The 230,686-nt window shown below is 45.9% G+C and carries 206 protein-coding genes, 1 tRNA gene, 1 pseudogene and 1 riboswitch; of the genes and pseudogenes, 133 read left to right on the top strand and 75 right to left on the bottom strand.

Annotation, left to right across the window (positions count from 1 at the left end; all coding sequences use genetic code 11):
* Positions 1 to 67: 67 nt before the first annotated feature.
* Positions 68 to 1,456, top strand: a complete 1,389-nt coding sequence (locus NWE73_RS16730) for a TldD/PmbA family protein (RefSeq protein ID WP_277579508.1) — start codon at positions 68 to 70, stop codon at positions 1,454 to 1,456.
* Positions 1,456 to 2,796, top strand: a complete 1,341-nt coding sequence (locus NWE73_RS16725; RefSeq protein ID WP_277579507.1) for a TldD/PmbA family protein — start codon at positions 1,456 to 1,458, stop codon at positions 2,794 to 2,796. Before NWE73_RS16730 ends, NWE73_RS16725 begins: the two co-directional genes overlap by 1 nt.
* Positions 2,797 to 2,855: 59 nt before the next feature.
* On the opposite strand, the gene NWE73_RS16720 is transcribed toward NWE73_RS16725, so the two are convergent.
* Complete coding sequence (locus tag NWE73_RS16720; RefSeq protein ID WP_277579506.1) at positions 2,856 to 3,464, bottom strand: DUF4337 domain-containing protein; 609 nt, start codon at positions 3,462 to 3,464, stop codon at positions 2,856 to 2,858.
* Between the two features lie 194 nt (positions 3,465 to 3,658).
* Between NWE73_RS16720 and NWE73_RS16715 the strand changes: the two genes are divergently transcribed.
* From NWE73_RS16715 to NWE73_RS16705, 3 genes are read left to right on the top strand one after another with little or no spacing between them, the layout of a single operon-like run.
* Complete coding sequence (locus NWE73_RS16715; RefSeq protein ID WP_277579505.1) at positions 3,659 to 4,603, top strand: hypothetical protein; 945 nt, start codon at positions 3,659 to 3,661, stop codon at positions 4,601 to 4,603.
* Positions 4,600 to 6,657, top strand: a complete 2,058-nt coding sequence (locus tag NWE73_RS16710; protein WP_277579504.1) for a PulJ/GspJ family protein — start codon at positions 4,600 to 4,602, stop codon at positions 6,655 to 6,657. Before NWE73_RS16715 ends, NWE73_RS16710 begins: the two co-directional genes overlap by 4 nt.
* Entirely contained in the window at positions 6,654 to 7,553 is a 900-nt protein-coding gene (locus NWE73_RS16705) for a type IV pilus modification PilV family protein (protein ID WP_277579503.1), read from the top strand. The genes NWE73_RS16710 and NWE73_RS16705 overlap by 4 nt, the downstream gene beginning before the upstream one ends.
* Before the next feature lie 78 nt (positions 7,554 to 7,631).
* On the opposite strand, the gene NWE73_RS16700 is transcribed toward NWE73_RS16705, so the two are convergent.
* From NWE73_RS16700 to NWE73_RS16690, 3 genes are all read right to left on the bottom strand, one after another.
* Positions 7,632 to 8,717 (bottom strand): outer membrane beta-barrel protein, encoded by a 1,086-nt coding sequence (locus tag NWE73_RS16700; protein ID WP_277579502.1) that lies wholly within the window; start codon positions 8,715 to 8,717, stop codon positions 7,632 to 7,634.
* 51 nt (positions 8,718 to 8,768) lie between these two features.
* Complete coding sequence (locus tag NWE73_RS16695; protein ID WP_277579501.1) at positions 8,769 to 10,766, bottom strand: methyl-accepting chemotaxis protein; 1,998 nt, start codon at positions 10,764 to 10,766, stop codon at positions 8,769 to 8,771.
* A gap of 270 nt (positions 10,767 to 11,036) precedes the next feature.
* Positions 11,037 to 11,507: a hypothetical protein gene (locus tag NWE73_RS16690; RefSeq protein ID WP_277579500.1), complete on the bottom strand. Its 471-nt coding sequence runs from the start codon at positions 11,505 to 11,507 to the stop codon at positions 11,037 to 11,039.
* 99 nt (positions 11,508 to 11,606) lie between these two features.
* On the opposite strand from NWE73_RS16690, the gene NWE73_RS16685 reads away from it, so the two are divergent.
* Positions 11,607 to 12,446 (top strand): LysR family transcriptional regulator, encoded by an 840-nt coding sequence (locus NWE73_RS16685; protein ID WP_277579499.1) that lies wholly within the window; start codon positions 11,607 to 11,609, stop codon positions 12,444 to 12,446.
* Positions 12,447 to 12,471: 25 nt separating this feature from the next.
* Here the strand turns inward: NWE73_RS16685 and NWE73_RS16680 are convergent, their stop codons facing one another.
* Entirely contained in the window at positions 12,472 to 12,999 is a 528-nt protein-coding gene (locus tag NWE73_RS16680; protein ID WP_277579498.1) for a peroxiredoxin, read from the bottom strand.
* Positions 13,000 to 13,011: 12 nt separating this feature from the next.
* Positions 13,012 to 13,788, bottom strand: coding sequence for an HAD family hydrolase (locus tag NWE73_RS16675; RefSeq protein WP_277579497.1), 777 nt, complete (start codon positions 13,786 to 13,788; stop codon positions 13,012 to 13,014).
* A 251-nt stretch (positions 13,789 to 14,039) separates the two neighbouring features.
* On the opposite strand from NWE73_RS16675, the gene topA reads away from it, so the two are divergent.
* The 3 genes from topA to NWE73_RS16660 all read left to right on the top strand — a co-directional run bounded on the left by topA (position 14,040) and on the right by NWE73_RS16660 (position 19,870).
* Positions 14,040 to 16,763, top strand: a complete 2,724-nt coding sequence (gene topA / locus NWE73_RS16670; protein WP_277579496.1) for a type I DNA topoisomerase — start codon at positions 14,040 to 14,042, stop codon at positions 16,761 to 16,763.
* Positions 16,764 to 16,833: 70 nt separating this feature from the next.
* Positions 16,834 to 17,733 (top strand): hypothetical protein, encoded by a 900-nt coding sequence (locus NWE73_RS16665; protein WP_277579495.1) that lies wholly within the window; start codon positions 16,834 to 16,836, stop codon positions 17,731 to 17,733.
* 118 nt (positions 17,734 to 17,851) lie between these two features.
* Positions 17,852 to 19,870 carry a S41 family peptidase gene (locus NWE73_RS16660; RefSeq protein WP_277579494.1) on the top strand — a complete coding sequence of 673 codons (2,019 nt, stop codon included), beginning with the start codon at positions 17,852 to 17,854 and terminating at the stop codon, positions 19,868 to 19,870.
* Positions 19,871 to 19,922: 52 nt separating this feature from the next.
* On the opposite strand, the gene NWE73_RS16655 is transcribed toward NWE73_RS16660, so the two are convergent.
* Positions 19,923 to 20,675, bottom strand: coding sequence for a type 2 periplasmic-binding domain-containing protein (locus tag NWE73_RS16655; protein WP_277579493.1), 753 nt, complete (start codon positions 20,673 to 20,675; stop codon positions 19,923 to 19,925).
* Between the two features lie 225 nt (positions 20,676 to 20,900).
* Between NWE73_RS16655 and NWE73_RS16650 the strand changes: the two genes are divergently transcribed.
* The 4 genes from NWE73_RS16650 (at position 20,901) to NWE73_RS16635 (ending at position 25,331) form a co-directional block, all read left to right on the top strand.
* Entirely contained in the window at positions 20,901 to 22,046 is a 1,146-nt protein-coding gene (locus tag NWE73_RS16650) for a thiamine pyrophosphate-dependent dehydrogenase E1 component subunit alpha (RefSeq protein WP_277579492.1), read from the top strand.
* Positions 22,046 to 23,101 (top strand): alpha-ketoacid dehydrogenase subunit beta, encoded by a 1,056-nt coding sequence (locus NWE73_RS16645; RefSeq protein WP_277579491.1) that lies wholly within the window; start codon positions 22,046 to 22,048, stop codon positions 23,099 to 23,101. The genes NWE73_RS16650 and NWE73_RS16645 overlap by 1 nt, the downstream gene beginning before the upstream one ends.
* Positions 23,101 to 23,943, top strand: coding sequence for a class I SAM-dependent methyltransferase (locus NWE73_RS16640; protein ID WP_277579490.1), 843 nt, complete (start codon positions 23,101 to 23,103; stop codon positions 23,941 to 23,943). The genes NWE73_RS16645 and NWE73_RS16640 overlap by 1 nt, the downstream gene beginning before the upstream one ends.
* 245 nt (positions 23,944 to 24,188) lie before the next feature.
* Positions 24,189 to 25,331, top strand: coding sequence for a hypothetical protein (locus tag NWE73_RS16635; RefSeq protein WP_277579489.1), 1,143 nt, complete (start codon positions 24,189 to 24,191; stop codon positions 25,329 to 25,331).
* Between the two features lie 36 nt (positions 25,332 to 25,367).
* Here NWE73_RS16635 and NWE73_RS16630 read toward each other — a convergent pair whose 3' ends face one another.
* From NWE73_RS16630 to NWE73_RS16615, 4 genes are all read right to left on the bottom strand, one after another.
* Positions 25,368 to 26,291: a hypothetical protein gene (locus tag NWE73_RS16630; RefSeq protein WP_277579488.1), complete on the bottom strand. Its 924-nt coding sequence runs from the start codon at positions 26,289 to 26,291 to the stop codon at positions 25,368 to 25,370.
* A gap of 14 nt (positions 26,292 to 26,305) precedes the next feature.
* The gene (gene pyrE / locus NWE73_RS16625) at positions 26,306 to 26,821 is read right to left on the bottom strand and encodes an orotate phosphoribosyltransferase (protein ID WP_277579487.1); all 516 of its coding nucleotides are present in this window, start codon (positions 26,819 to 26,821) and stop codon (positions 26,306 to 26,308) included.
* 66 nt (positions 26,822 to 26,887) lie between these two features.
* Complete coding sequence (gene cutA, locus NWE73_RS16620; RefSeq protein ID WP_277579486.1) at positions 26,888 to 27,214, bottom strand: divalent-cation tolerance protein CutA; 327 nt, start codon at positions 27,212 to 27,214, stop codon at positions 26,888 to 26,890.
* Positions 27,215 to 27,217: 3 nt separating this feature from the next.
* The gene (locus NWE73_RS16615) at positions 27,218 to 28,258 is read right to left on the bottom strand and encodes a hemolysin family protein (protein WP_277579485.1); all 1,041 of its coding nucleotides are present in this window, start codon (positions 28,256 to 28,258) and stop codon (positions 27,218 to 27,220) included.
* A 238-nt stretch (positions 28,259 to 28,496) separates the two neighbouring features.
* Here NWE73_RS16615 and NWE73_RS16610 point away from each other — a divergent pair, with 238 nt between their 5' ends.
* Both NWE73_RS16610 and NWE73_RS16605 read left to right on the top strand, forming a co-directional pair.
* Positions 28,497 to 29,297 (top strand): dienelactone hydrolase family protein, encoded by an 801-nt coding sequence (locus tag NWE73_RS16610; RefSeq protein ID WP_277579484.1) that lies wholly within the window; start codon positions 28,497 to 28,499, stop codon positions 29,295 to 29,297.
* Between the two features lie 150 nt (positions 29,298 to 29,447).
* A complete protein-coding gene (locus NWE73_RS16605) occupies positions 29,448 to 29,930 on the top strand; it encodes a hypothetical protein (RefSeq protein WP_277579483.1) in 483 nt (160 codons plus the stop codon).
* A gap of 150 nt (positions 29,931 to 30,080) precedes the next feature.
* Here NWE73_RS16605 and fusA read toward each other — a convergent pair whose 3' ends face one another.
* Positions 30,081 to 32,189 carry an elongation factor G gene (gene fusA, locus NWE73_RS16600; RefSeq protein ID WP_407652970.1) on the bottom strand — a complete coding sequence of 703 codons (2,109 nt, stop codon included), beginning with the start codon at positions 32,187 to 32,189 and terminating at the stop codon, positions 30,081 to 30,083.
* Between the two features lie 267 nt (positions 32,190 to 32,456).
* On the opposite strand from fusA, the gene NWE73_RS16595 reads away from it, so the two are divergent.
* Genes NWE73_RS16595 through aat form a run of 3 tightly spaced genes read left to right on the top strand, consistent with a single transcriptional unit; the run spans position 32,457 to position 35,713 of the window.
* On the top strand, positions 32,457 to 33,926 hold the full coding sequence (locus NWE73_RS16595) for a RecQ family ATP-dependent DNA helicase (protein ID WP_277579481.1): 1,470 nt from the start codon (positions 32,457 to 32,459) through the stop codon (positions 33,924 to 33,926).
* 32 nt (positions 33,927 to 33,958) lie between these two features.
* Positions 33,959 to 35,044: a PQQ-dependent sugar dehydrogenase gene (locus tag NWE73_RS16590; RefSeq protein ID WP_407652969.1), complete on the top strand. Its 1,086-nt coding sequence runs from the start codon at positions 33,959 to 33,961 to the stop codon at positions 35,042 to 35,044.
* 6 nt (positions 35,045 to 35,050) lie between these two features.
* Positions 35,051 to 35,713 (top strand): leucyl/phenylalanyl-tRNA--protein transferase, encoded by a 663-nt coding sequence (aat, locus tag NWE73_RS16585; protein ID WP_277579479.1) that lies wholly within the window; start codon positions 35,051 to 35,053, stop codon positions 35,711 to 35,713.
* A gap of 43 nt (positions 35,714 to 35,756) precedes the next feature.
* On the opposite strand, the gene NWE73_RS16580 is transcribed toward aat, so the two are convergent.
* Complete coding sequence (locus NWE73_RS16580) at positions 35,757 to 37,448, bottom strand: hypothetical protein (RefSeq protein ID WP_277579478.1); 1,692 nt, start codon at positions 37,446 to 37,448, stop codon at positions 35,757 to 35,759.
* Between the two features lie 248 nt (positions 37,449 to 37,696).
* Here NWE73_RS16580 and NWE73_RS16575 point away from each other — a divergent pair, with 248 nt between their 5' ends.
* The gene (locus tag NWE73_RS16575) at positions 37,697 to 39,064 is read left to right on the top strand and encodes a polysaccharide deacetylase family protein (protein WP_277579477.1); all 1,368 of its coding nucleotides are present in this window, start codon (positions 37,697 to 37,699) and stop codon (positions 39,062 to 39,064) included.
* Between the two features lie 48 nt (positions 39,065 to 39,112).
* Positions 39,113 to 40,912, top strand: coding sequence for an ABC-F family ATP-binding cassette domain-containing protein (locus tag NWE73_RS16570; protein WP_277579476.1), 1,800 nt, complete (start codon positions 39,113 to 39,115; stop codon positions 40,910 to 40,912).
* A 99-nt stretch (positions 40,913 to 41,011) separates the two neighbouring features.
* Here the strand turns inward: NWE73_RS16570 and NWE73_RS16565 are convergent, their stop codons facing one another.
* From NWE73_RS16565 to NWE73_RS16555, 3 genes are read right to left on the bottom strand one after another with little or no spacing between them, the layout of a single operon-like run.
* On the bottom strand, positions 41,012 to 41,968 hold the full coding sequence (locus tag NWE73_RS16565; protein ID WP_277579475.1) for a hypothetical protein: 957 nt from the start codon (positions 41,966 to 41,968) through the stop codon (positions 41,012 to 41,014).
* 24 nt (positions 41,969 to 41,992) lie between these two features.
* Positions 41,993 to 43,498 carry a TolC family protein gene (locus NWE73_RS16560; RefSeq protein WP_277579474.1) on the bottom strand — a complete coding sequence of 502 codons (1,506 nt, stop codon included), beginning with the start codon at positions 43,496 to 43,498 and terminating at the stop codon, positions 41,993 to 41,995.
* Positions 43,492 to 44,271: a hypothetical protein gene (locus tag NWE73_RS16555; RefSeq protein ID WP_277579473.1), complete on the bottom strand. Its 780-nt coding sequence runs from the start codon at positions 44,269 to 44,271 to the stop codon at positions 43,492 to 43,494. The genes NWE73_RS16560 and NWE73_RS16555 overlap by 7 nt, the downstream gene beginning before the upstream one ends.
* Before the next feature lie 353 nt (positions 44,272 to 44,624).
* On the opposite strand from NWE73_RS16555, the gene NWE73_RS16550 reads away from it, so the two are divergent.
* Positions 44,625 to 47,774, top strand: a complete 3,150-nt coding sequence (locus tag NWE73_RS16550) for an efflux RND transporter permease subunit (RefSeq protein ID WP_277579472.1) — start codon at positions 44,625 to 44,627, stop codon at positions 47,772 to 47,774.
* Positions 47,775 to 47,878: 104 nt separating this feature from the next.
* Here the strand turns inward: NWE73_RS16550 and NWE73_RS16545 are convergent, their stop codons facing one another.
* From NWE73_RS16545 to NWE73_RS16530, 4 genes are all read right to left on the bottom strand, one after another.
* Complete coding sequence (locus NWE73_RS16545) at positions 47,879 to 48,601, bottom strand: hypothetical protein (RefSeq protein WP_277579471.1); 723 nt, start codon at positions 48,599 to 48,601, stop codon at positions 47,879 to 47,881.
* Positions 48,591 to 49,223 (bottom strand): hypothetical protein, encoded by a 633-nt coding sequence (locus tag NWE73_RS16540; protein WP_277579470.1) that lies wholly within the window; start codon positions 49,221 to 49,223, stop codon positions 48,591 to 48,593. The genes NWE73_RS16545 and NWE73_RS16540 overlap by 11 nt, the downstream gene beginning before the upstream one ends.
* A 191-nt stretch (positions 49,224 to 49,414) precedes the next feature.
* A complete protein-coding gene (ygiD, locus tag NWE73_RS16535) occupies positions 49,415 to 50,185 on the bottom strand; it encodes a 4,5-DOPA-extradiol-dioxygenase (RefSeq protein ID WP_277579469.1) in 771 nt (256 codons plus the stop codon).
* Between the two features lie 4 nt (positions 50,186 to 50,189).
* Positions 50,190 to 50,795: a YceI family protein gene (locus tag NWE73_RS16530; RefSeq protein ID WP_277579468.1), complete on the bottom strand. Its 606-nt coding sequence runs from the start codon at positions 50,793 to 50,795 to the stop codon at positions 50,190 to 50,192.
* Between the two features lie 107 nt (positions 50,796 to 50,902).
* Between NWE73_RS16530 and NWE73_RS16525 the strand changes: the two genes are divergently transcribed.
* Complete coding sequence (locus NWE73_RS16525; RefSeq protein WP_277579467.1) at positions 50,903 to 51,805, top strand: LysR family transcriptional regulator; 903 nt, start codon at positions 50,903 to 50,905, stop codon at positions 51,803 to 51,805.
* Between the two features lie 13 nt (positions 51,806 to 51,818).
* Here NWE73_RS16525 and NWE73_RS16520 read toward each other — a convergent pair whose 3' ends face one another.
* The 3 genes from NWE73_RS16520 to thiL form a co-directional block, all read right to left on the bottom strand.
* Complete coding sequence (locus NWE73_RS16520; protein WP_277579466.1) at positions 51,819 to 52,358, bottom strand: PilZ domain-containing protein; 540 nt, start codon at positions 52,356 to 52,358, stop codon at positions 51,819 to 51,821.
* 79 nt (positions 52,359 to 52,437) lie between these two features.
* On the bottom strand, positions 52,438 to 53,487 hold the full coding sequence (locus NWE73_RS16515; protein ID WP_277579465.1) for a CpaF family protein: 1,050 nt from the start codon (positions 53,485 to 53,487) through the stop codon (positions 52,438 to 52,440).
* Between the two features lie 108 nt (positions 53,488 to 53,595).
* Positions 53,596 to 54,582 carry a thiamine-phosphate kinase gene (gene thiL, locus NWE73_RS16510; protein ID WP_277579464.1) on the bottom strand — a complete coding sequence of 329 codons (987 nt, stop codon included), beginning with the start codon at positions 54,580 to 54,582 and terminating at the stop codon, positions 53,596 to 53,598.
* A 77-nt stretch (positions 54,583 to 54,659) separates the two neighbouring features.
* Here thiL and ppk1 point away from each other — a divergent pair, with 77 nt between their 5' ends.
* Positions 54,660 to 56,828 (top strand): polyphosphate kinase 1, encoded by a 2,169-nt coding sequence (ppk1, locus tag NWE73_RS16505; RefSeq protein WP_277579463.1) that lies wholly within the window; start codon positions 54,660 to 54,662, stop codon positions 56,826 to 56,828.
* 28 nt (positions 56,829 to 56,856) lie between these two features.
* Positions 56,857 to 57,363 (top strand): phosphohistidine phosphatase SixA, encoded by a 507-nt coding sequence (gene sixA / locus NWE73_RS16500; RefSeq protein ID WP_277579462.1) that lies wholly within the window; start codon positions 56,857 to 56,859, stop codon positions 57,361 to 57,363.
* A 2-nt stretch (positions 57,364 to 57,365) separates the two neighbouring features.
* Here sixA and NWE73_RS16495 read toward each other — a convergent pair whose 3' ends face one another.
* Entirely contained in the window at positions 57,366 to 58,277 is a 912-nt protein-coding gene (locus NWE73_RS16495; RefSeq protein ID WP_277579461.1) for a Ppx/GppA phosphatase family protein, read from the bottom strand.
* A 50-nt stretch (positions 58,278 to 58,327) separates the two neighbouring features.
* On the opposite strand from NWE73_RS16495, the gene NWE73_RS16490 reads away from it, so the two are divergent.
* The 4 genes from NWE73_RS16490 (at position 58,328) to NWE73_RS16475 (ending at position 62,282) form a co-directional block, all read left to right on the top strand.
* Positions 58,328 to 59,398, top strand: a complete 1,071-nt coding sequence (locus tag NWE73_RS16490; protein WP_277579460.1) for a hypothetical protein — start codon at positions 58,328 to 58,330, stop codon at positions 59,396 to 59,398.
* A gap of 94 nt (positions 59,399 to 59,492) precedes the next feature.
* Positions 59,493 to 60,158: a phosphate signaling complex protein PhoU gene (phoU, locus tag NWE73_RS16485; protein WP_277579459.1), complete on the top strand. Its 666-nt coding sequence runs from the start codon at positions 59,493 to 59,495 to the stop codon at positions 60,156 to 60,158.
* Positions 60,151 to 60,855, top strand: a complete 705-nt coding sequence (locus NWE73_RS16480; protein WP_277579458.1) for a response regulator transcription factor — start codon at positions 60,151 to 60,153, stop codon at positions 60,853 to 60,855. Before phoU ends, NWE73_RS16480 begins: the two co-directional genes overlap by 8 nt.
* Positions 60,852 to 62,282 carry a sensor histidine kinase gene (locus tag NWE73_RS16475; protein ID WP_277579457.1) on the top strand — a complete coding sequence of 477 codons (1,431 nt, stop codon included), beginning with the start codon at positions 60,852 to 60,854 and terminating at the stop codon, positions 62,280 to 62,282. The genes NWE73_RS16480 and NWE73_RS16475 overlap by 4 nt, the downstream gene beginning before the upstream one ends.
* Before the next feature lie 382 nt (positions 62,283 to 62,664).
* On the opposite strand, the gene NWE73_RS16470 is transcribed toward NWE73_RS16475, so the two are convergent.
* Positions 62,665 to 63,693 (bottom strand): hypothetical protein, encoded by a 1,029-nt coding sequence (locus tag NWE73_RS16470; RefSeq protein WP_277579456.1) that lies wholly within the window; start codon positions 63,691 to 63,693, stop codon positions 62,665 to 62,667.
* Between the two features lie 85 nt (positions 63,694 to 63,778).
* Complete coding sequence (locus NWE73_RS16465) at positions 63,779 to 64,600, bottom strand: TIGR02147 family protein (protein WP_277579455.1); 822 nt, start codon at positions 64,598 to 64,600, stop codon at positions 63,779 to 63,781.
* A gap of 126 nt (positions 64,601 to 64,726) precedes the next feature.
* Between NWE73_RS16465 and NWE73_RS16460 the strand changes: the two genes are divergently transcribed.
* Positions 64,727 to 65,323 (top strand): hypothetical protein, encoded by a 597-nt coding sequence (locus NWE73_RS16460; protein WP_277579454.1) that lies wholly within the window; start codon positions 64,727 to 64,729, stop codon positions 65,321 to 65,323.
* 92 nt (positions 65,324 to 65,415) lie between these two features.
* On the opposite strand, the gene NWE73_RS16455 is transcribed toward NWE73_RS16460, so the two are convergent.
* From NWE73_RS16455 to NWE73_RS16445, 3 genes are all read right to left on the bottom strand, one after another.
* Complete coding sequence (locus NWE73_RS16455) at positions 65,416 to 66,675, bottom strand: hypothetical protein (protein WP_277579453.1); 1,260 nt, start codon at positions 66,673 to 66,675, stop codon at positions 65,416 to 65,418.
* Positions 66,653 to 67,057: a hypothetical protein gene (locus NWE73_RS16450; protein ID WP_277579452.1), complete on the bottom strand. Its 405-nt coding sequence runs from the start codon at positions 67,055 to 67,057 to the stop codon at positions 66,653 to 66,655. The genes NWE73_RS16455 and NWE73_RS16450 overlap by 23 nt, the downstream gene beginning before the upstream one ends.
* A 313-nt stretch (positions 67,058 to 67,370) precedes the next feature.
* A complete protein-coding gene (locus NWE73_RS16445) occupies positions 67,371 to 67,817 on the bottom strand; it encodes a DUF3011 domain-containing protein (protein ID WP_277579451.1) in 447 nt (148 codons plus the stop codon).
* Between the two features lie 123 nt (positions 67,818 to 67,940).
* Here NWE73_RS16445 and NWE73_RS16440 point away from each other — a divergent pair, with 123 nt between their 5' ends.
* Positions 67,941 to 68,825 carry an RsmB/NOP family class I SAM-dependent RNA methyltransferase gene (locus tag NWE73_RS16440; protein ID WP_277579450.1) on the top strand — a complete coding sequence of 295 codons (885 nt, stop codon included), beginning with the start codon at positions 67,941 to 67,943 and terminating at the stop codon, positions 68,823 to 68,825.
* Between the two features lie 200 nt (positions 68,826 to 69,025).
* Here the strand turns inward: NWE73_RS16440 and NWE73_RS16435 are convergent, their stop codons facing one another.
* Positions 69,026 to 69,295: a DNA-dependent DNA polymerase gene (locus NWE73_RS16435; RefSeq protein WP_277579449.1), complete on the bottom strand. Its 270-nt coding sequence runs from the start codon at positions 69,293 to 69,295 to the stop codon at positions 69,026 to 69,028.
* An 82-nt stretch (positions 69,296 to 69,377) separates the two neighbouring features.
* Between NWE73_RS16435 and NWE73_RS16430 the strand changes: the two genes are divergently transcribed.
* The 10 genes from NWE73_RS16430 to NWE73_RS16385 all read left to right on the top strand — a co-directional run bounded on the left by NWE73_RS16430 (position 69,378) and on the right by NWE73_RS16385 (position 80,491).
* The gene (locus NWE73_RS16430; protein ID WP_277579448.1) at positions 69,378 to 70,640 is read left to right on the top strand and encodes a DUF814 domain-containing protein; all 1,263 of its coding nucleotides are present in this window, start codon (positions 69,378 to 69,380) and stop codon (positions 70,638 to 70,640) included.
* 95 nt (positions 70,641 to 70,735) lie between these two features.
* Entirely contained in the window at positions 70,736 to 71,677 is a 942-nt protein-coding gene (locus NWE73_RS16425) for an ABC transporter ATP-binding protein (protein WP_277579447.1), read from the top strand.
* Positions 71,674 to 72,447 carry an ABC transporter permease gene (locus NWE73_RS16420; protein ID WP_277579446.1) on the top strand — a complete coding sequence of 258 codons (774 nt, stop codon included), beginning with the start codon at positions 71,674 to 71,676 and terminating at the stop codon, positions 72,445 to 72,447. The genes NWE73_RS16425 and NWE73_RS16420 overlap by 4 nt, the downstream gene beginning before the upstream one ends.
* Positions 72,448 to 72,449: 2 nt before the next feature.
* A complete protein-coding gene (locus tag NWE73_RS16415) occupies positions 72,450 to 73,976 on the top strand; it encodes a GldG family protein (protein ID WP_277579445.1) in 1,527 nt (508 codons plus the stop codon).
* Positions 73,976 to 74,968, top strand: a complete 993-nt coding sequence (locus NWE73_RS16410) for a DUF4340 domain-containing protein (protein ID WP_277579444.1) — start codon at positions 73,976 to 73,978, stop codon at positions 74,966 to 74,968. The genes NWE73_RS16415 and NWE73_RS16410 overlap by 1 nt, the downstream gene beginning before the upstream one ends.
* On the top strand, positions 74,968 to 75,963 hold the full coding sequence (locus NWE73_RS16405; RefSeq protein WP_277579443.1) for a GHMP family kinase ATP-binding protein: 996 nt from the start codon (positions 74,968 to 74,970) through the stop codon (positions 75,961 to 75,963). Before NWE73_RS16410 ends, NWE73_RS16405 begins: the two co-directional genes overlap by 1 nt.
* Positions 75,909 to 76,946, top strand: coding sequence for a DUF429 domain-containing protein (locus NWE73_RS16400; protein WP_277579442.1), 1,038 nt, complete (start codon positions 75,909 to 75,911; stop codon positions 76,944 to 76,946). The genes NWE73_RS16405 and NWE73_RS16400 overlap by 55 nt, the downstream gene beginning before the upstream one ends.
* A gap of 158 nt (positions 76,947 to 77,104) precedes the next feature.
* Positions 77,105 to 77,596: a DUF3015 family protein gene (locus tag NWE73_RS16395; protein WP_277579441.1), complete on the top strand. Its 492-nt coding sequence runs from the start codon at positions 77,105 to 77,107 to the stop codon at positions 77,594 to 77,596.
* 105 nt (positions 77,597 to 77,701) lie between these two features.
* Complete coding sequence (locus NWE73_RS16390; RefSeq protein ID WP_277579440.1) at positions 77,702 to 79,645, top strand: Lnb N-terminal periplasmic domain-containing protein; 1,944 nt, start codon at positions 77,702 to 77,704, stop codon at positions 79,643 to 79,645.
* A gap of 24 nt (positions 79,646 to 79,669) precedes the next feature.
* Complete coding sequence (locus NWE73_RS16385; RefSeq protein ID WP_277579439.1) at positions 79,670 to 80,491, top strand: class I SAM-dependent methyltransferase; 822 nt, start codon at positions 79,670 to 79,672, stop codon at positions 80,489 to 80,491.
* An 8-nt stretch (positions 80,492 to 80,499) separates the two neighbouring features.
* Here the strand turns inward: NWE73_RS16385 and NWE73_RS16380 are convergent, their stop codons facing one another.
* Positions 80,500 to 81,432: a CorA family divalent cation transporter gene (locus tag NWE73_RS16380; protein WP_277579438.1), complete on the bottom strand. Its 933-nt coding sequence runs from the start codon at positions 81,430 to 81,432 to the stop codon at positions 80,500 to 80,502.
* Positions 81,433 to 81,543: 111 nt separating this feature from the next.
* Between NWE73_RS16380 and NWE73_RS16375 the strand changes: the two genes are divergently transcribed.
* The 6 genes from NWE73_RS16375 to NWE73_RS16350 all read left to right on the top strand — a co-directional run bounded on the left by NWE73_RS16375 (position 81,544) and on the right by NWE73_RS16350 (position 90,630).
* Entirely contained in the window at positions 81,544 to 82,290 is a 747-nt protein-coding gene (locus NWE73_RS16375) for an alpha/beta hydrolase (RefSeq protein ID WP_277579437.1), read from the top strand.
* 167 nt (positions 82,291 to 82,457) lie between these two features.
* On the top strand, positions 82,458 to 84,632 hold the full coding sequence (locus tag NWE73_RS16370) for a hypothetical protein (protein ID WP_277579436.1): 2,175 nt from the start codon (positions 82,458 to 82,460) through the stop codon (positions 84,630 to 84,632).
* A 105-nt stretch (positions 84,633 to 84,737) separates the two neighbouring features.
* Positions 84,738 to 86,183, top strand: a complete 1,446-nt coding sequence (locus NWE73_RS16365) for a penicillin-insensitive murein endopeptidase (RefSeq protein ID WP_277579435.1) — start codon at positions 84,738 to 84,740, stop codon at positions 86,181 to 86,183.
* Between the two features lie 49 nt (positions 86,184 to 86,232).
* The gene (locus NWE73_RS16360) at positions 86,233 to 87,309 is read left to right on the top strand and encodes a phosphatase domain-containing protein (protein ID WP_277579434.1); all 1,077 of its coding nucleotides are present in this window, start codon (positions 86,233 to 86,235) and stop codon (positions 87,307 to 87,309) included.
* 253 nt (positions 87,310 to 87,562) lie between these two features.
* A complete protein-coding gene (locus NWE73_RS16355; RefSeq protein WP_277579433.1) occupies positions 87,563 to 89,596 on the top strand; it encodes a hypothetical protein in 2,034 nt (677 codons plus the stop codon).
* A 17-nt stretch (positions 89,597 to 89,613) separates the two neighbouring features.
* Positions 89,614 to 90,630, top strand: coding sequence for a hypothetical protein (locus NWE73_RS16350; RefSeq protein ID WP_277579432.1), 1,017 nt, complete (start codon positions 89,614 to 89,616; stop codon positions 90,628 to 90,630).
* Between the two features lie 68 nt (positions 90,631 to 90,698).
* On the opposite strand, the gene NWE73_RS16345 is transcribed toward NWE73_RS16350, so the two are convergent.
* Together NWE73_RS16345 and secG are read right to left on the bottom strand one after the other, a co-directional pair.
* Positions 90,699 to 91,508, bottom strand: a complete 810-nt coding sequence (locus NWE73_RS16345) for an AgmX/PglI C-terminal domain-containing protein (protein ID WP_277579431.1) — start codon at positions 91,506 to 91,508, stop codon at positions 90,699 to 90,701.
* Between the two features lie 35 nt (positions 91,509 to 91,543).
* A complete protein-coding gene (gene secG / locus NWE73_RS16340; protein WP_277579430.1) occupies positions 91,544 to 91,945 on the bottom strand; it encodes a preprotein translocase subunit SecG in 402 nt (133 codons plus the stop codon).
* Positions 91,946 to 92,094: 149 nt separating this feature from the next.
* Between secG and NWE73_RS16335 the strand changes: the two genes are divergently transcribed.
* From NWE73_RS16335 to NWE73_RS16320, 4 genes are all read left to right on the top strand, one after another.
* Positions 92,095 to 92,556, top strand: a complete 462-nt coding sequence (locus tag NWE73_RS16335) for a hypothetical protein (RefSeq protein WP_277579429.1) — start codon at positions 92,095 to 92,097, stop codon at positions 92,554 to 92,556.
* A 103-nt stretch (positions 92,557 to 92,659) separates the two neighbouring features.
* On the top strand, positions 92,660 to 93,295 hold the full coding sequence (gene tmk, locus NWE73_RS16330) for a dTMP kinase (protein ID WP_277579428.1): 636 nt from the start codon (positions 92,660 to 92,662) through the stop codon (positions 93,293 to 93,295).
* A gap of 12 nt (positions 93,296 to 93,307) precedes the next feature.
* Positions 93,308 to 94,258: a DNA polymerase III subunit gene (locus tag NWE73_RS16325; protein WP_277579427.1), complete on the top strand. Its 951-nt coding sequence runs from the start codon at positions 93,308 to 93,310 to the stop codon at positions 94,256 to 94,258.
* Positions 94,259 to 94,267: 9 nt separating this feature from the next.
* Positions 94,268 to 95,041: a TatD family hydrolase gene (locus NWE73_RS16320; protein WP_277579426.1), complete on the top strand. Its 774-nt coding sequence runs from the start codon at positions 94,268 to 94,270 to the stop codon at positions 95,039 to 95,041.
* Here the strand turns inward: NWE73_RS16320 and NWE73_RS16315 are convergent.
* Positions 95,025 to 95,930: a S1 family peptidase gene (locus NWE73_RS16315; protein WP_277579425.1), complete on the bottom strand. Its 906-nt coding sequence runs from the start codon at positions 95,928 to 95,930 to the stop codon at positions 95,025 to 95,027. The two genes, NWE73_RS16320 and NWE73_RS16315, sit on opposite strands and share 17 nt — an antisense overlap.
* Positions 95,931 to 96,138: 208 nt before the next feature.
* Between NWE73_RS16315 and NWE73_RS16310 the strand changes: the two genes are divergently transcribed.
* From NWE73_RS16310 to NWE73_RS16290, 5 genes are all read left to right on the top strand, one after another.
* Positions 96,139 to 96,639, top strand: a complete 501-nt coding sequence (locus NWE73_RS16310; RefSeq protein ID WP_277579424.1) for a hypothetical protein — start codon at positions 96,139 to 96,141, stop codon at positions 96,637 to 96,639.
* A gap of 138 nt (positions 96,640 to 96,777) precedes the next feature.
* Positions 96,778 to 98,247: a beta-sandwich domain-containing protein gene (locus NWE73_RS16305; protein ID WP_277579423.1), complete on the top strand. Its 1,470-nt coding sequence runs from the start codon at positions 96,778 to 96,780 to the stop codon at positions 98,245 to 98,247.
* A 116-nt stretch (positions 98,248 to 98,363) separates the two neighbouring features.
* Positions 98,364 to 99,335 (top strand): beta-sandwich domain-containing protein, encoded by a 972-nt coding sequence (locus NWE73_RS16300; RefSeq protein ID WP_277579422.1) that lies wholly within the window; start codon positions 98,364 to 98,366, stop codon positions 99,333 to 99,335.
* 116 nt (positions 99,336 to 99,451) lie between these two features.
* A complete protein-coding gene (gap, locus tag NWE73_RS16295; protein ID WP_277579421.1) occupies positions 99,452 to 100,459 on the top strand; it encodes a type I glyceraldehyde-3-phosphate dehydrogenase in 1,008 nt (335 codons plus the stop codon).
* Between the two features lie 2 nt (positions 100,460 to 100,461).
* A complete protein-coding gene (locus tag NWE73_RS16290) occupies positions 100,462 to 101,685 on the top strand; it encodes a phosphoglycerate kinase (RefSeq protein WP_277579420.1) in 1,224 nt (407 codons plus the stop codon).
* Positions 101,686 to 101,777: 92 nt separating this feature from the next.
* Here the strand turns inward: NWE73_RS16290 and tpiA are convergent, their stop codons facing one another.
* From tpiA to NWE73_RS16275, 3 genes are all read right to left on the bottom strand, one after another.
* Complete coding sequence (gene tpiA / locus NWE73_RS16285) at positions 101,778 to 102,500, bottom strand: triose-phosphate isomerase (RefSeq protein WP_277579419.1); 723 nt, start codon at positions 102,498 to 102,500, stop codon at positions 101,778 to 101,780.
* Between the two features lie 93 nt (positions 102,501 to 102,593).
* On the bottom strand, positions 102,594 to 103,004 hold the full coding sequence (locus NWE73_RS16280; RefSeq protein ID WP_277579418.1) for a hypothetical protein: 411 nt from the start codon (positions 103,002 to 103,004) through the stop codon (positions 102,594 to 102,596).
* Positions 103,001 to 104,194 carry a hypothetical protein gene (locus NWE73_RS16275; protein ID WP_277579417.1) on the bottom strand — a complete coding sequence of 398 codons (1,194 nt, stop codon included), beginning with the start codon at positions 104,192 to 104,194 and terminating at the stop codon, positions 103,001 to 103,003. The genes NWE73_RS16280 and NWE73_RS16275 overlap by 4 nt, the downstream gene beginning before the upstream one ends.
* A 506-nt stretch (positions 104,195 to 104,700) precedes the next feature.
* Here NWE73_RS16275 and ilvA point away from each other — a divergent pair.
* The gene (gene ilvA / locus NWE73_RS16270) at positions 104,701 to 105,906 is read left to right on the top strand and encodes a threonine ammonia-lyase (protein ID WP_277579416.1); all 1,206 of its coding nucleotides are present in this window, start codon (positions 104,701 to 104,703) and stop codon (positions 105,904 to 105,906) included.
* Positions 105,907 to 106,082: 176 nt separating this feature from the next.
* Here ilvA and NWE73_RS16265 read toward each other — a convergent pair whose 3' ends face one another.
* A complete protein-coding gene (locus tag NWE73_RS16265; protein WP_277579415.1) occupies positions 106,083 to 107,006 on the bottom strand; it encodes an HNH endonuclease signature motif containing protein in 924 nt (307 codons plus the stop codon).
* Positions 107,007 to 107,417: 411 nt separating this feature from the next.
* Between NWE73_RS16265 and NWE73_RS16260 the strand changes: the two genes are divergently transcribed.
* Positions 107,418 to 108,359 carry a hypothetical protein gene (locus NWE73_RS16260; RefSeq protein WP_277579414.1) on the top strand — a complete coding sequence of 314 codons (942 nt, stop codon included), beginning with the start codon at positions 107,418 to 107,420 and terminating at the stop codon, positions 108,357 to 108,359.
* 273 nt (positions 108,360 to 108,632) lie between these two features.
* Complete coding sequence (locus tag NWE73_RS16255; RefSeq protein ID WP_277579413.1) at positions 108,633 to 109,730, top strand: hypothetical protein; 1,098 nt, start codon at positions 108,633 to 108,635, stop codon at positions 109,728 to 109,730.
* A gap of 65 nt (positions 109,731 to 109,795) precedes the next feature.
* On the opposite strand, the gene msrA is transcribed toward NWE73_RS16255, so the two are convergent.
* From msrA to NWE73_RS16235, 4 genes are all read right to left on the bottom strand, one after another.
* Entirely contained in the window at positions 109,796 to 110,416 is a 621-nt protein-coding gene (gene msrA / locus NWE73_RS16250; protein WP_277579412.1) for a peptide-methionine (S)-S-oxide reductase MsrA, read from the bottom strand.
* 44 nt (positions 110,417 to 110,460) lie between these two features.
* On the bottom strand, positions 110,461 to 111,027 hold the full coding sequence (locus NWE73_RS16245; RefSeq protein ID WP_277579411.1) for a lipid-binding SYLF domain-containing protein: 567 nt from the start codon (positions 111,025 to 111,027) through the stop codon (positions 110,461 to 110,463).
* A 140-nt stretch (positions 111,028 to 111,167) separates the two neighbouring features.
* Complete coding sequence (locus NWE73_RS16240; protein WP_277579410.1) at positions 111,168 to 112,583, bottom strand: hydantoinase B/oxoprolinase family protein; 1,416 nt, start codon at positions 112,581 to 112,583, stop codon at positions 111,168 to 111,170.
* Positions 112,584 to 112,585: 2 nt separating this feature from the next.
* On the bottom strand, positions 112,586 to 113,947 hold the full coding sequence (locus NWE73_RS16235) for a hydantoinase/oxoprolinase N-terminal domain-containing protein (protein ID WP_277579409.1): 1,362 nt from the start codon (positions 113,945 to 113,947) through the stop codon (positions 112,586 to 112,588).
* Positions 113,948 to 114,079: 132 nt separating this feature from the next.
* Between NWE73_RS16235 and hisC the strand changes: the two genes are divergently transcribed.
* The 4 genes from hisC (at position 114,080) to NWE73_RS16215 (ending at position 117,796) form a co-directional block, all read left to right on the top strand.
* On the top strand, positions 114,080 to 115,207 hold the full coding sequence (gene hisC / locus NWE73_RS16230) for a histidinol-phosphate transaminase (RefSeq protein WP_277579408.1): 1,128 nt from the start codon (positions 114,080 to 114,082) through the stop codon (positions 115,205 to 115,207).
* 74 nt (positions 115,208 to 115,281) lie between these two features.
* Positions 115,282 to 115,938, top strand: a complete 657-nt coding sequence (cmk, locus tag NWE73_RS16225; RefSeq protein WP_277579407.1) for a (d)CMP kinase — start codon at positions 115,282 to 115,284, stop codon at positions 115,936 to 115,938.
* A 171-nt stretch (positions 115,939 to 116,109) separates the two neighbouring features.
* Positions 116,110 to 116,511 (top strand): hypothetical protein, encoded by a 402-nt coding sequence (locus tag NWE73_RS16220; RefSeq protein ID WP_277579406.1) that lies wholly within the window; start codon positions 116,110 to 116,112, stop codon positions 116,509 to 116,511.
* A gap of 193 nt (positions 116,512 to 116,704) precedes the next feature.
* Positions 116,705 to 117,796 (top strand): hypothetical protein, encoded by a 1,092-nt coding sequence (locus tag NWE73_RS16215; protein ID WP_277579405.1) that lies wholly within the window; start codon positions 116,705 to 116,707, stop codon positions 117,794 to 117,796.
* A 22-nt stretch (positions 117,797 to 117,818) separates the two neighbouring features.
* Here the strand turns inward: NWE73_RS16215 and NWE73_RS16210 are convergent, their stop codons facing one another.
* Positions 117,819 to 119,126, bottom strand: a complete 1,308-nt coding sequence (locus NWE73_RS16210) for a hypothetical protein (protein ID WP_277579404.1) — start codon at positions 119,124 to 119,126, stop codon at positions 117,819 to 117,821.
* 250 nt (positions 119,127 to 119,376) lie between these two features.
* Between NWE73_RS16210 and NWE73_RS16205 the strand changes: the two genes are divergently transcribed.
* From NWE73_RS16205 to NWE73_RS16180, 6 genes are all read left to right on the top strand, one after another.
* Entirely contained in the window at positions 119,377 to 121,176 is a 1,800-nt protein-coding gene (locus NWE73_RS16205) for a 30S ribosomal protein S1 (RefSeq protein ID WP_277579403.1), read from the top strand.
* A 168-nt stretch (positions 121,177 to 121,344) separates the two neighbouring features.
* Entirely contained in the window at positions 121,345 to 122,316 is a 972-nt protein-coding gene (gene sppA, locus NWE73_RS16200; RefSeq protein ID WP_277579402.1) for a signal peptide peptidase SppA, read from the top strand.
* A 2-nt stretch (positions 122,317 to 122,318) separates the two neighbouring features.
* Complete coding sequence (locus tag NWE73_RS16195) at positions 122,319 to 122,729, top strand: hypothetical protein (RefSeq protein ID WP_277579401.1); 411 nt, start codon at positions 122,319 to 122,321, stop codon at positions 122,727 to 122,729.
* 2 nt (positions 122,730 to 122,731) lie between these two features.
* The gene (locus NWE73_RS16190; protein WP_277579400.1) at positions 122,732 to 123,340 is read left to right on the top strand and encodes an HIT family protein; all 609 of its coding nucleotides are present in this window, start codon (positions 122,732 to 122,734) and stop codon (positions 123,338 to 123,340) included.
* Positions 123,337 to 124,086: a rhomboid family intramembrane serine protease gene (locus NWE73_RS16185; RefSeq protein WP_277579399.1), complete on the top strand. Its 750-nt coding sequence runs from the start codon at positions 123,337 to 123,339 to the stop codon at positions 124,084 to 124,086. Before NWE73_RS16190 ends, NWE73_RS16185 begins: the two co-directional genes overlap by 4 nt.
* Before the next feature lie 181 nt (positions 124,087 to 124,267).
* Positions 124,268 to 124,453 carry a hypothetical protein gene (locus NWE73_RS16180; RefSeq protein ID WP_277579398.1) on the top strand — a complete coding sequence of 62 codons (186 nt, stop codon included), beginning with the start codon at positions 124,268 to 124,270 and terminating at the stop codon, positions 124,451 to 124,453.
* 93 nt (positions 124,454 to 124,546) lie between these two features.
* Here NWE73_RS16180 and NWE73_RS16175 read toward each other — a convergent pair whose 3' ends face one another.
* Entirely contained in the window at positions 124,547 to 124,798 is a 252-nt protein-coding gene (locus tag NWE73_RS16175; protein ID WP_277579397.1) for a hypothetical protein, read from the bottom strand.
* A gap of 112 nt (positions 124,799 to 124,910) precedes the next feature.
* On the opposite strand from NWE73_RS16175, the gene NWE73_RS16170 reads away from it, so the two are divergent.
* Positions 124,911 to 125,471 (top strand): DNA-3-methyladenine glycosylase I, encoded by a 561-nt coding sequence (locus NWE73_RS16170; RefSeq protein WP_277579396.1) that lies wholly within the window; start codon positions 124,911 to 124,913, stop codon positions 125,469 to 125,471.
* A gap of 3 nt (positions 125,472 to 125,474) precedes the next feature.
* On the opposite strand, the gene NWE73_RS16165 is transcribed toward NWE73_RS16170, so the two are convergent.
* A complete protein-coding gene (locus NWE73_RS16165) occupies positions 125,475 to 126,482 on the bottom strand; it encodes a L,D-transpeptidase family protein (protein ID WP_277579395.1) in 1,008 nt (335 codons plus the stop codon).
* Positions 126,483 to 126,640: 158 nt separating this feature from the next.
* On the opposite strand from NWE73_RS16165, the gene NWE73_RS16160 reads away from it, so the two are divergent.
* The 3 genes from NWE73_RS16160 to NWE73_RS16150 all read left to right on the top strand — a co-directional run bounded on the left by NWE73_RS16160 (position 126,641) and on the right by NWE73_RS16150 (position 130,197).
* Positions 126,641 to 127,147, top strand: a complete 507-nt coding sequence (locus NWE73_RS16160; protein WP_277579394.1) for a flagellar basal body-associated FliL family protein — start codon at positions 126,641 to 126,643, stop codon at positions 127,145 to 127,147.
* 179 nt (positions 127,148 to 127,326) lie between these two features.
* Positions 127,327 to 128,766 carry a M16 family metallopeptidase gene (locus tag NWE73_RS16155; RefSeq protein WP_277579393.1) on the top strand — a complete coding sequence of 480 codons (1,440 nt, stop codon included), beginning with the start codon at positions 127,327 to 127,329 and terminating at the stop codon, positions 128,764 to 128,766.
* Between the two features lie 3 nt (positions 128,767 to 128,769).
* Positions 128,770 to 130,197 (top strand): M16 family metallopeptidase, encoded by a 1,428-nt coding sequence (locus tag NWE73_RS16150; RefSeq protein WP_277579392.1) that lies wholly within the window; start codon positions 128,770 to 128,772, stop codon positions 130,195 to 130,197.
* Between the two features lie 155 nt (positions 130,198 to 130,352).
* On the opposite strand, the gene NWE73_RS16145 is transcribed toward NWE73_RS16150, so the two are convergent.
* Positions 130,353 to 131,069, bottom strand: coding sequence for a hypothetical protein (locus NWE73_RS16145; protein WP_277579391.1), 717 nt, complete (start codon positions 131,067 to 131,069; stop codon positions 130,353 to 130,355).
* A 125-nt stretch (positions 131,070 to 131,194) separates the two neighbouring features.
* Here NWE73_RS16145 and NWE73_RS16140 point away from each other — a divergent pair, with 125 nt between their 5' ends.
* Both NWE73_RS16140 and NWE73_RS16135 read left to right on the top strand, forming a co-directional pair.
* Positions 131,195 to 132,097, top strand: coding sequence for a LysR family transcriptional regulator (locus tag NWE73_RS16140; protein WP_277579390.1), 903 nt, complete (start codon positions 131,195 to 131,197; stop codon positions 132,095 to 132,097).
* Between the two features lie 136 nt (positions 132,098 to 132,233).
* Entirely contained in the window at positions 132,234 to 134,084 is a 1,851-nt protein-coding gene (locus NWE73_RS16135) for a methyl-accepting chemotaxis protein (RefSeq protein WP_277579389.1), read from the top strand.
* An 81-nt stretch (positions 134,085 to 134,165) separates the two neighbouring features.
* Here the strand turns inward: NWE73_RS16135 and NWE73_RS16130 are convergent, their stop codons facing one another.
* From NWE73_RS16130 to nrdR, 5 genes are read right to left on the bottom strand one after another with little or no spacing between them, the layout of a single operon-like run.
* Positions 134,166 to 135,014: a pyruvate, water dikinase regulatory protein gene (locus NWE73_RS16130; protein WP_277579388.1), complete on the bottom strand. Its 849-nt coding sequence runs from the start codon at positions 135,012 to 135,014 to the stop codon at positions 134,166 to 134,168.
* A complete protein-coding gene (locus NWE73_RS16125; RefSeq protein WP_277579387.1) occupies positions 135,014 to 135,571 on the bottom strand; it encodes a GTP cyclohydrolase in 558 nt (185 codons plus the stop codon). Before NWE73_RS16125 ends, NWE73_RS16130 begins: the two co-directional genes overlap by 1 nt.
* A gap of 60 nt (positions 135,572 to 135,631) precedes the next feature.
* Entirely contained in the window at positions 135,632 to 136,084 is a 453-nt protein-coding gene (locus tag NWE73_RS16120) for a hypothetical protein (protein ID WP_277579386.1), read from the bottom strand.
* Positions 136,085 to 136,492 (bottom strand): transcription antitermination factor NusB, encoded by a 408-nt coding sequence (gene nusB / locus NWE73_RS16115; RefSeq protein WP_277579385.1) that lies wholly within the window; start codon positions 136,490 to 136,492, stop codon positions 136,085 to 136,087.
* Positions 136,431 to 137,015 (bottom strand): transcriptional regulator NrdR, encoded by a 585-nt coding sequence (gene nrdR / locus NWE73_RS16110; RefSeq protein WP_277579384.1) that lies wholly within the window; start codon positions 137,013 to 137,015, stop codon positions 136,431 to 136,433. The genes nusB and nrdR overlap by 62 nt, the downstream gene beginning before the upstream one ends.
* A 209-nt stretch (positions 137,016 to 137,224) precedes the next feature.
* Here nrdR and NWE73_RS16105 point away from each other — a divergent pair, with 209 nt between their 5' ends.
* The 4 genes from NWE73_RS16105 to NWE73_RS16090 all read left to right on the top strand — a co-directional run bounded on the left by NWE73_RS16105 (position 137,225) and on the right by NWE73_RS16090 (position 140,620).
* Positions 137,225 to 137,869 carry a hypothetical protein gene (locus NWE73_RS16105; RefSeq protein ID WP_277579383.1) on the top strand — a complete coding sequence of 215 codons (645 nt, stop codon included), beginning with the start codon at positions 137,225 to 137,227 and terminating at the stop codon, positions 137,867 to 137,869.
* The gene (locus NWE73_RS16100; RefSeq protein ID WP_277579382.1) at positions 137,866 to 139,062 is read left to right on the top strand and encodes an RsmB/NOP family class I SAM-dependent RNA methyltransferase; all 1,197 of its coding nucleotides are present in this window, start codon (positions 137,866 to 137,868) and stop codon (positions 139,060 to 139,062) included. The genes NWE73_RS16105 and NWE73_RS16100 overlap by 4 nt, the downstream gene beginning before the upstream one ends.
* Before the next feature lie 185 nt (positions 139,063 to 139,247).
* A complete protein-coding gene (locus NWE73_RS16095) occupies positions 139,248 to 139,805 on the top strand; it encodes a hypothetical protein (RefSeq protein WP_277579381.1) in 558 nt (185 codons plus the stop codon).
* A gap of 80 nt (positions 139,806 to 139,885) precedes the next feature.
* Positions 139,886 to 140,620, top strand: a complete 735-nt coding sequence (locus NWE73_RS16090; RefSeq protein ID WP_277579380.1) for a hypothetical protein — start codon at positions 139,886 to 139,888, stop codon at positions 140,618 to 140,620.
* A gap of 271 nt (positions 140,621 to 140,891) precedes the next feature.
* On the opposite strand, the gene NWE73_RS16085 is transcribed toward NWE73_RS16090, so the two are convergent.
* Positions 140,892 to 141,668, bottom strand: coding sequence for a hypothetical protein (locus tag NWE73_RS16085; RefSeq protein ID WP_277579379.1), 777 nt, complete (start codon positions 141,666 to 141,668; stop codon positions 140,892 to 140,894).
* Positions 141,669 to 141,750: 82 nt separating this feature from the next.
* On the opposite strand from NWE73_RS16085, the gene lgt reads away from it, so the two are divergent.
* Entirely contained in the window at positions 141,751 to 142,809 is a 1,059-nt protein-coding gene (lgt, locus tag NWE73_RS16080) for a prolipoprotein diacylglyceryl transferase (protein ID WP_277579378.1), read from the top strand.
* 126 nt (positions 142,810 to 142,935) lie between these two features.
* Here the strand turns inward: lgt and hisS are convergent, their stop codons facing one another.
* Positions 142,936 to 144,186, bottom strand: coding sequence for a histidine--tRNA ligase (gene hisS / locus NWE73_RS16075; RefSeq protein WP_277579377.1), 1,251 nt, complete (start codon positions 144,184 to 144,186; stop codon positions 142,936 to 142,938).
* A 99-nt stretch (positions 144,187 to 144,285) separates the two neighbouring features.
* Between hisS and NWE73_RS16070 the strand changes: the two genes are divergently transcribed.
* The 6 genes from NWE73_RS16070 to NWE73_RS16045 all read left to right on the top strand — a co-directional run bounded on the left by NWE73_RS16070 (position 144,286) and on the right by NWE73_RS16045 (position 149,090).
* Positions 144,286 to 144,735, top strand: a complete 450-nt coding sequence (locus tag NWE73_RS16070) for a DUF3299 domain-containing protein (RefSeq protein ID WP_277579376.1) — start codon at positions 144,286 to 144,288, stop codon at positions 144,733 to 144,735.
* A gap of 23 nt (positions 144,736 to 144,758) precedes the next feature.
* Positions 144,759 to 145,250, top strand: coding sequence for a ZrgA family zinc uptake protein (locus NWE73_RS16065; RefSeq protein WP_277579375.1), 492 nt, complete (start codon positions 144,759 to 144,761; stop codon positions 145,248 to 145,250).
* Positions 145,237 to 145,929 carry an ABC transporter ATP-binding protein gene (locus tag NWE73_RS16060; protein ID WP_277579374.1) on the top strand — a complete coding sequence of 231 codons (693 nt, stop codon included), beginning with the start codon at positions 145,237 to 145,239 and terminating at the stop codon, positions 145,927 to 145,929. Before NWE73_RS16065 ends, NWE73_RS16060 begins: the two co-directional genes overlap by 14 nt.
* A complete protein-coding gene (locus NWE73_RS16055; RefSeq protein ID WP_277579373.1) occupies positions 145,930 to 147,195 on the top strand; it encodes an ABC transporter permease in 1,266 nt (421 codons plus the stop codon).
* Positions 147,196 to 147,311: 116 nt separating this feature from the next.
* On the top strand, positions 147,312 to 148,301 hold the full coding sequence (locus NWE73_RS16050; RefSeq protein ID WP_277579372.1) for a PstS family phosphate ABC transporter substrate-binding protein: 990 nt from the start codon (positions 147,312 to 147,314) through the stop codon (positions 148,299 to 148,301).
* 117 nt (positions 148,302 to 148,418) lie between these two features.
* Entirely contained in the window at positions 148,419 to 149,090 is a 672-nt protein-coding gene (locus NWE73_RS16045) for a glutathione S-transferase family protein (RefSeq protein ID WP_277579371.1), read from the top strand.
* A gap of 164 nt (positions 149,091 to 149,254) precedes the next feature.
* On the opposite strand, the gene NWE73_RS16040 is transcribed toward NWE73_RS16045, so the two are convergent.
* The 3 genes from NWE73_RS16040 to NWE73_RS16030 are packed head-to-tail and all read right to left on the bottom strand — an operon-like array spanning position 149,255 to position 154,535.
* Complete coding sequence (locus NWE73_RS16040; protein WP_277579370.1) at positions 149,255 to 151,072, bottom strand: adenylate/guanylate cyclase domain-containing protein; 1,818 nt, start codon at positions 151,070 to 151,072, stop codon at positions 149,255 to 149,257.
* Positions 151,072 to 152,682 (bottom strand): fibronectin type III domain-containing protein, encoded by a 1,611-nt coding sequence (locus tag NWE73_RS16035; protein ID WP_277579369.1) that lies wholly within the window; start codon positions 152,680 to 152,682, stop codon positions 151,072 to 151,074. The genes NWE73_RS16040 and NWE73_RS16035 overlap by 1 nt, the downstream gene beginning before the upstream one ends.
* Positions 152,682 to 154,535, bottom strand: coding sequence for a hypothetical protein (locus NWE73_RS16030; protein WP_277579368.1), 1,854 nt, complete (start codon positions 154,533 to 154,535; stop codon positions 152,682 to 152,684). The genes NWE73_RS16035 and NWE73_RS16030 overlap by 1 nt, the downstream gene beginning before the upstream one ends.
* Positions 154,536 to 154,661: 126 nt before the next feature.
* Here NWE73_RS16030 and greB point away from each other — a divergent pair, with 126 nt between their 5' ends.
* The 3 genes from greB to NWE73_RS16015 all read left to right on the top strand — a co-directional run bounded on the left by greB (position 154,662) and on the right by NWE73_RS16015 (position 156,760).
* Positions 154,662 to 155,138, top strand: a complete 477-nt coding sequence (gene greB, locus NWE73_RS16025; protein WP_277579367.1) for a transcription elongation factor GreB — start codon at positions 154,662 to 154,664, stop codon at positions 155,136 to 155,138.
* Positions 155,139 to 155,276: 138 nt separating this feature from the next.
* Positions 155,277 to 155,747 (top strand): DUF3465 domain-containing protein, encoded by a 471-nt coding sequence (locus NWE73_RS16020; RefSeq protein WP_277579366.1) that lies wholly within the window; start codon positions 155,277 to 155,279, stop codon positions 155,745 to 155,747.
* Entirely contained in the window at positions 155,735 to 156,760 is a 1,026-nt protein-coding gene (locus NWE73_RS16015; RefSeq protein WP_277579365.1) for a YheT family hydrolase, read from the top strand. Before NWE73_RS16020 ends, NWE73_RS16015 begins: the two co-directional genes overlap by 13 nt.
* On the opposite strand, the gene NWE73_RS16010 is transcribed toward NWE73_RS16015, so the two are convergent.
* Positions 156,699 to 157,415: a glycosyltransferase family 2 protein gene (locus tag NWE73_RS16010; protein WP_277579364.1), complete on the bottom strand. Its 717-nt coding sequence runs from the start codon at positions 157,413 to 157,415 to the stop codon at positions 156,699 to 156,701. The genes NWE73_RS16015 and NWE73_RS16010 overlap by 62 nt on opposite strands.
* A 30-nt stretch (positions 157,416 to 157,445) precedes the next feature.
* On the opposite strand from NWE73_RS16010, the gene NWE73_RS16005 reads away from it, so the two are divergent.
* The 6 genes from NWE73_RS16005 to NWE73_RS15980 all read left to right on the top strand — a co-directional run bounded on the left by NWE73_RS16005 (position 157,446) and on the right by NWE73_RS15980 (position 166,134).
* Positions 157,446 to 158,972: a flippase activity-associated protein Agl23 gene (locus tag NWE73_RS16005; protein WP_277579363.1), complete on the top strand. Its 1,527-nt coding sequence runs from the start codon at positions 157,446 to 157,448 to the stop codon at positions 158,970 to 158,972.
* On the top strand, positions 158,969 to 161,191 hold the full coding sequence (locus tag NWE73_RS16000; RefSeq protein ID WP_277579362.1) for a lytic transglycosylase domain-containing protein: 2,223 nt from the start codon (positions 158,969 to 158,971) through the stop codon (positions 161,189 to 161,191). Before NWE73_RS16005 ends, NWE73_RS16000 begins: the two co-directional genes overlap by 4 nt.
* Before the next feature lie 67 nt (positions 161,192 to 161,258).
* Positions 161,259 to 162,839, top strand: coding sequence for a LysM peptidoglycan-binding domain-containing protein (locus tag NWE73_RS15995; protein ID WP_277579361.1), 1,581 nt, complete (start codon positions 161,259 to 161,261; stop codon positions 162,837 to 162,839).
* A 58-nt stretch (positions 162,840 to 162,897) separates the two neighbouring features.
* On the top strand, positions 162,898 to 163,662 hold the full coding sequence (locus NWE73_RS15990) for a TIGR02147 family protein (RefSeq protein ID WP_277579360.1): 765 nt from the start codon (positions 162,898 to 162,900) through the stop codon (positions 163,660 to 163,662).
* A gap of 76 nt (positions 163,663 to 163,738) precedes the next feature.
* Positions 163,739 to 164,449, top strand: a complete 711-nt coding sequence (locus NWE73_RS15985; RefSeq protein ID WP_277579359.1) for a trypsin-like serine peptidase — start codon at positions 163,739 to 163,741, stop codon at positions 164,447 to 164,449.
* Positions 164,450 to 164,526: 77 nt separating this feature from the next.
* A complete protein-coding gene (locus NWE73_RS15980; protein WP_277579358.1) occupies positions 164,527 to 166,134 on the top strand; it encodes a hypothetical protein in 1,608 nt (535 codons plus the stop codon).
* A 97-nt stretch (positions 166,135 to 166,231) separates the two neighbouring features.
* On the opposite strand, the gene NWE73_RS15975 is transcribed toward NWE73_RS15980, so the two are convergent.
* On the bottom strand, positions 166,232 to 168,487 hold the full coding sequence (locus tag NWE73_RS15975) for a hypothetical protein (protein WP_277579357.1): 2,256 nt from the start codon (positions 168,485 to 168,487) through the stop codon (positions 166,232 to 166,234).
* A gap of 307 nt (positions 168,488 to 168,794) precedes the next feature.
* Positions 168,795 to 168,879, bottom strand: a riboswitch (cyclic di-GMP riboswitch).
* 433 nt (positions 168,880 to 169,312) lie between these two features.
* On the opposite strand from NWE73_RS15975, the gene trhA reads away from it, so the two are divergent.
* Positions 169,313 to 169,978 carry a PAQR family membrane homeostasis protein TrhA gene (gene trhA, locus NWE73_RS15970; RefSeq protein WP_277579356.1) on the top strand — a complete coding sequence of 222 codons (666 nt, stop codon included), beginning with the start codon at positions 169,313 to 169,315 and terminating at the stop codon, positions 169,976 to 169,978.
* 15 nt (positions 169,979 to 169,993) lie between these two features.
* On the opposite strand, the gene NWE73_RS15965 is transcribed toward trhA, so the two are convergent.
* Both NWE73_RS15965 and NWE73_RS15960 read right to left on the bottom strand, forming a co-directional pair.
* Positions 169,994 to 170,539 (bottom strand): hypothetical protein, encoded by a 546-nt coding sequence (locus tag NWE73_RS15965; protein WP_277579355.1) that lies wholly within the window; start codon positions 170,537 to 170,539, stop codon positions 169,994 to 169,996.
* A gap of 212 nt (positions 170,540 to 170,751) precedes the next feature.
* Positions 170,752 to 171,546, bottom strand: a complete 795-nt coding sequence (locus tag NWE73_RS15960) for an Mrp/NBP35 family ATP-binding protein (protein WP_277579354.1) — start codon at positions 171,544 to 171,546, stop codon at positions 170,752 to 170,754.
* Positions 171,547 to 171,596: 50 nt separating this feature from the next.
* On the opposite strand from NWE73_RS15960, the gene NWE73_RS15955 reads away from it, so the two are divergent.
* Positions 171,597 to 172,037: a hypothetical protein gene (locus NWE73_RS15955; protein WP_277579353.1), complete on the top strand. Its 441-nt coding sequence runs from the start codon at positions 171,597 to 171,599 to the stop codon at positions 172,035 to 172,037.
* Here the strand turns inward: NWE73_RS15955 and NWE73_RS15950 are convergent.
* Positions 172,015 to 172,494 carry a hypothetical protein gene (locus tag NWE73_RS15950; RefSeq protein ID WP_277579352.1) on the bottom strand — a complete coding sequence of 160 codons (480 nt, stop codon included), beginning with the start codon at positions 172,492 to 172,494 and terminating at the stop codon, positions 172,015 to 172,017. The genes NWE73_RS15955 and NWE73_RS15950 overlap by 23 nt on opposite strands.
* 132 nt (positions 172,495 to 172,626) lie before the next feature.
* Positions 172,627 to 174,036: a PAS domain-containing protein gene (locus NWE73_RS15945; protein WP_277579351.1), complete on the bottom strand. Its 1,410-nt coding sequence runs from the start codon at positions 174,034 to 174,036 to the stop codon at positions 172,627 to 172,629.
* Positions 174,037 to 174,248: 212 nt separating this feature from the next.
* On the opposite strand from NWE73_RS15945, the gene NWE73_RS15940 reads away from it, so the two are divergent.
* Positions 174,249 to 174,740, top strand: a complete 492-nt coding sequence (locus tag NWE73_RS15940; RefSeq protein WP_277579350.1) for a YiiX/YebB-like N1pC/P60 family cysteine hydrolase — start codon at positions 174,249 to 174,251, stop codon at positions 174,738 to 174,740.
* Positions 174,741 to 174,867: 127 nt separating this feature from the next.
* The gene (locus NWE73_RS15935; RefSeq protein ID WP_277579349.1) at positions 174,868 to 175,869 is read left to right on the top strand and encodes an extracellular solute-binding protein; all 1,002 of its coding nucleotides are present in this window, start codon (positions 174,868 to 174,870) and stop codon (positions 175,867 to 175,869) included.
* An 82-nt stretch (positions 175,870 to 175,951) separates the two neighbouring features.
* Here the strand turns inward: NWE73_RS15935 and NWE73_RS15930 are convergent, their stop codons facing one another.
* A complete protein-coding gene (locus NWE73_RS15930; protein ID WP_277579348.1) occupies positions 175,952 to 176,305 on the bottom strand; it encodes a photosynthetic reaction center cytochrome c subunit family protein in 354 nt (117 codons plus the stop codon).
* Positions 176,306 to 176,431: 126 nt separating this feature from the next.
* Here NWE73_RS15930 and NWE73_RS15925 point away from each other — a divergent pair, with 126 nt between their 5' ends.
* Positions 176,432 to 177,766, top strand: a complete 1,335-nt coding sequence (locus NWE73_RS15925; RefSeq protein ID WP_277579347.1) for a glycine--tRNA ligase — start codon at positions 176,432 to 176,434, stop codon at positions 177,764 to 177,766.
* An 82-nt stretch (positions 177,767 to 177,848) separates the two neighbouring features.
* On the opposite strand, the gene NWE73_RS15920 is transcribed toward NWE73_RS15925, so the two are convergent.
* Positions 177,849 to 178,172 carry a hypothetical protein gene (locus tag NWE73_RS15920; RefSeq protein ID WP_277579346.1) on the bottom strand — a complete coding sequence of 108 codons (324 nt, stop codon included), beginning with the start codon at positions 178,170 to 178,172 and terminating at the stop codon, positions 177,849 to 177,851.
* A 249-nt stretch (positions 178,173 to 178,421) separates the two neighbouring features.
* Between NWE73_RS15920 and ppdK the strand changes: the two genes are divergently transcribed.
* Positions 178,422 to 181,139 (top strand): pyruvate, phosphate dikinase, encoded by a 2,718-nt coding sequence (ppdK, locus tag NWE73_RS15915; protein ID WP_277579345.1) that lies wholly within the window; start codon positions 178,422 to 178,424, stop codon positions 181,137 to 181,139.
* Between the two features lie 96 nt (positions 181,140 to 181,235).
* Here ppdK and NWE73_RS15910 read toward each other — a convergent pair whose 3' ends face one another.
* Positions 181,236 to 182,948 (bottom strand): hypothetical protein, encoded by a 1,713-nt coding sequence (locus tag NWE73_RS15910; protein WP_277579344.1) that lies wholly within the window; start codon positions 182,946 to 182,948, stop codon positions 181,236 to 181,238.
* Between the two features lie 388 nt (positions 182,949 to 183,336).
* Here NWE73_RS15910 and smc point away from each other — a divergent pair, with 388 nt between their 5' ends.
* Both smc and NWE73_RS15900 read left to right on the top strand, forming a co-directional pair.
* Positions 183,337 to 186,924 carry a chromosome segregation protein SMC gene (gene smc, locus NWE73_RS15905; protein WP_277579343.1) on the top strand — a complete coding sequence of 1,196 codons (3,588 nt, stop codon included), beginning with the start codon at positions 183,337 to 183,339 and terminating at the stop codon, positions 186,922 to 186,924.
* A 149-nt stretch (positions 186,925 to 187,073) separates the two neighbouring features.
* On the top strand, positions 187,074 to 187,475 hold the full coding sequence (locus tag NWE73_RS15900) for a response regulator (protein ID WP_277579342.1): 402 nt from the start codon (positions 187,074 to 187,076) through the stop codon (positions 187,473 to 187,475).
* A 16-nt stretch (positions 187,476 to 187,491) separates the two neighbouring features.
* Here the strand turns inward: NWE73_RS15900 and NWE73_RS15895 are convergent, their stop codons facing one another.
* The gene (locus tag NWE73_RS15895; protein ID WP_277579341.1) at positions 187,492 to 188,967 is read right to left on the bottom strand and encodes a sensor histidine kinase; all 1,476 of its coding nucleotides are present in this window, start codon (positions 188,965 to 188,967) and stop codon (positions 187,492 to 187,494) included.
* A gap of 62 nt (positions 188,968 to 189,029) precedes the next feature.
* On the opposite strand from NWE73_RS15895, the gene NWE73_RS15890 reads away from it, so the two are divergent.
* Entirely contained in the window at positions 189,030 to 189,812 is a 783-nt protein-coding gene (locus NWE73_RS15890) for a substrate-binding periplasmic protein (RefSeq protein WP_277579340.1), read from the top strand.
* 17 nt (positions 189,813 to 189,829) lie between these two features.
* Complete coding sequence (locus NWE73_RS15885; RefSeq protein ID WP_277579339.1) at positions 189,830 to 190,408, top strand: hypothetical protein; 579 nt, start codon at positions 189,830 to 189,832, stop codon at positions 190,406 to 190,408.
* Between the two features lie 11 nt (positions 190,409 to 190,419).
* Here the strand turns inward: NWE73_RS15885 and NWE73_RS15880 are convergent, their stop codons facing one another.
* Both NWE73_RS15880 and NWE73_RS15875 read right to left on the bottom strand, forming a co-directional pair.
* Complete coding sequence (locus NWE73_RS15880) at positions 190,420 to 190,785, bottom strand: response regulator (RefSeq protein ID WP_277579338.1); 366 nt, start codon at positions 190,783 to 190,785, stop codon at positions 190,420 to 190,422.
* 131 nt (positions 190,786 to 190,916) lie between these two features.
* Positions 190,917 to 191,558, bottom strand: a complete 642-nt coding sequence (locus NWE73_RS15875) for an NAD(P)H-dependent oxidoreductase (protein WP_277579337.1) — start codon at positions 191,556 to 191,558, stop codon at positions 190,917 to 190,919.
* 219 nt (positions 191,559 to 191,777) lie between these two features.
* Here NWE73_RS15875 and NWE73_RS15870 point away from each other — a divergent pair, with 219 nt between their 5' ends.
* The 6 genes from NWE73_RS15870 (at position 191,778) to ftsY (ending at position 198,530) form a co-directional block, all read left to right on the top strand.
* Positions 191,778 to 192,185, top strand: a complete 408-nt coding sequence (locus tag NWE73_RS15870) for an RrF2 family transcriptional regulator (RefSeq protein WP_277579336.1) — start codon at positions 191,778 to 191,780, stop codon at positions 192,183 to 192,185.
* Positions 192,186 to 192,194: 9 nt separating this feature from the next.
* On the top strand, positions 192,195 to 192,410 hold the full coding sequence (locus tag NWE73_RS18135) for a DUF5522 domain-containing protein (protein ID WP_407652968.1): 216 nt from the start codon (positions 192,195 to 192,197) through the stop codon (positions 192,408 to 192,410).
* Positions 192,411 to 192,723: 313 nt separating this feature from the next.
* On the top strand, positions 192,724 to 194,190 hold the full coding sequence (locus tag NWE73_RS15865) for a microtubule-binding protein (RefSeq protein WP_277579335.1): 1,467 nt from the start codon (positions 192,724 to 192,726) through the stop codon (positions 194,188 to 194,190).
* Positions 194,191 to 194,203: 13 nt separating this feature from the next.
* Positions 194,204 to 195,115: a hypothetical protein gene (locus tag NWE73_RS15860; RefSeq protein ID WP_277579334.1), complete on the top strand. Its 912-nt coding sequence runs from the start codon at positions 194,204 to 194,206 to the stop codon at positions 195,113 to 195,115.
* Between the two features lies 1 nt (position 195,116).
* Positions 195,117 to 197,216 (top strand): FHA domain-containing protein, encoded by a 2,100-nt coding sequence (locus tag NWE73_RS15855; protein WP_277579333.1) that lies wholly within the window; start codon positions 195,117 to 195,119, stop codon positions 197,214 to 197,216.
* Between the two features lie 102 nt (positions 197,217 to 197,318).
* Complete coding sequence (ftsY, locus tag NWE73_RS15850; RefSeq protein ID WP_277579332.1) at positions 197,319 to 198,530, top strand: signal recognition particle-docking protein FtsY; 1,212 nt, start codon at positions 197,319 to 197,321, stop codon at positions 198,528 to 198,530.
* Positions 198,531 to 198,617: 87 nt separating this feature from the next.
* On the opposite strand, the gene NWE73_RS15845 is transcribed toward ftsY, so the two are convergent.
* The gene (locus NWE73_RS15845) at positions 198,618 to 199,301 is read right to left on the bottom strand and encodes a Rossmann-fold NAD(P)-binding domain-containing protein (RefSeq protein WP_277579331.1); all 684 of its coding nucleotides are present in this window, start codon (positions 199,299 to 199,301) and stop codon (positions 198,618 to 198,620) included.
* 329 nt (positions 199,302 to 199,630) lie between these two features.
* Here NWE73_RS15845 and NWE73_RS15840 point away from each other — a divergent pair, with 329 nt between their 5' ends.
* From NWE73_RS15840 to NWE73_RS15785, 12 genes are all read left to right on the top strand, one after another.
* A complete protein-coding gene (locus tag NWE73_RS15840; protein WP_277579330.1) occupies positions 199,631 to 201,322 on the top strand; it encodes a hypothetical protein in 1,692 nt (563 codons plus the stop codon).
* 173 nt (positions 201,323 to 201,495) lie between these two features.
* Positions 201,496 to 203,943, top strand: coding sequence for a L,D-transpeptidase family protein (locus NWE73_RS15835; RefSeq protein WP_277579329.1), 2,448 nt, complete (start codon positions 201,496 to 201,498; stop codon positions 203,941 to 203,943).
* Positions 203,933 to 204,538 (top strand): hypothetical protein, encoded by a 606-nt coding sequence (locus NWE73_RS15830; RefSeq protein WP_277579328.1) that lies wholly within the window; start codon positions 203,933 to 203,935, stop codon positions 204,536 to 204,538. The genes NWE73_RS15835 and NWE73_RS15830 overlap by 11 nt, the downstream gene beginning before the upstream one ends.
* Positions 204,539 to 204,649: 111 nt before the next feature.
* Entirely contained in the window at positions 204,650 to 204,958 is a 309-nt protein-coding gene (locus tag NWE73_RS15825; protein WP_277579327.1) for a cell division protein ZapA, read from the top strand.
* 27 nt (positions 204,959 to 204,985) lie between these two features.
* Positions 204,986 to 205,552: a 5-formyltetrahydrofolate cyclo-ligase gene (locus NWE73_RS15820; protein WP_277579326.1), complete on the top strand. Its 567-nt coding sequence runs from the start codon at positions 204,986 to 204,988 to the stop codon at positions 205,550 to 205,552.
* 76 nt (positions 205,553 to 205,628) lie between these two features.
* Positions 205,629 to 207,194 (top strand): ribonuclease Y, encoded by a 1,566-nt coding sequence (gene rny, locus NWE73_RS15815; protein ID WP_277579325.1) that lies wholly within the window; start codon positions 205,629 to 205,631, stop codon positions 207,192 to 207,194.
* A 78-nt stretch (positions 207,195 to 207,272) separates the two neighbouring features.
* The gene (gene tyrS, locus NWE73_RS15810; RefSeq protein ID WP_277579324.1) at positions 207,273 to 208,508 is read left to right on the top strand and encodes a tyrosine--tRNA ligase; all 1,236 of its coding nucleotides are present in this window, start codon (positions 207,273 to 207,275) and stop codon (positions 208,506 to 208,508) included.
* Between the two features lie 74 nt (positions 208,509 to 208,582).
* Complete coding sequence (locus tag NWE73_RS15805; protein WP_277579323.1) at positions 208,583 to 209,284, top strand: 2Fe-2S iron-sulfur cluster-binding protein; 702 nt, start codon at positions 208,583 to 208,585, stop codon at positions 209,282 to 209,284.
* Positions 209,285 to 209,334: 50 nt separating this feature from the next.
* Positions 209,335 to 210,144 carry an alpha/beta fold hydrolase gene (locus NWE73_RS15800; protein ID WP_277579322.1) on the top strand — a complete coding sequence of 270 codons (810 nt, stop codon included), beginning with the start codon at positions 209,335 to 209,337 and terminating at the stop codon, positions 210,142 to 210,144.
* Between the two features lie 177 nt (positions 210,145 to 210,321).
* Positions 210,322 to 211,083 (top strand): substrate-binding periplasmic protein, encoded by a 762-nt coding sequence (locus NWE73_RS15795; RefSeq protein ID WP_277579321.1) that lies wholly within the window; start codon positions 210,322 to 210,324, stop codon positions 211,081 to 211,083.
* A gap of 52 nt (positions 211,084 to 211,135) precedes the next feature.
* Entirely contained in the window at positions 211,136 to 211,894 is a 759-nt protein-coding gene (locus tag NWE73_RS15790; protein WP_277579320.1) for a DUF4423 domain-containing protein, read from the top strand.
* Complete coding sequence (locus NWE73_RS15785) at positions 211,895 to 212,710, top strand: hypothetical protein (protein ID WP_277579319.1); 816 nt, start codon at positions 211,895 to 211,897, stop codon at positions 212,708 to 212,710.
* Between the two features lie 59 nt (positions 212,711 to 212,769).
* Here NWE73_RS15785 and NWE73_RS15780 read toward each other — a convergent pair whose 3' ends face one another.
* From NWE73_RS15780 to NWE73_RS15770, 3 genes are all read right to left on the bottom strand, one after another.
* Complete coding sequence (locus tag NWE73_RS15780) at positions 212,770 to 213,096, bottom strand: HesB/IscA family protein (RefSeq protein WP_277579318.1); 327 nt, start codon at positions 213,094 to 213,096, stop codon at positions 212,770 to 212,772.
* A gap of 132 nt (positions 213,097 to 213,228) precedes the next feature.
* The gene (locus NWE73_RS15775) at positions 213,229 to 214,434 is read right to left on the bottom strand and encodes a cysteine desulfurase family protein (protein ID WP_277579317.1); all 1,206 of its coding nucleotides are present in this window, start codon (positions 214,432 to 214,434) and stop codon (positions 213,229 to 213,231) included.
* Between the two features lie 46 nt (positions 214,435 to 214,480).
* Positions 214,481 to 215,980 carry a hypothetical protein gene (locus NWE73_RS15770; protein ID WP_277579316.1) on the bottom strand — a complete coding sequence of 500 codons (1,500 nt, stop codon included), beginning with the start codon at positions 215,978 to 215,980 and terminating at the stop codon, positions 214,481 to 214,483.
* Between the two features lie 186 nt (positions 215,981 to 216,166).
* Here NWE73_RS15770 and NWE73_RS15765 point away from each other — a divergent pair, with 186 nt between their 5' ends.
* From NWE73_RS15765 to NWE73_RS15755, 3 genes are all read left to right on the top strand, one after another.
* On the top strand, positions 216,167 to 218,485 hold the full coding sequence (locus NWE73_RS15765) for a vitamin B12-dependent ribonucleotide reductase (protein WP_277579315.1): 2,319 nt from the start codon (positions 216,167 to 216,169) through the stop codon (positions 218,483 to 218,485).
* Positions 218,486 to 218,695: 210 nt separating this feature from the next.
* Positions 218,696 to 219,901 carry a S1 RNA-binding domain-containing protein gene (locus tag NWE73_RS15760; protein ID WP_277579314.1) on the top strand — a complete coding sequence of 402 codons (1,206 nt, stop codon included), beginning with the start codon at positions 218,696 to 218,698 and terminating at the stop codon, positions 219,899 to 219,901.
* A 173-nt stretch (positions 219,902 to 220,074) separates the two neighbouring features.
* Positions 220,075 to 220,407 (top strand): DUF4242 domain-containing protein, encoded by a 333-nt coding sequence (locus NWE73_RS15755; protein WP_277579313.1) that lies wholly within the window; start codon positions 220,075 to 220,077, stop codon positions 220,405 to 220,407.
* Positions 220,408 to 220,456: 49 nt separating this feature from the next.
* On the opposite strand, the gene NWE73_RS15750 is transcribed toward NWE73_RS15755, so the two are convergent.
* Entirely contained in the window at positions 220,457 to 221,554 is a 1,098-nt protein-coding gene (locus tag NWE73_RS15750; RefSeq protein WP_277579312.1) for a competence/damage-inducible protein A, read from the bottom strand.
* Positions 221,555 to 221,757: 203 nt separating this feature from the next.
* Between NWE73_RS15750 and NWE73_RS15745 the strand changes: the two genes are divergently transcribed.
* The 4 genes from NWE73_RS15745 (at position 221,758) to NWE73_RS15730 (ending at position 225,154) form a co-directional block, all read left to right on the top strand.
* Entirely contained in the window at positions 221,758 to 222,966 is a 1,209-nt protein-coding gene (locus NWE73_RS15745) for an acyl-CoA dehydrogenase family protein (protein ID WP_277579311.1), read from the top strand.
* Positions 222,967 to 222,971: 5 nt separating this feature from the next.
* Positions 222,972 to 223,685, top strand: coding sequence for a TrmH family RNA methyltransferase (locus NWE73_RS15740; protein ID WP_277579310.1), 714 nt, complete (start codon positions 222,972 to 222,974; stop codon positions 223,683 to 223,685).
* Between the two features lie 132 nt (positions 223,686 to 223,817).
* Positions 223,818 to 224,702 (top strand): phosphatase domain-containing protein, encoded by an 885-nt coding sequence (locus NWE73_RS15735; RefSeq protein WP_277579309.1) that lies wholly within the window; start codon positions 223,818 to 223,820, stop codon positions 224,700 to 224,702.
* Positions 224,699 to 225,154 (top strand): hypothetical protein, encoded by a 456-nt coding sequence (locus NWE73_RS15730; RefSeq protein WP_277579308.1) that lies wholly within the window; start codon positions 224,699 to 224,701, stop codon positions 225,152 to 225,154. Before NWE73_RS15735 ends, NWE73_RS15730 begins: the two co-directional genes overlap by 4 nt.
* 3 nt (positions 225,155 to 225,157) lie before the next feature.
* Here NWE73_RS15730 and NWE73_RS15725 read toward each other — a convergent pair whose 3' ends face one another.
* Positions 225,158 to 226,726, bottom strand: coding sequence for a class I SAM-dependent methyltransferase (locus tag NWE73_RS15725; protein ID WP_277579307.1), 1,569 nt, complete (start codon positions 226,724 to 226,726; stop codon positions 225,158 to 225,160).
* A 72-nt stretch (positions 226,727 to 226,798) separates the two neighbouring features.
* Here NWE73_RS15725 and NWE73_RS15720 point away from each other — a divergent pair, with 72 nt between their 5' ends.
* The 4 genes from NWE73_RS15720 to NWE73_RS15705 all read left to right on the top strand — a co-directional run bounded on the left by NWE73_RS15720 (position 226,799) and on the right by NWE73_RS15705 (position 228,997).
* Positions 226,799 to 227,392 (top strand): LemA family protein, encoded by a 594-nt coding sequence (locus tag NWE73_RS15720; RefSeq protein ID WP_277579306.1) that lies wholly within the window; start codon positions 226,799 to 226,801, stop codon positions 227,390 to 227,392.
* On the top strand, positions 227,392 to 228,129 hold the full coding sequence (locus tag NWE73_RS15715) for a TPM domain-containing protein (protein WP_277579305.1): 738 nt from the start codon (positions 227,392 to 227,394) through the stop codon (positions 228,127 to 228,129). Before NWE73_RS15720 ends, NWE73_RS15715 begins: the two co-directional genes overlap by 1 nt.
* 41 nt (positions 228,130 to 228,170) lie before the next feature.
* A complete protein-coding gene (locus NWE73_RS15710) occupies positions 228,171 to 228,812 on the top strand; it encodes a TPM domain-containing protein (RefSeq protein WP_277579304.1) in 642 nt (213 codons plus the stop codon).
* A gap of 109 nt (positions 228,813 to 228,921) precedes the next feature.
* Positions 228,922 to 228,997 (top strand) — tRNA-Arg (locus NWE73_RS15705).
* Between the two features lie 608 nt (positions 228,998 to 229,605).
* On the opposite strand, the pseudogene NWE73_RS18130 reads toward NWE73_RS15705, so the two are convergent.
* Positions 229,606 to 230,187: pseudogene (locus NWE73_RS18130) on the bottom strand (recombinase family protein); the annotation flags it as partial.
* Positions 230,188 to 230,686: the final 499 nt, after the last annotated feature.

Below are 230,686 nucleotides of genomic sequence, written 5' to 3'. Positions count from 1 at the left end.
GGACTTGTGCCGATTTTTATTGGGCGGCTCAGAGGGCTGGGCTATCCTTTTCGGATAGGGAGGCCTCATGATTATTCAACCTCAAATTCTCACGAAAGCCCTGGACGCAGCTTTGTCTACGGGGGCAGATTTCGCCGATATCTTCGTGGAAGATACATACTCTTCAAATCTAACTGTTCTTAACTCTAAAGCAGATCAAGCCATTGTTGGGCAGCTTTATGGTGCGGGCATTCGCTTGTTCTTTGGTCATGAGATCGTCTATGTCACGACAAATGATTTATCCGAGACAGGTTTGGTGAAGGCTGCTTTGAATGCGGCACAAAGCCGGGGCTCGGGTGAAGCAAAAAAATCAATGCCGCTGATGCAAGTACCTTTCGACTCGATTCATACTTTCGGGGAAAAACCTTGGGAGATGAATCGCGACAAAAAGTTTCAATGGTTGAACTCCATTGATCAACATGCACGCAATCGAAATTCTGCGGTCACGCAAGTGGAAGCGGGATTGAATGAAAAGTTCCAGCGCGTTCAAATTGCCAACTCTCGCGGACTGATTGCCTATGATGAGCGTGCTTATTCGCGCATTCGTCTGGAAACCTTTGTTGAACACATGGGCGTGAAAGAAAGCTCTGCGGATAATGAAGGGCACATGGGAACTTCGGATCTTTTTGATCGCGTTGATTTGCAAAAGTTCACTCATGAAAACGTCGATCGCGCGATGAGACTCACGACTGCGCAATATGCTCCAGCGGGCGAGATGCCCGTTGTGATTGATAATTCATTTGGCGGAGTGATCTTCCATGAGGCTTGTGGTCATGGACTTGAAACGACCAGTGTTGCCAAGGGGGCCTCTGTATTTGCTGGTAAACTGGGTCAAAAGATCGCCAATGAATGCGTCAATGCCATTGATGATGGCACCATTGAAAATGGTTGGGGATCTTTGAATATGGATGATGAAGGCAATAAGACAAAACGCACGACCCTGATTGAAAATGGCGTTTTGAAATCTTATATCGTCGACGAGATGGGAGCGATACAAACCGGATATGAGAAAACCGGAAGTGGTCGTCGCCAATCATACAAATACGCTCCGGCTTCGCGCATGAGAAACACCTTCATTGGCGCCGGTAAGGATTCCTTTGAAGACATGATTCGCGATGTGGACTATGGCTTGTATGCGAAAAAGATGGGCGGTGGCTCGGTCAACCCAGGAACTGGCGACTATAATTTCCAAGTTCAAGAGGGTTATATCATTCGCAATGGTCGGGTTGAAGAAGTTGTGAAGGGTGCGTGTTTGATCGGTCGTGGTATTGATACTCTGGGCAAGATCACAAAAGTTTCTAAAGACCTAAAACTTGCAACGGGAATGTGTGGCTCCGTGAGTGGAAGTATTCCAGCAGCCGTCGGGCAGCCGCAAATCCTGGTATCAAGCTTGATGGTCGGTGGGAGAGCGAAATAATGGATGCAATCAAAGAAAATTTCCAAAAGATTGTCAGTGAAGCTCAGCGCGATGGCGCAAAAGTGGAAATGCTAATTTCTGGTGGGGAATCGCTCAAGTTGGGTTTCCAGCAAAAGAAGCTGGAGAAGTTTGAATCGACGCAATCCCAAATGGCAGGCTTGCGTGTGATTCTGGGGGCGAATCAAGGGTATGCTTATACAGAAAATCTTTCCTTAGAAGCTTTGTTGCGCACCTATAACGATGCCTTGAACAATGCAAAGACGGTTCAGTCTGAAGACGCTGTTGAAGTGCCATTGGTGAAGCCGCAAGTGATTCCATCTTTGAATCTTTTTAATCCGGAAGAGATTCCGATGGATAAAAAAATGGAAGTGGCGAGATCCCTGGAGGAATGCTGCTTAAATGCGGATGCTCGTATTCAGTCAGTTCCCTATTGCGGGTTTAATGAAAGTATCAGCTTTAGACGTGTTTTAAATTCTGAAGGACTGGATCAGGAATTTAAGCAAAATTATTATACAGGATATGCTTACCCTTTGGCTAAAGAGGGTGAGTCTTCGAAAATGGACGGTGAGGGATTCTTTGCTCGATCTTTTAAAGACATTGATGCTAAAGAAGTGGCTGAAGAAGGCGTTCGTAAATCGATCTCGCGTTTAGGTGCACAGAAGTTGAAGACGGGGAACTATGCCGTGGTGATTGATCGTGAGCAGTTCACAACGATTTTGACCATGATCTCTGGTTATTTGTCGGCAAAAGAAGTCCATGAGAACAAGTCTTTGCTTAAGGGCAAGCTGGGGCAAAAGATTGCCAGTGAAAAATTTCAACTGATCGATGATGCTCTTAATGTGCGCGGTACTTCTGTGCGACCTTTTGATTCAGAGGGGGCGCCTTCACAGACAACGGTGCTTTTTGAAAATGGGGTTCTGAAAAATTATCTAACCAATTTGGAGTACGCGAAAAAAATGAACTTGCCGCATACAGCGCATGCGGCTCGCAGTCCGGCTTCGGCAATGGATATCGGACCCACAAATATGATTGTTGCGAAAGGTGACAAGACATTGCCAGAGCTGCTTTCAAAGTACGACAAAGTCGTTCATTTAATGGAGTTCTCAGGTGCCCTGCATTCAGGCTTCAAAGAGTCCACAGGGGATTTCTCTATGCCGGCGGAAGGCTTTCTATATGAGAATGGCAAGTGCATGGGGCCCGTCGATCAATTTGTGATGTCAGGAAATGTTTTGGATTTGCTTCGCGATATTGATGAGCTTGGCAATGAGTACAACAAAGAAGGGAATTCTTTGATTGCCCCGGATGTTCTTGTGAAGTCTTTAAGCTTTGCTGGTGCTTAGAGTTTAAGATGAAATTGCTAGAGAGCCCTTGCCGGATTTATTCAGCAAGGGCTTTTTATTTAAGCAACGCCTAGATAGGCCCAAAGAGAAATGCCCGCTCCCAAGAGCCCGAGCACGCACATCCCCGAAAAGAATACGAGCTGCAGCTTTGAACTCTTAAGAATCAAGCTCATGGCTCCAAGGACGAGGCACAGTTGAAAGAACAAACTCGACATGTCGAAGCGGTCTCCGGCAATAGAAAGTGATGCCAGGTGAGCTTCAGTCTCTTGAGCGCCGATGATTTTTCCCAGCTGGCCATTGATGTCTTGCACCCAGTTTTCCGGACCGACTGTTTGCGAACCCTTGAGAATTTCGGTCTTTTCTTTTTTGTATCTTTGAATTTTCTTTTCCAAAGAAGCCAAGTGACTGTCGATGGCTTTCTCTGTGCCGGACTTTAGGGCTCCTGCATCTTTTAAGCTTTCTAGAAGGGACTTTTCACCCTCTACCAGTGTCTCTTTAATGCTTTTGGTTTGATACCACATATAGGCCGCGGCTTTTTCATTGGTACCGATGATTTCATCATCACCATATTTCCCAGCCAAGAGATCACTCACCGCCATGATTGCGGCAAAAACTGCAATCACCACTCCACAATATATTTCAAAATTTGCGTTCTTTTGTTCTGTCATGACAGAAATTTTATAAATATGGATCTTAAGGCCGTCAACTTTTGCCTCAGTGCAATTAATGAGTTGTTTGGAGTGTTGTTGCATCTCATTTAGTGACATGCATCGGAAAGATCTGATTCCGAGTTTTCATCTGATATAAAAATGCCGAAGAATTCTCTGGAGTATCTCGTTTAAAAATCGGAAGGGAGGGCTCTATGAAATTGCATAAAATTAGACAGAAGCCCCCAAGGTTCCGTCCTCTTCGGCTGGGGCAAAGAGGCTCTATCATGGGGTATATGCTGGCAATGGCCGTCTTCATTGGCGCCTTGGCTTTAAGTATGATGGGTACTTCCAAGGCTTATGTTGATGATATGCAGTCTATTAAGAAACGGGGCGGTCGAACTTTTTCGTTAAATGCGATTCACGAAATGCTTTCAACAACGAAATCGCTGTCAGAAAGCTCTCTCTTTCTTGCTAAAAATACAGCTTTGCATGTCTGCCTGGAGGGAGGGGCTCTTGGCGCATGCTCTGAAAATTGTTGTCAGGGGAATATCTCTCAAGGCTTCTTTTTCAAAGACCCCTTAGATACGAATCCGGATGTCGCGGCAAAACGAACCTTGAGCGGCGCACCCGGCAATTCAGTTTACTATGATTCTGCCGGAAATCTTTGTCTGTTACCCGATTCTTCAAGTTGTGTGTATGGATTAACATCTACTTTTACGGCTCACTGTCCTGGTGGTGCAGGCAGTTGTGATCATGCAGAGTACTTATCGGTGACAATTCAGATGGTGCCGACTCCTGCCTATTCTCAATTGAAGGCGAGGGATTTTGTGTCCTTTTATTTCCCCAAGGTGAACTATCGTCCTTCTCTGCCCGTGGTGCCGGATCAAACTCTTCAGGTGGCGCTGCCTTTAACAATTCCCGTTTCTGGAGATCCTGGTCATCCGTCGGAAGTTCAGAATTTCAAGTTCGAGCAATGTTCCAGCAGCAATGACTCTGTGGTGAAGATTCAGTGCCAAGCCTTTGTGGGGGGTGTTGGACAGTTGGTGTTGACTCCTGTGGCCGTTGGCACCGCGACGATCCAGCTGCAAATAAATGATGGCGGTCTTACAAACTTCTTGTCCAAGATTCAAACATTTAACGTGGTGGTGAATCCATGAACCGGGGTTTTACTATTATTGAAGTTTTAATGGGCATGGCCATTTTTGGGATTCTATCTTTTGGGAGTTTGAGGCTATTTGGTGTTGTCGAAAAAGGTCATGATCATCTCATGTCGGAAATTGGAAGGAATATTGAGAATGAGCAGATGATCGTGCATATGACTCGTCCCGTGTATTTCGGTCATCTCGCGAAATTCACTCAAAATAAATATCTCAAAGAGTGTATAGAGGCAGATCAGGTAGAATGCGATACCAATCGGGACTACCCATTAACAGCCATGGATTTGGAAACTGAAAAGCCTCTTCGCAGTATTAGCGGATCTTTGTCTGATGCCGTCAATAACACCCTGTCATTTCGCGTGCACTGCCCTCTGAATCAGACTAGCTGTGACCAAGCCGAGTATTTTGTAGTGAAAGTTAAGACGGAGGTTCTGAGCCCGGGCGGGACCAGCTATGTTCTGGAAAAAACCGCAATGGTTGTTCCAGAGATCAACAACGTATCAACCTTCATTCCTGATGCCAGTATTTCTCCCGGTCGAAATGTAAATGTCTTGTTGTTCTTGGATAACTCCAACAGCCTTCTTTATGCCAAGGATCGGGTTAAAACCGCATTGAGTGGATTGACCACGGCGTTGAGTGGTCTTAATGCCAGGGTGGGGATTTATACATTGGGACTTTCTACGAATACGTTTCTCAAGTCAAATCGCTATATAATGCCAGGTGGAGTGAGGAAGGATTTATCCTTCGCTGAATTCTTAACCCTTGCAGATGGTACGACTTTTTTTGATGAGCAGGTTCGGAGCTTTAATTTTATGCCACTCTGGACCTCGGGAAGTAGCTACTATGGGATGGTGGATTTTTCATCGTCGGATACTTCGGATTTGAAATCCACGAAGTTGACGGCTTTAAATGCTCGCGTTGATAAGTTGTTTTCATCGCCAGCAGCAACGACAACTGATAATGCTTTTTGCCAGATCCTTCATATTATTAAATCCAATGATCAAATAATTCCTGTGGATGCTCAAACGCCAACGGTCGTTATGCTGCTTACCAATGAAGATGATGAAACTCATTTTGTTGGTAATATTGCTGGGGCTGTAGCGCCTGGTGCCGTGGACATATTCAATGATTGCTTCTCTTCGGTGACATCTAAGAACGAAGTTCATGTCACTCCCTATACCTATTGGGGTGATCGTCAGTGGAACAGCTTTACGGTTATGGCGGATGCCACAGTGGATGGTGCGCCAGCGACCTTGCAAAGATCTGTGTCGATTCCTTTTTCTGTATATGATTCCTTTGCAAAAGTAGGCGATGATTGTATGAGCAAGGCACCACTATTTGCCGATAAAATTAAATCAGTTCTTATATCTTGGAACAGTACGAATTTAGTTTATTCAGGCACCTATACCGTCTCGAAGTGTGCGGTCACTCAGTCTCCATTTGTCCTGAAGCAGTCCTCAAATCCAGATGTTTGCCTTAATGAGGAAGCGTCCCTGCTTGTGGCATTTCCCCATTACGTTCCAGCTACATGCTATCGGCAGAGTGGTTCTGTAGGCAGTAGTTTTCTGAAGTGGGAAGGGGTTGTGCCAATGGTAAGCTGGACATCGCAGGCCTACATGGCTCAGGATGCGGCGCTGGCCATCATTGAGAGCGTTGCAGAAAAGAACTCTTCTAAAAATGTTTATTTTGTTCCGGTAATTCATCCCTCTGATCAAAGTAGCACGTGTCCTTTAACTACCGGGGCCGCTTACGGAACTAAATATGAAAAGCTGGTCAATCTATCTGGGGTGCAGGGCGAAGTGGTATCGATTTGTAGCAATGACTACAGTTCTAAAATCTCCTCATTGACTCAGGCGTTTTTAAATAATTTGGGAAAAGATGATATTACTCTGCCAGCCTCTGTCGCGGGATCTTTGAAGTCTGTTGAGGTTGTGCGAGGAGGCGCGACCTTGAATCCGGTGAAGGATTTGGACTATCGACTTTTTAATAACACGCTCATTTTTAATTCTGGCTATCTACAATCGACCGATGTCGTGAAGGTTTTCACTCAATGAGGCCTTCCAAAGTCCAAGGCTTTACTCTTGTTGAGGTCTTGGTGGCCTTGTTGATCGTCAGCGTACTGACGCTGGCTTGCGGAACTCTTTTAGCCAATCTCCAAGATTACATACATAAATTTCAAGATTCATCCAGTCGAGCGCTTAGTTGGTATCAACTCACTGATCGCATTAACGGCAATTCTGATTTCATCAGCAGCCTGGCCCTGACTCCAGAAAACGACAAGTTGAGAGTTTGCACCTATGGGGGATCGCTAGGGGCTTGTGCGGGAGATTGTTGTTCGACTTTGGAATCTAACGAATTCGTTATTTTAGACAGCACGGATACGAACCCAAATTTATCTCTACGTCGGCGTCTGGTGGGAACATCAAGCAAACCAGCTCTGTACACGGCGCAAGGGGAGTTGTGCGTGACTGCCGGTCAGAATTGTATTTACGAAATTACCGGTTCTTTTTCATCGGTATGTCCTGGCAGTTTGGAAAGTTGCGATAAAGCTGAGTTATTTATCTTGGATCTTCAGATCAAGTCGAATGGCGCGACGGTTCCTCTAAAAGATCGCAATTTACGGATTCACTATGCTCCAGTCAGTAACGCGAAACCCCTCGTCAATCCCACCGCTGCCCAAACTTTAAATGTGGGACAGAAGTTGAGGGTGCCTGTCTATGCAAATTCGGGGCATGCACAGGAAAATCAGGATTTGCTATTCAACTCTTGCCTGTCTTCTGATCCATCCGTTGTGAAGGTGACTTGTTATGGATTTATTAATGGCACTGCGATGGCAATTTTAGAAGCAATTAAAATAGGAACTGCCAAAATTGATCTTCAAGTCAATGATACTGGTGAGGCTAATAATCTTTCGGATATTTCTAGCTTTCAGGTGCAGGTCAATCCGTAAAGGCAATGAACCTTTTTAATAAGAAAAGCCGCAGTTTCAAGCTGCGGCTTTTCTTCTGGAAAAATTGCGATAAGAAATCTAGAAGTGAGCTAAAGCTCCGAGCGTGACCATGTAAAGGTCTTTCGTTGCATCACCAGCACTGTTTTTCAAAACCGGTTGATCAATATCGTCGTGACGATACTCCAAGAAAACTTTGAGATTTTCTGTTAGGTGATAGTTTTCACTCGCAGACCAAATTTGGACTTTGTCAGCCCCTGGATAGAAATTGGAAGACGCTGTGCCATTGAGAGTGTCCAGTTCGCCAGCACCCAATACCGATTCATAGCGTACAGCCAGAGTGTTTTTTCCTGAGGTGTATGCGAGCTGACCTGAAACTGACTGTGCATAAGTGTAAGAACCGTCTTGGGGCTTTTGCGATCTTGAATCGTAAGTTCCACTTAAAGCAATTGAATCTGAAAATTTATTTGTGAACCAGATGCTGGAAGTTTGGCGTTCAACTTTTCGGGTGGTAGGGGAGGAGTCTCCATCAGTGCCCATGACACTGCCGGCAAACCAAGTAAAGGTTCCCAGTATTCCAGTTGCCGAAAGCTCAGTTGATTTTGTTGGAGTGTTGTCATCACCAAAAGAACCGTAAGGGCTGCGGTTGTAGGTGGTCAGTGTTAAGGCCAGCCATTCACCAGGTGTGTATTTGGCTCTGAGCCCTTCACCGTATCCAGGCACAATGCCCTGGTAGGCCACCGTGTTTGAGTAAAAGATATTGTCCGTCTTCAAGCAGGATTCAAAGCCCAAGGTTGTGCTCAGACGTCCGAAGCCAATTGAAAAGTCTGGTCTGACTTTGTAATAGACTTCAAGTTGATCTAAAGATCCAAAACTTGCTTTCCCTGAGGCGGTGCTCGATTGCATATAGTCGACAGGAGTGTAGTTAAGTCGAGCTAGAAGCGACAGTTCGTCTGTCTCTTTGCTGATAAGAATCTGTGCTTGGTTAAAGCGATATGTATCTGGCGACGCACCACCCGCAGCGGGGTAGCGATTGTCGCCAGAGGAGAGGTAGTTGTAGTCAAAGGAGGCTTCGCCGGTTACTTTGACGCCTCCGAAATCTGCAGCATGAACTGAAACGCTCGACAGAAGAGTTGCTATGTTTAGGGTGATGGTTGTTAGTTTCAAGGGTTTCTCCTGCGGTTTTTAAGTATGGATCCTTTGGGATAACTTTCGGTTTTAAGCTGCCTCATCGTCATTTAATGGCAATAGATCTTCGAACTTATTGTCTTTAACGGAAGTAGATGCAGTTGCCGCCGGCTTGCGATCAAAAGTCTTTTGCGCCTGAGGCTTTCCGAACTTTTTTGAAGACGTTTGAGCAGGTGTTGGTGGGGCTTCAAGTTCAGCCCCTTTTCCTCCCTCAACCACAACTTTGAGATCGTCAGTGACTTTTCTCATGATGCGGGACTGAGAGCGAATTTCTTCCGCTGTGCTGGCAATTTCCTCAGACGAAGCCGCGTTCGATTGAACCGATTGGTCCAATTGATTCATAGCTTTTGAAATCTGCGCAATTCCGGTGGCCTGCTCTTCGCTGGCTGCTGAAATTTCGGTATTGAGGTCTGACACTTTTTTGACGGAAGTGACGATGGCTTTTAAAACTTCACCAGACTTGTCAGCTTTGTCTGTTCCACGCTCAATTTTCTCCACAGAGTCTTTGATCAAAGTGGTGATGTCTTTTGCCGCTACAGCAGCTCTTTGCGACAAAGTTCTGACGGCCTCAGCGACAACGGCGAAACCTTTTCCGTGTTCTCCGGCGCGGGCTGCCTCTACGGAGGCATTGAGGGCCAGTAAGTTGGTTTGGAAAGCGATATCATCAATGACGTTGATGATCTCTTCGATTTTCTTGGACGATTGAGAAATGTCTTTCATTGAATCGAGCAAAGCACTCATCTCGGCTTCGCCCTGTACCGCAGACTCAGAGCTGCGCGAAGAAAGAGCAGCTGCCTGTTTGGCGTTATCAGAGTTCATTTTTACCATCGAGGTCAGTTCTTCAAGAGCCGCGACAGTTTCCTCCAGGGAGGCCGCCGATTCACTGGAGGACTGAGAAAGACCCATTCCCGCAATTGAAAGCTGTTCAATGGAGTCGTTGACGTTTGAAGCAGACTTCTCAAGATCGCCGCTTAATGCTGAAACATTTTTGCTGATGCCGCGTGAAATGAAGAAGACGGTTCCTGCTAAAGCCATGATGCCGACAATGGCTACGAAAATTTGGAAATTGGTCAGGCTTGCGACGCCGGCCAGAACTTCGCTTTCAGGAGTTTTGATAATGAGCGCCCATGGTTCCCCGGTGTTGCCGACTTCGATTGGCGACACGAGATACATGAAAGACTGCCCGCTGGAATCTTTAGCGACGACATTATATTCCTGGCCCTTAGAGATCGCCTCAAAGATGGCTGCAGAGTCGAAATCAAATTCAGCTTTTTTCGTTAGCTTGTCTTCAGCAGTTCCCGCGACATTGTTCCCGCGGAAGGAGAGCAGAATCGCTTGGCTGCCTGGGTAGGGCTTCACTTCCTTTAAAAATTCTGCGGCCTTAGTTAGACCAATATCTGATCCTGCTACGCCGACGGCTTTTCCATCTATCATGACGGGAACCACGCTGGAGGTCATCATCGCTTTTTGGCCATCAACTGTGTCTATATATGGTTCCATCAAAGCTTCTTTTTTCGTATCCATCGGGATGCGGTAATAGGCGGCTTTGTCAAGAGGGCCTTCGCCCTCGATTGTCATCGGGCTGTATTTGACTCCGGAGGCAGCTCGAGCCCACCAAGGTATAAATCGACCTGTCTTTTCGTGAAGCTTTTGATTTGCATATTCGCTGTCCCGGCCATCGAAAGCATTCGGCTCAAAACCAATCCACGCTCCGAGCAAATTGGGGTTGGCTTCAGCGTATTCTTTTAACGACAAGATGAAGCCATCACGATTCTGATGTTTGCTTTTAATGTCTGACTGCGCCTGAAGGGCGATCATCCTTGAGATGACCATTGATTTTTCAATCTCACGGCGGATCATGGCCGCGTGATATTTGCCGGCTTTGTTCAGGCGATCTTTCGCATCTTCGATCACCATATCTCGCGCTTTCCAAGTGGAAAGAATTGTCATTGTCCCTAAAATAAAAATACTTAAGCCAATGATTGGCAGTAGTAATCTTTTAAGCAAAGACATTTTAGAACCAGCCACGTTGCCTCCGGCAGTTAAAGTCTTTGATCTATTCGGATTTTAATGAGGCGATCTTAGTAAAATAATGCAATGCGATTGATCTTCATCTCTAGATCTGCTCAGTGAATGATTTTGCGACACTTTACTGAGAAAATTTAAGTTTAACGTGACAGAGGGATTTGTGTCTCATTTGAGACCGTTTATGTGAGTTTACTCGGCTTATTGAAAAGGCTTTTCTCAAACTGGAGTAACAAAAAAAAGCCTGGTCGCGAGCCAGGCTTAATATTCATATTATTTGCAGTCGTCGATATGTCTTGCAGGCAGGTCAGCTCTTCGCAGGTGTGTGAACTTATGCCCACGCACTACGGCGTTGATGGTTTCTGCCAGAGTGACATTGCAGATCTTATCAGTGGTATTTGGCCAGAGTATTTTCTCTTCAGTGATCGTGAATTTGATATTTTCAACTGTGGGATTGTTTTGGGTGATGTCTTCCACCTTGTCGGTGTCGTAAGTTGCTAAACATGGTGCTGCTTCCCCTTCGTTGCGATGATTAAGGAGGGTCTCGGCGGCCAAACCAGGGACAAGAATCTTTACGAGATATGTTGTTCCATATCCAGCATTGGAGGATCGAACTCCAGCTGAGGAAAGATCAACAGGCAGGGTCACGGTCTTCTTGGACATTAAGACCGTTTGAGCTTGAGCTGCTGACATGGCTGAAGCAAAAGATAAGCAAATCAAAAATCCTTTAACTACTGTCTCCATAACAATCTCCTTTATTAGGTATGGTTGGTGAGATCTTTGTACGTGTTTTTGGTAATTAATAAAATTGATAATAAATAATATTTATGATTAATATTTTCTATGGATATAAATGTCTTAAAGTTCTTTAAAACGATCGCCAACCTAGGGAATATGAGCCGTGCCGCTCAGGAGTTGCATGTCAGTCAACCGACTTTGACGGTGGCTATGCGCAAGCTTGAAGACCAACTGGGTGTGCGTCTGTTTGAAAGATCAAAAAAGGGAGTCACTCTGACTGCGGCTGGTCTGCAAATCTATCAGTACTCTGATCAGATGGTAGAGTTGTGGGAGGAGATGCTGCGGGAGGCGGGGACCGTCAATGATGCCGTACGGGGTACAATCCGTCTGGGGCTTCATCCCTCCGTGGCCCGCTATGCTCTGCCAACTTTTTTGCCTTCATTAATGAAAGAACATCCCGACTTGTCGGTGCAGTTGAGTCATGATCTGTCTCGTAATGTTTTGCAACGGGTCCTGGATCATGCACTGGATGCAGGACTGGTCATGAATCCCGAAAAGCATCCAGATTTGATTTTAAAGGAAATTTGCCGGGACGAGGTTTCTGTTTGGAAAAAGAAGGGTTCGAGTCTTCAGGATGTATTGATCTATGATCCCAGTTTATTTCAAACTCAGTGGATTTTAGAGAAGCTGCAGAAGAAAGGACTTCGCTATAAACGAAAGCTGGAATCTTCAAATTTGGAAGTGATCGCGGGTCTGCTCCAGGCCGGTGCAGGACATGCCATTCTTCCTAAACGAGTGGCATTGCAGAATCCGTTTCCGTTGGAAGAAGCCCATGCTTCTTTGCCCTCATTTCAGGATCATCTGTACCTGGTGTATCGGCCTTCTTTGCGGCGTTCGGCAATAGGTAAGGCATTCATTGAAGCTGTGCAAAGCGCGCCTCTTTGAGAAGACGCGCGTGATACTGAATCGATTATTTTTTTGCTTTGTCTTGGGTTTGGAACTCGCTGATTTCCTTGGCGACTCGTTCAGAGTCCATCACAGGATCAACATCCTTGGCGATACTTCTGATTTTCAAAGAAGGATCAATCAGGAAAGTCCAGCGCTTTGACATTTTTAAGAAAGGCATTTTACTGCCATAAAGGTTAACGACTTTATCTTCCGGATCCGCTAGCAAAGTGAAAGTCAGACGGTGCTCTTTATGAAATGCGGCTTGGGCTTCGACCGAGTCGGCACTGATTCCGAAGACGTCAGCCCCTTGAGATCTGATTTTTTCAATATTGTCACGGAAGGCGCAAGCTTGCTTGGTGCAGCCAGGAGTTCCAGCTTTTGGATAGAAGTAAAGCACTGTCCATTGGCCCTTGCGGTCGGCCAAGTTAAAATCCTTTCCCTCTTGGGTCTTCGCACTGAAGACGGGAGCGGAATCACCGATCTTTAGATCAGCAGCCCGTACAAGAGGTGAGAAAAGCAGCGCCAGGCTGAGGATAAATTGAAACGTCATAACAGGACTCCTTTATTTTTCTTTGAGTATAACTTGGGCAATTTCTGTGAAGCCTAAGCCGCCGCGATGTGTGGTGACATAAGTGGGTTTGTTTTTGATTTGATCAATAAAGTTTATAATATTCGCGACAGCAAAGCTGTGGGGAAAGTACGCAAACATGGGTTCATCGTTGGGAGAGTCTCCGCTGAAACCGCAGACATCCTTCGCTTGGGCCGCGCTGACGTCGAATTCTCTTTCAAGGAAACGCAAAGACATAGTGAGCTTGTCGTAGCTGCCGAACCATCCATTGACGTGAATAGAGCTGACCTTTGCTTGCGCTCCATGGGAGTTGAAGATGTCGACTATTTTCTGCACTTCAGAGCGCGGCAATGCCGGGACATCTTCGCAGAAGTCGATGGCGAGATCCATAAGGCGGCAGAATTGATCGCTGGCCAAATCACATCCGGGAACTTTGGTGAGAATTTCACTTTCAAGGGCTTTCAGTTTCGAACGATTTTCCTGCTGAGTTGTTTCGTCGAAGAAAAAATGGCGATGCATTTTTTTATTGTGATAGCGGAAGTAGAATCCGCCGTTCTCGCCGACAACCCCACTGACTGGCCACATACGAGCGATCATCTCGCACCAGCCCGCGGGGCGACCGGTGATGGGAATGACGTGAACTCCAGCTTGATGAAGTTTCCACAGGGCCTCATAGGCTTCAGGCCCCAACTGACCTTCGTCTGTCAAAGTGTCATCGATATCTGTTAAAAGAAAACGAAGCGAGTTCGAAAATTCAGAGACGTTCTTCAAGGGTACCTGCTTCCCAGTTTGACTTGGATTCCGACTTCGTCGGAGTAGACAAAGTGCGTGCTTACATCAAAAGTTTTTACCTAAAATCGCACAAAGGGAAGCAGGTACCCTTAAGACTTTATACGAGTTGTCAAAATTGAGGCTTGCATCTTAAATCGAACGAAGACATGGTTTGTCTATATATATGGGCCTGCTACATCATCAGCAGTCGCTCAGATTTGTTCAGGTTGAACCTGGACTAAGGACCAAGCATGGCAAAAAAGACTGAAAGCTCGGATGGAATCAAGTTAGTCATCGTGGAGTCTCCTACGAAGGCTAAGACAATCCGTAAATTCTTGGGAAGAGATTATGTGGTAGAATCCTGCATGGGTCATATTCGTGACCTACCACAGTCCGCAAAAGATATCCCTGAGAAGGTAAAAAAAGAAAAGTGGGCTCAGTTGGGGGTGAATGTTGATCACAACTTCGAACCTCTTTACTGCATTCCCAAAGACAAACTCAAAGTCGTAAAAAATCTAAAAGACAAACTAGCCGATGCCTCAGAGCTCTATCTCGCAACCGATGAAGACCGCGAAGGGGAATCTATCAGCTGGCATTTGCTTGAAGTTTTGAAACCAAAAGTTCCAACGAAACGAATGGTGTTCCATGAGATCACCAAAGACGCGATTCAAAAAGCTCTGAAAGACACTCGCGAGATTGATTATAATCTGGTGCGTGCTCAAGAGGCGCGTCGAGTGTTGGACAGACTTGTGGGTTATACGATCTCGCCACTTCTTTGGAAGAAAGTGGCTTACGGTCTTTCTGCCGGTCGTGTCCAATCGGTGGCCGTTCGTTTGATCGTGGACAGAGAATTAGAGCGTCTGCGTTTCAAAAAGTCCGCTTACTGGGGAGTTCTTGCTGAACTTCAAAAAGACGGCGTGAACTTTGAATCTCGTTTGCAGCAATACAAAAATCAAAGAGTAGCAACCGGTAAAGACTTTGATGGTCTAACGGGTCAGCTGACTGCGGGTAAAGACGTTCTTGTTCTTGACGAAAAGAATGCAGCGAATCTTTCCAAGGATTTGAAAACAGGAACTTGGGTTGTTTCGGATGTGGAAGAAAAACCGACATTCAGAAAACCAGCAGCACCTTTCATCACTTCAAGTTTGCAACAGGAATCGAATCGTAAATTGGGCTTGAGTGCTCGTGAAACGATGCAAGTTGCACAAAAATTGTACGAGCAAGGTTTCATCACCTACATGCGTACGGACTCAACTTTCCTTTCAACAGAAGCCATCACGGCATCTCGCGAATGTATTGAATCGAAATATGGCAAAGAGTATCTGACTCCTCAGCCGCGCAATTATGCCGCGAAAAAAGTTAAAGGTGCTCAAGAGGCCCATGAAGCGATCCGTCCTGCGGGTAATAACTTTATGGATCCGGATGAGACGGGTCTTACCGGAACGCAGTTCCGCCTTTATGATTTGATCTGGAAGCGCACCATTGCTTCGCAAATGGTGGATGCTCGTCAGAAACAAGTCAGTGCAAAAATCTCAGTTGGCGATGCGATCTTCTCTGCTTCGGGCATGACGATCGAATTCCCGGGTTTCTTGCGCGCTTACGTCGAAGGCAGTGATGATCCGGAAGCAGACTTGGCAGAACGCGAAGTGCGTTTGCCAGCTCTTAAAGTTAAAGATGCTATCAAATGCGCGAAGCTGGATCCAACATCGCACGAAACGAAGCCGCCTGCTCGTTATACAGAGGCCAGCCTCGTGCAAACGATGGAAAAAGAAGGTATCGGTCGTCCGTCCACCTACGCGTCTGTTATCGGTACTATCATCGATCGCGGCTATGTTCGTAAAAATGGAACAGCACTTGTTCCAACGTTTACGGCGATGATCGTTTCTAAATTATTAAGCAGTTATCTGACAGAGTTCGTCGATCTGGGTTTCACTTCAGAGATGGAGCAAAGCCTGGATAATATCGCAGACGGGGAGTTGGACTGGGAGAGCTACTTGGCTTCAGTCTACAAAGGCCCTAAAGGTCTGCGTGCTCGCGTTGATTCTCAGGAAGAAAAAATCAATCCTGATGAAGCACGTACGATGACTCTGGAAGGCATGGATAAATACAAATTCCATGTCGGTCGCTATGGAGCATACCTCACGACAACTCGTGATGGTGAAGACTTCAGTGCTTCAGTTCCTGACAATGAATCTCCGGCGGATATCACTCCTGAGATCGCGGAAAAGTTGATCGATCAAAAGATCAACGGAGCGGATGCCTTGGGGAAAGATCCTGCAACGGATCAGCCTATTTATGTCTTGAGTGGTCGTTATGGCCCTTACGTCCAAATGGGCGATGTGTCTCCGGAAAATGACAAACCAAAACGTGCGTCACTTCCTCCCGGGATTCAACCAGAGCAAGTGGATTTGCCAATGGCCTTGGAGTTGTTGGCTTTGCCAAAAACTTTGGGGACTCATCCTGGTACCGGCAAAGAGATCAAAGCAGGTCTTGGCAGATTCGGTCCATTCATCGTTCATGATGGCGACTATCGTTCGATTCCAAAGGGCGAAAGCATTTTCACAATGACTTATGAGCGCGCCCTCGAAATGCTTGCGCAACCTAAAAAAGGTCGCGGCAAAGCGGCTGCTTTGAAAGATTTAGGAGCACATCCTGATTCTGGCGATATGATTCAAGTCTTTAACGGTCCTTACGGTCCGTACATTAAGAGCGGCAAGGTGAATGCGTCTTTGCCGGAAGGTACGACGCCAGATACTGTCACTCTTGAGCAGGCTGTGGCCTTGATCAATGAGAAGGGACCTGCCAAAGGAAAAGGCAAGGCTAAGGGAAAAGCCAAAGCGAAGGCGGCGCCAAAAGCTGCTAAAGCTGAAGCAAAGGCGGCTCCGAAGAAGACTTTGAAAAAGGCGGAGACGGCAAAAGAGAAAGCCGCAGCCTTGGGTGTCAAAAAAGTAGTCACTCGCAAGGCTAAGAAGTAATTTGTTCAGCCCTCTTTTCATAAGGGGGCTGTTCTGCTAAATTCTGTCCTCGTCAATCGAGGTAAATCACATGAGCGAAGAGTCTCGTAAGGGACAATTAGATTTAGGAATCAATCGGACGCCCGAGAAGGATCGTAATTTCCATCTCGGCGGTCGCAGTTTCTATTTCTTCGACTTCGACGATAATATTGCCTTTCTTACCACTCCGCTGATTCTCTTTCATAAAGAAAATCGTTCGGAAGTTTTACTTTCCAGTGGCGACTTCGCCCAACATCATCAGGCCATAGGTAAATCAGGAATCTTTGCTGACTACGAAATGGACTTTTGCGATGTCACCGGGACGTTTAGAAACTTCCGTGACTTGGATATATCTGAAGTTGAAAAACTAAATGGCAAAAAACAAATCTTCGTTCAGGATGTGGCCGAAGCTTTGGGATATCCAGATTTCCAGTGGAAGGGGCCTTCTTGGGAATGCTTCTATCATGCCACTTTCAACCAAAGACCTCTGTCAGTTATCACAGCTCGTGGTCATCACCCTGAAACACTTAAAGAGGGGATCAAGGTCTTCGTTAAGAACAAAGTCCTTCCTTTGGAACCAAACTATCTGAGCGTATATCCGGTCAGCCATAAGGCCACTCGGGTTGCGTTAGGGGATTTGGCTCTTGCTGAGGGAACGGCAGAGTTAAAACAGCGGGCGATTCGCGCCAGTGTGGAAAAAGCCATCGAACTTTATGGCTACAACCCGCATCATCGTTTTGGTATGTCAGATGACGATCCAAAGAATATTCAACTCATCGCAGAGGAAATGACCCGACTTAAGGCTAGGTTCCCGGAGATGTCCTTCTTTATGATCGAGACTCAGCATGGAAACTTCATCAAACACGAAGTAAAAAAGGGTGGATTGAGCGGCGAGAAATTCGAAAATCTATCCCAACTTTCTTTCTTTGAGGAAGATCGACGAAAGTCATAACTGTCCCCACACGTCCTAATTTATTATCACCTTCACAAATTGAATGCTACGACCGAAAATACCTACTAATCTATTGAAATTGGTAGGGCCCGGTCGCGGCCAATATGGAAGGACCATCATGAGTTCACTCACAAAGAGTATTAAGGGTTTGGTTGTTGCGGGATCACTCGCAATTTCTTCGGTTGCAGTTGCACAATTAAAAGACGGTTTAGAATGTCGTTATATGACTGTGATCGAGCAGGGCTTCCTTGCCAATCACGTTAAGTATTCTAATCGTGATGCAGAGCTTGCAACGCGCGTGACAGAGCAATATTTGAAACGCCTTGATCCATCTAAGATTTACCTCACACAAGTGGATGTGGATGCGATTAAAAAATCCATGACCAATGTTTTTGAAAAAACAAAGAACAGAGATTGCGCATTCCTGGATGACGCACAAAAGCTGGTTCTTGAAAGAGTGAAGGACCGTGATGCTTTTGCGAAAAAGTATCTAGGCAAAGATTTTAAATTTGATTCCACAACTGAGTTTTCATTCGATCCTGATAAAAAGGCATGGCCTAAGAACAGTGACGAAGCGAATGAATATTTGAAAAAATACATTCAGTTCCAAATCGGTAACTATCTTGCTACTGATATGAAATTGGATGAAGCGAAGAAAAATGTAATTAAGAATTACGACCGTGCGGTAAAACGTACCCAGGAAACTTCGCAAGACGATTTGTTTTCTGGCTATCTTGACTCTTTCGCAAGAGCTTTGGATCCACATTCAAGCTTCTTCTCTAGAGATGTCCTTGAAGACTTCGAAATTCAAATGCGTTTGTCTTTGGAAGGTATCGGGGCAACTCTTTCTTCTCAAGATGGTTTCACTGTGGTGGAGCAGCTTGTACCAGGTGGGGCCGCAGCAAAATCAGGTCTTATTGATCCACAAGATAAAATCATAGCTGTCGGCCAGGAAAAGGGTGCGATGGAAAATGTTATCGATATGGATTTGAAAGATGTTGTTAAGAAGATTCGCGGTAACAAAGGAACGAAAGTTCGTTTGACGATCCTGCGCAAATCTGGCGAAGGCAAAAAACGTTTTGACGTTACTTTGACTCGTGAAAAAGTAAATCTTGAAGATGAAGCCGCTTCAATCAGCTATGTTGACAAAGAAGTGAATGGCAAAAAAGTGAAGTTGGGAATCCTTAACTTCCCATCTTTCTACGCTGATTCTCGTCGTGGTGGCAGATCTTCCGCGGCTGACATGAAGAAGCTGATCAAAGAAGCCAATGAGAAAAAAGTTGACGGTCTGGTATTGGATTTGTCGAACAATGGTGGCGGTTCTTTGGAAGACGCAGTGAAAATTGCGGGTCTTTTCTTCGCAACCGGCAACGTAGTAAAACAATCTTCTAAAAATGAAGGTCGTGCGGAAGCCGCTCTTCGTGATACAGATTCCACAGTTGATTGGGCGGGACCGCTGGTTGTATTGACGAGCCGTATCTCTGCCTCAGCTTCAGAAATCGTGTCTGGAACTTTGCAGGATTACAAACGTGGCGTCATCGTGGGCGGTGATCATACTTATGGTAAAGGCAGCGTTCAATCGGTTCTTCCAATTCCTAATAATTTAGGCGCAATCAAAGTGACTGTGGGTATGTTCTTCGTACCATCTGGGAAGTCGACACAACACAGAGGCGTTGACGCAGACATCGTATTGCCTGGTCCATTCAGTACAGACGATATCGGAGAGAAGTACATGGACTACTCTCTTCCACCAAAAACGATTGAAGCCTTTGTTTCTCCCGAAGCTTTTGTTAAAGAAGGCCCTGGCGCTTGGAAAGAAATCAAACCGGAATGGTTGAAAGCTTTGAACGAAAGATCTTCAGAGCGCGTTGCCAAAAGCGACGAGTTTAAAAAGATCGTTGATGAGCTAAATAAAGCGAAAGCACGCGGTAAAGTGATCCGTGTGAGCGAAGTTTTGAAAGATAAAAACGAAAAAGAGAAAAAAGAGAAAGCTAAGAAAGTAGCTAGCAAAGCTAAGAAAAACGAAGAGTACTTGAAGCGTCCTGACATTCAGGAAGCTGAAAGCGTTCTTCTCGATCTGATTCAGCTGGAAGACGGGAAGACTCTTCCCACTCCTAAGCAGGCGAATGCTAAATAATTTCTTTGCCCGTTAGTTGTTGTTGGAGCCCAGGGGAGACCCTGGGCTTTTTTTATTCTGGAGAGAAGAGTTTTTGATATTGCGGATTTGCAGTGAGCTGAGTGAAAAGACTTTCTAAAGTTTCTTTTGGGATGTTGACCTGCGGATGTACGAGTATTTTTAGGTCATACTTTTGATCTATTTTATCCGAAATCAATATTTGTTTTCGATCTGCTTTGTGCTCTTTCAGATATGATTGAATATAAGAACGGGGCACGACTGCAATCTGCACTCGATCTTTAAGAACCAATCGAACAGATGCAAAGTTGTGACTGACTAAATGGATATCAAATTTGGAACGCAAATAATTTTCATCAGCGTTGAGATTGGCAAATCCATAGTGGTAACCCAGAATTCCCGCAATGCTTTTATTCTGAAGATCTTCAAAGAAGGTTTGGTTGCGCTGTGGAGTCTTGCGAGTGATATAAACTTCTGCATCATCGAGTCCTGTCGGGTACTGTTGATGTTTAATACTGCTCCAGCCCCAGCGTGGATCTTCAAAAAAGATCATGTCGATCCTTCTTTCGGCAAAGCTTTGATAGCGTCTTTTTGAGGGTATCTCTACCACCCTAAAATCATAGTCTGCCTGTATTTGATTTAAGATCTCTAGGACGTCATTAATTAACCCCCTGCCTTTGTCGATATCATAGTAGGGGGCGAAGCCATAGGCTCCGACGTAAATTTTGGTGCGAGCACGAGGCTTAGCCAGGCACGGGGAACTGAAACTTAATCCAAGTAGGAAGAAGATGGCGAAGATAGTTTTCATATCGTTCCAAGTAAAATTCGTAAAAGTATTTTGTTTAATATAGCCATGAAAAATTGGCCTTGGGTAGCAATTGGGAGGGCTGTGAAAGAATAGCCGGGTCTGACTGGCCAAGTCTGTCTTGACGCAGAGCCTAAAAGAAGGGAAATATAGCGACAATTTTAGCTGTTATCGCTTACATAGGGACGTTAATCTGACGTTCAAAATTACTATTTGGAGAACCCAAAAATGTCCAAAAAGACGACGGTAAAACCAGCGGCTAAGGCAGCCTCGAAAGCTGCGCAAAAAGCAGCGTCTAAAGCTAAGTCTGCTGTGAAAGCCAAAGCTGTTGTTAAGTCTGCCAAGAAAGTCACAACTAAGAAAGCAGGCAACAAATCTGATTTCGGTGGTCTTTCTGAAGATCTCTTGCTTCGCATGCATGACCTGATGGTCAAATCTCGCGTGCTTGAAGAGCGCGTAATTAAAATCTACAAAGCAGGTGAAGGTTTCTTCTGGATCGGCGGACCTGGAGAGGAAGCTTTTGGCGTTCCACTCGGTATGCTGGCTCGTAAAGGCCAAGGCCTTGAGTACGATTGGATGCATTTGCATTACCGTTGTACGCCAACGATGATTGCGCTGGGAATGCCAATGATCGAAGCGGTTCGTTTGATGATGAATCGTGCGACAGATCCTTCAACTGGCGGCAGAAACTTTGCTGGTCACTATTGCTTCCCTCAATGGAATGTGGCGCCTGTGACTTCTCCTATCGAAGTTCAGTACCCCCTTGCTTGTGGAACCGCTCATGCGCAAAAGCGTGCGGGACATAAATCAATCTCCATCGTAACAGGTGGCGATGCGGGGACGGCAGAGGGCGATTTTGCCACTTGCTTGGTCTGGGCTTCTCGTAAAGGCCAAGAACTTCCGGTTTTGATCACTGTGCAGAATAATGGCTACGGCATTTCGACTCCGTATGAAGGACAGCATGGTGAAACCCAGATCGCGGACCGTGCGAAAGCTTTCAACATTCGCTCCCGTGTTATTGATGGAACAAATCCTGTAGAGACTTACATCGCCCTACAGGAAGAGATGGATTACATCCGTAAAACCGGCAAGCCTTCATTCCTCGAAGTGAAGACAACGCGCCTTTACGGTCACTCATCTGCAGACGGCGCAAACCGTAAGACAGATTTGTTCGACCCCGTAATGGAATTTGAAAAGAAGCTTCTCGCTGCAGGTATCTTGAATGAAACTGAAGTGAAGAAGATCTGGGAAATTTATGAAGAAGAAGGCATCAAAGCGCAGGAACAAGCGCGCGGCGAACCTAGCCCGGCAGCTGAGTCTGTTTGGGATCATGTCTTTGTTAATAACGAAAATGCTGATTGGAGAAAGTTCTAATGGCAAGTGTAGCTCAAGCCATCAGAATGGCTCTTCATTACGGTGAAAAACACTTAGGTGTTAAAGATGTCTTCGGTCAAGACGTGGGCGCTCCACTTGGTGGCGTATTCACGGCGACGCAAGGTCTTAAAACGGCTTGGAATACTCCGCTGGACGAACGCGGTATCATCAGTATGGCGATGGGTATCGCAATGACCGGTGACCGTTGCGTGGCAGAGATTCAATTCGGCGATTATATTTTCAATACAATCGATTTGCTTAAAATCGCGGGCAACACTTTGTGGTGCACGAACGGTCAAGTTGAGTTGCCAATGGTTGTGATGACTCCAGTAGGAGCAGGGATCTTCGGATCTGTTTATCACTCTCATTCATTCGATGCTTGGGCTTCTCGTCTTCCGGGGTGGAAGATCGTGATGCCTTCAAATCCTTTGGACGCTTACGGTTTGATGTTGGCTGCGATCAAAGATCCAAATCCAGTTTTGTATCTTAAATCAAAAGCTTTGATGCGCCATAAAGGTGATGAGTTGATCCCTGGGGAGCCAGCGGATGAAAAAGAGCTGAAAGCTATGATCGACAAGCCGGTTCAGAACTCAGTGGGCTGGAAAGCTCGCTGGCCGGATCTTGAAGAGTACATCGTGCCAATCGGTAAAGGTAAGATCACTCACGCAGGGGAGCACATCACTGTCGTAACTTACAGCCGCATGGTGCACCTCTGTAACGAAGTTGCAGAGAAACTTTCTCATGAAGGTATTTCTGTGGAAGTGATCGATCTTCGTTCGATCTATCCGTATGACTGGCAGATGATTAAAGAATCTATCGCAAAAACGGGGCGCGTTTTGTTTGTGAATGAAGACACTGAAGTGACAAACTTCGGGGAGCATTTGGCTTACAGAACAACTCAAGAGTGCTTCTATCAATTGATGGCCCGTCCAAGAGTGTTGGCTGGTAAAAATCTTCCGGGAATTGGTTTGTCGCCAAATCTTGAGAAGAATTCAGTGCCTCAGCACCATGATATTGAAGTGGCAATTCGTGAAGTAGTGGCGGAAGTACCTTAATGGCTAAAACAGAAATCGCTCATAGAAAAAAAGTACGTCGTCGTGTTGGCAAAAAATCCAACAAAACACTTTTCGATAAATACGAACTTTATCGCAAGGCCGTTCAGTCAGCGGAAAACGACGTGCAGTTCATTCAAAATACTTTCAAAGAGTTGAAGGGAAAGAATGCGAAGTCTTTCCGTGAAGATTTCTGTGGAACTTTTGCTTTGTCGACAGAGTGGATTAAATTGAACCCGCGCCATGAGGCGATTGGTATCGATTTAGATCCGGAGCCAATGGCTTACGGCAAGCAGAACTATTTGACCAAGCTTAAGCCCGATCAACAACGCCGTATGCGTTTGATCGAGGGCAATGTTCTGGATCCAAATTTGCCAAAAGCCGATATCGTTGCGGCGATGAACTTTTCTTACTTCTGCTTCAAGCAAAGAGATTTGATCAAACGTTACTTTGCCAACGTCTACAAGACTTTGAACAAAGACGGGATCTTCCTGGTCGATATCTTTGGCGGTAGCCAGTGTTTTGACGCCATTGAAGACGAGATCAAGCACGAAGGGTTCACCTACTATTGGGATCAAACCAACTTCGATCCTGTGACCAATGAGGCGCTATTCCATATTCATTTCAAAGTCGGCGGCAAGAAGATCGAACAGGTCTTCACTTATGACTGGAGACTTTGGACAATTCCAGAGCTTCGCGAAATCATGACAGAAGTGGGCTTTAAAAAAGTGCATGTCTTCTGGGAAGGAACCGCAAAAGACGGATCGGGTGATGGGAACTTCACTCGTGTCGATCACGGGGAATCTTGCCAAAGCTGGATTGCTTATATCGTCGGCGAAAAGTAGTTCTTAGATTTTTTTCCGATCATTAGAAAAAACAAAACCCACTCTATTCGAGTGGGTTTTGTTTTTTGAAATGCGCATCTTCATACTTCCGGCGCCGGTGTCGCAATGCTTCTTCGTTTTGTGTGTCTCAAATTGAGAAGATACAGAGAATGGTGACCTTTATCGCGTTACCTAATCAGACAATTTGTCACGGTAAGGTGATAGTTTCTATATAGACAGGCACACCGGTTGCAATCAAAGTCCATATGGAATTCAAAAAAATAGCTCCCATTTCATTTTTTTGCATGATGGTCGTTGTTGGTTGTTCCTTTCAAAAGGATCCCAATAAGACTGTCCCAGAACCCGTTAAAGTGGGTATGACTAAGCAAGAGTTAGAAGATGAAATCGTTAAGACGACTGCAGTTTCCTTTGCTGACAAAGTCCGCTATGCGATCCAGAAAGATGATGAAGCAATGTTCAGCACCTTAATGAGTGAAGTTGATAAAGACTCAATCAATTCATATAGTCAGGATGGAGCTACGATTCTTGAATATTTTATCAAGTCACCTGAAATGGATCTTTTTACGGTGATGCTACTAAGTAAGGGTGCCTCGCCCTACAAGCGACATAGGGGAACATTAACCACTCCGCTGACATTATTTGAAAGTTTATCAGAGCAAAAGTTAAGTATTAAAAATGCTATTGCTGAATTTGATAAGAAAGAATTTCTCGAGGGCTCACTTCAAGGGTCTCCCGGTGGGCTTTGGAGATTCTATTTGGAAACTGGTTTTCCTCTAACCAGAGCTTTTGAGGGCAATAAAACAATATTAAAAGAATTTATGGAAAATGTTCATCAGTTCCCATCGGACATTAACGGAGTTCCCCAGTGTGATACGGAAATGGTTAATTTGATTAACTTGGTTTCTAAAATTGAGGGGGCTGATAAGATCAATTGGAGAGACATCGCGAAATTGGCAATAAGTACGGAAAGTCCAAGGCTATTGCTGAAAGCAATAGAAAGACTGCCTGACCTGCCTACGAGTGAAAAGTTTGAACTGCTCAAGCTCACCAATACGACTCGATTGGAGTGGATTTTTTATGCACTAGAAATATTGGAAATCGAAGATAAACCAACTCCAGAAGTTCGTGAATTATTTTTGCAAAACATCAATAAAAGAGGGCAAAAGGAACTTGTTGAAGATTTGTATCTGAAAAGTGTCCAGGACTATCTGAATAGAGAAGGTTTCATGGATATTTATACGAAGATTTTTGAAAAAGTCGGAAAGAATTTGAAACCACAGCATATTCCAGATTCAAATGCTTTGCCTGGAGGGAAATATGTACCTTATTCCGATGTTTGGGAAATGCTACTAAGAAACGAGAAGATGCCTAGTCTTTGTTCGTTCTAATCAAATTAAAAAAAAGGAGGGGCCCCCTCCTTTTTTTTACTTTACCCCACCAGATCTATTACTTGTGCCGGGTGGAGGACCCAGTTGTTTTGATGTTGAAGATGGGCGATATTCTTGATTATTTGATCTTGAACTATTTGTGGACCCACCGCAAAAGCTAGAATCCATTTTACAAGATTTTGCCATAGCCCCACAGAGCTCAACATTATCATTAGAAAAATCTCGTGAGTTCAGCCGCTGTCGAACTTCTTCTAGACATCTAGTGAGACCTTGATCTTTGTCGCCGCTGCCAATGATTTCCTTCTTGTCAATTTTTTCGCCTGAAATATTATAGCCATTTGATAGGGCGGCATTTAATTTGTTTTTAAAGTTGGTTCTTTTGCTGGTAACAGTGAAGTTATTCAGGTGAGAGTCATCTATGAAATCACGCATATTTGTGAGGGCATCAGTTCCAAAACCCAAGATGGTGGAGTCCTTAAAACCAAATCTTTTTGCGATGTCGTTAACTGCAGATTTCTCATGGTCAAATTTAATAAAAGGAGTGATGATTTTCCAGTCGGGATCAGACAGGTCACGATAATTTTTTCCACCAGTCAGTTGGAGTGTGTCTTTACTAATATATTTTGTGCAGAAACCATATGCTTGAATTTGTGCAATAATCACTTTCTTCATGGCATCAGTTTCTTGGCTTCCATATCCATTGGAAGTTGAAATTTTTGGTAGTTCGCGAAATTGTCGGGCACTTACGGCAAGCAATGTTAGCCATTTCGAAGAAGGTACAACATCGGATTGGCCCTTATCGGAGTAATACTGTTGAACTCCGCAAGAAATGCACTGAAGACCAACGCCTTTAAGCATTTCGCCTTCGCGGCATGTCCATTCGTCGTAACCTTCTTCACCAAAGGCTGTTGCAGAGAAAACAAATAAGAGGGCGCTGAGCGCGTATTTTAAACGTGTCATGCTCTCCGTATCGGCTAAAAATCAGATTTCTTAAATAGAGGCGATAAAGTGAGCCCGACCTCTGTCAGTTTGGGCTCGGGGAAAGCTGGACCCCGGTGGATCACGCAAAGGACATGGTCTACCTTGGCTCCAATAGAGCGTAAATCTGCTGTAGATAGAACCACTTGGCCGCCAGTAGTGACGACGTCTTCGATGATGCAAACTTTCTTGCCGGCAATCTCAAGGCCTTCAGCAAATTTGCAAGTGCCGTACTCTTTGGCTTCTTTACGAACGAAGACACAAGGCAGGCCTGTTTCCAACGACAAAGCTGTGGCGATTGGAATGCCGCCCATTTCAAGTCCGGCGAGGACTTCAGTTCCAGCAGGGATGAGAGGGGCCATTTGTTTGGCGATCTCGCGAAGCAAAGTGGGCTGTGCCTCAAAACGATACTTATCGAAATACTCATCCGAAATCTGACCTGAACGCAGTTTGAACTCTCCCGTAAGATGGGCGATGTCGTAAATTTTTTTAGCGAGTTCCTGGCGATTCATAGGGGCTCCTTCAAATGAGTGAGATGGCATACAAGTCTTCAGCATGCCTTCAGATCATCTTAGGAGTTACTTCTGGCTTTCTTCAAGCCACTTTTGATAGGCGCTATTAATTGCCGCGACCGGCAGTTGCATCAGGCAGGGAATGTCGTAAGGGTGAAGCTCAAGAACGCGTTTTTCTAAATTTTTTAGCGCGTCAGAACTTTCAGAAGTCTTCAGGATCAGGATAGACTCAGAGCTTGTCGCTATTTTTCCTTCCCACCAGTACATCGAAGTCATACCCGGAATAATGTTCGCGCAGCCAATAAGCTTTTCTTCCAGCAATGTGCGGGAAATCTTTTCGGCGGTGGCTTGATCTGGGCAGGGAATGTAAAACAGTGAGATATTTTGGGACACAGACTAGCTCTTGCGCATCTTTTGTTTGCGCACTTGCCATTGTTCAAGAGCGAACTTACGCATGTCTTCCACGCTATCAAGTTCGTCGACGATCTCTACACCCAAAAGCGTTTCCACTGCATCTTCAAGGCTGACCAGGCCGGCTACGATGCCGTATTCGTCCACTGCCAAAGCGATATGTTCCTTCTCTTTGATGAAGAAATCCAGAACTTGGGAAACCGTCATGCGCTCGGGGATGCTTGAGATGGGAGTCACGATATCGCCAATCAATTTTTCATGTTGATCGTTTGATAGCGCTTCATGAATCTTATAGCGATAGGTCATGCCTATGATATTGTCCAAGCTGCCTGAATAAACAGGTATGCGCGAGAAACGCAACGGACGATATTTGTTGAAGACCTCTTCCACTGTCAGCTCTTTATCCAAAGCAAAGAAGACTGAACGGGGAGTCATAATATCAGAGACATAGATCTTATCTAACATCAGAAGATTTTTGATGATGTTGGATTCTTTATTCTTCAGAGTGCCTTCTTCGGCGCCGATTTCTGCTGTCATCAAAATTTCTTCGCGGCTGACCTCAGGATCTTCTTCTGATTTTGAGAAGAAGCGACCGAGCCATTCAGCACTGACAACCAATGGATATAAAATAATGATCATGAACTGAATGGTGTACGCAGAGATGGGGATCAATGCTTTCCAATGAGCTGCGCCGATTGATTTAGGAATGATCTCAGCAATGAACAAAATCGCAAAAGTCAGAATGAAAGAGGCGACCGTCACCGCATGTTCACCAAACTGCACTTGCACCTGGTAGGCAATCGCTGCCGAACCCAAAGTGTGTGAAAGTGTGTTCAAAGTCAAAATCGCGGAAATAGGACGATCGAGATTTTCTTTGAGATGTTCAAGAAGTTTGGCGCTGCGATGGTTGTCGCGAACGAGGACCGCAATATAAGCAGACGTTGAGGTCAGCAAAACCGCTTCCAGCATGGAGCAAATAAAGGAAATCGTTAATGTCGAAATGAACAAGAATATAAGCATCGTCATAGATGTGGTTGGATCAATCTCAAAGTTGGGAAGTAGTTAATGAATGGCCAAGGCCTGTGGTAATCCATAGATGCCATAAGTCTATCACAGCTGTTAACTAGGCTGTCTATAGCGCACCTCATCACAGTCTAGGAGCATTCCTCAGCTCGTCTCCATTCGAGGTTGTTGATATTTATCAGGTGGCTTTGACCTTGAAATCCCAGGGCCATAGACTTTGGTCCATAACAAGGAGCAGTTTATGATCAGATCATTGGGGTTTCGGGTGTTTGCCATGACCTTTGCAACAGCTTTATTGAGTTTTAATGCCTTCGCAGCCGTGAAATCGGAGACTGTCGAATACAAAGACGGGAAGGCGGAGCTGGAAGGCTTCATGGCCTACGACGACAGTGCAAAAACGCCTCGGCCCGCGGTCCTTATTGTTCATCAATGGATGGGTATCACAGATCACGAGAAGGATCATGCCAGGATATTGGCCGCTCAGGGATATGTAGCCTTCGCATTGGATGTGTATGGCAAAGGTTTCCGTCCTACCAATGTTAATGAGGCAGGAACCCTTTCCGGCAAATATAAAGAAGATCGCAAGCTTCTGCGCAGTCGTGAGATGGCTGCTTACAATCTTGTGAAAAAAGACAAACGAGTGGATCCCAAGCATATTGTGGTTATCGGTTATTGCTTCGGTGGATTGGGTGCCTTGGAGCTCGGTCGTTTTGGCGCCGCACTGGCGGGGATTGCCAGCTTTCATGGAGCTTTGTCCAATCCCAACCCTCTAGACGCGAAGAACATCAAAAGCCCAGTGCTCGTGATGCATGGAGCTTTGGACCCTTACGTTAAAAAAGATGAAGTGGACGCTTTCGTGAAAGAGATGAATGACGCCAAGGTGGACTATGAGTTCATCTCTTACTCGAATGCGGTTCATGCCTTCACGCAAAAGATGGCAGGCAATAATCCAAGCGCCGGTGTCGCTTATAATGAACGAGCTGATCGCAGATCTTGGGCGACTTTCATGGAGTTCTTAAAAGAAGTGGCCCCGATTAAGTAGGAGTGAATAGTTCATCTCTGGGCTTCTTAACTTTGGTTAAGATTTGCGAGAATTTTAGACAGTGATGAAATGTTGGCAATGGCAGAGGGGGCCGGATGGAAACCTCGAAGCCGTTGTGATATCTAGGGTGTTTTCATAAGGAGTCTTAAAATGAAAACACTTTCTCTTACAGTCTTGATCGCACTCTCGTTCGCGATGAGCTCAACCCCTTCAGTTTCTTTTGCAAACACTTCTGAGGAAGTGCAGGCGAAGAGCAAGGGCAAATCTGAACCAGCTCCAAAAGATCAGGATGATAGAGACGGTGGTGGTGAAGGTCATGATCCACGTGAAGGGACCTATGAAGGCAATGACCGCAATGGTGGTGGCTCTTTCGATGGTGGCGGCTATAGCGGTGGAGACGGTGGCGGCGGAATGGCAGGAGAGCTTTTCTATGTGAAGAACTCCGGCAAAACTTTGGGTGCCAATGTGAAGGTTGAAGATCGTGGATCCGTGCTGGTTTATACTGAGACTTCACATGAGGATATCAGCGCTTCAGAAACCTGTACGACGATCACTCGTGTGACAGTGGATAAGGCGACCGGTAAAACATTGGCGACGGATAAGGTTGAGTACTGCAATCAGTGGCCTTTGTAGTTCCCTGATAAAAGCTTTACGTATTTAAAATAAAAAAGGCTGATCAAGTGTGATCAGCCTTTTTTATTTTATCAGTCCCACGCTGGAGGCGAGAAAAGGGCAAAAAAAAGCCCGATGTTTCCATCGGGCTTTTGAAGTCTGGACTTAGAATTACTTCTGCTCAGCTGCGCGCTTCGCTTGGTATTTCTTCGCAAGTTCTTCTTGAATGTTACGAGGTACTGGCAAGTACTTCGCGAATTCCATAGAGAACTCACCTTTACCTTTAGTAGCAGAACGTAGATCAGTTGAGTAACCGAACATTTCTGTCAACGGTACTTCAGCTTCGATCACGCAGTTGCCATCAAAAGCAGTTGTTCCAACGATTGTACCACGGCGTTGATTGATTTGACCAACCGCTGAACCTTGATATTCATCTGGAACGACAGTTTCAAGCTTCATGATAGGCTCAAGAACTGTAGGTTTTGCTGCAGCATAAACTTCACGAAGTGCCGCCATACCAGCGATTTTGAACGCCATGTATGATGAGTCGACGTCATGGTATGCGCCGTCTTCAAGAACAACTTCAACACCAACGATCGGGAAGCCAATGAGTGGACCTTTAACAGTCTGCTCTTTGAAGCCCTCTTCAACTGCTGGGATGAATTCTTTAGGAATACGACCACCAACAACTTCGTTAGAGAATTTGAATACTGAGCCATCTTCTTGTGGAGCAAGAGGTTGGATTTTACCAACGATCTTCGCGTATTGACCCGAACCACCCGTTTGTTTTTTATGAGTGTAATCGTAGTCAGCAGCTTGAGAAATCGTCTCGCGGTAAGCAACCTGAGGTTGACCAACGATAACTTCACAGTTGAATTCACGTTTCATACGTTCAACGTAGATTTCCAAGTGCAACTCACCCATACCAGAGATGATAGTCTCATTTGATTCCTCGTCACGGTGAACGCGGAAAGTAGGGTCTTCCTTACGGAATTTTTGCAACGCTTTAGAGAAGTTATTCGCTGCAGTTTTGTCTTTAGGAGCAACTGCAAGAGAGATAACCGCGTCTGGAACGTGCATAGATTGCATAGAAGCGTTGATGTCTTCAGAACAGAAAGTATCACCAGAAGCACAGTCGATACCGAACAATGCAACGATGTCACCAGCGTAAGCTGTGTCGATATCTTCCATTTTGTCAGAGTGCATACGCACTAGACGAGGAATCTTAACGGCTTTCTTGTTCGTTTGATTCGTGATGAAAGCACCTTTTGCTAGCTGACCTTGGTAAACACGCATGTAAGTCAACTGACCGAATGGAGTTTCAGCAAGTTTAAATGCCAAAGCAACTGTCGGTTTTTTTGGATCTGGGAACAACTCAAACTTCTCTTCGCCTTTGTTAAGATCAAGAGCGTGCTCTTTTTTCTCAGCAGGTGATGGAAGGTAGTAAGTTACCGCATCCATAAGACGTTGAACGCCTTTATTTTTGTAAGCAGAACCGCAAAGAACTGGAACAAGTTTCAAGCTGATAGTTCCTTTACGGATAGCAGCACGAATCTCATCGTTAGTTGGCTCTTCTTCCATCAAGAATTTCTCTTCGATGGTAGGGTCGATATCAGCCAATTTTCCGATCATAATTTGACGGTACTTTTGAGCTGTTTCAACTAGGTCTGGTGGAATATCTGTTACCTTAACAGTTTCTCCAGATTCACCTTCATTGATGTAAGCTTTCATGTCGACAAGGTCTACGTTTCCTCTGTGCTGATCTTCCAAGCCAACAGGGATTTGGATCATGACGGCATTAAGTCTCAATTTTTCAACCAAAGCATCAGCAACGCGATAAGGGTTGGCACCTTGACGGTCCAATTTATTCACGAATGCCAAACGAGGAACGCCGTAACGTTTCATCTGACGGTCAACTGTGATTGATTGAGATTGAACACCAGCAACACCGCAAAGAAGCAATACAGCTCCGTCAAGAACGCGAAGTGAGCGTTCAACTTCAACTGTGAAGTCCACGTGCCCCGGAGTATCGATTAGGTTGATTGTATAATCCTTCCAGTGAACCTGAGTTGCCGCAGACTGGATGGTGATACCTTTTTCTCTCTCTAGATCCATGGAGTCCATTGTCGCCCCAACGCCGTCTTTTCCACGTACTTCGTGGATGGCGTGGATTCTTCCTCCATAGAACAAAATACGTTCAGAAGTCGTCGTTTTTCCCGAGTCAATGTGAGCCGAGATACCAATGTTTCTGACCATATCAATATTCCACTTTTTGGACATATTCATACCCTTCGTTATCTGTTTGCCGTGATTTATCTGCACTTCGGGGCTGAAATATTTCTGGCCCAAAGTAGTTTAGCCACTGGTTTTTATTGGTTACTTTTATGAAAGTACTCGAAGTACCATCAATTACATATAGATGCAAAAAAAGAATCTAGCTCAGCCCGACGACGCATGGCAATGCAAATCTGTGAGCGTCCTGATTGAGCCTGTTTTTGAGACGAAACGGCGTGCCTCGGGCGGGCTGATTAACGTAAGCTTGGTGGCATGACGAAAGACCTCCATTCACAACTTAGTGAACTTCTAAAACAGAATTTTGAGTTTAGCGCCTTTCGAGGCGAGCAAGAAGCGATTTTGCGTAAAGTATGGGCAAATGAAGATCTCCTCGCATTAATGCCGACCGGTATGGGAAAAAGCCTGTGTTTTCAATTCCCTGCCAAGATTAGAGACGGACTTGTTATTGTCATTTCACCGCTCATTGCCTTGATGCAGGATCAGGTTTTGAAGGCTCGTGATCTCAACATACCGGCAACCTGCCTCAATTCGACCTTAACCAGGGACGAGCGGGAGCAGCGCCAAGAGCGCCTGGCCAAAGGCGATTATAAACTTCTTTATGTGACCCCTGAGCGTTTTCGGAAACCGGAGTTCCTGAAAGCCATCGAAGGTCGCAAGATTCAGTTGCTGGCGATTGATGAGGCTCACTGTATTTCGCAGTGGGGGCATGATTTCCGCCCAGACTATTCTCGGGTGGGGGAGTTTCGCGCCCTGTTGGGGAACCCTCCGACTTTGGCTTTGACGGCAACGGCCACTCCCGAAGTGCAAAAAGACATTTTGGCAAAGTTGAACATTCCGGAGGCGCCGACAATCTCTGCGGGGATTGAGCGCAGTAATCTGGCGTTGCGAGTTCACGATGTTTACGGTATCGATGAAAAAATCCGCGCAATGGTGGCTCTTCGTCATCAACATGACGGGACGGCGATAATTTATTGTTCATTAATCGGAACTTTAAAAAAGATTTCTTCGTCACTGAATCGATTGGGTGTTCCACATTTGGTTTACCATGGTGACCTGCCTCCCCAAGATCGCAAACGCAATCAGAAAATGTTTATCTCTGGTGAAAATCCTTTGATGCTGGCGACGCCCGCTTTTGGTTTGGGCATTGACAAAAATAACGTGCGCCTTCTGATTCATTCGGAAATTCCAAGCGCGTTAGAGTCCTATTTTCAAGAGGTCGGGCGAGCTGGGCGTGACGGCAAAGAGGCTTCTTGTCATTTGCTTTACGATCAAGATGACGTCAGCATTCAAATGGAATTTTTGAAATGGTCCCATCCAGAGCCGGAGTTCATTCGTAAAGTCTATCAGTTGATTGAAGGCAATCGCCTGCGTGTGAATCAGGAGAAGTTTGATTTCTTGCGCGAACAGATGAACTTTAAAAACCGTCGTGACTTCCGGGTTGAGGCTGCGGTCAGTATTTTGGAGCGCTGGGGTTGCTTGGAAAAGTCAGATGATCCATTTCCGTTTCAATGCGTTCATGAACCGACTGCGGAGCAATTTGCCGCTGAAAATGGTCCTCAGGTATTACGCGCGCAAAACTCTAAACTTCTTGAAATGGTTCGTTGGGCCACGCAGGATAAAGAGTGCAGAATGAATTATATTTATCATTACTTTGGACATAAGCATGAGACTCCTTGTGGGAAGTGTGACGTATGCCAAGGTACAGCAGGCAAGCTCGAGTAGATTTGTGTGATATTGGTGTTTTTCATGCGGGGATGCATTTGATGAAAACATTTATTCTCAGTTTGTTGGTAATTCCAAATATCGCCTTCGCGGCAGTAAAGCTGCCGTTGGAAAAGCTGAAGTTGCCTAAAGGTTTTTCCATTTCTATTTTTGCAGAAGTTCCTCATGCGCGCTCTATGGCTCAATCCGAAGATGGACGTATTTTTGTGGGAACGCGTGAAAGTGACAAAGTTTATGTGATTCAAGATGGCAAAGTTCAAGTTTTCGCAGAAGGACTTTCCGTTCCGAATGGTGTTGCCTTCAAAGATGGAAAACTTTATGTCGCAGAAATTCCTCGGATTTATGAATTCAATGTTCCCGCAAAGGTCACTCGGCCTTTGAAGCCTGCGCGAATTTTGGCGCAGACATTTCCTTCAGATGGCCATCATGGTTGGAAGTTTATCCGTTTTGGTCCCGATGGAAAATTGTATGTTCCAGTCGGTGCTAACTGTAATGTCTGCGAGACCGGAACTGAGTATGGACGAATTTATCGTATAGATGTGAATGGCACTTCCAAAGAGGTGATTGCAGAGGGCGTACGCAATACCGTTGGGTTTGACTGGGATCCTTTAACGAAAGACTTTTGGTTTACGGATAACGGTCGCGACATGTTGGGCGATGATATGCCTCCTGACGAACTCAATCATCTTACGAAGGTGGGCCAACACTTTGGCTTCCCATATTGTCACGGTAAAGACATCAAAGATCCTGAATTTGGAAAAAACAAAGATTGTGCGAAATACACCCCACCTGTAGTTGAGTTGCGTGCCCATGTCGCCTCATTAGGTATGCGCTTTTATACAGGAGCAATGTTTCCCAAAGAATATCAGAACAGCGTGATTCTTGCTGAACACGGTTCCTGGAATCGCAGCATACCTCAAGGATATCGTTTGACCTTCGTGCAACTTCAAAATGGTCAACCAATAAAGGTCGAAGGTTTTGTTGAAGGGTGGTTGCAGAATGATGAGGCCTGGGGGCGTCCCGTCGATGTTGAGGTTCTTAGAGATGGCTCGCTACTGGTTTCTGACGACAAGGCTGGAGTTATCTATCGCATTACTTACAATCCTCAAGGAAAGTGAAGCTTCGTGAAGTTGCATTCATCTGTTGATTTTCCAGATCCCCGCGACACCATGGCCGAAGGAGTTTTGGCCGTTGGCGGAAAGCTTGATGTGGGCACTTTGTATGCGGCTTATTCGAAGGGGATTTTTCCTTGGCCTCAAGCAGGGTTTCCCATGCTGTGGTTTTCCCCGGAAAAGCGTGGCATTTTAGATTTCAATGATTTTCACGTCCCGGAAAGTCTGCGCCGTTTTCGCAAGAAAAATCCACAAATTGAAATCACCTTTAACAGAGATTTTCATCATGTGATCGAAGAGTGTTCCAAGCAGCCTCGCCCAGGTCAGGATGGAACTTGGATTTTGCCCTTGATGAAAAGAGCTTATTTGGAGTTTTTCAAAGCCGGCTTTTGTCTATCCGTCGAAGTTCGTGAAAACAATATTCTGATCGGTGGGATCTACGGCGTACTGGTTGAGGGTGTCTTTAGCGGGGAGAGCATGTTTTACAAAAAGCCCAATGCTTCAAAACTCGCGTTGTGGGCTCTCGTGGAGTATTTATCGAATAAGGGCCATGATTGGATCGACGTGCAAATGGTCACACCCGTCGTCGGAGCGATGGGTGGGAAGTATATCGATCGTGAGGACTTCTTGGAGATGTTGGAAGAGCGCCATCGTCAATACGAACTGGAACGTTAGTTCGGGCGCGAACTAGCGAACCTCAAACATAAATGTCTGTGCCTCAGTTCAGAGCTTCGCGCCAAACCACATTAAATTCTGAAGTGTTTGTTCCGTTCAAAGGCTTGAGATCCTTTGTTTTAAATTGCACTTTGGCATTGAACTCACGAGAGAAGGCGGCCGCCTCTGCGGCGTTGGCAGGGATGCGAGCTCCCATGTTTGCCAATGCGACCACCGGGACTGCAATCTCTTTGCTGGAGATGCATTGGTCGGAACCGGCCCAAGGGTCGTTGCACAGCGCGCTTGTGGTGAAAGTTCTAAAAGAGATTTTGACCTGATCTGAATTGGCCGAGAACTTCCAAACTTGACCGATGTGAATTTCCTTTGGAGATAGTTTCTTGGATTCAAACTTCCAAGGCATCTGGTTTTGTGAATCGTAAGCGGTAAATTCCGGACTGTGGGCAAGGACAAAAGTTTTCATAACTATCGTCGAAGCCAACACTCCATAGGCCGCTGAAAAACTGCAGTGGCTTCCGTAAGGAAGATTCACAACGCCCACCGTGGAAGAGTTCTTGTAGTAAGGGTCGTTTTCAACAGATTGAGCATTGATCTTGTTGTCGACAACAATATCGTCCTTCGAGGCCCAGACGAGCATCGGTGTTGTGACCTTTTGTGGGAGACTCCAGAAGTTGTTATTTTTGAAATATTGATTTGCGGAGACCGCTGTCCCGCGGCGCTGAAGAGAGACCGCATTGATCAGGCCAAGATAATCAGTCATATCTTTTTTATTAGAAGGAATATTTTCTGTCGTCAAAAGATCTGGTACGTCCGTGACATCTTTGCGGGCTGCTAAGAATTGATCTTTCGTTAGTTTCGCAAACACGCTTCCCACCAAGGTGCTGCCATAGAGGCTTTGCAAAGTTGGTTTGAGTGCCACGACCGGGCATACGGCCATCACTGAGCTGTAGACCTTCGGGGCCTCCAGTTGTGCTTGCATATCATTATAGGCGGCTCCAAAAACGGCAGCGTTGCCACCAAGGCTTAAACCCATAAGATGAATGCTGGAAATGCGATCCTTAAAAGCCCATTGGTCTTTAAGCCATCGACCGACTTCGATCACTTCAGCTCCTTCAGTCCATCCACCGATGGAAACAATGTGATTAAGCGCGATGTGATCCAGGCCGGTTTGATTTGCCAAAAGCACAACGTTGAAGGGGCTTTGGTCAAAGAGGCTCATTAAGTTTTCTATCATCGAAGGGGACTCCGTCGCAGAACAGAAGACTCCACATTTAACGACCACTAAGGGACGAGGACGTGGATCTTGTTTCAAGGCTGCGATAGCTGGCACCTGAGTGCCATTCGGAAGCTTGATCGTGATGGATTTGATCTGAGAGTGTTGGAAGAACGGGTATTCATAAGAGGAGGCTTTAGCCAAACTGGCGAGGCCGCCCACCGCGGACTTCAACGACAGCTCCTTGCCACACTTATCGAAGTAGCTTTTGATCTGTGAATAGTACTCTGCTGAAGAGACCTTCTTTGCCAACAGGCTGTCTTCAAAGAGTTTGGGATCGCAGGCGGGGCTCATATCTTTGGTGCTGAGACCGTCAGGAATATCGCTAGCAGCATCCGCTTTAGGAAGTTCGCCGCCAGATTGACGGATGATTTCGCGAACAAACTGTTGCTCGGTTTGAGCCGGGGCCGTCACAGAGAAAAGTAAAACACTTAATACAAGGCTGTAAATCAAAGAAGTCATCATTTACCTCACGTGCTGAGCCCAATTTATCGGTTTAAAGCAGGCGAGGTTTAGACAAGGCCTGGTGATCTGGACATAAGATACATAGAGGGGATGCATTTAGCGGCCTTGGTCTTGGGGCAATTTCGGCGAGATACTGAGGCCTGGTAACTATTTACTCAACTGTCGAATTCGTAAACAGGGGGGCGCATATTGTGTTTCTTTTCGAGATTTTGTCCCGGCATATCGAATATAGAGGGGTTTGAGTAGGTATGGCTCTCGCAAAGAAGCTCACGCGAGGTGCTCTTATGATTACAAAAAAGGTCTTAGCGTCGTTGTACGTTGTTACTAGTGTCTGCGCATCCCTGGCTTGGGGTGAGAACGACGCCACTGCGAATTATGTGGCTGAGTATAAACGAGTTTCTGGAGCGTATAGCGATATCATGAAGAGTATCGAGAATGCAAAAAACGGAGACGAGTGGGATGAGAAGTTCCATAAGCTTCAAGGCTTTATGAGCAATCCGGGCCTGGATAGAAACTCAGGCGTTGCACTTTGTGCGCATTTGAAATCATTGGATCATCATCAATTGGAATACGTTGAAAATATCATTGATTCAGAGATTACGGCGATTTCTTTGAAGTCTTGCCGTGCTGAGCTTCTGACACGTATTAGTTATGCCTCTAGATTCAGAAAAGCTTCCTTCGATTTGGATTCTGACATTGCGCGAATTCGTCCTATCGCTTTTGAAGAGCGTGTGGTCGATGAAAAACTGAACGTTTTGAGCAATCAGGGTTTTAAAGACAAAGAAGTCATGTTGACCTTCGATGATGGCCCGACAAAAAACGTGACGACGAATATTTTGAACGCTCTTAAAAAGGCAGGAGTGAAAGGTGCCTTCTTCAGTACGGGACGCATGGCTCTTGCGAACAGTGAGATGGCGAAGCGTATTGTGGCAGAGGGCCATATTCTGGGTTCACACTCCTACTTCCATACTTTGATGATGGGTCGTCAGGTGAATCGCGGCAAAATGTCTTATGATTATTTCATGTCGGAATTCGTCGGTGGCCATATGGCGGTTTACTCTGCGGCGAAATTTATTGATCCTTTCTTCCGCTTTCCAAATGGTTGTTCAAATCAGAACATGGCAAGAAACGTTGCCGAGTTGGGTTTGAAAAACTTCCGTTGGAGCGTCGACAGCTTCGACTGGCAGTTCCAAGTCAGCAAAAATCCTGACTATGAAAAACGCCGCCAGGATATTTTGAAATCTTTCGTGACGCAGTTGAGAGCTTCTAACAACAAAGGGATCGTGTTGATGCATGATATCTTTAAGCAGTCTGGCGAAGCTTTGCCTTTGATCTTGAACTACTTGTCTGACAACGGTTTCAAGGTGGTTCTGTTGAAGCCCGCTCACCGCCAAGTGACGCCAAATCAAGAGTTCCCACTAGTTACGCAAGCTTACGACTACATCAATAGTCGTGGAATGAAGTTGAGCCAGGTTCGTCCTGCGACAAATGCTGACGGTGATCCGGTTTCACCTGAGGGCTACAAAAGTCCTGTAGACTTCTTCCATATGTTCCCTCAGCTCACATACCAGCAGCACGCAATTAATCCAGCTGCAGCGGATTGTGAATATAGATAGGACTCTGAGTTTGATTGATATTAAAAGCATGATGCTTTACACTGCATCATGCTTTTAATTAATACCCACAAGCTTGAAAAAGCGTTCGCCGGAAAAGTTCTATTCAAAAATGTCAGCCTCGGAATCGAAGAGGGTGATCGCGTGGGCCTGGTCGGGCCCAATGGCGCTGGTAAATCCACACTTTTAAAAATTCTTGCTGGTCGTATGAAGCCTGATAGCGGTGAGGTCACCGGTAAAAAAGGTTTGCGTATTGGCTTCCTCGATCAAACTCCGGTATTTGAGCCGGGTGTGAGCATTCTCGATGCGATCATGAGTGATGCGGATTACAACGAACATATTGGTCCTGCTTATGAATGGATGGCGCGCTTAGAGCTTTCTCAATTCGGTGACACCTTCTTAGTGGAAGATCTGTCTGGTGGTTGGAAAAAACGTGTGGCCTTGGCCCGTGAATTGGTGCGCGGACCGGAGCTTCTTCTTCTGGATGAGCCAACGAATCATCTCGATGTCAGCAGCATCTTGTGGTTGGAAGAATTCTTGGCTAAAGCGCAATTTGCCACCCTGATCATCACGCATGATCGCTTGTTCTTGCAGCGAGTGACCAACAAGATTTTCGATTTGGATCCAAAAAATCCAAATTACTTATTCTCGATTGAGGGTGAGTATTCTGATTATACTGAAGCCAAAGAATTGATGATGGCCGGTCAGGAAGCCAAAGAGCAAACGATGAAGAACACACTTCGTCGTGAAACGGAATGGCTTCGTCGTGGCGCTAAGGCACGTTTGACGAAACAAAAGGCCCGTATCGACAGAGCTTATACTTTGAAAGATGATGTTTCTGATCTGACCGCAAAGAATGCGTCACGTTTGGTGAAGATCGAATTTAAAGATGCAGATCGCAATCCTCAGAAATTGATGGAATTGAACAACGTCACCAAAGCCTACGATGGACGTGTGCTATTTAAAGACTTCTCATACTTGGTTTCACCAAAAACACGCATGGCCCTTTTGGGTGACAATGGTTCTGGTAAATCCACTTTGATTCGTATTTTGCTGGGCCAAGAGCAGCCAGACACGGGTGAAGTGAAGCAAGCCGAAAAATTGAAAGTCGCGTATTTTGAACAAAATCGTGAGACCTTGAATCCGAAACAATCTGTTCTGAAAAACATCTGCCCGGATGGAGACTATGTTCACTATCAAGGCTCCTACGTTTTTGCGCGCAGTTATTTGGAGAGATTCCAATTCAATCGTCAGCAAGTGGATTTGCCTGTAGAAAAGCTTTCTGGAGGCGAGCAGGCCCGTTTGAGAATTGCACAGTTGATGTTGAATGAAGCGCAAGTTCTTGTTCTGGATGAGCCTACGAACGACTTGGATGTGGCAACCTTGGGTGTGCTCGAAGAGTCACTGCGTGAGTTTAATGGCGCAGTCATTCTGGTAACCCATGACCGTTATTTCATGGACCAGGTTGCCAAGGAAATCATCGCCCTTCATAAGAACCCAGATGGCAATACCACGATGGAGCGATTCGCGGGTTACTTGCAATGGGAAGAATGGTTCGATGAGCAAAAAGAGTTAGAGAATCAGAAAAAAGAAGAAGTTAAGCAAGAGGCCAAAGTGGCAGCGGGTAAGACCAAAAAGCTTAGCTTTAAAGAGAAGTTTGAACTTGAGAATATGGAAGCAACTATTCAAGGCTTGGAAGCCAAGCTCGAAGCCGCACAGGCGGAATCAGTTCTTCCGGAAGTTGTAAGCAAAGCTTCAAAAGTTCAAGAACTGTATTCTGAGATCGCAAAGCTTCAAGCTGAAATTGAACGTTTGTATGCAAGATGGGCCGAACTCGAAGGCAAAGGTTAAGTTAGCTAATGCACTGAGCCTCAAATAGGTACGGCGTACCTCAAAAAAAAAGAGCTAGGTTTTCCTAGCTCTTTTTTTATTTCAAATGAGTCTTTTTAATTACTTTGTTACTGAGGCACATTGGGCTGGATAGGTCTTTCCTTTTTTGAGGAAGATGTATCCTTCGAGTCCTTTTTTGGTGGATGTGAAGTTGCCAGAGAATTGACCTTCAACATAGGTGCCTGTGAAAGTTGAAACATAACCATTGTTGGCAATATTTGGTTTTCCCACGATGTTTAAGGTTGCTGGAGCCAAGTCAGGTCGATAAGTGGCGCTGAGGGCCGCATCCAGTCCGCCTAATTTGTCGTAGTCACGATGGAAATTGCCAGCCAAGCGTGGATGAGTTGTGTTGGCATCGCTGCCATCTTCGTACAATGAAAGATTCATTTGCACCGTATAAGCCGCAGTGACACTGCCTCCTTCTGCCGGAGTTACGCAACCAATGTAAGAGCCCACAAGCTCGGCATATTGACGACGAAGGCGTTCATTGTACTCTTCTTGCGCGCCATTGCCGGGATTGGCGTTCTCATTGGCAGAAAGACGTAAATCCAGGGTGCCGATATCACGAGTTGAAGACTTGACGAGGCCCGTGATGCGACCATTTAGGATTTTTGCTTTGATGGTGTGAACATCGTCGATGTTTGAAGCGGCATCCAGATTTAGCAAAGTCAGATCGCCTGTTTCAGGGACATAAGTCACAGAGAAATTCACCAAGGGCTTTCCCACGGGGTTGACCTTCATGTAGGCCGCACTTTGTTTAAAGCGAATGCGATCTGTGCCGTCTGGATTGGTGCCATCTTTGTAGCCAAGGATATCCAGGTTGAGATCCACTTTTTCGTCACCGTTGGCTCTGTGCAAAGTTCCACTGTAGTAGCCAGCAACGGGTCTGAAATCGTCTTGAATCTGAGCGTTTTGTTCGTTCACTTTTTTGGTTTGTGGTGACGACCCAGATTTATCTTTGTCGTAGGCACAAGAAGCAAGTCCCAGAATTGTGATCGCAAGTATTAGTTTCTTCATTACTGTCCTCATTTATTCTTCCGACTATTGAGCTTCTGACTTTGGAGCGTCAGGAATCAGTTCGTCGCGAGTTGCTGCCCATTCATTCAAAGCGATGTGGTAGTTGCCCACGGCTTGGATAAATTGAACTTCGGCTGTTACGAAATTGTTCATTGCAGTGATCAAAATTGAAATATCAGTTCTTCCTTGAGAGTAGGACCGGTTGAGTTCTTGCGCTGCTTTCTCGCGGAAGGTTTTTTGCTTTTCTGCGCTCAATGCCAAGGCATAGGTTTCCTGAACACGGCGCTCAGCCTGATTTTGAAGGTCTTGAGCATTCAAAGTACTCAAGCTCAAGCGTGTTTCCTCAAGATCTTTGTTGATCTTTTTGTTGATGATATCTTCGTTTTGAACGTCGGATCCAAAATTATATTTGAACTTCAAACCGATATAGTATTTCGGGCGATTGCTAGAGACCACTTGAGAATAGGAATCCTGTGAGCCTTCGCCCCAGCCTTCAGAGACCGCCTGGCCAACTAAATTCAAGGTTGGATGACTTTTTGATTTTGAAGCATCCAAGTTTTCGTTTGCCGCCGCCACTTTCAATTTCTGAGAGCGGATCGTGCGAAGGTCCTCAATATTTTTTGCCGGAAGTTTTGGAACATTGGGAAGCAAAGTCGTGGCCTCAAACTTGATGTTGGCTGCCGGATCCAAGTTCAGCAAGGTAATTAAAGTTGTGAGGTTATTGAGGTATGAAGTCGAAGCCGTTTTTACAGCTTGTTCACGAGTCTCAAATTCAGCCTGAGCCTGAGGCAAGTCACCAGGATTAGAGTAGCCCAATGAGGTTTTACGTTTAACAGCGTCAACAAGTTTCTTGTAGCGGTCTCTGGAAACGATCGCCTCTTTAAAGTTCTCTTGGGCCGCGAACGTGGTCCAATATTGGCGGATGGCCTCAAGGACAACGTCTTCAAGATCATTGGCGCGAAGAATTTCCTGAGCAGTGTAAGTGTAGTTTGCGGAGTTCACAGTGGCACGATCGGCAGTTCCAAAAAAGTTCTGCCAAAGGGACTGCTCAAGAATAATACCGACACTGTCAGTGGTTTGATTTGTCGGTGGAGGATTTGTGATAACAGGATCAAGATCCGCCTGTTGCGACAAACGGTTTATCTGTACTCCCAACAAAGTTCCCGTTGTAAATGGCTTATTGAGGGCAATGGACGTTTTGTACTGTTGGTATTTATTGTCCAACTGAGAGGTTCCGCTGCTGAGCAAGCCCGCCGGTTTTTCGTACTGATAGCCAGTCTCTGCTGTCACAATCCAATCATAAGCGGACATAGTTTGCGCAACATTCAAACGGAAAGTTTGATACTGAAGATTTACTTCTTTTGTTCTGTAACCTTGGCTCAAAGCAAGCTCTGCCACCAGTTTTTGGGTCAAGGTAATATCTTTACCCGTGGCCGTCGCCAAGGGAGCTGGTTGTGGGCTCGGCTCTGTTGCGGCCCAGCTGAAATTCAAAACAGTTGTGCTAAGTAGGAAAAGAAAACTTTTTACCATGTGACTTTAGTTCCTAACCCGAAGTTGTCTCGTTGAAGCGCCAGCTCTTGGTAAGAGTCGCGCAAGCTGCGTTGTGAATACTCTGTGAATATGGACCATTGTTTTGAAAATTGAAAATCCAAGCCAAAGTTCAAGCTCATATAACCGGTTTGTTTCGAGAAATGGGCAAACTCATTGGCTGAGGTTTGCGTATAGTTAACCGTTCCATACTGTGGTGTGAATGTGAGGGCGAGCCATTGCAAGCGATCCCATTGAAGACTTACTGTCGGTCCGAAAGCGAACAAAGTGGAGTTCAAGCGAGCGTCACTGACGGTATAGCCAGTCGGAAACCTTACGGCAGCCTCTTGAGATGAGAACGCAGCATTGCCGCGCAAACCGACTCTCCATAGAAGGGCTTTAGTTTTCATTTCGGGGCTGAGGAATCCCGCCGCGAGTCCAGGCATGAAGGTTGAGCCATTCTCGCTCAGGTCAAAATTGCCAACAGAATCGGTGCTGACGATGCCACGCGGAGTGAAGCTTTGAGCTGTTAGTCCTGCGAAGTATTGCCAAGTCCGAGTGATGACTTCAGGACGTGGGTCTTTAAGACTGAGCATTCCACTTGCGGTCGTTGCGTCTAATTGAGCATCACTGGCATTTTTTTGTGTTTGGCCTTCAACGCGGGTTTCGGCGGCTGCTTGTTCGCGCAAACTTAATTTTGAGCTGGATGAAACGGACGTGGATTGTGCGAAGCTGGTGGATGAGATGAGTAAACTCGCAATGAAAAACAACTTCATAATGACTCCGTCGTATCAATTGGCGTATCCGCTTGGCTTTCAATCACGTTCAATCAAGTGAATCGACCTAGCCCAATTTCGTGATGATCTTCGAAGATTCGAAGTCTGATCTCTAATTTGGACTCGTGGGTTTTACCCGCCAAGGTATAATGGTGCGTTCACAAGGAACCCCAGTTGATTAAAAGCGGCGTCAGGAATAGTCCGAGCAGGCAGGAGAGTCAACAACCGATTAGGTTGCTAAGGGTCACTAAACATGTCTGTTTTCAATACTTTGAGAGCGGATGTGTTGAAAAAATGCTAATGACTAATTTACAAGGTGTGGTTTACATTGGCCGGGTTTAGGAGGACAGCGCATGAAGATCTCGGATTTATCGATTAAGAACCCCGTTTTTGCGTGGATGCTGATGTTCGGTTTGATGATTTTCGGCCTGATTTCATTCTCAAGAATGGGTGTGAGTCAGCTGCCAGACGTGGATTTCCCGACAGTTACGGTTAACGTCACTTTGGTGGGCGCCGCACCTGAAGTTATGGAGACTCAAGTCGTCGATCCTATTGAAAGCGCCTTGATGGGTGTTGAAGGGGTGCAGAGCATTACTTCCAACAGTAAGACAGGTTCTGCGAATATCACGGTTGAGTTCAGCCTGGATCGTAATATCGATATTGCTCTTCAAGATGTTCAGGCCAAAGTGGCCGGTGCTCAAAAGCAACTGCCTAAAGAAGTTGATCCTCCGACAATTTCAAAAACCAATCCTGATGATCAACCCATTCTTTGGTTGGCACTAACTTATGATAAAAATGACCCACAGTTCTTGATGAAATATGCCCGCGATTATTTGCGTGATCGTTTCACGACTGTAGACGGTGTGGGCGATATCTTCTTGGGCGGCTATACTGATCCGGTATTGCGTGTCTCAGTAGATACCAAGAAACTTCCAAGCTACAATATTTCAGTCAATGACGTTATTGATGCGATCAAAAATGAGCACTCGGAGCTTCCGGGTGGTTATATCGAAACTGAAAAAAATAACTATAATGTGCGCACGATGGGGGAAGCTAAGACCATCGAAGAGTTCAAGAACATTGTCATCAGCAAACGGGCGGGTCAGACAACTCAAGATCCAACCAACATGGTAAGAATCCGTAATGTCGCTGATGTGCAGATGACTTTGGACGATATCACCCGTGTTTCTCGTTTTAATGGCGAGCCGGCATTGGGTCTGGGTATTCGTAAGCAGCGCGGCACCAATGCCGTGGCGGTCGCCAAAGCGGTTAAAGAAAAAATCAAAGAGATTCAGCCTCAACTTCCAGAGGGGATGAAAATCCATGTCAACTTCGATAGCACTCAGTTCATTGAGAAATCAGTGGGCGAGTTGACTCATCACTTGATGCTGGCTGTGATTTTGACGTCTCTGGTTTGTTGGATGTTCTTGGGAAGTTGGTCAGCGACTTTCAACGTGTTGCTGTCGATTCCAACGTCATTGCTGGGCGCCTTCATCGGTTTGTACTTCCTTGGCTATACTTTGAATACCTTTACTTTGTTGGGATTGACCTTGGCCATCGGTATCGTCGTCGACGATGCCATCATGGTTCTGGAAAATATCTTCCGGTATAACGAGAAAGGCCATGGGCAGATTGAATCTGCGATTCTGGGCGCGCGCGAAATCGGTTTTGCGGCATTGGCGGCGACAGCTGCGGTTATCGCGATCTTCCTTCCGGTGGCCTTCATGCAAGGTATTATCGGGAAGTTCTTCATGCAGTTCGGTGTGACGATCTCACTCGCAGTGTTCTTGTCGTTGGTAGAATCTTTGACGATCACACCAATGCGTTGCGCGGGTTTCGTTCACCACGGTGAGAGAACAACTAAAATTGGCCGTGCTTTTGAGGCCTTCATGGCTTCGTTGGTGGTGGGTTACGAAAGACTTCTTCGTAAATCTTTAAGCCACCGTTGGACTGTGATTTTGGGTTCCATCGTGTTCGTTGTTATTTCATTCTTCTCTATTAAATTTTTGACCAAAGAGATGAGCCCCGCACAAGATCAAAGCATCTTCATGGCGCGTTTGATTTTACCGGTAGGCAGTTCTTTGGCTTACACCGATGGTCAAGTGAAGAAAGCTGAAGAGTGGCTGCGCTCTCGTCCAGAGGTGAAACAAGTCTATGCCAGCGTGGGTGGTTTCGGGGGAGGTATCTCTGATGCCAATACCGCGATGATGTTCGTGACGATGAAGGAATATGGAGAGCGCCCGAAAGACAAAGAAACGGGTAAACGCTTGAGCCAGCAGGACTTCATGCAAATTGCTCGTAAAGAGCTTTCGAAAATTCAAGATGTACGCCCGGTCTTAATGGATATGTCACAACGTGGATTCTCGAGTGGTCGTGGTTATCCTATTGAGTTCACAGTTTTGGGCTCTGATTGGGGCAAGCTCGCGGATATGTCACAAAAAATTATGAAAGAGATGCAGGCGACAGGCACTATGGTCGACGTGGATTCCAACTACCTGTTGGGTATGCCCGAGATCCAAGTTGTTCCAGATAGAATCGCAGCGGCTCAACATGGTGTGAGCATCAATGCGATTGGAACCACTGTGAATGCGATGATCGGTGGCGTGAAAGCTGGTCAATACGCTGATGGTGGTCATCGTTATGATATCAAGGTGAAGCTGAGCCAGGATGAAGAGGCGATGAAAGAGATCAAGACTTTGTTGATTGGAAATTACAGATCAAATCTGATTCCTATCAGTAAGGTGACGAAGCAAGAGATGAATAAGAGCTTGCAGTCGATCTCCCGTTCGAATCGTCAAAGGGCGATTACGATCACAGCCAACTTAAAGCCGGGAGCCTCTCAGCAGGATGCCATGAACAAAGTGGAAGCTATTGCCAAGCAAGTTCTTGAGCCAGGTTATATGATTGACCAGGGTGGTAGCTCGAAGACTTTCAAAGAATCTTTCCGCAGCTTGATCTTTGCCTTGGTCATGGGTCTGGTGATCGCCTACATGGTTCTAGCAAGTCAGTTTAATTCTTTCATCGATCCGGTGACCATCTTGATGGCCTTGCCGTTTAGTTTCAGTGGAGCCTTCTTTGCCCTTTTGATCACGGGTCAGTCTTTGAATATGTACTCGATGATCGGTTTGTTGTTGTTGATGGGTATCGTTAAGAAGAACTCGATTCTTTTGATCGAATTCACAAACACGACACGGGATCGCGGAACCACAGAGGCGGATGCGGCATTGATCGAAGCCTGCCCGGTGCGTTTGCGTCCGATTCTGATGACTTCGATTGCGACGATCGCCGCAGCAATTCCTTCGGCGACAGCGACAGGAGCAGGCTCAGAGACAATGCGCCCGATGGCTCTTTGCCTCATCGGCGGTGTTCTTGTTTCCACAGTCCTTACTTTGTTCGTAGTCCCATGCGTGTACTCACTCATGGACCGCTTCAGAAAACGTGACGAAGTCCGCGAAAAAACAAAGCGCGCCTTCGAAGCCGTCGGCGACGAAGCCCTCAGCTAAAAAGGTGCCTGCCATCTTTTTGGGTCTACATTGCGTTAAAAATCAAAACCCACACTTGATAAGAGTGTGGGTTTTTTTATGAAGTTGAATGTTGGCGTTGAATATTAACGACGACGTTTGGCTTCGATGGCTTCAGCCATCTGAGCAATCTCGGGAACAGAAGAGTGTTTGGCCTCGGCAATGAGGTCCTTCACCTTGTCGCTGAGCTCGCTGGAACCGTGTAGCTCGAGATAATGATCAAGAGAATGAAGAGTGACCAGTTGAGGGTAGGCGAGGCTGACGGCGAATCCACCTTGGTGCTCGTCTTCCTCTTTGCTGAGCCCACCAGTCTCTGTCTTGGAGCAATCAGCTAGGCTGAGGCAAGGGCGTTCATTCAGTACTTCGGAGAAGAAGCTTAAGTCAGCCGCATTGGAAATATTTCGTCCCAACAAAAAGACGATGGTGCCACGGTCGTTGCGTTTTTCTGCCTGAGTATTCTTATAGAGCTGACGGAAGAGAATCTTGGTGTTTTCACTTAAAACCAACAAAGCCGTATCCATACGCGGATCATTGTCGTTTTTGGCTTTAAGAATTTCTTGTAAAATACGTGTTTGCTCTTCGGCTTTCGCATCAACGGGAATGTCATGTCTGATCGGTGTCGAAGTGGAATCTGCAGACGGTGCCGTTGGATTTGTTTGTAAATCACTGGCCTGAATTGTCGGACTTGGAATATCCGAACTCTTTCCTAAAAAAGAGTTCGGCATCATATATTTCACTAATAAAAACAAAAGGCCCAAGCTTGCAAGTATAACAATGAACAAGCGGGTGGGCTGTTGTTTAGAGATCATTCTTCAATTGTTTTCTAGAGTTTAAGTTGCTGATACGGTAAATAGAGTCGTCGCCAAAAAGCTTCGCATCCATTTGCACTTTTTGATTACAGTTGCTGCAGTTTTTCTCGATGTTCTTAAGAAGAACGGCTTGCAGTCCATAAGCTCCAACAGCTTGGTTGTCACAAGCTGGCATGCCTTCCATTTTTGTTCCGGAAATAATGCCGACGATGTCTTTGCCATTGTCATCCAAATAAGGAACGGGGCAGGTCGCATGCATCCAGTTGCCATGAATGTCTTCTGTGTGACGAGATTCATGGAAAATGATGCTGATACGGAAGATTTGCGGAATGCTATTTTTCACATAGTTTGGCGTGATCCACATCGTGTGAGAATCCATCCACGGAATCACACATGCGGCAACGGCATTGCCACCTCCACAACTGTTCATAGAGAAAGTTGTGATGCGATCTGAGAAGAAATCCATCAAGTCGGAGCCCCTTAGCACGTCTTTTTGGAAGATATTTTTGTAAAGAGCCGAGCCGCCTTTACCTTCAAGAGTTTTGACGAAACCTAAATCTTCAGTGATTTGTGTTTTGGTCGCTTCAGAAATGCTACGATCGAAGTTCACTTCTGCTTTCACAGAAAGTGTTCCTAAAAAAAGAAATAAAAAAGAAAAGATGAATCCCCTCATTGTGTCCCCCCTGTTTTCAGTCGTAGTAAACATTTGTGAACTTGTCGATAGGATTAATAACAAAGCTACAACTGACACCGTGGGTTAGTCTTATGCTTTCCATAATAAAAACGGCGGGAAGAAACCCGCCGAGAATTGTCCTAGGACCAAAGAACATTGCGCATAGAGAGAGAGCCCATCTCGAAACCCTCATAAGGATAGCTGAGCTTGTCGTTCTCATCAGAAGCGCCGTATGTATAAAGCAGCGGGTAGAAGTGTTCAGGAGTAGGGACTGATTTCCTCGCGGCTTCGCCAAACTGGTCCTCATAGTGAGTCAAAGCATTGGGATCCCTTTTCTCGAGAGCCTGCTTGATGTCTTTGTCGAACTCGACAGCCCAGTCGTAGGCGGCATTTTGTTCGCGCCAGTTGATGAGTCTGAGATTGTGAACGATGTTGCCACTGCCAACAATCAAAACACCTTGATCACGGAGGGGTTTTAGCAGCTTTCCAACTTCAAGATGCTGCTGAGGAGTTTTGGAAACGTCGATGCTAAGTTGATACACCGGGATATCCGCGTGCGGATACATATGGACCAGAACAGACCACGTTCCATGATCCAAGCCCCACTTTTCATTGAGAGTTGAGCCCGGCACGAGCCGTTGTGTCTCATGGGCAAGGCTTAAGGGGCCGCGCGCGGGATATTGCACATCAAATAAAGGTTTCGGAAAACCGTAAAAGTCATGGATGGTCGGAGGTTCGGCGTTATACAGAACTTGTGTTCCTTGTGTCTCCCAGTGGGCGGAGACACAAAGAACAGCCTGCGGTTTCGGAAGTCTCTTTCCTAATTCAGTCAAAGAGTCTGTGAACGCGTTCTTAGCGAGCGCGTTCATAGGAGATCCATGGCCAACGAATAACACAGGCATGCGAGACATAAGGTTACCCCTTTTTATCAACAGGTTTGTTCGCTTCGATTTTGATCGACAAAGTGATCTCATCGCCTACGACAGGTCCTGCTTCAACCGCTTTACTCCAAGTCAAACCGAAGTCCTGGCGATTGATTTTGCCGGTCGCAGAGAATACAACTTTGTGATTACCAAACGGATCGTTCACATCACCCAAGTATTTAACGTCTAAAGTGACTTCTTTAGTTTTACCCTTCAAAGTCAGATCGCCAACAAGTTTCAAATTGTCCGCCGTGCCAACGATCTTTTTTGTGACAAAAGTCATCTTAGGATTTTTAGCGACGTCAAAGAAATCCGGGCTTTGCAAGTGACCGTCGCGGTCTTTATTGTCTGTGTCTACACTGGCAACGTCGATGTTCAAATTAGCTTTTGATTTTTCAAGTTTAGGATCAATCACGATTGAGCCGTCAAACTTTGTAAAGCGGCCTTCAACGGTGGCGATCACAAGATGGGGGACTTCAAAACCAATTTTGGAGTGAGCATTGTCGATGGCATAAGTGCCCGCTGGAATTGTTTTTCCGGCAAATGCAGAAACACTCATCAAGGTTACGAAAGCAGTGGTGGTTAGTAGCTTAGTCATTTTGATTTTCCTTTATTTTGTTTAATTTCATTTCATGGAACGGGATTAGTATCGGGCCGATTTGATTATTGCGGTAGGTGACACGGTTGAGATATACTGTTCCATATATGGAACAATTAGATTTAAACCAAATTCGTACCTTTGTGAGAATAGTCCAAGCAGGAAGCTTCACCAAAGCAGCGGAGATTCTGCATCAACCCAAGTCTCGCGTCAGCCGACGCCTGGCAGCTCTTGAGAAAGAGCTGGGAGTGCAGCTCATCTATCGCACGACGAGACAATTTCAGCTGACTGACAGTGGCCGGATCTATTTTGAGCGTTGTAAGGGTTTGATCGAGGGACTGGAAAATCTCACCGCCGAAATGAGTGAAGCGACTTCGGATGTCTCGGGAGTGATTAAGCTAACAGCTTCCGACGATATGGGGGCGGTAAAACTGCCGATTATTTTGGATGAGTTCATGCGCCTTTACCCGCGAGTGCGCTTTGAGGTTTTACTTTCTCAGGCCTATGTCGATCTGGTGAAAGAATCCATTGATGTGGCTCTAAGAATCGGTCGTCTTAAAGACAGTTCCTTGAAAGTAAAAAAGGTGACCGTGTTGCGAAACATCTTCGTGGCAACTCCAGGTTTCTTAGAGCGCTATCGCAATGCGGATGAGTTTTCTGAGTTGGCCAAACTGCCTTATCTTTCTTTGGGTTCCAACAATCAAGTGAGCCCCGTCAGAACCAATGATGGGAAGAAGATCACTTTAAAAATGAATTCTATCTTTTCGTGCAACAATCCGGCCTTGGTGGTCGGCATGGCTTTGAGCGGAAGAGGCTTGGCTTATGTGCCAGAGTTTTTAGTTCTTGAGCACATAAAAAACGGAAGGCTGGTGCATGTTCATAAAAATTTGCACAGTGAGGAAGTTCCCATTAGCTTTGTGATGCCGGAACAAAAAGAGGTGCCGTTGAAAGTAAAGAAGTTCGTGGAATTTGCTTCAAAGCGACTGAAGGAAATGTTCAACGAAGCTTAGCTGCGAAGGGCCTTTAGAAAGTTTTGAGCAACAATTTGTAAAGACCTTCATACTGCAAATGGAACAGTGAATAGATGGTCGCGCTCCAGATGAAAGCCAGAAGGCTCATCATCACAAGCTGTGGCAAGTTCGCCAGGCTGATTTTGGAAGAGGGGCGATTGAGCATGTCGTCGATCTGCCCGCGCTCTTGTGCTTCTTTGAAGCGTCTCGCCAAGCCTTGCGCGAGAACAATTCTTTGCGCCATTTCCATTTTATAAAAATGCACACCGACCAGGGTGCGCGCTTCGGTGATATTCTCCAGGCGAGTGACGATGCCATAGCACGCCATTTGCTTTGCGCCAGGAGGAGAGAATTGGATTTTAATGACTTCGCCCAGAAGGGGACACAGATCATCGGGAGCGGTGAAAGCAAGGCCCGTCAAAGAGACGTTTTTGATTTCAGTTCCTTCTTCCCATGGGATTTGCTTCGGTCCCGCAACACGCACGAGGCTTTCGTCCTCAGTGTCGAGAATGTATCTTGGAGAGCGGCCGTGATAACGAGCGAGACTTGTCATACAGGACTTTTCGGCAAAAGAGCCTCTCTTCTTGACCTGATTTTATTCGCTATGAATTTCTCATCGAATATGTCTCAAATTAAGATGCGCGACGGAAGGCTTTTGTAGGATCAAAGAAGCTTTCAGGGAAGGTGAAGCCGCGGGCCTGGAAGGTCTTAATGCTGCGTGGAACATACCCCACCGGAACCAGTTCCCCTTTGTTATCCAAAGAAAAAACAGGAGCGCGGGTGATCACATCCCCTTCCATGCCAGAGATTTCCATGATTTCAGTGACCACTCTTTGGCCAGAGGTCAGGCGTTTCACCTGGACAATGAAATTCACAGAGTTTGCGATTTGTGCGCGCAAAGCCTTAAGAGGCAGTTCGAATTTTGACATGTACAAAAGATTTTCCAAGCGAGTCAAACACTCCTGAGGAGAGTTGGCGTGGAGGGTCGTCATAGAGCCCTCATGTCCGGTGTTCATCGCTTGGAGCATATCGAAGGTCTCTTGTTGGCGACATTCACCGACCAGGATTCGATCGGGACGCATGCGCAATGAGCTGACAACGCATTCACGAGTGCTCACGGGGTGAGTGCCCTGTTGTACAGACAGCAGTTGCACCCAGTTTTTTTGCTGAATTTTCAGTTCAGCCACATCTTCGATCGTAACAATTCGTTCTTCACTTGGAATTTCAAAGGTCAACGCTTGCAAGAAGGATGTCTTGCCGGATCCTGTTCCACCGGAAACCAAGATGTTCATCTTGGCTTTCACCGCTTGCGAAAGGAAATGGGCGGCTTTATCGTTCAAAGATTTGTTTTGTACTAAATCTTGAAGAGTAAAACGTTTGCTTTGAAATTTGCGAATGGTGATGCAGGGAAACTTCGGAGTCATCGGTGGCACAACGATATTGTAACGGCTGCCATCCGGTAGCGTTCCATCAAAGGAACTGGCTTGAGATTTATCTTTGCCATCCACATGTAAAACAGCGAATACGAAATCCCACAGGGCGCGCTCATCAATAAAGCGAACTCCTGTTTCAACAAGGACGCCTTTATGTTCAACGAAAATCTGTTCAGGTGAATTCACCATGATCTCAGAAATTGTCGAATCAGAAAGGAGCGATGTCAGCGGGCCATAATCCAGTTTCATAGTCTTAAGTATCGGAGTAAAACACCCCTAACTTGACAAAAAAACATGCCAGATACGTCGTGCCTTTTTGAGGCTCAGAGTGTCAGATGAACTGGACTAAGGTTAGTGCTAGAAATGGCTCCATCCTTTGAAGGAGGTGATTTTGGCTTTCAAGTCACCTTGAAGAAGATAGAAATCTTTGCTGTCGGTGAACTGACCAACGACATGCCAGCCGGGGAATGAGGGAAGATCTTCAGGTGCAATGGCCATCAGGAGCTGATAATCTTCGCCGCCCCACAAAGCCAATTCGAGGGGGCTTTGATTAAGGGAAGTAGCCATTTCTACAGTTTCCGCATGGATTGGCAGGCGATCGCCAAAAACATTAAATCCAAGTTCTCCGCGAGTGAGAATCAAAGTGTCATTGATCAAACCATCGCTGCAATCCATCAGAGCATGGACTTTATCAGCATGAAGCTGGAGATGCTCGACTAAATCAAGTCGTGGCATCGGTCGCTTGTGCCTAAGAACACTTTCTGGAAACAATTCAGACATATTTTTTTGCAAAGCCAACAGCCCGGTGTGGGAAAGTCCCAATGGACCACTCGAGAGTAAAAGATCGCCTGATTTTGCGCCAGCCCGAGTGAGGGGCTTTTCGCAAGAACCATAGGCACTGAGATCGACCACAACACTTTTCGGAGACCCACAAAGATCGCCACCGACAATTTCCACAGAGAACTTGTCGGCCAGTGCTGTCATGGCTAGGTAGAATTCGTCAAGCCATGTTTCTGTTAACGTTCCATCGTTGTTTTTGGACGACGACTTGAGCTCTTTGGGCAGTGCTAAGGAAACCATCCCGAAATGGGCAGTCGCTCCCATCGCGGCAAGGTCGCTTAAGTTCACCGCCAGAATTTTGTGTCCAAGATCTGCCGCAGTCGTATATGAGAGCGAAAAGTGCACATCTTCGACCATCATATCTTGAGCGATAACAGAGAGTCCTGGAAAGTTTTTGAACACAAAGGCATCGTCTCCCAAAGGAACCACCGTCTGCGGATTATGACGCTGGACGAGAGATTTGATCCTATCAATGCGATTCCATTCTTTCGGGGTATTTTGCATATCATTGTTTCCAGAAGGACATTGCTAAAAAAGTACCTCTATTGTGAAATAGAGAGGTGAGGAGTCAAGGAGGATTCTTGGTCACACCGAAGGCGCCCACTGGGCCGAAAAGAACGTCAAAAAAGAAAACAAATCGCAAGCCCAAGATAGTGGAACACCCTCTGTCATCTGAAAGTCTTTTCACCAGTCGTGAAACGGGATGGCTTAACTTCAATCGTCGTGTCTTGGCGGAAGCTGAGGATGCGCGCAATCCTTTGCTTGAACGTTTAAAGTTCTTAAGTATTTCAGGATCTAACTTGGATGAATTTTTCATGAAGCGCGTGGGTGGCCTCAAACGTCACGTTGCTTATGGAATTTCACCGAAGTCTGCTGATGGCAAAACACCTCTGATGCAGCTGCAAGAGGTTCGTCAGTCCGTCATTCCCATGCTCTTGGATCAAGCTAACTGCTTTAATAAAACATTGAAGCCCGCTTTGGAGAAAGAAAGTATCTTCCTTCTTTCCTGGAAAGATTTGTCTGAAAAAGAAAAAGAACATGTTAAAAAATACTACAACAAGAATGTCTTTCCGGTTCTGACTCCGTTGTCAGTGGATCCTGGGCATCCATTTCCATTTATCTCGAACTTGTCAGTTTCTTTAGGGGTGACCCTAACTTACCCAAACAGCGATGAAAAACTTTTTGCGCGCATCAAAGTGCCGAAAGTTCTTCCCCAGTGGATTCGTACGGATCCGGAGGGTGCGGCCTTCCGCTTCGTGAGTTTGCAGGAAGTTATCAAAGAGAACTTGGCGGATCTTTTTCCGCAAATGCAAGTTGTCGGAGCCATGGTTTTCCGTCTGACCAGAAATGCCGACTCGGATCAGGATCAAGAGGATGCGGAAGATTTACTCGAAGCGATCGAAGAAGAACTTCGTCAACGTCGTTTTGCGGAAGTTGTTCGTCTTGAGCATGGGCCCAAGCCAGATCAATGGATGCTCAAGTTTTTGATGGAAGAGTTGGAACTGACCGAGGACGATATCTATGAACTTCCGGGGGAGTTGGATTATGCTGACCTTTCGGTCATTTCAGACATCAATCTTCCGAAGCTCAAGTTTGAACCTTACACGCCAGTAGTGACTCCGGCCTTTATGGAGGAGGGCGTTGGTATTTTCAACGCCTTGAAGATGGGCGATCAGCTTGTGCATCATCCTTTTGAGAGCTTTTCGGCTTCTGTCGAAAAATTCATTCGTATTGCCAGTGATGACCCGAAGGTACTTGCGATCAAGATGACTTTGTATCGTACCGGTGACAACAGCCCCTTCATTCGTTCGTTGATTCGCGCCGCAGAACAAGGCAAACAAGTCGTGTGCCTGGTGGAACTCAAGGCGCGCTTTGACGAGGAAAGAAATATCTATTGGGCCACAGAGCTTGAGAATGCCGGAGTTCACGTTGTTTATGGCGTTGTCGGTTTGAAAACTCACGCTAAGACGTCGTTAGTGGTTCGCCAGGAGCAAGATGGCTTGCGCTGTTATGCTCATATTGGAACGGGAAATTATAATGTCACGACTTCCAGATTCTATACTGACCTGGGAATCCTGACAGCCCGGGAAGAGGTCACGAATGATATCGTCGAATTCTTCCATTATCTCACGGGACGTTCTTTAAAGAACAACTATCAGCATCTTTTGATTGCGCCGGTGAATATGTTCAACCGTTTCAAGGCAATGATTGAACGGGAAGCCGAGCATGCGGTGGCGGGAAGACCTGCCCACATTATTGCGAAGTTTAACAACTTTGAAGAAAATGACCTGGGTGTCGCCCTGTATGCGGCCTCGCAAAAAGGAACTGAGATTGACATGATTGTCAGAGGCTTCTGCGCCATTCGCCCAGGAGTTCCTGGGTTGAGTGAGAAGTTGCGTGTGACATCCATTATTGGCCGCTTCTTAGAGCACTCGCGGATTTTCTATTTCCGCAATGGTGCTCAAGATCCTGTCGATGGGGAGTTCTTCTTGGGTTCTGCAGATTGGATGTACCGAAATCTGCATGCGCGCGTGGAGGCGATCGTTCCGGTTTTGGATCGTTCACTTAAAGAGAAATGTTGGGAAATCATTCAGCTTTATATGAAAGAACAACGCCAGGCTTGGGTGATGAATTCAGATGGGACTTATACGAAGAAAGCTTCGAATGATGTCGGCATCCATCAGGTACTTATGCAGTCGGCGAAAAGCCGCGTGACGGTCAACGAAGATTCTGAATCGCATTTGGAATAGAAAACAAAAGTCAGGGGAAAAACGATCCGTGGAACTCATCATCATTCGTCATGCTGTCGCAGAAGAACGCGAAGACTTTGCCAAAAAGGGCCAAGAGGACCAGCTTCGTCCTTTAACTTTGAAGGGGCGAAAGCGCATGCAGAAAGTCGCTGTGAAGCTTCGCGACTATGTGAAGAACTTTGATGTGATTGTGACGAGTCCCTTTACCAGAGCGCGCCAGACGGCTGAGATCATGTCACAAATCTATTTTGAAACCAAAGTGATTGAGGTGCCAGAGTTGGTGCCGCAAAGTCCTCCGCAGGCCCTGTTGAAATGGTTGCGCACACAAGGACGCAATTACAAACGAATTGCGATTGTTGGGCATGAGCCCCATCTGAGCACCTTTGCGAGCTATCTTTTGACGGGCAAGCCTGAAAGTTTCATTGATCTGAAAAAAGGCGGAATCATCGCTTTGGAGTTGGAATCGTTTGCTCAGGCCGAGATCGGCACCGCTCAATTGCTGTTTTCAATTCCACCAAAATTTTTAGCAGACTAAATTTAAAACATCGACCAGATTAGGCCATCGCGAAGACCTACAGCAGGAATGACGATTTTCTCGGTTTCTGCCTGGCGCATGATGGTTTGTACTAGGACGGCGGCCGGGACAATAACGTCGGCGCGGTCGGTGCGAAGGCCTAATTTTTCAATACGATCACGAATTGAAAGCGCGCGAAGACGATCAATAATTTCAGTCAGCTCTGCCAAAGTTATGAATGTGCTGGGTGTGCGCTTCAGAAGTTGCACCTTCAGTTGCCCGAGGCATTCCAAATTACCGCCGGTGCCAATGGCGAAGTCGACCGGGTCGTGATCGACGTTCTGGTAAATATGCTCGCCCAGTTCCGCCAGAAATTCGCCCATGATGATATTCAAATGGCTTTCGTTCATTTTTCGTTTCGCAAGATTTTCCAGAACACGCACGGTCCCCATAGGAAAGGACTTTGTAGCGATCATTTTTGGCCCTTGAGAAAAAGTCACTTCAACGCTGCCACCACCAATATCTATGAGCATCGTCTTTTTGCCATCAAGATCCACTTCTTTGCGAACGGCAAGATGAATTAAACGGCCTTCTTCAGTGCCATCGATAATCTCAATTTCAATGCCTGAAACTTCCTTGATCGCTTTGACAAAATCTTGGCGATTCTTCGCCTCACGGCAAGCACTGGTGGCAACGGCACGGCACTTTTGCACCTGCATTTTTTGATTGGTCTCGGCAAAGCGGCGGAAGGTGGCCTTGGCGACTTCCATCACATCGTGGCCAATGGATCCCGAAGTGAACACATCATGACCTAAGCGAACGGGGGCGCGAAACTTCTTATCAATATGCAGAAAAGGAGCTGTCTCTGAAAGATCAGCGACCATCATGCGGATGGCATTGGATCCAATGTCGATAGCTGATACTCGGCGTGACACGTGATAGTTCTCCTTTGGCAATAGTATATAAAAGTGAGAGCATCAGTGACATGAAAAAGTTGCTTTTGCCTGGTTTTTTTCTCTCTTTAACGACACTCTTTGTGTGCTCTCAGGCTTTTGCCCTGGCTGATATTGAGATCACGGGTGAAGCGGACCTTAACGCGAGCATTTATAGTCTCCCAACGGCTGATCGCGGGGAGTCTGTCTTTAGCATTCCATCTCTTCTTTTGGATTTTAATGTTCCCTTGAAGGAAGGAAATTTGCTCTTTGTCTCTTTTGAAGGCGCCGAAAAAAGAGATGATCAAAGCAAGCCCTTCACTGTGCAAACGCGCGAAGCTTATTTAGATCTGGTCAGTATTTTTGAGGGGATGCATGGACTTCGACTGGGGTTGATCCCCACATCTTGGCAAGAGGCTCAATATCAGGAGTGGGACTATCGTTTTCTGGGGCCCACGGGCTGGGTGATTACAGAGAAGTGGAAGTATTTGTATTATTCCGATCTGGGGGTTTCTTTTATGTCCGAGTTGCCGGTGGATATGGGGGAGTGGGCTCTTTCGGTCGTCAATGGACAAGGTCGTGACACAGCAGAACCACAGCCGCACAAAGAATCCGCTTTATTTTTGCGTTTCACCAAGTGGAATCCCTGGACCTTCACAGCGAACTATTCTCGTGGCACCTATGACAAGTACGATGCTTCGGTGAATTTACGGGAGCGTATTCAAGCTTCGGCTCTTTTTAAAACTGAAGATGACCATTGGCGAGTGGGCTTGGAATTTCTCGACACCCATGACCCAGCAGATGCCATTACAAACTTAAAAATGGCAGAAGGTGTGGACGTGACCAGTTTGACGGGGCAAGCGGTGCATGGGCAGGGCGGCAGTCTTTTTGGCATCGTGAGTACAGGGCCGAAGGCGGAAGTCATGCTTCGTTGGGACTATTTGAACGCAGTTGTGGGCGCTAGTGGGAAGGAGCTGAATACTTGGCTGACCTCTTTGGCCTATCAAGTGACTTCGGATGTGAAGGCCGCTTTTGCTGCCGACTATACGAAGTACGGCGAAAACTATGGAAAAGGCATCCGCGACAACTCTAAAATTGAAATTGCGGCTCAGGTTTTGTTCTAAAATGTTAAGATTCTGTTAGAATGACAAAGAGATACCGTGTTAAGCGGTGTCTTTAGCTAATAAAACATATAAATGAAAAATACGGGGGATCCAGATGGAACGTGCCATCGACACTCAACTTGAAGATCTAAAGAAGATGATTCTGCTTATGGGTGGTCACGTCGAAAAATCCTTGTCCCAGGTGACAACGGCTCTTTTGACAAAAGATCTCGCGATGTTTGATGAAGTTCATGCTATTGAAAAGCGTATTAATGAAGACCACATTCGCGTGGACAACGTGTGCATGAACATCTTGGCAAAACAAGGCCCGGTGGCAAAAGATCTTCGTTTGATCTTGTCAGTGATTAAGATCAATAACGATCTTGAGCGTATGGGCGATCAGACCGTGAATATTTCTTACTCTGGTAAAGACTATCTGGGGCGCAAGCCGATCCAAGCGCAATTGAGTGACATTCAGAAGATGTCAGAGATTGCCGGTCGTATGGTCAAGGGTTCTTTGGACTGCTTCGTTCGCGGTGATGTTGATGAGGCAAAACAAATCCTGTTAATGGATGACGAAATCGATGCTTTGAAAAGCAAAGTTTTTAAAGATGCGACCGCTCATATGAAGATTCATTCAGATGACGTTGAAGCAGCTCTTGATTTGATTTTAATTGCTAGAAATTTAGAACGTCTTGGTGATCACGCTACGAATATTGCGGAAGATGTGATCTTTGCCTATACCGGCAAAGACGTTCGTCACGGGGGTAAATTTGGCTGACCAGTCAGTTCATGTGTTAGTGGTGGAAGACGAACAAGAGATTCGTGAGTTAATGGCTCTGCATTTGTTGCGACAAGGGTTTCGAGTCACAGAATGTACTTCCGCTGAAGAAGCGCTGAACGAAATGGCTAAGAACAATTTCCAATTGTTCGTCCTTGATTGGATGCTCCCAGGTTTAAGCGGCGTTGATATCGTCGAAAAAATCAAAGCTATAAATCGAAAATCCCCGGTTCTGATGGTCACAGCAAAAACCGAACCTCAGGACATTGTTATGGGGCTGGAAAAAGGCGCTGATGATTTTCTTTCGAAGCCCTTTAATCCCGCAGTCTTTATCGCCCGAGTGAAGGCTTTGGTTCGCAGAGCCGAAGTCGGTCTCGCGACGGCCGGCAAGCCGGATGATGAAGTTTTGGTGGCAGGATTGCGCGTGAACTTTAAGTCTTACGATATTTCTTATAATAATGAAGCTCTTCACCTGACTCCTTCTGAATTTAAATTGCTGGGCGCATTGGTGCAAAATCTCGGTGTTGTTCTGACTCGTGAGCAATTGATTGAGAATATTCAAGGCGAGGGCATTAATGTTGTTGGCCGCACCATCGACACCCATGTTTTCGGATTACGCAAGAAGTTAGGCGAGTGGGGTGACCGTATTGAGACTATCCGCGGGGTGGGTTATAGGGTTAAGATGGACTCTGTATGAGTCGATTTGTTAGATTCCCTTGGCGTTTATATTGGAAATTCTTTGTCACTCAGGTTGTAGCTTTTAATTTAGTTCACCTGGCGATCATCTCAATTATTGATCTGCGCTATCAAGTCAGAGCCTTCGTTTACAACGAAGCTCTTTTGAATTTCTTCGTTATTAGCATTTTTGTTTCAGTTTTTACGGCTTACCGCTTTGCACGGCCTATTCATAAAGTGATTTTAAAAACTTTGCGCATTTCCAATAAGCGCGCCTATGGTGAGCTGTTTGATCTGCAGGATGATGACCTGTTAGACGATGAAGCCGACGACATTGTAGAGCTGGAAGTTGCCCTTAATAAGATTCATAAAAAGATGAAACGACGTAAGGCGCAGTTCCTGCAAGCTCAAGAAGAGTCACAAGCTTTCATGAGTGCCGTCGCCGAGGGGCTGGTCAGTGTCAGCCTTGATGAAAAGATTCTGTATTCGAATTCCCAGTTCGCAGCACAATTTCTGACTGGCTTGCAGTTGAAACAAGAACATTTGCGTTTAAAAGACGCGATCCGTGATCCCGATGTGATCGAAGGTTTTGAAAAAACCATCCGTGAAGGCAAAGGTCATCGCTTCACCGTGAAATTGTCAACCTTGTTGGATAATCAACCTCGTTACTTCGCCGTTTCAGTGAATCCGATCCGCAATGAAAAAACCAAGGTCATTTACGGGGTCGTCGGTATTTTCCATGACATCACGGAGATGAAAAAGGCTGAGCAAATCCGCATCGATTTCGTCGGCAACGCCTCTCATGAATTGCGTACACCTTTGACCTCCATCAAAGGTTATGTCGATACTCTCATTGAGGACGTGAAGACCGGGCAAATCCAACAAGCTGGAAAATTTCTGGATATCGTTTCAAGAAACATTGATCGTCTGATGGATCTTGTAAATGATTTGTTGAGCATCAGCACGATGGAGTCCACGAACTCCGAGCTGAAGTTGGAGCAGATCAATCCACTGCAAATTTCCGAGCATGTCGTGGCTGAGCTGGCAGTTCTTGCCGCAGAAAAAAATATTGCGATCCGCGTGATTGGCGAAGTGCCGCCATTTACTGCCGACGCCAGAAAAGTTGAACAAGTTCTAAGAAATTTGGTCTCCAACGCAGTCAAATACATCCCGAACGGAAAGACCGTCCAAATCCGCTGGGAAAAAGATCCAAAAAACAATATTCTCTTAAGAGTGATCGACGACGGCCAAGGCATTCCAGCCGAACATTTGGACCGTCTTTTTGAACGATTCTATAGAATCGACAAAGGCCGCACCCGCGACAGCGGAGGCACCGGTCTGGGCTTAGCCATCGTTAAGCACATCATGCAAAGCCATGGCGGCAGTGTCACAGTAAAAAGCATTGAAGGCCAAGGCAGCGAATTTATCTGCACATTCCCGATTAGATAGTTGGAAATTTGAGACTGGAAATTGGATGGAATAGGGCTTAGTGAATTTTTGAGTGAAAGCTCAGCGAAATTCATTGAGCCTTTTTTTTATCTTTCAATGGGAGTTTCATTTTTTGGATAGTAGAAGTCATTACTCTCGTGAGGTTTTTTCGGTCACAGATTGGCGAACTCTTTGAGAACTGAAGAAGCAACGCAACACCACCGCCGGTGTCGCATTGCTTCTTCAGCTGTTTAGGAAAATCTTCACCCAATTGTTGGTAGTGGAAAAAAGCCTGAGATCCTCGGTGGAAAAAATTACGAAGTCTTTAGTTGCCGGTAGTAACAAGGTCTTTTAGGCAGTGTTTTTAGGACAGATCTTTTCCGATATCGCTTCTTTAAAAAGGTTACATTTTCGAACATGCCACTTGGAGAAAATTGTCTCCCCAAGTTTCTAGATTTGATCCTCGCCCTGTGTCCACAGAGTCATAAGGACTGAAGTAAATTCTTTCCACAGAGATTTCAGAAAGATTGGAAAAGGTTTTCCAACTACTATTCTTATACCGTGTCACATCGGCCTCAGAAATTTGCGCTCTTAGGTAGCCACTGCCTGCAAGTACATAGCGCACAATAATGGCTCTGTTGCTTTTTCCGTCTACATGAGGCTCAAGGTCTTGAATAACTTCGAAGTTTGATGATACCCCAGGGTCACCAATAAATACCCCGGCGGAACCCATTAGCTTTCTACTTACGGAATTTCGATCATTTGTTTTTTTGTATAGACTAAATGTACAGACAAAACTTTGCGATTGAAGACGCTCCCAGAACTTCGCGCGCTGAGTGGCAAAGAGATTTGTGTATTGATAGTCCCCGGTTGTTTCTAACCCTGCCAAAACTGCCAACTCATGATGAATCAGAGAATCTTTGATTGTAGGATTATCAATGGCCACCCATCTTTGACGCTGAATCAGGATCACAGCTTGTCGGCCGTCAAAGACACTAAAGGCCGCTCCATATTGCGATAGTTTCCCCACGCCAGCAGGAAGCGCCTCTTCAGTAATAAGAATTTTGACTGACTGTGCTTTCGTTAAAAGTGCTTGCTTGACTTTGCTTGGGTACAATTCGGAATCGATCTGTATCGCCTGAACGACGAGGCTCAAAGCCCTTTGCACTTCCAGTCCAATATCATCGCCACCGCCACTAGTCGCGCCACCCATCAGAAGTCCTTTTTGAGATGACGGAATTTTTGAAATTTCTGATAGGTCTTTATTAAGAATTTTCTTTACTGTAACTGAATTATTTTTAAGATTTACAACTTGAGAGTCGGATATAAAAATCTGTTTGCCATTGTCGACATTAAGCTGCAATTTTTCTTCTGCCTGAGACATAGCCGAAAAGAGCAATAGACTGCCAATAATTGTCAGAAATGCCTTCATGAGAGTCTCCCAGCTAGCGATGAACTTCATAAGAAAAGTTACTGCAAGCCACAGGCCTGTATCATTTTGAGATTTAACACCCGATTTACTTCTGACCCGCTTCAAAAAGATCAATGACTAGGGCAAAGACACCCTCGTCCTTGGCCCCTTTTATAACTGGTTCCGAATCTTGGATGGATTTAAGCAGGATCTGTTTGATCTGCATTGCAGCTTCTTTGGAAATACTCATCACCGACGAATAATGAAGATCATCATCTGTCGAATGATCTAATGAATTGATCGCCTGAAGGCGCCAATTAGTATGATGTTTTTTAAGCGCCAAACCTTTTTCGCCAAGATGTATTCGCTTTTGTGTACTAACGAAGGAACCTCTTTCTTGCGTCACAAGACCGATCTTCATCAAGATCGTCAAAGCTGTTTTCACACGATCTTTGGGAATATTTAAGTAGGTCGACATGGCTGAAATGCTTCTCAGTTGGGGAACAAGGGTACACATATGTAGAGCGGTGAAGAACCAGCTTTCATAGTATTGAAGCTGTTCCTCGTTACTCAGCGCATGCGTGGTCGCTATGCGAGACTTGATTTCCATTTTCTCTTTTTGAATTGTCTTAATCTGTATTTCATAGTGCGTTCTTAGATTTACAGAGCCCGCTCGATCTTTATGAATTAGCAGAAGAAGAAAATCCCTTTCCTCAATATTAAGGTGAAAATAGTCTGCGATCTGCATCCCATGCTCAGGGCTGAAATCAGATTTCCCTGAAAGCACTAGGGAGATATATCCTGGTTGGCACCCCAAGATCTGGGCGAGTCGGCTTCGTCCCCCGCGGCCATCGCCTTTAGCAGGTAGGCAGGCCTTTAAATACTCGCGATAATGAATATATCTAAAAATATCAATATCTTGTGACATGAATGGGCTCCCCCAAACGATTTATCGGCTAAGTTCAATTGTTAGTAAATACTTAAAATTAACTTATATTGTTAAGAATAAATATAAACACGCGATAGATGCAGTGAGTTATATTCCTGAGCGCGAATGGTTCAAAATGAAACACTTAAGAAAGGAACTCAAATGAAAAACCTAATTGTTCTCTTGGTTTCGATTTTTTCAATTTCCGCAAATGCGACAGAGGTCACTGTTAGGCACCGGACCTGCCAGGCAATACTCAGCGTGGGTGCCGATGGCAGATATATCATGAACAGTACCTACAAGATTGATTTTGATGGTTATGCAAAACTGGTGACAAAAGCACTTGAATTGAAAGGCTATAAAGTCGTTAAAACTCTAAACTATGGTGATGTTAGCTTCTTCGGAAAAGAGGGGATGCAAAGATCTAAGGACAATAATTTGTTAGCAATTGAATTCAGAGTCACGGCACCTAGTTATGACGATGAGGGCACCGAAAAGCATCGATGCGCCGGCGGTTTTAAACTGACGGATCCGAAGAATGAACTTAAACATTCGATTAGTGATTCTAATGGAGCACACGTCGGTGAGTTCACAACATATCAGCCGCTGTATGAAAGAGAATTGGAGTCTGAAATTTCAAGATGGATTCCCCTTCGCTCCCAATGTCAGGGCGTATTTAACGCCTTAGTGAGCACGCTCCCTGCTTGCAACATCGAAAAGTAAACCTACGGTCTAAGCCTTTTGAAAGAGGGTTAGACTTAAATTTTCAGCTAACTAGAACGTAGGCGCCTTTTTACAGAAAGCATGATCTCAATTTATCTTGTGCCTTTAAGGCGTGTGTTTTTATCACCGGTTGCAGGTCCGGCGTATCCGGTCAGACCTGTCCGAATATCACATCTTGGGGTATTCGTAGGAAGGTTGCATCCCAATGATTTAGCAATAATGGAGCTGTTGGTGATAACATTTTTTAGACGTCGATATCCGGACGGATGATCTGATTTTGAATCGTCGTCATCTATGCCGCCCGCACAGGCATCATCGATCAAGAAAAAGAGATTTTCATAACCCGGCGGCATAGCGACAATTCCTGCGCGGGAAGCTATCTTTTGTGTCTTAGTCGGATTTTTCTTTAGATATTCTTCTAAGACGTAAAGGCCGAAATAGTCGCTGAAGGCCTCATTGGTGTGGTCGTCCTTACACCAGTCTGCATGGCTCTTGATTTTTGTCACAGATTTGAAATGTCCGACGTCATTACGAAGGCAAGAAATCAGCTTTCTGTAAGGATGTACTTCAGAAATAGGATCGACTAAAGCGTGACAAGGGTCAAAGGAATGACCTAGTTCGTGACCAGTAAGAAAATAAATTGATTTTTCATTCAGCTGGGTCGTGCCTTCAGTGAAATAGACTGAGTTTTTTAGCATGCCATTAGGCCCATAATAGAATGAGTTCAGCATCGGGCGGCACAAAAGATTTTCCGGGATACCAGTTCGGTGGAGTTGGACATTTTTTAAGCCATTAAAGGAATTTTTATCGCTACTCGAGTCTGCCGCAAGTTGTTGTCCGCCGAGATCCAAGAGAATCTTCTTTGCAAAGTCGAATCCGGGTTGCAGGTCAGTGTACTTGGTGGTGACGGCATTTTGAACCTGTCGTTCTTTAGCCAGAGGTTGATAATCAAGCCAGTCCTTTGATTTAAGCGAGTAACGATGCTTCTTAAGATAAGTCTCTAAACGCGCGGGGCTCCGAAGCAGTTCCGCAATTCGTTGGTCCGAGAGGGAGGAATCTTTTTGGAGTATATCAAAATATTTTCGGGTCAGAGAAGCGAGTTTTGTGCTCTTCGACTCACCATTGTGATCAGCTATCAGGGCTGAAACATTTTCGGTTCTAATAACACAAGCTGGAACACTACTGCCATCTGCGAATTGAAGTGTGTCGTGAGGATTTATTTGCGACAGAGACTGACAAACCTTTGCCATATTATCAAGGATACAACCTTCGGGAAAGGTCTGAGCAAACGCGCCGAAATTAGAGACGAGTAGCACCAGTAACGGGAAGCTACTTACCATATAAATATCCATTGAATTCAATTAAAATATTCTTTGCTTCCGTGGCATCTGGTGAGTTCTCTTTGAGACAGATTCTTTTGATCAGCGTACCCTGATTTTTTCTTTCAATTGAGAAAATCAACGGCGTTAAGCAGTGTTTGCTTTCTAAATTTCTTTGCGAGAGCGCGGTCAGTCTTTGGCGCCACTTTAACCAGATTTCCTCACGAGCCGGCAGATTCATCAATTCGTTATGGCCTCGAAAAAAACTGATGGAATAGTTTTTTTCTTTGCCAGAGCTACTATCGTTGAGTGAAAACTTCTCGGCACCATTAAAGGTGACACTCCACCGATCAGGAGTATTTGCCTTAGCGCATAGGCAGAAGAGGCTGGAGACGATAACAAGAAAGTACTTCATGAGTTGATTTTATATTAAACAATGACCGCTGGGCAGATCCAGTCTAGGTGAGAAGCGTATAGAAACCCAATGCTTCCAAGCCACATCATGATTCATAAGGCAGAGACATTTCGCTCATCACCACCGAGGCTCACTAGTAGAGACACGGTGTCGTTTGGGAAATTCAAATTACCACGGAGTGGAGTGCTTAAGCGAAGAAAGCCGAATTAATTGCTCCGAACACTCAAGATCCAGATAAAAAAAGGCGCCGTCAGTTTAGACAGCGCCTTCATGAATTTCATATTGTTTAACGACTCAAAAAAATCAGTACAACTTAGTAGCGGTAGATCGCGAAAGTTCCAGAGCAACCGCGAGTCACCCAGATGCGATCCTGGTAAACTCCATAAGTTTGATTGTAGATGCAAGAATCATAAGAGTTCTGCTCAATCAAAGTTACGCGAGAAACGCGATATGGGGAGAAATAACATTCTTGATAGTTCCAGTTGTAAGAATCGCAGCGAAGGTAATCAACACTGTCACCATATGGAGGTTGTGGAGGATAACCCGGTCCTGGATAAGGTTGCGGCGGACGTGGTTCTGGGCGTGGATGAGGATAGCCAGGACCTGGATATGGATCAGGACGAGGATTTGGACGAGGTTCTGGGTAAGGACGTGGACCGCCGGGTACAATGTAACCGTTATCTTCAATATCAACCACAGTTGCATGGGCAACTTGAGTCAATGCGAACATTGCCATCAGCATTACAAATATCTTCTTCATGGATTCTCCTTTTAGAAATGTAAAAAAATAGAGCCAAAATGATTCCGGTTTTTCCAAACCCATGAAGAGCTGCAGAAATCATACCCGTGACTTTGGTGTCAGAATGTCATAAATTTTCCTTCTATGAATACGACGCACCCTTTCTATCTTCACTTCGAAAAGATTTATGGCGACAGATGGCCCGCTCTCTTCGCGGCCTTGCAAAAAGGCGAGTGCCAAGTGGCTCGCAAAAATCTACTCAGCGCGTCGATTGATCAGGACAAAGCCTGGTCGGCCTTTGAGCAAAAACCCGAGTTGCCGAATTGCTATTGGATTCCCGAGGGCCAAAGTGCTCATCCGCAAAGAAATTCGGATGAGATGCTTGATGTCTATGTCATGGATCCGGCCAGTGTGATGGTGGCGCGTGCTTTGGAAGTCCAAGAGGGCGATCGTGTTTTAGATATGTGCGCGGCGCCTGGTGGGAAAAGTTTGGTGATGATCGAAGCTTTGAAAGAGGCCGGAGAAATTTTCTGCAACGATCTTTCTCCTGAACGTCGCGAGCGTCTTAAAAAAGTCATTCAACAATATGTTCCGCGCAGTATTCGTGATCGCGTTTGGGTTACGGGAAAAGATGGCGTGCAGTTTGGCCTGAAAGAGGCTGACACTTATGATCGTGTTTTGTTGGATGCTCCTTGCTCTGGCGAGCGACACATCTTGGAAAATCCGACGGCACAAGCGGAGTGGAGTCCACGTCGTACGGAGCATCTTGCTTCTAGACAGTATTCACTGTTGGCGGCAGCTTTATTGGCGGTTAAGCCGGGCGGGCGTATTGTCTACTCAACTTGTTCGATCAGTCCCGCTGAGAATGATGAAGTCATTCGCAAGTTGTTGAAAAAGAAGAAGGATGCCGTTCGTCTGCTCGAGGCTCCTTTGGGAGTGGGTGGTGAACGCACCGAATTTGGCGTGGCCTATATGCCTGATCACAGTGGCTTTGGACCTTTGTATTTCGCGGTGATTGAGAAGAATTAGGACCCTGCCTTCGGGCACATGTCATAACGGAAAGTAGGGGCTTCGCAAGAGCTGACTTAAGCTGTGATTGCGAACTCGGACATGATGTCTGAGTGCTAAATCAATCGGAGTGAGTATGAGATCAGCGATGGCCATTGCAATTTTTTTGTTAGCGACAACTCTAGTCATTGTCGCTCAGGCCTGAAAATGGGGTCTTTAAATTAGTTGTCGTCTTTTTGACGGAAACTATGGCGGCGGTACTCTTCCAAAGTCAAAAAGCCATAGGTTTTTTTACGGAAGATTTCAATGGCTTCCTCTTCGATGTCGGCCATGACTTCGTCCATAAATTCCAAAGGAATAGTTCCGAGGTTCATAAGTTGAAGAGTGTAGAGATTCACAATTTTGCGGATGAAGTCCGGAGTCTTCTCTCGCATGTTGGAGGTCTCTTTCAGCTGGGTCGTGATAATATTTAATAAGTTATCTTTGTGCATACCTCATTTTTATCGGCATGATGTATTTGAACCTAAGTATTAACGATAGGAATTTGGCCTAAAGGATGACAAAATAGGACCAATGAAAGCCCTTACCCAGCAAGAACTTCAGACCTTTGTCAGCACATTTAAGTCCGTCCTAGAAGGGGCCCAGCTTCAAGAGGTGCTGGTTAGCGACCGTGGTCTGGCCTTATCGTTTCGACAAGAGACATCTTACTGGTTGATTCTGGACCTCGTGCCGAACACTCCTTCGATGCTGCTGTTTGAAAATCAGAATCCATTTAAAAAAGGTCCCAAGACCAAGCCCGTCAGTTTATTTTTGAATTCCCACGCGCGTAATCTCTATGTCCATGATTTGTTCGTCGATGAACAATGGGGGCGAGTGGTCAAGTTGCTGCTTAAGAATCCCCATCGCGAATGTGAAGTGGAGATTCGGCTTATCCCCAAGCAATGCAATGTCATTGTGAAAGCGGATGGCAAGCAAATCGCCTGGGATAAACCTTTGGAACTGTGTCTTCCGCCGAAGGTTGAAAATCCACCGGCGCCGCGCTCGATGGATGAGTTTTATGAAGAGTGGTTTGCCGAGCAGGGGCAGGGCAAGAAGACTTCTCTGGATCCGGTCGCGCAATGGGAAAAGCAAAAACAAAAAGACTTGGAAAAAAAACGCAAGGCCCTGGCCGAGATTCATCGTCAACTGGACAGCGACAAGGAGTCTTTGTGGCAGCAGGCGGGAAACTTTTTGAAGTCGGAAGGACACACCGATGTTCCTGAATCTCTAAAAGCCTGCATTGATTCTCGTGAGTCCTTGAGTTGGAATATTGAAAATTGTTTTAGTAAAGCAAAGCAGTTGGTCGCCAAGAAGGAAGGCGCGCGGGAGCGCCTCGCTGAGCTTTTAGTTGAAATTGAAAAACTTGAAAAGTCAAAATTCAGCGAAAAGACCGCAAAAAATAAACTCGGTGATTTGATGGAGAAAACCGAGGCGCGAGGTCGCAAGTTTCATTTGGACTCGGGAGCCTTGGCCTATTGCGGAAAGTCCGCTGCCGACAACTTGGCTTTGCTACGTCAGGCAAAGGCCTGGGACTACTGGCTGCATTTGAAAGATTATCCAGGGGCTCATGCGATCATTCATCGTCAACGCGATCAGGAGATTCCTCTTGCAGAGATTCAAGAGGTGGCCGCGTGGGTGGCGAAGGAATCTCTATCTTCTAAATCTTTGATGGTGGGGCAAAAAGTCGCTGTCGTCATGGTGGAGTGCCGCTTTGTTCGTCCGATCAAAGGTGACAAGCTTGGCCGAGTCACTTATCACTCGGAAAAGACATTCCATTTTTCTTTGCGTCAAGTCTGAGTATAGACCCTTGACTGAGACTCTTTCAGGACTAAACTTTCTTCTGTAGCTTTCTACACTCCGGCTTTGCCGGAGTAGCGTAAGGAGAAGTTAGCATGATTGAAGTGAAGGATCTCACCAAGGACTACGGTCCTAGACGCGCCATTGATCATCTCAATTTTTCTGTTAACAAAGGTGATGTGGTTGGCTTTTTGGGTCCGAATGGAGCCGGTAAGTCGACGACGATGAAAATCATCACAGGTTTTATGGCGCCAACCAGCGGGCAAGCTTCCGTTGCGGGATTTGATGTCTTTGAAAATCCCTTGGAAGTGAAAAAGCGTATTGGTTATTTGCCGGAGACGCCTCCTGTTTATGGCGACATGTATGTGCGCGATTATCTGCGCTATGTGGCGGCCCTTAAAGAGGTTCCAAAAGATAAAATCGAAAGTTTGGTTAATAACGCCATCGAAAAAACCAATTTGGGCGATGTGCAAAAACGTCTTATCGAGCATTTGTCGAAGGGTTTCAGACAGCGCGTGGGGATTGCTCAGGCCATCGTTTCTGATCCTGAAGTGTTGATCTTGGATGAACCGACTGTCGGTTTGGATCCAAAGCAAGTCGCGGAAATTCGTGATTTGATCAAAGCCTTGAAAGGTCAGCACACGATCATTCTTTCCACGCATATTCTTCCCGAGGTTCAAGCAACTTGTGAAAAGATTGTCATTATCAACCAGGGCAAGATTGTTGCTCAAGACAGTATTCACAGATTGTCGACGATGGAAAAAGGACAAAGTCGTTTGCAGGTTCGCCTGCGCAAAGATGTTTCCGATATGAAGTCCGTGCTTTCGGGAATTCGCGAAGTGATTTCGATTCAAGAGGGTGCGACCCACAAAGAATGGCGCATCGATGTGCAGGGTGGTGATGACATCGTGGATGCCGTGTCTTCATGTTTGGTGACAAAAGGTTTGGGGCTGGTTGAGCTCACGCCAACCAAACTGGATTTGGAAGATGTCTTCATCAAACTTACTTATGGGCAGCAACAAGGTGGTCAAGTATGAGTGGCACATTCACAATCTTTAAGAAAGAACTCAAGGGTTTCGTCTTTGGACCAACTTTTTGGATCATTTGCTTTTTGGTCAGTTTGATCTTTAGTTGGATTTATCCCATTCAACTGAACATGTTCGCGCAACTTCTATTGAACTACGTCATGCAACAGAACGTTCCTGCGAATCAGTTGAACATTCACTATGGTGTCTTTCTTCGCGTGCTTTCATACTTGAACTTGGTTTTGATTTTCGTTGTTCCGGCATTGACCATGAAATTGTTTGCGGAAGAAAAAAAGATGCACACCTTTGATTTGCTTCTGACCTCCCCAGTGACTTCATTCCAAATTGTCATTGGTAAATATTTAGCAGCCTTAGGGGCGATACTGGGACTTGTTCTGGTTGCGCTTTGCTATCCACTGGCCACAGCGGCCTTGGCGAAATTGAACTGGGCACCCTTGTTCATTGCTTTCTTTGGTATCTTTTTGGTTGGGGCCGTTTACGCGGCGATGGATTTGTTCTGTTCTTCGCTGACGGACAACAGCCTGATTGCTTATGTCGCTTCGGTTATATTCAACGTTTCGATCTGGTTTGTGGGAATCGGAGCGGAGGCAGTGGACAGTGCCGTTGCCCGCAAGGTCTTTGAACATGTGTCGTTAAGTTCGCACCTTTCAAGTTTGGTGGAAGGAACTATCCGTACGAATGGATTGATCTTCTTTGCCAGTATCATCGTGTTGTTCTGCTTCTTGGCGGAACGTGTAGTTGAATCCTCTCGCTGGAGATAATGATGAGTAAGCTTGGTAAAATTTCACTTTTGTTTTCTGGTTTGTCGCTCACTTCGATGGTCATCATTCGTTCCATGTTGGGCGACTGGGTCCCTTTTTGTTGGGTGGCTTTAGGTCTTTCAATCTTCTTCCTGGGATTGACCCTTTATTGGGATCGTCGCTTCCTGAAAGAGTTTTTGACGATGAAGACGACCAAAGAGGGAATGAGCATGGGCGTCTTGATTGCCCTGATGCTGGCTCTTTTGATTGTCGTCAACTATTTGGGCGTTAAGCATTATGCAACTTGGGATTTCTCGACAGCGCACACCAATACTTTGGCGGATCAATCGATCAAGCTGGTAAAGTCCCTGGATTCTGATTTGAAAGTTTTGTTCTTTTACAAAAAAGGTGTCGAGGGCAACGAAGACAATCGTCGTATGTTCCGGGAACTGATTAAAAAGTACCAAGACCAAAATCCCCGCGTGCTGCTGGAGTTTGTCGAGGCGAATGAACGTCCGGATCTGGCGAAAGAGTATGGCGTCGACAAAGGCAGTGGTGTGGTGTTCTTGGACTACAAAGGTCGCCGCAACCGTATTGAAAAAATTGATGAACAAGAATTTACCAGTGCGATGGTGAAGGTCACACGCACGCAAAATAAAAATATCTACTTCACGGTCGGTCATGGTGAAAAAAGCCTCGAGGACGCGAAAGAAGGCCTAGGCCTGAATGCATTGAAGGTGATGCTTGAGAATAACCGTTATACGGTTAAGACCTTGCCTTTGATTCAAACGACGAAAGTTCCAGACGATGCCGATGTCGTTGTTGTTGCGGGACCGATTCAAGGATTTCAGGACTTCGAAATCACCGCTTTGGAAGACTATCTAAAGCGTGGAGGAAGTCTGTTTTTGGCGATCGAATCGCAAAATTCTGCGGGATTGGAAAAGCTGGTTAAAAAACTGGGAATTGAATTGCAGAACAACTATGTTGTGAATGTCGTTGAAACTGTTCTTGGTAAAGGTGTGAATCAAGGGCCCACTTCGGCGCCTATTTTTGCGCCAATGAATCAGATCACGAAGGGCTTTGGCCAAAACGAAGTGACGTTGTATCGCTATCCGCAGGCCTTGAAGCACACTCCGGTCGAAGGCATGACAGTGGATGAGCTTGTCAAAACGGCACCAAATTCAGTGGCATTTCCTACGTTGAGTTTAAAGGGTGACGGACCGCAGGGCAGTTATGCTTTGGTCGATGAAGTGACTGGCAAATGGCAGGCAGATGGCAAAGAGTTCCGTGTGATTGTTGCTGGTGACGTCGACTTTATGACCAATCAAATGCTGTATCAAAACCTCAATCGAGATCTGGTTCTGAATTCTGTGGCAGCCTTGGCTAAAGAAGAGAACCTGATCAGCATCACAGCTAAAGAGCCGCAATCGACACAATTGCTTCTGACAGAGACAAAATTCTCTGTTTTCTTGTTCGCTTTCATCATTCCTTTCCCAATTTTACTTTTGGGTGTCAGCATTGGACTGTGGGTTAAAAGGAGAAATGCCTAATGAAACTCAAGGGTCGCTCCATACTTGTCATTGCTCTGTTATTGTTTGGCGGTTACGCGGTCTATGATTATTTTCAGGACAAGAAAAAAGAGGCGAAGTTTTTAGAAGAGTCTCGGTTGATGACTGTGAACTTTGATCAAGTGGATACGGTGGAGATCGAAAAGGCGGGGCAGAAACTTATTTTAAAGCGCTCCGTGGATGGCTGGAATGTTCAAGAGCCTTTGAAGGATCTTGCCGACAATACGGCGGTGGAAGATCTTATTAAGAATTCGGCGACCGAAAAAATCATTGAAATTGTAAAAGATGAAAACAGCGTCAACTGGTCCATGTATGGGCTGGATAAGCCCTTGGGGAAAATCACTTTTAGTACGACAGCCGGGGCAAAGGATTCTTTTGAAATTTCTGAAAAAAGAAACTTCGAAGAAAATGCCTACGCACGCAGAAATAATGAAAGCCGCGTTCTTTTGGTAAACTCTGTATGGCAGAATCGAATTCGTAAAACGGTGATTGATTTCAGAGACCGTCGAGTCCTGCGCCATAATATGGCTTCCATTGACTCTCTTCATCTTAAAAATCAGGCAGGCCTGCTCGATCTTTCTTTGCAAGAGGGCAAATGGATTGTCCCAGCCAAGAAGGCTGTTGTTTTAGATCAGAACAAGGTGCGTGAACTGCTGCAGGGGATTGCGGATGCGAAGGCTGCCGAGTTTATTGAGGGTGCAGCGCCTGTTTTGAAACCCCTTTTTAGCTTGTCTTTGAAGTTGGCTGAAAAGGACTGGAAAGTCGATGTGGGGCAGTCGAAGGATTTGAAAATTTACGCCAAGGTTTCGGAACCGCAGTTTTTTTTAAAGCTTGAGCCGGGGGCGATGGATAAATTGATCAAACTTACGATTGAGGACTTGAAAGAAACCCCTCCTTCGAAAGAGAATAACAGAGTAAGAGATCCATTAGCAGATCAGCGGGCTCAGCTGGCTGAAAAGAAAGATAAGAAGTAATGCCACAGAAGATTGTAGTAAAATCACCCACGCGAGTGGATTTGGCAGGGGGCACATTGGATTTGTGGCCCCTTTATTTGTTTATCAATGGCGCATCCACCGTGAATGTAGCCATTGACGTTTTTACAACTGTCGAACTGACTCCCCATGATGATGAGACTATTGTTCTTGAGTCAGTGGATTTGAAGATGCGCAAGGGCTACACAAATTTGGTAGATGCTCTTCAGGATCCGGATCCAAAAATGGTTTTGCTGCAAACACAGCTTCGCTATTGGATGCCTAAAAAGGGTTTCACTTTAAAAACTTCGTCGGACAGTCCTGTCGGCGGTGGTCTGGGGGGAAGCTCCAGTTTGACGATTGGTTTGATGAAGGCTTTTTCCCAGTTCTGTGAACGACCTTTTAAAGATGTTCATCAAATGGTCCATGTGGCTCACAATATTGAAGCCGAGATTTTGAACACTCCGACGGGAACACAGGATTACTATCCTGCAGCGTCGGGGGGCTTGAATGTTCTTCGTTATGGATATGATGGAATTCACCAGGAAGTTTTGAATGTCACCAATACTCCATTGGCGGAAAAGTTCATGCTTATCTACACAGGCAAGGCCCATCACTCAGGACTTAATAATTTTGAAGTGATGAAGGATTCTGTCACAAAAGATCCAAGCACAATTCAAGCCTTGAAAGATTTGAAAGCAATTGCGATTGAGACGGAACATGCGGTTCGCTCTGGAAATTGGGGCGATCTTGCTGGGCTATTTAGACGTGAATTTGAGGCCCGTGTACGTTTGGCCCCGGAATTTTCAAGTCCTGAGATCTCTCGTTTGGCGGAACTCTCTTTGCAGAACGGGGCTGAGGCTGTTAAAATTTGTGGAGCTGGAGGCGGTGGCTGTGTGTTAGTTTGGTGTCCTCCCGATAAAAAACAAGGAGTGGCAAACGCATGCCAAGAAGCCGGCTTTCAGGTGATGGACGCAAAACCCGTCAATCCTCTGTAAAAAAGAAGACCACTAAGAAAGTCCCTCTTAAAAAAGGGACTTCAAAGGCTGTTGCGAAAAAGGCTGCCGTCAAAGCGAAGGCCAAGAAAGCGGCGCCCGCAAAGTCATCTTTAAAAGCGGCCTCTTCGAAACCTCGGGCCGTGGAGTCGTCCCATGCGGGAGAGGTTCACCGTTTTATTGGTGTCTCTCTTGGTGGGGGTAAAACCGACAAAGCCTGCGTTGCGATCATAGAGTATTACCCCAAGCATAAGAAAGTTTTCCTTTCGCGCTTGGTGGAAAAGATCAAGAGTGATGAGGTTCACTCTGCCGATTACAAAATTCATGAAATCATAGCTCAGTATCACAATGAAATAGATCTCTTGGCCTTTGACGTGCCTTTTCGTTTGCCCCATTGCTTGAATTGTGAAAAGGGCTGTCCTGGCATTGAGGCATGTAAAGAGCCCCATGTGAAGTGGATGTGGGAGTACACGCGCAAACTTCATAAAAGGAAGAAACCGCGCAAGTTGTTCACTCCCTATACTCAGCGCTGTGTTGAGATGTATCTTTCCTCGGAAATTGAAGAGCCGTTTATTTTACAACATGCCATGGGTGCGAACTGTGCCCCCTTGTTGGCTCGTGCGATGTTCATTCAAAAGCGTCTGACTTTCCCATGCATTGAAGTTTTTCCGAAGCTTTCGGTGTGGAGAATCGGCCGTTCGCTTAACGTGATGAAGAGTCATTTGCTTTTCCATAAACACGCCATTGGTGGTGATGAAAGCCGTCGCGCCATTTTAAATGCACTTAGCAGTCACAACGTTGCCTTCGTTTATGACCAAGACGTGAAATTGATGATTGAAAACAATCATGCTTTTGAGTCTTTCATCTGCGCCTTGACCGCATTCCTGCGATTTAAGGGACTGACGGAACCTCGTCCTGCAGGTTTTCCAGAGTCTGAAGACTGGATTGATTTCCCTCTATCTGCGATTAAGTGGAATAGCTTCTGACTGGTCTACACTCCGACTTCGTCGGAGTAGTCTCCTAGATCAAAGTCCTGAGTTCGTTGGTGGTCAGGACCTGGTGCGTAACTCCAGGGGTTTTTGTTTGCCTGCAATACAGTGACATTACACAATTTTAGAACTGAATTAACACCACGGAGGTTTACGTGAAATTTGCTAAGTATGTTGTTATCGCGATGTTGGTATCTGGTGCTGCTCACGCTGCAGGTAAAAAAGGTCTCTTGTCTGAACTTTCAGGCCAAGGTTACGGTTCTGCGGGTTGCGGATTCGGTTCTATCGTGATGGGCCAAGATGGAAATCAAGTATTGGCGGCGACAACGAACGGTACTTCTGGAAGCCAAACTTTCGGTATTTCAACTGGAACTTTGAACTGCCAACAAGATGCAGTTTTCAAATCTGGTAAAGAAGTTCCTGCATTTATCGAAGTGAACAAAGTGGCTTTGGCTAACGACGCTGCTCGTGGACAAGGTGAAACTTTGGCAGGTCTTGCAAATCTTATGAATTGCGATGCTAAAGTAATGGGTTCTTCTTTGAAAAAGAACTACAACAAAATCTTCGTTGAAACAAACATGCAACCAGCTGCTATTGAAGCAAACATCCACCAGGTTGTTGCTTCAAACGGCGCTTGTGGCGCTTAGTTTTTAGATTCAATTTGAATTTAAATGAAAACAAAAAAAACGCAGGGGCTAAAACCACTGCGTTTTTTTATTTCCTTCAATGGGGACACCGGATAGTCTTTCGCGATGAAGCTATTTGGTTTTTCTGTTTTTTTAAGTGCCGTCTTTGTTTTTCAAACATCCGCCCAGGCTTTGGCTGCAGAGGCTGATTTAAATCGGGTGCTAAAATTTGCTGAAGATCAGCAGCTACATAAAGATCGACAGTGGCGGAAGCTCCTTCATTTTGAGACTGATTTCTTCCGCACCACAGAAAGTCAGGTCGACAGTGCCAAGTTTTTCTTTGCTCCCAACGGGAAACAGAACCCTCAGGCTGAGTTGCAAGCTACCATTAAGGCTTTCTTTCACGACGATGAAATTCAAGATTCCTATGAAAAAGCACAGTGTCGCTTCCCAGCTCGTTATCGTTGGCTTAAAAAACATTTAGTTTCTCAGAATATCAAATGGCCGGAAGCACAATGCGAACGTTATCTGGCTTTCGCAAAAGGTCTTAAAGGTCAGTCTGTTTCCCTGGTATTCTCAAGTTACTATCTGAATAATCCTTCGTCGGCTTTTGGTCATACTTTCTTGCGCGTGAACAAGGCGCCTTCGGAAAGAGATGGAAAGCGCTATGAGCTGCTTGATTACGGTTTGAACTACGCCGCGGAAGCAGACACGAACAACGCCTTTCTTTATGGCTTCAAAGGTCTCTTTGGAATGTTTCAGGGGAAATTCAAGGCGATACCTTATTATTTCAAAGTTCGCGAATATAATAATGCTGAATCTCGCGATCTGTGGGAGTACCAGCTTCGCTTAAAACCTGAAGCGGTTGATATGCTGGTGGCTCATGTTTGGGAATTGGGGCCCGGGCAGATCGATTATTGGTATGTCACTGAAAACTGTTCTTACCACATGCTTTCAATTCTAGAGGCCGCAGATCCGTCCGTGGATATACTGTCTAAGTTGGATCAATATGTGATTCCCGCAGACACCGTTCGAGTGCTTTGGAATAAAACGGATTTGGTTGAAAGTTATGTCTATCGTCCATCAATTCGCCAGGTCTTTTTTCAGCGAGAAGCTTTGCTAAGCCCCGAGGAAAGTAAAGAGCTAAAAATTTTGGCGAAGCAAATCAAGATTCAGGATGGTTTCACTTACTCAGAGAATTTCAATAAAATGTCTGCAGCTTCGCAGGCGAAGATATTAGACGCCTTTATTGATTTTATTGACTACCGCTATTCGAAAGAAGTTCAAGAGGCCGGTCGCGAATTTCAGCTGAAAATGCAGGTGCTGGAAAAACGCAGTGGTATTTCAGAAGAGCCTGTCAAAATTTCGATAGACCCCGCGCCAGAAGAACGTCCTCATTTGGCGCATCCATCGGGTCGTTGGGGTGTGGGCTATCGTCATACGACAAGTGACAAAGATTTGGCACTGTTGTCACATCGATTTGCCCTTCATGATCGTCTGGATCCGGCGATTGGTTATCCACGCTATTCATTGATCAGTTTTTTTGACTTGGATTTTTCATATGGAAGCCCTTTTTCGGGAAATAATGAAAAAGAGCTTCAACTGGAAAACTTTGCGGCCTTTGAATTGATTTCTGCCAGTGCGTGGTCGACCTTAATTCCCGATCATTCGTGGAGATTCAAACTAGGGGTGGAGCGTACTTACAACGAGAATTTCTCTCCAACTCAAGAAGCTATTTTGCGAATGGGTGGCGGTTGGACTTTCTTGTTCGGAAAATTAGATGTCAGCGCACAAGTTCTTGGGGAGGCTCACTACGATGGAGCTCACTCCGAAAATAAGATGTGGGTCGGGGCCGGGCCTTTTTTGGAAGCGCATTACCAATGGACCCCTTATTTGTTGTCACAGGCGAGTGTGCAATATCGTCGTGATTCAGCATGGGATATAAAAGACTATTTTAAGTCCACAGTTGAGACTCAATACAGCTTTACGAAGACTTGGGGCCTGCGCGGTGTGTACCGCAATCAGAGATTCCTTGAGGAATATAGCATCCAGTTATTTAATTACTACTAGGGGCTTTCAAGTTCCGGAGGTTGTATGTCTCAGGGTGCTGACTTTCCATATTTGCATGGTTTTTCAAAAGATGAGCAGGAGCGTTTGCGCAAGCAGGCTCGCTTCGGTGAGTACACCGTCTATCAGAATGTGAATTTATCAGGCGTGCAGAAACTTTTGGAAGTCGGCTGCGGGGTGGGCGCGCAGAGTGAGATCATTCTTCGTCGCTTTCCCGAGATCCAGCTGACGGGAATTGATCGCAGTACCAAGCAATTGGCGGCGGCAAAACACCGTCTCAGTCATTTGCCGGGGGCGGAGGGCCGCTTTGAACTGAAGGAAATGGATGCGACCAGCATGGAGTTTTCGGCAAACTCTTTTGATGGTGCCTATCTTTGTTGGATTCTGGAGCATGTTCCAGAACCGATCCGCGTGCTTTCAGAAGTTCGTCGCGTGCTGCGCCCGGGATCGGTGGTCTATGCCACTGAAGTGATGAACGCTTCTTTCTTCCTGGATCCATATTCGCCGAATGTGTGGAAGTACTGGATGGCCTTCAATGAGTACCAACTTGAACAACGGGGCGATCCCTTCGTTGGTGCGAAGCTGGGAAATTTCTTTATGCAGTTGGGTTATCACGATATTCAAACAGAAGTAAAAACCTGGTTCCTGGACAATCGTTATCCTCAAGCACGCAAGGATTGCATCGAGTATTGGGCGGAGCTACTTTTGAGCGCCAGTGAACAGTTGATAAGTGCAAAACTGGTCAGCATAGATGTGGTGAATGGAATGAAGGAAGAAATGGCCAAGGTCGCCAATGACCCGAATGCCGTTTTCTTCTATTCCTTCGTACAAGCCAGCGCGCGCACCTAAAGATGATCTCAAAGGTCGTCTTTGGTGAGCCATCCTTTTTTGTAGATCCACGCAAAGATTGCAACCGCAATTAAGAACATCGCAAGCAAGGTCATGTGATAGCCTTGTTCTATTTTTAGTTCAGGCATGTGTTCGAAGTTCATTCCATAAACACCAGCGATAAAATTCAAAGGAAGGAAGAAAATCGAAACGACCGTTAAGATGCGCATGATTTCGTTGGTTTTATAAGAAGCCTCGTTGGTCTTTTGCGACATCAATGAAAGATGCAGGTTTAAAAGGCCGGTGATATCTTCATAGATGCTGTCTGCATAGAAGGAGTACTTCTCGAGGGGTTCGCGGGTCTCTTCCATATCCTGAAATGCGTGACCTGGAACTGTCTGCAGCTTATTCAGAACATCTGTTGTGAATTTAAATATTTTTTTGAAGACGGAGGTTCTACGCTTGATCAGATATCCTTCGCGTAAGATGTTTCGGCGACGCAAAGTGAAGACCCGACTTTCAATAACCTGTGTTTTCGACTCAACTTCATCGAGGGGTTTGTCATAGGTTGCGATCACTTTGATAAAGAGTGATTTGATCAAACCATCCAAGCTCAATTGCTCGAATGAACACTTCATTTTTTTCTCTTCAATACACTCCAGCGGCATACGATGAATGGTCAGCAAAAAGTCTTTACCAAAGAAAAGGATCAACTTCGTAGAAAGATCCTGCATAGTTCCAGCCTGGTGTTTTGCGGTTACATCATAAAGGCGCAAAATCATGAAGCTGACGGATTCACTGAGAGTCAGAAACTTTGGCAGATGCTCGGAATCCAAAGAGGTCGCCAGTGGCTGAAAAGGAATTTCAAACTCTTCAGCTAAGCGAACAAAATCCTCCTGTGTCGGGGATTCAATATCGGTCCATTTAAAATCTTGCCATTGATGTTCAAATCGCTTCATCATTCAAGTATGACGAAAATTTCGAAGGTACGCCGTACCTTTTTGAAACGCTGTATTTTTTTATGTAGTGCGTTACTTCTTCTGGCGGGATGTCAGAGCTTCTTCTATATGCCGATGAATCAAAAGATATTCGATCCGGCAAAAATCAATATGAAGTACGATGATGTTTTTCTGTCGACCCTGTCTGGAAATAAGATCCATGGTTGGTATTTTCCTTCAACGATGAAGGAGACCAAGGGCACTGTTTTGTTTTTTCACGGTAATGCCGAAAATCTGACTTCGCATTTTTTGATGCTGCGTTGGTTGCCTGATAACGGTTACAACTATTTCATTTTTGATTACCCGGGATATGGCCTGTCGACAGGGAAACCCAATCCACAAAGTACGGTGGAGTCGGGGATTGCTGCAGCGGAGTGGTTGCACGAAAAGAAGGAAAAGCGGCCTCTTATTATATATGGACATAGTCTAGGAGGCGCGATCGCAATGAAGGCGGTAGAGGAAATCAAAGCCTCTATTCCTGTGCGTTGTGTGATCATTGATGGCAGCTTCTCTTCTTATCAAAAGATGTCCCGCCGGGTCTTGAGTCGTCAGTGGTTTACCTGGTGGTTGCAGCCAGTCACCTATGTTTTTGTCAGTGACCAGTATTCTCCAGAACCGATAGATCAGATCTCGCCGATTCCGATGCTTTTCCTTCATGGAACAGATGATCCCGCGGTGGAGCCGGTAAGTTCCCAAGAGATGTTCGCTCAAGCGAAAGCTCCGAAGGAAATTTGGATGATCCCGGGTGGGCATCATGGCGATCTCTATGAATTGAATAACGGTGAGCTGCGTGCGCGGGTTCTCGACTATCTAAAGAATTAGGGCTTAAGAATTAGGGCTCAAGAACTAAATCCATAAAGTTAATTTTTCCAAACTGTCTAAAATGCATACACCCTTCCAGTGGATCATCGCCACTACAGGGGAGGTAGGTGCTTGGCATCTTCTCTGCACAGGATTTCGCGGATTAGAAACCTTTGCAAGGAGTACGTATGAAATGGGGTCGATTGGGCTTGGCCATGATCACTCTTATCCAGTTCCAAACTCTACAAGTTCACGCAGCGAAAGCGTCTGCGGTTCAAGTAAAGATTGGTGACATTGATTCCAGTCTTTTTCCAATTGAAACGTCTCCGTCAACCGGGACTTCGGTTGATGATCTTTTCCCAACGCAACCACGGATTCCAGTAGGCGGCAGTCAGGGTGGCAGCGCTTCTCCTGGTGGTGGCTCGGGTGGCAGCACAGGTGGCTCGCAAAAACCAGGGTCTGGCGCGAATCCTAAAGAGTCAGGCCTTAAAGGTGAATTCCGCTGTAATCTCTTCGAGAACACCGAGACGGCAGATATCCTGAGCGCAGTGAATTCGTTGAATCAAGCTGTGGGATCGCCTTCTTGTGGTGGCAATAGCGGTATCAATGTTCAAGGGGTTCAGGATAACAATAAGAAGATTTCTGATGCTGTGAAGGCCTTGCAAGGTTTCCTTGAAAATCCAGATTCTGTTCAGCCAGAAAATGCTGCGACCATCGTAAATAACGTCGACGTGGCAATTCGCGCCGCCAATTCTTTGGCGACAACATTCGCAAGTACCGATTTGATGAATAAAAACTGCCGCGATCAAATGAGCGGTGGTCAAGTTGCTTTGGCCTTGAACGACATCGTCAACGGTTTGACTCCTTACGCTTTGATGGCAGCAACGATGACGGGCGGAACAGCGGCGATCCCATTCATCGTGGGTGGTTCTGTGATCACCGGGGCTTTGAGCTCTATGAACAAAATCGTGACGGAGAATTCAACGAAGATCAATGATGCGCAAGTTCGTCGCGCAGTTGTTGAGAACACCTGCCAATTCATTCGTCTTGATCAAAAGTATAAATTCCTGATCAAAAACCGTGATGAGCAAGTCAGCAAAATCTCTAAAGAGATCAGTGCTTCACAAAGAACATTCAGTGCTCGCATCAACAGCTTGTCTAAGCCGTTGAATAACCTCGTGAGCAGAAAAAATGCTTTGAGCAATACTTCGTTGGAAATTGACAATGACCTGAGTAATGCAGTCGCACAGTTGTCCATGGACAAAGCCTTCGTGACGAGCACTTCAGATGATATCAAGATTTGCCAAATCGGTATCCAATTGGCATCAATGACTCAAGAGCCAGGTTCCTATGTAAATACGATGCTTGCAAGCGTTGATAAGGCGATGATCGCATACGGTTCAACAAGCATTGCTGAAGCTCGTGCTTTGAAATTCTCAGGCATGATCGCAGTGAATAGCTTGAACCAATTTGCGAATACACAGTTCACAATCAATTCAGATTTCTCTGGTTGCGCGAAAGCGACCAAATCGTTTGTTGAAACTGTTGAGCAATCTGCAGGTTTGGCAAAACGTATCGTGAAATTGGCTCAAGACAAGTTGGATAAAGAGTTGAAGGCAAGTCCTGATTACAACCAATTCCAATCTCACTTGGTAGCATTGAATCAGAAACAACTGCAAGCGGAGCGTGTAACTGGTTCATTGGACAACTTGAAGAAGTATGCAACCAGCTTCACCCAATCTGAAATCGATGCAGAGATGGATCGTCTTCGTGCGGGTCTCTTCGGTCAACGTGTGATGGGAATTAATTCTCCAGTGATGGCTTGGTTCAATTACACTCAAGGTTTGCACCGTTCGTCTGTGACGAAATTCAAAGAAGGTTTGATCAGCGTTCGTAACAAAGCTTATGCAACGACCAAATCGGGTCAGGATCCAATGAACACATCATTGGGAGTCATGTTGGTGAATAGAAAACAGATTGATAAAGATTGGGATGATGCTTACCAGTTAAGACTTTACAATCCGACGACATTGAAACGAGGAACAGTTGAGTACACGAACTCATGCCGTGAACTTCAAGACGTCTGGAATCGCTGGACGGCAGCCGTGGACCATCTTTCCGCATTGGAATCATTCTGTAGCATGATTGAGCCGTACATCTACGACAACCGCCAGGAAGACCGCGTTCTTGTGCAAATGTGCCGTGGTGGTCAAACAGTTCAAGCCGCTTTCGGTGGGACTTATGTAAACGAGTCGACTTTGCAACAGATGAAAAATACTTTGGTGAAAGAGCATACATCTGAGTGGGCGCTTCTTTTGAAGTCTAAAGTTGATGCTTTGGCTTGCCCTCAGCCGTCTCTTTAAGAGCACCAAACTGGGGCAGTGTCAGGAAGTTTGACACCCCCAGATGTCCTTAAAGCTTCTAAATTGTAATAGAAGCAGCATGGTTTCTGCAAATAAGGCCAACAGATGAAGATCGTCTGTTGGCCTTTTCTATTTTTTGCGTTGTTCCTCTCAGCCTGTGCTCCTGGTAGCAAGGATGAGCAGACGTCTGTCACGACCACTTATTCACCTCCAGCACCAACAGTTTCTCAGGAAGGCAATTACTCTGTCGTGCATGGTGCGACAGAAGTGAAGGATATGGTCACGCAATATGACAGCTCTAAAAAAGGCTTGTTCTTGCGTGGTAAAATCAATGTCAGACCAATTGACGGCACAAATCCTTTCGTTGTCGAAGTGGATCTGGAAGGGCAGTCCGATCGCGACGGATTTGTGGTGATGAAGGCCGGTGCGAATCAGCCGGCTTTGCCGCCCGATGTGAAAATGGGTGTTAAGGCGACTTGCTTGGGTAAAGACAATCAGTGCACAAGCTCATTCATTGATATCTACATTCAATATCGTGAGAAAGTTTATCACCATCAGGTAGAGTCGCACGAGACTCCGGCTTACCCAGTTCCTGGGAAAGAACAAGAAAAACCAACAACGCCAACCAAACCGGGTGCAACGGCTCCGACGAAGCCCAGTGTGCCTGCAGCGCCGTCAGAGCCGAAGAAACCAGATACAAAACCAGAAGACAAAAAGACGGATCCTAAAAAAACAGAAGTAAAAACGACGCCGGAAATTCCTGATGGCGAAGATGAAGTTGATGAGGGTGGCGGTGAGCTCGAGGCTAACGGCCGCTACGTGGGTGATATTCAAGGCGATATCGAGAAGATTTTAGAACCGCAAAATTCTGATAAAACAAAAACATCAACGCGATCTAAATTGGATCAGGTGATTGGTCCGGTGACGGCGGGGCGTTTGGAAAAAGCGACGAATCTTTTAGCTTATGAAATCGCAAATCGTCCCGCAGGATTCCATATCGTGAATCCGCAACGTGAAAGATATTTCGGATCCATTGAGTTGGTTTATTTGATCGCTAAAATGGGTGAGTTTACTAAAAAGCTGATTCCAAATTATGCGTTGCCGATCGGAGACCTCTCCAGAAAAACCGGTGGCAAGCTTGGTTCGCACGCTTCTCATCAGAATGGTCTGGATGTTGACATCGCATTCTATTTCCGAGACGCAAAAATTCAGGGCAACTTATTCTCGGCCCTCCAGGCTGGTAAGTCAGGAAAGCCAGTCGTCAGTTGGATGCCTGAAGAGCAGTGGAAGTTGTTTAAGAGTGCCATCAGCACGAAATATGTGGATCGTATTTTTATTCACCAAACTTTGAAGTCAGCGCTATGTCAGATTGCCATTAAGAATGGTGAAATCAAAGAAGGGCAAACAGAAGGCGATGCCTATGAGCTGCTCCGTCGTTTGCGTCCCGAAAAGAATCACTACAATCACTTCCATTTGCGAGTGAAATGCTCAAAAACTCAGGTTCGTTGTCGTCAAATGGCGGATCCAGCCCCGGGAACGGGCTGCTTCTAACCTTGCCAGAATAGTTGCTATCTTTCCAATTCATTGAGAGTATATGCCCATGGCTGACTGGCGTGAACGCAGTGAAATGAATGGTGATGTGGTTTTTTTCCGTTATGTCTCTGAGGGCATGGAGAAGAGTCATGAAGAGGTCTTCTTGTGGGATCTTGACAAAACTTATTTAGATACCACCATCGACTCTTTGTCAGGTCTGCTGACGACGGTTCTGGAAAAAGCTCTGAACAAGAAAAACGTTCCCGGGACTAATTCTCTTTTGCAATCTCTTTCGGAATATCGAAAAGCGCAAAAGGGCTATATGTATTTTCCGATTTACTTTATCACGGCATCGCCTCCGCAGTTGGAAGAGCGAATTTCTGAAAAATTCGCTCTCGATAATATCAGACCGTTTGGTTGTTTCTATAAAGACAACTTAGCCAACATTCGCCCAGGAAGATTTTGGCGTTTGACCAAGCAAGTTGGTTATAAGCTGCAAGCATTGTTGCAGCTGCGCACGCGCTTAGGGGAAAACGTTCGCCAGATCTGTTGGGGAGATGACAGCGAGACAGATGCGATCATCTACAATTTGTATTCGGATATTTGCTCCCGCCGTTTGGGGGCGCACGAGATTCGCACGACATTGGAAAAGCTCAATGTGACGGGTGATCAGGTGGACACAATTCTAGAGCTGCAAGCGAGCATTCCAGAGAACGATCCGGTCGAGAAAATCTATATCAATCTCGCGACGGACACAGACCCTGATTACTATTTGAAATTTGGGCGCAGAACTTTAGCGACTTACAATACTTTCCAAGTGGCATTGGACTTGTTCCAGGATCGCCGCATTGCTTTGGATGGTTTGTACTCTGTGATTCAAGACATGATTTACAACTACGGTTATACGCCTGAAGAGCTCATGAAGAGCTTCGACGAATTCATTCGTCGCGGAGTGCTTGGTCAGGCGGCCTATCTTGAAGTGAGAAATTTCTTTGTTGAAAAAGGATTGCTCTATCCATCCTATGAACCTTCAGTCGCTCCTCTGAAAGAGAAGCTTATTGTTGAAGGGCGCGTTTATGAAATGGAAGGGGCGCATGAACCCTGGATTCCAGAACGCATAGACTATCTTCACGACTATCGCTAGGCGGCTGGTGAGGAGCCGTCGTCAAAATGCAAAAGCCGAAATATTTTCGTCCGTTGTGTGATTCGATCACAGTCTTTAATGGGGTAGATTCGCCCTTTTCATCGGCCACACGTTCAGGTGGCTGAATTTTAACGTCCAAACATTTAGTCACTTGTGTAATCTACGTGCCTCGTTTAGAGATCAATATTATTTGACTTAAGTAATTTCTGTTTATGGCGATAAATTCTGGGCCATTTAATGGTGGAGATTGTTTATGAAAAGACTCTCTTGTAACCTGTTTTTCTTTTTGTTGCATCTGCTTGTTTCAAGTGTTCATGCTTCCGATGGCGACATTCCCATTGTGAACCCTTCATACATTGGGAACAGTATACTATATAACTTTAGCGATCCTACATTGTTTTCAAATCCAATTCAGAAGTCGGCCCAACTACAAGCTCTTTCAAAGTATCAGCCAAACTCATACTTGAATATCCAGACCGGGCTAAACATTTCTGGCATAATCGTTCGTTGTACTGCGGAACAATATTATGCAAGTGAAGACTTTGCTGGCTACCCAATATGTAAAAATACAGAGGGGGAGCAGGGGGCATATAGTCAGATAGTGCGGACCAATAGCGAATCTATTAAAGAGTTTAACTTTGGTCTGATAATTCCGACTGCGAATTCATTGGACGAAGCACAACTTAATGTTTATAACGCCTACCCACCTCGTTCAGTTGATATCAGAGTAGTAGGAAAGGGGCGTCGTCCAATTTGTTTTAGTAGTGTCGGAAATGTGGTCTCAAGGGTTTCGGATGGGCTGTTTGGGCTTACTATAAACTATATCGCTCCACTAAGAACAGATTCAACTTCTCTTAATGCATCAGTAAGCTGCGATACACCGTTAGATGTCATCTCAATTGGGCCGACAAGTACAAGCGGATATTCGGATGCATACACCAATCTTAATTTTTTGCTTATGAGCTATTTAAATATCCGGCGAATGCCCGCAGAGGCGAGTGGATATAAAATCGCCAATCAAACTCTCAACAGAAATGGTGTGGCTGTTGGTTCGCCTCAGATCATTTCAATTAAAGATGGTGGAAGTATTTCATTTGCGTTAGGGGCAGTCTCTTCTCTTACCTTGTTAAAAGCTGATGGTACTATCATCCCAGCGAAATTTGTTCTAAACGGCAATCTAAATTTTATAACAGCAATTGATACGGAAAAGTCTCTATATCCGAATCATCTTGGATTATTGTTTAATGCGGGATTAGTCACAGAAAATCAGCAATGGGTATCTTTGCATATGGGGTCAGAGAACCTTAAAATTGTTGCCGAAGATCAATCTGGAACAGAATTTAATTTGGCTCTTAATGTCGTGTCTCCTGCTCAGTTTGGCGGGAACTCAAACTATGACCAATCAATAATAAAATATGCTCACCAATTTGGGATACCTCCGCAAATGTTAAAAGCAACTATAGATCACGAGACTGGCGGAACGTTTGATCCTTTATCGTTTAGATATGAACCGCTTAAAGACTTAACTTTGCTGGGAGCATCTATTGGGGCAAAGAATAGAGTTCTGTTCGGCGATCTATTGATTAAAGATTTGAGTCCAACTGTTTTGAGAGCGCCATCATCAGTTTATCCGCGATCAATTTATGGAGTGTTTTATAAGTCAAAAAACCTAGTACAGAATCTAGGAAATGATTTTGAAATTGTTGAAAAGAGAAATGCGTTATGCTCGGATCTTCTTTTTTATAACAATGATGGCGGATTTGGGTTCTCTAGGCAGAATTGGATTCCGTCGGCTGTTGCTAATTCTGCTATTAAAGTTGTTTCACAAGGAGGAGTCCTTGGACAAGGAAATCAAACGAGTGGCAGTGGAAAGGCAAACCCTTATACGGATGATTATAACTTCACTGCTCAAACAATTGTAGCATCTAGCTATGGCCTAATGCATGTAGTTCATTACTATATGGTGGCTGACTTTAAGTTTGTAAATGCGTCCGGAGTTGCAATAGATCCAACAGATCGCGCTGCGGGGCTGTTCAATCCAGATGTTAACATAAAATTTGGGGCGCTGAAGTTTGGATCAGCGTTTACAAGCATCAATTCACCTTTGCAAATATCTTCTGTAGGTAATTTTAATGAGTTCTCGGTCTTGCTGAGGAAAGCTAGTCAAAAATATAATGGGATAAATAGCAAGTTAGCGGCTGCACGCATCTTACCCATGAGTTACAATAGTAATGTTTGGAGTAAGTGGGATAAGTATTTACCTGTAGCAACTCAGGCTCAACAATAGTTTTGATTGGAGTATGTATGAAACAAATGATTAAATGTATTTCGGCTGTTTTATTGAGTCAGATGTTGCATAGCTCATGTTTCGCTAAATCGGATTTTAAACTGCCAGACGCTGTTTTAAATTCTTTTATACCTGGGGAATTTAGAAAAGATTCAAATGGAGCTGCGAATACAGTTGGTGATGGGGTTCGTGTTTCTTATGTTGAAGTAAAATTCAATAGATCATTTGAGAAAAAATTTGTGGTGAAATATGCCATTTCTAATGGGAAATGCAGAATGATTGTTCTTTCTAAAGACAAAAAGGGATATGTGGCGGGGGGGGAGACTCTTTTAAATGATCCAGATCAATTGCAGGGGTGTTTTAAGTTAACAAAATATGATCTCGATCAGGACGGCATTGATGAGGTGGTTGTAGAGAGGATTGATAACGTGGCTATTATGTCACCAACAATCCTTAAATGGAATGGAAAGCAACTGCAAGACGTTACTCCGATGGATCCCACGAATCCCGCAACGAGTATATTTAGGAATATTACGATTTTTGAGAAACCGGTACAGCGCCGTCTGATTATATTGGATGATGACTTTGCCAACGATCAATTTTCAAAATCGCGAATATATAGGTTTGAGAATGGGAAAATTGAATTAGTTGGTGAATACGATTTGGTATCTTACCTTGGTAATCTCAATGGTTCTAAAGTTCAGAATATAAGCGGTGCATTTAAAGAAGAAGGAACTTATATCCTTACAGTTAAAAATGTATCTGATCACAATAGATCAGTACGAGCAGAGGTAGTTGTCAATGGTTCGGTTGTTTTAAAGCCGCAGGATTTCTGTAAAACTTTGCCCCCAAAGAAGTACGTCGGCAGGAAAGATGACGACGATAATGACGACGAAAACGAAGATCATTGTCGAAGATGTGTTCCTGTGTCTGAGGCCTACGCAATCGTAAATATGAAGACCGCTAATGAAATTAAAGTAAAGGTATTTGGGCGGAGAGATTCAAAAATTCAGTTGAGTGTAGTAAAGAAGTAAATCGATAGATATCCCTTCAAGGAAATTCGAACTGAGATTTTTCGAGCAGGCCCAATGGGCCTGCTTTTTTATTCGAATTTTAGGGGGAAGACTGTGGAGATGGCGTCGCCGGTGAATGATTTGAATTCTACGCGGCGGATGGTGTCGACCAGGCATTTTTTGAAGTTGGCGTCGCTGATGGAGGAGGAGGCGATTTCTGCGTTGTAGACTTTGCCGGATCTTTCGATTGTGAAACTAATGGAGGCTTGGCCTACCACGCCTGGGGTTTTTTGCAGAAGTTGGGTGTAGCATTTAAAAAAAGAACCTCTTTGCAGGCGCAAAGTTTCTTGGATGAATTCAGCGGTCAGGCCGCCTTCGATTTTTCCGGCTGCCATCTCGGGCGTGCCTTCGGTAGAAGGGGCGAGGTCTGGGAGATTTTGGGTGGGTGCTTGTTTCTTGTAGTTTTGTTCGTAGTCTGTGGCTGTCCAACGAATGCCATCGCGAGAAATGTAGACGGAACCTTCTTTGCCGAATGATTCTACTTGGACATCGCCGCGCTTGATGATGATCACTGTGCGATCAGCTTCTTCATCCAATGTGATCAAAGAGTTTTCTTCGACACGAATTCTGTAAGAGGAATCGAAATCCATCGTTGCGTCGCCATCGGGGCCGGTTTCCACGGAGTCCAATGCAAAAAGAGCGGCTCTTTTAGTGAGAGTTTCTTTTTGAGTCATGCTTTTACGAAGAACGAAGACTTTGCCCAGATTGAGTTCGATGCGAGCTAGAGGTGCTTCGCCGGGCTTTTGTTTTTCAGTACGAGTTGCGATTAAAAAAGAAAGAGCTAAGCTCAGCAAACCAATACCGATTAAAGAGGGGATCAACCAATTGTTCTTCGTCATAGTGAAACTATAACGAAGAACTTATTCGGAATGTACTATTTTGTAGCTGGTGCTGCAGAAGGAGCAGGAGTTGCCGCTGGAGCAGATGCTGCTGGAGCCGCAGTTGCAGCCGCTGCATTTGCATCAGCCGCTGGAGCCGCTGCCGGAGTTGCAGGCGCAGTTTGAACAGGAGCGGCTGCAGGCAAAGCATCAACAACAGATTTAGTTTTGGAAGAAGTCAAAACTGACAAAGTGAGGCAAGTTACTGCGAAGATGATCGCTGCCCAAACTGTCATTTTGCTCGCCAAAGATTGCGCGCCAGTTGCACCCAACAAAGAGTTAGAACCGCTGCTGCCACCCATGCCCAAGGCACCATTGCTTTTAGAATCTTGGATCAAAACTAGGATGATCAAAATAAGAGCAACAACGATGTGGATAATGCCAACGAAAGTATTCATTTAAAGTCTCCCAAAGACCCAGAATATAAAGACAAAGGGGGCGTTCCGTCCATCCCAAAGTGGCCCGATTATTCACAATTAGCCCCGTTTGACGCCACGCAGCCACAAAGGTCTTGGCACTCCAGCTTGGGTCTCTTTAAACTTAAAGGATGAGAAAAATCCTAGGCTTACTGACTTTATCTTTGCTTCTTACCTCTTGCACCTCGAATGAAGGCGCGGTCAAAAAACTCGCCCTCGCCGATGGTGAGGCTCATTATGAAGAGATCCTTCAGAAGGAAGCGACCGATCTTATACCTCAATCGGACTGGCTACGAGAGGCTTATGTCAGCTATATGAAAAAGAACAGCGAGTTTGAAGCCGAAATCAAAATGGTCAATGAGACCCTGGCCATCGCTTCAGTCTCTGTGGCGACCTATTCATCATCACAGCGAAAAACAGTGGCGAAGATCGCCGGGACTGTGGATCCCGGCAAAGTTCGCCAGTTTAACTTTGGAAATGCCCTGCAATTGATCTCTCAGCAAACCGGGGAGTCTGTGAAGCCGGAGAAGCAAAATAGCGGTGTTTTTAAGTATCATAAAAATTCCTCCGGCACGTGGGTGCTTGAAAAGTAGTCAAAATCTGCACTCTTCCCTTGGCGCGATGCGATTTGTTGACCGAGGGCGGGGGATGGCTGACAAAGGCGGTTGGCTGGTCTGCACGGTCTGAGGGGTTGAAATGGCATTTTTGGTTTTTGAAGGGCTGGATGGCTCTGGAAAAAGTTCGTTGATGAGAGCGCTTGAAAAAGAGCTTGAGAGACGTGCCATTTCATTTCATAGAACCCGTGAACCTGGCGGCACTCCACTAGGTGATGAAATCCGCGAGATGATTCTGCGCACGCAGGGGCCTTCACCTCTGCCACGCACTGAATTGCTTTTGTATGTTGCCAGTCGTGCTCAGCATGTCGAGGAAGTGATTCGTCCCAAACTGCAACAAAATCATTGGATTTTGTGTGACCGCTTCGCGGCAAGTTCAGTGGCGTTTCAAGGTGGCGGTCGTGATATTTCTGAAACTGACGTGGTGACTTTGAATAACTTTGCGACGGGTGGATTGAAAGCGGACCTAACTATTTTGTTGGATCTTTCTGTGGAAGAGTCGCGCAAGCGCCGTCAAGGGCGTGGCGAAAAAAACGGTGAGTCAGAAGATCGCATCGAATCTGAAGCAGACACTTTTCATGAAAAAGTTCGGCAGTCATTTTTGAAGCAAGCCAAACAAGATCCTCAGGGGTGGTTGGTTCTGGATGCCCGCGAAACTCCTGAAGGTTTGTATTTGCAACTTTTGAACGCTCTGCAAGAGCGTGGAATTTTGAAATAAGGATATCTGACTGTGGCAAGGCTCGTGGATTTTATTCTAGGACATCAAGGTATCATCAAGAAGATGGTGGATTCCTTTGAGGCCGGAAAGCCAGGGCAGACTTTTCTTTTTGTGGGTCCCAGCGGTGTTGGAAAAAAAACGACGGCGTTGGGTTTGGCCCAAGCGTTGATGTGCCCCCAAAGCCGCAGTGGTTGTGGAAAGTGCCCTTCTTGTTTTCGTGCGGCTCAAGGGCAGCACGAGAACTTAAAAATCATACAGCCGAATGGCGCCAATATTAAAATTGAACAAGCCAAAGAAGTTTTAGAATTTCTGAGTCTCAAAAGTTTGGGCGGCAACCGCGTTATCATTTTCGATCAAGCGCAGACCATGAATGCGCAGACAGCGAATGCCTTGCTAAAAACTTTGGAAGAGCCTCCTGAAGGGACCTTCTTCTTTTTGATTGCTCCCAGTGTTGCCGGTATCATGCCGACCATCCGTTCGCGTTCCCGCATTGTGCAGTTTAAGCCATTGTCCATGGAGGAACTCGGTAAGCGGGTGAAAGCTCCGACATGGGCTTTGAAATCGGCGGGTGGCAGCTTTGAAAAGCTGGCGCAATTGCAAGAAGGCCCGGAGCTGGAGCTTCGCCAAAAATCCGTCGATATTTTGAATGTCTTTTTGAAGGACGATGATTTCATCGTGAATGATATGTGGAGAGGTGAATTTAAAGATCGCGCACAGGGGCAGCGTTTGCTTTCCTATTGGGCCGGTTTCTTTAAAGACGCCATCTTCCTGCAAGAGAATGCAAAAGCTCAAATTGTGAGTATAGATCAGGCGCCTTTGATTAAGACTTTGGCCGAAAGTTCACGTCAAATGCTTTTAAAGCTGACTCAAGGAGCCTTCCAGGCCGAGCAAGCGCTTTCAGCCAACAGAGATCCTCAATTGGTGATGGAAGAATACTTTATCTCCACCAAGGAATTAAGGTAGAATCTAGTCATGCAGCAATGGATTGATGTTCACTGTCACTTGAATATGCTCGAAGAGGGCGTTGATGCCGCCATTCAAAATGCGAAAGCTGCGGGCGTTCGTCGTCTGATCACCATCGGGACAGAGCCGGGTGATTTTCAAACTGTTTTGGATATCGCTCATAAGTATTATCCGGAAGTGTATTGCACGCTGGGCGTTCATCCTCATGATGGCAAAGTATATACTGCAGAAATTGGCAAATTTATCGAAGAGCATGTCAGTGATCCGGTCGTCGCGGCGATCGGTGAGATCGGACTCGATTACTACTACGATCAATCTCCACGGGAAGAACAGAAAGAAGCTTTCCGCGCGCAACTGGAAATCGCCAAGCGCACGAAGATGCCTGTACAAATTCACACTCGTGATGCGGATGAAGACACAGTTGCGATTTTAAAGGAATTCAAAGGCCAAGTCACAGGGATCATTCACTGTTTCACCGGCACAGAAATGCTGGCTCGTGAATCTTTGGATTTGGGATTCAATATTTCCTTGAGTGGAGTTCTGACATTTAAAAATGCGGACTCGCTTCGCGCCATTGCGAAAATGCTTCCGCTGGATCGCATTCATGTTGAAACGGATTCGCCGTTTTTGGCGCCGATTCCTATGCGTGGCAAGAAGAACACTCCGGCCTATGTTGTTCACACAGCCAAGTTCGTCGCGGAACTCAAAGGCGTCAGCGAAGAGCAATTGGCGGAGCAAACCAAACTGAATGCTTTAAAAATGTTCCCTAAAATTCAGTGGTAGAAATCATTCGAAGAAGTTTGCGCTCTTCTTTATGCAGCCAACCTGCAAAGGGCGCCACTTTCGTTGCTTGAGACTTTCCTGAACAATCTTGTATGCCATTGGGTAATTTTTTGCCGAAAGAGGCCGAGTTCACGCCAATCACTTTCAGCTCTCCATTTCGATCAAGAAATTGAGGTCCTCCAGAGTCACCCTGACAGAGGTGCGTGGGCCATTCGTTTAAGGTGAAATAGCGATCTGGAGTTTCTTTAAACCAAGGATCTACTTTCAGGATTCCGCGAAACAAAGTTCCCGATGAATAGCGAAGATCCTCGGCGCGCTGGCCGGTGTAGTCTTTAGTGCGACCATACCCATAGGCGAAAACCAATTCGTTGGCATAGTTGGCGTTGATATTTTCATCGATGCTGACAGGAGCGAAGCCTGCGGGAAGAGCGCCGGCGAAGACTCCTAAGGCGATGTCGTGATCGTAGATGCCGCGACTGTTGTAGGTGGGATTGACGAGGTAGGCGAGTCCTTGGCGCTGTTCTCTGGGGCCTTCAGGTTTATAGAAGTTTTCAAAGAGGACTCGAAACTTTTTAACAGGGCCAATCAGCTTCACGTCAAAGCAATGCCCTGCCGTCAGAATAGTATGGGCTCCGATCAATGTGGCCGTGCAAAAGGTCAATGGTCGAAGTTGCTCATCCAGGAGCTCGATCAGAACTACGCTGCGCGAGGCTGGAGTGTTGCGTTGAATTTTGATTTCTCCGCCGATGATATCCGCGCGGTTGGAGAAATCATTTTTGTCTGCACCAGGGTGCTCGATATTGCTCTGGTTGCAGCCTACGAGCATCGTGGCGAGCAGGAGAGCCACGCCAAGTCTTCGGAGGGGGGAGATTAAGATAGTTTCAGTCATATTATCCTCGGGGTCGTACCATACTTGAGATCGCTCAACGGGGAATCACTCCGAACGAAAGTATGCGGAAATACACAAAAGTGCGGCCATATCTAGCTGTTAGAACCTTGGACACTTTTGTAACTTGTTCTATTTTTTCGTAATTTTCATTTAAACATAGTCTGGTTTCTGTTAAGGGTTCTGCATTGTTCAAAATGGAGGATATGTAATGAAACTTGGTTTGGTAACTTTGGCGATATTGGCGATGACTGGCGTGGCTCACGCAGAGCAAGAAAACTCTTTAAAGAAAATTCTTGATGGCACTGCGAGATATTGCGCGACAGCGGCCGATGCAAAAACTGAAATGAACGTAAAAATGGCTTTGCGCGGTTCTGTGCTTTCCATTGAATTGGTGAAATGTGAAGCGGACAAAGACGGTTCTGGTCGTTATGTACCAGACACATCTGTAGCTGAAAGAAGTTTTAAAGCTGTTAACGGTGAAATCGTTCAAGAGCGTTACAGCAACTTTGAATTGGTATTGTTGGATAAAAACTCAAACATTATCGAAATTCATACTTTGAATGATTTGGGTCTAACTTCTCACGAAGTTTTGAACCTTGAAAAGCTTGAGCGTGGCACGGAGTTGCTAGTTCGTGCGATTTATTCTTATCAATCTGAAACTGGAATCAGCGACAGAAGAATTATGGCTTGGGGATCTTTCCGTTACTAAAAGTGACCCTCTTGGCGGCTCTGTCTAATTTTGAGACAGGGCCGTGGCCCTCAGATCTCAATAATCAGGATCTGGGGTTTCTTAGGCTGAGCACGAAGTTTGTACGTTATGCGATGAATTCTTTTTTTGGGAGTTATCGTGGAACGTCGTTGGCTATCGGGCTTTTTAGCCTCCATAGTATTAGTTCAGGGTGTGAGCGTCGCTCAGGCTGACGAAATCGTCGTCGACTTGCCCAATCCATTTGATATTGGTGGCGAACAGCAATCTCTCCCACAACCTCTTCCACCATCACCCGTACAGTCTGAATATGTCGGGACTGTTCAAATCAATTCTGTTTCACGAAAAACCGGTGGCACTTTGCTGCGCGTGAATCTATCGCCAGCGTTGGCTTTACAGCGTTTGGAAGTAAAAGTATTAAAAAGCCAAGTTAAAATCTACGAGTCTACATTGATCACTGCGACAGGGCAGCGAATCGCGGTCCGTGAGTTCAAAGAAACGGGTGTACTGAAAGACACCAGCACCTTGGTGTCAGAGAACTTAAATCTGACGGAAGCTATTATGGCTATTGAGTTGCGTGCCGAATCTTATCAGGCCGAATCCGATCTTGAATTGAAAGCTATTTCTAATGCCGGAGTTCCGCGTCTGAGTGTTCAACCTCGCGAAGTGGTGCAACCACCGGCACCACCGAAGCAGCCGACTCCTCCAGCTCCCGTTCCACCGCAACCACCACCTCCTCCTACGGTGCCGGACAGACCGCCTCGCTATGGAAACTGTTTGGAAGATCTGTGTGTGGGTGATCGCGCCTTTAATATTCAACGAGATTACCGTCAGGTAGAAATCGTGAATATCACGAATGGAACTTTCGTTCTTCGTTTTCTGGATAATGGAGGACAAGGAGCTGGTTGGACCCGCAAGGATCTTGCGAAGATGAGTGGTTGCAACGAGAAATTCTGCGTCGGAAACCAAGCTTACAATATCAGCAGAGATAATCGTCTGGTGACTGTGGTTGGAATTAGTCCTGACGGCAAACTCGTCCTGCGCTTTAACGACAATGGCGGCGTGGGCGGAGGCTGGAGCAGTGCTGACCTAGCGATGATGTCTGGTTGTGTGAGTGATATTTGCGTTGGCACTCAGGCCGTCAATATTCAAAGAGACTACCGACGTGTCACGGTTGTGGGCATTCAAGCTGATCAGCGTTTACTGCTGCGCTTTGATGATAATGGCGGAATCGGAGGCGGTTGGTCGCGTGCGGATTTAGCTGTGATGAAGGGCTGTGTGGGCCAAGTTTGTGTGGGCACGATGGCTTACAATATTGAAAGAGATTACCGCCTTACCCGCGTGATGGCGATTCAGGCTGATGGTAAGTTTGTCCTGACATTCCAGGATAATGGAACCAGTGGTGGCAATTGGGATTTCAGTAGCCTGGCTTTGTTGACGGGCTGTGGGAACGGCTTTTGCGTCAATGACGACGTTATTGTTGTCAGCAGAAACAATCGCAGAGCCCGTATTGCGGGAATTCAAATGAATGGCCTCTATGTATTGAGATTTCTTGATAATGGCTTGGTTGGTGGCAACTGGGCGAACAGTGACTTGGCGCGCCCTCGCTAGCACTTTTTACAGAGGGCATTTTGCCACCAGGTTCGTTGGCATAAAGTTTGGATAATGGATTTCGTTTTCAAAAATTTAGCTTTGGTGATCCAGAGCAGAGACTTAAGGAGTCTAACATGAAAAAAAGAATGATCGTTGGTGCATTGCTTGTAACTACAATCGCTCAAACTGCAAGTGTTGCTCACGCTGTTAATAAAGAAGATATCGGTGGAGTCATCGGTGGTCTTATCGGCGGTCTCGCAGGGACCCAAATTGGTAAAGGAAATGGAAATACTGCAGCGATTATCATTGGCGCTGTTGCGGGTTCGATGATTGGCAGTAAAGTCGGCGCCAACATGGACGAAAATGATCGTCGTGCAGTGGCAGAAGCTCAACGCCGCGCCTTAGAGGGGCGTTTGAATAACAATTGTGACTGGGATGGACGTAGCTATGGTTCACGCACAGGTGCGCGTGGTCGTGTGACTTCAACTAGGGAAGGTTACAATCAATACACAGGCGAATATTGCCGTGAATATCGCAGCACAATTTATTTGAGTGACCGCACGGAAGACACTCGTGGTATCGCGTGTACTCGCCGTGATGGTTCTTGGTATGAAACTCAAGAAACCAACATCCGTTGGGGTGGCAGAGACAATGGCGGTGGCTACGGTGGCAACGACGTTCGCCCAGCTCCTTACAATCCGGCTCCGACTCGTCCAGTGCCTCCTCCTCCAGCTCCGGTTCAACAAAACCGCGAAGGTTCAGTGCAAGTTTCCAGCATTTCCCGCCGTTCTGGTGGCGAATGGGTTCGCGTGACTTTGGCTAGACCGGTTTCTGTGGATCAATTGGAAGTCCGTGCTTTGTCAGCGGGAGTTAAAGTCCATGCTGCAACGGTCTATACTGAGACTGGTCGCCAGGTGAATGTGCGTGAGTTTGATGAAACTCCAACTTTCTATGCTGGGGATAAGGCCGTGTCTGAAAGATTGAATCTTCGTGAGCGCGTTACGACTGTGGATATCAATGCGGAAGGTATGGGCGGCAACCCAGATATCTTGATCACGGTGCTTTCAAACGAAGGACGTCCTTCTTTGAGCGTCTCTCGCTACTAAGATAGTGCTAAAAAGCCTCATACAGGGCTAAAAAAGCCAGTCTAGGACAGAGTGTCTAGACTGGCTTTTTTTATGGCTAAGACCGATATTGAGTGGGTTTTAAAAGGAGCTTACTCATGTCTAAACTTCGTGTTGGTATTAACGGTTTCGGTCGTATTGGTCGCGTACTTTTCCGTGAAGGTTTCGAGAAATTCGATATCGTCGGAATTAACTCTTTGGACAGCCTTGAAGGCAACGCCCACCTTTTGAAGTACGACTCAGCTCATGGAATTTTCAACGCTGATGTTGCTACTGAAGGCAACAACTTGGTTGTGAACGGCAAAAAGGTTCACGTTTCTAAACATCGCAATCCTGCAGACGTTCCTTGGGGTGACTGGGGAGTCGACATCGTTCTTGAGTGCACAGGCGCATTTAAAAACAAAGAAGATTTCATGCATCACATCCACGCGGGTGCAAAACGCGTTTTGGTTTCAGGCCCTGCAGAAAAAGGCGCGGACATCACAATGGTTTACGGTATCAACCATGAATCATATGATCCGTCTAAGCACCATGTTGTTTCTAATGCTTCTTGCACAACAAACTGCTTGGCTCCTCTTGCAAAAGTATTGAACGACACATTCGGTATCGAACACGGTACTATGATGACAGTTCACTCTTACACGAACGACCAAAAAATCTTGGATGCTCCTCACTCTGATATGCGCCGTGCTCGTGCCGCTGCAGTCAGCATGATTCCAACAACAACAGGGGCTGCGAAAAACGTAGGACTTGTATTGCCAGAATTGAAAGGTCGTATTGACGGTATCTCGGTGCGTGTTCCAACTCCTAACGTGAGCTTGGTGGACTTCACTTTCACAGCTAAAAAAGATGTGACAAAAGAATCAGTAAACGAGGCTTTGATTGCAGCTTCTCAAGGCGCTTTGAAAGGCATCCTGGCAGTTGAGAAAAACGAACTTGTGAGCGTTGATTTCAACGGCAACAAGCACTCATCTATCGTAGACCTTGCAACAACAATGGTTGTGGGCCCACGCATGGTGAAAGTTCTTTCTTGGTACGACAATGAGACAGGCTTCTCAAACCGCATGGTTGACGTAGCTTTGTACATGGCGAAGAAAGGTCTGTAGTAATGGCAATTATTGCACCTTTGGGTCTTAAGGGTATCAAAACAGTTCGTGATTTCGAACTGGAAGGAAAAGTGGTTTTCCTTCGTCTTGATTTGAACGTGCCAATGGCCAACGGAAAAATCACAGATGAAAACCGCATCACAGCCTCTTTGCCTACAATTCAGTATTGCATGGAAAAGGGCGCGAAGATCGTTATGGCTTCGCACTTGGGTCGTCCCAAATCTAAAGAAGACAAAGAGTTTTCTCTGGAGCCTGTGGCGAAACGTCTGCAAGAGCTTTTGAATGCAGAAGTGATCTTGGTTGAAGAGCCGGATTCAGATGCACCAGTTCATCTTTTGCCTTCTTTGAAAAAGAACCAGTTGATCCTTCTTGAAAACGTTCGTTTTGAAGAAGGGGAGACGAAAGACTCTATCGAGTTCGCACAGAAAATTGCGAACTATGCAGAGATCTACATCAACGACGCATTCGGCGCTTCTCACCGCGCACACGCAACGATCCACGCTTTGCCTTCAGTGATGAAGGAAAAAGGTATTGGTTTCTTGATCGAAAAAGAAATCAATATGTTGGACTCTTTGTTGGTGAATCCAAAACGTCCGTATATTGCGGTGATGGGCGGAGCGAAAGTTTCCGACAAAATTGCAGTTATCGAAAGATTGATGGACGTCGTTGACGGTTTTGTTATCGGTGGTGCGATGGCTTACACATTCTTGAAGGGCCAAGGCCTTGCGGTGGGTAAATCATTGGTGGAAGCTGATAAAGTTAAATTCGCCAAAGAAATGATCGAGCGTATTGAAGCTCGTGATAAAACAATTCTTCTTCCAGTGGATCACGTGGCAGCGAAAGCTTTCAATGATGTCGCGAGTGCTCATGTGACTCGTGATGTAGTGATCCCTGAAGATGAAATGGGTTTGGACATTGGACCTCAAACGATCAGAAATTATTCAGCAGCTTTGAAATCTGCGGGAACTATTTTCTGGAATGGTCCTATGGGAGTTTTCGAAAACCCAGCTTTTGCTAAAGGTACTTTCGGCGTTGCTCAAGCGATCGCTGACAATGCTGAGGCAACGAAAATCGTAGGTGGTGGTGATTCAGCTGCGGCGGCAGAAGCATCAGGCTTGGCTGGCAAAATGACTCACATCTCTACAGGTGGCGGAGCAAGTCTTGAATACCTTCAAGGTGATAAGCTTCCAGGTCTTGAGATTCTAAGAACTAGAATCCGCGGCTAAATTCTCTGAGTATAATTGAAATAAAAAAAGCCCACTTCGATAAGAGTGGGCTTTTTTATGCCTGAAATCAGGTCTGCTAAGTTGTTAGCTTATTAAACAGTGGCGATCTTGATAAATGAATCTACTTCCAGGGAGGCGCCGCCCACCAAGAAGCCACTCACATGAGGTTGAGCAATCAAGGTTGGAGCATTGTCGGCCTTCACACTGCCGCCATACAAAATAGGAGCCGTGAAGCCGAGTTTTGTGAGAATGCCATGAACGTCTGTGTGAGTTTCCGCCACTTGTTCCGGAGTCGCTACTTTACCCGTACCAATTGCCCACACCGGTTCATAAGCGATCACGAGGGGTTTGGATTTATCAGCTTTCGCAAGTCCAAGAAGGAGTTGTGTTTCAAGAACACGGAAGGTGTGTGCGGCTTCGCGCTCTTGCAGGGTTTCACCAATACAAAGCATCGGAGTCAGTCCCAGATTTTGAACCATGGCCACTTTTTCTGCAATCAAGCCATCGGTTTCGCCAAAAAGCTGACGGCGTTCGCTGTGACCAATCAGAATATAATCACCACCAAGTTCTTTCACGACCTGGGCAGAGTTTTCGCCAGTGAAGGCCCCTTGGTTTTGTGCATAACAATTTTGTGCACCGATATGAATGTTGGATCCTTTGACGGTATCGCAAGCCGCTTCCAAAGAAATGGCAGACGGGAAGAAGACCAATTCGCCAGTGGCTTTGGCAGAAACCTCTTTAAATGATTTAAAGAAGGCGCGCGTTTCAGCAGGAGTTTTATGCAATTTCCAATTGGCTGCGAAAATCTTTTTCATGGGACGTCCTTTGTTTAATTAGGAAATCCTAGCACTGGCTGAAAGGGAAGATCAAGGCATTGGATCGGTTTTGAATCTTGGTTTTCGGATCTGTTAGCCGTTACCAACATCTTCTTCATGAATGGCTTGTTTGATGGCCTTCAAAAGGGCATTTCCTTCTGACTTCGGAAGAGTCTTCAAGGCCTTTTTAAATGCCTTCTCGTCTTTTTTATAAAGAGGAACAAGAACATCGGCGACCGCCGCTGTGGGATCATTTTTTAGAGTAATATAAGAAACGCGAAGAATCTCGTGCAGAAGTTGTTCACTGGGTTTGTTTTTCAAAGAAAACTGAACAGCCTCATCGATTTTTACAACGATGCTTGCCAAGTGTTCTTCGTCTTTTTTGCTGTCAGCGGAAGTGTAGACCGCAAGGTCCTTAAGAATTTCTTCCGAAGATTTGTATTCTGCAGCCCCCGCCGAAGTTGCAAAGAATAAAGCTGTGATCAATAAGAATTTTCTGATCATAATTTCCCCGGAGGAAGAATCATCACGCCGATAATTTTGTATGGCTTGCCAATTCTAGCTTTGTAAATGCCCTTGGTCGTCTGTTGAATATTTTTTGCTGATTGATAGTCGCTGACGTAGGTGGCGTTTTTGCCATCTCCAGTTTTAATTTCAATATGTCCGGCTTCTTTGGATTCGCCGGTGCTGTATACCAAGACCGCACCTTTTGGGGCGTCAGCAGGAGTTCTGATTCTAGAAGCATATTTTGGATTATCCAAAAGGTTGACCATGCCTTGAGCTTTTAAATCGCTGACACCTTGCTTGGCTTTTCCACCTGGAGGATACGAGTCAATCAAGTCTCCGGCAAGGAGGGCATTCTTGACATAGCGATAGCAAAGTCTTTTCGAGCGAGACGCTGATTTTTTCGCAGCTCGAATCGCTTTTTCAACTTTCTTACTGTGGCTGTATTTGGAAATGTAAGGATCATCGGCCCACGGGTCATTCGGGTCTGATAATTTGGCTGGTTTTTCAGCCTCTTTGCTGACGGCACTTAAATCTTTAACGTTCTTGTCTGCAACAGTGCCGGTCTGACAAGTTGTACAAACTTCAGTGAAACCACCTTCAGTTTTAGTCTTGTCTTTGTTCATCGCAAGATTCGGATCGACTGTTTTTAAAGCTTCAGCTCTTCTTTTTGCTTCGGCTTCGGCCAATTCTCTTTCGCGTTGAGCTTCGCGCTCTTTAATTTCTTTTTTCGTTGGCAGAGTTGGATTCGGCACCGTACCTTCTGCAGGCAAACCCACGCCATCGCGCTTAGCTGTGCTGCTGAGGGCTTCTTCCGGATCTTGAATATCGCTGCCAGCTTTATCCTGGAAGCTCAACCAAGGATCTTTTTGTGAGTAGTAAACCCACACTTCGTCATTTTCTTTAGCTGTCGTTGAGCCAAGATTTTTTGAAACTTGAGTGATGCGGATTTTCACACCGTAAGAACCGGTGCGGCTGAGTTTGCGAGTTTCCAGGACCGTGCCTTGAGTTCCCTGCGGAATCAAAGAAGTGACATTCCGGGCTTTTTTGCGGAAGTCGACAGAGGAGCGTCCGTAAAGATTTCCTTCCAGAATGACCGTTTGCAACTCTTGAGGAATATCAGCAAGCGCTGAACTTGCAATCAGCGAAAAGGCCATAGTCATGCGAAGAAGGCGATTCAATAAACTCAAATTGATACTCCTTTTAGGCTCTTCGGTGTTTATGAGTAAAGTCTGAGGCTTGGCGAGAAAATCCCGCCTTTGGTCCTAAGCTCTTGGAAGGCTTTTGGTTTGCGTGTGATGCGAAAAGTCATTGATCAATTTGTGTCGTGAATTCAATAACTTAAATTGAGACGGCCCCTTGCCCCTGGGAGGGGGGAAGCCTACGCTTAAAGAACATAGGAGAGGAAGATCATGAACGTAAAAACACACTTCCGACGATGCCATATTTGCGGGACCGCCAACTCTGCGGAGGGCGATCTTGTGACCGCTTGCGAATGCTGTGGAAAGCATCTTGCGCCCTTTTATTTTTTCGACGAGAGTAGGGCCATGGGCCTTACAGACTCGAGTTTTTGCTCCGCTAAAATTTCCGATGATATGGGAGTGAAGGCGACAGAGAGAGAGACAGAGTCTGTGCTGCCACATAAAGAATATCCCCCAGTGTGGGGATTAACAGTTTATTGGGAGTCCTGACTTCGATGAAAGTTTCCTTAGAAGATATCAAAAAAGCTCGCGAGACGATTAAAGACATTATCAACACCACTGAGTTGAGCCACTCAATCAGCGCGAGCAAACTTCTGGGAAGCGAAGTCTACTTTAAGTACGAAAACACTCAGCGCACTGGAAGCTTTAAATTCCGGGGCGCCTTCAATAAAATTTCAAATCTAACGGCGGAAGAAAAATCGCGCGGTGTGGTGGCAAGCTCTGCTGGCAATCACGCACAGGGCGTGGCCTTGTCTGCGACTCTTGCCGGAGTAAAGGCGACCATCGTGATGCCGGTAAACTGTTCGATCAGTAAAGCCAGCGCGACACGCTCTTATGGGGCTGAGGTGGTGCTTAAAGGTGAAATCTATGATGAGGCCTATGAGCATGCACAAAGCCTTGAGAAGCAATTTGGTTACACCTTCGTTCACCCTTACCAAGATCCTTTTGTGATCGCGGGACAGGGGACCATCGGCATCGAGATTCTGGAGAAAATTCCTGATCTGGATTGCGTGATTGTGCCAATCGGTGGTGGGGGTTTGATCAGCGGCGTGGCCTTGGCGGTGAAGTCGATCAATCCAAAGTGCCGCGTGATCGGTGTGCAAAGTGATCGCTCGCCAGGTATGGCTTGTCTTTACAACAAGCAAACAGTCGATCAAGCAAAGAAACGTGCCGCAACGATTGCCGATGGTATCGCAATTAAAAATCCATCCGCGTTGATGTATGAAAATTTCATTTCAAAATATGTCGATGAAGTGGTGACGGTCAGTGATGACGAGATCGCAGAGGCCATTGTGTTTTTGATGGAAAGAACCAAAACGGTCGCCGAAGGTTCTGGAGCTGCCGCAATGGCAGCAGCCATGCACCGTGGTTTGAATCTGGGAAAAAAATGCTGCGTGATCATCAGCGGTGGCAACATTGATTTGAACATCGTCAGCAAAATTATCGATCGCGGTCAGATCCTGCGTGGTCGCCTGTGCGAACTGTCTGTGATCGTCGATGACCTTCCAGGAAATCTCAGTCGTTTGACTTCAGCTATCGCTACTGAAAAAGCCAACGTCTTGGAAGTGCGCCATGACCGTGTCTCACAAGGTTTGTCTCTGCGTGAAACACGCATTGACTTCACCCTTGAGACGACCAGCATCGAACACGTCGAAAGAATCAAACGCGCCCTCGAGGCAACCGGCGCAAAAATCATTTAGGGTACGCCGTACCTTTTTGCGATGCCAGGCGTTAAAGAGCCCGCTGACTTGAAATCAGCGGGTTTTGTTTTTTTGATCTGCTGGAGTGTCAAACTACAAATTAGCAAGGCACTGTCGCCATTTCAGACCAAGCTACTCAGAAGGGCAGTGTCCTCCCGAGTAGTTGGTGGATCTTATTACCTCCGTAGCGGGTGTTGTCCAGACTCCTTGGCGTATTTCAAACTGTTATGACGAGCACACAGTACCCTTAAATTTTCAGAACTATTGTCGCCACCGGCCCATACCGGTTGGATGTGGTCTATTTGCAAAAAGCGAGTGCCGCCGCAAATCTTCTTAGTGACAGGATCTTGATATTCACAACAATTCCCGTTGGCAAAAATGGACTTTCGCAAGTTGGTTCGAATCGCTTTTCGTTCTGAGCCAGAGATTTCTGTCTTTGAAGTGGATGAAGACTTTTGCGAAGCACGGGTGGACCTTTTAACCAAAGTTCTACGTTTCGTTTCTTGTTGTGCCAGATAGGTCATGACTTCGGCCCATTTCTTGGTAGGAACATTGTGGGAGATCAAATCTTGAACTTGTTGGAGTAATGCGAATTGTTCTTTGCTGAAGGTGATCGACAGAGTGACCGACTCATCTCTGTGAATTTGCTCCCGCTGTTCAGTCACAAATGGCAAAGAAAGTTCTTGCGCCAAGATCAGCTCTGTTTGATTTTGCGTGGTATATTCAATCTTGCCAAGAAGCTCCCGCTTTTCTTCAGCATCCATAGTTCGATCTTCAATTTTTTGAACAGTGCGGATCGCCTGCTGAACTTTTGAAAGCTGTGATAAGTTTAAAGCTCCAGCCTCAATTTTTTCTGACATCTCTGGAAGCTCCCGAAGAAGACGAGCCGATTCAATTCTGCGAACCGCCGAAGAGGGGCTGTATCCAAACTCCTTCACCAGGAATTCATAAAGACTTGGATATGCTCTTTCCAGATAGATTTTCCGACAGTCAATTTCCGCAATGCATTCCAAAACCAAATGAGTGATCTTGCGCTCCGTTTGCACCAGCTTCCCAAATCGTACCATCAGCTCTGAATTTGAAAGAATTTTGACGTCCATTTATATACCTCCGAAGCGGGTGTGCTTCCTTTTGCAGAGGTATATCACGACTTTTAAAAGCAAATTTTTAGTGAAAATGATATTGGTGATAGGAAAACAAAGCGCGGGCTCATCGCGGATGAAAGCTTTATATGTTAGCAGCGCTGAGAGATTTTTAATCAAAGGTCAGCGGGAGCAGGGTAAAAGTTTTCGCACTGGATGGGGCATTTTAGAGAACGTAAAACCACGTCAAGTAAAAAAAAGATTACGAAGTTTTGATATGTCCCTTCTTGGATAAATTAACAAGTTCAGCATGTCAGCGAATTCTTTGAAAACATTCAATTTGAAAGCATTCCATTGATAGACAGTTCCTTTTTGGGCAGTTAAAGTATGTTTATTGTTTGACTGAAAACTGTAAATTTAAGGTGCGATTTGACGACTAAGCCTAATATTACCATCACAAATCTTTCCTCTGAGTTTAATGAGTTTCTGCAAAAGGTGGATGCTGGCTCAGGTTCATCTTCATGGCAAATGTGGCTTGATCTTGTTGGAAAAAAGCTACCGGGCTTCTATGAGACCCTCGTTGTGAGAACCTCGAATGATGAAGATATCCAGCAGAAATACAAAAGTCTGTTCAGTGATGCGCTTCCCATGATTATTAAATATCAGTCGCTGATTCAATCTGAATTTGCGGCCTTTGAGGAGACGGTGTTTTCTAGTGTCAGTACTTTCTCTAAGCTATTTCCTGATTTTGATGAAGTTCACCTAAACATCTATGCAGTTCCTTCATTGAATCGATTTAATGGTTTTTGTGCCGAATACATCGAAAAAAAAATCTTGGCGTTTGGAATCGATATGATTGCAATAACCAAAGTCGAACCCACGATAGTTCCAAAAATGCTTTTTAAATCGAATGCTTCGGTTTTTTACGCTCACGAAATATTTCACGTATACCACGATAATAAGAGAAGTAGGGATCAAGGCCTTGAAAGAAATCTTTTGCACCACGTTTGGGATGAAGGGCTTGCAACATACGTTTCAGGCATGATTAATCCTGATGCTGATTTGGATGACTTGTTTGGGGATCTGATTTTAGGAAAGCTTTCACAACAAGCAAGACTCAATTTTTTGCAAATTATTGCGCCGGATTTTAGAAAGAAGTTAAGTGAGAGTGAAGGATCAAAGTTATGGCGAGATTGGTTTCTATTGTCGTCAGAAAGATCTGATATTCCTCTTCGTGCTGGGTATGCTGCCGGTTATGAGCTGGTAAGATGCATGTCTCAAATTTACTCGCTAGATGCCATGGTGTCTTGGAGTAACCGAGAAGTGGAAGATAGTGTGAATAGAAATTGGTCGACATTTATGGGTATGTAGGCGTAATCGGTGGTTTGTATTGATGCCACTTGAAATCTATCAAAAGCTCTCATTGAAACCCGCTGATTTAATGTCAGCGGGTTTTTTGTTTCTAATATGCAATGTCAATGTGGCTTTCGCATTCGGGTTTCTTCTTAAGGCGTTTCTTATGGCACAGCTATTGGAGTAATTGCTCTTCGATGTATTAACTCCAATTAAGAAGCTTTTAAGAGGGTTTCTCGTGACCAACGGGGGCCTCTGTCAAAGTTCTAAACACCTTGGAAGGGTGGATCTATGAAGAAGTCGGCTTTGAGCTCAGGTTTGTTAGTTTCTAGTGCTGCAGTGACGGGGCTTGCAATGGCCTTACTGGTGGGTTGTGGTGAGCTCAAAAAGGTGGATGAGATGCATGATTCAACTGTGAAGATGGGTGAGACCACAGGGCAGATGAATAAGACCACTTCTGAAATGAATGACACCACTTCTCAGATGAGAAACAAGATGACGTCTTTGGAACAGAAGACTCAGGAACTAAAACAAGTGACTGACGAGTTGTATGATACCTTGAGACAAGGGAATGCCATGCAGCTGCGTCGCGACTCTTATGATGCGATTTTAAAAGCGCCAACACTTTTCAAAAAGATTTCTGAAGCTAATAAGTACATGATGGCTTTTGAATTTCAAATTTGGAATAACATGGGCCAGGACATGGAACCGGAAAAGCGCGATTTGCTAGCCCAGCAGGCGGCGATGGAGTTCTTCTTGGAAATTGAAGAGCTGGCTCCTCGTGATAACAGTATCAATGCGACCGTACAGCCAGATCCGAAAGACCTTTTGGGCCAGGACAATCGCACTGCTTCTTTCAATGCGATGGCTATCGCTCTTCATCAGGTGAATCGTAAAGAAGTCAGAGCAGAGCAAATGAATAAAGGTCTTAAGACGATGACTCTGCTTTCTTTGATCGAGGAGGCTTTGCTGGCACCCCGTGGCCAAGCTCAAAAGGGAGCAGCTCGTGAGATCATGGCTCATGAAGACAAGGCCATTCAGCTTTTGCAAACACGTATGAATGTCTTTCCTTTGATCTTTATCGATTCGGTGACCAAGTTGGGTGAGAAGAACATCGCGGCTCAAGCTAAGATGGCTTTATTCGGTTGGGAGTTCGATATGGACTGCTTGAATGCAACTCAACTTGAGTATTTGCAAACTGAAGTTCTGGAGCATGCGGTGAAGGCGAAAAAGCTTTTGATCAAACTGGGCAAGAAGCCAGAGATGGACAGCACGGTTCAGCGCTTGTTGACGAAGATGAGTGTTAAATCAGATGCAAAAAAAGCCGCGAATATCGCGGCTTCTCAAACAAAGCTTTTGGGTCTGATTGCAGAATTAAAAGCCAACTAACTGTCTTACACTCCGACAGAGTCGGAGTAGGCTGGCTGGTCTACACTCCGACTTCGTCGGAGTAACTAGAACGTCAACGGACGAATGTAATGACAAGTGTAGCCGCCAGGATTTTTAACTAAGTAATCCTGGTGGTAATCTTCGGCTTTCCAGAATTCCCCGGCCTTTTCTATTTTAGTGACCACAGGTTTGCCCCAAGCTCCGGACTTATCGACGCGAGCTCTGACTTTTTCAGCCGTAGCCTTTTGTTCTTCCGAAGTATAGAAGATCTCACTACGGTACTGAGTGCCGACGTCATTGCCTTGGCGATTTTCTGTCGTTGGATCATGCATCTTAAAGAAGTTAAGCAGCAGGTCTTCGTATTTCAATTTCGCTGGATCGAAGTCGATCTTGACGGTCTCAGCATGGCCGGAGGCGCCCAGTTTAACGATGTTGTATGTGGCATTCTTGACGTTGCCACCCATGTAGCCAACGGTCACATCAGTCACTCCAGGGATTTTGCGAAGAAGATCCTCCATACCCCAAAAACAACCACCAGCTAAATAAGAAGTTTCAATACTCACGCGGCCACCTTTCTTGCCTTCACTCTTGCTTTCACTTTGCGGGCTGGATGTTTTTGCAAAAACACTGAACCCGGAAAATAGGATCACAGAAAATAAAGTCATCAGAACTTTGAAGTGTCTCATGGGTTCAATCTACTCCCTCTGTTTAAGAGGAGCAAGGCTCTGCCTCAGTTCAAGTCATCATTCTTATAGTATTTGGTCCCCTTAATTGTTGCTTCGGCAGCCAACCCCTGTTCTGTCATTTGGTAAAGCCAGACACCAGGGGACACCGATAGGGCTCCTTGATAAGCGGCCCCTGTGGAGCCACTCTTCGCAGCGGCCGTGGTTTGTGCTCCGGCCTCCCATCCCGATGAGATGAAGGACTTGAGGGTGGACTGATTTTCAAAAACAAACACGAGCCGGAATTTTTTTACACCAAATCCCAAGCCCGCCTGAACTTCGACCATTTTCATAAAGGTTTCTTTTTTGGTGGCTTGGTTCACGGCCATGCCTTGGCCAGAGCCGCCACCCGCGAATAATATTTTCATTCCGAAGTTACTAAAGACCGCGTAGCCCGCAGAGGATTGAATATGCTTTTTGGCAGCTGGTTGAGCTTTGTAGAGTTGTGACAGAATTTGTTGGCTGATTTTTCTTATCGCTTGCCGTTGCTGTTCTTTATCAGCTGCCGAAGCTGAAAGGCTTGCAATTAACAGAGTTACAAATAGGAATCCAGTAGACCAATGGGAGGCTTTCATAGTTCATCCTAGCTCTGCGCAGTTAGATGTTTATTAAGGCTCCCTCAAAAAAAGTGGGGAGCCATCGCAATACATCTAAAACATGACTTGAGCTAATGACGAGGCCAAGAGGAAGGCAGCGAAATTGAGGAAATACACCTCTACTCGGCTTTGCCGAATCCGCCGCCGCTGCCAGAGCAAAGTGTCAGGATATCGCCTTTAAGAATCTTTTGTGTTCCCAGGACTGGAAGGACCTTGTTGGTTCCTTGAGAGTCCAAAGAAATCTCACAAGGATCGCCATGCGAGCAATTCTTGGTGATGCGAGGTCTGTGCAATGTCAGATCAGAAAGCCAAGTGGCTTCGATGTCTTCCAGGGCTTCCACTTTGAAAATCAAACCACGGCCACCAGAGTATTTACCTTTGCCGCCAGAAGATTGACGGCGGTCCGCGCGGATCACGCGCAGAGGAAGTTCTCTTTCGATCATTTCAATAGAGAGATTTTCAACTTGAGCCGAATCGCCATCTTTGCTGGCAAGAGCACCTTTGCCCCCCTGAAGATTCACGACAATATGAGAAGCGCCATTTTGTAATTGCACGGTCAAAGGACTGTAGCAAGACATCGCTTTTTCTCTTTTAGTGTGAATATGGGTCAATGCCAACTCAATCGCCGCCTGTAAGGCCGCAACCCCGGAAGTCATACCTTTCAAGGTGGAGGCTGGATATTTCGCCATCAACCAACAGCCTGCAGGCTTAGTCACTTGCAAGGCCGAGAAGGTGCCAGAGTTTGCATACTCAGTGAAACCGTAATAGCGACTGATGGTATGGAAGCAAGTCCCGAAAGCCGCGCTTTCAGTCAGATGAATGGTCTTAGCAGCGGAGGTGCCACCGAAGTCCATTTTGATCTTACCTTCATGAATCTCAAGGTTGAGTCGTAGTAACTCACCGCTATCCAGAACGATATCAACGCGAGTTTCGCCGGAAGCATTTTCAGAAATTCGTTGATGCGCCAGGTTTTTGGAAAGTTCAACGTACTCTTCAATCAACTCGCCCGTGATTTCAAATCCAGTGGCTTCAATCGTGTCATGCAGTTTTTGCGCGTGCAAAATCATCTCTGCAAAATGCGCTTTGATCCAATCTGCAAAGGTTGCCCCACCCAAATCTGTAGGACACGCCGGATGAGCCTGCATCGCAGAAAGAATGACTTCGTTAACTTTGCCATTTTGTAAAAGGGGAGTCGGAGGAATGCGCAAGCCTTCATCTTCGATCGATTTGCCGGTTTTGATCGACTTCGTCATCGGGCGACGAGTGATCCACAGAAGATCTTCAGAAACAGCCATGATGAAAGTCATTTCATCCAAAGTGCTGCCGCCGCTGTAAGGATCATTCAAGACCGCGATATCGCCTTCTTGAAGTTTTAAATATTTTCCAACGATGTTAGCCGCAGTGGAAAGAGTACCATAGGTCGCAGGGTGTTTTCCGCGCACAGCCAGCACTTCGCCTTCAATAGTGATCAGTGCGGATTCACCCTGAAGAAAGTCATTCAGTAAAGAGTGGAAGAGTTCAACTTTGTAAGACATGTTTAACCTTCACCTTTCAACAAGGACTGGCCAAGCAGAGCCACCGCGTGAGATTGGGCAAATTCATCAGCAGCGATTGTCGCCTTTGGATCTTTTTTAAAACCATTTGAGAACATATCGGCCAGCGGACCTGTCACCAGGATTTCTTTACCTTGGCGGAACATTAATGATTCCATCGCCAACTTTTGAATCGCGAGACTTTGCAATTCCTTGGTGACGCCTGGAACCTCTTTCTCTTGGCCACGACTGGCTTTGGAAAGAGCAAACATTGAGTTTTTAAATCTTTGCACGCCCGCAGCCGTCACGCGATCTTGAAGACCGTCAACTTTTGCAAGTTTGGGATTTTCGGCCCAAAGATCCAACAAGGTCGCCTTTTGCCCGCGTCCCAAGAACATCGGTCCCGGCTCCCATCCTTCCGACTCTTTATTGAAATCAAAATGCTGGAAGGCATTCAAGCCAATCTGTAACGTGGGTTGAATCGCAAGTTCACGGAAGCTGATATGTTTATTCTCGATATTTCCCCAAGGACTCATCCATTGGGTCTTCCAGTTTTTTGCAGAAATCAAAACGAAGCTCTCAAGCCCCAAGTAAAGAATATCGCGAGTTGCGTTTTTTTGAACCAGAGCCAGGGCTGAGTAAGAGCCGGCAAGGCTAGAGACAGAGTTCTTTTCAACGTCCTGAACGAATTCCCCGTGAGCCGCAAGATAGTGGATATTTTCTGCATCCACCGAACTTTGCAAAGCTTCTTGAATTTCTTTTTTCAGATCAGAAAAAAGACTCGCCACCGTCGCATTCAGAGCATTTTTTCTCCAGCGCGAAACTTCGTCAGCGTTGTCTGTTTTTTCAGGAACAAAAACTTCGAAGCCTTTTTCGGTCAGGAAGTTTTTCACCGCGATCTCATGAGTGGGATTGATCGAAGCATGCAGCAAATGCACGCAGACTTTTTTTGTTTCCAAAAGAAGCAGCTTCGCTGCAATGGCCTCAAGCTCATCCATCGCCAGAGCAGTGGAAATTTTACCGTCAGCCTGGATGCGCTCGCGCAGTGAGAATTGCAGATCAGAGATCGTCAGACTGGTCTTGGTGCACTTGTGCAGATCCAGCCAGTGTTCAAATCCTTCGGTGGTGATGTGGGCAATGGCCCCGTTCAGCTTGTAGTCCAAAAGCTTTGCGGAGACGCGCAGGCTTATAGCCGCTTTGGAGATTTTTTTGTCACTATGGCCCGAAATAAACTGCTGAAGAGAGTTTTTTAGGTTCTCTCTTGAAAGGTAGGCTCTTTTGGTAGCTACAACCTTCGTGCCTTCTAAAAGACAGTACTCTGCGAAGGATTCGCCAACACTTACGCCTAACAGGAAACGGTTTTGCATTTTTAAACGCTCTCTATTGAATTCGCTCTGGAATATTGCTAAAGCTAGACGAAAAGATATAGCAAAAAGATGCATCTAAGAAAAGGCCTTATCGCGGCCATCTTTAGGTTCAGTTTAGTAAAGGACAGTTACGTGAAGATTTCTCCTGAAATTCTTAATCTTGTTCCCTACAAACCAGGAAAACCTATCTCTGAAACTCAACGCGAGTACGGATTGAAGACGGTTTATAAGCTCGCAAGTAATGAAAATCCTTTGGGTACTAGCCCAAAAGCCCTGGAGGCTGTGAGAAACGCTCTGGATCATCAAAATCTTTACCCAGATCCATCTCACTATGAATTGCTGCAAACCATCTCAAAATTATGGGGCTTTCCTACTCAACAATTGGCTGTTGGCAACGGGAGCGATGAGCTGATTGATTTGTTAACACGCATTTTCTGTGAGCCGAAAGAAGGCGTTTTGACTTCTGTGGCGGCATTTAATGCCTATGAAGTAAGCGCTGCTGCAAACCGAGCAACTATTCGCAAAGTTCCGCTTGAGCCCGGATATCGTTTCGATATGAAGGGGATTGCTGACTATTTCTTCGCACATCCAGAACAAAACATCCGTCTTATTTTTATCTCAAATCCGAATAATCCAACCGGGACCTATGCGACCAAACAGGAAGTGGAAGATTTCTTGGAGCGCGTTGGAAACCGCGATGATGTGATGGTTGTTTTCGATGAAGCGTATAATGAATTTGTACGTGCGACAGACTATGTTTCTGCGCAAAATTACCTTGGTAAATACAAAAATCTGATCGTTTTGCGCACTTTCTCTAAGATCTATGGACTTGCGGGTTTCCGTATTGGTGCGATGATTGCGCCGACAGAGGTCGTTGAAGTCTTTAACCGCGTGCGCAAACCATTCAATGTCAACGATTTAGCGCAGGTTGCTGCAAATGCGGCTCTGCAAGATAAAGAATTTATTGAGCGATCGCAGCAGATTTGCTGGAAAGGACTTGATTACTTCTACAAGAAATTAGAAGAATTAGGCCTGCCATACATTCCATCTCAGGGAAATTTTGTCATGTTTGACACCCTTCGTGACGCGGCCAAGGTGAACGAAGCCTTGCTACGTCGCGGGATCATTATGCGACCTATTTTGAACTACGGGTTTAAAACGCATATGCGGGTGAGTGTTGGTTTGGACAATGAGAACGAAGCGGCGATGAATGCGCTTGCTGACGTGCTCAAAGAAATTCCTCTGTTTGAAAAACAGTAGGATTGATTACACTTCGACTCTGTCGAAGGTTGGTTGCACTTCGACGCTGTCGAAGTAGAAACAGGAAATGAGTGATGGGAATGGTAATTACGATTGATGGCCCAGCGGCTTCAGGAAAGTCTTCAGTAAGTCGCGAACTTGCCCGTCGTTTGGGTTGGAAGTGGGTTTCCACTGGTGCTTTCTATCGTGGTTTGGCTTATGCCGCTCTTCAATTGGATGTGGATCTTGATGATGTGCAAACACTTGCACAACTGACTCACAATCCGGTTTGGAGCATTCGTTTAGAATCAGAACGCACTAAAGTTTACTTCAAAGAAGAAGACGTGACTGACTTGATCGCTCACGAAGATGTTGGCAACTTCGCCAGCAAAATTTCTCACTATCCAGAAGTAAGAAAAGCCCTTCTTGAAGCGCAAAGAAACTGCAGCGCAGGCCCGGATGGACTTGTGGCTGAAGGCCGTGACTGCGGTACTGTTGTGTTCCCTCAAGCAGATGCGAAAGTCTTTTTGACCGCTTCGAGTGAACATCGTGCGGCTCGCAGAGCGACTGAATTGGGCCTTGATCAAGATGATATGGTGAAGGCGCAAAAACAACGCGATCACCAGGATTCTACTCGTAAAGTGGCGCCCATGGCTGTTCCTGAGAATGCTTTTGTACTGGATTCCACAGAGCTGAATCTTTCTGAAGTTGTCGATAAAATCGAAGCGTTCGTTCGCACAAAAGTGCATTAGTTCTTTATATAAGCTCTTACCGGGATCCCTCGGTAAGAGGTCTTTTCTTCATGGTCTGTCTACATTCTAAGCAGCCCACTTCCTCTCAGATCCTCCACATTTAGACCTGTAACGGGCACAGACTTTGTAAAGAAGGCTGCGTTGATGGTTTCTATGATCCTGGAGGATTTTATGATGAAGAAGATTTTGGCTGTTTCAGCTTTGGTATTATCGGTCGCTGGTGTTGCTCAGGCTTCTGATCAGGTTGTGATCTCATGCCGCGGCTCTATTCTGTCGAGCATGTCGGTGAGTGAGAATTATACGATCTCGTTGAACGAGGCGGGCGATATCATTGTTGATGGTCAGTATAAAAACTCTCGTGGTTTGGTGATTTTGGCGGGTACCGAAAATGTTATTAAGAACGACAATGATGGCTTGATCATCGTGGCGGCAAAGAAACGTTTGGGTATGACTTACTCTAAAAAAATGATCGAAGTTGATTATCGCACTGGCAAAGGCCAAGTGACTGACTATCAGGCTTTGGAGAGCGCTTTGAAACCAAAAATGATCTATTTGGATTCTTGCACTCGCTAGATTCAGTTTCATTCTCTTCGCGGAAAACGGAAGAGCAGTCTGACTGCTCTTCTAATAAGTAGAGCAGACCTGACTGCTATACTACGAAGTTAAAATAAAGTATCTACTCTAATTAGGGCTTATTTTTTCAAAAGTTTAAATGACTTATAGATTTCGCTTGGGTTTGTAAAACTCCCAAGATATGAAAACGCCCATGAAAACAATCTCGTATTTTTTCTTAAGAAGTTTGATGGTTGCTGCTCTGGCACTGACAGCCAGTTTTTCGCTTCACGCAATGCCGGTCGCAATGGCCGCGGTCGATGCTGTGCAAACTATGAACTTGCGTTTGGGTAACGGGCGCATTGTCTATTTCGAATATCTTAAGGCTTCGCAAAAAGGTGCAGCGACTTTTCTGCTGTTGCCTGGAGTGAATCGCAGCCTGCTGCTGAGTGAAGCCGGACCTCAAGCCTTAGTGAAAAGAGGCTATGGCGTTGTCACGATGAACTTCAGTGTGCAGCCGTTCTCTGTCAATGCATTGGCGGGAAATGAAGTTCCATTTTTCATGAATCAAAGTCCGTCGTTGAAGGACCTGGCTGTCGAGGTTGAAGCGCTAGCTAAAGATCTGCGTGAGCAATTTCAAACCGGCGAGGTGATTCCAGTTTCGTTATCTTATAGCGGAGCGGTATCGCCATATCTTAAGAATTTCCCGTTGGTGATCGATACTGTTCCACTGACTTCCGGACCCGCACAAAATCCTCAGCTCGAGCAATACCGCCAAAGTTTAAAACTGGGTGAGTTGTGGAATCCTTTCTTTGGCCCCGGCATCACACGCTCCTTGTTGGATCAGGCATACCGCCAGAAGTGGGCGGACCAAGTGGATTCGATCTCGAAGCAATTTGATTTTTCAGCAGACCGCCGCAGTCAGATGATTGAAGGTTACACAACCTTGAGCCGCGCAACGGAAGGTTATGAATGGGATGTCAAACTTCTTCCCATCAACACTCGCAGAGTCTTTTTATTTGCGGGTGATGAAAGTAAAAGTCTTCTTGAACATCAAGTGGCGACCTTCTTGAAAATCTACAGCCAGGACGCAAAGAGCCTGGTGTTCATAGTAAAGAAATCAGGTCATTTGATTCCTGGCGACCAGCCGGAATTTTATGGAAGCATTCTGGATGTTGTCGCGCAAGGAAAGACACAAGGGATGGGGGGCGTTGTTGAGGTGGATCCTGAAACCCGCCAAACACGCAACTTCGTCGGGGCGCAAGCGACTTCCTACCTTCAGGATCTTGTAAACAGCAAAAAATAAGTTCGCTTCAGCGCAGGTCTTTCTATTGCGCCAGAAATCTCTCTGCCAACAACAATGCCTTTGCACTGAGAGCGGTCGTATAAGACGTCGACCGCCACACCACGGGATAGCGTGCGATAAAAGTTGCCGCATAAAAAACCTGCCCCGGCCAATAGGCATAGCCATGCGAATCCTTCTCCATTTGTGATAACAGAAACTTCACACCGCGCTTCACTTTCAGGCGATGAAACTCATTGTGCGGATCACCCAGCATCAGCAGGGCGTTCAAGGCCCAGGCCGTCGAGTGAATATAATCCGGTCTGGCGAAGACACTGTTTCGCCAAGCTCCGTCGGGATCTTGTTTGGCGATGACATAGTTCAAAAGTTTTTGTCGTGAAGGTTCGAGGCATTTCACTCCTTCACTTAAATTGTTCGCGATAGAATAGGGGAGGGCGTAAGAGCTGGGGTAATACATCCCGCAGAAGTAAAACTGCTTTTTTGCCACGACACGATTGAGATGTTCACAACTGGCTTTGTAGCCCGGGCCTTCGGTTTTTCCAGCGTACTTCAAAAGCTTCAACACATTGGCATTCACCACGCAGTCGACATCGTTCTTATTAAATGGAATGCGCGTGCCACGATCCGGGCGGGCAAAATAATTTCGAGGCATATCGGGATTGGTTTCGTCCCAAAGCCACGTCATAAATGCGCCGGTATTCACTTGGCCCTGCAATTTATTATAGATATGCGCGTGGCGATCCAAGTCTCGTGTTGCCGAAAGCGCCTTCATAACTTGCTCGGGCAATTCTGTGTTGAACTGATCAGGCCGGGTGCCTTGGCCCATGCTATTTAAATAATGAAGAGTGGTGCGTGCAACGGAAGTGGTGTCAGCGTCGGGCGGAATATTCGCAAAGCCCTGCCATTGTGGAGCGAGATACATATAGCGCGGCTGTCTGATTTTAACTCCGCGAAACATTTCGGAAGGATAGAAATTAAAAAGGTTTCCCCAATAATAGTTCTGAAAGCCCGCCACAGTTTTGGCGATCATCGGCGGAATTTCTTTGTAGCGTGAATCAAGAAAATAGATCTCTGCCAAAACATTGGCGATCGATCCTGCGACAAAAGCGGTGGGCTCATCATAAGGCACATTGAATTTGCCAACGCCGATGGGGCCCGGAACATAGGAGGTGACCCGTGCCACCCATTGCCCGGGGTCGTATCCCTCGTGCCCGGTGGTCTGATAATATTGGATAAACTGCAGGGCGGAGCTGATTTCTGTGCGAAATTGGGGTCCTGCAATAGAGTTCGTGCCCCAAAAGCTTAGCCAGAGCCCGATTAACAGGATTCTCATAAGTCCTCCAGTTTGTAGAAAAATCGACGCCAGATCAAATATGTTAGAGCTGAGGCCCTGCTGTCAGGGGGAAGATTAAGGACTTGTAGGCATACATAAAAGTCCCTCTGGGAAACCCCTAACAGACTGCGTAAAACCTTTGACTTCTGCCCCCTTAGCTCGCTAAACCATTGATTCGCCTATAGCGCGAAGAAAGGTACGGGTAGAACCCAATTGAGGTTTTACTACGTGGAGGTTTTTAAAAAACGATATGACAAAACAAATGAACAAGGCTGAGCTTGAAAAACAGAAAGTGCTAGCTTTCTTGGATGCAGAAGATTCTAAAGTCGCTGCTAATCCTGGCATCTATGGTGCTGCAAAATCTGAAAAAGGCGAATTCGATTCTCTATTCGAAGCGTCCATGAAAGAGCAAGATTTCAAAGTCGGCGACGTTGTTACTGGTTCAGTAGTTGAAGTTCAATCTGACTACGTACTTGTAGACATCAACTACAAATCTGAAGGTTTGATCGCAATCAATGAATTCCGCGTTATTGACGGTGTTCGTGATGTAAAAGCTGGAGATAAAGTAGAAGTTCTTATCGACCGTATCGAAAACGAAAACGGAATGATCGTTCTTTCTAAAGATAAAGCTGACATGCTTCGCGCATGGACTGATATCTCTAAAGCAGCTGAGAACGAAGAAGTTATCGAAGGTACTGTTGTTGCTAAAGTTAAAGGCGGCTTGAGCGTTGATATCGGCGTTAAAGCATTCTTGCCTGGATCACAAATCGATCTACGCCCAGTTCGCAACATGGACGTTTACCTCGGCAAAAAATTCAAATTCAAAGTTATCAAATTCAACAAGAAACGTGGCAACATCGTTCTTTCTCGCCGCGCACTTCTTGAAGAAGAACGCGACAGTTTGCGTTCACAAACTCTTGACACTATGGCTGAAGGTTCAGTTGTTACTGGTATCGTTAAAAATATCACTGACTACGGTGCGTTCATCGATCTTGGTGGCATGGACGGATTGTTGCACATCACTGATATGTCTTGGGGCCGCGTAAAACATCCTTCAGAAATGTTGAATGTTGGCGACGAAATCCAAGTTAAAGTTCTTAAGTATGACAAAGAAAAAGAACGCGTATCTTTGGGCATGAAACAGTTGCACTCTGATCCTTGGGAATCTGTTAAGGCTTCTTACCCTGCAGGCACTAAGCTTAAAGGCAAAGTTGTTTCATTGGCAGAATACGGTGCATTCGTTGAACTTGGCGAAGGTATCGAAGGTTTGATCCACGTTTCTGAAATGTCTTGGACTAAACGTGTGAAACACCCTTCACAAGTAGTTAACGTTGGTGACGAAGTTGAAGTTGTTGTACTTGAAGTAGACACTGAAAACCGTCGCATCAGCTTGGGTATGAAACAGCTTCAACAAAATCCTTGGATTGAAATGAAGGAGTCTTATGCTCCTGGTACAATCATCGAAGGCGAAGTGAAATCAGTAACTGATTTCGGTATCTTCATCGGTATCGAAGAAGGTATTGACGGTCTAGTTCATATCTCTGACTTCTCTTGGACTAAACGTGTAAATCACCCGAACGAAATGTTCACTAAAGGACAAAAAGTTCGTGCGGTTGTTCTAGGTGTAGACATTGAGAACGAAAGATTCTCTCTTGGTATCAAACAACTTGAGTCTGATCCATGGGCTAACATCGAAAACAAATACGCTATCGGAACTCAACACGACGTTAAAGTAACTAAAACAGCTGATTTTGGTGCTTTCGTTGAACTTGAATCTGATATCGAAGGTTTGATCCACATTTCTGAACTTACAACTGATAAAATCAACACAGTTGAAGACTTCATTAAGCCAGGTCAATCTGTTAAAGCAGAAGTTATCTCTATCGACAAAGACGCTCGTAAGATCGGTTTGTCAGCGAAACTTGTTAAACTTCGTGAATCAAAAGCGGATGTTGACGACTACGTTAAAAAAGCGACTGCAACTTCAAAATCAACTTTCGGTGACTTGTTCGCTGACCAGTTGAAAAACATGAAGACAGACAAACAGTAATAGCCAATTGCGCCCAGCGTAATTGACTGTGAAGTCTTAAAAGGGGACCCTAATCGGGTCCCTTTTTTTATTTGTGCTCCATGAAGGAGTCATTCAAAAAGGGCCTACTTTAGAACATGGGTATGTCCAGCCTACGCCAAACTCTGGGCGACCCACAGGGAGCGCAGCATGAAGGGCAATTTCTTTAAAAAAATTCTTATTATATTTCTAGTATTCGTCGGTATCGCCGCACTACTAAAAATGGGTGGAGACTTCTTCGGTGAATCCGAAAAGAAAGTTTCTGCGAAAAATACCATCCTTCATCTTGAGATGAATGGTGTGATCTTGAACGGGAAGAAGTTCATCAAGAATCTAAAAAAATACAAAGACGACAACCGCATTAAGGCGATCGTTATCAATATCAATTCTCCAGGCGGATCTGTTGGGCCTTCTCAAGAAATTTATCACGAGATCAAGCGCGTTCGCACTGAACTCAAAAAACCGGTGGTCTGTGTGACGACGGGTGTGATGGCCAGCGGTGCTTACTACTCTGCTGTGGCTTGCGACAAGATCGTCGTGGCTCCAGGAGCGTTGGTGGGATCTATCGGTGTGATCATGGAGTTTGCGAATCTTGAAAAACTTTATGATTGGGCGAAAGTGACTCGCTACTCTATCACGTCTGGAAAGTTCAAAGATTCTGGAGCGGAATACAGAGGCATGCGTGAAGATGAAAGAGCTTTGTTCCAAAACATGATCAACGAAGTCTATGCACAGTTCAAAGGAACTGTGATGAAAGAGCGCAAACTTAAAGAAGAAATCGTGACAGAGTATGCAGACGGTCGCGTCTTCACAGGAGCTTCGGCGGTGAAGCTGGGTTTTGCGGATCAAGAAGGTTTCTTTGATGATGCTGTGAAGGTGGCGGCGGATCTTGCGAAGCTTGGCGACAACTATGAATTGTTCGAGATTCCTAAAAAGAAAATGAGCATCTTTGATTTCGGTGGCAAAGACGTGGAAGACGATGTGAATTCTATGGCGGAGTATGCGGATCTTCTGAAGGGGAAAGCTTCGGCCGGTTTGAATGTTGAATCTGCGATGAAATATCTTTTGCGCGCGCAGTACTTGAATCAACCTTTGTACATGATGCCAGGCTACTGGGAGTAAGAATGAACTTTCTGTTTGTTCTGCTTTCAATGATGGCGACACCATCTCATGCGCAAACAGTGCATGAGGTGGATCCAAGAAATCCGGTTCCCTGGACAGACGTGGTTTATAAGGGTTTCTATTATCTGACTATTGATTTGCCAATGAATGAGCATATTCAGTTGCCACAAGGAACGAAGTTCTCGTTCGTCGAAGTGATGGGGGGGGGCGGTTATGTTCCGGTGACCTTCTTTGAATTGACAGTCGACAACTGCCCCGATCCGAAGGCGACCGTGGATCTTTTCTTAATCAACCCAACTGGTGGCAAGGGCGAAGATGTGGGTGTTGAGTTTCGCAAAAACTGCCACGTAGTATTCTATGTCGAAAACAGACTTGTCGGTCGTCCTAGTTTTTTCACTGACAGCACGGAGTAAGAATGGCTTTGAAGAAGCAGACGAAGAAAACGAAATCAGTAAAGAAGAGCAAAACCGTAACTAAAAAGACTGTTGCGCCAAAACGTGCCGAGTTCCGAGTGGATAGCGAGATTTGGCCCTTGGAGCGGGATGTTCTCATTCGTCCTGATCGTATGAAGTACGTCAGAAAGCTGATCAAGCCTGAGGGTTGCGTTTTCTGCAATGCCTCTAAAGGTGGAATCGCTTTTGAAACTTTGTGTGTTTATAAAACGAAATACTCCATGGTTGTTCTTAATAAATTTCCATACAACAGTGGCCATGTATTGGTATTGCCGGTGCGCCATTGTGGGGACGTTTTGCAGCTTCATGATGAAGAGTATGCGGATATACAAAATACTGTGCGTTTAGTGATGAAGGCCTTGATGGAAATCTATGAACCTGGTGGCATCAACGTGGGTCTAAATCACGGGGCAGTGGCAGGTGCGGGTATTCCAGATCATTTGCACTACCATGTGATTCCAAGATGGGCTGGAGATCTGAATTTCTTCCCGCTTATTGCTGAGACCAAGGTCTTGGTTGAAAGTCTTGAGCAGACCTACGATAAACTTTTGGGTTATTTTAGGAAGATATGAATAGAAGCGTCAGTTTTCAAACAGCCCCTCTCACAAAAGCTGTGAAGTGGTTGATCATCATCAATGTGGCCGTGTGGTTCCTTCTGCAAGTTTTGATGGAAGGTTTCATGCATGTGCCGTTCACTTCCATCTTTGCTCTTTATCCGGGAAAAGTTCTTTTCGATTTCCAGATTTGGCAGCTTGTCTCATACATGTTCCTGCACTCCATGTCGGTGACCCATATTTTATTTAATATGCTGATGTTATGGTTCTTCGGGGCAGAGCTTGAGCAAAGATGGGGAACACGTTTCTTCCTGATTTACTATTTCTCTTGCGGAGTGGGCGCGGCGATCTTGTATTGCTTGTGCGTTTGGGGCTATGCCTTGGCGACAGGGTCGCAAACAGGGTTGATCGTTCCGGTGATCGGGGCTTCGGGCGCAGTCTTTGGATTGCTGTTGGCTCAAGGGATCATCTTCGGAGAGCGCATTGTTTACTTCTTTATGCTCTTCCCTATGAAGACTAAATACTTTGTGGGTCTTATGGGCTTAGTCCAGTTGGCTTCTATGATGACCTCTGGGGTGAGCGGTGGAGAAGTGGCGTACTTGGCCCATTTGGGCGGTATCGTATCTGGCTTCATTTGTCTTCAGTTTAAGGCTTGGTTTACCCGCCAGGATTTCAAGAAAAAGGCCAAAAACAAGGGTCGTAACCTGCGTTTAGTGGTCGATAACGAAAAGAAGAGCGATAAACCCCCAAAATACTGGAACTAGGCTGGCTTATACTCCAGCTCCGCTGGAGTAGCATCAAAGGTACCAGCTTCCCTTAGGGGCTATTTGGTACTTCAGTTAATTAAAAAAAGCTTTTTTTGAGTAAAAAGGAAGCGGGTACCTTCTGGACTTGGCTTCCAAGATGGGCTATAAAGAAAGCCGTTCAAACCGAAAGGAACCTGCGATGTCTTTGGCTGATGCAAACAAAAATCTCAAATGGGATATTAGATTGACTGAAAGAAACCTCAACGTAGGTGATTTGAAGACTGACGAGTTGAAAAAACACTTGGAGCAACTTCCTGACCTAGCTAGCAACGTTGAGACGTTCACTATGGATGGAAAAAACACTTCAGCTGACGATTCACACTAGTTGCTGATTTAGATTTTTAAATTATAAAGCCCACAGCTGAAAAGTTGTGGGCTTTTTTTATGCCTTTTTTAAGGCTTCTGGAAAACGCAAAGATTAGTGCAAACGATTTTTGGATTCAGCTTGGCTCATGTCCTGACAGCGAGGAATTTCATAAAGCTTAGTAATGACTTTACACTGCGGAGCAATTTTTAGGTTCTGAGTGAGGGCATTGGGTGGGCGAAGAACTTCGGCGATCGAACTTTTAGATAGGGGAACGATATGTGCTGCCGCCCCTGAGATCACAGTGACCAGGGCCGTGACTCCAGCTCCAAGTAGGATGTGGTTGTAAAGATCCTTAAAGCTCATAAGACTTCAACCTCCTTAATTTAAACTTATGCCGATTCTATTTGCTGTCAAGTTGCACATTCAACATTGTTCAAAGCTGGAACAGGGCTCTAAGATCTGCTAGTTTGGGCAGATGAATAAAACAAGATGCACTTGGCCCGGCTCAGATCCGCTTTATTTGGATTATCACGACAAAGAGTGGGGACGCCCGGTTCGGGACGATCAAACTATTTTTGAGTTCTTAGTACTTGAGTCCGCGCAAGCCGGTCTTAGTTGGATTACAATCTTGAGAAAAAGAGAAAACTATCGCAAGGCTTTTGCCAGCTTCGATCCTGCAAAGGTCGCGAAATTTACCGAGAAAAAGGTCCAAAGCCTTCTCAAAAATGAAGGCATCGTTCGCAATGAATTGAAAATTCGTGCAGCAATTAACAATGCCCAAAGATTTTTAGAAGTCCAAAAAGAGTTCGGTAGCTTCTCAAATTACATTTGGGCTTTCGTCGACTACAAGCCCGTAAATGGTAAGAGAAAAACAACGAAACAAATTCCAGCGACCTCACCGGTGTCCGATGCTTTGGCAAAAGATATGAAGAAGCGGGGATTTAAGTTTCTGGGGTCGACAACTCTTTATGCTCATATGCAAGCCACCGGAATGGTCAATGACCACCTGACGACTTGCTTTTGCTATAAAAAATAGAAGCTATTGAGTTTGCTGAGACGCCTGACTGCTCATCAGGTTCTCGCCTCGTGCGATAGCTGCAGCCACTTCCTTCTGATTGAAGGGGCTCCACTCTTCGCGAATGATTTTGTAGGTATCGCCCGACTTGACGGCGTAAATGGTTTTAACGCCATAGTCGACATGCTGGTCTGATTCATAACGTTGCAAGGTCTTTACTAACAACTGATCGTTGTGTTGAACGATATAGGGTTGTGAAAGATGCACTTTGATGAACTCGTATTTTGATTTCAAGCTGGCTTTATGGTTCTTCCAGGTTTTCAAATTGAAGCCCGGAGCCTTAAAGTCCTTATCATAGAAGCTGATATATTTATCGATGTCTTGGGCTTCCCAGGCTTGGCGCCAGCCTTCAATAAATGAATTCAATTCGACACGACGTTTTTCATGCTCATCTTTAGAAAGATAATTCACGTGATCGAAAATCAAGATCGGTGTTTCGCGTAGCTTAATATAATCAGCCAGTTTCTTGATGACTTCATTGCGCACCACCACACAGCCGCGAGAGCCGCGAGTCAATGCGACGGAATCAGGGATCGCATGAAGCCAGATGCCTGAGCCGGTTTTATTTTGACGGCGGTCAAAAAGGTTCGGGTAGTTGGTGGTAAAGGCCAATGCGCCATAAAGATTGAAAGGAATTTCCGGTTGGGAAAGACGTTTCTCCAGGAAATAGATACCTTCTGGTGTTCGGGCATCGTCACGCTTGGTTTTGTTGCCGCCATTTTTTCCAATGTCAGCTGGAAATTCCTGGATCTTTTGAATCTTCTCGCCATTTCTTTCAAAGACGGTGAGCTTTCTTTGCTCTTTATCCACTAAGAAGACGAATTTAGAAAAGGCATCAGTCTCAGAGATTTGCAGGAGCGGTGCCGGAAGTAAATCCGCAGGCTCAGCTGGGGCAGACGGCGTTGCCGTAGACCCTGCAAAAACTGGTAAACCAGACAGTAATAGTGCGCATCCCGAGAGGAATATTCTCATATGTATATTATGTCGGAAGACTCGTGAATTTTGTCAAGTCTCAGCCCCTATATGTCTATAGCTTAGACACTTTCGAGCAAATTCCCTAGCAAAAAAAGCAGACTTAGATGTTAAGACCTAGGGCTGAAGCTCCGATACCTTAATATCACGAGGTACAGATGGCAGAACAGGCTCCAGCTCCGGCACAGACAAAGAACACAGGCATGATTTTACAGGTCGCTTTTGCGGTCTTAAATTTAGCTGTTATGGGTGTTGGAGTTTATATGGTTTATGCTTCAACTATGGGTTGGGAAAACCCAAAAATTACAGAGCAGCAAATGGAGCGTGAGCTGGCGTCGGTGGAGTCGGCAGCGGATGTGGGCCCTCTTGTTTACACCATGGATAAATTCACCGTCAATTTGGGCGGCGAGCCTAAAAGAACGATCCGTCTTGAGGTCAATCTGCAAATGTTGGGCAAAGACGGTTTTGAAGAGGTGATGGAACCTGAAAACCGTGCGAAGGCCCGCGACAAAATCGTTCGTATCCTTAATGAAGAAGCCTTCGGCAGTCTCGAAAGTATTCAAGGCAAGTTATTCCTTAAAGACAAGATCGCGATGGAAGTAAATGGCATCCTTCATAAGGGTGTTGTGAAAGACGTTTATTTCTCTGACTTTGTCGTTCAATAGTTCTGATCATCATGGATTGAGCAGTGACAATCTTGCTGCTCTGGTTTCTTCTCTGGCGCTAAGTCCAGTCATCTTCTCGTCACATGTCGTAAGTCTTAAAAAACTTCAATTAGTTGTCTTCGTTAGGTCTCGGTTTCAAACTAAAGGCTATTGGATTTTCCATAACGAAAGTAGCAACCATGAGACGTATTTCAACCCTTCTTGTAGGACTTTGTGTATCGTTCTCTGCATTCGCAGTAGAACCAAATCCCACTAAAACAGAAAAGCCAGATGTGATTGGCGCCATACAAGGTTGGTCAAAGGCGGGGGATCTTAAAATCTCTTTGCCGGTGACAAAATTTACTTTGGAAAATGGTTTGACGGTTATTCTTTTGGAAGATCACTCGGTGCCGATGGTGAGCTATCACACTTGGTATCGTGTGGGTTCTCGCGATGAGTCCCCGGGGGTGACAGGGGCCGCTCATATGCTGGAGCACATGATGTTCAAAGGTGCGAAGAAATATGACGGTAAGTCTTTCGATCGCATCTTCCATGAGAATGGCATCACTAACAATGCTTTCACCACCAACGATTACACAGGATTCTTTGAAAATCTGCCAAGCTCTAAGTTGGAGCTTGTGATGGATATGGAAGTGGATCGCATGAGTTCTTTGCTCTTGAATCCAGAAGATCTCAAGAGTGAAAAAGAAGTTGTGAAGGAAGAACGTCGCTGGCGCGTAGACAACAATCCGATGGGGTTGGTGCGTGAACTGATGATGTCGACTGTCTTTAAATACAACCCTTATCACTGGCCAGTGATCGGTTATATGAAAGACATCGCAAACTATGATGTCGAAAAATTGCGTTTTTTCTATAACACTTACTACGTGCCAAACAATGCAGTTCTGGTGTTGGTGGGTGACTTTAAGACGGCCAAAGTTAAAAGTTTGATTGAAAGCTATTACGGCAAATTGGCTTATCGTCCTTTACCAAGAAGAAATTACCCAAGAGAGCCTTTGCAAGAGGTTCAACAAAATGCCACTTTGAAAAAGGATGTTCAGAACAGTTCATTTGTCGTCGCTTTCCAAAGTCCTCGTCAAGGGGAGACCGATATGTATCCGCTGGATTTGGCAGCGAATATTTTAGGAAACGGAACTTCCAGCCGTCTTTATAAGCGTTTGGTTTATCAAAAACAAATCGCCACCTCCGCCTATTCATTTAACTACGCCATGAGAGAGTCCGGTGTCTTTGCCGTCGGCGTGAATATGAAACCGGGAACGGGCATCCAGGAAGCTTTGGATATTTCATATAATGAGCTTTGGAAGCTGCGCAATCAAAAGGTCACCGATAAAGAGCTCGCCAAAGCGAAAACTCAAATTATCAAAGAACTTGTTGATAGCTTAAAAACAATGGACGGAAAAGCCCGTGCCTTGGCCGTAAATGAAATTGTCACTGGAACTTATGAAAGTCTTTTTACAGATCTTGAAAAGTATGAGGCTGTTACTGCTGATGATATTAAAAAGGTTTCTGAAAAGTACACCAATCAAACTCAGCGTTCCATTATCGTATTAGAACCTAAAAACGCTCCGAAACAAGAAGCTGCTGTGAAGCCAGAAACTCCTGTTAAGAAGGAAGAGTAGAGAATGAGAAAATTCAACACAACACTGAGTACACTTCTTGTCGTTCCTTTCGCAATCTCTGCTTTCACGGGATGTTCGACATCAAAACCAAAAAGTGAAAAAGCAGCGGATGGCTATGTTAGCAAAACCAATGGCTCATTCACGCTGCAGCCCTTCAAAGAGGTGAATCTTGAGAATGGTCTTAAGATCATTTTCATTCGCGATGTGACGTTACCGCGTGTAAGCATGACTTTGTTGGTTAAGACGGGCTCTGTGCAAGAACCGGCTTCGCAGGCTGGTTTGAATGCTTTGACGGCTTATCTTTTGGAGCAGGGAACACAAAGTAGAGATGCTAATACTATTGCTGATGAATTTGGGCAAATGGGCTCGAACTTGGATATCAGTCCGGGAGCCGATGTCACAACAATCTATTCTGACTCTTTGACGTCCACTGCAGACGATTTGTTGAGTCTGATTTCTGATGTGGCTATAAATCCAGCCTTTAAAGATGGAGAGCTGGTACGCATGCGTTCGCAGGTTCTTGCCGGCCTTAAAAAGAAGATCGACAATCCGTCGTCATTCACTGATGAAAAAATGGATGAGTTTCTTTTTGGTGACCATCCGTACGGCCGAGATGTGAATGGGACTGTTGAAGGTGTTAAGAGCATTACGAAGCAGGATATCATCAAACAATATCTGACATTCTACCGCCCTAACAATTCTACTTTGGCGGTGGTGGGGCAGTTCGGTGACGACTTCGAAAAGAAAGTATCAGATGTTTTCGGCAAATGGACAAAAAGATCTATTCCTGTTGTGAATGTGCCAGCAGCGCCATCGATTGAGAAGTTACAAGTACGCTTGTACGTCAAGAAGGGTCTGCAGCAGACGCAGATTCGCATGAGTGCGTTGGGCATTCAACGTGTTGACCCTGACTTCTTGGCCTTGCGCCTTGGGAATGAAATTTTGGGCGGTGGGTTTGCCAGTCGTTTGAATCAAAAAGTAAGAGACGATTTGGGCCTGACATACTCGATCTACTCTAATTTTGATATCCGTAAGGACAGAGGCAGCTTTGATATCAGTACATTCTCGAAGAACGAGTCTGCGGGGAAGGCCTTTGATGAATCATTGAAGGTGGTGAGTGATTATCTTGCAAATGGAGCGGATGAGAAGGAAGTCAGCGCGGGACGAAATCAATTGGTGGGTCAATTCCCACGTGCGATTGAGACGGCAGACCGCTTGGCTTACAACCTTTTGGTGTTAGATTTTTATGGAATTCCATTTGATTATCTAACTACCTATAACAAGAACGTGAGTGAACTCACGGTTAAGAAGGTCAATGACGCCTTCAAGAGACATGTGGATGCTCAGAAATTCAAAGCGGTGATTTACGGTAATGAATCGATCATTCCACAGTTTCAGAAGTATAATCCTGAGGTGATTAAGGTTCCTTAGGATTGGCACAAGCTAAAGGTTCGTTGATTTTCTAGAAGAAATAAAATGAAGGACCTATGAAGGAAGCGTAGTGACACCGGTGCCGAAGTGAAATGAAAAAAAAGCCAGGATTTTGTATCCTGGCTTTTTTCATTTTTAGCATTTGAAGCTGCCGTTTATTTGCGTTTCTTGCGTTTTGCTCTAAGGAAGATGAATCCACCCAAAGCCGCAAGAAGAAGGGCTCCAGCCAGCAGTAGGTTTTTGTTGCTGCCTTTTTCGGTGTTTTCAGCTTGGTACATATCCGCTGGCATTGCAGATCCAATCGGAGCCCCCAGTGTTTCTGATCCAGGGCGAATAGGACCAAGGTCTGGGCGACTGCGAAGATCTTTTGTTGCGATCACTCGCAAGCTCATGACGGCTTTGAAGAAGTCTTGGCTGTACTTTGTGTAGAACTGTTTGTGCGCGCTGAAGGTAACCAGGATCGCGATTTTGTCTTTGATCGTTGCTACATAGCGAGTGAAATAGTTGGGAACTTCAGAGCCCATGTGCAGGGAATCGATCCAGTTTTGGTCGTTGATTTGCACAGTTTTCGCTTTGTAGACGATTTTAGACTCTTGAGTGACACCCTTGCTGTTGATCGTGATCGGGGTGTTCAGGTGAGATTCATAAAGAGGGAAGGTGTCCGTCGGACCGACTTCTTTAGCCGTCAGGATGATGATGGCTTCTTTCGACTCTTTGGATTGCTCGCTTCGGCAAACCCATTCCGTTTGTTCAAGGGCGCATTTCCAAGTCTCTGGCATCTCGAAGGCGATGTAGGCATTACGAAAGACTTTTGCTTGTGCAGAAAAACTGAGTAGAATAAGCGCGAGTGATGCGAACAATTTATACTTCATGCGGACCCCGTGTGGATATTCAACGTTGCGTGCCTTACTCTGGCGATGCCAAAGTAATTTTAATAACTTTCTAAGTATAATAACAATTCTTCCTCGGATCAAAGACCAAAGGAGAAATTTCTCACATGAAGAATCTTTATCAACTGACAACCTTTGTGACCGTTATTGCTGAAGGAAGTATGACCGCAGCTGCCGATAAGCTTTATCTCACTCAGCCGGCGGTCAGCCAGCAGATCCGCAATCTAGAGGAAGATCTAGGAGTTGAATTGCTGGTTCGTGGGGTTCGTTCAATCAAGGCCACTCCGCAAGGGGAAGTTTTGTATGAATACGCCAAAAAGATCATTCATCTGACCCAACAAGCTGAGATTGCGATTAAATCCATCGGCAATCAGATGAAGGGACAACTTCGCATTGGAACTTTGAACTCAATCGGATTGCAGTTGATGAGCCCTATCGTTGGGCGCTTGATGAGACACAACCCGGATTTGATGCTGAAGATTGAGTATGATCGCGGTGAAGAACTGATCAAGGCTTTCAAGAAGTCCGTCTACGACATCATCATCCTGCCGGAAGTGAAAACAGAGTTTAATGCGGACCTTGAAAACTGCGAGCAGAAGTTTCTCTTAAAAGAAGAGATGTGGCTGGTGGGCTCTAATAAAGACGAGAAGATGCCAAACCAGATTCAATCAAAGGATTTGGGTGCTTTCCCATTGGTGAATTTCACTGAAGAATTTCCTCACTTTAATCAGCTTCTTTCAGAGAAGCTGCAAAATGCAACGAACTCCCAGGTGATCTTTGAATCTTCGAATGTGGGAACATTGAAGCGTGTCATTGAATCCGGTTTGGGTTGGGGTTTCCTGCCTGCGCATGCGATTAAAAAGCAGGTGCGATCAGGGCGTGTGAATCGAGTCTATGTGAAGGACTTGCACTATGAGTTGGACTTGATGTTTTATTATAAAAAGAATTCAGACACCAAGGCCTTGGCCGAGGTTTTCTATCAAACGTTGTTCCAACAGGAAAAGGCTTAGCTTCCGCTGGGCTTTTGTCTTATTTGAATGTGAACTAAGTAACTACATTCGTAGCATTTTGAAAAATTCGACTCGAGAAATTGTTCATTTTTACCGAACCTTCACGTGATTCAATATCGCGAAAAAGGGGCGTTCAATGAGCAAGAGTCATTCCATTCAAGTTAAACTAGCTGTACCAATCATCTTGATTGCTTTGATTGTTTTCACAGCCATGAATTTCTTGGTGGCACAAAATAGTTTAAGAACGGCGAAGGCAGAAGCCATCGACAAGACTGTTGCCACAGCTCACGCTTATGCCAATGAAATGAGACTCGAGCTGGAGAAAGGCTTCGATATCTCCAGAACGATGGCTCACCAGCTTCAAGCCTTTAAAGCTCATGGTTATACCTCTCGCGATCCAGTGCATGCGACACTTTTTGAAGTCTTGGAAAGAAATAAATTTCTTATTGGCGCGTGGACTGGCTGGGAGCCGAATGCATGGGATGGCAAAGATGCTCAGTTCGCGGGAACAAAAGGTACGGATCAAACCGGACGCTTTGTGCCGTACTTGAATTGGGAAGGCGGCAAGGCTTCTTTAACGCCATTGTTAGCTTATGATAAACCCGGTGATGGTGATTACTATCTTGTGCCGAAAGCGCGCATGAAAGAGACATTGGTTGAGCCGTATCTTTATCAAATTGACGGCAAAATGGTTTTGATGACATCGGCTGTGGTTCCTGTAACGGTTGATGGAAAATTCTTGGGTGTTGCGGGAGTGGATTTGCCATTGAAGGAAGTGCAAAAGCAAGCCTCAATGGTAAAACCGTTTGCGACATCTGAAGCTTTCTTGATTACGTCCAAAAATAATTATGCGTCTCATCCAGATGAAAAGCTGATCACCAAAGAAGCGAATTTCCCGTTTGAGCAAGAGAAATTCCGTAAAGCCATCTCAAATGGTGAAGAGTTGGTGTTGTCAGGAGAAGACCCGCAATTTAAAGAAGAATATCTTTATGTCGCGACACCTATGAAACTGGCTGGTACTGATGAGCCATGGACTCTAGTTATCCGCACGCCGCTAAAGACAGTAATGGCCGGTGTTTACAATATGATTTGGACCCAGGTGATCATTGCATTGGCAGGAACTTTGATCCTGTTGGCTGCGGTCTTGTTGATGGCGAAATACATTTCAAAATCAATTGGTGTTCTGTCAAATCGATTGCATGAATCCGGTGAGCAGGTCAATGGAGCGATTCATCAGCTTTCATTGGCGGGTCAGAACCTGTCAGAGTCGGCGAGTTCTTCGGCCGCGTCCCTTGAGGAGACTGTCGCTTCATTGGAAGAGATGAGTTCAATGGTTCGAATGAATTCAGAGAATGCCAAGCAAGCGGCATCTTTATCAGCGTCAACTTCCGAAGCGGCTGTGAAGGGCGAAATGGAAATGACGGCGCTCTTGCACTCAATGAAAGAGATTTCTGATTCTTCGAAGAAAATTGAAGAGATTATCAATGTGATTGATGACATTGCTTTCCAGACCAATCTCCTTGCATTGAACGCGTCTGTTGAGGCGGCAAGAGCGGGTGAGCAAGGAAAAGGATTTGCCGTGGTGGCTGATGCAGTTCGCACCTTGGCACAAAGATCCGCTGTTGCGGCGAAAGATATTACCGATTTGATCAAAGAGTCTGTCGATAAGATCGAGCGCGGCACTGTGAATGCTGACAGATCCGGCGCTGTTTTGAAGTCCATCGTACAATCTGTTAAGAAAGTCTCTGATTTGAATCTGGAGATCTCAACGGCCAGTGAAGAACAATCTGCCGGAATTCAGCAGATTTCAAAAGCGATGAATCAATTGGATCAGTCGGTGCAAACGAATGCGGCTTCCTCTGAGGAAATCGCGGGTACAGCCAGCGAGATCAGCAGCCAGGCGCAAGTGATGAAGGGTGCAACCGATGAGATGAGCTTGTTCGTTTACGGAGAAGTTCAGGATTCTCAATTGAAGTCTGCAGCTTAAATCTGATAATTTGAAAATACGACTTTTAGAAATAAAGAAGGGCTTCGTAATGAAGCCCTTTTTTTATTTCTCAGAGCAATTCTAGAAGATCACACTGTCGGGAAGCCCTAACCGAGCTGCGATGATACGGACGATTTCACTCGCAGTTTCCTCCAAAGCACGTTCCGTGACATTGAATACCGGCCAGCGACGGTTCTGTTTGAAAATTCCTTCCGCGTATTCGATTTCTTTGGCGATATTGGCCATGGAGGCGTAAGAACCTCCGGGATCTTGGCCGAATTTTTCCAAACGACTTTTGCGAATGCGCTGAAGCGATTCCATATCGATGATCAGACCGACTACGCGACGTTGATCAACTTTGAAAAGCTCCTCAGGCAGAGGAGTGTTCAAAACGAGCGGTACGTTGGCGACCTTCCAGCCTTTGTGGCTAAGAAAGATTGATAGAGGTGTTTTACTTGTCCGCGAGATTCCGACCAGAACAATGTCGGCCTTATCCAGTTCTGCAAAAGTTTTTCCGTCATCGTGCTTTACTGTGTACTCGATAGCTTCAATACGCTTGAAGTATCGTTCATCCACTGCACGCAAAGCTCCGACTGTGGATTCGGAGTGTTCGCCGAAGAAAGTATCGAGAGTGCCTAATAGGGGGCCTAAAAGATCGTAATAGGGAATACCTTTGCCCGAAGCGAGCTCGCGGATTTTATTTCTAAGACCTTCACTCGCGACAGTGTAGGCCAGCATTCCGCGTCGTTCGAAGCATTCTTCAACAACAGCCTCGGCCTGTGCTTCCGTGCGAACATTTTTACAACGGATGATATTGATATCTTTTGTGGAGTATTGCACCAGAGCAGCACGAATCATCGTTGCTGCCGTTTCACCAGTACTGTCTGACAAAATGTAAACCGTGTAGGTTTTGTTGTCGCTGCCGTCCATTAGTCTGCAAATCCGTTGATCAAAGCACGACGAACATTTTCAGTGTGCTCTTTCAACCAAAGATCTGGCAGATCCGAAAAAAGCAATAAAGCAAAATCCGGAGAGACCTTGATCAGCAAGCAGGCTGTTTTGTTTTCCGGATCCAGATGGTTCAAGTTCAGTTTTTGCAACATGGAGTAGGCATCCGTCTTCAATACAGTCATCAAATTGACTGATGGAATTTTGATAGTGGCCTTTGAAGGATTCTTTAGAAGTTCCGTGATGCCTTTGCTGAAGGCCGCTTGAGCTTTCCATTCGCCGTCATTATTTTCCAATAATACGCCGGCTTCAAATACCATGGCCAAGCGTGAGAAGACCACGATCGCGCGATCAATATGATCTTCAGGAAGACCCTGGGAAATTCCACGCACCAGGGCGCTATCACGGGAAGATTCGAACTCCTTGCGCATGCGCTCGTGTTCTTCAGAATTTGGATCAAAATCATTTTCCAGGAATGATTGAAGTCTTTTTTGAAAATGTGAAATCTTAGATGCTAATGCTTGAGAGAGCTTCTCCATACATATCCTCGCTTAAACGTCCCGCTGGCTTACTTCTTATTGTGAAGCCAGAAGTCGACGTTAATCAAGCACGACGGTGAATTCTTCGGAACTGTGATGGCGCACCCATGCCTGTTGAAATAGCCCAGCACTTTGTCCAGGTGGCAGGAAAATGCGTAATGTCGGCTCTTGAAGGCCTGACCAAACCTGGAAAACTTCTTTGCTCCAAGCCGTCATGTCATTCGCCCATGGAACAACCACGACCCATTTGTTGGGAAGAAGTTGTTCAGAGGCGATCATTAGTGGGGCTTGCGCATTGACCGGTCGATAGAACGTGTCAAGTTCCGCTTCTTTGATCACTTCGTTCACAAAGAGTGGAGTGTGCGCCATTTTGTGGCGCGAAGATTTGCAGATTTGAAAATTAAGATACCAGTCCAGGCGGGCGGTCCACTGTGACTTTTCCAATTGAGGCACAATCCACAGATCTGATCCGGGGTTGAAGGCGCTCGCTTGGGAAAGCACACTCATGGACATTTAGTGACCCTTGCCGACTTGGTCAAGAAGGCCGTTTACGAAGCTGGCTGAATCAGAAGTTCCGTATTTTTTGGCAATTTCCACGGCTTCATTGATCGCAATGTTTTCTTTGATGAGTTCAGAAGAAAGTCTCATCTCGAAAACCGCAACACGCAAAATGTTACGATCAATCGTTGCCATACGTTCCACTTTCCAGTGGGCGCTGGCCGCTTGAATTTTTGAGTCAATTGCCGCTTTGTTTTGGGTCACGCCAGTAACGAGAAGATCCGCGTAATGGATCACTTCAGGATCAAGGCTGTGCTCGAAGACAGACAAAAATGTCTGAATGCTAATTTGCGGGGCGAACTCAGTTTGAAAGAGGATTTGGAGCGCGAGTTCTCGGGCTTGTCGTCTTGCTGTCGTTTTCATGGGATTGCTTTTTCTCGCTTTCAACAAAATTCATCGCTGTGAGGCTTAATTGTGGATTATTTGCATCGACAAAATCAAGCAGTTCGGTGTCTTCCAGAGTCTCAACAAATTCTTGAACGTCTTTGAAGGTACGGTAAACGCTGGCGAATCGAATGTAGGCAACGTCATCGAGTTGCTTGAGTTCGGCCATAACTTTTTTGCCGATGAGGCGTGATGAGATTTCACTCTCGCCACGGTTGATGACCCAAGCCGAAATTCTTTCGACCACGCCATCGAGTTGCGCCAAGCTGACCGGACGTTTTTGCACGGCTGCTTGAAGACCCTTGGAGATTTTTTCTTTCGAGAAAGGCTCGCGGCGTCCGTCCTTTTTGATAATGAACGGATATGCCAGCATGATTGTTTCCACAGTAGAGAAACGAGCCTTGCACTCAAGGCATTCGCGACGGCGGCGGATGCTGCCATCTTTCTGCACTCTCGTATCTAAAACTCTGTCGTCTGCGTGACCACAAAAAGGGCATTTCATGATTGATTTCCTTAGTCTTGGCTGCTTGCACTCCAACTTCGTCGGAGTAATGTGGCCCTTGGTAGGGTCTGCCAAGCTAGCCGGAGAGTAAGGATTGGGGACTGGTTAGTCAACGGTGGAGCCGTCAGTCCAGCCGTGATAACTATGTGCGTCACGGACTTACTTCTGAGAGTAAAAAACAGTTATGATTAAGGACAATTGAGGTGCGTATGAAGTCGATCGTTTCAGCTGTTTTGGCCCCCCTTATTTTTATGATTTTTGGAGCATCTATCGCGATGGCACAAGACAGCCAGCCTCGCGTGGGACGTGATGCCGCTGCAAAATATTTTCAAAAACGCGGTGATGGCGAACAGGTTGGATCTCAAGTCCAAGGAGCGAGTGACCACTATTTGGCAATCTCCTTCGGTCGCTATGTTTCCTCTCAATCCTACGATTGGGGCAAGCAAGGTCAACAAGATGGAGTTGGTGGCAATGGCATCGATCTCACTTACAGAGTCGGTGAGTGGTACAAGTCCATGGATTTGAATTTACGCATTGGCTACAACCAATATGACGTCGGTGGCGAGGACGCTTCAAAACTTTCTTTCATGCCGATGATCACCTTCCCTGACGCAAGCTCGCGTTTCCCTCTTTATTTTGGGGCTGGCGCCGGGTTGGGGGTTTTTATGAAGCAAGCAAATGGAAAGTCGCCGCTTTCATTGGACTACCAGTTGGTGATAGGTGCGAGATTTTTCGATATCTTTGAAAACACTGGATTCTTCATTGAGGCTGGGTTAAAGAACCACCTCCTTATAACAAGTTCCGGTCAATTGAACGGAACCTTTTTGGCCGGTGGCCTGGTATTTACATTTTGAAAATTCATAGACATCTCGTAGAAACAGTTATCAACGCTCTTGAAGAAGTTTTCTTCGACCAAAAATACGCTGATAAAGTCATTCAAAAAAATCTAAAGTCCCACCCGAAGTGGGGCTCCAGAGATCGCAAATTCTTTGCTGAAACAATTTATGAAGTCGTTCGCTGGCACCGCCTGTTGGAATTCATCGCCGGTGCTGACGATGCTTGGCGCATTGTCGGTGTTCAATGGTTGCGTATGGGCCACGACCTTCCTGATTGGGAAGAGTTCGCGGGACTTGATTACGACTATTTGAAAAGCAAAGAAAAAGAAGCCGCAGAGCACTTTACGATCCTTCACTCTATTCCTGACTGGATGGATGAGGTGGGTCGTCGTGAATTGGGCGATGTCGACTGGGAAAAAGTTGTTCCCGCTTTGAACAAACCTGCGGATGTATTTCTTCGCGCAAATGGCTTGAAGGCCACTCCCGAGGAAGTGATCGCGGCGCTTGAGGCGCTTGAAATCAAATCTGCAAAGGTCAGCCCGGATCTTCCGCACGCCATCAAATTGAATGAACGCCGGAACATTTTTATCACCGAGCCTTTCCGTAACGGTCTTTTTGAAATTCAAGACGCGGCTTCGCAAATGGTTGTACCGTTGTTGGGTGTGGAACCCGGTATGCGCGTGGTGGATGCTTGTGCCGGTGCCGGTGGCAAATCACTGCATATGGCTTCGTTGATGAAGAATAAAGGCCGTATCATTTCGATGGACGTTTCCGAGTGGAAACTGCAAGAGCTTAAAGTTCGTGCACGTCGTGATGGTGTGGATATTATTGAAACTCGTCTGATTGATTCCAGCAAAGTGATCAAGCGTATGGATCAACAGGCAGATCGTTTGCTTTTGGATGTCCCTTGCTCGGGAATGGGTGTTTTACGCCGTAATCCCGACGCAAAGTGGAAGCTGGACGAAGAAGAGATCGTGCGTTTGCGTGCTTTGCAATATGAAATCCTCACTGGCTACTGCAATATGACGAAGAAGGGCGGCTTGATGGTTTATGCCACTTGCTCGATCCTTCCTTCTGAAAATGAAAAACAGGTTGAAAGATTCATGGCTGAACATGGCAACGAGTGGACTTTGCTTAAACAGATTCACACACGCCCTGACCGTGAAGGCTATGACGGTTTCTATGGAGCTGTTCTAAAGCGCAATTCTTAAGGCGACTTGAAATTGAATGAGAAAATGAAAACCTCGCAGCTTCAAAACTGTGGGGTTTTGTATTTCAGGGCCTAGGTCTGGTCTTCGTCTTTGAAATTCAGTCCGAAATATTACGAAGTGGTTATCAAGAAGCCATCAAGATTTCTAGCCTCTTGAAATGAGACACTTCCCCCGACAAGTTTGTTATGAAGTATTTTGTGATGCTGATCACATTGTTAGGAATTTCTTGGGAGGCACGTGCTGGTATCTTGCTTGATATCGGTGGCACCTATATTTCTGAAACGATGACTGCATCTACAAACACCTCTTCGACAAAGTATCTCTACAATGTCGGAGTCCTTTTTAACTTATCAAAAACAGTTTGGGGCGGTTGGAGTTATTTGGGCGTTTCTCACTCCGACACCATCCCGGGCACGACGACCTCCTATGCCTCCATGGATACGGGGCCCACTCTCAAGTGGCAGTTCGGCAAAAGTCAGAACTGGAGCTTGAGTGGAACTTTCAATCTCGTTTCGCGTGGTGTGTATTCCTCGGGATCCGCAGCCCAGGAGAAGTGGGAAGGGATGAGTTACCTGGTTTCTTTGGGCTACTTGCCTGAGGTTAGCACTGACTTGCATATCGGCGTTTCGATTAACTACTTCGGTGCAAACTATACGAAGAAAACTGTGAACAACACAGAGTCCAGTGTCTCAAATTCGAAGACTTGGATATTCCCTATGATCAGCCTGACAAAAGCTTGGTAGTCTGCCGAGCTAACACGTTGCATTTGAATTGAAACAATTAAAGCGAACTTGATAGAACCTTGGGGCAACAGGGGGTCTGCTTGATTCGTTCATTGATGTTTTTGGTTTTAGTTATGGGAATGTCTTCTTTCGCATTCGCAGTTGATAAGAAGTACTTCGAAATCAAAAAAATAACTGTTACCGAAGTGAGCGATCAATACCCTTTGCACAGCATGGCCGATCAACCAGCTATCGGTGAAGACTGCAGCACTCTCGCGAGACCCATTGTAATTTCTCGCACCGGCGATCCTAAATTAGTAGGCCTGAATCCCCTCGATCAACTTCAAGTATGGGTCGATCAAATTATCAATATCGGCAAAAAAATCTGGGCCATCGTTGAAAGCGGCAAACCTGTTGTCAGCACCAAAATGGACACGGCCTCAGCACTTCCACGCGGCATCCAATGTTGGACAGACATGGCTGGCTGGTCCGCACCCAAATCAAAAGCCTTCCGCATCCAATACGAAAACGCCTACGGCTCTGACGTCGTCGACTTCACCTACCGAATCATGTTCACCGCCAACGGCAACGTCGACGGAGTCGGCAAATACATCACCAACGCCACCTTCATCCCCGCAAACATTCGCGTGGGCTGGGGTTTCAGATTCGACGCCACAGCACAAATCGCTGCCGTCTTCAACCAAGGCACCAAACAAGATCCTCTCGCTGGCATGCAAATGAACATGCAATGGAGAGTTGACTCACCAATGTTCCACGAAGAAACAACAGAAAGTTTCTTTGTCACCGGTGATAATAAACTCGTTAAGATGAAGTAGTTGTTTACTGGCTGGTTCGTAGCGGCGGGGGAATTCCAAAGGCAGGAAATATGAATTAGTGCTGCGCGCGGCACGGCATCCTGCCTCATCGCCGCCGGGCTTCGCCCGGTTCGCGCATCCTGCGCCGGCGAAGGCCTTACTTCGCACTAACTCATATTTCCTGCCTTTGAAATTCTCGGCTTCGAGCCATCCACTAAAAAATAATTATCTATGTCGTTAGGTCTTCGCTCGCAATTTGGTGGGGTGTGGCTTGGGTTCAAGTCAGGTGAAGTTAGAAGAATATTTTGATTCCTGATTTGATGCCGCTTCTTTCGACTAGTGTGTCTGTGATGGCTGGCGCGAGTTTGGATTTTTGGGACTCTTTGTAATAGGCGCCGAAGATGCGGAGGGCTTTGAAGTCGATGAAGGCTCCATATTCGGTGAGGTCAGAATTGAGGTCGCCGAGGTCAGCGTTGGTTGTGGGTAGGAAGTAGCGGTATTTTCCGGTGAGGCCGAAGTATTTGAAGATATATAGTTGCAGCTCGGCTTGGCCGTATTGTTGGCTGATTTTGGTAGCTGTGGGTGTGGACTGGTCTCGGGTTCTTAGGCCGTAGGACAGAACCAGGGATGAGTTTTGGATGGAGTTGCCGAAGACTCTCAGGTTGAATTGGCCTGCGAGATCGGTGAGGTTTTCGGCGGTGTTGTGTTCGTATTCTGCGCTGAGGCCTACGAGTTGGGCGTAGGCGGCCAGTTCACCTGAGTATGAAGTGTACGATTTTTGCTCTGTGTTGTCGTGCAGGTCGGTTTGGTAGGAGGCGTAGGAGCCGCCAATCATGAATTCAAAAGGGGAGGGGGCGTTCATGGAAAGCCACATGTCCATCTGGCGGTTGCGGTCTTTCAGGGCGAGCCAGTCGCTAAGGGACCAGCGGCCTTTTTCGCGGTTGGCGTACCGTTGGGTGAAGTCATAGCTGGAAAGCCAGTTGTTGCGCGATTGGGCCTGCGCAGGGCTGTGGATAGCTCCCAAAAAGACAATAATGCATGACAGAAGCAAAGATGAAAATCTGGACATAGAAGCATTTTCCGTCTTTTATGGGGCATCGTCTAAAGTTCCCATTTTAATACGGGAAAAACGTCTCAAATAAGGATGGACTGTGGTTCATGATTTAGATCCTTTTGCTTTAAGAATTTCCGGCGACTTTGGTGTTCGTTGGTATGGCCTTTCTTACATGATGGGTTTCATCTGTGCTTACCTGATGATTAAATGGTTGGCGCAAAAGCAACGTTCTGGTTTGACAGCTCAAATGGTCGGTGACTTTGTCACTTATGCTGCGATCGGAACTTTGGTGGGTGGTCGTCTTGGTTATGTTGTTTTTTACGGCCCGGATTTGTTTTTGAAATTCAAATCAGTATTCCCTTTCTGGGGAGTGTTGGCAGTGAACGAAGGCGGCATGGCCAGCCATGGTGGCATGATCGGTATCGTGGTCGCTGCTTTATTGTTTGCACGTAAATACTCTGTGAATGCCCTTTATCTTTTTGACTTGGTCGCAGTCTCTGGTCCGATCGGAGTATTCTTTGGTCGTATTGCCAATTTCATCAATGGTGAGTTGGTAGGGCGTCCGTGTGATCCTTCATTCCCATTGGCAGTGAAGTTCCCTCAGGATATTTACCTGTGGCCGGCGCAAGAGTTTAATCGTCTTCCAGAGCTTGGAAGTGTGACTGAGAAAATCGGTGTCAGCCGTGATCAGTGGTTGGATTTGGTTGGTAAATTCCATATGGACATGGGAGCTCGTGATCAGGTTTATGCGATCATGAATAAAATCATTGAGCAGATTCAGAATGGAAATACAGCGGCCAAAGAAGCGATTGCTCCGTTGTTGACGGCTCGTTACCCATCTCAGCTTTTCGCAGCTGTGGGTGAAGGTTTGTTCCTATTTGTGGTTTTGTTCTTCTTGTGGAGAAAACCTCGTAAGCCTGGTTTCATTGCTGCGATGTTTGTTATATTGTATGCGATTGTGCGTATTGTAGATGAACACTTCCGTATGCCTGATGTACAGATCGGCTTCCAGGCTTTGGGTCTTACGCGTGGGCAGTGGCTCAGCATTGCGATGTTTGTGACGGGTTTGATTTTGATGTTTGTTTGGACTCGCGCAAGTTCTTTGAAAATCCCAGGTTGGGGACGCGGTCAATCGATCAAGTTGAATCGTAAATAAGCTGGCTGTCTGGCTGGCTGTTCTACACTCCGACTTCGTCGGAGTAGTGTTCTGCACTCCGACTTCGTCGGAGTAGAATTATGAAATAAAAAAGGACCCTTTCGGGTCCTTTTTTATTTCTGCAATCTAAATGCTAAATTTGAAAGTGGCTAATTCGCTGCGCGAAATGGTGGTCTGTTCTCCAGATCCAAAGTTTTTCACAGTCACTTGTTGGCCTTGAACTTCTGAACTTCCCAAAATCAAAGCATAGTGCGCGCCAAGCTTATTTGCTTTTTGCATCTTCTTGCCCATTTTTCCGGATAGAATATTTTCAACCTTCAAGCCGCGACTGCGAACTTCGTGGGCGACTTTCACGCTTTCATCTTCGCCCAGATCATCGGCGCCGATCACCGCAATTAAAACTTCTGACTTTACCGCAAGTTCGCGCGGAGTCAGATCTGCAAGGCGGTCAATACCCGCAGCCCAGCCAACGCCTGGAGTGCGCGGTCCACCCATCGTTTCAATCAAACCATCATAACGTCCACCGGCCAGCACTGTGCCTTGGGCTCCAAGTTTTGCGGTCGTGAATTCAAATACGGTGTGGCAATAATAATCCAAGCCACGCACAAGGTGAGAATTTACTTTGTACGGAATGCCCAAGCGTTCGATGCCAGCCAAAACTTTTTTGAAGAAGGTTTGTGATGTCTCATTCAAGTATTGTTCAAGTTTTGGAGCGTTGATGTTGAGTTTTTTATCGCCTTCATCTTTGGAGTCTAGAATGCGCAAAGGATTTTTCTCCAGACGCATTTTGCTGTCAGCTGAAAGTTGATCCTGATGAGCGGTGAAGTACTGCACCAACGCGTCCCTGTAGGCCGCGCGACTTTCTGAGTCCCCCAAAGTATTGATCTCAAGGGTGCAGTCGTTTGAAATCCCGATCTTTTGCAAAAGATCCCAAGCCAAGCTGATGCATTCGACATCTGCCAGAGGGGAGTCATAACCTAGACATTCCGCGCCCAATTGGTAAAATTGGCGATATCGACCTTTTTGTGGTCGCTCATATCGAAACATCGGGCCTGAATAATAAAATTTTAATGGAAGGTTTTGACTCATGCCTTCAGAGATAAAGGCACGAGCTACGCCGGCAGTTCCCTCAGGTCTTAATGTGAGGCTCTCGCCTCCACGATCTGTAAAATCATAAGTCTCTTTATTCACAACATCAGAGGTTTCGCCCAAAGTGCGATGAAAAACGTCAGAAAATTCAAAAATCGGGGTTTCAATTTCCCCGAAACCGTAAAGCAAAGATTTCTCATAGGCTGATTCTTCGACAAAACGGAAAAGAAGACTGTCTTCAGGAAGTAGGTCTCTGGTACCTCTAACTCTTTGGATTTTCCCACTCATATATTGGCCTCGTTATCGTTTGGGTAGCTAGTTATATCAGACCTGCGTAAAGGGCGCAAAGCTATTGCATTTGGAAGGGGGCGGGGCTTTAATGAATATATGAAGAATTGGATTTTGGGCGGTATTTTTATCTTGGCTGTCGTGCTTGGCGCAGTGACCTACCAGAACATGGGCGGCTCTAGAGCAGCCTTGTCAGGGACGGATTTGGACTGGCGCATGCTGAGTGAGATGGACTATATCACCGGCAAGTCTTCCAAAGAGTTGGAAGCTTTGAATGGCAAAATGGTCAAAATTCCCGGTTTCATGGTTCCCTTGGAGGATGAGCAGCGCGCTGTCACTGAGTTCTTGCTGGTTCCGAATGCTCAGGCCTGTATTCATGTGCCGCCTCCGCCACCAAATCAGATGGTCTATGTGAAGATGAAAAAAGGCACAGAGGCTGTATTTGAACCCATCTGGGTTTATGGCACTTTCCGTATTAACACTAAAAAATCTATGTATGGCGATGCTTCATTTGAAATCATCGGCGAGGGTGTAGAGCTGTACAAATAGCTTATTAAAAGCGGAGGATCTTTATGCTTAAAGTACTTCTTGTTTCGGCTCTGTTTGCGTCTGTGGCGTCTGCTCGCGAAGAAAAAGCCCACACTCATGGGGGTGCTCGATTGGCGATTGCCCTGGAGGGCAAAAATGGGAAAATCGACTTCGATGCTCCCGCATCTGCCATCTATGGGTTTGAATACGTCGCAAAATCTGCCAAGGACAAAAAATCCAAAGAGCAGGGCCTGAAAAAGGTCGAAGACAAAATCGCCGAGATGGTGGTTTTTGACCCTTCTGCTAAGTGTGAAATTAAAAAAGACATGTATGAAGTCGATCAGAAGGAAAACCACGCTGACGTGGAGTTCGAATTTAGAGTGATTTGCGAAAAATCACCTATGGGGACAAATATTACCGTCAATATTTCCAAAATTTTCCCCCGCATCAAAGCTGTAAAAGTTGACGTCGTGGGGGATGGAGTTCAAAAATCGTTAGAGGTTAAGAACAGCGGAGAAAGTATTGAACTCAAATAGCGCCCTGATTGAAATCCAAGATCTTCAGTTTACCTATGCCGGACAACAAAAGCCGACTTTGGTTATTCCGGAGTTTTCTGTCAAAAAGGGTGAAGAGCTGTTTTTGTACGGACCGAGCGGTACGGGGAAAACCACTTTGCTTGAATGCTTGGCGGGAGTTCTTAAGCCGACGCAGGGGAGTTTGAAAATTCTCGGGCAGGATTTAAGTCTCATGAGTGATTCCGCTCGCGACGCTTTCCGTGCTCAGCATCTGGGCTATGTCTTCCAAAGTTTCAATTTAATACCTTATCTGTCAGTTCGTGAAAATATTGAGCTCCCACTTCATCTGAGCGCAGCCCGCAAAGCTCGTTTGGGCAGTGTCGATACGGAAATGGTGATTCGTGCACTTTGTGGAAATTTGGGCATCGGTGATTTGCTTGATAAAAAGGTGACAGAACTAAGTGTTGGTCAACAGCAACGTGTGGCTGTGGCCAGAGCCCTCCTGGGTAAGCCGGATTTGTTATTGGCCGATGAACCCACTTCGGCATTAGACACGGATCACCGTGAAAAATTCTTAAAGCTTTTATTTGAGCTGTCTGAACTCTATGGCACCACTGTTGTGTTTGTCTCCCATGATCGCACCATTGAAAATCTCTTCTCTAGAACTCTTTCTTTGCAAACAATCAACAGGATCCCGTAGATGGTTTTATTTAAGCTTGCGATCAAGTCACTTAAAAATAGAGCCTTTGCCACCAGTCTGACGGTCCTTTCGATCGCGTTGAGCGTGGCATTATTAATTTCTGTAGAACGTGCAAAACGCGCAGCCGAAGAGGGTTTCACGCAAACTATCAGCAAGACTGACTTGATTGTGGGCGCGCGCAGTGGTTCTTTGCAATTGTTGTTATATTCTGTTTTCAACATGGGAACCGCGACCAACAACGTATCCTGGGAAAGCTATCAGGATCTTAAAAAAAATCCTGTCATTGATTGGACCATTCCTTATTCATTAGGGGATGCCCATCGCGGGTTCCGTGTGGTTGGTACGACAGAAGATTTTTTCCGTCATTATCACTATCGTGGTGATCGCAGCGTGGAGTTGGAGGCCGGGCATGAGCTGCAAGGTCTTTGGGATGTCGTCATCGGCGCGGAAGTCGCACGAAAGCTACGTTATAATTTGGGTGATAAGATCGTTATCTCTCATGGCGTGACTAAAGGTGAAGGCGTTGTTCAGCATGATGATAAACCTTTTGAAGTGGCCGGGGTGATGAAAGCGACGGGGACTCCTTTGGACCGCGCGGTTTATATCAGCCTTGAAGGCATGGAAGCTTTGCATATTGATTGGCAAAATGGCGGCATGCCATCTCAGGATAAAGTGATTCCGGCCGCGCAAATCAAAAAAGAAGACTTAAAAGTACACGCGATCACGGCATTCTTTGTCGGAGCGAAATCACGTTTGGATACTTTGAAGCTGCAAAGACAAATCAATGACTATAAGGAAGAACCCTTGATGGCGATCATCCCCGGCGTTGCCTTGAGCGAGCTTTGGGGTGGGTTGTCGTACGCGGAAAATGTTTTGCGTATTGTTTCATGGATGGTGGTTCTGGTTGGTTTCATGGCGATGTTGATTGCATTGACCACAACTCTGAATGAACGTCGTCGCGAAATGGCCATTCTGCGCGCATTGGGTGCACGTTCCAATCAGATCATGGGCTTGTTGGTATTTGAATCTGCGTTGTTGACGATCCTGGGAATTGCCTTGGGGACTTGCTTGTCTGTGGGTTTGATTGCGGTTTTACAACCATGGATCGAGTCTGAGTTCGGACTCTATCTGGCAGGGGCGGCTCTTACAAAAACAGAGTTCTTCTATATCCTCGTCACTTTTGTAGGTGGAACTTTGATTGGTCTGATCCCGGCGCTTCGTGCACAAAAATTGGCTTTGAAAGATGGCCTGAGCGTTCGTCTGTAGGAAAGCAGTTCTGGAAATTTCTTAGTGTCTTAACACAATCCTGACTCTTTCCTGACGATTCGAAGATTCTCTCTTAAAAATACTTTTGTTAGGGTTCACCTTATCGGAGGAACTCTATGAAGATTGTTCTTAGTTCATTATTGGTATTGGCATCTTTGTCTGCAAAAGCGGAAAATCTTATTAAAATTGACGGATCCAGCACTGTGTTTCCAATCACAGAAGCGGTATCTGAAGAATTCCAAACATTCTCTAAAGGTGCGACAAAAGTGACTGTCGGTGTTTCTGGAACCGGTGGCGGTTTCAAGAAATTCTGCAGAGGCGAGACAGACGTTCAAGATGCTTCTCGTCCGATCACTAAAGAAGAAATGGCAGCGTGCCGCACTTCTAAAATCACATACTTCGAATTGCCAATTGCATTTGATGCGATCGCGATCGTTGTGAATCCGAAAAACAATTGGGTGACTGAAATCACGACTGAAGAGCTTAAAAAAATGTGGGAGCCAGCAGCTCAGGGCAAAATCATGACTTGGAAACAAGTGAATGCAAAATGGCCTGATGAAAAATTGACTCTTTTCGGAGCCAGCACGGACAACGGAACTTTCGACTACTTCACTGAAGCCATTGTTGAAAAAGCCAAATCTTCACGTGGTGACTACACCGCAAGTGTTGATCACAACACGCGAGTGATGGGTGTGAACTCAGCCAAAGGTGCTTTAGGTTATATTCCTTATGCTTATTACATCTCTAATAAAGATAAGTTGAAACTGTTGGGCGTCGTTGGAGGTGCGAAAGCTCCTTCTAAAAAAGCCGTATTGCCAAATGAGCAAACTGTGATCTCTGGCAATTACTTCCCACTTTCTCGTCCGATTTTCATCTACGTAAATCAAGCTTCTATGAAGAAGCCAGAAGTGAAACAGTATGTAGAGTTCTATATCGAAAAAGCGGGGGAAATGGCCAAACAAGTTCAGTACATTCCACTTCCAGCGAAGGCTTATACAACTGCTAAAGAGCATCTTAAAAAGCAGAAGTTGGGCACAGTGTTCGGTGGGGAAGCTCAAGTTGGTTTGACCATTGACCAAATCTTGAAAAAAGAAGCAACTTTCTAAGTCGAACTTAATGAGTTCGCATGGCATGTCGGAGTACTGCATTAATTGAAACCCACAGTTAAAAGCTGTGGGTTTTTTTATTGCAAAGTGTAGACTGGTCCCATCGGAGGATCTCTCATGGCTTATCATGTTCACAGCGACAAACCTGTTTTTGACCTTGTTATCGGCGACAAATCTTTTTCGTCGTGGTCCATGCGCGCCTGGTTGGTGGCTGTGCAGTCAGGTCTTCCCTTTAAAGAGATCAATATCAAATTGGATGAACCGGGAACTGCTGCACAAATCGCAAAGCATTCGCCTTCTGGAAAAGTTCCGGCCCTGAAACAGGGAATGATCGTTATTTGGGATTCATTGGCGATTGCTGAATACTTGAATGATCTTTCACCGGAAGCACACTTGTGGCCTGAAGATATCGGGGCCCGCGCATTGGCGCGTAGTTACGCGGCAGAAGTGCATTCTGGTTTTGCCAACTTGCGCTCGCAAATGAGCATGGACATTCGCTTGCAGTGTGATCTTCGTCATTTAAGTCATGGTACAATAGCAGACATCAACCGCATTTTGGATTTGTGGCGCACAGCCTTGAAGGTGAGTGAAGGTCCGTATCTGTTCGGCGACTTCTGCATCGCCGATGCCTTCTTTGCCCCCGTGGTTTTCCGTTTCATCTCTTATGGAGTTAAAATTCAGGACTCAATGATTCGCAAATATATGAAAAACATCGTTGAACATCACGGCGTCCAATTCTGGGTGGAAGAAGCCCTCAAAGAAAAAAGTCACCGCCCTGTTTTCAAATAGGTACGGACACACTTTTGGTGTCGCAAGTGCGTTAGAAAATAGTAAATGGAATCTTAGTAAAAGAATAAAGGCTTTCGGTTATTAAATAAAAAACCCACAGTATGAAAGCTGTGGGTTTTTTATTTCAAATTAACGCATCAGCGACACCAAAGGTGTGTCCGTACCTAGGCGGCGTCTTTGATTTTTACCTTGTCTGCTGATTCGGCTTCGTAGTCTGAATAAGCTGTTTTGACTTCGGTGTAAGTGCCGTCGGCTTCGCGGTAGGCGCGCACTTTGTACATTTTGATGGCTTCAGATCGACCTTTAACTTCCGCCGCTCCAGCCAGTTCGACTTTGAAGGCTTCGCCCACTTTATCGATGACTGAGTCAGTGACCAGCAAGTCCGCTCCGAAGGCCTTCGTGGAGGCTTCGATACGTGAAGCCGTATTGACTGTGTTGCCGATGACTGTGTACTCCATGCGCTCGTCAGAACCGATGGTGCCCGAGATCGCTTTGCCGGCGTGCAAGCCCATTCCGATGTTGATGGGCGGCTGGTTTCGGGCAATGCGTGACTCATTGAGAATCGCCAAATTTTTGCGCATTTCCAGGCACGCACGCAATGCTTTGTGAGCGTCTTCATCCGTACTGCGAGGTGCACCCCAAACCGCCATGATCGCATCACCGATAAATTTATCCACAACTCCGCCATGGGAGTTGATCACTTTAACCATGACGCCAAAGTATTCATTCAACATTTCAACGACTTCTTCCGGAGATCTTTTTTCAGAGAAGGCCGTGAAACCACGGATATCTGAGAAGAAGACGACAACGTCTTTGTTTTGTCCACCGACACCAATGTCTTTGCCAATCAAGTCTTCTGCGACAGAGGAACCATGGAATTTTGAGAACAAGCTTTTTACTTTATCACGTTCTTTCAAACCCTCAGTCATTTGGTCAAAGGCTTCCGCCAAGTCGCCCACCTCGTCGTGGGAGCGGACTTGTGAACGGGCTTTCACATTGAAGTTACCCTTTGAAACCAAGTGGATCATGTCCGCCAGTTTTTCAATCGGGGAGGTGAGGGTCATAGAGAACAGAAAGATGAAGAAGATCGCCATCGAGATTGCAGAGCCGGCAACGAAGATCGAACGACGTTTCACTTCGTTTGATACCTCAAGAATAGCAGCTTCCGAAGTTTGTGAGACAACGGTGACACCAAACGAAGTCTTCACAGAAGCACCAAAATAGTTTGCTTCAGAATCAGGATCTAAGAATTTCGTCTGGAACTGTGGGGACTTCTGAGCCAAGGCTTTCATCACGAAGGGATTGCTGCTCATATTTAAACGCGAGATCGCTTTTTGTTCGTCTTTATGTGCCAACAGTTCGCCCTGACGATCAATTAGGTACTGAGTTCTTTCTGATGGATCCGAGAAGGGTTTTTCCAGCGGAGCCAAAGCCACATCTGCCAAAACAATGTGTGTGATTTTTCCTTGAGCATCACGAATAAGTGGCAACCCCAAAGTGATCATCGCTGGCGCTTTCGGATAAGACGCATTTTTAATTTCAACACTGCCTTGAGAGACCGAGCGGATTGGGAACTTTTGCCATGCACGGACATTGATTAAGTAAGCGCCGGTCAAATTAAATGGTTTGAAGACATCCTCTTTGACTTTGCGGGCGACTGATTCGACGCTGGAGCCGTCCAGCTTAAGCACTTCTAGGGCGATAAAGTTTTTGTCTTTAGAAAAGTTGAACTCTAAATCGTCGGAAGAGTTCGCGCCCTTCATCAACAAGGAGCCGGAAACACGCGCTTTGTCGACCAAAGAAGAAATGATATTATCAACCTCTTTGCCCTTTGCCGCTGCGGATTCCAAGTTTGCGATATCCACTTGTTCAGAAGCTTTTTTCTCAAAGTACTTTGACGAAATCCAAGTGATGGTTCCGGTGGAAGCTACGAGAATTAAGATCGTAACAGTGATGAGTTTGGTCGAAATTGGAATTCTCATCAGAAGCTCCATTCAGCGAAAATGTTAAGGTAGTTACCGACAATCGTGGCTTCGTTCACGTCACCATCGACAGCGAAATTCGTCGCGCTAGGGACCGCCTTATAAGACAGTCTGTCTTCGCGACGAGCATAGCCAGCCAAGCCCGTGAGGGAACGAGTGAAGCGGTAGCTTCCTAAAAATCCAAATTGAGTCGACATGGTCGGAGCTAAAGGCTCGCCATTCGGTGTGCTCACTTTCATGAGCGAAGTATAGAGATGCGCATTCACTTGAATGCCGAATTTAGGAGTCAAAGAATACCAGTACTCTGCGCCAACATGCGGTCCCGCGGCGCTGATAGTTAAATCAGAGGATGTACCACTGAAAGGATCGCCAACAGTTTCAGGCAATTCCTTATAATAGGGACCAAATTGGAAGCGGGCTTCGCCGCGATCACCCACTGATTTTCTATATACGGCATTCATTTCGGCGGAAGCAAAAGTGCGAGTGGTGCCTTTAAATGTGAAACCACTCATATCGATGATAGACAAAAATCCCCAAGGTGTGCCTGGGTTGAACCAGCCTAGTCCCACGCGGGCCGTGCCACCGATGGCAGAGTAGGCTACGGTAGAATTTCTTTCGGGATTGACTCCCGCAAACTTCATTTCAGTGATCAGATAGCTGCCAATCGCATACCAACCGGTCATGCGCTCAATCGAGCTGCGGACCAGGGCCGTGTATTCGGCGGCAGGGGAGCGATCCCCCGATCGAACAGTGAAACTTTCTTTTGCCAGAGTCGAAGACGGGCGGAGTGCAGATTTCGCGCGCACCACCACTTGATATTTTCCGCCAGGCCAAGCGGGATCAAAGGACAAGCTGTCATCTTGATAGTTTTCCATGACTTTGAACTTTTCCCACTTTTTATTCTCTGCGGAGTATTTCAAAAGGAAGACGTCATAAGACGAGACGTTTTCTGGGCGAGTCCATTTCACTTCACGAACAAATTCTGTTTCAGGTTTTTGCAGATTAGGTGCCGCGATGGCTTTGCCCAAGACCGCGAATTGCCCAACAGAGACAGCATCGCTTTCAATGCCTTCTTCGTTGGTGGCAGAGACCTTCCAAGTATAGTTGCTGGCAACGGGAACTTTTGTCTTGAAACTAGTGTCTTTAAGGTCTTCGCGAATTGTGGTTTTTCCATCCTCAGAAACGAGTTCAAAGTGATATTTTTCCGCACCGCCAACTGGGGCCCAGTCAAATTTCACTTCTGTTGTTGTTTCGTCTTTGCTTTCAAGGCGTGAACGAGGTGCTGGGAACTTTAGAACAGCAGACTCTAATCCCACGTTGAAATCGCTTGGCTCACTCCAGTCTCCAGGAACGCCGCGATAGTCACGAGAGCGAAGCTTCATAATATATTTGCCCGCTGACAAACGACCATTCCAAGCGGCTTCAGATACTTTGAAGGTAAAGGTTTTTCCTTCGCCTTTTGCTTTCACTTGTTTCAGTTCAATTTCATATGTTTTTGCGCCTTCAATAGCTTCCCACTCGAAGTTCACGAGACGACGATAAGGAGCCGCAGAGCTGACCTCTGCAAACAAAAACATCACTGAAAAGAAAATCAACAGGTGTCGAATCATCAATTCACCTTGATTTTCTTCAATGTCGGCGCGCGAACGCCAGATTTATCAGGTACTAAGAGTTTGCGTGTCGGACTGACTTCGCTCAAACGGCCATAAGTGTCGACTGCAGAAATCTCGACATCATATTCGCCCGGCAATAAATTTCTTAAAGCAGTGGCATTGGTTGTGTATTTGGTGCGTTTGAGCTCTTTGCCATCTTTTTTGACGGTCAGCCAATATTCTTTTGCGCCTTCCACGGAAGTCCATTCAAGTTGTGAACGACCATCTGTTCCAGCTTGCAGCACACCTTGAGCCGGTATGAAGCCCGGAGCCGCGATGTTTGGCAGAGGCGAAACCTCTAAAGGCTGCGAAATCGAAGTGCCCAGTACTTGGCCCTCTTTGTCTAGTGCCTCAATGGAGGCAATATAGCGACCTGGCTTTGCCACAGGGGTGGTTAATTTATTTTCTTTAATATCTATACTGGTCGCAGTGGCAGGATCTTCGTTTTCACCATGCAGTTTAACGCGGTAGCCAGAAACTTGATCCACTTTGTCGGCGTTCCAAGCCAGATTGATTTGCGGTGTGCCCACATAATAAAATGGTTTATTTTCCGGCATAGTGAATGCCACGTTGACCGGAACGACCGGAGGTTTCACGGCTTCTACGCGAACCTGCGCAACAGGTTTGACAGAAAACTTCTGAAGCTTGCCCAGAACGGGCTTGTCTGAATCAATATAGTAAGAATTCATACGCCAGAAGTAGGTGCCGCTCTTCAACGCTGGCAGCGTGTAACTTTCTTCAGTACTAAATGTTTTAGAGGCGATTTTTTGTTTCAATTCAGCATCGGACCAAATTTCCAAAGTCACAGAGCGAGTGTCCTCGCCTTTTTGCCATTTGAAACTCATATCAAATGGAGTCGTGTTCGCTGGGATCTCAGCATCAGAAGTCGGGAAGACCACTGTGGGAGCATAGCGAGCAATAACCTCTGTTCTGTAAATAGGACTTTCTCCAACGACCTGACCTTGTGGTGTTGAAGCGACCAGCTTCCAATAATGTTTACCAAATGGAAGTTTGGTTGAAAGATCTGATTTTCCCAAAGGAGCCTTGGTTAAGAACTTCACTGATTTACGGGTTGGGCCCACCCACAAAGCCACTTCGGTGTTTGGTGGGAAGCCACTCCATTGGAAAGGGATCTCTTTGATGTCTTCCGCATCCATGGCAATCGGTTTGCTTTGGACCGGAGTTAAAACTTTGAGGTTATTTCTATCGAACTCAAATCCGCTGGATCCCAAAGCACCGAAAGAACCCGTCGTGAGTTCTTTGCTTTGTCCATCTTTTCCCTTCAAAGACGCTTTACCCTCTAAGACCTGGACATCGACAGCACTGCCGCGCCCTTTGGAAAGAGCGGCGGAAGCATTCGAGAGATCGACTTTTCCATTTGCAGAAGAGAGCACCAGCCCTGGCGCGCCAGCAGCATCTGCGGCTCCAGCTTTGGCATTGACGAAAAGACTACCTTCCATCAAATCAAGGGCGATTTCGCCTTCAGTTTTTTTGATCACGATGAGTGATTCTGGTTCCAGATCCAAATAGCGATCTGAATCGGTGAATTGAATTCGCACCTCACCACGCTCGGAAGTACGCACGGCTTCACCATTATAAAGAGGTTCGCCTTGATTCACGAGCTGCCACAACAATCGAGAAGCGGGACGGCGTTGAATGTCGTCGACGACTTTGCCTACGTAGGCCAAAGGTTTTTCATTGCCATGGGAGGAAGAAGAGAGATCTGTGGATTTGTACCAATAATAGGTGCCGGCAAAAACTGATGACGAGCATACAGCTGCAATAACTAATCTCTTCCACTGTTTTTTCATCAGTTCCTCCAGCTCTTTTTTCGGAATATATGTCGGAATGTTTTACGGAGCTAAGGGCTAGGATCCCCCAGGTAGGGGATTTTTCCGGGTGGCATCCCTGGGTATTTTGGTCTAGAGTTGAGGACTATGGATCACAGCAAAAATTACATCACCCCCGAAGGTCTAGCAAAACTCCGCGCCGAGTATCAAGAGCTCATGCATGTCGAGCGTCCTAAGCTTGTCGAAGTTGTTGCATGGGCTGCGAGCAATGGAGATCGTTCTGAAAATGCGGACTATCAATATGGCAAGCGTCGCTTGCGTGAGATTGATAAACGTGTGCGCTTTTTAACGAAGCGAATTGAAGATGCCGAAGTTGTAGATCCAAAAGTGATGAAGGGGCCCACCGTACTTTTCAGCGCCACTGTGACTTTGCTCAATGAAGATGGCGATGAAATAACCTACCAAATTGTGGGTGAGGACGAATTCGATCCCAAACAGGGGAAAATTTCATGGAAATCACCAGTAGCGCGTGCGTTATTGGGCAAGAAATTGGGGGATGAGGTCAAACTCGTCAAGCCCTCTGGTGAAGACTATGTAACTATCGAGAATGTCGTATATAAATAAGAATTTCAGATTCTGTCAGGTAGGGGTTGTTTCTATTCATTCTATGAATTTCGTTATTCATAACAGTATTAATATTTGTCTTTGTCCGCACATTTGATAGAAGCAATTTAAGCACATAAATGGATGGGGGGAAATTCCATGAAGGCTTTTAGCAAACTTGTTCTATTGTCTCTGACCGCAACTTTGGTGATCTCAACTGCCGAAGCAAAAAATAAACATGGCAATAATTCTAGCCAAGAAGAAACAGTTTCGTTTTTCAATCCAACTGCAGGGGATGCAATGATTGTAAGAGCGGTTGAAGGTAAAAAAAGAGTGAACTTCGTAGAAGGTTCAGGAATGGTTGTGATTCAACTTTTGCCAGATGACAACAGTGGTTTAAAGCATCAAAAGTGGGTTGTACGTCTTTCTAATGGCAAGCTTATGCAAGCCGTGTATAATTCTGACATGTGCCCACGCGTTCCAATTAAAGTTGGCGACGTAGTAGCAATGGGCGGAATGTTTTTATGGACTGAAGTAGGAGCAATGCTTCACTGGCTTCATCACGATCCTCGCGGCAATCGCCCAGATGGTTATGTGATGGTTAACGGAACATACTATTGCAAAGACTAAAGCTGATTTCATGTGAAGCTCCATTCTGGGCCGCTAGCGGTCACGGACAAACTTTGTGGGCGCACTTTCTGAAATCACCTGAGCTCGAAAATCTCGGACAAAATTTTGAAGTCGATCTTCCTGACGGGGATCGACTTTTTTGTTTTTATCATCAGGGTCACACGGGGGTTGTGGTCAGTCTGTATCACGGTCTCTCTGGGGACGTTTATGCGGACTATATGCAAAGGACGGCGATTCTTTGTCGACGTCTGGGGCACACGGTGGTTTTGGTTAATCACCGTGGCGCCGGTCACGGAGCACATCACGCCAGACATCCTTATCATTCCGGCAGAGCGGAAGATGTCTCTGAAGTTTTAAAAGTTTTACGTTCGAAATTCCCGGGACAAAAGCAAATCACTATTGGTTATTCAATGAGCGGAAATATCGTTCTTTGTTTGCTGGGGGGCTTTCGCGGTGAAGAAAAGCCCGATGGTGCGATCACCGTCAATGCTCCGATCAATCTTGCGGCAGGCTCGCAGCTTTTAAAAACAGGCTTCAATCGAGTTTATGACGCTCGATTTGTCCATCGCCTTCGCGAAAATATTAAAGAGAAACATCGTACCGGGTTGATTGCAAAGCGCTACGAGATTCCATGGTGGGCGACCATTCATGACTTCGATCAAATCTATACGGCGGATGCAGCAAACTTTAGAGACCGTGAAGACTACTATGAACGATGTTCGGCGAAAAACTATCTATCTAAGATTGAAACTCCAACTTATGTTTTAACTGCAGCCGATGATCCTTTTGTGGCGGTGCGAGAATATCAAAAGTCAGTCTTCCCGAAGAATATCCAATTGCATATTGAGCCCCGGGGAGGTCATTTGGGATATCTCTCCAAAATGCCAACACCCCTTGGAACAAATCGTTGGCTGGATTACTACTTGAATGAAGCTTTGCAGGCGATGACTGCTACTTTAGGCGTCGAATCAGGCGCCAACGCTCACTCCATACAGAGTAAGATTTTGAAGTGACGCCAGAATCATAGACGGGAAGTTCAATGATTTTGAATGAATGAATGGCATGGCATTTTTGGATTGCCGCGGCCAAATACCACCCACTGATTTTATTTTTCTTAAGTTCCGGGCGAAGTCTGTTCCAGGATTGTTTTTTGAGAGCGATCACTTCACAAAGCGGATCTTGAATGTCTTCAGGACTTTTACCGCGCAATAGATCATTGAAGAAGTGCTCCGTGCGAATGCGCGGGCTGGAGGAGGATGTAAAAGGGCTGTCCTTCCGACGGTAACGGTCCCCCCAGCAAATGTCGATCTGGTCTTCACCGACCAGATGTTGCCAAAGCTTGAAAACGTCACCCAAGGGTGAGGCCATTTCTGGGTTCACCACGAGCAAATATTCAGAGCGTGCTATTTCAAACCCCAGCATCAGACTTTGGGCCCGACCGAGGTGTTTCTTGTTTTGGTGAATGTGGATGCGCTCTTTTTCAGGAGAAAGACTTTGTTCGGTTTGCAGCAACTGCAAACTTTGAGTGGCATTTTTTTCGACCACCGCAATCACTTCATAGTGGACGGGAAACTTGGCAAAGAAGCTGCGCAAATCACGCAGGAAGGCCGGAATTAAGGCCGCATCCTTATTGAGATACATGATCATAGAGCAGTGAGGAGTTGACACAGAGGATTCCACCTTTACCATAAGTAGCTAATGAAATTAGCAGCGAAATCATCTCAGGTCACGAAATACTCGCGATACGTTTTATGGCTTGTCATTCTTCTGACAGCTATCACCACTCGATTTTTTGAACTCACGAATAAACCTATTCACTTTGATGAAAGTATCAATGGTTGGTTTGTTTTGCAGATGGGCAAGGTGGGTTTTTACAAATACGATCCGAACAACTATCACGGCCCTTTGTATTTTTATATTTTGCAGTTTTTTGAGTTTCTTTGGGGGCGCAGCATCGCCACTCTTCGTGCCGTGCCTGCGACATTTGGCGTTCTGAGTGTGATGCTGTTCAGTTTTGGGTTTTTGCGTTCACGACTTATGCAGGGAACGGCGCTGTTGTTGGTCTTGCTCAGTCCCGCATTTCTTTTTTTTGGACGATCGGGAATTCATGAGATGCCTTTCGTGTTCTTTCAAATGCTCTTTGCTCTTGGAATATTGCGCTGGGGTGAGGAACAAGATAACAAGTCCTTGGATCTTCTGCTGGTGGGCTTGTTTGGGATGATGACCCTTAAGGAAACTTTTGCGTTGACCATTGCCTCCTTTCTTGTGGGAATTTTATTTTTGGGACCCAAGGAGTGGCGTAAACAACTGTCCTGGCAGAAACTTCGCGATGCTTGGAGTGTTGGAACAACGGCCCTAGTGGCATTCTTGTTAATTTTCTTTGTGGCCTTCTTCACGGGCTTTATGCGCAACCCTTCGGGGATTTTGGATTTCGTTAAAGCATTCCTGCCGTGGATGAAAACGGGAATGGGAGAAACCGGTCACAACAAAGAATTTTTATATTGGGTGAAGACCCTGTGGGTGGCGGAGCCCTTAGCCATAATCGGCATCGTGATGGCTTTCGTGGGGCTCTTTATGAGGGACGCGCCTTTGCGCTTGATGAGCGCTTTTTCACTGACTCATTTGTTGCTGTATTCTCTGATTCCTTACAAAACAGTGTGGTGCATTCTTTCCTTGGTGTGGGGTTTTTATTTTGTCCTCGCTCTGTTTATACAAAAAGTTTGGACCGACAGGCCCCAATACAAATGGGCCTTCGTGGCGATCCTCCTGGCGGTGGCACCTCTGCAGCTTCGCAGTGATTATGAGGCCGTTTACCGTGTCCCGATTTCATTTCAGCACCCTTATGTTTATGTGAATTCGACTTATGAGCTCAAGAATTTACAAGAGTTGATCTTGGCAAAGTTGGAGGAAAAGCCAGAATTGCGTTCGCAAATCATTCAGATTGGAATGAAAGAACAATGGCCTTGGCCGTGGGTTTTGCGTTTCCTGTCTGGAGTTCGTTATGATTTGTGCGGTCGTACTGTGCAGCCACATGCTTTGGTTTATTTATGCGACAATCAAGATCGTTTGACCGTTGAGGCAGAGCTGTCAGAACGCTATATGAGAATAGCCATTCCTATGCGTCAGTCTAAAGAGACTTCTTTGGTGTACTTACAAAAAAATATCTTTGACGGAAGTTATCACGGCGACTACGAACTGGTGGGACCTGAGGGAGACATCAAATGATCCATGCGGTATTAATGAGCCTTGTCGTTGCCCACGCTGCACCTGCAAACTCTGTCGTGCAAAAAGTTGATCTACAGAAAGATTTGAAGTCCTCTGGATTCGTAAATCTTTACGAAACTGAATCGGTCAAAAAAGCGGGTAAGCTGTCACCCTTGGCGCAGCTTAAAAGTTTCGAAATTCAATTGAAGTGGAATCAGTGTGCAGAACTTGCGCCCAGAGTTTTCACTTCTCAAAAAGAAGTTCGTGGGTGGGTGGCTCTGACGTGGTTGCATTGCTTGTCGCAGGTAAAACCCAAATCGTCGGCAGCCGAGACAAAGGCATTGGCGGCGATAGCCAAGAACAAAGAGTTGTTTCATGAAGGCCCATGGGCTCAGGAGCTTTGGCAAACCTGGGTAAGTCGTGAATTGGACCGTCTTGAAGTGGAAGTGAAAAATAAAAATAAAAGTGCGGAACATGGTATCGAGCAAATCCTCGATCCGGTTGCCGATCTTACCAAGGATCAAAAGTCAGAGGCCTATCAGCTATTGGGGGATTTGGCTTTAGCACGTAATGACTATAAAGAAGCACAGTTTCTTTATGAAGAGGCGCAAGCACAGAAGGATTCTAAATATATCTCAGATAAGTTGGAGTTTCTGGCAAAGACGCAGGGACAGGCTTTGGTGGCAAAATCCTCCGCGCCGTCTGTGGAAGCGACTGGTGAAGATGGCAAACTCGAAGAGCGCATTCGTCAAAGTTTAAAACAAGGCGACTTGATTCCCGCACTGAAGGACTGTGTGGCATTGTTGAATCAATATCCTGGAAGTCGTGCGGCTCGTCGTTTGAAGGATAAACCTTTGGAGATCTATAACTCCATCAGCGATGCGAATGTCGAAACGAAAGCTTTGCACGAAATGAGAGTAGCGGATTCTTCAAGACTTCTAGATTGGGCGCAATCGTTGCATCGTCGGCTGGATTATGAAGGCTCTTTGGCATTGGCCCAAACAGCGTACGAAAAAAATCCTCAATCTCCGACGGTAACCAGCAGCTTGTGGGTCGCGGGAAGATCGGCACACTTTCTTGGAAAGTATGATGAAGCACTGGATTTTTATAATAAATTGATCACTTTCAATAGTGGCTCGGATGAGGCCGCAGAAGCTCTGTTTCGCTCTAGTTTGATCTATTATCGAAAAAAAGATTACACCAGTGCTTCAGCTTTGTTGGAAAGACTCTTGCTGCAGTCCCGTGATCGTTACGATCTGAATGGCCAATATTGGCTGGTGCGTTCTTTAGAACAAACTAATAAAGAGCGTGCGCAGAAAGCGGCGCAAGTACTGATCGATAAGTATCCGTTCTCTTACTATGGTATGCGCTTGAAGGCGGAAGCCAATGGCGGAAAGCTCACTTGGCCGGAACAAAAAGGCAAAGCTCCGGTTTTGGCTTCAGAAATTTTCTTGGTGGGTGCTCAGAAGAAAACTTGGACACGTTTCAATATTCTTTCTGAGGCAGGGTGGACCAGTGAAGCTCATATCGAAGTTCAAGAAGGCCCCTACATCAAAGATCCCACATTGAAAGTGCGTTTTGCGCAGAAACTTTCAGAGCGTCATCAATACTTCACCGCGATTCGCATGCTGAATGATGCCCTTGAGGCGGATCCGAGCCTGCGTCGTGAAGAGTATTTGAGAATTGGCTATCCGTCGGTTTTTGCCTCTTTGTATGCGAAAGAATCGACTCGCTATGGAATTGACCCTGTGCTTTTGCGAAGTCTGACTCGCCAAGAGAGTGGTTTTAATATGCGTGCCGTGTCGACATCCAACGCTTTGGGGCTGATGCAGATGATCCCGCCCACCGCTCAGGAAGTGGCTAAGAAGCTGGGGCTGCAGGTCAGTTTGCCAGACGATATGTTCCGTCCTGAAGTAAATATTCCCATGGGTTCGTTCTATGTTTCCCAGATGTTAGACCAGTTTCAGGGCAATGTGCCCTTCGCTTTGGCGGGGTATAATGCAGGACCCCATCGCATGAAATCCTGGCTGGACGGACGAGACGAGGTGAAGGCCTTGGTCAACCAGCCATCCAGTGCTCCGATTGATGAGCTGTGGTTTGATGAGTTGCCTTGGAATGAGACCAGCTTCTATGTGAAGGCAATTCTTCGAAACGTCTTGATCTATAGAATGCTCGATAAAGAGTCTTTTGTCGTGAGCCCCGTCCTTTGGCAGGATTTGCTGAGTAAAAAGGCAAAATAAAGAGGATGTTTTATTGAAAAAGTCCTCTTAGTTTTGTAGCCTGAAATCTGTGTCAAGCGGAGGACTCATGAGGAGACTTTTAACAATGAGTGTGATCCTGGCTTTGTTGTCAGGATGCGCCCACAAGGATTTGGGCAAAACCACTAACGCGGCTGAAACTGATGTCGAAATGAAGGACATAAGTTCGTTTCGTTTATCAGATCCTGAAGGCCCTAAGGTCGTGGACCAAGAGTTGGAATCTATTCCAACGGAAGTAAATCCTTTGGTGGAAAAATGGATTACTTATTTCCAAGGTCGCGGTCGCGAACACATGGAAAGATATTTGGCGCGTTCTTCTCGCTATGAAAAGCTGATGAAGAAAGTTCTGCGTGATAACGGTCTTCCTGAAGATCTTTTCTATATCGCATTGATTGAGTCTGGCTTCAGCTCAGCGGCAACTTCGCATGCAGCAGCTGTGGGTTACTGGCAATTCATCCGTGGCACAGGTAAACGCTACGGTTTGGAAATCAGTCCCTTTGTTGATGAAAGACGTGACCCGGTATTTGCCACTCAAGCAGCGGCTGAGTACTTCAAGGGTCTCTACAGCGTATTCGGTTCTTGGTATTTGGCGATGGCGTCTTATAACGTTGGTGAAAACCGCGTAAAGCGCGAAGTGATGAATCACTACACTCGCGATTTCTGGGAATTGGCTCGTAAGAAAAGACTTCCTGCGGAGACAATCAATTACGTTCCTAAATTCATCGCGGCGAAGTTGATCGCGAAAGAACCAGCAAAATACGGCTTCGAAGATATCGACTATCTTCCACCTATCGAGTTCGATCACATCACTGTGAACAAACCGGTTAATCTTCGTCAGATGGCTGACAAGATGAGCTTGAACTACGAGGACTTCAAAGCATTGAATCCAAAGTTCAAAGGTGAGGTTGCTCCGGTTAAAGGACAAGAATTGGTTCTTCGTATTCCACCAGGAACAAATGAAGCGGCGATGGTAGCGGCGAATGCAGCCTTCGTAGACCAAGTTCAGTTCGTTGCTGACCAAGGTGACACTCAGTCTTATAAAATCCGCCGTGGCGATAATTTGAAAACAATCGCTCGTCGTTACCGCACTTCTGTAGCTTACCTTCGTGATCTGAACGATCTTCCTCGCAAGACTCGTTTGAAAGTTGGGATGAGCATTTATGTTCCAGATCGCACTCCGCTTAAAGACAGATCTGATCGTAAATCGACTGCCAATGTAGCAAAGCACGATTCTTCCGGTAAGAAATCTTCGGCTTTGGCGGGTATGGACAATGAAGGTGGACGTTACCACATCGTGCAAACAGGTGAGTCTTTGTTTACGATTGCTCAGAAATACTCAACAAGTGTTTCTCAGTTGCAGAATTTGAATAACATCAAAAGACGCAGTAAATTGAAATTGGGTATGAAATTGAAACTGCCAGTTTCCGGCAACCCAAACAGTTCTTCGGCTCGTGAAGTGGCGAAGAATAAAGTGCATGTTGTAAAAAAAGGTGAAAGCCTTACAGACATCGCTTCAAAGTACAATGTGGCGATTTCAAAGATTCAAGCTCGCAACAAAATTAGAAATCCTTCCTCACTGATTGTGGGGGCAAGGATCACGATCCCAGCGGTTGAATCTAACGAGAATTAAAAAAAAGCCCGAGAGATCGGGCTTTTTTTATTTCAAAATCTGGAAGTAGAGTAGCACCATGGCAAAAGAAAATGAAAATCCGTCTCAGGCAATTAAAGATATTTTTGAAAAACGCGTGAAGCGCAACCCACGCTATTCATTGCGGGCCTTTGCGCGCGATCTGGGGACTTCGGCAGGACGCCTTTCTGTGATCATGGCTGGTAAAGAGCAACCTGGCGATCGCTTCAATGCGAAGGTTCTTTCTGGTAAGGCTTTGACGGCTGAAGAAATGAAAATTTTTTCGAACAGCTTGCGTTCCTCCAAGGGGCTCGATGAAGAAAGTGTGGAACAATTTCTTGAGTTGAGCGATTACAATTCTAAAGAGCTCGATACAGTGGAAGTGCATGCAATCCTGGCCTTGTTGCAAACTCGAAAAGATAATGATGATCCACAATGGATTGCCAAGAAGCTGGGATACAGTCTCAGCACGGTGAAAAAAAGCCTCCAGGCTTTGGTGGATCACAATATCATTGTTCATCGCGGAAAAGGTTACCGTCAGAAGATTTCGGGAATCCGCTATCATAACAAGCACAAGGATCCTCAGCGCGTCAGTGCGGCTTATCGGGATTATCTTATGCAAACTGTACCGACAATCATGGAACAAAGTCGCGAGCATACTTTGTTTGGAACTTTCGTGGTTTCTTTGGATAAGAAAGACATCCCGAAGGTGCGAAAACTTTTGGCTAATGTATTTGACCGTTTGCATGCGATGTCCGAGAAGGGCGAGCGCACCGAGGTTTATAATCTGAGCGTTGTGATGCAATTGATGTCCAAGCTTGAATAATTAGGTATTGCCAAGGCCCTGTCTCAAAGTGAGACAGGGCCTTTTTTTTGCACCTTGAAGGTCTTGAGAGGTGCTTGTGCGATTTTCTATTCTATCCCTTTTAGCGATTTTGCTCTCAGCTCAAAGCTATGCGAGCCCGTCAATTAACTGCGAAGAGAAGCTTTTGCGCTCTGTAGGAAAAATCTATTACAACAAGCACAGCACTGCCGAAACTTGGCATGGAACGGGTTTTTTTGTGCAGTCCTGTCTGATAGTTACCAACGCCCATGTTGTGCTCGGTCGCGAAAAGATGATCGTGTACTCGCAGGTGTTGTCACGCATCCCCGAGATGGAGATGAAGGCCGTCAATGAAGTGAATGAAGAAGTTCGAACTCATGATTTAGATTTTCAATTGCGCACAAAAAATTTTACCACTTCTATGAGGGAAGTGTTGATGATCAATCTTTATGACGATGTCGCAGTTCTAAAAGTAAGTCCCTGCAGCGAAGGTCAGACGGAAGTGCTCTCACTTTATGCGGGCTCAGAACCTCCTTCTGAAGGGGTGGCACTGCTGACGGCGGGATTTCCTTCTAAGAATTTGGAAGCCGATCCCGTGCTTCGTCAGTGTTCGATTCAACAGATGACGGCTTCAAATATTTTGCATGACTGTGATACTGCTCCCGGGCAATCGGGCTCACCTCTGGTGCTTGCGGACACTTGTCATGTAGTGGGTGTTCACAAAGAGGGGGCTCGCGGTTTGAAGAAAGCCGCCTATGTTGAAAAGCTCATTCGTAGAATTCCTAACTAAGTCGTTTTCTATTTTTCGTGGCGCATTATGGAACACCTCTTGCTGAGCCCTTTTCTGGGGTTACAGGAGGGAACAAAATGCACCACCAAAGTCTATTGAAAAGAACAGGTCTGACCTTGTTGTCAGTCTTAGTCGCGGTTTCTGCACATGCAGAGCCAAATGAAAACATTCAACAAACTATCACTCGCACAGCATCTCAAGGACAGCTGCTGCAAGCTAAGCTTGTGAAGAACGCCTATCGCCAAGAGCCTTATCAGGACACCTACACCGTGCAGGTTCCTTATGACGTCACAGAGACTTACTACGTTGATGTTCCTTATCAGGATCAAGAAGCTTACACAGATTATGAAGACTATTACTCCAACGACTACATCTGTCGGGACTACACGGAGTATGAGCAAAGATGTCGCACAGTCCGTGAGTGTGACAATGCTCCCAATGTAGGAATTGAGCGCGCAGCAGTTGATGACGTGATCGGTCGCCCTCGTGATCCTGGAGCCGATCCGGGACCAGCGCCTTATCCAGGCAATGGCGGTGGAGGTCCGATTCGTCCTGATCCACGCCCACCAATTTGCCGTGACCGCCAGGTTTGTGAAAGTGTTCCTGTCACAAGACAACGTTGCGGTTACGAGCAAGTTCGTCATCAGCGCGCGGTTACAAAATACAGAACTGTGACTAAATACCGTTCTGAAGCACGCACTCGCACCGTGACTCGCTACCGCAATGAGGAACGTTGCTGCGTCACCCGCTACCATGATGTGTTTGATCACCAATGGGGCTTGGATGTTCAAGTGCAATTCCCACAAGGAACAGAGCTGAACTCTGCAGAAGTTGAAAAATTCAAAATTGAATTGATCGGTTCTGAAGCCGCTCCCGATATTCGTATGACACCGGTGTCGACTGTTTTCGGTTATAAAGTTGCAAACAAAACCGTGGAGCGTGGCCTTGTGACGATCACTCTGGAGCAGGTCGCTCGCTATAAAGATGAAGATTTGAGAGAGAAATCTTTGCAGAACTTCACGGCTGTTCCGACGCCAGCGGGGCTGATGTATAAGTTCATAGATAATGCGATCTATCCGCGTGTGGCCAGCCGTCACCAATTGGAAGTGCAAGATGCGATCACTCACGAAGTGGTGACCCAATCAGAAATGCGCCCTCATTTGCAATCACAGGTCAATGGCGATTTGGCTGTGAACTGGGATTACACACGCAACTACGAAGTGGTTCTCAGAGTTCACCGAGAGGGGATGGTCTTGGAAAACGGAGTTGTAGATTTCGAAATCCGTCAGCCACTGCAAATGATTTTGGACATGTCGGCTTTGAAAGACGAAAATAGAATTCTTCCAGGTATTTCAGGATCTGCTGAGAACGCGCGGGTTCTGATTGCTGACAACACAGTTCCTTATTCAACGGTTTCAACCAGATACTATGTCACTTTGATTCGCAAAACGGTTCTGGGTAAGAACGCAGTCATTGCGGAAAAAGGTTTCTCTCGCACGTCATTAACGGCGGGCAGTGATGGGGCGTTTGCAATCAAGATCGCTGATTTTGGTGCGAAGTCTTCTGACATTAAGAGCTATTTGAAGTCCGGTTCAAAAGTGCAAGTGGTCGTGCAAGTGGACCGCGTGACTTCTGATGGACAAAAAATTCAGTTCTGGAAATCTGCAAATGTAGAGATCCGATAGAAAGTCGCGACACCAAAACCACTTCCGGCGCCGGTGTCGCGGGCCGTTTTTATCAAGCAAAAGGTGCCAGGCACCTTTTGCTTCACTCGAGGCGTTATTAATTACTCTGACGTTTTCTTTGCAAGCCTAACTTGGACTGCAGGATCTGATTGCGGCGAACATAGTCGCGCAGGATACAAGCTCGGTCTTGGTAGGGAAGCTTGAAAAGTTCTTTTGAGAAGGCCGGTGTTGGTCTGCCTTCTTGGAAGATCGGACGACCGTAAACTCCCGTGCACGGAGTGAGATCTAAATCAGAAGTCCAACGGCTGGAGCCGAGTAGATAAAAACACAGAGTGAACTTCATTTCGTAGTTTGCGCCGCCAGGGCCTTCGCCGTATCTCTTGATTGCGTTGTCTAAATCCTGAAGAGTCATCTGCAGGGGCGTTGCAAAGAAGTTGATGAATGGATCTATAGAGCGCTGAATTGTCGCTTGAGCACTCAAAGATTTACGACGCAAAATTTCCAATGAATCAGAACCATAATAAGAATAGAGTTCCTGAACATAGTCATTCGCTGCCAGGGCCTGTAGTGGCAAGTCCCCACGCTCCATCAAAAGATTTTCGAGCTGCTGGCGAAGTGCGAACTGCGCGCGATTTTGCAAATACTGAGTTCCTGAAGACAAATGAGCGCTCGTGAAGATATTATTACGGGCCTCTTGCGGGGACAGTTGACCTTGCTCGACGGCCTTCATGTTGTCCAAAACACTGGAAAGTTCTTGCACGATTTCATTTTTAAAATCCGGGGCGAATTTCATGACTGAAGGTAAGCGCAAGAAATCAATGATTCGTTGTAAAGCCGTGTAAGGTGAAAGACGAAGCTTGTCGCCGCCAGTTTTAGCAAGGGCCTCTTCGAAGACCAGGCGCAAATCTTCACCTAAGACAGAGGCCGCTTCCGTATCGAAACGTTGTTTCGCGATATCGTACCAGGCGTTGAATTTTGGCTGAACGCTGTCGATATTGATATCTACATTGATACCTTCTTTTTCCAATAAAGAAAGATCAATCTGGGAGAAGGTAAGGCCTTGGTAAGTGCTTCTTAATTGCAAATAACGACTGCGATCAATTCCCAATAAATAGAAGGGCACATAGTCCGGAGAATAAATCACACACAAGGGATTTGAGTTGTGGGCATTGGGGTTGTCATAGCAGAAGGAGGAACTGAGGTCTGCGATGAAGTCTTTAAGAATTCCGAAGCGAACTGGTACTGAGGAAGCCTGCGAGAACAAAGGACGATATTTACCCAGATAACCCGTCAGGCGGCGAGGAGTTTGCTGCAAGAGCTGGCGTTTTATTTCAAACTGCTCAATTTTGTCAGCATCTTCAGGGCTGGAGACATTGCCAGCGCCAGAACGCAAACGCTCCAGCCAGTCGATGAATGTTGGCAGCTCCCGGCGAGCTAAGCGAATTCCGCCCCAAACTTGATCCTGCTTCAAGGTCGCGCCGGCTTTGGCAATCACGTCCAAAGTATTTTGTGTGTCTTTGGCTGCGCAATAAATTTGATTCATTTTTTCAAGGGCGCACGTCAAGGCGATGGGATTCATCGCTTGTGTGAAGGCGCTGACTTTGTTGCGGTCTGCTGCGCGTTTGAAGAAATCAAGAACACCGCCGATCATTTGCAAACCCGCACCCATGCCTAAGGCAACTGTTGAGGCCGGCGAAACCATGGCGGCGCTATATCCAACAGCACTGCCCATGCCGACGATCTGCTGCAGTAGATCGGGCTTATTGCCCCAACAAGTTTGATTGGCCAGAGCTTGCTCCAGCGCCAAGTTGGTTGCCGTGACCAAGGTGCGAATCGCTTCATTCTTGCGGTAAGTGCGATCACGTTCCAAAGAAGCCAGCTTTTCGCCTTCGGCTCCGGCCAATTCGACTTGAATAGATTGAAGCTGGGATTTTAAATCCGCACGTGACGCCGCATCTGTCTCAGTTGCCAAGAGCAGAAGAATCTCTTCCTTCTGTTTTTTATACTTCAAAAGATTTTTCATCGACTCGTTATAAGAGTCTTCATTGCCCGCAGGCCAAATGCTGGAAGCTTGCAAGTGCGATGCTTGAAGAGTTGAAACAACACCTACTAAAGAGCGACATTCGGGCGCATTCGATGCCGCTGTCATCACATCACCCAGTGAGCGTACCACCGAAAGGGCATCAGAAGCTGAGCCGCCGGTGAGGCTGCATCCTGGTCCAAAAGATTCAGTCAGGCGCGAAACGACCTCAGCGTCGTTCGCACTCCATTTTTCTGAAGAGCCCAGGATGCCTGCATAGGAAGTCGTGCTTTGTAAAAAAAGTACAACGAGTAATGAAGTCGTAAGTTTCATTCAAGATCCCCTTTAGTTAAGGGGACTAAATAAGGGATATGAAGATGAATCAATAGTAATCGTTATTGACTATGTGTGGCAGTGTTTAAAACCGCTCTGGTGGCTGTGGGTACCGAAAAATGCAGCAACTGTCTGGAGAAAAATTGACTGATATGGAAAAAATGATGAGAGCAGGCGTGAGGGCAAAAAAAAGTGCCTACGAGGAATCATCATTGATAACTCGTAAGCTAAGGGGAATGAAACCAATCCTTGTATGTATTGATACCTTCCATATGCACACCTCTGATTCCTCAGGTGACTCATGACCTTTGGCAACTGGCTGGCATGTCGATAAAGACGAAGCCCCTGTAGTTTTGCGCCCCAACATTTCTGCTGGTTTGCCTTGAGGCAAAGGAAGGATCTAAATCCTAACGAGTATAACCCTAGGAACCTCCTCTGAGTTATCTAATCAGATCCAACCTGTCTGAAAATTTTTAGAGAGGCACAGACGCAAAGCCTCTTGGTAGTAATCCTGGTGACGCGTCGTCACTTTGGTGGTTCATCATGATGGTCGTGGATACGGTTCTTCATCACTGTCCTCCTTAGCTGGCCCTAAAGCATTCACCTACACCGCTTACACTCCAACTTGCGTTGGAGTAAGTAGGTCTCACGAGCCATCGTGGTTTCAACTCTTTTAGGATGCTCGACCAAAGTTTTATTTTCAAGGGGGCGACTAAAGATTCTCAATTTATATCAAAAATGCGTTTCGCCCTGAGAAATCGGCGATGCCAGCGCAGAAAAGCATGTGAAATTTGTTTTAAGTTGAGTCGCAGAAAGTGGCGGCGTATGGTTTCTTTCATGGAAAAAATCGAACTTGCGCCATTGAATAAACCACTTTTACGCGGACATTTTCATCAAGCGGCTTTTTTTATTGCTGTTGGTGCATGCGCGATGTTGATTTCACTCAGCCCGAATTCGCAAAGTCTGATTGCGACCGTGATTTACTCGTTGAGCTTGTGTGGATTGTTTGGTGTGAGTGCTCTTTATCATCGTCCGCAATGGAGTCCCAATGCGCGCATGTGGATGCGAAGGCTAGATCACTCCGCGATTTTTATTTTAATCGCGGGGACGAGCACTCCTATATGTATGCTGGCTATTCCGAGTGAGGGTGGAAATAAGCTGCTGGCGATTATTTGGATTGCCGCAGCTATTGGTGTGATGCAGTCCTTGTTTTGGGTGAAAGCCCCAAAATGGTTGGCAGCTATTTTGTATATCATTATGGGTTGGTTGGCGGCGCCATATATGCCCGAGATGAAAAATGCTTTGGGTATGACCAGCGTGATGTTGATTTTGGTCGGAGGAATTATCTACACTCTGGGCGCCGTGGTCTATGCGACAAAGAAGCCCGATCCTTCACCCAAGTATTTTGGTTATCATGAGATCTTTCATGTCTTAGTGATAGTAGCGGCCGCACTTCACTTTGTGGTGATAGCGGCCCTTGTCCGTTCATGAAAGGTTGTTGATTTTCTATTTGAAGAAATAGGCAGATTCCCATTTGCGGCTTAACTTGCCGCGAGTTTTAGGGTTTGCATCCTCAGCAAAGAAACTCTTGATTCTATTGTCCAGACGTTGGATTTCGAAGGCTGTTTTGTCGGCACGAATGGACATTTCCTCTGCCGCCTCATTGAGAATATTTAAATTCGAATGGGCCTTGGCGGCTCTGGGATCAGCTATGGATATATTGCTGATCACTTCACTGACTTGATTCTGGTTGTAGTTGGCAATTTCAGAAAGATCTTCTGTCAGTCCTTGGATGCGCTCATTGAGATTTTGAATTTCTATCAGCGAGTCGGCCAGTTTATTTGTGAAAAATAATGCAAATCCAATATGAACAATCAGGCTGAAACAGGCCATCACCGCACTCGTGACGACAACAAAGTTTAAGATCGCATCCTTATCTGCAAGATCTTTAAGGCCATGATATTGCTGAGTAAAGAATACCAACCACAGTAAGTAGCCAGTGAGTGGAATGGAAGTCCCAATGATAATAGGGGTTTTCGAATTCTTTAACATAACGTGCCTCTTTCAAAATTGAATTTTGCAAAGCATAGCCTGATAAAAAATGAAAGTGACTCAACAGAAGTATTTTGGTGATTTGCGATCAGATTGGTTCGAATTCGTGCGGAAGTTTTGTATCTGAGACGTATCGCACGAGTCTTTATGGTACAAAAAAAGCCGAGTTCTTGAGACTCGGCTTTTTTTAAACAAACTAATTTGTGATTTTTTTAAGGAAGAATCTCGCGAATTTTATCAGCGATTTTCATGAATGCCTGCGCTTCAGCGCCGCTCGAGTTGGCTTCGACGATAGGAATTCCAGCTTCGCAAGCAAGTCCGACAGAAGGGTTGAAGGGGACTTCGCCCAATTTGGCGATGCCTTGAGATTCTGCATAAGAATCAATTTCCCCCTTAGGGAAAAGTTGCATCTTTTCGCCGTTCACAGGGTTGATCATGTAAGCCATATTTTCCACCATGCCCAACAAAGGCACGCTCACACGATGGAACATGTCGACCGCTTTCTTAACGTCAACCAGAGCCACGTTTTGCGGAGTCGACACAAGTACCGCTCCTGCGACTGGAACTTTTTGCGCAAGCGTCAGCTGAATATCGCCAGTGCCTGGAGGCAAGTCGATAACCAGATAGTCCAATTCACCCCAGTTCACATCGCGAAGGAATTGATCCATCGCTTTGAACAACATCGGACCGCGCCAAACAACAGCAGAGTTTTCCTCAATCAAAAAACCGATACTCATCAGTTTGATTCCATAGCGGACAATCGGCTCTAATTGATTGGTGTCGGGATTGATTTGTGGTTTTTGAGACAATGAACCTAACATGCGAGGAATACTCGGGCCGTAAATATCGGCATCCAAAAGGCCGACTTTGCCCTTGCGACCCAAAGCCATGGCTAAATTTGTGGCAACGGTGCTTTTGCCGACGCCACCTTTACCCGAACTTACAGCAATAATATGTTTCACTCCGGGAATGGGGGTCTGTTTATCAAATGGATTTGGGGCTGCCATATAGAGGACTCCTTGCTAATTTTCGTCTGACAACGAATAATAGAACTTAGATGAATAGCCAAGAATTATTGACAGTGAATGTAGTGGGAGCCGGGGCTTTCATCCTGTGGTACGTATTAGCTCGAGGTGGCGGTAAACGCCCTACGCGGCTCGATATGAATGCCAAGGATAGCGCACCGCCGCTTATCACGAAAACAGCCGCTCTTGATTCTGCGCCAGAATCGAAACCAGAGTTGAAATCTGAGGCGGACCGAGCGCCAGCGGCGCCCATAGTTCATCCTGACTTGGTGGGGCGAAAAGCAAAATCATTAAATGTCATGTTTATCTATAATGGACACTCTTGGGATGCCTATGAGGTTCTGGGGGTCCCTGCCGGGGCTTCTATCAAAACGGTTACGGATGCCTATCAGACGGCGCTTCGTCGTTGTGACACGCAGTCGGTGGAGTTTTTAGAAACGGCCTATAAGGCTATTTTGAATAAAGGCAGCTAAATCCACTGTTCAGGCTATTGCGGTTCTGACTGTGCTCCCAAAGAAATTGCTCCTTGGTATCGTCAAAGATCAAAGTATCTTCATTCGAAGAGCTAACACCATTCTGAATCGACGTTTCGGATTTGCGCACATAACGCTCTTTGGTTTCCACTTGAGTCATAACCTTGAGACCGCTCTCGCTTACAACACGCAGTCCGCGGTTCACATGACAAAACTTTTCAGTTGGAAGTTCTTTGCTGCCTGTACGAGGGTTTAAAACAAAGCCCGCACATTGTTCAAACCAAATAACTGAAGTCGGGCAGCCTTGAGTGCCATTCACCAGGAAGTAGTTACCTTCTCGTGAGGCCGCGGAAGTTGTCGGAGCATGCGATGAGAGGTCCAATGAAGATTCAGAATTTTTAAATTCGAACTTCAAGGCGATAAAGGTCAAAATGAGACAGGCCAAGAAAAATTTCATTGATGACTTCTCCTGCAGAAGTACAAAGCAAACTTTATGCGCAGGAAGAAATCTTAAACCCGGCCTTAGACGCAGCTGAGAGAGTCATTCTCACTCTGAAACGTCAAGGGCCCCGGGGGCTGACGGAAAAGGTCAGTTGTTTGCAACCTTCGGAAGTTCTTCTTTCTGTCCAAATGCGGAGGCGAGACCGAAGATTGCTTCCACGCTGCTGGATAGGGTATTTACCGAGGACACAATGACTTCGGAATTTTCCTGCAACGAGACCACTTCGTGATGAATGGTGCTGGTGGAATTGCGAAGGAGCTGGATGAATTTATTCATAGCTTCCAGGTAGTGTATAAAGGCACCTTTGATTTCATCCGTCCGTGCGGACTCAACGGCTCCGATTTGCCGAACCACTTCCAGGCCTGTGACGAATTTGTGCACTTCGGAAACTTCGTAAGAAATATCGCTAAGACTTGCAAGCAATGAGGAGGCTTCCTTGGATAGATCTGAAGCGTATTTGCGGAAAAGGTTTGAAAAGTTCTCGCGGTTTTCCGCCATTTCGGCGAAAGCATTTTCAGATGTTTGAAGTTTGGCGATAGACTCTTTGACAAAGAAATCCACCATCAGCATTTGCGCATTAAGAGCCGCAATCTGTAAGGTGCATTTCTGAATAGCCTGGGCCAGGGTCTTGATGAATTCTGACAAGCCACTAAGGTGATCTTCGATCTGGTCTGATACACTGGAAAACTCTTTGGAGACGACCCCCAAGCTGGAAGCAACGTCACCAAATTTTGCCGCGGCAATGGTCATATTCAAAGAGATGAATTTGAGCTGATGGAAGCCATCGCCCAAAGTCTCCATCGTCTGAGTAAAGGTTCGATTGGAATTTTGAAAGCCTTTGACCCGCATGAAAAAGTCATTCAGTTGTGCGGAGGCGGCATCGGTAATCTGTGTGATCTGGGAAAGTTCAGAGCGCCCCTCTCTGCGATCAGCCAGGCTGGAGGTGTTGGCGGCAAGGGCCCGCAATTGTTTGGCCTGGATTTCTCGTGAGTTCAATTCTTCCACAGCTGCATGAATCATGAATGATTCATAGTCTGAAAAGCCTGCTTTGCTAATCAGGTTCATAAGAAGTTTTTCAGAGGTTTCCAGATCGTCTTGTGTCTTCTCAAAATTTGAAACTTCAGAGTAGATATCTTGAACGCTTTTGAAAAGAGCTGATGAGGGTTTAAAACGTATTGATAGATAGCCATCATTTAACGGAAACGCCAAAGCAAAAACCCAGTAATAGTTGCCATTACCGGCCATGTTTTTCACATAAGCGCAGATGGGTTTGTCTTTTTTCAGAGTGTCCCAGAAAATTTTGAAAACACTTGCTGGCATGTCGGGGTGGCGAACAATGCTGTGGGGGGCATTCAGAAGAGTTTCTTTTGGATAGACACTGACCCGCACGAACACGTCATTGCCGAAGCGGATAACGCCGCGTTTGTCTGTGACCGAAAAGAAGAGTTCGTTAAAATCAAAAGGACTTTCAGTCAGATTTGCAGTTGGCTTTTTCATAAGCAATATTAGCTCATGAGTGTGTGGGATTAGACACTCTAGAAATGACCTTTTTCGAAAAGACTAGTGGAAGGTGACGTATGAAAAACCAGTGAAAATGAGTATCCTCTTAATTGAGAAAAAATTCCATGAGAGTTGGTCATATTGCCCCCTCTAATCAAGTCATAGGATGAGTCCTTGCCAAATGGCCACAAGCTTTATATCCAGTGGGCATGAAAAAGAACCTTGTATTTACCATTCTAAGTTTGTTCCTAGGCCTTCAAAGTCATGCGGCGGTTTTGCACTTCTACAGCAACCCCCGAGTGCCTCAGCCACTTTTTCATGTGACCTTGGAATACAAGTCCTTTGTGTATGAGGCCGATACGCGTGAAGGCGGTCGTCGCTTGCCAGTGGGACAGGATGTTCATGGGCCCGCTGATATCAACATTGAAATTCCAGATGCCTTGGTAAACGAAGAGGCTCTTGCAGCACAGATGGGTTTGCCTTTTGATTATAATTTTATCTGGGACAACAACAAGACTTATTGCTCAAAGTTGGTGGGGAAGGCGTTGAATATTTCTCCACAGCCAATGAGTTTTGAAGGCACTCATTACTTGAAATACTATCCGAAGTGGGCCGAGCGCCATGATCCAGGTTTATCACCGGATCAGATTTATGAGTTCGGCCTTAAGCATGCCGTTCGTGTCAGCCGCCGTGCTCTCTAGTTTTTACGGCGGTTCTGTTACCTTTTGTTAGAAGTTCTTTCAGTAGCTTTTCATTAAAACTCATAAGTTGAAGTTTGTTTAAGAGCGTCTTATTCATGGCGCTTCTAAACCAACGAAAGAGGAACTTATGAGATTACTTACTCTGACCGCTTTGATGATTGTTTCATTCCAGGCGGCTCAAGCTGACAGCATTAAATGGCTAGGTCAATTCCCTAAGGAACAAGCGCAACCGGTGGTTGAGTTGTTTAACTCTGAGTACGCTCAAGAGGCGGGATTCACGGTCGAGTATTCTTCATCGGATGCGGACGTGAATGAACTTCTGGCGGGTGTCGACAACAAGAAGGCAGATTTGGTTCATTTGAAGGACGCAGATCTATTGAACATTGTTTCTGTGAAGGGTTTGACGACAGATCTGAATGCAGACACTTTGACGATTCTTCCAAATCATCTGCGCGATACGAGCAACCAATGGGCCGGCCTTTTAAAACGTGCCCGTATCATCTATTACAATTCAGATTATGTTTCTGCGGCAGATGTTCAGACCTATGAATCTCTTGGTGACGCGAAATTCATCGACAAACTTTGCCTTCGTCAGAAGAAAGCTCAATACACTATGAGCTTTAATGCATTCCTATTAGGTTCATGGGGTGTAGAGAAAACAACTCGCGTGTTGAATGCATGGGCTGTTAACAGCGAAACAATCCCATTGATTGAAAAGGATCTTGAGGGAGTTATTCAAACTGTTGAAAGCGGCAACTGCTGGGTGGGAGTGGCTAACACTTACTACTTCATGAGACATCTTAAGGCTGTCCCTAACACAAAAATCGTGGCAGTTATGCCGAATCAAAACGATATTGGCGCCCATGTGAATGTCGACGGCATCACAATCCTGAAGTCTTCAGGCAAGCAGGCTCAAGCTCAGGTTTTTGCTAAATGGTTGTTGTCAGAGAAAGCTCAGGCAACCTTAAGCCAAATCACTGACAAGTTTCCGGCAAATCCAAAGGTGATCTCTTCGTCATTGCAGAAAACTTTTGGGCCTTTTAAGGAAAACACCACTTTTGATCTGAGTCGCATCACGGGATTGAAAGCAGAAGCTCTGGAAATCGCAACGGATGCGGGGCTTCAGTAGTATTCTCGTACAGTCGCCCTCAAAAAAAGAAACCCACAGTTCAAAGCTGTGGGTTTTTGCGTTTTTGAAAGGGATGCCGGGTCTAGTGTGCCTTATTGGACGCAGGCTCTTTGTATTCAGGGGTCAGCTTGCCTCGGTGGCACATGTAGCAAGTCGCTTCCGGCCCCTTTTTTCCGTCGAAGCCGTTATCTTTCAGCATTTGCGTGATTTTTAAGTGCTCCCGGCTAACCTTGAAGGACTTTTTCTCATCACTCGCGAAATTTTGGACATTATGGCAGGCGGTGCAGGTCACCCCGAGTTCCCGGGATATAGTCACCATTTGTTCGCGGATCTTTTCTTCTTTTGTAACGAACTTGGTGACCGACTCAGCCCCGCTGGAGGTGGTCATCAAAAGAAGGCTGATACAGAGGGAAATTGCGTTTAAAGTGCGCTGCATAAATACTAGCTTCCTAGACACCTCGCCAGAGATCAAGCTCGAGATGCGGAAGCCCTGGAAATCTTGACTGCATCTGGACCGAAGTGTAATTTTCTAGAGTGTTTTTCAGACAGATGGAGCCAGTAAATGAAAATTAAGCATTGTGAAGATCTCAATACTCTTGTCAGCCTCAGTAAACGTCGTGGCTTTGTATTCCAATCTAGTGAGATCTACGGTGGTCTTGGTAGCTGCTGGGATTACGGTCCTTTGGGCTCTTTGATGAAATTGAATGTGAAGCGCGCTTGGTGGAATGCCATGACCCGCAGACCTGACATTGTGGGACTGGATGCTGCAATTTTGATGCATCCAACGGTGTGGAAAGCTTCGGGTCACGTGGATGGTTTTTCGGATCCATTGGTGGACTGTAAAGACTGTAAAACTCGCTTCCGTGCGGATAACACAGACTCTTATCTTCAGCATAAGAAATGCCCTAACTGCGGCAGCAAAAACCTGTCTGAAGAAAGAAACTTCAATTTGATGTTCAAAACTCATATGGGCCCGTTGGAGGATTCAGCGAGCGTGGTCTATTTGCGTCCTGAAACGGCACAAGGTCACTTTGTGAATTTCTTGAACTGCCAACAGTCTTCTCGTTATAAAATTCCATTTGGTATCGCGGCGATTGGTAAATCATTCCGCAATGAGATCACTCCAGGGAACTTTATCTTTAGAACACGTGAGTTCGAACAGATGGAAATGCAGTATTTCGTGAAACCAGGGACTGATGAAGGCTTCTTCAATCAGTGGAAAGAAACGCGTTGGAATTTCTATATCAAATACGGCATCAAGAAAGAAAACTTGCGCTTCCACGATCATGAAAAACTGGCGCATTACGCTCGTGCAGCGACAGATTTCGAATACAAGTTCCCAATGGGCTTCTCTGAGTTGGAAGGTATTCATAACCGTTCAGACTTCGACTTGACTCAACATATGAAGTTCTCTGGCAAGAGCCTTGAATACTTCGATGAAGCGAACAAGGAAAAGTATATCCCTTACGTTATTGAAACCGCGGTGGGTTGCGATCGTCTGTTCTTGGCGTTCTTGTGTGATGCTTATCGCGAAGAAATTACGACAGATGAAGCGGGTAAAGAGGACGTGCGTATTGTCTTGGGTCTTCACCCGGAAATTGCTCCTTACAAAGTTGCTATCTTGCCTTTGTCTAAAAAAGAAGAGCTGACTTCAATTGCCGACAAGCTTCGTAATCAAGTTGCTGAAGATTTCGATGTGACTTATGACGAAACGGCTTCGATTGGTAAACGCTACCGTCGTCAAGATGAGATAGGAACTCCATTCTGCGTGACGGTCGATTTCGAAACTATCAACGATCAGGCCGTGACAGTTCGTCACCGTGATACGATGGTTCAAGAGCGCATTCCAATGTCTCAGTTGAATGCTTATGTCGCTGGGAAAATGAAGTCGTTCTAGTTCTCGGAATAAGAATCGAAAAATAAAAAAAAGGCTCTGTGTTGAACAGAGCCTTTTTTATTTTGAAGAGACTGAGCGAAGACTACTCCAGATAGACGTTGGTGTCGCTGCCGTTGAAGGCTTTATATAAAATTCCACTCAGGACACTGCCGGGTTGTGCCGGGCAGGCGCCGTTATTTTTTGGCAAAGTGACACCCATGCTGATGTCATCAACATCGAGAGGGCAGGCATAGTGCGAATTAAGCATTGAGTGGGGTGCTGAGAAATCCAGAGTCACAGTGCAAGTAGTGTCGTTTTCAGCGAGGATCTTGCCAACATGAGCAATCACCTGGGCCTCGAGCTGAGCGCATTCGGCATGGGCAAAAGAAGCGGAAAAAAGTAGCAAACCAAGGACTAATGACTTCATCGGAACCTCCTGTTTTGTGGTGAGCAAGGTCTAGCACATGTGCTCCAGGGCGTCTGTTTAGATCCGGTCAGGATTGTAAGTAGTGAATTTTTCACCTGTTCTGGGATGTTTCAGGTTTCGTTCTGTTCTGGAATGTCAGCTCTAATAACTCAACGCAAAAGTCTGGATAATTTTTCATTGATATTAAGGGCTTAGCCATGTTTTATACCCTAAAGCGCATCGTAAATTCTGGCTAATAAAGGGAGACTTATGCACCAGAACCAAGCATCTGAAAAACCAACGACAAAGTCAGCTATTCCACAAAAATTTGTCTATTTCTTCGCAGCCGGTGAATCTGAAGGCAACGCGGGAATGAAGAACATTCTTGGCGGTAAAGGGGCGAATCTTGCGGAAATGACTTCGTTGGGAATTCCGGTTCCTCCGGGCTTCACAATTTCAACCGAGATCTGCACGCACTTCTACGAAGAAGGCGGAAAGTTGCCTGACTGGGTTCGTCCGAATGTGACGGCCGCAATGGCAAAAGTAGAATCCAAAATCGGCAAAAAATTTGGCGATGCGAACGATCCTTTGTTGGTTTCTGTTCGTTCGGGTGCTCGCGCTTCTATGCCGGGCATGATGGATACTATTTTGAATCTTGGCTTGAACGACCAAACTGTGGAAGGCCTTGCGAAGTCTTCAAACAATCCACGTTTCGCTTGGGATTCGTATCGTCGTTTCATTCAGATGTACTCTGATGTGGTAATGAACGTAAATTCATCTCTTCTTGATGTGACGATGGAAGACCTGAAAGAAGAAAAGCACTACAAGCTTGATACCGACATGACCGTCGATGATTTGAAACTTCTTGTGAAGAAGTTCAAAGAATTGATTTTGCAGATGACAGGTCGCTCATTCCCTGCGGATCCTTGGGAACAACTCTGGGGCGCGATCACAGCGGTATTCCACTCTTGGAACACGCCACGTGCGATCACTTATCGTGACTTGCACAGTATTCCAGTAAGCTGGGGAACAGCAGTTAATATCCAGTCCATGGTTTTCGGAAATATGGGTGAGGACTCAGCGACAGGGGTTGCGTTTACACGTAATCCTTCAACGGGTGAAAAAGCTTTCTACGGTGAGTTCTTGATCAATGCTCAAGGTGAAGACGTGGTGGCGGGTATTCGCACTCCGCAGCCGATCACCAAAGTGGCGGCGGCGGCTTCCGGGATGTTGTCTTTGGAAGAGGCTCTTCCAGAGGCTTATGGCCAGCTTGTTGATATTTATAAAAAATTGGAAACTCACTACCGTGATATGCAAGATATCGAGTTTACAATTGAGCGTTCTAAATTGTGGATGCTGCAAACTCGTAATGGGAAGCGCACGGCAGCTGCGGCTTTGAAAATTGCTTGTGACATGATCGATGAAAAGTTGATCACAGAAGAGGAAGCAATTCTTCGCTTGGATCCACAGGCATTGGATCAGTTGCTGCATCCAACTCTGGATCCAAAAGCGCAAAAAACTTTGTTGGCGAAAGGTTTGCCGGCATCTCCAGGCGGTGTGAACGGTCAAATCGTTTTCACCTCTGAAGAGGCGGTTCTTTGGAAAGAACAAGGTAAAAAAGTGATCTTGGTTCGCGTCGAGACTTCTCCGGAAGACATCGCGGGCATGATTGCGGCTCAGGGTATTTTCACAACTCGCGGAGGAATGACGTCGCATGCGGCGGTTGTTGCGCGTGGTATGGGTAAATGCTGCGTGGCGGGTTGTGGTGAAGTCGATGTCGACTACAGAACTGAAACCATGAAAGTGAAAGGCTACGTTCTTAAAAAGGGCGATGTGATCACTTTGGATGGTTCAACAGGTGAAGTTTATTTGGGTGAAGTGAAAACGATCGAACCTAAATTGGACGGAACCTTTGAGCGTGTGATGAAAATCGCCGACCAGTTCCGTAAATTGAAAGTTCGCACAAATGCTGACACTCCGAAAGACGCGCAAACTGCGAAAAACTTCGGAGCAGAAGGCATCGGTCTTTGCCGTACTGAGCATATGTTCTTCGGCGCGGATCGTATCGACTCTGTTCGTGAAATGATCATCGCTGATAATAAAATTGATCGCGAAAAAGCTTTGGCAAAATTATTGCCGATGCAGCGTGATGACTTCTATCAACTCTTCAAAATCATGGACGGTCTTCCGGTAACAATTCGTTTGTTGGATCCACCTCTTCATGAGTTCGTACCTCACACAGATGAAGAGACTAAAGAACTTGCTGTACGTATCAACACAGACTTTGAACGTCTGCGTTCTAAAGTGAAAGCATTGCATGAGTTCAATCCGATGTTGGGTCATCGTGGCTGCCGTTTGGCGATCACTTACCCAGAGATCTATATCATGCAGGTTCGTGCAATCGCTGAAGCGGCTTGCATGATGATGGCGGAAGGTAAAAAGCTTTCAGCTCCTGAAATCATGATCCCATTGGTGGCGACGGACAAAGAACTTGAAATCCTTCGTGCTCAAGCAGAGCAGGAAGTTAAGAAGGTTCAAGTCGAGAAGAACATCAAATTCGAATACCATATCGGAACGATGATTGAACTTCCTCGCGCCGCTTTGACAGCAGATGCAATCGCAGAACATGCCGATTTCTTCAGCTTCGGAACGAATGACCTGACGCAAACGACTTTGGGATTGTCTCGTGACGACTCGGGCCGTTTCTTGGGGTCTTACGTTTCTCAAGGCATCTTGGCGCAAGATCCATTCATGTCGATCGATCAAGTTGGCGTGGGGGCTTTGGTGAAAATGGGCGTGGACTTCGGTCGTCGCACAAAACCAAGCTTGAAGATCGGCGTGTGCGGTGAGCACGGTGGTGATCCGGATTCTATTGAGTTCTTCCACAAGGCAGGACTTGATTACGTTTCATGCTCTCCATTCCGCGTACCAATCGCAAGATTGGCGGCAGCCAGAGCGTCTCTTCTAACGAAGAAGCTTCACTCTTAAAGTCGGCGCACAAAGCTTGAAGATTTTTATAATGAAAAGGGAGTCGAAAGACTCCCTTTTTTTGTGCAAAGCATGGCAAAAAGGTACGGCGTACCTTTATTGGCAAGATTCTGTGGCTTTTGGGTTTTCTTGTTTTGCCAGGGCTTCGCAGGTCGCTGGAACTTTCTTGCCGAGCTGTGCGTGAATCTGAAGGGCGCGATAGAGATCTGCGGAGTGCGGGTCTTTGTTATCTGAGTTCTTAAGGCTTAAAGTTTGATTTGAAGCCGCGAAGAAACAGCCCATGTTTTCAGTGTTGAGGCGTTCGTTCTTAGCCAGCTCTAGCATGGTTTTACTAGAGAACCAGTCTGCAAAGTCTTCTCCAGCATAGATTGAGGATGGTTGTTTGTCTTTCACACATATTTGCTGGTTGCCGAAACCCGTGCTGAACTGATCGGCGATATGACCCAGTTCATGTGCCACGATAGCCATGCCGACTGCTGGGTATCTAACCGAGAGCCAGCTGACTTTGACGGAAGCTTCTGTTGAAAGAGTTTTGTCAGAGACATTCAGATCAATCATATTGCCGCAAAGATAGTTGTTATCCTGTGGAAGCGATGACGTGATGACCGCCAAAGTAAACATGGTCGCATCATCGTAGTTCAATGTGCGAGCAGCTTCGTTGGGTTCATAGAGCATGTCAGATTTCAAAGTATGGACCCAGGATTTCGTAACTTCAGTGGGAGTTTTCGGAAGATCAAAAGTCGCCGCCATAATTTTGTTATAGGCCGGGTCTTGAGTCCCAACCAAAGCAGCGGCTTCCTTGCGAACCAGTTCGATTTTTGCTTTGAATGTTTGAAGCTGTGAATCTTGAGGGTAAAGATTCAAAGTTTGGTAATAGCTTTTTTCACAACTTGCAATGACGGCCTCTTGCGAGCCCATTCTTTGGCGCAGGTTCGCTTTCACCGTGGAATTTTGATAGATTTTTATGAGATCCTCAGACTTCAATTGAACCTGGGCGAGGCTCTTGGCGCCAGGGCCGGAGATAAAGAATTCGAACAGGCGAATGCCATAACCGGATTCAGAGATCGCTTCGAGATCATCGGAGGTCAGTGCTTCCTGATGAACCGCCTTTTGAAGACTGATGTTATCAACATTCATAATGGAGCCGCCCAGGGCTTTGTTAAGCTCGGCTTGAACTGTTTGGATATAAGTGGCCTCTGACAGTGCAGCGGATTCAATGGTCTTATCCTTATAGAGGGCCTGCAAATAGCTAGCGCCTTTTTTTACGGTGTAAGAATTCTTGGCTTTTTGGAAATCTGTCGCCAGAAGAAGGTTCATCGCCTCTTTCGAAACATCTTGTCCGAGCATTTCTGGCTTTACCAAAAGCATGACGGTCTTCACGGTTTGATCCTGAGCAGGATTTAAAACGACATTTTGGAAGTTCTTCTCTGTGGCTTCGAGGCGGGCTAAGCGCACCTCGGCAAGCTTCTGTGCATTTTTTGATTTTTCAGTCAGCAGGGGAAGTAAGTTCTTCGTGAAATAGTCTTTCATTCCCGGGCCGGGAGTTTCTTTGTCTTTTAATAGAGTCAGAATCTCAGGAACAGTATTGTCCTTACAGATCTCGTTGTAACATTGGTCAGCGAGAGTGGTGCCAGTCTTCTTTTGAAAGCCTTTGCTTTCAATTTTTTCAGAAGTCTTCGCATCGACTGTTCCACCGGCAGTTCTTTTGATAATAGGACGGCCAGCCGCTGTATCTTCTTTGCAGCCCGTTAAAGCCAGAGCTCCCGCCGTCAGAATGCTTCCAAGAAATAGCAAATGCGCATGTCTCATTTTGAGAAACTCCTTCTTTGGCTTTACACCTGTCAAAGATGTGACAGCAACTTCTCATAGGTTCGAACGAGAGAAGTCGTTGAGTGTGTTGCCATTTATATAGAGCAGAAGAAGTGCCAGAGTTCCGAAGGTACGCCGTACCTTTTTGAGGCTCGCCGCGTAAAAAATTGAGTATGACGCGATGGCGCCACTAAATACGGTCGGTGGGAATTTCTGCTTAACTTTTCAGCGATTGAAGGACTTTTAATAGCCTGTGGTTGACATAGTTGCGGAGTGTGGCGAGATTGAAATGGCCTTTGGTCTAGCTAGACTTTTAGCTGGGTGAAAGGGTTTGTCAGAAGGACCAACTTCTTACAATTTGAGGGGCAACTCAAGAGGGGAATAGACCTTGAGAATTAAAAAAATTGAACTATGTGGTTTCAAATCGTTCAAAGATCGCACTGTGATCCATTTCGATTCCGGTATTACGGGTATCGTTGGACCTAATGGTTGCGGTAAATCAAACATCGTAGATGCCTTAATGTGGGTTATGGGTACGACCTCCGCAAAGGATCTTCGTGGTTCTCAGATGACTGACGTTATCTTCGGCGGTGCTGAAGGTTACGCGCCACTGGGCATGTGTGAAGTGTCTTTGACTCTGGAAAATGATGGCGGAGCTTTCCCGGCGAAGTACATCAAACACTCAGAGATCATGGTGACTCGTCGTCTGCATAGAAACGGTGAAGGCGAATACTTCCTCAATAAAGAACCTGCTCGTTTGAAGGACGTGCAAGAGATCTTTATGGATACGGGTGCCGGTTCCAAAGGTTTCTCTATTATCGCTCAAGGTATGATCGGTAAGATCATCACTGCGAAACCTGAAGACCGTCGTATGCTTATCGAAGAAGCGGCCGGTATTACGAAGTTCAAAGCTCGTAAAAAAGAATCTCAACGCAAGTTGATCTCTACAGATCAAAACCTCGTGCGTTTGCAGGACATCATTGGCGAATTGAAACGCCAAATCGATTCTTTGCAAAGACAGGCACAACGTGCTGAACGTTACCGCAATATCAAAAACCAAATCGAAGATTTGGATCTTTGGTTGTCTTCAGCTCAATATATGGAATTGAAACGCGCGGCTGATGAAGCTCAAGCGATCTTCAATGAAGCGCAAAGCATGGAAGTGGAAGGGGAATCCAACCTTTCAACTCTTCAAGGCCAACTGGAAGTTTTGAAATTGCAAATTCTTGAAAAAGAAAAAGCAGTTGAAGAACAACAAATCGAATTCTATGCAAAACAGTCCACTGTTCAAAAGAAAGAGATGGAGATTCAAGAACTCCGTTTTGAAATTGAACAAGCTCGTCGTAATGAACAGATGACAGGGACGATTCTTCAGGAACAGCAAGCTCGTCAGGAACTATTGAGCCGAGACAAGGCGCAATTGGACTCTCAAGTTGCTGAGCTTAAAGAAGAGGCGGAAACTCTTACCGCTTCATTCACTGAAAAGAACGAAATCTATCAAAATTCGAACTCTCGTATTACGGAAGTTGATGAAGAATTGACGACGAAACGTCGTGAGTTGTTCGCGGTAGGTCAGTCTGAGTCTTCTTTGGATGCTCGCGTGAATTCATTGAACGCGCAAATCTCTGATTTGTCTGAGCGTCAATCGAACGAACAGGAAGTTTTGAACGAACTGCGTGAAAAACAAGTTGAGTTCGAAGCTCGTCGTAAAAAAGTATTTAATGAATTGGATAAAGAACGCCAAATGCAATTGGATTTGGCAAGTGACGTGGATTCATTCGAAGCCAACAAGAAAATCTTGGCGGAATCTGCGGCAACTAAGAAAATTGAAGTTGAATCATTCAAAGATTCTTTGAATGAAGTGGCTTCTCGTTTGTACGGCCTTGAAAACCTTCAAAACAACTTCGAAGGTTTCCAAGAGGGCGTAAAACAAGTCATGCTTTGGCAGAAAACTCGCACTCAGGAATTGATGGCGGACGGGTCCGTTGTGACTCACTTCCAACCGGTTTCTGAAGTTGTGGAAGTTCCAGCTGAATACGAAGTGGCAATGGAAGCGGCTTTGGGCTCACGCCTGCAAATGCTTTTGTCTTCTGATGCTGGCATCGCGATGGATGCTGTGACTCACTTGAAAGAAAACAAGTCAGGTCGTTCAAGCTTCATGTCTGCTTCTGACAGCGCTGTTTCATTCCATCGTGCTCAAGCACCTTTGAACGAAGCCGGTGTTCAGGCGATTTTGAAAGATGTTGTTCAGGCCGCAGATAAGTTCAAAGGCACAGTGGCATACATGCTCGACGGTGTGGCGATTGTTGATTCAATCCGCACCGCTTTGGCTCTTCGCCCTAAGTACGAAGGTTGGACTTTCGTTACTCAAGATGGCGACACTTTGACAGCTGACGGTGTTTTGACAGGTGGTTCTTCTGAATCTGCGGACTCTGGCGTTTTAAAACGTCGCCGTGAGATCAAAGAATTGTCAGAAAAGAAAGACGAATTCGCTGGAAAATTGCAATTGGCTCAATTGTCTTTGAAGAAGACAGAAGAACAATTGAATAACGTTTTGAACGACTTCGAAGGCGCTCAAAAACGTAAAATGGATCAGGAAATCAAAGTTACCGAGTTGAGAAAAGACTTGGAGCGCGCGGAAAATGAGTTGGTCAACGCACAAACTGCGGTTGAACGCCAAGAACGCGAACTTAAAAAGATCACTGAACAAGTTGAGCTGCAAGAGGCGAAACTTGAAGAGTTGAATGAAGCTTTGATGAACGCTCGCGAGAAAAAAGTTCTTCTTGAGACAGAAGTTGAAAGCTTGAATGCAGAGTTGAACTCAACTCGTATGGGCTTCGATGGTCTTCAGGCGGAAGTGACTGAACTTCAAGTGAAGTCAGCTTCTAAAACTCAAGAGTACACGGGTGTTTTGAGACAATTGGAAATGGTGACGAAGTCACTGAATGATCTTGATGCTCAATTGGCAAGAATGTCAGAAGAAGCTCAAGGTTATAACTCTCAAATGACTGAGAGCCAGTTGACTCTTGAAGAAAAGAAAATCGAATTTGAACGTCTTTTGGACGAAGTCGAGACCATGAAACTTGCAGTGGCTCGCACGAAAGACGAATACGAAGTGATGTCAGAAACTGTGCGCACGATTGAAGATGAAGCAATGTCTTCTCAACGTGCCCGCAATGAAAGACAGCACAAAATGAACGACTCTCAGTTGAAGCTTGAACAGGCTAAAATGAAAGAGCAGTACCTCATCGATTCAGTTCGTGAGCGTTACATGTTGAATCTTCCTGATGTGGTTGAGAAATATGCTGACCGTGAAGGTGACTTCCTGGAAGCCGACACTCAACTTAAAGAACTTCGCGAAAAATTGGCGAAGATCGGTGAAGTAAATCTTTCTGCAATTGAAGAGTACGAAGAAACAGCAACAAGATACGAATTCTTGACGAAACAACATGCCGATTTGACAGAAGCGAAAGATCAACTTCGTAAAGTGATCGATCGTATCAATAGAATCTGTTCTAAGCGTTTCAAAGAGACTTTCGATCTGGTGAACGACAGATTCACTCGCGTATTCCCAGTCCTCTTCGGTGGTGGTGAAGCGTGGTTGGAACTTGTTGAGGAAACTGAGAAAACTGAAGCGGGTATTGAAATCATCGCTCGCCCTCCAGGCAAAAAGACACAAAATGTGTCCTTGATGTCAGGTGGAGAGAAAGCTTTGACTGCGGTTGCGCTGGTATTCTCGATCTTCCTGGTAAAACCTTCCCCATACTGTTTGCTGGATGAGGTTGATGCTCCACTTGATGACGCCAACGTATTCCGTTTCAACGACTTGGTTCGTGAGATGGCAAAACGTTCGCAAATCATCGTAGTTACGCATAACAAACACACGATGGAAGTTGCGAAGAAACTTTACGGTGTGACGATGCAAGAGCGCGGTGTTTCTACAATGGTTTCAGTTTCATTGCAGGATATCCACTAAGACCACATCGAAAATGAATAAATTCAAAAAACCCAGGTGCAAAACACCTGGGTTTTTTCTTGTTAGCATACATGGATCAGAAGACTGGACTTTGCCTGAGCTAGGAATGACCCGGTACTTGGGATATCCTGAATTTGAAGGAGCATCCCATGGAAGAAGGTACGATCGTTCTTTTGGAAGATGACAAGAGTGCGAGAGAGATCATCTCTGACATGCTGGAGCGTGGTTTTCCCAAATTGAAGGTGGTGGCGTTTCAACGAGGGGATGATGCTCTGGATTTTCTCTTTGAAAGCAATGCGCCTGTTATAGGTATTGTTTCAGATCTGATGATGAAGGATTTTGACGGGATTGATTTTTTGGCGGCCATTAAGAAGCATCCGCGCTGGGCCTATCTGCCATTTATTTTTCTGTCAGGAGCGGACTACTCTGTGTTTCAAAACCTTATTAATCAATATAAGATTGCATCATTCCTGGCGAAACCAGTTAAAGAGGAAGTGCTGATTCAAAGTGTTCAAGAGCATTTTCTGCATCGTCGCCGTCGAGTCTCTTGATCTGTCATTTAAAAAATTAGGCAGCTCTGAAATCATCCAACGAGTGACTTTTTGGCAGTCGGATGACGAACCGGGTGTTTTCAGAATCCTTGTCATAGTAGAGGGTTCCATGGTGCGCATCTATGATGCCTTTGCTTATGCTGAGACCTAAGCCAGTGCCTTTGCCCACCGCCTTGGTTGTAAAAAAGGGCTCCATGAGTTTTCGTGACACCTCTTCAGGAACTCCGGAACCGCTGTCTTTCACCGAGATTTCAATCTCGCTTCCAAGATCCTGAACATTCAGTTCGACCCACTTTTTAGGCAGGGATTCAATCGCATCAAAAGAGTTGTTGAGCAAGTTCAGTACCACTTGCCCCAGTTGCACCGGTCGACAGGCAATCGCCATTTGGTAGTCAAAGGCATTCAGCCTGAGATCTATCTCATGGCTGCGGAAGCGAACCTGGCAGAGAGCCAAGGCATCGTCGAGGATGGACTTCACCGTTGTGTTTTCAAACGGGTCTGTAGAGCCATTGCGGGAAAAAGTGCGCAGGCCGTTTATTATTTTTGAAATCCTTAAAATAGTTGAGTCAATGGTCTCAAATTCCTGCTGCAACTGATTCGTCTCAGCGTGGCCTTGGTCACAGAGCCTGCGGATTTTTCGGGACTTGGCGGAGATGATCGCCAAGGGATTGTTAATCTCGTGGGCGATGCCACAGGCCATTTCACTCAGTGAAGCAAGGCGTGCAGCCTCCTCGGCTTGCTTCGATCTTTCCTCGACTCTTTTTTCCAACTCTGTGTTCAAAGTTGAAAGTTCATGATTGCGACGATCAATATCGTCAAAGAGTCCGGTGAGTGTTGCCCGCGCCTCGTCGAGAATGATGCCAATTTCATTGAGCTCATCTCCGGAATGCCAGTGAAAGCTGTCTTTCATTTCGCGTTTTCTCAATTTTTCAGCGTCACCGCGCAAGCGAAGGATTTTTGAAAGGAAGACGTATCGGATCAGAAGAAAGACAAAGAAGAGGGTGGCGCAAATTGAGAGAAAGGAAGTTGCCATGACCTCCATGGCAATAAAATATTTTTGACGGGTCTTTTCCTCCAGTGAGAAGTGAACGGAAAGAAACCCGATGGTGCGATTGTTGTGAGTTACTTTTGAATCATGCGTTTCAATTTCGGAGGCCTTTTTCATGTTCCAACTTGAAGATGAGTAATTTGCGAAAATCTTCATATTCGAATCGTAGACCACTATACCTTTGACGATGGGATTAAAAACTAGTCGTTCAACCAAGATTTGCCCGTCGGAGGAGAAGTTCCAAAGAGGTCCTTCCAAGCTTGTCGTCAAAGTCGTCAGAGTCTCATTCACGGTGGCATCAAAAGAGGCATCGACTTCGTTACAGCGACGTTGGTACTCAAATATTGCCTGACTTCCCATGGGACCCAAGATCCCGATGAAAACCACGACCAAAAGTTTGGTTGCGAGATCGAGGTTGTCAATGAGGCCATTAAATCGTTTCATCCTAGTGGCTATCGACAGAAATTCAAAAAAGCATTACGCTAAATGAACACGCAGGAGGAGTTGTGAGGATTCATCCGGTTGTTTCTGTCATATTCAAATTTACTCTGATTCTTTGTTCGCAGCATTCATTTGCTGACGAAATTAAAATTGCAGCCGATCCCTGGTGTCCTTTCTCTTGTGAATCTACGAATGAAAAACCCGGCGTTTTTCTTGATGTCGCCAAAAAAGTTTTTGCGGCTCATGGTCACCAGGTCACATATGAGAAAGTAAACTGGGCGAGGGCGGTGTCGGACACCAGAAATGGGAAGTTTGTTGCGATCGTTGGTGCATTGAAGCTTGATGCTCCAGATTTTATTTTTCCGGAAGAATCTTTCATTGATCAGAAATCATGCTTCTATGTTAGCAAGGGGAGTGCGTGGCGATATAAGGACATCTCTTCACTGAGTAATGTTCTGTTGGGAGCGGTCCAGGATTACACCTATGGTGAGCCGCTGGATGCATATATCGCCCGAAAGAAAAATGACTCTGCACGAATTGATTTTGTGGCTGGGGTGGGGACGACTGCGAAACTTTTAAAAAAGATGGCAGACTTGCGAAACGATGTGATCGTGGAAGACAAGAGTGTCGTCGATTATAATTTAAAAAATAATAGGGATCTTCAGGGAATAAAAATGCAGCTGGCGGGATGTTTGCCGTCGGCCCCAATGTATATTGCTTTTTCTCCTCGAAATCCAAAATCCAAAGAGTATGCAAAAATATTTTCCGAGGGACTTCGAAAAATGCGCAAAACCAAAGAGCTCGAAGCCATTTTTCAAAGTTATGGAATTTCAAGGGAAAAACCTTAGGTTCAGTGGAAGGTCCTATGAACTTAGATCGAAAGCTAAAAGGTAAAGATATCTTTATTGTATCTAAAAATAAGGATCTCCAACTGCGTCTTGCCGGGTTGTTTTTAGCCTATGAGGCAAGGGTTCGAGCCTTCTCGGATCAGGAAGACGTTATTTCGTCCATGGCACTGACCGTTCCGGATTTACTGGTCATGGAGGGAATGGGCTGTGAAAGAGTTTTTGAGCGCCGCAAGAGTGACCGAAAGCTTTTTAAATTGCCGATTTTAAATTTGGTAGAGGAAAGTGTTTCTGCAGACAAATTGAGAGGTATGGACTTCGAGGGTTGTGAGGTTCTATCTCTAAGCTTGGTGCCGGATACGGTGATCGTTGCGAGGTTGTTGAATCTGCTTTGTTGGAGTGAGATTGAGGTGCTGAAGGAGCAGATTGGCTTTTTTAAGCATGAACTTGTTAATGATCTTGCAGTTATTGACGGCAAGCTTCGAAAACTGCAAAGAATTTTCCCTGATATTTCTGAAAACGAAGCCTTTCAAACAATAATGGAACGTGTAGTAAAATTCGAAGAGACTTTGCAGCGCTTTAGTAGTTTAAGGCGCTGAGTTTATATAGACTAAGCGGCACTTTTCTTTTTATCCAGAATTGCTCGAATTGCCTCATACTCAAAAGGTTTTTTCAGTATGGCAGTGAAAGGGAATGTTGTTTTCATATTGAGCTCGCCAGTGACCAAAAATTTGGGAATTTCTGAGGGCATTTGTGTCGCCAATTCTTCGCCAGTAACTCCCGGCATGCGATAGTCCAGAAAAATCAAGTCTGGTGGGTTTTTCAGAATTTCGGCAAGGGCCAGTTTGGGATCCGAGAAAGTTTTGACAGTGATTCCAGGATCACTGAACTCATCAGCAAAGCAATCACACAGGACGGATTCATCATCAATAAAGAACACAGTCATTGGCATATCTGGCTTCTCGGACTCTTCCATTGAGATCTTAATAGAAAAGGAAAAAAGTGGAGCAGATATGAGCTGAGTTTAGAAAAAGCCCCGCGCGGGAGGAATCTCGCGCAGGGCCTACTGGAGGAGGGGTTACTCCGACAAAGTCGGAGTATGGAGGGTTACTTCACATACTCGATGAGAGCTTCATCGGCGAAACGAACTTTTTTGAGATTTTGGTATGAATCTTCGGAATGTCGATATCCCAAAGCGACTGTGGCGACAGATTTCCATCCCGTGCCTTCAAGGCCCAGGATTTTATCGTAAGCAGCAGGATCGAAGCCCTCCATCGGAGTTGCATCAATCTTTAAAAGTGCTGCCGTTTCTAACAAGAAACCCATGGCAATATACGCCTGACGTTGCGACCACACGCGGATCTTCTCTTCAGGAGCTTTCACTAAATTGTTCACCATCATTTCTTTGTATCCATCAAGTGCCTCGAGAGGGGCTCCACGGACTTCTGCGATGCGATTGATATACTTCTGAACAAAAGCCTCATCCATAGTTTCTTTATAGAGGAACACCACATAGTGGCTGGCATCTGTGACTTGGGTTTGCCCCCAAGAGACCGGCTTAAGTTGCTCACGCACAGCAGGGTTCTCGATAACTAAGAACTTCCAAGGCTGAATGCCATACGAAGAAGGCGCCAGGGTCAAAGAATCAGTCAGAGTCTTCCAATCTTGGGCTGATATTTTTTTAGTGGAATCAAATTTCTTCGTAGCGTAACGCCACTCGAGGGCTTCTTGGATTTTTGCATGTGTCATTGAGGGTCTCCTATTCCTTTGCATGTCTTGGGGCTGCCTTTGAGGCGGACTAATAGTCAAATAGCTTAATGTGCCTAACATGAACACAATATGCAGGAGGTTTCTTTTAAATGCAACAGTTAAAGTTACAATTAAGGAAAACTCATGAAATGGAGTCAATTGGGCGCTGTTATGTCCCTGATATTGTTTCTTTTTGATTCCTGCGCTATACTTTGTCCCATGTTAGATCAACGTTTCGCCGCCTCAGTCCATATAATGACCCTCCTGGCATACAATGCCGGGGAGTTGATGACGTCTGAGTATTTGGCAAAAAGCATTCGTACAAACCCCACGGTGGTACGTCGTCTTTTGGCAAAGATGGTTGAGGCGGGACTTATAGAGTCGTTTAAGGGAAAGGCCGGGGGAGTTCGCATGGTGAAGTCTCCCAAGGAAGTATCTTTGAAAGATATCTATAAGGCCGTTTCCAATAAGGCATTGATCAATTGTCGTGAAAGCGAACCCCAAAAACTCTGTGCAGTGAGCTGTTCGATGAAGAATATATTCAGCGAAGTTGCTCAAGGCCTTGAGAACAGCTCCATGACCTATTTATCTAAGATCAAACTTTCTGATCTCACCGCAAAAGTTTAATTCCTAACAATGAATGATGCGAACGACGCTATTGAAGCAAACCTCGATCCTCGCGTTCTAGAAATTCATGATAAAGCCTGTGAGCAGGGGCAAGAGTCCTACCTCGACCCCGCAACCGGCTATTTGGTGTTCACAAAACTCTTTCATTTGAAAAGAGGCCACTGTTGTAATTCGGGTTGTCGTCATTGTCCTTGGAAAAAAGATAGACAATCTACGGACAAATGAATCCACTTCCTTTCGAACATTTGTAGTGTGTAAAGTTATTCGCCATTCCGACGAAAAGAAACATACAGGTTTCTGTTTTTGGGACGAACGAATTGGTTCCAAGCCTGCTATTCTTTAGTTTAGGTGGGGTGTGTTTGTTATGGCGTTTAACTATGAAAAACACAAAGAAAGTCATTCTCAGGACAGTTTTTGGACCTCGTATTCAGACCTTTTCTTAGGTCTGAGCACGATTTTTTTGCTCTTATATGTGGTCTCAAGTCTCAGGACGGGAACGGACGCTTTGCGAAGTCAGGTTGAGAATCAGAAGCTCACGATGCAAGTCGAAGAGTTGGAGCATCAGCTTAAGATGTATGAGTCAGTCAAGAATGACTACTTAGCCAATCAGGCTCCGAAGGACGAAGTGCAGGAGTACCAGGAACTTATGGATAAGTTGACTCTTCTTCAAGAGGACACCAAGACAGAAAAAGATCGTCTTGTGAAGGAAGCCTTGGAGAACGAAAAAAAGGTCAAAGCTCTTAATAAGTACCAACAAATGGTACGCAATGTTTTGAATTCGAACAAGATGGCGAAATCAAAAATCCTGAATCGTGATGATCTTATCAAAGAGCAAGACGTCGAAATCGAAACCAAAGAAGGTCAGATTACGACTTTGCAGAAAGATGTTGAAACCAAGAAACAGCTGATTGCCCAAGGCGAAAAACAGATTCAAGAGACACAACAGGCTTTGCAAAAACGTCTTGATGAGATTCGTGCAGCCTACAAGATGAATAAAATGACGAAGGCCCATTTCGAAAAAAGAATGGCCCAGGTTAGAAGTGATGCTCACCAAAAGGTGACCGCTCTTTCAAATGCCAATGCTCAGTATCAAGCACAACTTCAACAAACCAATGCACAGTTGGGTCAAACTCAAGGCGAGTTGCAAAAGACTCAGGGTATGCTGGCTCAGAAAGAGGGCGAGGCGCGTGGCCTTGAAGGAAAACTGGGTGAGGCGAAAGGTCAGTTGGGCGCCGCTCAAGGGCAGTTGGCAAATGCCAAGGGTCAGTTGGCCGCAACTCAAGGCAAGCTGGCATCCACCGAGGGGCAGCTCAATTCAACTCGCGGGGCTTTGGATGCCACCAAGGGGCAGTTGAATGCCACTATTGGAAAATTGAATTCGACGGAAGGTCAATTGAACGCCACACAGGGGCAGCTCGCAAAAGCCAAAGCAGAAATTGAAGCGCGTAAGTCAGTAGCGGGAGAGATCCAAAAAGGTTTCGCCAAAGCGGGGGTTAAAGCGGACATTGATTTGCAAACTGGCGATGTGGTTTTAGATTTTGGCCAGGCTTATTTTGAAAGTGACTCAGACCGCCTGAAATCGGAAATGAAAGGCGTGTTGGAAAAAGCGATGCCGATCTATTCCCGTTCACTTTTCGGCAATCCGAAAGTGTCAGATAAAATTTCCGCAGTAGAAATTATCGGATTTGCTTCGCCAACTTATCAGGGTCGTTTCATTGATCCGCAAAGTGCAAAGCCAGAAGACAAGCAGGCTTTGAAGTACAACATGGATTTGAGCTATCGCCGTGCGAATTCCATCTTTAGTTATATGCTCGATGAGCAAAATATGAAGTTCGATCATCAAAGAGAATTGCTTGCAAGAATGAAGGTCTCGGGACGTTCATTCTTGGAAGTGATGAAGGTGCCGAATCGCAACATCGCAACGGCGGCTGAGTTCTGTAAGCAGAACGACTGTAAGAAGGCACAAAGAGTTATTATTCGTTTTAGTATGGATACAAAGAAATAAAGGTGGGTGGGTTGTGAATAAGAAGATTGCAGCAGAATATTTTATCTTGATCCTGCCATATGCGATGGCAGCAGTGTTTGTCGCAGGCTTATTTTTCCGTGCGATGATTTACTACACAGTTCGTCGTCATGAATGGTTTGCGAAAGAATTTGAAAAACGTGTGAATCGTTTTATTGAATCTGAAATCCCTGGCAAAGTGAATGATGTTTCTTTTTATGTTTTGGCGAAAAAGACCCTAGAACGCACCTATTACGAGGTGTTTGAGATTCGCGATCGCATGAAACGACGCCGTCCAGATGCTGTTATGGCTGCCAGTGACAGGGTCTTTTTGGTGCGCCAAGGCTGTGCTTGGCTGGTGAAGGATATTTTGAAACAAGTGAAGTTTCTGAAGTGGAGTGAGAACAATCCGAAGCTTCTTAACATCACGAAAGCCACTTTCCAGCACAATCCTTGTTTTAATCGTGTGTTCGGCATTCTGCCGATGACCGGTTTGAATGATTTGATTTCCATTCTTCCAGGTCTTTTTGTGGTAGCCGGTATCTTGGGAACCTTCATCGGTATCGCCGGAGGTTTATCAGAGTTGGGCACTATGAACCTGCAGGATATGGAAAACACCAAAAATGTGATGGATCGCTTCCTTCATGAGATCTCGTATGCCATGGGAACTTCGATCGCAGGTATTATTTTTTCATTATTGGCTCATATCACGAATGTGATTTTTAGCCCGGAAAGATCTTACGTTTCGATGATAGATCGTTTTGAAAGTGCATTGGATCTTCTGTGGTACAGAAGTGATAATAACAAATATCCTGAGCATGAAAGACCTTTTGACGAGCATCGTGATGCGGTCGAGGCCTTGGCAGAGGATGCCTTAAATAAAGAAATTGGAAAAGCCACGACGGCAGCGGTGGCTCGAGGAGCTTAGTTTGAATACGTTTACGGTTACAATCTATCGCAAAGATCAAGTGCTTACGAAAGTGGTGAACAAGGACTCGTTCACCATTGGTCGTTCATTGGATTGCGATATCTCCATTAATGAAACCTTGATCAGTCGTGTTCACTTGGTCGTGAGTCGACGTTGGAATCAAATTTGGATTGAGGATAAAAACTCCTCCAATGGAACGTTCATTAACGGAACACGGATTGTGCAAAGTACTCCCGTAAATGTGGTTACCGCTGACAGAATTCAGCTCGGTAAATCAGAATATATCCTTGCCATTGATCTTAAAACCGAGGAAGTCCCTCCAGAAATGGAGCTGCCAAAACTTCCTCCGGAAAAAGAGCCGGTCTTGGAAGAGCCTAAGGCTGACGTGGAAGTTGCTCAGCCTTCTTTGGCGCCTTTTCAAGCTGAAAAGATCTTGCATGAAGCAAAACGTAAAGCCGCACAGATTATCCTGGAAGGGGAGACTCAGGCCGAGAAACGGGTGCAAGTCATTTATCAAAAGGCCCGCGATGCTCAATCCCAAGGCGAAATATTCTATCAAACCCGCATGTCAGAGGCCCATAAAGAGGCCGACGCAATTCTTGCGGACTTTCAACGCCAAGGTCATACCCTGCTTCACGAGGCCCGCACGATGGCTCAGGAAATACGTGAAGAAGTTGACGTCTATGTTCAGACATTGAAAGAGAAAACCCGCGGTGATGTCGAGAATATTATTTCCGAGGCGACCCTGCAGGCTGAACGATTGAAGGTGGAGGCGTTGGATACGGCTCGTGCCAATGGTCAGCAGGAAATAGAGGTGCTTCTTAAGAAGGCCCAGGAAGAGGCGGATCGTATTGTGGAGGCCTCAAAGCTGCAGGTGGTGGAAATTCAGGAAAGCATTAAAGGCGACAAAGAGGCCTTGCTGCAGCTTGAAGATTCCTTGAAAAAAGTTGATGACGAATTGGTGAAGGGTCGAGAGGCTCTTCAGTTGATCCAGGCTCAGGAGGCTGAAGTTAGCAAGAAGTTGGCAGCGGGCTCAGAACAGTTGGAGGCTGTGAGCAAAAGCAATCAACAGATTTCTGAAGCTCGAAAGAAGCTGGAAGAAGAATATAAAAAGCTTCAAGAAAAACAAGCTCACCTGAGCATGGACGTCCATGATCTGGAGACTAAAAAAAATCACCTCTTTAAAGAGTATGAAGGCCAGAAAATCTTCTTAAATGAAAAGTTGGAAAAAGAAAAATCTCAGATCCTCAGAACGGAAGAAGAACGTCTTGAAGAAATGCGTTTGGAAAATTCAAAACGTCTGCAAAAGATGGAACAAGACATCTTAGACGATGTGATTCGAAAAAAAGAAAAGATGGTCAAAGAGATTCACTCGCTGGTAGAGCGCGAGATCGTAAAGCTGATGGAGCCACAGCAGTGGAATTTGATCTCGGCCCAAGTCGAACAGCAAATTCTGGAAGCCGTTGATGGTCGGGTCGCTTCATTGTCGCAATCTTCGATGACTTCGGCAAAACCTGTAGATTTGATGAAGAAACGCAAATCCGAAAAGATGCGCTGGGCAACGGCGGGTTTGGCGATGGGGGCTTTGGTTTACTTCATCAGTCAGGTTGCGGTCGAGAAAATTGGCGAAGACAAGTCGCCGCTTAAAACGATCGCCGCCGCAGAGGCAAAGAAGCGCCAGGATGATCTGGAGAAGCGCAAGTTCAATCCTCCGCAAGCAGAGGAGTTGAAGGACACCTATACTGACTCGGTCATTTACACTCGCAACTATCCAGAGATCTATTTGGACACTGAGTTTCAACAGAAGCTTTATAAGGCCTCGGCCCACTATCTGTTAAAAACTTGGAGAGTTGATGAAGAGCGCTCTTTGCAGGTTTTATCGGCTTCCAATGCTTTGGTGAAGGAGCTGATCGACCGTAAGTCGAAAATTCATCCAGATTTCATCAAGGAAGGCTTGGAAAAGATGCGAGTCTTTGAAAATCAGACCTTGGCCCGCATGAAAGACCTATTGGGGTCGGAAGTCCGTCTGGATTCCTATCGTCGTTTTGAGCGAAACTTCTATCGCGAGGAAGTCCAGCGTCGCCGAATGGCGCAACATTGAGGCGAGTGGCGCAGCATTAAGCTCTAACGCGCAGAATAAAAGAACCTCTGCATTCACAGCCCCCGGATTTTAAGCTAAACCTTTCGCTTATACGGAGGGTTTATGTCACCCGGTCACGAAACACAGATTGAAATTCTTTTTGGTGCGGCGGCACTTCTTTTGACGATCATCATGGCTGCAATTTTCCTCAGCTTCTGGAAAACCATGCGCCAAGAAAAAAAGAAGGAACTTGAGTATCAAGCCAAGCGTGAACTCTTGCCGGAACAAGAACAGGAAAAAGTATTGCAGCCTGCGGGGCATGAGCTGGCGGAAGATCGCGGTGAGGAACCTCTCGCCCATATTGATTCCACGGGGCAAATAGTTTCTGACATTGAACAAGTCGACTTGGCGGTCGATCTTCGTGAGGCTCTAAAGAAAACGGAAGAAAATCTTTTCGGTCGTATTCGCAATCTTTTCAAATCTGAATCGAACAACAAACATCTCGATGAGATTGAGGAAATTCTTTATACCAGCGATTTGGGTCCAATTACGGTACAAAGACTGATGAAGGCCTTGGAAGACAAGCTTTCAAAAAAAGAACGTGCCGACTATGAGCTGGTGCGCGAAACCCTGAAGGAAGAGATCAAGCATATTTTTGCAGGTTCGCATTCAGCGGCTCCGGGCGATGGCATTCTTCAAAAGATTCATTTCGCGGAATCAGGTCCAACAATCCTGATGATCGTTGGAGTGAATGGCGCAGGAAAAACAACTTCGATTGGTAAAATTGCAGCACAACTTGCCGGCCAGGGTAAAAAAGTTTTGGTTGCCGCGGGTGATACCTTCCGCGCAGCTGCCGGCGGCCAACTGAAAGTTTGGACAGATCGTGCCAAGGTCGAAATCTTTTCACCAGAAGGTGTTACAGATCCCAGTGGAGTGGCTTTTGAGGCTGTCGCTAAAGGCAAGGCGCAGGGGTACGATGTGGTGATCGTGGACACCGCGGGACGATTGCATACGCAGGCGAATCTGATGGAAGAAATCAAGAAGATGAAGCGTGTGATGTCCAAAGTTATTCCTGAGGCTCCACATGAAACCTTGATCGTGCTAGATGCAAACTCTGGCCAAAATGCATTGATGCAAGCCAAGGAGTTCCACAATGCTTTGGGCCTAACTGGTGCGGTTCTGACAAAAATGGATGGAACTGCCAAAGGTGGCGTGGCCGTCGGTCTTGCTCAAGAACTGCAAATTCCAATCAAACTTATTGGTGTTGGAGAGCGTATTCAGGATTTGCGCTCGTTCTCTGCCCAAGAGTTCGTGGACTCTTTGTTTCAAGCTTAACGGAAAGGGTACGGACTTACTTTTGGTAGCGCAACCGCGTCACTTTGTGCCGCGTTTTCTCAACCAAAAGTAAGTCCGTACCCTTTTTTATTGTTGATGATAAGTGCCGTCAGCGATTCTTTGAATCTCGTCTGATTCGTAAATAAAATGCCCTGGATGAAAATTGAGAACGGCGATAGCCATGGCCTTTGCAATATCTGAGGCTTCAATGGGGCGGTATTTCTTCAAGGGACCGACCAAGAGTTTATTCATTAAGGGCGCGAAGCGCTTAGCCAGGTCTTCACCGGTACGCTTTTCTTTGCGCTCGCCCAAAATTAAAGAGGGTCTAAAAATTTCCACCTGGGGAATTTGCAAGCCGCGCAGACCTTTCTCCATCTCACCTTTGATTTGATTGTAAAACACCTTGGAGTTCGCGTCGGCGCCCATGGCAGAGATCACTAAAAACTTTTGTGCCTTTGCTTTCTCTGCAAGACGGGCAAAATGAAGCACATACTCCAGATCCACCTTTTTAAAGGCCTCCTGGCTTCCGGCTTTCTTTATTGTTGAACCAAGGCAGCAGATAAATATCGGAGCCTTGAAAATATCGAGGTGCTCTTCCATTTTGGCGAAATCCAGGATGATATTCTCCGCTTTAGGTGGAATGCGCCCTAAAGGTGAACGAGTCACAGCTCTCACAGAACGAACTTGATCCAGGTGTGCAAGAAGCAAAAGAAGTTCATGGCCAACAAGGCCGGAGGCTCCAACTAGGCAAACATCAGTGGGATAAATCATTTCATTCCTTTTACGAATGGTTTCTCGAAGTGATGTTAGACAAGGAAGTGTCCGGTATCAACGAGGAAGTGTTTTAGAGTAGGTTTTTGCAAATGTTTTGGAGACACGAAGTCGATACTGATTTCGTGGTGTTTAACATCTCAAATGTGAATCGCAAGTCTAACGAGATCTCTTAATTCTTTATTCAGATTAAAGTTAGGAAATTGATGCAAACTTCCTCAGCTAGTTGCGTGACTGATATAGACGAAAGTTCTACGAAGGATGGAGGCAATTATCAGAGTCGTACTAGTTGTTATTCAGCACGGACTATCAGTCAACAGGGAGGTTGCATGAAATGGCTTTTGGGATTTGTGTTTTTATCTCTGGGCGCGCAGGTATATGCGCAGCAGGAATTTATTCAGAGTTCCGAGTGGAGAATTACGAAGTCAACTTGGACAGAACAAGATGAAAGAAATTTTGGCGAATTTGTCGCCAGGCTGGGCGCCGCTGTCGAACGGCGTGAGTGTGAGATGGTGGATACCTGCTTGCGCAGTGGTGCGAACCCTTATGCGGGAACTGACCCATCAGGTTTAAGACTGTATGCAGATTGTGCGGATCTTCCGTATTACCTGCGTTCTTACTTCGCCTGGAAGAACGGTCTGCCAATGTCGGTGGTGAGTTCAATCAGCCCGCGCAATGTTCCGGGGAATTCTGGCGACATTCGCTACACTCCATTTGGAAACTATGTGACCAGTCGGTTTGACATTTTGGCGCGCAATTCAGCAGGCAGAGGGCGATTCTGGGATTCTTTCTGGAATGATATTTTAAAAACCAAGTATCCAAATGCCGTCAGTCTTTTGAATGGCACTATCACCGATGTTACTTACTCTGCGACCTTCCGTATGATGGGTGTTGAAGATGGAGTCTTGTTCACTGATTTCTATCCGGTGAAATTGGATCGCGATGGGATTCGTCCCGGCACTGTGATCTATGATCCGAACGGACATGTGGCCATCATTTATAAAGTCACTGATGACGGGCATATCTTCTATATTGACGCTCATCCGGACAACACGCTGACTTCAGGAATGTACAATCAAAAGTTTGAGCGCAGTAATCCTTATCAAGGTGCGGGCTTTAAAAACTTCCGTCCGATCGCTGTGGTGAATGCAAAACAGGATTCGAATGGAGCCTATGTGGGTGGCAAGATTGTCGCTGCCAAGAATAATCAACTGCGCTCATACAGCTTAGAGCAATTTTATGGCAACAATCCTGATCCTGGAGGCGTTTGGCAGAAGGGGCAGTTTCTATATAACGGAAACCCGATGCCATATTATGATTATCTCCGCATAAAAATGGCCAGCGGAACTTTGCGCATTGATCCTATTTTGGATATGCGCCAAAACGTCGCAGATATTTGTGGAAGCTTGAAGGACCGGGTGGTCGCGGTCGCCACCGCTCTTAAATCTGGCGTGCAAAACAAAGAGCATCCTTTGCGTTTGCCATTAAATATTTATGGTGCTGACGGGGAATGGGAAAACTATGCAAGCCCTGCCCGGGATGCACGGTTGAAAGTTTCTTATATGGAACTGGTTTCACAATCACGCGATCTGATTCAAAGATACAAAGTGGGGGATCCGACGATTGTCTACAGTGGGAAAAATCTGGCGCAGGATCTTTTAAAAACATATCAAAGCGAAGCGCGTGCCTGCCAGTTCTCTTACGTGAATACCAGCGGTCGCCCAGTGACTTTGGATCTTGATCAGGCTCGCCAACGGCTGTTCGATATGAGCTTTGACCCTTACCACTGTGCAGAGCTTCGTTGGGGAGGCACGAGTCCTCAAGAGATAGCGTCTTGCCCTGACAATGAAAACAAGAAGGCCTGGTATTCTCAGGAAAGATGGCTGCGCTATCAGTATGAGCGCCGCTATGACGCTCGCATGGATTTCTCTTTGGAGGAGCTGAATGGGCCTAAGCCAGGTGCTGGTATTGCAGCACCGCCAAACGTGGATATTGTGAAGTTTTTGAGTTCTCAGCAATAGAGCAAAATTGAAATTATGATGAAGCGAAACAGGGCTGTCTCATTTTGAGACGGCCTTGTTTTTGTGTGATGCCCAAAAAAGTCTCCTGTCAAAACTTTGAACTTTCCCAACCAAGGGAAACATCTCAGGCCATGGCACCTTTATTGATAATAATGACTTCGACGAGGTTTAATATGACGTTGAAGTCTCTTATTAAGAAGTCCTTTATTTTCGGTATGAGTGTCACATTGTTGGCACCGAGCTTATCTCAGGCCTTCGGTGAGGCATCAACAATCCAAGCCTATGTGGGGCGCCAGGCTCTGGTGCCACTCATTAAACCCTCATGGGGACGCTTTATCCTTCATACGGATTCTTTAAATAAACTCTACTCTTCACGTTCTTACCAGGCGATCTGGGTGGGGAGTGATGGTCGTCCCAACGCGATGGCAGAGTCGCTCAAATCCATATTGGCAGCGGCTGATCGACATGGTTTGAATCCGGGTGATTACTGGGATGCGGATGTTGAGGCTCTTTATAATGCGGCAAATACAAATCAAAATAACTGGATCACATTTGAGCTGGCTGCCAGTGAAGCGATGATTCGCTTTGCCTCCCACCTTTCAACAGGGCGCTTTGATCCCGAGCAGGTTGATACCGATATCAAGTTTAAGAAAAAAGAATTTAATGAGTACTACGAATTGGCAAACGCTGTGATTGCTGGTCCTCAAGGGCTTATGGCCGGCTTGGATCGCTTGGCACCGGCACATTCCCGTTACACCGACTTGTTGGGCGCGCTTGCACAGTTGAAGAATCAAAAAGCTTCGGGCGGTTGGGTGACCATCAGCTCTCCGGGCGTTGTGCTAAAACGGGGAGTCACAAATCCGGTGATTCAACAAATTCGCAATCGTCTCAATCAACTGGGCTATTCTGTTTCAAACGCCGGAGGCAATACTTTTGATGCCGAGTTCGAGACTGTCGTGAAACTGTATCAAGAAAAAAATGGCCTAAAACCAGACGGTGTGATCGGTACCCGCTCAGAAGTTCTGCGCAGTTTAAATTACACTGTGAACCAGCGTATTGCCCAAGTTGAAGCGACGATGGAAAAGCTTCGTTGGCTGCCTAAGAATATCGAGCAACGTCATATCTTTGTCAATTTGGCGACCACGGAATTCCGTCTGCAAGATGAATCAGGACAGGTTTTCTATTTCAACACCGTGAATGGTCAGCCATTCCGTCGCACTCCTTCGATGAGAGATCAAATTACCTTCGTAAATTTAAATCCGACATGGACTGTTCCGCACAGTATTGCGATTAAAGATAAATTGCCGAAGCTTCGAGAAGATTCGCGTTACTTGGAAAAGCACGACATGTATCTATATGACGCCAATACAGATGAGCGTGTGGATCCATCGATGATCGACTGGCGCAGTATGACGCCGAAGATGTTCTCTTATTATATTCGTCAGAACCCAGGTCCGGAAAACGCGTTGGGAGTGGTGAAATTCCCGTTGCAGAATCCTTGGGCGATTTACATGCATGATACGAATGAAAGAAACTTGTTTGCTGAAAATGAGCGTCATCGCAGCTCGGGGTGTGTACGCTTGGAAAGACCTCTGGAGCTGGCTGCTTACTTGTTGCAGGATCAGCCGGAGTGGAGCCTGCAATCAATCAAAGACTTTGTTCCGATGAACAAGGGTGAAAAGCCACGTGAGTTGGAGCGCAAGGTGTATTTGACCAAGCCGATGCCTGTCTACTTCATGTATTTGACCGTCGAGAAATCAGAGAATGGTGCGCTTCGATTCGTGGACGATGTTTATGGTCAGGATCTTCGCTTGAGCAGGGCTTTGGCCAATAAAAAAGATGCGGAAGCAGACCCAAGTGCGAAAACAGTGACTTCGAGCTCCGGCTATTTGCAGGTAAACGGGACTCCTGGAAAGTTTCAGATCTTCCAAAAGGTGAGAGCTGTTCGTTGTGATATGACTCGACGTGGATCTTGTGATGCTCCACTGACTTTGGATTTGAATAAAGCGCAGGCGATTCCAGCGGGTGACTATTTGGTTGGTTTTGAAAACTCCATGTATCCGGGTGTTGTGAATGTGCAAGCAGGTCAGAATACGGTATTGAATCTTGAAAAGCTCGCGGTGCCGTCTTCGGTGCGTGGTCAGAAGATCCGTATCTATCGCGACTTCTCGCAGTCAGCGGAGCAGCAGAAAATGCTTCTTGAGATGTTTACTATGGGCCGCCATTTCAATCGTTTGGAGAAGGAAAATTTCGGTGATCTTTATTTGACCGGCAGTTGGGAACGCGATTTTGTTCAGCGTTTTACCTATGAAATCTGTCCCAAATTGGATGCATATGGTGAGGTTTCTTCAGAAGCCAAAGAGGTTTGTTCCGCTTGGAATAATGCCAGATCCCCTTCGGATCTAAACCCTTTGTATCAGTTTGGTAACGACGGGACTCTGCAAGAATTGTGGGTGACCTACCCGGGAGATGTGATATCCTCGAAGCACCCTCGCTATCTGGTATCAGCTCCTATGACAGGGGATGACTTCGTAGCGGTCTTCCCTGGAGTATATAAAGTTCAGGCTGAAGGCAGCAAGGGTTCCACTGCTGTTTCCCTGAGGGTCGGTAATGTTCAATAGAATGCAAATTCTTGTGCCTGTCATTTTAGCAGCCAGCATTGTGGGATCCCCAGCGCTGGCTTCTAAAGTAAAACCAGTCTCTGTTTCCTACGAAAATTTGATGCGCTGTTTTCCTGAACTTCAGGATGAGGGCTTGTCCTTCAAAGTTGATTTGAATCGCCTTAAAGAGGTGATGGACGAGAAGTTCGTGACCTCTCAATCGCAACTGCGTCAAAGAAAGATCCAGTATGAAGACGCAGAAAAGCAGCTGATGAATTTGATTCTGCGCAATACCTTTAAGGGGGAGAAGAAGGTCGAGTCCGAGCTTATTCTTCAACAGATCGACGCCAAAGGCGTTATTACCGATATCAAACTCACTGAGAATCAGCGCATCAATCCCAAACAGGACGTTATCAATAACTTTTTATTGAATACGACCATCAAAGCAGACGAGTACTCCTATATTGACACGAAGCTCAATGATGTGGTCTCGACCTATCTCCGGAATTTTAAGGACATCCAAGAGATCGAGCTGAACGATCGTCCCAACCACAGATCCATTTCCTGCGAAAAGCAGAAGGATCTCGGCATTATATGCACGTGTTCTAAAAAATAAATCTGTTGAATATCGGTTCTTTAGCTATATACTTTTCCTAGTGTTGTTCTAGGAATTTTCTAGAGTTTTAAAGGATTTAAACAGTATCAACAGCTTGGTTTGGAGTGCACGGTGACGACAGAGAAAAAGAACTACAATTTCCTCATTGCCGGTGTTCCGTATAAATTGAAAACCTCTCATGACGATGCAACCGTTCAAGAAATGGTCGACTTCGTTAACAATAAAATGAATCAAGCTATGGGCGTTACTAAAAATGGTTCCTTCCAAAATGCCGCTGTCCTAACAGCGATGAACATTGCTGAAGAACTTATCCTATTGAAAAGAAAAGCAGCTCGCGAGCTTGAAAAACTCGAGGAGAAGGCTTTGTCTCTTTCTCAAGAACTAGAAAATTCCAAGAGCGGCAAGGTTTTGAATAACTAAGGCTGACTTATAACTCTTGGAGTGTCCATGTCTGTTTGGAGCTCTAAAAAGGAATGTCGTTCCTACTTTAAATCTCTTTGCGCCCAAGAGTTCGCGCAAGGCCTTGTTCAAAACCAAAAGCAGCTGTCTTCGTATTTACGGGAATTTATGTCCACGCAAAGCGGAGAATGGGGCGCTTATCGCGCTCTAACTCAAGAAGCCAATGTCGACGAGGTCTTTCAGATCTCGCACATCAGTTGGTTGTTTCCGCGGGTCAAAGACCAAGGAAACGATAGTCACCTTGAGTTTTGTCGGGCCATTCATTTCTCTCAAGGGTCTTTCGGGATTCTTGAGCCCGACCCAAATTCCCCGGTGGTGGATCATCATCACATTCAGGGGCTGCTGATTCCCGGAGTTGCGTTTAATAAAGACGGCCATCGTCTTGGTAAGGGTAAAGGGTACTATGATAAGGCCCTGCAACACTTTTCAGGATTGAAGGTCGGAGTCTGTTTTGAGTTTCAAATATCAGAGCAGGTTCTGCCAGTAGAAGAGCATGATGTGAGAATGGATTTTCTCATAACAGATCAGGGACTCATCGACTGCCGTCGCAAGTAGGAACACGTTGGTTTAATCAACGTGAAACATGGAAGAAGCCCCGTTGAATTGAACCGGGCTGTTTGTAGGAGTTAAAATGGAGTTAGTCATTGCCGCCATCTTGGGTTTAATCCTCGGCGCCGTTATCGTGTTCGTTATCAAACGTATTCAAGATAACAACAAAAAGAAGTCTGCACGTATCGAAGCAGAGCGCATCATCAACAGAGCCAATTCTGAAGCTGCAAAATTGAAGAAGGACGCTGAGACAAAATCCAAGGATTTTGAAACTCGCGCCCGCAAGAATGTGGAAGCGGATATTCACAAGCAAAATTCAACTTTGAAAAATAAAGAAGCTCAGTTGGATCGCCGTTTGAAGGAAATCGACGCTCAGTTCAAGCAAAAAATGGAAGAGAACGAACGTTACTTGAGCACTTTGAAGGACCGTGAAGAAAAAATCGCGATCTCTGAAAACCGTATCAAAGATCTTGAGAAAAAAGGCGAAGCTCATATCGTTGAGCTGAAAAATAAATTGGAATCTGTCGCGGCGATGAGCCAGGACGAAGCCAAACGTCAACTTTTGAGCGCGATTGAAGATGAAGCGAAACAAGAGGCTTCAAAACGCATCACACAAATTGAAGAAGCTGCCCAAAAGGAATCTGAAGCCAAAGCAAAACGCATCTTGGCAGTGGCATTGTCTCGCTTCGCTTCTGAGTACACTTCAGAAAGAACAGTCAGTGTGTTGGCGCTTCCGAACGACGAGATGAAGGGTAAGATCATCGGTCGTGAAGGACGTAATATCAGAACATTGGAAGCCCATTGCGGTGTGGATTTGATCGTCGATGATACTCCGGAAGCGGTGGTGATCTCTGGCTTCGATCCAGTTCGTCGTGAGTTGGCGCGCAGAACCATCGAGAAATTGATGGAAGACGGTCGCGTGCATCCAGCGCGTATCGAAGAAGTCGTTGAAAAACAACGTAATGAATTGATGAAGTCCATGAAGGAAGAAGGCGAACGCCATGTCATGGAATTGGGTATTGCAAATATCCATCCAGAGCTTGTTAAAATTCTGGGCGGTTTGAAATACCGTTCATACCAAGGCCAAAATGCCTTGAACCAGTCATTGGAAGTGGCCACAATCGCTGGCTTGCTGGCAGGTGAGTTGGGTGTGAGTGTAAAACAAGCACGCAGAGCCGGTCTTCTTCATAATATCGGGAAAGCTATCGATCATACTTCTGAAGGAAGTTATGCATTGGTTGGCGCTGAGACAGCGAAAAAATACAATGAATCTGAAGACGTGTGCCACGCGATCCGTGCTCATGACGAAGAGGAAAAGCCTCATTCATTGTTGGCTTGGATTGTCCATGCTGCCTTCACTTTGTCGACGGCACGCCCGGGTGCACGTCGTCCGCAAATGGATTCATTCATTCACCGTTTGGAAGATTTGGAAAGCATTGGCAACAGCTTCGACGGAGTTCTTAAGACTTTGGCGTTGCAGGCGGGGAAAGATGTTCGCGTGTTGGTAGAGTCCAGCAAAGTGACGGATGACCAGGCTGTGATGTTGTCTCGCGATATCGCTCGTAAGATTGAGCGTGAAGTACCACAAGCGGGTGCGGTTAAGGTTACTGTGGTTCGTGAAACACGGTCTGTGGAACACGCCCGCTAGAGCATTGGAAATTGGAAATTAGAGATTTGAGATTCTATTCCGGTGAAGCCGGAGTGCAGACGGATGTGTTAGGTAAGTATGGCTTTTTTGGATCCTAAAGAACAGTTAGAGCGTATTAAGTTTGGTGTGGCTGAGTTTATCAACGATCAAGAGATGTTGAAAAAGCTCAAGCGCTCTGCTGAGACGAATACTCCTTTGATTATTAAATTAGGGGCGGACCCAACTCGTCCGGATATTCATATTGGTCACACAGTGGTGTTGAACAAATTAAAAACCTTCCAGGATTTGGGACATAAGGTTTTGTTCTTGATCGGTGACTTCACAGCTTCGATTGGTGATCCCACTGGTAAAAGCTCAACTCGTCCGATTTTGTCTCGTGCAGAGATTGAAGAGAACGGGAAGACCTATGCGAAACAGATCTTCAAGATTTTAGATCCGGAAAAAACTGAGATCGTTTACAACTCTTCTTGGATCAATAAATTGACTCCCCAGGATTTCATCACCATGACGGCGAAGTATACCGTGGCTCGTATGTTGGAGCGTGATGACTTTACGAATCGCTATAAATCAGGTTCACCCATCGGGATTCATGAATTCTTGTATCCTCTGACTCAAGGTTATGACTCTGTGGCTTTAAAAGCCGATGTTGAGTTGGGTGGAACGGATCAGAAGTTTAATTTGCTTGTTGGTCGCGATATGCAAGTGGCTTACGGGCAAGAGCCTCAATGCGTTTTGACGATGCCAATTCTTGAGGGTATCGACGGCGTTAACAAGATGTCGAAGTCTTTGGATAACTATATTTCAGTCGTGGATACACCGAAAGATATGTTCGGTAAAACCATGAGAATCTCTGACGAACTCATGTATCGTTGGTATGAGCTTTTGACTGACATCACGGCGCCAGAGCTGGCACAGCTTAAGACAGACGTCGCTGGGGGTAAAAAGCATCCTCGTGAAGTCAAAGTCAACTTGGCGAAATTCCTGATCAAACGTTTTCATAATGCAGAAGCCGCACAAGCCGCTGAAGATGAATTCAACCGCATCTTCGTCGACAAGGGTGTGCCTGATAATATTCCGGTATTTGAATTGAACAAAGCCGATATCCCAGCCGAAGGCTTGGGGATCGCACAACTCTTGGTCAAATTGGGATTTGCTGCTTCAAATAGTGAAGCATCCCGTATGGTCCAAGGCGGCGCCGTGCAAATTGACGGAGCCAAAGTCGCAGACGCAAAAGCGAAATTTGCCGAAGCCGCCCTTGCTGACAAAGTCATCAAAGGCAGCAAAACAAAATTCGCAAAAATCGTCGTAAAGTAGCGTTCCAGAAAAAGGTACGCCGTACCTTTTTGAGGCTCGAAGCGTTAGTCGCTGAAAGATAAAGGATCTTGAGTATGAAAATTAAATTTCTTCCGCAAAATATCGAAGTTGAAGGCACTTCTGAGAAGAGTCTTTTGCAGATTGCTACGGAAAATCATCTTGAGATTCGCTCGATTTGCAAAGGTGTGCCTTCGTGCGCCGAATGCCGCGTTGTCATTAAAGAGGGAGACAACAATGTTCTTCCTCCGAATAAAGCTGAATTGAGCCTGATTGGTACGAGCTATTTCATCGACGGTCGACGTTTGAGTTGCCAAGTGCATTGCTTCGGTGATGTGACAGTAGATCTGACCGAACAAGTGGAGCGCCAGGAAAATCAAACCAAAAAAATCAGAGGCTTCCGCTCTAGCAAGCAGGTCGAATCAAAAGCTGTGAACGACATGATGCTTTTGAATGAGAAAGAAGAAGTCAAAGAGCCTTCAGCTCAGGAACCTGGTGAAACCAAAGAGGCACGTCCACCAAGAGAGCAAAAGCCTCAACAGCAAAATCGCCCCCAGCAGCAGAATAAACCTCAGCAGCAAAACAAGCAGCAGCAACGCCCTCAACAGCAAGGGCAGGGGAAACCTCAACAACCTCAGGCTAAAGGTCAACAGCAGCAAGGCAATAGACCTCCTCAACAGGGGAAGCCTCAGCAGCAGCGCAATCCGCAAAATCAAGGTCAGCAACAAAACCGCGGACAGCAAAATACCCAACAAAACAGCCAGCGACCTAAGAAGTAAGCCTTAGGTCCTGTTCATTGCTTTTGGTGAATTTCCGATAAGACCTCTGAATGTCTCAAAAGATTACCTACCGGGAACGGGGTCAAGGTCAGTTGCTATTGCTTCTTCATGGTTATGGAGGAAGTGTTCATCATTGGCAGACCATTGCCGAGACTCTTGAGGGTCAATATCGCATCATCGTCCCGAATCTGGGGCATCTGTATCTCAGTACGGATAAGCTGAGCTTCTCGCAACAAGTGGATGCTTTAGCGAAGTTTATCGAGGAGCATTTCCCAGGTGAGAAGGTGCATGTCGCAGGTTTGAGCTTTGGCGGAGCATTGGCCTGGGGGTTGGCAACTCAGCACCCGCATCTTGTGAAGACAACCGCATTAATCAATCCCATGGTAACAGATCCTATTAAGCATTTTTTGCCAATTGAGTTGAGGTTCTTTTTTACGATCCCCATAAATCTTAAAAGTATCTATGTGATGCTGGCCACGCCGATGGGGAAATCATTCTTAAAAAGATCAGCGCAGATATTTAGAGATGAAAGATCGGATGGAGCTACAGCGGTTGAGAATCTTCAAGGTCGCAAATTGCAATTTGTTGCCTATATGATTCATCACTTCGCTTGGATCTTACGTTCTGAAGATTGGTCCGCGTGGAACAAAAAGTTATTAAGCTATAGAGGCGAATGTCGCTTGATCTATGACCTTGAAGATCTTCTTTTTAATGAAGAAGCCTACAAAAGATTTGCAAAGCATATCGGCTGTGACGATGTCATCACGTTGACAGGGGCGGGGCATCTGGCCATCAAATCTCGCCCGGAACTAATCGCTCAATATATTCGCGAACTCATCGAAGAAACTATCGCAGCATAAAATAACAGGCGTTGCACCACCCAAGCGTATTGCAACACTGACCTTTGTATCAGGTGATCACCTTGGAATTCTGATTGAATTGCTAGCGCGAATTTAAAAAGGCAGAATTGGTTTAACTTTGGACGCTGGTGGTAACCTGAGGTTTAGGTTATTTGCGTAGTTCTATACCAAAAAGGCATGTCTATGCGTTGGGTTTGTATATTTTTGCTTACTCCTTTTTTTGCTTATGCATCGATGGAAGAAGTAAAGTTTTACACTGAGGATGCGGGGCTTTCCAGTTATATGGATGATCAAAATCAGCTGCACGGTTTTTCGGTTGATATTGTGCAGGAGATGATTAAACGCAGTGGCGGTCGGAATTCAATTGAATTAGTCCCTTGGGTTCGAGGTTACACATTAGCTTTAGACGTCAAAGGCAGCGCTGTATTTGCAACTTGCCGAACGAGGGAAAGGGAGAACTTATTTAAATGGGTGGGACCTCTTAATAACACCCGGGTTGTCTTCTACCAAAGAGCCGAGTCGCGCTTGAAAATTAGTAAGTTGGAAGATGCCAAAAAAGCAAAGAAGATTGGCTGCTATGTAGGTGACTTTCGCACAAAGATTCTGGAAAAAGCCGGATTTAGGAATCTTGAATGCATCACCGGCGATCTGCCAAACTCACGAAATCTAAAAAAATTGGCCAGTGGTCGAATCGAATTGTGGGTGAGCAGCGAGACTGATTTGGCAATCACCGCCAATCGAATCAAAGTAAACCCCGGTCATTTTAAAAGAGCCTTCGTTATTGAAGAGTCTCCTGTGAACATTGCTTTTCACAAGCAAACCCCCGAGGTGGAGTTGAAGAAATGGCAAGGGTATTTGGATCAATTAAAAAAAGACGGGACATACAGAGCCATCATGAAGAAATATAAAGTTGATCCCAGCATCTGGGCGATCGAATAACATTCTTTACAGGCAATTGACGTACCCCATAACTGTGTATTGAAATGAGTAAATGAATAATCTGAATCCGACACAATATTTGAATGAAGATTTTCAACGCCGCAAAGTAAAAAATCCACGCTATTCTTTGCGTGCTTACGCGAAGGCTCTGGATCTCAACCCCGGGACACTCAGCCAAATATTGGCGGGAAAAAGAACCATTACCAAAGAGCTTCTTTGGGATTTACATAGCAGATTGAAATTCCCAGAGGATATATATGACGTATGGCTCAATCAGATTGCTCCTCCTCGAACAGCGCAAAAGAATGATCATGTCCTTGATGAAGCCGAAATCGAAACACTGAATTCCTGGATGTATTTTGCAGTCATCGAACTTTTTTCGATAAAAAAGAGTTGGACTCCGGAAGAGGTTGCAAAAAAAATTGGTGTGAGTTCATTCGAGATCGGGCGTATCGCCGATGTTTTAATAAAAAATAGTATTCTGAGATTGAATTCTAAGAATGAGTTGGAATGTTTGAAACAATCTCTGACAACCTTTCCCGTCACTAAAACCAGCACTCAGCTTAAAGATCTTCAAAAGCAGATGCTCGAAAAAGCCATTGAGCATCTTTATAGTGTCGACATAAGCTTGCGACATAATAGTACGCTGACCGTGGCAGTCTCGATGGAAGACATTCCTTTGATTCGAGAGAAAATCCTTAAATTCAGGAAAGAGATCAATCAAATCTGCTCGCGTTCTAAGAAAGATCCTACTCAAGTTTATAATATGTCAGTGGCCCTTTATCCAATTACCCAAATCAAGGAATCCTAAATGAAATGGCTTGTTGTTCTCTTATTCTCTTTGAATTTCATTGAGGCGCGTGCCGCGATTTATGACGACGGCCAGGATACTCATGGGGGATCTCCAATTATTGCGGAAGTTATGAAAGTTCGCGATGATCTTTATATTCAGGCGATGAATATTCCGGATTTTGTTTTGAGTGGATATCCGAATCTTAAAGATAAGCTGACTTCTGCCGTCGCGAATGCTGAACTTCGCTTGGAAGAGGAGCTTTATTGGAAAGGGCAGAGGGTTCTTGCTATCAATCATCCCCAGGCTTCGCCTCCCTTCATTCAAATCAATGGTCCTTATTGGCAAGAGTCTCGGGAGGATATCAATTTGTACAAGGTTGTTATTCATGAGTACTTATTCATAGCAGGATGGGATGATACGACCTATGTGCATTCGGATAAGCTCATCGAAATGATCAATATCGCAAGAGTCGCCAATCCCTGGTATTTTATCGATTACGGAATTAATAACAAAGCCGTGTCCTTTACCAATATGGTTCAAATCAAGGAATGGCTCGCAAAGCATAGATTTGAATATCAGGATTTCGCGGCGAGCAGTCTCTTTCGGCTGACTACCAGTTTGAGTCGTATTGAAGATGATCGAGTGAAGAAGGGGTTATTTGAAGGGCTCTTGGAGATGCTTACGCCGAAATACTATTGTTCTATTCACGTGAGTGGCGTTATTTCTGAATTACAAAGAACAAGTAATACGCCCTTATCCAGAGAACTTCTGCAGTTGATGAACAAGAAGTTTAAGTTGGATTTGGCTGCCAACAGTCCCGTACAATGCCGTTAGAAATAAAAAAACCCACATCCTGAGGTGTGGGTTTTTTTGAAACCAGATTAAGCTGAAAATTAAACGTTAAAGCTAGAGCCGCAGCCGCAATTTTTGGAAGCATTGGGATTGTTGAAAACAAATCCTTTGCCGTTCAAGCCACCAGAATACTCAAGAGTCATACCCAAGATGTAGAGCATGCTTTGAGGATCGACGACAACTTTTTGTCCGTGTGATTCGAAGGTTTTGTCGCCATCGCGAGAGGCATTATCGAAATCCATTTTGTATGACAAACCAGAGCAGCCACCCTTTTTGACTTCCACGCGAAGAAATGCGCTGTCATCTTTGCCTTCATCTTTTTTAAGAGAAGCCAATTTTTGAGCCGCTTCAGGGGAAATGTTAATCATAGAAAACTCCTTCATCAGTCCGCACTCGAGGAAATAGCCAAGTGCAGAGTGTCCCCATTCTAGCACAGGGGGCCCCTTGAGAGGAAGAGGCCGAATTAGAGACCGCGGTGTGACTCTAAGATGTTGAAAATATTATACAATTTTCTTTGGGATGGCGTTCTGGAGGATGTCGGCAGCCCGCAAAATCTCATTCTCAGTGGTCCATCGACCAAGGCTAAGACGCAGAGTGCTTTGAGCTTGGTCCGAGTTGAGGCCGATGCCGCGAAGAACATGGCTGACGGTCATGGCTCCCGAGCTGCACGCGGAGCCAGTGCTGACCCCAAGCTTTTGCAAATGCGAAAGAAGAGAGTCGGTTTTTACCGGCAAGGTGACACTGAGGTTGTTTGGTGAGCGTTCTGTCGGATGGCCATTCATGCGAATGCCGGGAATAGCAACTTGCAACTTCTGCCACAGGAGTTGTCGTAAAGAAAGCAGGCGAGCCGCTTCAGTATACAAGTGACGCTGGCAGATTTCTGCAGCAAATCCCAATCCGACAATGGCGGGAACATTCAAAGTTCCAGAGCGCAGACCTCGTTCTTGACCGCCGCCGTAAATAAGCGGATTGATCTGAACTTTTGGATCTTTTGAGCGAATGAAAAGGGCGCCCACACCTTTGGGGCCGTAAATTTTATGACCGGAGAAAGACATCAAATCGATCCCTAGCTCAGTCACATTCATTGGAATTTTGCCAACCGCCTGGGTGGCATCAGTGTGCAGATAGATTTGGTTTTCTTTGGCGATTTTGGCAATTTCTGAAATGGGATTGATCGTACCAATTTCGTTGTTCACCCAAATAAAACTCATCAGTTTGGTATGGGGTTTGATGGCCTTGCGAACCGCTTCAGGGTCGACTTGTCCGTAAAGATTTACCGGCAAGAAATCCACTTCAACATTGAGCTTCTGGGCCGCTTCCATGGCTTTCATCGTAGAGCTGTGCTCAACACAGCTTGTGATCATATGAATCGGCTCATAAGGATTTTCATTTCGAAGTTTTGAAATCAATCCAAAGATGACCCAATTGTTCGCTTCCGTCGCACCACTTGTGAAAATGAGTTCATTCGCTTTCGCACCAATTAACGAAGCCACTTGGCCCCGGGCTTTTTGAACGGCATTGTCTGCGGCCCAACCCCAATGGTGCCCCGCGCTTGCTGGATTGCCAAAGTACTCTTTAAAGTAAGGCTCCATGCGAGCATAGACTTCCGGGTCGACCGGTGTCGTTGCATTGTAATCAAGGTAGATCCCAGAATCTTTGCTGGTAGGGCTTTCTGTCGTCATAGGGGCGGAAAGGGAAGTGTCCATGACATGAGCTACTCATGACCTTCAGAGGCGGTCAAGAATAAAGATATTAGGCAATAACTTTATTAGGGTCTTTGGCTTCAAACTCTTCGATTTTGTCATTGAGGAAATTTTGTGCGCGATATTTGTCCAAGCCAGATTGCTCTAAGCGCAAAATATGAAGATGAGAAACTCCTTGATTCACAAGGCGATCTTTTTGAGTGCCCATAAAGGTGCTGCCTGACGGAGTGTAAAGAAGATACTTATTGTTGCGCGGAAGGTGAATATACACATTGAACTCGACGCGAACATCGGCGGCAAGTTCGTCAATGTGAATAGCAGCCATTTCAGAGTCGGCGCATTCAATCAGTTTCGCCTTCAAATCCTTACGCGGGAAAAAGGCCATCGCGATTTCTTCGCCGTTGTGAACGGATTTGCGCAAGAACTCGGCGTGTGCCAAGGCCCAATCTTCGAAAGGGACTTCGCGAACTTTCACGGGCATGCTCTCGCTGTCTTCGACTTTTTCCCCATTGTCTTTTAAAAAACGGAAAAGGCGACTGCGCACTCTTTCAATAAAGACTAAATCCATGGTTTTGTCTTTAGCCATGGCTGCGATCAGATATCCAGAAAAACGTGCGGATTCAACCATGATGCAAACAACATTCGTGGCTTTCTCCAGCTCAGTGACCTTATCTTGAAAATTGATGCATGATTTTTCCAGTGCTTCATGGGCACCTTTGGCAATCAGGGAATCTGAATTGAGGGAGGACACGTCTCCGTCGACCAATTCAGAGCCGGGCCGGCCCTTGGCTTTTTCTTTTTGTGCAATGGGTGCCCAACCAGGACTGTCGGATTTGTTTTTTCGAGGCGTATATTCCGCAAAGGGATCATCATCGGAGGCCACGTTGGGATTCGAATAGTATCCACTGCCTTCAGTTGAACTTGAAGAGGCCATTCCACCGTTATTGGTTCCCGGTAAACCATGACTCAGATCCGCGCCAGTAGGGTGACTTGCAACGGCCGTCATAGTCTCACCACCGTCGCCACCTAAAAATTGCGCCAAGAAGTTTCTGGCTGTCTCAGCAGAAACCGTGTTTTGGCCTTTGATTGCAATCATAGAGCTTTGCTGATCATCGCGGCCCTTTTCCCAAGAGGAATCTTTGTGTCTTCCTCCGGGGCCGGATTTTATTTGTTGGTCCTTGTAGTACTTGTTGATTGTTCTTTCGATGGCCGGTCCGGTGATCGGAGGAAAAATGGCGTACTGTGCGGCGCTATCAGTCAGGATTTTGATATTTGCGGCAGACGCTGTTTCTGAAAAGGCAATTACGCAAACGGGAAATGCCTGCGCTAAAACTTTCGGAAGATTTCGAACTTTGCGGTTAGGATGATCAATGCTGATCATCACAAATTGCGGTTGCTTTTGAACCAAGTAGATTAAAGCTTCTTTGAGGTTGGCTGTAGCCTTGATATCCCATCCGCGGTTCTTCAAAAAGCCTTCCGCGGGACCTAGACCTTGGACGTGCGACTTGATAATCAGGATGGATCTTCGCTGTTGAGAATCTTGTTCCACGTCAAGTCCTTGCCAATGAAAGTTCAGAAAAATGACTCTTCTTTCTTAACGGAGGGTTCGGGTAAACAAAAGAGTGAATACCTGGGGTAAGTGCATCAGATTGCAGAGCTTTAATCGAAGTCTCAAACTAGATCGAACAAATGCTAGAGGTTGAGCATGTCTGCATAGCGATTTACACTTGTTTTCATGGCAAAAAAAGTAAGCTTACACAGTCCGTCCTACTTCGTTCCTGCTGGCAAAAATCCAGAGTCCTTTTTTCATTGGAAAAAGGTTGATTGCGAAATTAAGAATCGCAAAGGAGAAGTCTTTTTCGAAATGAAAGGCGTAGAGGCTCCAGAAGGATGGTCGCAACTTTCAGTTGAAATTGTAGCCAGTAAGTACTTCCGAAAGATCGGAGTCCCAAGAACGAAATCAGAAAAATCGGTCCGACAACTTGTCGATCGAGTCGTGAATGCCATTGTCGGTTCAGGGCTGAAGCAAAAAGGATATTTTTCATCTAAGAAAGATGCCGACACTTTTGCCAAGGAGCTCAAGTACATTTTATTGTCGCAACGTGGAGCCTTCAACAGTCCGGTATGGTTTAATGCTGGTTTGTGGGAGTCTTATAAAATCAATTCGCCAAGTGAACACTTTGCCTGGGATGAAGCTAAGAAATCGATTCAACCAACTAAAAATGCCTATGAGCGTCCGCAGGGTTCTGCTTGCTTTATTCAAAGTGTTGAAGACTCAATTGAAAAGATTTTTGAGCTCGCAAAAACGGAAGCAAAATTATTTAAATATGGTTCCGGGACAGGAAGTAATTTTTCAACAATTCGCAGTAAATATGAAACTACCAGTTCGGGTGGTCACAGCTCCGGATTGATTTCTTTCCTCGAAGTATTAGATAAGGGCGCGGGTGCGATCAAGTCAGGCGGCACAACACGTCGAGCGGCGAAGATGGTGGTGGTCGACATTGATCATCCGGAAGTTCTGGATTTCATTGATTGGAAAATGAAAGAAGAACACAAAGCGCATATGCTGATCGCAGCAGGGCTCAGTTCTGACTTTGAAGGTGAAGCCTATCGAACCGTCTCAGGACAAAATGCCAACAACTCGATTCGTGTCACCGATGCCTTTATGAAGGCCATCTTAACTGAAAAGCCTTGGAAGCTAAAAGCTCGGATGACAGGTAAAGTGCTTCGGGAACTTCCGGCCGCCGACGTGTGGAAAAAGATTTCTCATGCCGCGTGGGTGTGTGCGGACCCTGGTATTCAGTTTCATGATACCATCAATAAGTGGCACACCTGTCCGAAGACAGGGCCGATTAATTCCAGCAATCCTTGCTCTGAATATATGTTCCTGGATGATTCTGCCTGCAATTTGGCTTCAATCAATCTGGTGAAATTCTTAAATCCCGATGGAAGTTTTGACTTTGAATCATTGATTCACACCGCGCGAACTCTATTCGTTGCTCAGGAAATACTGGTCGATTATTCCAGTTATCCTACAAGAAAGATCGCGCAAAATTCTCATGATTACCGCCCTCTCGGATTGGGATTTGCAAATTTAGGCAGCCTTCTTATGAGAAAAGGTATTCCCTATGACAGTGACAACGGAAGAGCCTGGGCGGGAGCCATCACCTCCTTGATTACGGGTGTCGCGTATCTGACCAGTGCAGAAATGGCCCGTGCAAAAGGTGCCTTTGCGGGCTATCGAATGAATCGCTCTGCTATGCTCAAAGTGATGAAGATGCATGAAAAGTCCAACAAAGGAATCGCGTGGGATCGTCTGCCGCAGGGGTTGGATAAGGCCGTGAAGAATCTTTGGAAGGCGGTTATTTTTAATGGCATCAAGCATGGATATCGCAATGCTCAAGCCACAGTGGTTGCCCCAACCGGCACCATCGGTCTGATGATGGATTGTGATACAACAGGAATTGAGCCGGACTTCTCATTGATAAAATTTAAAAAGCTCGTCGGCGGTGGAGAGATTCAAATTGTGAATCAGGGTGTCGAGTCGGCCCTTCGCGTTTTGCAATATTCAGATCAGCAAATTTCCAACATCTTAAGGTTTGTTGAAAACAACAACTCATTGGAAAAGTGCCCTGATATTCGCCCAGAGCATCTGGCTGTTTTTGATTGTGCCAACGCCAGTCCCGGAGGGCGTGTGTTGTCGCCAGAAAGCCATGTGAAAATGATGGCTGCGGTGCAGCCATTTATCAGTGGCGCGATTTCTAAGACCGTGAATCTGCCAATGACGGCCACCGAAAAAGATATCAGTGATGTTTACTTCCTGGCATGGCGTCTGGGGTTGAAAGCGGTGGCGGTCTATCGCGACGGCAGTAAGCAGAGTCAGCCTTTAAATTTGAAAATTAAAGGGGAGACCCTTGAAGGGGAACCAGCTGAAATTAAAGTGGATATTGTCCCCAATTTTACTATGAAATGCCCGGAATGTGGCAGCGACACAGTGCTCACAAGTGGCTGCTATCGTTGCCCCAACTGCGGAACCACTGTAGGTTGTTCTTAGCCGGCCGTTGAAAAAGACCCATCTGACTGCGTTGTCGGGTTCTTCGCTTCACTCCGACGTGGCGCTGCCACGCCTGCGTTTCTCGAAGAGCCCTCCGCCTTGCATATGGGCCTTTTTGAACGGCCTTGGTTTTGGGTTTATTTTTTTTGGCTGCGCTGGCGCGGCCGCATGTTGGCTGCGCTTCGCGGCCGTTGTTTTGAGGAATTGATTATGTCTAAGAAAGATATTTTTGGTGATGATGTTAATGAAGGTAAGAGCTTTGAGGATTTTGAGCAGATGTTTGCTCAGTCGGAAGCTCAAGGTCTTAAAACTCGTTTGAGTGTTGGGGATCAGGTTCGTGGGGAGATTCTTTCTATTGGGAAAGAAGAGACCTTTGTTTCTACGGGGACTCCTGTGGATGGCATGATGTTCACTCGTGATTTGTTGGATGAGAACAAACAAGTGAAATATCATGTTGGTGAAGTTATTGATTGTGTGGTTGTGGCTATTAAGGGCGGCGAAGTTCGTTTGGCCAAAAAAGGATCTTTGGCTGCTTCGACGGATTCTTTGGAAGATGCTTTTGATATGGAACTGCCTATTGAAGGGCGTGTTTCTGAAGTTGTGAATGGTGGATTGCGTGTGGCGATTCAAGGTAAGACGGCGTTCTGTCCTATCAGCCAAATTGATTCTAAATTTGTTCAGGATGCGACCGAATATGTGGGTCGTAAATTTGAATTCCTTATTACTCAGTTTGATAAAAAGGGTCGCAACATTGTCGTGTCCCGCCGTAAATTATTGGAGATGCAAAAGGCTGAGCACGAAGGTGCTTTCATGTTGAAACATCAGCCAGGAGCGGTTCTTGAGGGTAAAATCACTCGTCTTGAAAAATTTGGCGCCTTTGTTGAATTGGAAGCCGGCGTTGAGGGTTTGATTCACGTGTCTGAACTTTCTTGGTCGCGTATTCATGATCCCAAAGAAGTGGTTTCGCCAGGGCAAGCGGTGTCAGTGAAGCTTTTGAAAATTGAAGAGGTCGACGGTGGCAAGTTGAAGATTTCATTGTCTTTGAAACAAGCTGACGGCGAAGGCAGCCCTTGGACAACGGTTCCGCAAAGATTCCCGGTGGGCACAGTTGTTAAAGGCACTGTTGAGAAAAAAGAAGTTTATGGTTTGTTTGTGAATATCGCTCCGGGCGTGACAGGTCTTTTGCCAAAATCTAAATGGAGAGATTCTGTGGACGCGAACACCTTTGAGAATAAGAAAAAAGGTGATGAGATCACAGTGCAAATCGATCAGATCATGTTCGAAGACAAAAAACTTTCTTTGGGCGTTCCTGGAGAGTCAGATGATCAAAGCTGGAGAGCTTCTCAAACTTCATCAAGTGGCGGTTTTGCTTCATTGGGTGATGCTTTGAAAGGCTTTACGATCAAACCAAAGTAGACTCGTCACAGAATAGTTTTACTAAGTTCTTAGAAGGCCCTACTTCGTCACAGAAGTAGGGCCTTTTTTAATCTGAGTTGTTTGTGCAAAGACACAACCACGAAAGACATATTCCTAAAATCACCTGCTCCGTTGAGAATACCGAAAACGGTAGTCTAACCATGGAGGAGAATATGCCCAAGTATGTTATTGAAAGAAAAGTTCCAGGTGTCGGTCTTAGCACCCAAGATCAGATCCAGAAGATGGCACAGATTTCCAATGATGCTCTTAGAAAGCTCGGAGGAGAGGTTCATTGGATCGAAAGCTTCTTCACTGATGATGCTATATTCTGTATTTATGTGGCTCCCAATGAGGAATTAGTCAGGAAGCATGCTCAGCTGGCTGGTTTCCCAGCGGACCGAATCATTAAAGTTGATACTGTGGTGGATCCAGCAACTGGTGATCTGCCAATTGCCTCACGTGTGGCGGCCAAGGAACAGATGCTCGACAAGAGCATGCGACAATAAAAAATTAAAGACCTGCAGTAGAGCCATAGACTGCAGGTCTTTAGTTAATTTAAAGATGTTTCAACCAAAAAATCATCGCTATTTCAGCAAAGTATTGATGACGTCGCTCCTTCATCTGCATTGATTTGTAGGGAGCTTCTAAAATATCGGTGAACTTTTGCGCGCCTTTTTCGATACGGACGATGCAGGAGTGTTCATCACGAGGAGCCAATGAGAGGCGGACCTGAGCCTCTTCGTCAATGGCGTTGTTTGAAAAACTCCAGGACTTCGTCGTCATAAAATCTCGCATCACGGGCATGAGGCGATTCATCAGGAATTGACCCGTTGCAGAGTCTTGAACACTGACTGATGAATAGCTCTGTAAAGCGCGGCTTAAAAGCAAAGGGACGTCTTGCTGGTCTCGGGTGATCAAACAATGGGCCAATGCTGCTGTCACTTTTTCAACGTAGGGAGCGAACTTTTTTTCTTCAGACTTAAAGAATGAAAGTTTCACCTCCACATAGGGAAGATGGACGCGATAACCTTTCTCAACTTCTATACCAGCTAAGGCTTCTTCGACGATGGTGGCGACATCGGATTCTCCCATTCCGATGGTGTCCCAATAGCGAGTGATATAAGGATCTATGTCGGTGGTGTTTTTATCCAGCCATTGCGCAATGGATGAGTGCCAGATGGCTTCGATTTCACGAGGTGGGCCGGGCAGGACAAAGATTTTCTTTCCGTTGGCTTCTAGGAAAAAGGCGTTTGCGGTCCCTTCAGCATTTTTTAAAACTGTCGCACCTTCTGGATAGAAGCATTGCTGACGTTGGATGTCTTTAACGACGTAGCCGCGCGGTTCAAGTCGCTCCTTGATGTGTTGCCAGGAGCCCTCATCAAATTTCAAGGTGCGCTTTGTCCAATCACTGACAACTTCGCGGGTAAAATCATCGGTCGTGGGCCCGAGTCCTCCTGTGATGAAAAGAAGATCGCCATGAGAAGCGCAGAAGTCCAAAGCCTCTGTCATCAATTTTCGATCATCAGGCACGACTAAATGCAGAGCTGTGGTGAGGCCCAACTCTTTGAGTTTTTCCGAAATCCACGCGGCATTTTTGTTAACGATTTGGCCATCGACCAGTTCAGTTCCAATACCAAGGACGGTTGCTTTCATGAGAAATCTCTTATCTGCTGTTAAGTGAGCACCTCAAAAATAGACCTCGGAAGGCTCAGCGTCCAGTGTTCTAGCCAATGATTTGGGGGGTCTTGTGCATACGGGCAGATATTGGTAAAAATGCATAGCGTCAATGTGGTCAAAACCTTGCCCATTTTGCATGGTGTTCATAGATTCGCAGCTCTACTAAAGGAGCCATTATCATGTCTTTCAATTGGAAAGAATTCGACCTCTATAATCCTACTCCTGAACATGCAATGCTTCGCGAGACTGTGAAAGCCTTCACTGAAGCTGAGATCGAGCCGCAGGCTCATGATCATGATCGTTCTGAAAAATTCAATCTTTCACTCTTCAAAAAAGTCGGCGAGTTGGGCCTTTTGGGAATCACAGTTCCTGAACAGTTTGGTGGCGCCGGAATGGATGCGACTGCTGCTGCGATCGTTCACGAAGAAATGTCGGCTTCGGATCCGGGTTTCTGTTTGGCTTACCTTGCGCATTCAATGCTTTGCGTGAACAACATCGCCGTCAATGGCAGCGATGAGCAACGTCACCGTGTTTTACCAAAGCTTTGCTCTGGGGAGTGGGTGGGTGCTATGGCCATGTCTGAACCAGCAATTGGTACGGATGTTTTGGGCATGCAAACCAAAGCTGTTAAAACTGGTAACGAGTATGTGATCAACGGTCGTAAGATGTGGATCACCAATGGCACGATCGACGAGAACAACACTTCCTGTGACTTGGTTTTGGTTTATGCAAAAACCGGTGAAAAACACGGACGTGCTTTGATCTCCACTTTCTTGGTAGAGAAAACTCACAAAGGCTATGCTGTTGGCCAAAAGATCAAAGATAAATTGGGTATGCGCGCTTCAAACACGGCAGAGCTTGTGTTCCAAGATTGCCATGTACCTGAAACTGCATTGATCGGCCATGAAGGCGACTCTATGTTGCATATGATGCGCAACCTGGAAATTGAACGCCTCACTTTGGCGGCAATGAGCTTGGGGATCGCACGCCGTTCTATCGAGATCATGAATCGCTATGCAACGGAGCGTGAAGCTTTCGGAAAATCTTTGAATCACTTCGGACAAATGCAACGCTACATCGCAGACAGCTATGCTGAATACAAAGCGGCTCGCGCTTATGTTTATGAAACAGCTCGTCGTATGGACCTCAACAAAGAAGGCAATCGCCTGGATTCAGACGGTGTGAAGCTTGTGGCTACCACTATGGCAAAGAACGTCGCTGATCGCGCGATCCAAGTATTGGGTGGTTACGGCTATGTGGGCGAGTACGTGGTTGAAAGATTGTGGAGAGATGCGAAGTTGCTGGAAATCGGCGGCGGAACATTGGAAGCACATCAAAAAAATATCACTCGCGATTTGGCAAAAAATCCTGAATCGCTTTATAAGTAGGCATCATGTTTCCATACGGGTCTGATATTGAAGTAAACACCCACTTGCAGGTGAATCATCAAGTGGTCTTAGAAAAGATCGGCCCGTTGTTGACGGATGAACGCCGTCAAAAAATCGACAAAGTGGTGGCGCAAAGAAATTTCGACACCGCTGTGGTTCTGGAAAGTATCTATGATCGCGGGAATGTCTCAGCGGTTATGAGAAGTGCCGAGGGCTTGGGCTTCGGCAACTTTCACGTCATTGAAACTTCTGAAAAATTTAAAGAATCGAACCGGGTCACACAGGGCGCTGACAAGTGGGTGGAAACCAAGAAGTGGAAAAAGACCACGGACTGCGTAAAATCCTTGAAGGCCGAAGGCTATAAGATCTTTGTAACTCATTTGGATGCTCGTTCAAAGCCCTTGCACGAAATTGATTTCAGTGGAAAGACCGCTTTGGTTTTGGGCAATGAAAGAGACGGAGTCAGTCCTGAAATGATCGAAGCGGCAGATGCGACGATCATCATTCCGATGTCGGGCTTCGTACAAAGCTTCAATATTTCGGTGGCTGGCGCGTTGGCGCTCTATCATATTTCGCAAGACCGCCTCAAACGTTTGGGCACAAATGCTTCTTTGACCGAGGAAGAGCAAGCGATTCTAAGAGCTCATTACTATATGCGCACTCAAGATTCGTCTTATAAGGTGCTGACAGAGCTGTTCGATCGCGGAGCTATAGTATAGCGAAGCCTTAGGCAGTGGAGCTTTAGCATAGCGGAGCCTTAGACAAGCGGAGCTTTAGCTTAAACGTCCGCGCGATTATAATCCTAGATTTCCTGAATGAAATCTCTTAGGCTTTTCTGAGAGGTTTCTGCTATGAAAAAAACAATTCTGATATTGCCGCTTTTGATAATTGCCTGCGCAGAAAAAAATGTCCACCCAACTGCTCAAGAAAACCCAGTGAATGCTTCAACGAAGCCCGCTTTCTTTATGACGAAGCCGCAGCCGACGACTCCCGTAGAGCTGGTATTTGATGAGAAGTATGACTCTGTGAAGCCTGTCAACTATCGCAAAAACGACAGCCTCCATATGTCGGGCAGTGCGAGTTTTATACCGAATTCTTTAAAAGAAATTGCCAAGCCGGCGAAGAAATTAAAAGTGAAATTGTTTGTGTTTGATTTGCGCCAAGAATCCCATGGCTATATCAACGACAAACCCGTTACTTGGCAGGCTCCCAACGACTGGGCCAACGCAGATCTAAATCATGGCGAGGCCGTGCAAAGAGAGCGTCGGTTGCTATTGGATACCGAGCTGGGGTCCAAAGTCGCAGGTAAGACAGTACAAAGCACCGAAACCGAAGAGAGTGTCGTGCGCAGCCGTGGCTATGAATACGTTCGCCTGACAGTCACAGATCACCTTCGCCCTTCGGACAGCGAGACCGACTGGTTTTTGGAAGCGGTTCACGCCTTACCGGAAAAAAGCTGGGTGCATTTTCACTGCCGTGCAGGGAAGGGACGTACGACCACCTTTATGGTCATGTACGACATGCTTCGCAATGCTAAAACAGAGTCTTTGGACGCTATCGTCAAACGTAATTCTGAATTGAGCAACGACTACGATGTCTTGGATATTCCTGCTCAAGACAACTGGAAATATATCTATCAAAAAGAACGCGCAGAGTTCATTCGTGAATTCTATAATTACGCCAAAGCCCATCCCAATGGGGACGGAATGCTTTGGACAGAATGGGTGAGAAAATGAATCAGAAAATGAACAAGATCTTTTTCGCCTTAGCGGCCTCGCTGCTGTTGTCTTCTTGTGCTTCGTTGAAGAAATCATTCTGTGATTGCTCGCAAGGTGGGAACAAAGAAGCCCGAAGCACTGGTTCTGGCGCTGGCAGCGCGGAACATTCTGGAAAATCCTCTGGGGATAAGACGGCTCCGGCTAAAGAGGCGGGTATTGTTGTTGATAGCGCGGATATCGAGATGGGCAATCGCATGTCGAAGTCCGTCGATGCCTTTGTCTTTAAAAATCAAAAGGACGAGTTCACAGCGCTATGCAAAGACGAACGCTTTGATTGCTATGTGAACGACAAGCGCTTCCCGCAGGGGCGCAAGAAAATCAAAAGAAAAGTTCCACCATTTCTTAGCGGTTCTAAGATGGGACTGCAGGGTGAGAACCGCGTTCGCGTAAAATACGATTTCTATCCGTAGGGATTAATTCTTTCGAAGGATAATGGATTTCATAAGGGGCTCCTGGTCGGGGAGCTCGAAGTCCAAGCCTTGTGAAGGCGCTGGCAAAATTTTGAAAGAGAATTCTCTTTTCAGTTTTTCCAGGCGCAGGTGAAGATCGCCGGTTGTCCATTTCTCATAATTCGTACAGAATAGAAGCAAGCCATTTTTCTCGAGGCAATACATCATATTGATCATCAGCTCGTCAAAGTTTTTGCTGATCGAGAAGACCCCGTTTTTAGATCTGCCAAATGAAGGCGGATCACAAATAATCAGACCGAACTTTCTTTTGCGGCGAATCGTTCCTTTGAGGAAGAGATTGCAGTCGTTCACCCAGAACTCGTATTTTTCGTCTTCAGGGTTTAAGCCATTCAGTTCAAAATTGTGTTTGCTCCAGTCGATAAAGTTTTGCGAAACATCGACGGTGCAAACTTCACGGGCGCCAGCCAAAGCTGAAACCACACTGAATCCGCTCGTGTAAGAGAAAAGATTCAAAACGCTACGATCTTGTGCATGCTCTCGCACCCAGAGACGATTTTCACGTTGATCCAGAAACAAACCCGGAGACAAGCCGGTGTCGCTGCGAAGCTCATAGATCACGCCGTTTTCTTTGGCGTTCCAGCGAGGAGCGGTGTTGCCAATATTCCAAAGTATTTCTGCATTCGGATCTTCGCCGCGATTGAGCATTTTACGAATAAGAATTTTCTTATTTAATTTTTTGGAAACTTTCTCAAAGCGCAGAAGATCCTGCACGGTGGGGTCTGATTCTTTGTACCAGTAAACCCAAAGATATTCGCCGTATTGGTCTACGCGATAAGTGTCGAGCTCCCGGTGACTTAAACGCAAAGATTCCTCTTTAAGCTCAGAGAACTTGTACATGCGTTCACGACGATGAAAGGCCTCGGCAAGAATCAAATCTTCAGGGTGCTCATTCAAATCTGATTCGCGAGCCCACGCAGGGACCTCTGTTTCAAAAGAGATATCCTGTCCCTTTAAATTGAATTTCAAAGAGAGGGAGTGCAGGCAAAGACGGAAGTAGTCGCTTCCACCATGCTCGCTGTCGCCGAGGACAGGAATACCATTGGCCTCTGCGTGCAGGCGAATCTGATGCGGCTTTCCGGTATGAGGATTCGCTTCCCACAATTGATGGGGGCCTAGTGATTTGATCCATTTAAATGTCGTCTTCGAATTAGGTTCTTTGTTTTTGCGACTGATGAAGACATTCTTTTCTTTTTCAATAAAAGATTCATAGGTGAACTCAGTCAAGTTCGTCGATCTATCGGTAAGGAAGAGGTATCTTTTGTTAACCAAATGTTGCTCAAAAAGTTTGGTCAACTCAGCGGCCAACTCAGAGCTGGTGGCAAATACTAAAGCTCCCGAAGTGGCCTTATCCAGACGATGCACGGTGAATAGCTTTCGGTTCAACTCATCTTCGTAGATTTCAACACAGCCGCGCTGCCCATATTCTGGGGAGTGCGTGTTGAGGCCTGCGATCTTGTCAACGAAGATGCAGCCGGCTGTCTCGGTGTATCGAAGCTTAATTGTCCGTGTCATTCGACTAATATAGACCGGTTTTCGTTGAGCGTCACTCAGAGTTTAGATAGAAAGATGTCTGGAGGTTTTCTTATGAAACTCATTTCTAAAGCAATGTTGGTGGGTCTTACTTTGGCGTTTTTGGCAGGTTGTGGATTTCAATCCATCCCTCAGACTAAAAACTCTACAGAAGCGGCCCTTGCAGAAGTCTCAAATCAATACAAACGTCGAGCTGACTTGATCCCAAATCTTGTAAACGTGGTCAAAGGCTATGCGAAACATGAGCAGGACACTTTGACTCAAGTGACAGAAGCTCGTGCGAAGGCTACGGCAATGAATATCGATCCTTCGAAAGTGACGCCTCAGCAGTTGGCAGAATACCAAAAAGCGCAAAGTGGTTTGTCACAAGCTTTGGGTCGTTTGATGGTGGTTACTGAAAAATATCCTGATTTGAAAGCGGATCAAAATTTCCGTGATTTGCAGGCGCAGCTTGAAGGCACAGAAAATCGCATCACTGTAGCTCGTCAAAGATACATTGAATCCATCAAAGAGTTTAATAACTTGGTGACGGTTCCACCGACAAGCTGGACAAATTCAGTGATGTATCATTTCGAAAAGATGCCTCAGTGGGATTTGACTCCGGAAGAAAAAGCAACTGCAGAGAAAGCTCCAGAAGTTAAATTCTAATGCGAAACTTTGCACTGTCCTTTCTTTCTTTATTTCTCTGTTTGAGCTTTCAGGCTCAAGCAGAGTTCAAGGTGCCTTCCTTAGAGGGGCCTGTGATGGACGAGGTGGGAATTCTGCCTCGCTCTGTTCGTCAAGATTTGACTTCACTGCTGGTTGACTTCAATCGTCGAGGTAAGGCGCAAATTCAAGTTTTGATTATCAACTCCCTCGAAGGGGAGCCCATTGAATCTGCATCAATTAAAATCACTGATAAATGGCAATTGGGCGATAAGAAGAAAGACAATGGTATTTTGTTTTTGATCTCCATGAGTGAGCGTGCAATGCGCATCGAAGTGGGGCAGGGCCTTGAAGGTGCCATTCCTGATATCTACGCCAAACGCATCATCAGTGATCGCGTGATTCCATTGTTCCGACAAAAAAGATTTGCCGACGGTGTTTACACCGGTGTTGCGGAAATCATGGCTTTGGCCGACAAAGAATTTGCCGATGAAAAATTGCCGGCAAGTACCTCAAAATCTGATGGCGGTGGCATACCGGCTTGGTTGATCATCCTCGTTCTCATCATCATTTCTATCTTGGGTCGCTTCGGCGGCGGTCGCGGCCGTTTTTATGGCGGTGGCGGTGGCTTTGGCGGCGGAACCTTTGGTGGTGGAGGATTCGGCGGAAGTGGCGGCGGTGGAGGTTGGTCCGGCGGCGGCGGCGGTTTTAGCGGTGGCGGAGCTTCTGGCAACTGGTAGGGACTGACTTACACTCCGACTTCGTCGGAGTAGGAGAACTTATGGCTTGGATACACAGATATATTTCTGACGAAGACATTCAAAAGATCTCGGAGGCGGTGAGCCGTGCTGAGGAAAAAACAGACGGGGAGATCGTTCCCGTTATTGTTCAGCGCTCCTCAACTGTGGGGCATGTGCCTTTGACTCTGACTCTGCTCATTTTGTTGATGCTTGTGATCGTCGAGCTTCCGTATGCAGATCTGCTTTGGGTGAAACCATGGGTGTATGTGTGGCCCTTTTTAATCGTTGCCGTTTATTATTTGTCGTTTGCCATTTCAAAAATGCATTGGGTGCAAAAGGTTTTGGTTCCGGAGCGAGACGAAGTCGATCAGGTGCATCAGCGCGCTCATCTTGAATTTTATCTCAACAAGGTGAATGAAACCAAAGACCGCACTGGCATATTGATCTTTATCTCGGTCATGGAGAAAAAAGCAGTGATCTTGGCCGATGAGGGCATCTCAAGCAAACTTCCTCCAGAGACCTGGAACGAAGTCCTCAGTAAACTCGGCGAGCAACTAGGTAAAGCCAATTGGAGTTTCGGATTCACGGAAGCCATCGAAAGCTGCGGTCACCATCTCAAGACGCATTTCCCCCGCACCGAAGTGAACAACCAACTCAAAAACCAACTGGTGATTCGTCCTTAAGGTACGCCGATCCCACCGAAGGTGGGTTTCTAACGGCTTTTGAGGCTCGGCGCGTAATCCTAAGTCTTGCCTCTGTCGGCGGTCATTGATAGTGTTTAGTTCTTCCGTTGCAGTCGTAGTTCAATGGATAGAGCACTTGGCTTCGAACCAAGGGGTTGCAGGTTCGAGTCCTGCCGACTGCACCATTTGTCAATCTTTTCGAACCACTTTCTTTTAGAGCTTCCTTTGCAACTTGCTTCTCCTCTGAAAACTTCGGTAAAGGCTGGCTTTGTGAGCGGACACGCTCCATTTGAAGCAGTTTCACTTCTTTTACAAACCCCAGTTCTTTTCGGTAATGTGATTTTCCAGCGTGGAAGCTGATATTAATTCCATTCTGTGTGACTTCAATTCTATGGGTGATTTTTCGAATGATTTCACTTTGGATTTCGGGATTCCCATCGGCTTTTTTGACGAGGGCTTTTAACGAGGCTGTGAATTTAGAAAAGTCCTCATAGGATATGACCTCATCAGATCGGACTTTAGAACTTTCTTGGATCAATTGACCTTCAACAACTTCCTTTGTTTGTTGCAGTTTTACGAGCTGATCAAAAAACGGTTTTTCATTAACTCCTTTTGGTAGCCTTGAAACTCGCTCGATGAGGGTTTCGATTTGCAGTCCCAGGGCTTGAATTCTCCGTTTTAAATGGTCCTCTTCTTGGGCTTCAGATGAAGTCTGTTGTAAAGAAACAGCGACCTCTTGCAGGCCTTTGGCGGTCTCGGAACTCATTAAGAACGATTTTGCCTCCTGCCACACGATGGGCTCAATTTTGGCTGCCAAAATTCTATGAGGCTCGCACTTCAGGACTTTTTTGGAAAGCGAGGCCTGATTTTTTGTAGCCCAAGCGTGTTCATAGTAAGGCACCTTCATGGATCTTCCATGCGCAGACTTGCCACTCATGCGATCGCCGCAGGTAGCGCAAAAACAAACTCCAGAAAGTGTAAATGGATACCTTTGATCAAGATGGGTTCTTTTTCGATGACGATTTTTCGTCAGTAATGCTTGCACTCTGTCGAAAGTCTCTTCGTCAACGATCGCGGGCCAGACGGCCTTCACTTCGTCTTCGTTGCCACCCTTGGTCGAAAAGACTCGGACGCCGATATAGGCCTTGTTGCGAAGTACTTTGTGAACTTGATCAATCTTAAATACCGAGGCTCGAACACTGCCGCCGCCTCGAACTTTTCTAGGAAGAGCGTAACCTTTGGCATTTAAATATTTGGCTGTGCTCGCAAGAGTTTCTTCTTGCAAAAAGATTTCAAACATCAACTTCACCAACTCGGCTTCTTCGGGGATGATTGAAAGACTTCCTGGTTTGTTTCGGTCAATTTCATAGCCCATCGGTACCGAGCCGCCGTTATAAAGTCCACGTTTGGCTCTTGCTAAAAACGAATGCGAAATCCTTTCGGCAGTTTGCTTTCTTTCAAACTCCGCGATATTTGCCATCATATACATGACAAGTTCACCCGCCGCGGTGGAGGTGTCGTTGTATTTGCGGTGTGGAGAGTACTCCATATTTCTTGAGATTCTCCAAAAGCAAAATGTCTCTTGCTTGCAGAATCATGCTAAAAGCCAGCCTCTTTGTGGCTGAGGCATTCAAAAAATTTGAATAAGTCCATACGTACCCCCTTGGTTGTTGATGTTTTCCCTTTCGGACTTTTCTTAGTTAATTCGGGAAGTTGCTAATTTGTTCCCTGAAAAACAAGGTCTTTGAAGAAAAATACTTCAACCCATAGATAGCACTATGTGTGCCAATGTTGATGGGGTGTTAAAATAAAAATGGCGCTGATTTTTATAAGTCAGCGCCTTTTGGTAAAATTTTTGGCTAAGTTACTAGGGG

This window comes from Bdellovibrio svalbardensis (assembly GCF_029531655.1).
Lineage (GTDB): Bacteria > Bdellovibrionota > Bdellovibrionia > Bdellovibrionales > Bdellovibrionaceae > Bdellovibrio > Bdellovibrio svalbardensis.
The sequence above is the reverse complement of the archived record's forward strand: the minus strand, read 5'-3'. Positions and strand labels throughout refer to the sequence as shown.

Bases quoted from the DNA above. Each gene is read 5' to 3' on its own strand.
- NWE73_RS16730 (WP_277579508.1), top strand. From the start codon at position 68: ATGATTATTCAACCTCAAATTCTCACGAAAGCCCTGGACGCAGCTTTG.
- NWE73_RS16725 (WP_277579507.1), top strand. From the start codon at position 1,456: ATGGATGCAATCAAAGAAAATTTCCAAAAGATTGTCAGTGAAGCTCAG.
- NWE73_RS16720 (WP_277579506.1), bottom strand. From the start codon at position 3,464: ATGACAGAACAAAAGAACGCAAATTTTGAAATATATTGTGGAGTGGTG.
- NWE73_RS16715 (WP_277579505.1), top strand. From the start codon at position 3,659: ATGAAATTGCATAAAATTAGACAGAAGCCCCCAAGGTTCCGTCCTCTT.
- NWE73_RS16710 (WP_277579504.1), top strand. From the start codon at position 4,600: ATGAACCGGGGTTTTACTATTATTGAAGTTTTAATGGGCATGGCCATT.
- NWE73_RS16705 (WP_277579503.1), top strand. From the start codon at position 6,654: ATGAGGCCTTCCAAAGTCCAAGGCTTTACTCTTGTTGAGGTCTTGGTG.
- NWE73_RS16690 (WP_277579500.1), bottom strand. From the start codon at position 11,507: ATGGAGACAGTAGTTAAAGGATTTTTGATTTGCTTATCTTTTGCTTCA.
- NWE73_RS16685 (WP_277579499.1), top strand. From the start codon at position 11,607: ATGGATATAAATGTCTTAAAGTTCTTTAAAACGATCGCCAACCTAGGG.
- NWE73_RS16680 (WP_277579498.1), bottom strand. From the start codon at position 12,999: ATGACGTTTCAATTTATCCTCAGCCTGGCGCTGCTTTTCTCACCTCTT.
- topA (WP_277579496.1), top strand. From the start codon at position 14,040: ATGGCAAAAAAGACTGAAAGCTCGGATGGAATCAAGTTAGTCATCGTG.
- NWE73_RS16665 (WP_277579495.1), top strand. From the start codon at position 16,834: ATGAGCGAAGAGTCTCGTAAGGGACAATTAGATTTAGGAATCAATCGG.
- NWE73_RS16660 (WP_277579494.1), top strand. From the start codon at position 17,852: ATGAGTTCACTCACAAAGAGTATTAAGGGTTTGGTTGTTGCGGGATCA.
- NWE73_RS16655 (WP_277579493.1), bottom strand. From the start codon at position 20,675: ATGAAAACTATCTTCGCCATCTTCTTCCTACTTGGATTAAGTTTCAGT.
- NWE73_RS16650 (WP_277579492.1), top strand. From the start codon at position 20,901: ATGTCCAAAAAGACGACGGTAAAACCAGCGGCTAAGGCAGCCTCGAAA.
- NWE73_RS16645 (WP_277579491.1), top strand. From the start codon at position 22,046: ATGGCAAGTGTAGCTCAAGCCATCAGAATGGCTCTTCATTACGGTGAA.
- NWE73_RS16640 (WP_277579490.1), top strand. From the start codon at position 23,101: ATGGCTAAAACAGAAATCGCTCATAGAAAAAAAGTACGTCGTCGTGTT.
- NWE73_RS16635 (WP_277579489.1), top strand. From the start codon at position 24,189: ATGGAATTCAAAAAAATAGCTCCCATTTCATTTTTTTGCATGATGGTC.
- NWE73_RS16630 (WP_277579488.1), bottom strand. From the start codon at position 26,291: ATGACACGTTTAAAATACGCGCTCAGCGCCCTCTTATTTGTTTTCTCT.
- pyrE (WP_277579487.1), bottom strand. From the start codon at position 26,821: ATGAATCGCCAGGAACTCGCTAAAAAAATTTACGACATCGCCCATCTT.
- NWE73_RS16615 (WP_277579485.1), bottom strand. From the start codon at position 28,258: ATGACGATGCTTATATTCTTGTTCATTTCGACATTAACGATTTCCTTT.
- NWE73_RS16610 (WP_277579484.1), top strand. From the start codon at position 28,497: ATGATCAGATCATTGGGGTTTCGGGTGTTTGCCATGACCTTTGCAACA.
- NWE73_RS16605 (WP_277579483.1), top strand. From the start codon at position 29,448: ATGAAAACACTTTCTCTTACAGTCTTGATCGCACTCTCGTTCGCGATG.
- fusA (WP_407652970.1), bottom strand. From the start codon at position 32,189: ATGTCCAAAAAGTGGAATATTGATATGGTCAGAAACATTGGTATCTCG.
- NWE73_RS16595 (WP_277579481.1), top strand. From the start codon at position 32,457: ATGACGAAAGACCTCCATTCACAACTTAGTGAACTTCTAAAACAGAAT.
- NWE73_RS16590 (WP_407652969.1), top strand. From the start codon at position 33,959: ATGCATTTGATGAAAACATTTATTCTCAGTTTGTTGGTAATTCCAAAT.
- NWE73_RS16580 (WP_277579478.1), bottom strand. From the start codon at position 37,448: ATGATGACTTCTTTGATTTACAGCCTTGTATTAAGTGTTTTACTTTTC.
- NWE73_RS16575 (WP_277579477.1), top strand. From the start codon at position 37,697: ATGGCTCTCGCAAAGAAGCTCACGCGAGGTGCTCTTATGATTACAAAA.
- NWE73_RS16570 (WP_277579476.1), top strand. From the start codon at position 39,113: ATGCTTTTAATTAATACCCACAAGCTTGAAAAAGCGTTCGCCGGAAAA.
- NWE73_RS16565 (WP_277579475.1), bottom strand. From the start codon at position 41,968: ATGAAGAAACTAATACTTGCGATCACAATTCTGGGACTTGCTTCTTGT.
- NWE73_RS16560 (WP_277579474.1), bottom strand. From the start codon at position 43,498: ATGGTAAAAAGTTTTCTTTTCCTACTTAGCACAACTGTTTTGAATTTC.
- NWE73_RS16555 (WP_277579473.1), bottom strand. From the start codon at position 44,271: ATGAAGTTGTTTTTCATTGCGAGTTTACTCATCTCATCCACCAGCTTC.
- NWE73_RS16550 (WP_277579472.1), top strand. From the start codon at position 44,625: ATGAAGATCTCGGATTTATCGATTAAGAACCCCGTTTTTGCGTGGATG.
- NWE73_RS16545 (WP_277579471.1), bottom strand. From the start codon at position 48,601: ATGATCTCTAAACAACAGCCCACCCGCTTGTTCATTGTTATACTTGCA.
- ygiD (WP_277579469.1), bottom strand. From the start codon at position 50,185: ATGTCTCGCATGCCTGTGTTATTCGTTGGCCATGGATCTCCTATGAAC.
- NWE73_RS16530 (WP_277579468.1), bottom strand. From the start codon at position 50,795: ATGACTAAGCTACTAACCACCACTGCTTTCGTAACCTTGATGAGTGTT.
- NWE73_RS16525 (WP_277579467.1), top strand. From the start codon at position 50,903: ATGGAACAATTAGATTTAAACCAAATTCGTACCTTTGTGAGAATAGTC.
- NWE73_RS16520 (WP_277579466.1), bottom strand. From the start codon at position 52,358: ATGACAAGTCTCGCTCGTTATCACGGCCGCTCTCCAAGATACATTCTC.
- NWE73_RS16515 (WP_277579465.1), bottom strand. From the start codon at position 53,487: ATGAAACTGGATTATGGCCCGCTGACATCGCTCCTTTCTGATTCGACA.
- thiL (WP_277579464.1), bottom strand. From the start codon at position 54,582: ATGCAAAATACCCCGAAAGAATGGAATCGCATTGATAGGATCAAATCT.
- NWE73_RS16490 (WP_277579460.1), top strand. From the start codon at position 58,328: ATGAAAAAGTTGCTTTTGCCTGGTTTTTTTCTCTCTTTAACGACACTC.
- phoU (WP_277579459.1), top strand. From the start codon at position 59,493: ATGGAACGTGCCATCGACACTCAACTTGAAGATCTAAAGAAGATGATT.
- NWE73_RS16475 (WP_277579457.1), top strand. From the start codon at position 60,852: ATGAGTCGATTTGTTAGATTCCCTTGGCGTTTATATTGGAAATTCTTT.
- NWE73_RS16470 (WP_277579456.1), bottom strand. From the start codon at position 63,693: ATGAAGGCATTTCTGACAATTATTGGCAGTCTATTGCTCTTTTCGGCT.
- NWE73_RS16465 (WP_277579455.1), bottom strand. From the start codon at position 64,600: ATGTCACAAGATATTGATATTTTTAGATATATTCATTATCGCGAGTAT.
- NWE73_RS16460 (WP_277579454.1), top strand. From the start codon at position 64,727: ATGGTTCAAAATGAAACACTTAAGAAAGGAACTCAAATGAAAAACCTA.
- NWE73_RS16455 (WP_277579453.1), bottom strand. From the start codon at position 66,675: ATGGATATTTATATGGTAAGTAGCTTCCCGTTACTGGTGCTACTCGTC.
- NWE73_RS16450 (WP_277579452.1), bottom strand. From the start codon at position 67,057: ATGAAGTACTTTCTTGTTATCGTCTCCAGCCTCTTCTGCCTATGCGCT.
- NWE73_RS16445 (WP_277579451.1), bottom strand. From the start codon at position 67,817: ATGAAGAAGATATTTGTAATGCTGATGGCAATGTTCGCATTGACTCAA.
- NWE73_RS16440 (WP_277579450.1), top strand. From the start codon at position 67,941: ATGAATACGACGCACCCTTTCTATCTTCACTTCGAAAAGATTTATGGC.
- NWE73_RS16435 (WP_277579449.1), bottom strand. From the start codon at position 69,295: ATGCACAAAGATAACTTATTAAATATTATCACGACCCAGCTGAAAGAG.
- NWE73_RS16430 (WP_277579448.1), top strand. From the start codon at position 69,378: ATGAAAGCCCTTACCCAGCAAGAACTTCAGACCTTTGTCAGCACATTT.
- NWE73_RS16425 (WP_277579447.1), top strand. From the start codon at position 70,736: ATGATTGAAGTGAAGGATCTCACCAAGGACTACGGTCCTAGACGCGCC.
- NWE73_RS16420 (WP_277579446.1), top strand. From the start codon at position 71,674: ATGAGTGGCACATTCACAATCTTTAAGAAAGAACTCAAGGGTTTCGTC.
- NWE73_RS16415 (WP_277579445.1), top strand. From the start codon at position 72,450: ATGAGTAAGCTTGGTAAAATTTCACTTTTGTTTTCTGGTTTGTCGCTC.
- NWE73_RS16410 (WP_277579444.1), top strand. From the start codon at position 73,976: ATGAAACTCAAGGGTCGCTCCATACTTGTCATTGCTCTGTTATTGTTT.
- NWE73_RS16405 (WP_277579443.1), top strand. From the start codon at position 74,968: ATGCCACAGAAGATTGTAGTAAAATCACCCACGCGAGTGGATTTGGCA.
- NWE73_RS16400 (WP_277579442.1), top strand. From the start codon at position 75,909: ATGCCAAGAAGCCGGCTTTCAGGTGATGGACGCAAAACCCGTCAATCC.
- NWE73_RS16390 (WP_277579440.1), top strand. From the start codon at position 77,702: ATGAAGCTATTTGGTTTTTCTGTTTTTTTAAGTGCCGTCTTTGTTTTT.
- NWE73_RS16385 (WP_277579439.1), top strand. From the start codon at position 79,670: ATGTCTCAGGGTGCTGACTTTCCATATTTGCATGGTTTTTCAAAAGAT.
- NWE73_RS16380 (WP_277579438.1), bottom strand. From the start codon at position 81,432: ATGATGAAGCGATTTGAACATCAATGGCAAGATTTTAAATGGACCGAT.
- NWE73_RS16375 (WP_277579437.1), top strand. From the start codon at position 81,544: ATGAATCAAAAGATATTCGATCCGGCAAAAATCAATATGAAGTACGAT.
- NWE73_RS16370 (WP_277579436.1), top strand. From the start codon at position 82,458: ATGAAATGGGGTCGATTGGGCTTGGCCATGATCACTCTTATCCAGTTC.
- NWE73_RS16365 (WP_277579435.1), top strand. From the start codon at position 84,738: ATGAAGATCGTCTGTTGGCCTTTTCTATTTTTTGCGTTGTTCCTCTCA.
- NWE73_RS16360 (WP_277579434.1), top strand. From the start codon at position 86,233: ATGGCTGACTGGCGTGAACGCAGTGAAATGAATGGTGATGTGGTTTTT.
- NWE73_RS16355 (WP_277579433.1), top strand. From the start codon at position 87,563: ATGAAAAGACTCTCTTGTAACCTGTTTTTCTTTTTGTTGCATCTGCTT.
- NWE73_RS16350 (WP_277579432.1), top strand. From the start codon at position 89,614: ATGAAACAAATGATTAAATGTATTTCGGCTGTTTTATTGAGTCAGATG.
- NWE73_RS16345 (WP_277579431.1), bottom strand. From the start codon at position 91,508: ATGACGAAGAACAATTGGTTGATCCCCTCTTTAATCGGTATTGGTTTG.
- secG (WP_277579430.1), bottom strand. From the start codon at position 91,945: ATGAATACTTTCGTTGGCATTATCCACATCGTTGTTGCTCTTATTTTG.
- NWE73_RS16335 (WP_277579429.1), top strand. From the start codon at position 92,095: ATGAGAAAAATCCTAGGCTTACTGACTTTATCTTTGCTTCTTACCTCT.
- tmk (WP_277579428.1), top strand. From the start codon at position 92,660: ATGGCATTTTTGGTTTTTGAAGGGCTGGATGGCTCTGGAAAAAGTTCG.
- NWE73_RS16320 (WP_277579426.1), top strand. From the start codon at position 94,268: ATGCAGCAATGGATTGATGTTCACTGTCACTTGAATATGCTCGAAGAG.
- NWE73_RS16315 (WP_277579425.1), bottom strand. From the start codon at position 95,930: ATGACTGAAACTATCTTAATCTCCCCCCTCCGAAGACTTGGCGTGGCT.
- NWE73_RS16310 (WP_277579424.1), top strand. From the start codon at position 96,139: ATGAAACTTGGTTTGGTAACTTTGGCGATATTGGCGATGACTGGCGTG.
- NWE73_RS16300 (WP_277579422.1), top strand. From the start codon at position 98,364: ATGAAAAAAAGAATGATCGTTGGTGCATTGCTTGTAACTACAATCGCT.
- gap (WP_277579421.1), top strand. From the start codon at position 99,452: ATGTCTAAACTTCGTGTTGGTATTAACGGTTTCGGTCGTATTGGTCGC.
- NWE73_RS16290 (WP_277579420.1), top strand. From the start codon at position 100,462: ATGGCAATTATTGCACCTTTGGGTCTTAAGGGTATCAAAACAGTTCGT.
- tpiA (WP_277579419.1), bottom strand. From the start codon at position 102,500: ATGAAAAAGATTTTCGCAGCCAATTGGAAATTGCATAAAACTCCTGCT.
- NWE73_RS16280 (WP_277579418.1), bottom strand. From the start codon at position 103,004: ATGATCAGAAAATTCTTATTGATCACAGCTTTATTCTTTGCAACTTCG.
- ilvA (WP_277579416.1), top strand. From the start codon at position 104,701: ATGAAAGTTTCCTTAGAAGATATCAAAAAAGCTCGCGAGACGATTAAA.
- NWE73_RS16265 (WP_277579415.1), bottom strand. From the start codon at position 107,006: ATGGACGTCAAAATTCTTTCAAATTCAGAGCTGATGGTACGATTTGGG.
- NWE73_RS16255 (WP_277579413.1), top strand. From the start codon at position 108,633: ATGAAGAAGTCGGCTTTGAGCTCAGGTTTGTTAGTTTCTAGTGCTGCA.
- msrA (WP_277579412.1), bottom strand. From the start codon at position 110,416: ATGAGACACTTCAAAGTTCTGATGACTTTATTTTCTGTGATCCTATTT.
- NWE73_RS16245 (WP_277579411.1), bottom strand. From the start codon at position 111,027: ATGAAAGCCTCCCATTGGTCTACTGGATTCCTATTTGTAACTCTGTTA.
- NWE73_RS16240 (WP_277579410.1), bottom strand. From the start codon at position 112,583: ATGTCTTACAAAGTTGAACTCTTCCACTCTTTACTGAATGACTTTCTT.
- NWE73_RS16235 (WP_277579409.1), bottom strand. From the start codon at position 113,947: ATGCAAAACCGTTTCCTGTTAGGCGTAAGTGTTGGCGAATCCTTCGCA.
- cmk (WP_277579407.1), top strand. From the start codon at position 115,282: ATGGGAATGGTAATTACGATTGATGGCCCAGCGGCTTCAGGAAAGTCT.
- NWE73_RS16220 (WP_277579406.1), top strand. From the start codon at position 116,110: ATGATGAAGAAGATTTTGGCTGTTTCAGCTTTGGTATTATCGGTCGCT.
- NWE73_RS16215 (WP_277579405.1), top strand. From the start codon at position 116,705: ATGAAAACAATCTCGTATTTTTTCTTAAGAAGTTTGATGGTTGCTGCT.
- NWE73_RS16210 (WP_277579404.1), bottom strand. From the start codon at position 119,126: ATGAGAATCCTGTTAATCGGGCTCTGGCTAAGCTTTTGGGGCACGAAC.
- NWE73_RS16205 (WP_277579403.1), top strand. From the start codon at position 119,377: ATGACAAAACAAATGAACAAGGCTGAGCTTGAAAAACAGAAAGTGCTA.
- sppA (WP_277579402.1), top strand. From the start codon at position 121,345: ATGAAGGGCAATTTCTTTAAAAAAATTCTTATTATATTTCTAGTATTC.
- NWE73_RS16195 (WP_277579401.1), top strand. From the start codon at position 122,319: ATGAACTTTCTGTTTGTTCTGCTTTCAATGATGGCGACACCATCTCAT.
- NWE73_RS16190 (WP_277579400.1), top strand. From the start codon at position 122,732: ATGGCTTTGAAGAAGCAGACGAAGAAAACGAAATCAGTAAAGAAGAGC.
- NWE73_RS16185 (WP_277579399.1), top strand. From the start codon at position 123,337: ATGAATAGAAGCGTCAGTTTTCAAACAGCCCCTCTCACAAAAGCTGTG.
- NWE73_RS16180 (WP_277579398.1), top strand. From the start codon at position 124,268: ATGTCTTTGGCTGATGCAAACAAAAATCTCAAATGGGATATTAGATTG.
- NWE73_RS16175 (WP_277579397.1), bottom strand. From the start codon at position 124,798: ATGAGCTTTAAGGATCTTTACAACCACATCCTACTTGGAGCTGGAGTC.
- NWE73_RS16170 (WP_277579396.1), top strand. From the start codon at position 124,911: ATGAATAAAACAAGATGCACTTGGCCCGGCTCAGATCCGCTTTATTTG.
- NWE73_RS16165 (WP_277579395.1), bottom strand. From the start codon at position 126,482: ATGAGAATATTCCTCTCGGGATGCGCACTATTACTGTCTGGTTTACCA.
- NWE73_RS16160 (WP_277579394.1), top strand. From the start codon at position 126,641: ATGGCAGAACAGGCTCCAGCTCCGGCACAGACAAAGAACACAGGCATG.
- NWE73_RS16155 (WP_277579393.1), top strand. From the start codon at position 127,327: ATGAGACGTATTTCAACCCTTCTTGTAGGACTTTGTGTATCGTTCTCT.
- NWE73_RS16150 (WP_277579392.1), top strand. From the start codon at position 128,770: ATGAGAAAATTCAACACAACACTGAGTACACTTCTTGTCGTTCCTTTC.
- NWE73_RS16145 (WP_277579391.1), bottom strand. From the start codon at position 131,069: ATGAAGTATAAATTGTTCGCATCACTCGCGCTTATTCTACTCAGTTTT.
- NWE73_RS16140 (WP_277579390.1), top strand. From the start codon at position 131,195: ATGAAGAATCTTTATCAACTGACAACCTTTGTGACCGTTATTGCTGAA.
- NWE73_RS16135 (WP_277579389.1), top strand. From the start codon at position 132,234: ATGAGCAAGAGTCATTCCATTCAAGTTAAACTAGCTGTACCAATCATC.
- NWE73_RS16130 (WP_277579388.1), bottom strand. From the start codon at position 135,014: ATGGACGGCAGCGACAACAAAACCTACACGGTTTACATTTTGTCAGAC.
- NWE73_RS16125 (WP_277579387.1), bottom strand. From the start codon at position 135,571: ATGGAGAAGCTCTCTCAAGCATTAGCATCTAAGATTTCACATTTTCAA.
- NWE73_RS16120 (WP_277579386.1), bottom strand. From the start codon at position 136,084: ATGTCCATGAGTGTGCTTTCCCAAGCGAGCGCCTTCAACCCCGGATCA.
- nusB (WP_277579385.1), bottom strand. From the start codon at position 136,492: ATGAAAACGACAGCAAGACGACAAGCCCGAGAACTCGCGCTCCAAATC.
- nrdR (WP_277579384.1), bottom strand. From the start codon at position 137,015: ATGAAATGCCCTTTTTGTGGTCACGCAGACGACAGAGTTTTAGATACG.
- NWE73_RS16105 (WP_277579383.1), top strand. From the start codon at position 137,225: ATGAAGTCGATCGTTTCAGCTGTTTTGGCCCCCCTTATTTTTATGATT.
- NWE73_RS16095 (WP_277579381.1), top strand. From the start codon at position 139,248: ATGAAGTATTTTGTGATGCTGATCACATTGTTAGGAATTTCTTGGGAG.
- NWE73_RS16085 (WP_277579379.1), bottom strand. From the start codon at position 141,668: ATGTCCAGATTTTCATCTTTGCTTCTGTCATGCATTATTGTCTTTTTG.
- hisS (WP_277579377.1), bottom strand. From the start codon at position 144,186: ATGAGTGGGAAAATCCAAAGAGTTAGAGGTACCAGAGACCTACTTCCT.
- NWE73_RS16070 (WP_277579376.1), top strand. From the start codon at position 144,286: ATGAAGAATTGGATTTTGGGCGGTATTTTTATCTTGGCTGTCGTGCTT.
- NWE73_RS16065 (WP_277579375.1), top strand. From the start codon at position 144,759: ATGCTTAAAGTACTTCTTGTTTCGGCTCTGTTTGCGTCTGTGGCGTCT.
- NWE73_RS16055 (WP_277579373.1), top strand. From the start codon at position 145,930: ATGGTTTTATTTAAGCTTGCGATCAAGTCACTTAAAAATAGAGCCTTT.
- NWE73_RS16050 (WP_277579372.1), top strand. From the start codon at position 147,312: ATGAAGATTGTTCTTAGTTCATTATTGGTATTGGCATCTTTGTCTGCA.
- NWE73_RS16045 (WP_277579371.1), top strand. From the start codon at position 148,419: ATGGCTTATCATGTTCACAGCGACAAACCTGTTTTTGACCTTGTTATC.
- NWE73_RS16040 (WP_277579370.1), bottom strand. From the start codon at position 151,072: ATGAGAATTCCAATTTCGACCAAACTCATCACTGTTACGATCTTAATT.
- NWE73_RS16035 (WP_277579369.1), bottom strand. From the start codon at position 152,682: ATGATTCGACACCTGTTGATTTTCTTTTCAGTGATGTTTTTGTTTGCA.
- NWE73_RS16030 (WP_277579368.1), bottom strand. From the start codon at position 154,535: ATGAAAAAACAGTGGAAGAGATTAGTTATTGCAGCTGTATGCTCGTCA.
- greB (WP_277579367.1), top strand. From the start codon at position 154,662: ATGGATCACAGCAAAAATTACATCACCCCCGAAGGTCTAGCAAAACTC.
- NWE73_RS16020 (WP_277579366.1), top strand. From the start codon at position 155,277: ATGAAGGCTTTTAGCAAACTTGTTCTATTGTCTCTGACCGCAACTTTG.
- NWE73_RS16005 (WP_277579363.1), top strand. From the start codon at position 157,446: ATGAAATTAGCAGCGAAATCATCTCAGGTCACGAAATACTCGCGATAC.
- NWE73_RS16000 (WP_277579362.1), top strand. From the start codon at position 158,969: ATGATCCATGCGGTATTAATGAGCCTTGTCGTTGCCCACGCTGCACCT.
- NWE73_RS15995 (WP_277579361.1), top strand. From the start codon at position 161,259: ATGAGGAGACTTTTAACAATGAGTGTGATCCTGGCTTTGTTGTCAGGA.
- NWE73_RS15990 (WP_277579360.1), top strand. From the start codon at position 162,898: ATGGCAAAAGAAAATGAAAATCCGTCTCAGGCAATTAAAGATATTTTT.
- NWE73_RS15980 (WP_277579358.1), top strand. From the start codon at position 164,527: ATGCACCACCAAAGTCTATTGAAAAGAACAGGTCTGACCTTGTTGTCA.
- NWE73_RS15975 (WP_277579357.1), bottom strand. From the start codon at position 168,487: ATGAAACTTACGACTTCATTACTCGTTGTACTTTTTTTACAAAGCACG.
- trhA (WP_277579356.1), top strand. From the start codon at position 169,313: ATGGTTTCTTTCATGGAAAAAATCGAACTTGCGCCATTGAATAAACCA.
- NWE73_RS15965 (WP_277579355.1), bottom strand. From the start codon at position 170,539: ATGTTAAAGAATTCGAAAACCCCTATTATCATTGGGACTTCCATTCCA.
- NWE73_RS15960 (WP_277579354.1), bottom strand. From the start codon at position 171,546: ATGGCAGCCCCAAATCCATTTGATAAACAGACCCCCATTCCCGGAGTG.
- NWE73_RS15955 (WP_277579353.1), top strand. From the start codon at position 171,597: ATGAATAGCCAAGAATTATTGACAGTGAATGTAGTGGGAGCCGGGGCT.
- NWE73_RS15950 (WP_277579352.1), bottom strand. From the start codon at position 172,494: ATGAAATTTTTCTTGGCCTGTCTCATTTTGACCTTTATCGCCTTGAAG.
- NWE73_RS15945 (WP_277579351.1), bottom strand. From the start codon at position 174,036: ATGAAAAAGCCAACTGCAAATCTGACTGAAAGTCCTTTTGATTTTAAC.
- NWE73_RS15940 (WP_277579350.1), top strand. From the start codon at position 174,249: ATGAAAAAGAACCTTGTATTTACCATTCTAAGTTTGTTCCTAGGCCTT.
- NWE73_RS15935 (WP_277579349.1), top strand. From the start codon at position 174,868: ATGAGATTACTTACTCTGACCGCTTTGATGATTGTTTCATTCCAGGCG.
- NWE73_RS15930 (WP_277579348.1), bottom strand. From the start codon at position 176,305: ATGCAGCGCACTTTAAACGCAATTTCCCTCTGTATCAGCCTTCTTTTG.
- NWE73_RS15925 (WP_277579347.1), top strand. From the start codon at position 176,432: ATGAAAATTAAGCATTGTGAAGATCTCAATACTCTTGTCAGCCTCAGT.
- NWE73_RS15920 (WP_277579346.1), bottom strand. From the start codon at position 178,172: ATGAAGTCATTAGTCCTTGGTTTGCTACTTTTTTCCGCTTCTTTTGCC.
- ppdK (WP_277579345.1), top strand. From the start codon at position 178,422: ATGCACCAGAACCAAGCATCTGAAAAACCAACGACAAAGTCAGCTATT.
- NWE73_RS15910 (WP_277579344.1), bottom strand. From the start codon at position 182,948: ATGAGACATGCGCATTTGCTATTTCTTGGAAGCATTCTGACGGCGGGA.
- NWE73_RS15900 (WP_277579342.1), top strand. From the start codon at position 187,074: ATGGAAGAAGGTACGATCGTTCTTTTGGAAGATGACAAGAGTGCGAGA.
- NWE73_RS15895 (WP_277579341.1), bottom strand. From the start codon at position 188,967: ATGAAACGATTTAATGGCCTCATTGACAACCTCGATCTCGCAACCAAA.
- NWE73_RS15885 (WP_277579339.1), top strand. From the start codon at position 189,830: ATGAACTTAGATCGAAAGCTAAAAGGTAAAGATATCTTTATTGTATCT.
- NWE73_RS15880 (WP_277579338.1), bottom strand. From the start codon at position 190,785: ATGGAAGAGTCCGAGAAGCCAGATATGCCAATGACTGTGTTCTTTATT.
- NWE73_RS15875 (WP_277579337.1), bottom strand. From the start codon at position 191,558: ATGACACATGCAAAAATCCAAGAAGCCCTCGAGTGGCGTTACGCTACG.
- NWE73_RS15870 (WP_277579336.1), top strand. From the start codon at position 191,778: ATGTTAGATCAACGTTTCGCCGCCTCAGTCCATATAATGACCCTCCTG.
- NWE73_RS18135 (WP_407652968.1), top strand. From the start codon at position 192,195: ATGAATGATGCGAACGACGCTATTGAAGCAAACCTCGATCCTCGCGTT.
- NWE73_RS15865 (WP_277579335.1), top strand. From the start codon at position 192,724: ATGCAAGTCGAAGAGTTGGAGCATCAGCTTAAGATGTATGAGTCAGTC.
- ftsY (WP_277579332.1), top strand. From the start codon at position 197,319: ATGTCACCCGGTCACGAAACACAGATTGAAATTCTTTTTGGTGCGGCG.
- NWE73_RS15845 (WP_277579331.1), bottom strand. From the start codon at position 199,301: ATGATTTATCCCACTGATGTTTGCCTAGTTGGAGCCTCCGGCCTTGTT.
- NWE73_RS15840 (WP_277579330.1), top strand. From the start codon at position 199,631: ATGAAATGGCTTTTGGGATTTGTGTTTTTATCTCTGGGCGCGCAGGTA.
- NWE73_RS15835 (WP_277579329.1), top strand. From the start codon at position 201,496: ATGACGTTGAAGTCTCTTATTAAGAAGTCCTTTATTTTCGGTATGAGT.
- NWE73_RS15830 (WP_277579328.1), top strand. From the start codon at position 203,933: ATGTTCAATAGAATGCAAATTCTTGTGCCTGTCATTTTAGCAGCCAGC.
- NWE73_RS15820 (WP_277579326.1), top strand. From the start codon at position 204,986: ATGTCTGTTTGGAGCTCTAAAAAGGAATGTCGTTCCTACTTTAAATCT.
- rny (WP_277579325.1), top strand. From the start codon at position 205,629: ATGGAGTTAGTCATTGCCGCCATCTTGGGTTTAATCCTCGGCGCCGTT.
- tyrS (WP_277579324.1), top strand. From the start codon at position 207,273: ATGGCTTTTTTGGATCCTAAAGAACAGTTAGAGCGTATTAAGTTTGGT.
- NWE73_RS15805 (WP_277579323.1), top strand. From the start codon at position 208,583: ATGAAAATTAAATTTCTTCCGCAAAATATCGAAGTTGAAGGCACTTCT.
- NWE73_RS15800 (WP_277579322.1), top strand. From the start codon at position 209,335: ATGTCTCAAAAGATTACCTACCGGGAACGGGGTCAAGGTCAGTTGCTA.
- NWE73_RS15795 (WP_277579321.1), top strand. From the start codon at position 210,322: ATGTCTATGCGTTGGGTTTGTATATTTTTGCTTACTCCTTTTTTTGCT.
- NWE73_RS15790 (WP_277579320.1), top strand. From the start codon at position 211,136: ATGAATAATCTGAATCCGACACAATATTTGAATGAAGATTTTCAACGC.
- NWE73_RS15785 (WP_277579319.1), top strand. From the start codon at position 211,895: ATGAAATGGCTTGTTGTTCTCTTATTCTCTTTGAATTTCATTGAGGCG.
- NWE73_RS15780 (WP_277579318.1), bottom strand. From the start codon at position 213,096: ATGATTAACATTTCCCCTGAAGCGGCTCAAAAATTGGCTTCTCTTAAA.
- NWE73_RS15775 (WP_277579317.1), bottom strand. From the start codon at position 214,434: ATGGACACTTCCCTTTCCGCCCCTATGACGACAGAAAGCCCTACCAGC.
- NWE73_RS15765 (WP_277579315.1), top strand. From the start codon at position 216,167: ATGGCAAAAAAAGTAAGCTTACACAGTCCGTCCTACTTCGTTCCTGCT.
- NWE73_RS15760 (WP_277579314.1), top strand. From the start codon at position 218,696: ATGTCTAAGAAAGATATTTTTGGTGATGATGTTAATGAAGGTAAGAGC.
- NWE73_RS15755 (WP_277579313.1), top strand. From the start codon at position 220,075: ATGCCCAAGTATGTTATTGAAAGAAAAGTTCCAGGTGTCGGTCTTAGC.
- NWE73_RS15750 (WP_277579312.1), bottom strand. From the start codon at position 221,554: ATGAAAGCAACCGTCCTTGGTATTGGAACTGAACTGGTCGATGGCCAA.
- NWE73_RS15745 (WP_277579311.1), top strand. From the start codon at position 221,758: ATGTCTTTCAATTGGAAAGAATTCGACCTCTATAATCCTACTCCTGAA.
- NWE73_RS15740 (WP_277579310.1), top strand. From the start codon at position 222,972: ATGTTTCCATACGGGTCTGATATTGAAGTAAACACCCACTTGCAGGTG.
- NWE73_RS15735 (WP_277579309.1), top strand. From the start codon at position 223,818: ATGAAAAAAACAATTCTGATATTGCCGCTTTTGATAATTGCCTGCGCA.
- NWE73_RS15730 (WP_277579308.1), top strand. From the start codon at position 224,699: ATGAATCAGAAAATGAACAAGATCTTTTTCGCCTTAGCGGCCTCGCTG.
- NWE73_RS15725 (WP_277579307.1), bottom strand. From the start codon at position 226,726: ATGACACGGACAATTAAGCTTCGATACACCGAGACAGCCGGCTGCATC.
- NWE73_RS15720 (WP_277579306.1), top strand. From the start codon at position 226,799: ATGAAACTCATTTCTAAAGCAATGTTGGTGGGTCTTACTTTGGCGTTT.
- NWE73_RS15715 (WP_277579305.1), top strand. From the start codon at position 227,392: ATGCGAAACTTTGCACTGTCCTTTCTTTCTTTATTTCTCTGTTTGAGC.
- NWE73_RS15710 (WP_277579304.1), top strand. From the start codon at position 228,171: ATGGCTTGGATACACAGATATATTTCTGACGAAGACATTCAAAAGATC.